A 230686-nucleotide genomic window follows, 5' to 3' on the forward strand; every position below is an offset into this window, starting at 1 on the left:
ATCGTCGCCGGTCTGTCGCTCATGTTCGGTTGGGCGCAGGCGCAACCGGTGTCTTCGCAGGCGCCGGTGAAAGCGCCTGCATCCGCCGTAGCAACACCTGCAACGCCTGCAGCGTCCGTCACCAAGGAAGCCCCCGGCAAGATCGTGCCGCTTTCCAATCTGAGCAGCCGCGTCGGACCGATCCGCCTGACGCGTGTGGAAAGCAGCGCCATGCTGAGCATTCCCGCCTCGCGCCGCGAGACCGTCAAGTCGGCTGTGCTGCATCTGGTGACGACCAATTCGATTTCCATCAACGACCGCTCGCAGCTGGTGGTGCGGGTCAACAACCGCACCGTCGCGCAATTGCAGTTGTCGGCCAGACAGCCGGAAATCACCGCCGACATTCGCCTGCCGGCCGAGCTGCTGCAACCTGGCTACAACCAGATGACTTTCCGCGTGGCGCAGCATAGCCAGGACAGTCAGTGCGAAGATCCGAATGCGCCGGAACTGTGGACCGAAATCGACACCACGGCCTCGGTGCTGAAGCTGCAGACCGAGATGAAGCCGCTGACGCCGCAGACCTTGCAATTGTCCGATCTGAACGACATCTTCGATCCCAAGGTGCAGACGCTGCCAAAGATCAACATCGTCACCGCCGCCCATCCCGGCACCGATGCTGCGCTGAGTGCGGGCGGCATGCTGGCGCAAGGCATCGGCCTGAAGATGCGCTATCTGATGCCGGCCATCCGCCAGCTTGATGCGCAAGCGAGCAGCGGCGGCAACGGCGGTGGCGCCACGCCTGGCCTGGCATTGACCTCGCTGGCGGGCGCCGACAATCTGCTGGTGGGCACGGCGGCATCGCTCAAGCCTTTCCTCGATCCGAAGATCGCTGAACAGATCAAGGGCAGCTTCCTCGCGGTATATCCGATGCCGGACGGGCAGCACGTCATGCTGATCGTCTCCGGCCGCGACGACAAGGAAGTGCAGCGCGCGGCGGAAGTGTTCGCCTGGCAGCGTCTGGAGTTCCCGTCGCAGAGCCAGTGGAACATCGACAGCTTCACGCCGCCCAGGATGCCGGCCTATCTGCCGCAAGCCAACATCGCTGCGCAGGGCACCTACAACTTCAAGCAACTCGGATTCAACACCGGCGCTTTCAGCGGCAATGCGCCGGCCGAAGTCAACGTCAACCTGCCGCCGGACGTCTATGCGCAGGAAGATGCGCAGATGGAGTTCCGTCTGAATTTCTCGCAGGGCGCGAAGATCAATTCGGAGTCGATGGTCAATCTGTATCTGAACGACGTATTCCAGCGTTCGATCACGATCGATGAGCGTCAGGGCGGCTACTACGAAAACTATCGCCTGAGCCTGCCGCTGCGCAATTTCCGTCCGGGCGCCAATGTGCTGTCCTTCCGCCCGGTGGTGTTGCCGGACCGCCTGTGCTCGCAGACCGGTCCCCTGCTGATGACCCTGTTCGACAGTTCGTCGGTGAAGGTTCCCTACATCTATCGCTTCGCCGAATTGCCCGACCTGGCGCGCTTCTCCAGCAACGCCTTTCCGTATGTGACGCAAAGCGACGGCAGTCATCTGAGCCTGCAAGTCGCGGACAAGGACAGCGCCACCATCGGTGCGGCCTGGACCTTGCTCGCCAAGCTGGCGCAGAAACAGACCGTTCCGATGAGCGCCGCCCAAGTGACCTTCGGTGCGCCGGCGGCGGACCGCAGTGTGCTGGTGGTGGGCAATGCCGCTACGCTGCCGCGCGATGTGCTGGCCGATGCGCCGTGGAAGCTGGACGGCAATCTGACGTTCGCCGGCGCCTCGATCCCGATGGCGACGCCGTCGCAGGAGTCGGGCTGGTTCCGCCAGCAGTTCCAGACCCTGGCCGGCACCAATCGCAGCAACACCGACGCCGATTACCTCAACACGGTGGTCAGCGGCGACGCCAGGCTGGCGCATCAGTTGCTGGTGATGCAGTTCCGCTCGCAGAAACTGGGCGGCGCCACGACGACCGTATTCGCCTCGGCCAATCCGGCACAATTGCAAGAGGGCATGAGCCAGCTGGTGGCGTCGAACTACTGGAACAACATGGCCGGCGATGTGACGCTGCTGACGCTGGGCAAGCCGGACGTCGCGACCCAGCGTATCGGTGCGACCTATGAAGAAGGGCATATCGGCAAGGCCGAATATCTCGGCTACATCGGCTCCAAATATCCGTGGACGCTGTACGGCGTGAGCGTGGTTGCCCTGGCGATCCTGGCTTTGCTGTGCTGGCGTTTGCTGCGTGCGCATCTGCGTCGCCGCCGCAATCTCGACGGCGTATAAGGGAAGACGAGCGATGCCGTTGAAGACGACTTCGGGCCGCTCCGCCGCAATCGTGCTGCTTGGCATGGGCGGCCTGATGCTGACGACGCCGGACAGCATGGCGCAGCAGGGCAATGTCGCCGCCGTTCAGCGCGCGCCGCAAAACCTTGTCCAGCAGCGCAGCGGCAGCGATGTCGTGGTCAGTCAGGGCAATGGCGCGCAGGTGCAGCGACGGACGCAACAGCAAGTACGGCAGGATGTGCAGCGACGCGAGCGCGATGCGCGATCGACGGCGCAGACCACGCGCCGGCAGGTGCAGCAAGCCCTGCAACGCGACGCGCAGGAACAGGCCAGGCCCGCCGCCGCGCCGGAAACCGCCAGCGGCGTCGACGACCGGCCCTTGTGGAACCTGTTGCGCGCCCGGCGCCTGATGCAGTTCGATCAGAACCTCGCTGCGCTGCGCAAACAACATCCCGACTGGACGCCGTCCGCTGCCTTGCTGGCGGAACGCGGCCGCCAGCAGCAGGATGCCGATATCGAGTCGGCGTTTTCCCGTGCGGATGCCGACGACATCGGACAGGCGCTGCAAAAATATCCCGAACAATTTTCCTGCGCCCGCATCGATCGCTTGTGGCGCGCAGCGGAAGTACTGGCCCGGGCGGATCGCAAGGAACAGGCGCTGGCGCTGTACCGTTCCGTCTTCCCAGATTGCACGCCGGCCGCAAATCGCATCGTCACCCTGTACATGGCGCAGCAGAACCTGGGCGCGGACAGCGACGGCGTGACGCAATTGATTGCCGTCGAAGCGCAATCCGGCAAGCGGGACCCCGACAGCGACAGCAAATTCACCCGGCTGCAATACGACCGCGACCTGACACGCCTGGCCGCATTGGCGCCGGAGAGCGACGACGGCCTGCAACTGGCGCAACAGATGGCGCCGCAAATCGACGCTTATCGCGACAGTGCAGCGGCCACGCTGAGCGGCTGGATCATGCTGGCGCATCAGCGCAGCGAGGATGCCGAATCCTGGTTCCTGCGCGCACGCGACTGGTCGCCGAACAGCGTCGATGCGCAACTGGGTTTGCTGCAGATCCGTCTTGATAAAAAAGATCTTGCCGCTTCTGAAGCCATCCTGAAGCAAGTGCTGGTCGCCGCCGATCCGCGCGCCAAACCGCAGAGTGCGCGCTTGAGCATGTTGCGTGCCGATGCCCTGAATCAACAGAAGGATTTCGCCGCGAGCCTGCGCGCGCTGGATGATGCCGAACGGCTCGGTGCGAGCGCACAGCAGACTGCACAACTGCGGGGCTGGAATCTCTACGGCCTCGGCAAGTACGAACAATCGTCGGCGCTGTTCGCCGCGCAATACCGCAGCAAGCATGACGCCGCCAGCGCCGAAGGCTGGGCGCTCAGCGAAGGTGCACGCGGCCGCCTGGTGGAATTGAGCAGCGCGCCGGAAGCGCAGGAGTCGCCGTTGCAGGACTACCTCACGGCGCTGCAAAGCCAGCAACTGTATTACCGCAAACAATTTGTCGACGCCTACGTCTTGCAGCGCAAAACTGAACAAAGCGTGCAGCAACTGGAGAGCGGCAATCCCGCCATGGCAATCGATCTGAAGAAGAGTCTGCCGTCTTATCTGCCGCAGAATCTCAAGGGGATTGACGCGGCCTCGGTCACGAGCGGTTTCACTTTCTCGAATCACGCCGGCGCCGACGGTCAGGGACATCTGGAGACTTTCGCGCCATCGATACGCGGCGAGTGGATAGACGGCACGCGTCAATACAATCTGCGCTTCCGCAAGCTGATGCTGGATGCGGGAACGGTCGGCGCGCCACCGGTGGCGCAGGCGATCGGCGTGCCGGCGAACTATCGTGCGTCAGGTAAGGTCAGCGCACAGGATCTGTGGTTCGCTATCGATGACAGCATCTGGCTGACCAGCCTCGGTCGCCTGAGCTGGCAGGCGGCGCTGGGCGCGACGGATGGCGGCGCAGGCGGCACCGATGTGCACGGCCAGTTCAGCATCGCGCAGCAAACCGCATGGGGCAGCTGGTCAACTTACGCCGGCAGCAATCCGGTGCGCGACTCCTTGTTGTCATGGCGCGGCATGCGCTTGCCCGGCAGCGATCAGTGGTGGGGCGACGTGCGTCGCAACGCCATCGGCGCGCGCGCCTTGTGGCAGGCGACGCCGGATTGGAGCATCTCGGCCGGCGCCGAGCTGGCGCAGTTCAACGGCCGCAATGTGCAGAACAACAAGGCGGCGTCGCTCGACCTCGGCGCGGGCTACAACCTCAAGTGGCAAGGCTTCGACTACTTCAATGTCGGCCCGGCGCTGCATTACCTGCACTACGACAATAACCAGAACCACTACGACTGGGGGCTGGGCGGCTACTATAGCCCGCAGCGTTCAGTCAGCGCGGGTATCGCCTCGCAGTTCCTGACGCTGGAAGGACGCGATCGCCAATGGTCGGGCAATCTGGAACTCGGCTGGAACAGTTCGAGCGAATCGGCCTCATCGTGTTTGCCGCTTGCCTTGTCCACACCGTATGCGTCCGTCAACCGCAGCGCCATCAATTGCGGCTACAGCGGCAGCAGCGACAGCGGCATGTACGCACATCTGCAGCTGGCCGTGGTAAAACAGATCGGGACGCGCTGGCAGATCGGCGCACAGGGCGATCTCAACGTGACGCCGGGGCGCGATCGCCAATACGCGGCGATGCTGTTCCTGCGTTATTTCTTCTCGGATCGAGGCGCCGTGTTCAGCCGCGACTTGCCGAAGAACACGCGCGACTTTTACGGGCAACTGGATGACGGACGGTAATGATGTTGCGACGTGATTTTCTGGCGGCATCGGCTGCGCTGGCTTTATCGGCCACAGCCGGTCCGGCAATGGCGCAGAGTTGCAAGGCGTGGCCGCAATGGCAGGCGTTTGTGCAACATCACATCCAGAGCGACGGACGTGTCGTCGACCAGTCGGTAGCGAATCAGCAGAGCACTTCCGAAGGGCAGTCTTACGGCATGTTCTTTGCGCTGGTCGCCAACGACCGCGAGCAGTTCGCCCGGCTGTGGCGCTGGAGCCGCGACAACCTCGGCGCGGGAAGCGACAGGTTGCCGGCCTGGCAATGGGGCAAACGAGACAATGGCAGCTACGGCGTGCTCGATCCGAATTCCGCTTCCGACGCCGATCTGTGGTTCGCCTATGCCTTGCTGGAAGCCGGACGTCTGTGGCGCATGCTCGATTATCAGAAAGCCGGCATGGCCTTGCTGGCGCAAATCAAGGACAAGGAAATCACCGATTTGCCGAAGCTGGGAGCGATGCTGTTGCCGGGGCCGGAAGGCTTCGCCCTTGCCAACGAGACGTGGCGCCTGAATCCGAGTTATCTGCCGTTACCTCTGTTGCGCAAGCTGGCGCGCGTCGATGCGGCGGGGCCGTGGAATGCCTTGATCGGTACGGCGCAGCAATTGATCCGATCATCGTCGCCGCAAGGCTATGTTCCCGACTGGGCTGCCTATCAGGCGGTGCAAGGTTTCATGCCGGATGAGCAGACCAGAGGCATCGGCAGCTACGACGCCATTCGCACTTATCTGTGGGCCGGCATGACGGATGACGGCGATCCGCTGGCGCAGGCATGGCGCAACAGTTTGCAGGGTATGGCGCGTCACGTGGCGGCCAACGGTGCGCCGCCGGAAAAGGTCGACACCGTCAGCGGCGCGGCCGAGGGCAAGGGGCCGGTCGGTTTCTCGGCCGGCCTGCTGCCGTATCTGCGCAGCCTGAAACTGGATGCGGCGCTCAAGGGCCAGCAGCAGCTGGTGCAGGAGCAGTGGAGCAAGAGCAGCGACCAGGGCTATTACAACAGCGTGCTGATGCTGTTCGGCTGGGGCTGGGAGCAAGGACAGTATCGCTTCGCTGCGGATGGTGATCTGCAGCCGTCATGGTTGTCATGCATGAAATAAAACACGTGAAGAGAAAACCAGACAAGCCGGCGGCCCTGCCGGCTTTTTCTTTTCTGCCGCCAATTTCCCTCGTTGATCAAAGGAATGATGCAGTTGCGCCAAAGCTATACTGGCCCGCCATTTGCCGGGTATATCCATCAATCGGCAATCCATGTTGTCAATCTGGCTATCCGCTTTATTGTCAATCCATCATCTTATAAAAATAGAGACGTTCATGAACATCATCGCCAATCTGAAAATCGGCAAACGGCTTGCGCTGGGATTCTCCGTTATTTTGCTGCTGGCCATCACCATCATCTGCATCGGCATCTGGCGCCTGCAAAGCGTGACCGATGCGACCAAGGCCATGATGCAGCGGCCGCTGGAAAAAGAACGCCTGATCAGCGACTGGTTTCCGATCGTGCAAACCTCCATCACGCGCGTGACTGCGATCGCCAAGAGCAGCGACCCGGCGTTGGCGCCGTTCTTCGCCAAGGAAGATGCGGCGTCGTCGAAGATCTCGACCGAGTTGCTCAAGAAGCTGCAACCGATCCTGGAAAGCGAGCAGGAGCTGACGCTGTTCAAGAAGATCGAGACGCAGCGTTCGCTGTACGTCGTGGCGCGCGACCAGATGCGCAAGGCCAAGGCCGCCGGCGATCTGGAAGAAGCGAACCGCCTGCTGGAAAACGCCTTCATGCCGCGCGCCAATGACCTGAAGGATGCCTTGCAAAACCTGCTGACGATGCAGCGCAAGAGCATCGACGACACCGCCGCCGATATCGAACGCATGGCGCAGACCGGCCGCAGCTTGCTGATCGTGCTCGGCGTGCTGATCCTGCTGTTCGGCATCTGTAGCGCCTGGTATCTGACCGTCAACATCACCGGCCCGCTGACGGTGGCGGTGGGTGTGGCGCGCGGGATTGCCGACGGCGATCTGACGGCGCGCATCGTCGTCAGGAGCAAGGATGAAGTCGGCATGCTGCTGAGCGCGCTGAAGGATATGAACGGCAGTCTGCTGCGCATCGTCGGCGACGTGCGCGGAGGCACCGACGCGATTGCCACCGCCTCCGGCGAGATCGCCAGCGGCAACCTGGATTTGTCATCACGCACCGAAGAACAGGCCAGCTCGCTGGAACAGACCGCCGCCGCGATGGAGCAATTGTCGGCGACGGTGAAACAGAATTCCGAGAACGCCGTGCAGGCGAATGCGCTGGCTAGTTCGGCCTCGACCGTGGCGGCAGAAGGCGGCGACGTGGTCGGCGAAGTGATTTCCACCATGCGCTCCATCGACGCGTCGTCGAAGAAGATTGTCGACATCATCAGCGTAATTGACGGCATCGCCTTTCAGACCAATATCCTTGCGCTGAATGCCGCAGTGGAAGCTGCGCGCGCCGGCGAACAAGGCCGCGGTTTTGCAGTGGTGGCATCCGAGGTACGCAGCCTGGCGCAGCGCAGCGCTGCCGCCGCGAAGGAAATCAAGACGCTGATCGGCGACTCGGTAGAGAAAGTCGGCGCCGGCACGCGCCTGGTGGAAAAAGCCGGGGTCACCATGAACGACGTGGTGGCGAGCGTGAAGCGCGTCACGGACGTGGTCAGCGAGATCTCGTCGGCCAGCCGCGAGCAGAGCGAAGGCATCGATCAGGTCAAGCATGCCGTCACGCAAATGGATAGCGTGACGCAGCAAAATGCCGCCCTGGTGGAAGAAGCTGCCGCCGCTGCGCAATCGCTGCAACAGCAGGCCGACAATCTGGCGCGTATCGTCAGCGTGTTCAAGCTCACTCATGACGCCGTGCAGGTGGGGCATGCGCCACGCCGCATGAAAGACATTCCCGCTGATCCGGTGCGACTGACGTAACTGCGCAAACTCAGCAGGCAAAAAAACACCCCTTCTAGAGGGGTGTTTTTTTTCGTCTGTGAAGAACGCTTGCCAGGATGCTTATTTCTCTGCCGGTTCGCGGAAGTAGATGCGCTTCGGCAGCGCCCACAGCAACAGCGCTGCGCCGAGCAGACATTCCAGCGCGACGACGTACAGACCGAGCGATGCGCTGCCGGTCATGTCGCGGATCTTGCCGACCATGTAGGGCGTGATGATGCCGCCCAGCTGGCCGACCGAGTTGATCAGCGCGATACCGCCTGCAGCAGCGGCGCCGGTCAGCACGCGCGGCGGCAGGATCCAGAACAGGCCGATGCCGGCGATGATACCGGTGGCGGCAAACGACAGGCCGACCACCAGCACCAGCGTGTTGTTGCCGAAGTAGGCGCTGACGGCATAGCCCAGCGCGCCGGCCAGTGCGCAGCCGGCCAGATGCCAGCGGCGTTCGCCGGTGCGGTCCGAGCTGCGGCCGATCAGGATCATGCCGATGGCGGCGCACAGGTAAGGGATCACAGTGATCAGGCCGATGATGAAGGTGTCGTCGGTGCCGGCGGTCTTGATCAGTTGCGGCATCCAGAACACCAGGCCGTAGATGCCGGAAGCCAGCACCAGATAGATCAGCGACATGGTGATGGTCGACGGCTGCTTCAGGGCGTCGCGGAAGGAATGCACCGCTTCGCTCTTCGGCTCTGCGGCGAGACGCGCCAGCAGCAGTTTCTTTTCATCGTCCTTCAGCCAGCGTGCATCTTCGATCTTGTTGTCGATGACGATCCAGCAGATCACGCCGAGCACGATCGATGGAATCCCTTCCAGCAGGAACAGCCATTGCCAGCCGTGCAGTGAGCTCACGCCGTGGGTGAACTTCATGATGCCGCCCGAGATCGGGCCGCCGATCATGCCGCACACGGCGATCGCCGCCATGAACAGCGAGTTGATGCGGCCGCGGCGTTGCGACGGGAACCAGTTGGTGAAGAAGTACAGCGCACCGGGAACGAAGCCGGCTTCCAGGCTGCCGATGAGGAAGCGCAGGATGTAGAACCCGGTTTCATTGGTGACGAACATCATCGCCGCCGAGGCGATGCCCCAGGTGACCATGATGCGGGCGATCCAGCGCTTCGGACCGACCTTGTGCAAGATCATGTTGCTCGGAATCTCGAACAGGAAGTAGCCGACGAAAAAAATACTCGCACCAAGGCCGTAGACGGCGTCGGAAAAGCCGAGGTCTTGCTGCATCTGCAGCTTGGCGAAGCTGATGTTGACGCGATCAAGGTAAGCGAACACAAAGCAGATCACCAGCAGCGGCACGAAGCGCAGGGTGATGCGGCGGTAAAGACTGGATTCCTGGATATCCAGCGCGGTGGCCGGATAGGGGACTGCTGCCATTTCTCTCTCCTCTGAAACATTAAAAAAGGCGCAGCATGACCACCGGCGGTGCTTGTGGCGGCGCCGGGAGACAGGCTGGAAATATTGTTATTTTTTTGGGATAGCGCGGCGCATGTTCGATATGGCGATGCACCGCTGGTGCTATCCGTACTGCAGGTGCTACTTTTCGGCAGGATCAGTAAGTCGCGCGGCCGCCCGACAGGTCGAAGACCGAGCCGGTGGTGAACGAGTTTTCTTCCGAGACCAGCCAGGTCACCATCGCCGCGATTTCTTCCACTTTGACGAAGCGTCCGCGCGGGATCTTCGACAGCATGTAGTCGATGTGCGCCTGGGTGCATTGCTCCAGGATGCGGGTTTGTGCAGCCGCAGGCGTGATCGCGTTGACGGAAATGTTCTTGGTCGCGGTTTCTTTGCCGAGGCTCTTGGTCAGGGCGATCAGGCCGGCTTTGGCGGCGCTGTAGGCCGATGCGGTCGGGTTGCCTTCTTTGCCGGCGATCGACGCAACGTTGACGATACGGCCGTAGTTTTGCGCGATCATGCGTTGCACGACCACCTGGTTGACGTAGAACGCGCCGTTCAGATCGATGTCGATGACGCGGCGCCATTCTTCCGGCGAGTACTCCGCAACCAGACCGTTCTGGCCGGCGATGCCGGCGCTGTGCACCAGCACGTCGATCGATTGGGTGACTTTTTCAGTGGCTTCGATGGCGCGTTGTACGGCAGCCTGGTCGCCGATGTTGACGACCACGGTTTCGACGTTGCCCAGCGGTTCCAGCTTGACGCGCGCTTCCTGCAATACCTTCTCGTCCATATCCCACAGGACGACTTTGGCCTTGCCTTGCAGCAGACGTTCAGCGATGGCAAAGCCGATGCCCTGCGCGCCGCCGGTGATGATCGCGCTGCGACCCTGGAAATCGTAGTGATTCATGTTGACTCCGTTCTCTTTACTCTTGAGGAAACCCGTGTATTTTTTCCGCCTTCTGTGGACGGCTAATTAGTGCAAACCTGTTTCTGCGCCGTAGCGAGAGGCCATCAGCCGTTGACGGCCGGAGCGCAAGGACCGGAACGTACTTAAAGTACGTGAGGATCCTGAGCACCGCCCGGCAGCGGATCATGGTCTCGCAGTAGGCGCAGGAACAGGTTTTAGGCGTTGATGGTTTTTTGTTGTTGCTCGCCCAGCCCTTCAATGCTCAGACGCATCGTCTGACCGGCAACCAGATACACCGGATTAGGCTTGACGCCCATGCCGACGCCTGGAGGCGTGCCTGTCGAGATCACGTCGCCAGGCTGCAGGCTCATGAACTTGCTCAGGTAGGAAATGATGAACGGCACATTGAAAATCATCGTGTTGGTGTTGCCGTTCTGGTAGCGCTTGCCGTCGACTTCCAGCCACAGTTGCAGGTTGTTCGGGTTGGCGATTTCATCGCGCGTCACCAGCCATGGACCGATAGGACCGAAGGTGTCGCAACCCTTGCCCTTGTCCCAGGTGCCGCCGCGTTCTGTCTGGAATTCGCGCTCGGACACGTCGTTGACGACGCAATAGCCGGCGATGTGCGACAGTGCATCTTTCTCTTCGATGTAGGCGCCGCCCTTGCCGATGACCACGCCCAGTTCGACTTCCCAGTCGGTCTTCTTGGAGCCGCGTGGAATCTTGACGTCGTCGTTGGGACCGACCACGGCCGAAGTCCACTTGTTGAACACGACCGGCTCAGCAGGGATAGGCAGGTTGGATTCAGCGGCGTGGTCGGCGTAGTTCAGGCCGATGCAGATGAACTTGCCGATGTTGCCGACGCAGGCGCCGATACGCGGATTACCGTCCACCACCGGCAGGGTTTGCAGATCCAGCGCGCGGATCTTGGCGATCGTCGCGTCGTCCAATGCTGCGCCGTTGATGTCCTTGACGTGCGCCGACAGATCGCGAATCTTGCCAGCCTGATCCAGGATGCCTGGCTTTTCTTGGCCGACAGGGCCGTAACGGAGTAATTTCATTGCTCTTCCTTTGGTGGTTGATCTAAAGAATAAAGCGCCATCTTGGCAAATGTGCGGCGCGTAGTCCTGCTTGGGAATCGAGATAGTACCAATTAATTGGTAAGACCATCAAACAACTTTGCCGGAATGTAGATGAAAATATCTAACGTCGGCGATGTGCAATTTAATCGAGTCTGGGGAGTTTTTAGCCGACTTTTTATTTCTGTCCTTATAAATCAAAGGCTTAGAAGAGGGCGCTTGATAAGCCGGGATGTCCGGGGCGCATGTTGAGGCGCGCGTCGGAGTGTTCCTGTCTACATGCTCGTTATCAATCGACGTATTTTTAAAAATAACATTGCGCGCTAATTAATTGTGCGATATATTTCTATCCGTGCTGTCGCCGGACTCCTTTTAAAGGAGTTTTTAAATCTCAATCACTTAGCGTGCTAAGTAATTTATTCCTTGAAAGAATCATCATGAAACTGACCTCCATCGCCAACGCCGTTCTCGTTTCCACCTTGTTGTCTGCCGCTGCAATCAGTGTGCAGGCTGCGCCCGTCGCTTCCGACGCCACCACCGTCGTCCTGGTTCACGGGGCGTTTGCCGACGGATCGAGCTGGGAGAAGGTGATTCCGCTGTTGCAAGCCAAAGGCTTGAAAGTCGTCGCGGTACAGAATCCGCTGACTTCGCTGGCCGACGACGTCGCCGCCACCCAGCGCGTGGTCGATGCGCAGACGGGCAAAGTCGTGCTGGTCGGCCACTCCTGGGGCGGCACGGTAATCACGCAAGCCGGCACCAGCGACAAGATCAAGGCGCTGGTCTATGTCGCAGCATTTGCACCTTCGGAAGGCGAGGCCGCCGGCGCGCTCGGCAAGGAATATGCCGTTCCTCCAGGTATCGCCACACTGCAGATGGATGCCGCGGGTTACCTGTGGTTGCCGGCTGACTCGGTCGCCAAGAATTTCGCACAGGATGTCTCGCCTGCCACGGCTGCGCTGATCGCTGCAACCCAAGGTCCGATCAGCGCCAAGGCGTTCGGCGAACCAACCACCGTCGCTGCCTGGAGAAACAAGCCGAATTACTACATCGTGTCGAAGCAGGACCGCATGATCGCGCCGGAACTGGAGCAGGCATTCGCGAAGAAAATCAACGCCACCACCACGGTCTTGAACACCAGCCACGTGCCGATGGTGTCGCAACCGGAAAAAGTCGCTGAAGTAATCTTTGCGGCTTCACAGCGTTAATCTGCAGCGTTCGCTTATCTTCGGAGTTGATGGGGGCCGGCCTTGCCGGTCGCCCGTCTGTTCCCATTTGTCGCAAGCATTGCAACCCTTGCGACGCGTAACAGCAATCGCAATTTGCTTTGCCGGGGCGGAGCCGTTAGGCTAGGGGATTCCGACTTTCGCAGCATCTTTGTCATGGCCAAATTTGTACCGCCCACACTTGAGCAGCATCTGTGCTTCTCGCTCTACAGCACGTCGCTGAAAATGACCCAGCTCTACAAGTCCTTGCTGGCGCCGCTGAACCTGACGTATCCGCAATACCTGGTGATGGTGGTGCTCTGGCAGCAGCAGGAGCTGGGTGTGAAAGACGTGGCGCAGCGCCTGCAGCAGGATTCGGGATCGGTCACGCCATTGATCAAGCGCCTGGAAGGGGAAGGCCTCATCAGCCGCACGCGCGACCCGCGCGACGAGCGCAACCTGATCCTCAATCTGACGCCTGCAGGCGAAGCCATGCGCGAAGCCGGCGTGCGTGTCAGCGAGGCGATCGCCCACGGATGTTCGGTCAGCAAGCCCGAATATGAGCGCATGATGGCCGATCTGGAAAAGCTTAATAAAACGCTGTCTTAGTTCCGAGTTCCACCTGAAGGATTCTCTCCGGCGTCTTACGGTATCGCCGTCGCTTTCGAGCGGTAGATCACCACCAGTGCGCGCGATTCTCCGCTGAGGCTGCGTCCGCGATGGGGCGTGCGCGAATCAAAATAAACACTGTCGCCCGGGGCCAGAATCCAGGTCTTGTTGCGACCGTCGATGGTGGCTTCGAACTCGACTTCGCCGTCGAGGATGAACATGAATTCTTCGCCCTCGTGTTCGAAGCGGATGTCGCGATCCACCTTCGACGGGAACACCATGATGAAGGGTTCCATCTGCTTGTGATGGCGCTTGTGCGCCAGCGCGGCATAGTCGTAGCCGAACGAGCTGCCGCCCTTGATGACGGCTTCGCGCTGCCATGAACGGACCACGCAGATGGCGTCGTTCTGGTCGGGCGCGTCTTCCGGCTCGAGCAGATCGGCGACGTCGGTATCGAGCACCTGGGCGATCTTGACCAGCGTGCCGATCGGCGGGATCACTTTGGAGTTTTCAATCTTCGACAGATATCCTTTGGTGAAGCCGGTGGCAGCCGCCAGCTGATCCTGCGTGCGGCCGCGCGCTGCGCGCAGTTTGGAGATCCGTTTTCCCAGTTGCAGCTCAATGGCTGTCGGCGCATCTTCTTTGTTTGAATCTATCTCGTCCGTCATTCGCTGAGTCGTTGATGATTGAAGGAAACTGCTCGCTGTTGGCCGTGCGCGCCCGTGAGTATTCCATGATCCGGGCGGTTTCCGCTGCGACTTGCGGCCCCAGGCATGCTTCCAGAATATACAAGGTGGCGTCGATGCACAGCGTCACGCCGCCGCCCGTAATGATACTTCCATTGTCGACCAGCATGGCGTTCTGCACATCGATCGCCGGATAGTCTGCGCGCATTGCCTCGATCGGCGGATGTTCGGGCGGTACGACTTCGCGCTTGGTGGTCGCCGTCTTGCCGTCGAGGACGCCGGCGGCGGCGAGGATCATGCCGCCCGTGCAGACCGACGCCAGCAAGGTATCGGCTGCGCGCCGGCGCAGGAATGCCAGCGTCGCCTCATCCCGAGTCTGCGCCTGCCATCCGGGGCCGCCGGTGACGATCAGCACATCCACCGCCGGCGCATCGGCAATCCCGAAATCGGCCAGCACCGTCAGTCCGTTGGACAGGCGCACCGCGCCGGCCTGCGGAGCGATGGTGCAAAACCGGATCTCCGGGGCGATACGCCGCGCCATGGACAGCACACCCACGGTCGCCAGGTCGATCGGCTCGACGCCTTCATATAAATAGACTCCAAAAAACATTTCCCCTCCGGTAATAAGTTGAATTTGCATGAAACATTTCATATAAATGTTTCATGGCATGAAATATGCTCAATCTGCTGATATCGACCTGAAAGCGCCATAATATAGGAATATTGGCGTGCAATGGTGATGGTGCAAGTTGAATTTATGTGCCAATATTGGGCGGAAGTTTCCTAATATGATCACTTTTGGTGTGTCGGTGCAACCCAAGGAGTTACACGAAAACTGCAGCGAAATCTGCAGCGAAAACTGCTTTCTAAAGGACACCAGCATGACTACCAGTTATGGCGCCCGCACCGTCGGGCAAACGATCGAACAGCCGAAAAGCATCCGATCCGTCGTTTTTGCAAGCTCGATCGGCACCATCATCGAGTGGTATGACTTTTTGATTTACGGCATGGCCGCGGCACTTGTTTTCAACAAACTGTTTTTCCCCAACATCGATCCTTTGCTGGGCACGCTCGCGGCGCTGGGCAGTTACGCCGTCGGTTTTCTGGCGCGGCCGCTGGGCGGCGCCATTTTCGGCCACTACGGCGACCGACTTGGCCGTAAATCCATCCTGATGCTGACGCTGGTGCTGATGGGGCTGGGCACCTTCCTCATCGGCGTGTTGCCGACCTACAGCCAGATCGGCATCTGGGCGCCGGTCATGCTGGTGAGCTTGCGCTTCATCCAGGGCATCGGCCTGGGCGGGGAGTGGGGCGGCGCAGCCGTGATGGTGCTGGAGCATGCGCCCAGGAATCGTCGCGGCTTGTACGGCAGCTTCGTCCAGGTCGGCTTTCCGCTGGGGCTGGTGATCGCCACGCTGGTGTTCGGTGCAGTGTCCAAAATGCCGGAAGCCGACATCCTGAGCTGGGGCTGGCGCGTACCGTTTCTGGTGAGTGCGGTACTGATCGTGTTGGGCATGTTCATTCGCGCCAATGTGACCGAGTCGCCGGTGTTCGAGCGCATGAAAGCGCGCCAGGAGATCGTCAAAAATCCGGTGTGGCAAGCCATCGTGCGTCATCCACGCAGCTTTCTGGTCGCCATCGGCCTGAAGATTTCGGAGGTGTCGTGGGTCTACATGCTGACCGTGTTCATCGTGGTCTACGCCACCGGCACGCTCAAGCTGCCCAAGTCGCTGATCCTCGACGCCATCCTGATTGCCGCGCTGGTCGAGCTGATCACGATTCCGCTGTTCGGCTGGCTGTCGGACGTCGTGGGTCGCCGTCCGCTGTATTTCATCGGCGCGATCTTCACCATTGCCTTCGCCTATCCCTTGTTCTGGCTGCTCGACCTGAAGACGCCTGAAGCGGTGATCCTGACCGTCGTGGTCGCCATGAGCATGGGCCACGGTCTGATGTTCGCGCCGGAAGCGACCTACTTCCCCGAGCTGTTCGGCGCCAACGTGCGCTATAGCGGCGCCTCGTTCGGCTTCCAGGTGGCGGCGGCCATCGGCGGCGGCTTTTCGCCGGTGCTGGCCACTGCGCTGGCGGGCTACATGGGCGGCACGGCGGGCGTCTCGATCATGCTGATCGTGCTGGCGCTGATTACCTTGCTGGCGGCGTTCTTTGCCCGCGAAACCAAAAATGAATCTTTGATTAACTGAAACCCAACCCGACGACAGAGGAGACTTATGTTGGAAAAGAAACTCGCCGAAATGAAACTGGTGCTGCCTGAACTCCCCGTCAGCAGCGCCAGCTTTGTCGGCTACAAACGCAGCGGCAACCTGGTGTATGTCTCCGGGCAATTGCCCTTGAAAGACGGCAAACCGACCTTGATCGGCTGCCTCGGAGACGACGTTTCCATCGACGACGCCTACGTCGCCGCACAGCAGTGCGCGCTCAATGTACTGGCGCAGCTCAAGCTGGCCGTCGACGGCAACTGGGAACGCGTGACGCAGATCGTGCGCGTGGGCGGTTTCGTCCGCTGCACAGGCGATTTTGCCGATGCCGCCAAGGTCGTCAACGGCGCCTCGGATCTGTTCGTGCGCCTGTTCGGCGTGAGCGGCAGCCATGCGCGCGCGGCGATCGGCGTCAGTTCTTTGCCGCTCAACGTCGCGGTGGAAATCGAAGCAATCATTGAAATCAGCTAATACCAGGTAAGGATCATCATGAGCACAATGTCATCAAAACCTTCAATATCTTCTAAATCGGCCAAACTGAAATACTTCGGCTGGTCCAGCATCTCGCTGGAAACCGCCGACGGCGCTTTGTTCTTCGACCCGTTCTATCGCCCGTATTGCGGCGCTGAATGGTTTCATCTGGACGACTTCAAAACGGCGCGCTACATCTGCGTCACGCACGGCCACGAAGAGCACTTCCTCGACGTGCCGGAAGTGGCGAAGAAGACCGGCGCACTGGTCATCGGCGCACCATCGCTGTGCCGCTTCATGCAGCGCCGCCACAAGTTCGGCGTCGACAAACTGCGCCCGATTAATCCCGCCACGTTTGAAAAAACCAGCGTGCCGGGATTCAAGATCACGGCCTTGCCATGGCAGCACCGCGACATCAACCTGTACAAGGCGCTGACCAAGGCGGTATTTCAGGGCAACACCACGCAACTGGCCTGGGCCTGGAGCAGCGCCACCAACGCGCCGTTTTATTCGCCTTACACCGGTTTCCATGTCGAGCTGCCGGACGGCACCACCATCCTCAATTACAACGAGGGATTCAACAGCAAGATGACCGATCAGGAAATCGTTGCGCTGGGCCGCCGCTTCAAGACCGACATCCTGCTGGCCGGCATGCAGCTCAACTTCATCGACGACGTCGTGCGCGGCGTGGCGGCGCTCAATCCCAAGATGGTGGTGCTGTATCCGCCGCACGAAAAATTCCACGAAATGATGGGCGTCACTTCCGAACCGTGGGCGGACTTCGCCAAAGCGGTGCGCGAGCGCTTCCCGCATGTCGTGGTGCATGTTGCCGAGCCGGGCTTCGAACTGGATCTGCAGAGCGGCGTTGCTGCTGCAGACCTGCATCAGGCCGCGTAGTTATTCCTTCATCATTTTTGTCAGGCCGTACCCGGCGCGTGCACCAAGTCAGGCGCGCCGGCTTTTCAAGGAGTCGTCATGAGTGAAGTCATCGATAAAGCTTTCAGCGAAAGACTGAAAGACAATCTGCAACCAACCGAGCAAGGTTCCACCTATCTGAAACCGCAGGACATGGAATGGAAACCGTCCCAATTTGAAGGTATCGAAATCAAGGTCTTGTACGAGAACAAGCAGCTCGGTGAAATGACCTGCCTGCTGCGCTGGCAGCCCGGCACCACGCTGCCGTTTCACAAGCATCCCGAGATCGAGCAGAGCTATGTCATCTCCGGTTCGTTCTCGGACCACGACGGCATCTGCCGCGCCGGCGAATTCGTCTGGAGAAAGCCCGAGTCGCAACACGAAACGCACAGCGCCGAAGGTTGCACCATTCTCGCCATCTATCGCAAGCCGAACATCTTCAAGAACAGCGCCGGATTCGATGCCGAGAACAAAAAACAGATCAAGACAAACCGACCGCCGGCGAGCGCGCAGGGCTATTAGCGGGCCGACGTGCGGCGCACGTTGCGACTTTCGCATCCCGTGATATCGTTTGCCCGATAGACCTCTTCGCCAGCGGATCAGGCGGCCTCCAATGCGATTTCAGCGTGGACGCCTTCGCCGGACTCGCCCGGATGGCATTAAAAATGCTTGCAGGAGGTGAATTCTTGGCGGGAGGAAAGCATGCTGGATAGCGACGTAGTGTTCAATGCGCAAGACAACTATCGCAATGGCGCACATGCCCATCTCGACGATATGTTGTTCATTCCCCTGTCCGGGCAGTATGCAGTCGGAAGCGGCGGCGAAGGCGGAGCCAGGCGTCCGGGCACGCTGAATTTATTTCCAAACGGCATCTATCTGGCGCCGCGAAAGAAAATACACAGCTTTCAGTCGGCCGGGCAGCAGGAGCATCTTTGCTACTATCTGGACGCTTCGAAAATCGGCGGCGGCTTGCCGGATCACAGCCGGATCTGGCAAAAGTCGACCTATCTGTCGGGGCTGGCGCTGGTGCGGCGTCAGCTGTTCATCCGCTCCCGCAACCGCAAGACTTACGAAGCCGCCGCCATTGACGACCTGATCGTGCGCGAGGTGCATCGCATCGTTGCCGACGTCGCGCCCGCCGTCGCGTGGAGCGAAGCGGGGCTGGTCGACGCCGTGTGCGATTTTGTCGAGACCAACTTGGCGGAGGAATTGTCCGCGGCCGCCATCGCCGAGGCGTTCCGGCTGTCCGAGCGCACGCTGGCGCGCTGGTTTCAATTGCATAAAGGGATGCCGCTGGGACGCCATGTCCTGTCGGCCAGGTTGCATCGCGCCCGCGACTTGCTGTGCAGCACCGACCTGAACGTGGGGCAGATTCAGGCCGCGACCGGCTTCGACAGCGCGGCGCATTTTGCCTACGCGTTCAGGCGTCTGTTCGGCGTTTCCCCTTCGGACATGCGCCGCGGCAATGGCATGGCAGAAAATCGATAGTCGCGGCAGGAATTCGCTAGCGGCTGTGCGGAGGCGGCGCTAAGCTTGTTCCTTCTTCAAGGACGCCGATGATCAACCGTTCTCACAAGCTGACAGCCATGTTGCCCGACGTCGTGCATTGCGAGTTGAGCAGTGCGGACGGCTACGCGATGGACTGGCATGCGCATGACTGCCATATGCTGCTGTTGCCGCGTCACGGCAGCTTGTTGCTGTCGACCGAAGACTGCAACAGCCATGCCCGCTTGTCCAGCTTGTCGTTCTCGGTCATTGTTCCCGATTTCGGTCACGCGACTTCCGCCGTGCACGGCAGGGAAAGCCATCTCACGCTGTATGTCGACCCTGATTATCTGCGCCGGTACGGACCTGAACACGCGGGGATGGATCTCGATGCCGAGATCGCAGGCCATGGGCAGTGGCAGCGCAGCGACATCCTTGACAGCATCCTCGCGCTGCACGACAAGGTCGGGCCGGCGGCGCAGAGCAAGAGCGGCAGCGACATGCTCCGCCTGCATCATCTCAATCACCTGCTGTTCGTCGAATGCATGCGTATCGTGGCGGGCACCCGGCGCCTCTGCGCTGCCGGCAAGAACGGCAACAGCATCATGCTGATCCGCCAGGTGCAGGCATTCATCACGGACAATCTGGAAGCGCATCACGGCATCGATACCTTGTGTCATCAGTTCCATCTGTCGCGACGGCATCTGACACGTTTGTTTCGCGACGTGACGCAGGAAACGGTGGTCGATTATGCCAACCGCCAGCGTGTTGACCGCGCGCACCGGCTGATCCGCGAGCACGGGATGTCGGCACTGGACGCCGGACTGGCAGTTGGCATCGATTCGCCGTCCTACCTGGCGCGGCTTTTCCGCAAATACCTGGGCATCTTGCCCAGCGACTGTCGCCGACATCACTAAGGCCTGCGTACAGCGCAAATGGCGCAAATGTCGCTGCACGTGGCCTGATTGTGCGAGAACCGGCGTCGCCTTCGCATCACACTGATTGCAACCCAATCAGCAACGATGCAAGGTCACCATGTCCCACGTAGAAGTAGTCAATGTCTTCACGTCCTCGTCCGGCGGCGGCAACCCGGCGCCTATCGTGATCCATGCCGACGGCCTGGCCGAAGCCGACATGCTGGCGATCGCCAAATCCTACGGCCATGAAAGCGGGTTTGTCTTCGCGCCCGACAATGCCGGCCTGAATGATTTCCGCTTTCGTTTTTTTGTGCCGCGCCATGAGATGAGCATGTGCGGCCATGCCACCATCGGTGCGCTATGGCTGCTGGCCAGACACGGCAGGCTGGCGTCCGGTCGCCTGTCGATCCAGACCTTGAGCGGCACGGTCATGGCTTATCTGGACGACAAGCCCGACGGCGGCAAGTCGATTGAGATCTCGCAACCAAGCGGCACCGTTACCGAGTTGACGCGTCCGGAGTTGCGCGATGACATTTTGCGCTCAATGGGCTTGCAACCTGACGATGCGCTCGACCTGCCTTTTCTGAATGCCTGCACCAGTCGTGTCAAAACCCTGATCCCTCTGAAAAGTCCAGCGGTGCTGGATGCCGCCAGACCCGATTCCGTCGTGATCGAAAAGTTGTGCGAAGAGATCGGTTCGACCGGCTTGTATCCCTTTGCCGTCGACGCCGGGCAGGCGCGCAAGTTCGATGCGCGCCAGTTTCCGAAATCGTCCGGTTATCCGGAAGACGCCGCCACCGGCATCGCTGCAGCAGCGTTGACGTTCGGCCTGCTGCACTATGGCCTGATCGGGCTCGATCCGGCGCCGGTGCTGATTCATCAAGGGCGTGCAATGGGGCAGCCGTCGGATATCTTCGTGCGCTTCGATCTCGCCGCCGCATCGTCTTCCCGGCCGGTCGGCTGCTTCGTCGGCGGCACCGTTGCGCTGGCGGAAAATTTCCAGCCGGGAGGGGCGCATGACTGATGCCATTGCGCAGCGCCAGTGGATGCCGCTGGACGAGGTCGGCGAGCCGTTTCGTACACGGCTGCTGGAAGTTTTTCATGACATGCCGCGCACACACGCGCAACCGGCGCACTTCGATCTCAGCAATAGCAGTGATGCAGGAAATGGACGGCAGCTGTGGATTTCGGGACAGGTGCCACGCTTTGAAAACGTGGTGCGCTATCAGGGCGTGGTCGGGCTTGATGTCTCCATCGATACCGCATGCGACGCTGCACGTCTGTCGCTCATTAACCTGCTGTCGATTCTGGCGGCGGCCTGCGGCGGGGATCTTTCGCGCGTGGACAAATTCATTCGCCTGACCGGCTATGTCCGCAGCACGTCCGATTTCAGCGAACACGCCAAGGTCATCGACGCCGCATCGGAAATCATCAACGCCGTCTTCGGTGAGCGCGGCCGGCATGTGCGTTCGGCCATCGGCGTGGCGTCGCTGCCCGGCAATGCCTCGGTGGAGCTGGAGTGCGTCGTGCAGCTGAAGCCGCCGCAAACCAGCTAGCCAATCACCGCATTACAGAAGCAGGAGCATCGTCCTCGGCAGGACAACACCGCGTGCATCAGCGAGCGGTCACAGCATCGCGACGCACATTTCAACATTTGGCACACTCAGGGAGCATGACCATGTTTTACATCCGACGCTGTTTTTCCTTGTCCTTCGCACTATCGGGGCTGCTTGCCCTGGCCGCGCAATCGTCGTCCGCACAAGATCTGGGACCGACGCTGTCCAAAATCCGCGATGGCGGCGTGATGGTGATCGGCCATCGCGAGGCATCGATTCCGTTTTCTTACTACGACAGCAACCAGAAAGTCATCGGCTTTTCGCAAGACCTGTGCCAGAAGGTGATTGACGCCGTCAAAGTACGCGTGAAAAAGCCGGACCTCGCCGTTCGCCTGGTCCCGGTGACGTCGCAGAATCGCATCACGCTGGTGCAGAACGGCACCATCGATATCGAATGCGGCGCCACCACCAACACCAAAGCGCGTCACGCACAGGTGGCGTTCTCCGACACGATCTTCCTGGCGCTGACCAAGTTGCTGGTGAAATCCGATTCCGGCATCAAGGATTTCGGCGATCTGGCCAACACCACCGTGGTCACCAACGCCGGCACGACGGCAGAAGCGATTCTGCGCCGTCTGAACGTTGAAAAAAATCTCAACATGAACATCATCAGCGCCAAGGACTACGGCGACTCTTTCCTGGCCTTGCAGACCGGCCGCGCCAAGGCTTTCATGCTGGATGACGTGCTGCTGTCGGGCGCACGCACGCTGGCGCGCAACCCGGGCGACTGGATCGTCACCGGGACGCCGCAATCGCTGGAGCCCTACGCCTTCATGATGCGCAAGGACGATCCGCAGTTCAAGAAGCTGGTCGACGAAACCTTGTCGAAGCTGATGACTTCCGGCGAGATCAACGGCATGTACGCCAAGTGGTTCCAGCAACCGGTCCCGCCCAAGAATCTGAACTTCGAATTTGGCATCAGTCCTGAGCTGAAAGCCTTGTACGCCAAACCGAATGACGAAGCGGCGTACTGACCGATATTGATCGCAGTGAAACGGCGGTGTCGCAGGTGGCGACGCCGCCGGGGTTATCGCAAGGAGACAACCACATGGCACACGCTCTGGAAAAAAGCACCGTACCGGCATCGATCGTCATCGCACCGGGCAGTCCCGATGCCGAACGCATCAGGCAGACCCGGATCGATCTGGCCGCCTGTTTCCGCATGGCCGCACGGCTCGGGCTGCAGGAAGGCGTCTGCAATCATTTCTCGGCGATGGTGCCGGGCAGGGATGATTTGTTTATCGTCAACGCCTTCGGTTATGCGTTTGAGGAAATGACGGCGTCCAGCCTGCTGGTCTGCGATTTCCACGGCAATGTGATCGATGGCGAGGGCGTGCCGGAGATCACGGCTTTCTATATCCATGCCCGCGTTCACCTGCATGCCAGGCGCGCCCGGGTAGTGTTTCACACGCACATGCCCAACGCCACGGCGCTGGCGATGGTGCAGGGAGAGCCGCTCAAATGGGCCGGCCAGACGGCATTGAAGTTCTATGGCCGCACCACGATCGATGCGCGCTTCAACGGACTGGCGCTCGATGAGGCGGAAGGCGATCGCATCGCGGCTTCGATTGGCGAGGCGGATATCGTCTTCATGAAAAATCACGGTGTCATGGTCGTCGGCGAAACCGTCGCCGAAGCCTGGGACGATCTCTACTACCTCGAACGCGCCTGCGAAGTGCAGCGGCTGGCGGAGTCGACCGGGCGGCCTTTGCAGATCATCGATCCGGACATGGCGGCGCGCACCTACGCGCAGATGCGCGCCGGCGGCCGTGCCAGCGCGCATGCGCATCTGGCCTGCATCAAGCGCATTCTCGACAAGTCCGAACCGGACTACGCCGCCTGATTCACTCATCGCTACAAGGAAAGATCCATGTCATATCACTGGAACTGGGGCATTTTGCTGGAACCCGTTTCCACCGGCGACCCTCAACTTATCTCGGCTGGCTGCTGTCGGGTTTCGTCAATACGGTTGCGGTGTCGCTGGCGGGGTGGCTGATCGCGCTGGCGGTCGGTGTCGCCATGGGCATCCTGCGGACATTGCCGGACCGCCGGCTGGCCGCCGTCGGTACGCTCTATGTGGTCATCTTCCGCAACATTCCGCTGATCGTGCAGTTCTTCATCTGGTATATCGTCCTGCCCGAACTGTTGCCCAAGGCGGTCGGCGACTGGTTCAAGTCGCTGGCGCCGGTATTGCAGTTTTACACTACGTCGATACTTTGCCTCGGCCTGTTTACTGCGGCGCGCGTCTGTGAGCAAGTGCGTTCAGGCCTGAACGCCTTGCCGCGCGGGCAGAAGGCCGCCGGCCTGGCGATGGGTTTCACGCTGGCGCAGGTGTACCGCTTCATCTTGCTGCCGGTGGGTTTCCGGATCATCGTGCCGCCGATTACGTCGGAGTTTCTCAATATCTTCAAAAATTCCGCCGTCGCGTCGACGATAGGACTGCTGGAACTGTCGGCGCAGGCGCGCCAGCTGGTCGACTTCACGGCGCAGGCTTACGAGTCCTTCATCGCCGTCACCGTCGCCTACGGCCTGATCAATCTGAGCGTGATGTACCTGATGCGCTGGTTGGAAAACAAAACCAGGCTGCCTGGTTACATGGGAGCGAAGTGATGGAACGATTGGATTGGTCTGGTTTGCCGCATGCCTTGCCGACCTTGTGGTCCGGCATGCTGATCACCTTGCAGATCACGGTGCTGGCGATTGCGGTGGGCGTGGTGTTCGGTACGGTGCTGGCGGCGATGCGTTTGTCCGGCGTCAGGACGCTGGAATATTTTGCGCGCCTGTTCGTCACCGTTTTTCGTTCGTTTCCGCTAGTGCTGGTGCTGCTGTGGTTTTTCTTGCTGATTCCGCAGTTGCTGCAGGCGGTGCTGCGGATTCCGCCGACTACCGATATTCGCCTGGTGTCGGCGATGGTGGCGTTTGCGCTGTTCGAGTCGGCGTATTACTCGGAGATCATCCGCGCCGGCATCCAGGCGGTGCCGCGTGCCCAGTTCGGCGCATCGCTGGCCCTGGGGATGACGTATCTGCAAGCGATGCGGCTGGTGATCCTGCCGCAGGCTTTTCGCGCCATGTTGCCGCTATTGCTGACGCAAGCCATCGTGCTGTTTCAGGACACTTCGCTGGTGTATGTCATCGGTCTGGCGGATTTCTTCCGTTCGTCGGCCAACATCGGCGATCGCGACGGTACGGCGGTCGAGATGGTGTTGTTCTCGGGCCTGGTGTATTTCGTGATCTGCGGCGCCACATCGGGCATGGTCAAAATATTGCAAAAAAAGGGAGCGCGATGATTTCGCTGAACAAGGTTTCCAAATGGTACGGACCATTTCAGGTCCTCAAGGATTGCTCGCTGGAAGTCGGCAAAGGCGAAGTCGTGGTGGTCTGCGGACCGTCGGGTTCCGGCAAGTCGACGCTGATCAAGACCGTCAACGGTCTTGAAGCGATCCAGCAAGGGCAGATCTTCATCGGCGACAGCGAGGTCAGCAGTCCGAAGAGCAATCTTCCCGTACTGCGCTCGAAGGTCGGCATGGTGTTCCAGCATTTTGAGCTGTTTCCTCACCTGAGCATCATCGAGAACCTGACGCTGGCGCAGATCCGCGTGCTGGGACGCTCGCAAGAAGAGGCCTGCCACAAGGGCTACCGGCTGCTTGAGCGCGTCGGCCTGCGTGCGCACAGCGAAAAATTTCCGGGCCAGTTGTCCGGCGGCCAGCAGCAGCGCGTGGCCATTGCGCGCGCCTTGTGCATGGATCCGATTGCAATGCTGTTCGACGAACCGACCTCGGCGCTGGATCCGGAGATGATCAACGAGGTGCTCGACGTCATGGTCGAACTGGCGCAGGAGGGAATGACCATGATGTGCGTTACGCACGAGATGGGTTTCGCGCGCAAGGTGGCGCATCGCGTGGTCTTCATGGATCACGGCGTGATCGTCGAAGACCGGCGCAAGGAAGAATTTTTTGCGAACCCGGCATCCGAGCGCGCCCGCGATTTTTTGTCGCGCATCTTGTCTTCACACTAAAAAGTCCGGCAATGGACGCACGGACGTCTGGCGCAATAGTCCGGTCAGAGGGGCTTGTTGCGCGGGTTGTCGATGCGCCAACATCGGTTCCTGCTCATATAAATCCGGGGCAGGTTGATGCCTTGGCAGTTCTTCGGCAAGCGCCGTCATGAGCAAGTAACACTGCAATGTGAAGATTCTCCGTCTTTTTCCTTGGTTTGATCATTCGCATTTCTCCGGGCGCGGCGGACAGCGTTCTCCATACGCCGGAACGAGAAATTGCGGGATCGGACCAGGGTCGATCAATCGTCGCGTCGGAGAAAACGGTGAGCATGGATTCCGAGTTGTTTAGCAAAGTTCTGGTGCTGGATCAGAACCCCGAGTGTTACGGCGTCATCAAGGCTTTCTGCGAGAGCCATAACCTGCTCGGCCTGAAGGTGCAGGAAGAGCGCATGATGTCGGTGTTGCAGTCCTATATCGATCTGGGCGGAATCATGTTGTCGGAAAGCTGTGCCGGCCTGGATGAGCCCGATGGCGGACTGGCGCGCGCGATCCACAAGATGCGTCCGGAGCTGCCGATTTTCCTGCGCCTGAAGCGTGAAGAGTCGGCGCCGCCCATTCCGCCGTCGGATCTCAAGCTGTTCAACGCCACCTATCGCATCGACGATATCAACGTGTTGCATGAGGCAGTCGTGGCCTCCATCTTCAGCCAGGACTATCCGAATGCGCTGGTGCGCGGCATCATTGAACTGAGCCTGCATATCCTGACGAGCCAGTTTCCGTCGATGAATGTCGAGGTGGAAAAACCTTATCTGGTGCGCGACCGCCTGATTTCGGGCGAGGTGACTTCATTGATTCCGCTGGAGAGCAATTGGTGCCGCGGCTACATGATGCTGCAGGCAAAAGAGAGCGCGCTGCGCGAACTGGTGCCGGGGAAATCCGGCGATTTCCGCTTGCTGAACAATATGTTGGGCGAACTCACGAACCTGACGTGGGGCGCCTTCAAGAGCCGCTATATCAATCAGGCGCCGTCGACGCCCTATACCAGCCAGGTGCCGACGATCGTCAATCACGAGCAGCGCTACATCACCTTCGGTTCCGACGATCCTTTGCTGTGCTTTAACTACCTCCTCAGCGCCAAAGATGGCGGACCGCCGGTGACCTTGCAGCAGCGTTTCATCTTCAACCTCAACTGGTCGCCGGAAGATTTCAGGGAGAACGAAACGTCCGTGGATGATTTTTTCAAGTCGGGTGAGCTGGAGCTGTTCTGAACGTTCCGATCCGGTCGGATCGGAACCTGCCCCCGATATTTTCTGACGCCTGATCGGGCGCGATCAGCGCGTTGCGTCCGGCGTTGTTTCGCTGAAAAAACGCATCAGTTCGCCAGCCACTGCGGCGGGGGCTTCTTCCGGCATGTAATGCCCGCAGTTTTCCATGACGCTGCCGCGCACATCGGCGGCAATGCCGCGCACCGTATTGAACAACATGTCCTTGACGCCATGTACGGCACCGCAGGCAAGGATGGGCATGGTCAGCGGCTTTTCGGTCCGGTTGCGGCTTTGCGCCAGACCTTCCGGGCTGAACGCGACGCGATAGTAGGATAGGGCTGCGCGCACGGCGCCGGGTGCGGAGAACACGCGTTCATACTCATCCAGATCGGCTGGTGCAATGGCCCAGCGATTGTCTGCCTTGGTGTGGAACAGATAGCTGAGGAAGGCGCGCTCGTGTCCCTGCAGCAAAATCTCCGGCAGATCGTCGAGGCGGTTGAATGCGAAATGCCACGTTCTGGTATTGGCTTCCGCCGTAGGGATTCCTGCCGGAGGCGGCGGTGTGATGCCGGGGAGGGCGGCATCGAACAGGGCGAGTCTGCGGATGTCGTCGGGCCAGTCTGCCGCATAGGCGTGGGCGATCCAGGTGCCGATGTCGTGGCCGGCAACATCGAGCGCGCCCTTGTCCAGCAGGCCGAGTGCATCGGCAAACGCGTGCAGATCGGCGGCGACCGTTTTCAGGTCGTAACCGCTCGCCGGTTTGTCGGAATCTCCCATGCCGCGCGGATCAATGGCGATGACGCGGCGTCCGCCGGCGGCCAGCAAAGGCATGACCAGACGCCAGGCGTACCAGCTTTGCGGCCAACCGGGAATGAGCAGGATGGGCGCGCCGCTGCCGCCTTCGACGTAATGCAGCCGCACGCCGTTGACATGGATGCTGCCGTGGTGGAAATCGTTCCAGAATGTGGCGGGAGAGAAGGTCTGCATGGCGGGTCCTTTGATTTGAGTCGAGAGGGTGATTTTCATTAAATAGGAAATAAATGTTTCCTAAATTGGTAAAAATTTTTAGCCGAGCAATTTCAGGGCATGGTCGATCAGGCCGTTCATTTCTCTTTTGCTGCGGCCTGTTTTTCCGATGACGCGCATGCCTTGCAATACACAGAGCAGCAAGCGAGCTGTTGCCGGAGCGTCGACGTGTGCGGGAATGCTGCCGTCTTCCTGCCCCTGGCGGATGAAAAGGCTCAGCCGTTTTTCGTGGATGTCCAGCGATTGCGCGACGCGCGTTGCGATGTCAGGATCGGAGAGGGACAGTTCGACGGCGCTGCTGATGATGAGGCAGCCGCGGCGTCCTTCGGCGTCATGGCTGGAGGAAGCATAGAGCGCCAGCAAGGCGCGCACGCGCTCGCGACCGGTCTTCGCAGGTTTCAGCGCTTGTTGCAGGCGCTCGGTGCGCAAGGCGATGTAGCGCTCAAGCGCGGCGATGAAGAGGGATCTTTTATCGTCGAAGGCTTTGTAGATGCTGCCGGCGGTCAGCTCCAGCGCGGCGCCCAGGTCGTTGATGGAGGTGCCGTAGTAACCTTTGTCCGTAAAGACGGCGATGGCCTTGTCCAGCACCGCTTCAATGTCGAACTCGCGTGGGCGGCCGCGGCTGCGCGTCGTGGTTTCAGTAGTCGTAACGGAAGAGGTCATGTCAGTGATTATAGGAAATGATTGTTTCCAAATCAAGGGGAAGGCTGGCAGAGCGTTTAGGCTAAAATGGCAGCGCCCGTTCGGGCTGAGATTCTCTGCTCTCGAAAACATGTCTGTTTTACATCGCGTCGTCGCCGTACTCTCCCTTTCCCTTCTGGCTGCCTGCAACAGCCTCATGCCGTCCAGGTCCGCCGCGCCGGTCGAAACGTCTCCGGTGACGCCGGTTGCGGCGCCGACCAAGCCGCCGCAAAAGCCGCGTATTGCTCTGGCGCTGGGCGGCGGCGCGGCGCGCGGGTTTGCGCACGTGGGCGTGATCAAGGCGCTGGAGTCGCAAGGCATCGTGCCCGACATCGTGGTGGGTACCAGTGCGGGCAGTTTGGTGGGCGCTTTATATGCGGCGGGCAATAACGGTTTTGCTTTGCAAAAGCTGGCGCTGGATATGGACGAGGCGACTATTTCGGACTGGTCGGTACCGTTTTTCTCCAAGGTCAGCGGCGTATTGAAGGGTGAGGGCGTGCAGACGTATGTGAATCGCTCGGTCAATAATCTGCCGATCGAGAAATTCAAGATTCCCTTCGGTGCAGTGGCGACGGATCTGAAGACCGGTCAGCCGATTCTGTTTCGCCGCGGCAATGCCGGCATCGCGGTGCGCGCATCGTCGGCGGTGCCGGGGGTGTTCCAGTCGGTCAAGATCGGCGATCACTATTATGTCGACGGCGGTCTGGTGGCGCCGGTGCCGGTGCATTTTGCGCGCGAAATGGGCGCGGATTTCGTGATTGCGGTGAACATCTCGGCGCAGCCCGAGGCGCAGGCGTCGTCCAGCTCGGTCGACGTGATGCTGCAAACCTTCGCCATCATGGGGCAGAGCATCAATTACTATGAACTGAAGGATGCCGACATCGTGATCCAGCCGGGTCTGGGGGCGATGAAGGGCAGTGACTTTGCGGGACGCAATCTGGCGATCCTGGCCGGCGAGCAGGCGGCGATGAAGATCATGCCGGAGCTGAAGGCGAAGTTGAGGGCCAAAGGGGGGGATTGATTCTGATGTGTATCTGGCAATGCTTGCTGTATTCAGCAGGGCGCCGGATATCACGGATGTATTTTGAATCGGCGTCGGACAGTGCTAATTAGAATAGAAACGACGCCGGTTGAATCGGAGTCGGGACAACAGGAATCGCAATCCTTGACTCCCGCTACTCCCTGAAACGCTTATTGCTGATCTTCGGCAGTTGCGGAGATGCGGCGCGCACCATTAAAGCGCTTTTTCCAGTAGGCGACATCCATGTCTTCGATGCGCACCTGTCCGCCGGCGGAGGGCGAGTGGATGAATTTGCTGTCGCCCAGATAGATGCCGACATGCGAAAAGCCGCGGCGCAGGGTGTTATAGAACACCAGGTCGCCGGGACGCAGGTCGAGCTTGTCGACTTTTTCGCCGACGCGGCTGATTTCTGCCGACGTGCGCGGCAAATCGGTGCCCAGCGCTTCCTTGAACACGTAACGCACCAGACCGCTGCAATCCAGACCGGTTTCCGGCGACGTGCCGCCGTAACGGTAGTTGATGCCGAGCATGCTCAGTGCCTGGACGGCCAGTTCGGAAGCGCGGTTGGTGATGTCTTGCAGTTTGGCGAGAGCGAGGGTCGCTTTGCCGGGAGGAAGAGGGTCTTGCTGAACTTGCTGAATCTGTTGAATTTGCTGGATGGGAAGGTCGATGCTCCAGGCGGTGCTGCAGAACCAGAAACCGGCAGCCAGCACGCATGCTTGTGCGAGGCGAGGTCGGTATCGGCTGGTTTTTGCGGCGCTGCGTGTTGTCATCAGGACATTTCCTTATCGGTATGACTGCTGGAATGTAAACAATTTCATTGGTAATGTCAAAAGGTTATTTCGCGTTATCTTACAAAAATTGTAATGAAGTCAATACCTTACGCGTGTAGGAGGATGCCCTCAGTTAGGGCGCGATCGCCGAGGTTTTGCATATTTTGTGCCAGCGGGCCATTCTCGCCTTACAATCAGCATTCTTTTTTACTTGAGACATGTGAGCGCATCATGCAAACGAAACCGTACCTGACACTCGACGACCTGAAAAAAATCGCTGCCGGCGCCGAAGCCGAAGCCAAGGCCAATAACTGGGCAGTTGTCATCTCTATCGTCGACGATGGCGGCCATTTGCTGTGGTTGCAACGCCTGGACGGCGCAGCGCCTGCTTCCTCGCACATCTCGCCGGCCAAGGCCAAGACAGCCGCGCTGGGCCGCCGCGAAACCAAGATTTACGAAGACATGATCAACAACGGCCGCGTCGCCTTCCTGTGCGCGCCTGAGCTGGACGGCCTGCTGGAAGGCGGCGTGCCTATCGTTGTCGACGGTCAATGCGTCGGCGCGGTCGGCGTGTCGGGCGTGAAGTCGTCGGAAGATGTGCAGATCGCTAAAGCGGGTATCGCTGCGCTGGGTCTGTAAAACCGGCTCGAGATCCCGCGGATCTTGAACAGGTTTGGCGTTTATCTGACGCTAATTAATTGATTTTTAGCCGGTTTTTGCTAGCCGGCAAAGTCTTGGAATGCGCCTTCCGGCAATCTTAGGATTTGCTGGGGGGCGCATTTTGCGCTATAATCGAGCGGTTTAGCTAATTTAAATTCCGCCGTAGCGCATACCGAATCCTTCACCTCGTCCCTGCAGACCAAACAACTACCCCATGTGCATCAAAACGGGGCGTTTGCGCCGGTCGCCTTGGGTACTGAGAATTGAGTGCAGAGTCTCAGCAGCGCGATCTGGTCAGGCCAGCGGCGGTAACAATCTCAGGAGTTACCCTTGCTGCCTCTTCTTTCTGGCCCTACCGTTCCGGCCATCCTCGCGCTAGCAGACGGGTCCGTTTTTCTTGGTGTTTCCATCGGCGCTGCCGGTAACACGACTGGTGAAGTCGTTTTCAACACCGCCATGACCGGCTACCAGGAAATTCTGACCGATCCCAGCTACAGCCGCCAGATCGTCACACTGACTTACCCGCATATCGGCAATACCGGCGTCAATCCCGAAGACATTGAAGCATCGCAGATCCATGCTGCCGGCCTGATCATCAAAGACCTGCCGCGTCTGACCTCCAATTTCCGCACCAAGCAAACACTGGCCGAATACCTGCAAGCCAGCAACATTGTGGCCATTGCCGATATCGACACGCGCAAGCTGACCCGCATCCTGCGTGAAAAGGGCGCGCAAAACGGCGCCATCGTCGCCGGCGAAACAAACATTGAAGCGGCAACCGCCAAGGCGCTGGAACTGGCGCGCGGTTTCCCGGGACTGGCGGGCATGGACCTGGCCAAGGTCGTGTCGACCAAGCAAGCCTACAACTGGACCGAGACCGAGTGGAAACTGGGTCGCGGCTACGGCCAGCAAATTACCCCGAAATTCCACGTGGTCGCGTTCGACTACGGCGTCAAGTACAACATCCTGCGCATGCTGGCCGAGCGCGGCTGTAAAGTCACCGTGCTGCCGGCGCAGGCAACTGCCGCCGAAGCGCTGGCTTTGAATCCGGACGGCATCTTCCTGTCGAATGGTCCCGGCGATCCGGAACCATGCGATTACGCGATCGCTGCCTCCAAAGAATTGATCGAGCGCGGCATTCCGACTTTCGGCATCTGCCTCGGCCATCAGATCATGGCGCTGGCTTCCGGCGCCAAGACGCTGAAGATGAAATTCGGCCACCATGGCGCCAACCATCCGGTGCAGGATCTGGACACCAAGCAAGTGCTGATCACATCGCAAAACCACGGCTTCGCGGTTGACGCCGCCACGTTGCCGGCCAACTGCCGCGTCACGCACGTGTCGCTGTTCGACGGCTCGCTGCAAGGTTTTGCCCGTACCGATAAGCCTGCGTTCTGCTTCCAGGGCCACCCCGAAGCATCGCCCGGGCCGCATGACATCGCCCCCCTGTTCGATAAATTTGTGGCGATGATGGAGAAAAAGAAACATGCCTAAGCGTAACGACATTAAAAGCATCCTGATCATCGGCGCTGGTCCGATCATCATCGGTCAGGCCTGCGAATTCGACTATTCCGGTGCGCAAGCCTGCAAGGCGCTGCGTGAAGAGGGCTACAAAGTCATCCTGGTCAACAGCAATCCGGCGACCATCATGACCGACCCTGAAATGGCCGACGTCACCTACATCGAGCCGATTACCTGGCAAGTGGTGGAACGCATCATCGCCAAGGAAAAGCCGGATGCGATCCTGCCGACCATGGGCGGCCAGACTGCGCTGAACTGCGCGCTGGACCTGCACCGCAACGGCGTGCTCGAAAAATACGGTTGCGAACTGATCGGCGCCTCGCCGGAAGCCATCGACAAGGCCGAAGACCGTTCCAAGTTCAAGGACGCCATGACCAAGATCGGTCTGGGTTCCGCGCGCTCGGGCGTGTCGCACACCCTGGAAGAATCGTGGGCAGTGCAGAAGGAACTGGGCTTCCCGGTCATCATCCGTCCATCGTTCACCATGGGCGGCACCGGCGGTGGCATCGCTTACAACGCCGAAGAATTCGAAACCATCTGCAAGCGCGGCCTGGAAGCCTCGCCGACCACTGAACTGCTGATTGAAGAATCGCTGATCGGCTGGAAAGAGTACGAGATGGAAGTCGTGCGCGACAAGGCCGACAATTGCATCATCGTCTGCTCGATCGAAAACCTGGACCCGATGGGCGTGCATACCGGCGACTCCATCACTGTCGCACCGGCGCAAACGCTGACCGACAAGGAATACCAGATCATGCGTAACGCCTCGCTGGCAGTGCTGCGTGAAATCGGCGTCGACACCGGCGGCTCCAACGTGCAGTTCTCGGTCAATCCGGCCGACGGCCGCATGATCGTCATCGAAATGAATCCGCGCGTTTCGCGTTCGTCGGCCTTGGCCTCGAAGGCCACCGGTTTCCCGATCGCCAAGATCGCCGCCAAGCTGGCGGTCGGCTTTACGCTGGACGAGCTGCGCAACGAAATCACCGGCGGCGCGACCCCGGCATCGTTCGAACCGTCGATCGACTACGTCGTCACCAAGATCCCGCGTTTTGCGTTCGAGAAATTCCCGCAAGCCGACAACCACCTGACCACGCAAATGAAGTCGGTCGGCGAAGTGATGGCAATCGGCCGCACCTTCCAGGAATCGTTCCAGAAAGCCCTGCGCGGCCTGGAAGTCGGCGTCGACGGCATGAACGAAAAGACCACCGACCACGAAACCATCAAGGAAGAACTGGGCGAGCCCGGTCCTGACCGTATCTGGTACGTGGGCGACGCCTTTGCGCAAGGCTTCACGCTGGAAGAAGTGCATGGCCTGACGCACATCGATCCGTGGTTCCTGTCGCAGATCAAGGAAATCGTCGACATCGAACTGTGGCTGGAAAACGGCCAGACGCTGGAAGGCCTGGACAAGGCGACCCTGTACAAGCTCAAGCAAAAGGGCTTCGCCGACCGTCGTCTGGCCAAGCTGCTGAAGGTGACCGACACCGCCGTGCGCGAAAAGCGCCACGCGCTGAACATCCGTCCGGTCTACAAGCGCGTCGATACCTGCGCTGGCGAGTTCTCGACGAACACGGCTTACATGTACTCGACCTATGAAGAAGAGTGCGAGTCCAAACCGACCGACAAGAAGAAGATCATGGTGCTGGGCGGCGGTCCGAACCGTATCGGCCAGGGTATCGAATTCGACTATTGCTGCGTGCACGCTGCGCTGGCAATGCGCGAAGACGGCTACGAAACCATCATGGTCAACTGCAACCCGGAAACCGTGTCGACTGACTACGACACTTCCGACCGTCTGTATTTCGAATCGCTGACGCTGGAAGACGTGCTGGAAATCGTCGCGCTGGAAAAGCCATACGGCGTGATCGTGCAATACGGCGGCCAGACGCCGCTGAAGCTGGCGCTGGATCTGGAAGCCAACGGCGTGCCTATCGTCGGTACTTCGCCGGACATGATCGATGCTGCGGAAGACCGCGAGCGTTTCCAAAAACTGCTGCAAGACCTCGGTCTGCGTCAGCCGCCGAACCGCACTGCACGTACCGAAGCCGACGCATTGCGCCTGGCGCAGGAAATCGGTTATCCGCTGGTGGTGCGTCCTTCCTATGTGCTGGGCGGCCGCGCGATGGAAATCGTCCACGAGCAACGCGACCTCGAGCGCTACATGCGCGAAGCCGTCAAGGTCTCGCATGATTCGCCGGTGCTGCTGGACCGCTTCCTGAACGACGCCATCGAAGTCGACGTCGACTGCCTGTCGGACGGCGAGCGCACCTTCATCGGCGGCGTGATGGAACACATCGAACAAGCCGGCGTGCACTCGGGCGACTCGGCTTGCTCGCTGCCGCCGTACTCGCTGGCGAAAGACACCATCGACGAACTGAAGCGCCAGACGGCGCTGATGGCCAAGGGCCTGAACGTGGTCGGCCTGATGAACGTTCAGTTCGCTATCCAGCAAACCGAAGTCGACGGCAAGCTGCAAGACGTCGTCTTCGTGCTGGAAGTGAACCCGCGCGCCTCGCGTACCGTGCCGTTCGTTTCCAAGGCAACCGGCCTGCAACTGGCGAAGATCGCCGCACGCTGCATGGTCGGCCAGTCGCTGGACAGCCAGGGCATCAAGAACGAAGTGATCCCGCCTTACTTCAGCGTCAAGGAAGCCGTGTTCCCGTTCGTGAAATTCCCGGGCGTCGACACCATTCTCGGACCTGAGATGAAGTCGACCGGTGAAGTCATGGGCGTAGGCAAGACTTTCGGCGAAGCGTTCGTGAAGTCGCAATTGGGCGCAGGCGTCAAGCTGCCGACTTCGGGCAAGGTGTTCCTGAGCGTCAAGGGCAGCGACAAGCCGCGCGCCGTGCAAGTGGCGAAGGATCTGGTCGGTCTCGGCTTCTCCATCGTTGCGACCAAGGGTACGGCTGCCGCCATCAGCGCTGCCGGCATTCCGGTCGCGACCGTGAACAAGGTGGTGGAAGGTCGTCCGCACATCGTCGACATGATCAAGAACAACGAGATCACCCTCGTGGTCAACACGGTCGAAGAGAAGCGCACGGCCATCGCCGACTCAGGCGCCATCCGTACTTCGGCGCTGGCGGCGCGCGTGACGACGTTCACGACCATCGCCGGCGCAGAGGCTGCGGTGGAAGGCATGCGTCACCTGGACGCGCTGGATGTGTATGATTTACAAGGGCTGCATAAAGCTATACACTAAACCCACATACACGTTTTATTGCTAGTCACAGAGGGCATCTGAGTATTCGATGCCCTCTGTGTCTTTTTTAACGGCAAACTCTGTATTTGCCCGTCAGGGCTGTTGCAAAATCGATCTCGTGCCGCGTCGCGTTTTATCTCCGCTCAGTTTGATTTTGCAACAGCCTCCAGGGCAAGTCATACAAAAGTGCCTCATTTTTTTGTTGAGAGTTTTATGAGTACAGTTCCTATCACCAAGTATGGTGCAGAGCTTCTGAAGGAAGAGTTGCAACGCCTGAAGTCCAAAGAGCGTCCCGCGGTCATCAACGCGATTGCCGAAGCGCGTGCGCAGGGCGATCTGTCGGAAAACGCCGAATACGATGCCGCCAAGGAACGCCAGGCCTTCATCGAAGGCCGCATTGCAGATCTGGAAGGCAAGCTGGGTTCGTCGCTGGTCGTCGATCCGGCGACACTGAGCGCAGGCGCGGATGGCCGCGTGGTGTTTGCTGCGACAGTCGATCTGGAAAATCTGGATAGCGGCGAGAAAGTCACCTATCAGATCGTCGGCATCGACGAAGCCGACATCAAGGAAGCCAAGGTTTCCGTGACCTCGCCGATCGCACGTGCGATGATCGGCAAGAGCGCCGGCGATGTGGTTGCCGTTGAGGCGCCGTCCGGTGTGCGCGAGTATGAAATTCTGGAAGTGCGCTACGTTTAAGTGGTAGCGTAAAGGCCGACGCAGGCGCTGTTGATGACAAGCTGCAAATAATTTACAGCACTGCGATGGTGAAAAAAATGCCCGCTTCAGCGGGCATTTTTTCTTGCTTGAATCCGATGGCGATATGGCCGCTTACACGGCTGCCACAGTGATTTAACCCATGGATTTCTTCGCGCTCTTCTGACGCGGCTTGGCGCGCTTGATGGAGCCGCCCGCAGTAACGCGTTCGTTGCCCTTGAGCATGACCTTGGTCACCGATGGGCGCTTGGTGCCGCTGGCGCTGGGCTTGACGATGGTGACTTCGCGCATGCCCTTGCCGCGTGTTTCGCTGCGTTCTTTGACTGCATCCTTCTTGGGGCGGAAGATCACCAGCAGCTTGCCGATATGCTGCACCGGCGCTGCCTTGAGTTGTTCGCAGATGGTGTCGTAGATGGCGACGCGCGCTTCGCGGTCATCGCCGAACACGCGGACCTTGATCAGGCCGTGGGCGTTCAGGCTGGCATCGATCTCTTTGGTGACGCCGGCAGTCAGGCCGCCTTCGCCGATAATCACGACAGGGCTCAGGCCATGCGCTTCGGCGCGCAATTCACTGCGCTCTGCAGGAGTAAGTTTCAACATAGTTTGTTTCCGGTGGGCGAGCGGCTTGGCGCCTGAGGCCGGTTAAACCGGCCCGAACTCTGTCCCTCAATATTTAAAACCAGTATTCTACGCGAATGGCAAAGAACAAATTAAACAAAAACTGGCTGCACGATCACATTAACGACCCGTATGTGAAGCTTGCGCAGAAGGAAGGCTATCGCGCACGCGCGGCCTACAAGCTCAAGGAAATCGACGAAGACGAGAAGCTGATCAAGCCCGGTCAGGTGATCGTCGACCTCGGCTCCACGCCCGGCAGCTGGTCGCAGTACGCACGCAACAAGCTGGCGGGGCTGGAAGGCGGCGGCATTCGCGGCACCATCATCGGGCTGGACATGCTGCCGATGGATCCGATCGCCGACGTGCATTTCATCCAGGGCGACTTCCGGGAAGAGGATTCCCTGCGCCAGCTGGAAGCCATTCTGGACGGTCGCCAGGTCGACCTGGTGCTGTCCGACATGGCGCCGAACCTGTCCGGCGTGGCGATTGCCGACGCCGCCCGGGTCGAGCATCTTATCGATCTGGCAATTGAATTTGCGCAGGCGCACATGAAGCCGACCGGCTCGGTGTTGGTGAAATGCTTCAACGGCACGGGCTACAACGAACTGGTGCACAAATTCCGTGCCGAATTCAAAACCGTCACGTCGAAAAAGCCGAAAGCTAGCCGCGATAAATCGTCAGAAATTTTCCTTTTGGGCAAAGTTTTGAAAAATCCCCAATAAATCCGCCGGTAATCTTGCATTTCGGCCATTTTTCTTCTTGATTTCGTCGATTCCGGCCACACATCCACTGCTGGAAGCTTTCGTTTCCTGTCCCTTGAGGCGGTTTTTGCGGCGATTCGGAGATGTTCCTGCCTTCGCCCGCGATTCAAGTTTGTTCGCCGGTCTGCCGTAGTCAACTTACGTCAGCCAGGGATGGACGGTTTCCTAGTAAGCGCAGATGAATCCGAGTAAAATCGGATATATACAAGGTAATGAGGCGCGCTCGCGTCGGAGGAGTTCTAGTGAACAACATGTTTTCCAAAGCCGCCATCTGGGTGGTGATCGCCCTGGTGCTGTTTATGGTCTTTAAACAGTTCGACAGCCGCAGCCTGGCGTCGGGCGCTACACCGATCGCATACTCCGACTTCATCAGCGAAGTAAAAGCCGGCCACATCAAAGACGCCACCATCGAAGACCGCAGCATCGTCGCGACAACGCAGGACGGCAAGAAGGTCAAGACTGCCGCGACCTATCTGGACCGCGGCCTGGTCGGCGATCTGCTGAACAACGGCGTCAAGTTCGACGTCAAGCAACCTGAAGAACAATCCTTCCTGTCGCAAGTCTTCATCTCCTGGTTCCCGATGCTGTTGCTGATCGGCGTCTGGGTGTTCTTCATGCGCCAGATGCAGGGCGGCGGCAAGGGCGGCGCGTTTTCCTTCGGCAAATCGAAGGCGCGCATGCTCGACGAGAACAGCAATTCCGTCACTTTCGCCGACGTCGCCGGTTGCGATGAAGCGAAGGAAGAAGTGCAGGAGCTGGTCGAGTTCCTGCGCGATCCGACCAAATTCCAGAAACTCGGCGGCCGCATTCCTCACGGCGTGCTGATGGTCGGTCCTCCGGGTACCGGTAAGACATTGCTGGCGCGTGCGATTGCCGGCGAAGCCAAAGTCCCGTTCTTCACGATTTCCGGTTCCGATTTCGTTGAAATGTTCGTCGGCGTAGGCGCATCCCGCGTGCGCGACATGTTCGAAAACGCCAAGAAGCACGCACCGTGCATCATCTTCATCGACGAAATCGACGCCGTCGGTCGCCATCGCGGCGCCGGCATGGGCGGCGGCAACGATGAACGTGAGCAGACGCTGAACCAGATGCTGGTCGAGATGGACGGTTTTGAAGCTAACTCGGGCGTCATCGTGATTGCCGCCACCAACCGCGCCGACGTGCTGGACAAGGCGCTGCTGCGTCCGGGCCGTTTCGACCGTCAGGTGATGGTCGGTCTGCCGGATATCCGCGGCCGCGAACAAATCCTCTATGTCCATATGCGCAAGGTGCCTATCGCTCCTGACGTCAAGGCCGACATCCTGGCGCGCGGCACACCCGGTTTCTCGGGCGCCGATCTGGCCAACCTGGTCAACGAAGCCGCACTGTTCGCCGCACGCCGCAGCAAGCGTCTGGTCGAAATGCAAGACTTCGAAGACGCCAAGGACAAGATCGTCATGGGTCCGGAGCGCAAGTCCGCCGTGATGCGCGAAGAAGAACGCCGCAACACTGCTTACCATGAGTCCGGTCACGCCGTTGTCGCCAAGCTGCTGCCGAAGGCTGACCCTGTTCATAAGGTCACGATCATGCCGCGCGGCTATGCACTGGGCCTGACATGGCAGTTGCCTGAGCATGACCGCGTCAACATGTACAAGGACAAAATGCTGGAAGAGATCGCCATCCTGTTCGGCGGTCGTATCGCAGAAGAAATCTTTATGCATCAAATGTCGACTGGCGCGTCCAACGACTTCGAGCGCGCAACCAAGCTGGCGCGCGCCATGGTGACACGCTACGGCATGTCCGAAGCGCTGGGCACCATGGTCTACGAAGACACCGAGCAAGACGCCTATTTCGGCCGTATGTCGTCGAAGACCGTGTCCGAAGCGACCCAGCAAAAGGTCGATGCTGAAATTCGCAGCATCCTTGACACGCAATACGCGTTGTCGCGCCGTCTGCTGGAAGAGAACCGCGACAAGGTCGAAGTCATGGCGCAGAAGCTGCTCGACTGGGAAACCATCGACGCCGACCAGATCAACGACATCATGGCAGGCAACGAACCGCGTCTGCCGAAGTACGGTGTACCGGTCAAGAAAAATTCCGACAATACGCCAGGTGACATTTCGCCGACCGCGACTGCTCCCGCCTGATTGCGGGACTGGAAGCGCAGCTGGTCTCAGGGTGAGGAGCGATCCTCGCCCTTTTTCTTTGGGTGTGCGGACTCTTGCAAGAGTTTGCGCAGATGTCCGAAAGCCGGAGCGAGTTGAGTAGTGACAGCTTCGCCGGCAGTGCAGAAACACCCGGAGTCTGAATTTCGAAGCAACTGAATGAGCCAACAATATCTACAATGCGGGCGTTATCGCCTTCCTGTCACGCCGGGGCGCAGGCCGCTGGTGATGGGCATCCTCAACGTCACTCCCGACTCCTTTTCCGACGGCGGCAATTACCATGCGCTGGAATTCGCCATCTCGCACGCGGAGCAGATGATCGCCGACGGCGTCGACATCATCGACATCGGCGGCGAATCGACCCGGCCGGGGATTCCGCCGGTTCCGCTGGAGGAAGAACTCAAGCGCGTGATGCCATTGATTTACGCCTTGCGCGATTGCGGCAAGCCTTTGTCGATCGACACTTACAAGCCCGAAGTCATGCGCGAAGCGCTGATTGCCGACGCCGACATGATCAACGACATCAACGGCTTTCGCGCACCGGGCGCCATTGATGCGGTGAAGGACAGTACCGCCGGTCTGTGCATCATGCACATGCAGGGCGAGCCGCAAACCATGCAGCAGAAACCGATATACGACGACGTGGTCGAAGAAGTGGCCGCGTTTCTCCAAGAGCGGGTGGACGCGTTCAAGATTGCCGGCGTTGACCGCGATCGCTTGTGCATCGACCCCGGCTTCGGTTTCGGCAAGAGCGTCGAACACAACTACGCGCTCCTCAGAAACACCCAAAAGCTGATCCAGACCCTGGACCTGCCCTTGCTGGCCGGGATGTCGCGCAAGTCCATGATCGGCGCGATTACCGGCAAACCGCTGGACCGGCGTCTGGCCGGCAGTATCGGTGCGGCCTTGGCAGCAGCGGCGCAAGGTGCGATGATTATCCGCGTGCACGATGTGGCGGAGACGGTCGACGCGCTCAATGTCTGGCATGCAGGCATGGTCGACGCGATCGGTATCTGATAATTATTTATAAAAAAGATTCTTCAAGAGGAAACACAGGAATCATGGCTGGAAAATATTTTGGCACCGATGGTGTGCGTGGACGCGTTGGCGTTGCTCCGATTACCCCTGATTTCGTCATGCGTCTCGGCTACGCTGCCGGTAAGGTATTGACCAAGTCGTGGGCGTCTTCGGCCAAGCCGACGGTATTGATCGGCAAGGACACCCGGATTTCCGGCTACATGCTGGAAGCCGCACTGGAAGCCGGTTTTGCCGCCGCCGGCGTGGATGTCATGCTGGCCGGTCCGATGCCGACTCCCGCGATTGCCTATCTGACGCGCGCGCTGCGCCTGTCGGCCGGCGTGGTGATTTCGGCCTCGCACAATCCCTTCCATGACAACGGCATCAAGTTCTTTTCGGCCTCGGGCAACAAGCTGCCGGATGCCGTCGAGGCGGAAATCGAAGCCGAACTCGATACGCCAATGACTTGCGTATCGTCCGAAAAACTGGGCAAGGCAAAACGCCTGGACGACGCCCAGGGACGCTACATCGAATTTTGCAAGGGCACCTTCCCCAACGACCTCGACCTGCACGGCATGCGCATCGTCGTCGATTGCGCGCACGGCGCCGCCTACAACATTGCGCCGCATGTTTTCCACGAGCTGGGCGCGGAAGTCATCAACATCGGTAACCAGCCCAACGGGCTGAACATCAACGAAGGTTTCGGCGCCACCGCGCCGGAAGCCTTGTCCAAATCTGTGCGCGCCAACCACGCGCACGTCGGCATCGCGCTTGACGGCGACGCCGATCGCCTGGTGATGGTGGATGCCGCCGGCCGCATTTACAACGGCGACGAGCTGCTGTACGTGATGGTCAAGGATCGTCTGGCGGCCGGGCCGGTGCCAGGCGCCGTCGGCACACTGATGACCAATATGGCGCTGGAAGTCGCTTTCAAGAAAATGGGCATCGGTTTTGCGCGCGCCAAGGTCGGCGACCGCTACGTGCTGGAAACCCTGCAGGAGCGCGGCTGGCTGCTCGGCGGCGAAGGCTCGGGTCATTTGCTGTGCCTCGACAAGCACACCACCGGCGACGGCATCGTCTCGGCGCTGCAGGTCATGTCGGCGCTCAAGCGTTCCGGACAAAGCCTGGCCGAGATGACGGCGGATATCCGCATGTATCCGCAGGTGCTGATCAACGTGAAGATTCCGGCCGGTTTCGACTGGAAAACCAATCCCGGCATGCAAGCCGAAAAGGATGCCGTCGAGAAGGCGCTCGGCGACACCGGCCGCGTCCTGATCCGCCCATCCGGCACCGAACCGCTGATCCGCGTCATGGTGGAAGCGCAGCAGGCAGAGACAGCGCAGGCGATGGCCCAGCGGATTGCTGATAAAGTAGCGGCCTGAGAGGAAAGGGCAGGATGGCGGCGAGCCGTTATCCTGAACACATCGCCCATCATTACAAGTCAAAATAGCAGCGCATGTCAAAAGATCAGCCACACATCTTGTTAGTCGAGGACGAGCCGAGCATCGCCGAGTTACTGCGTTTCACGATGCAGGGCGCAGGCTTTGCCACGAGCATCGCCAGCGACGCGACCGAGGCGCGCAAGCTCATCGCCACGGTCTTGCCGCAACTGGTGCTGCTGGACTGGATGCTGCCGGATACCTCCGGGCTGGCGCTGCTGGGCGAGTGGCGCAGGGATGCGCGCACCGCCGCGTTGCCGGTCATCATGCTGACCGCGAAGGGGATGGAAGAAGACAAGGTCAAAGGCCTCAACGAAGGCGCCGACGACTACGTCACCAAACCGTTTTCACCGAAGGAACTGGTGGCGCGCGTACAAGCGCTGTTGCGCCGCAAGGCGCCGGAAGTCGGTCAGCAGAGCTTGTCCTACGGCTTGCTCGGCATCGATACCGAGCGCCATCGCGTCACGGTCGACAAGGACGAGATCGAACTGGATCAGGCGGAATTCAAATTGCTGCGCTATCTGGTGGCGCATCCGGAACGGATTTTTTCACGCGCCCAGTTGCTGGATAAAGTCTGGGGCGATCACACCTTCATCGAAGAGCGTACCGTCGATGTCCACATCATGCGCCTACGCAAATCGCTGGGCGCGGCGGCCGACTATGTGAAAACCGTACGCGGCATGGGCTACAAACTGAGCATGGAAGCCAAGAACGGCTGATTCCCGGATTTAAGGTCTGCTCCGGTCCTTGCATCCGACGAGATTCTGCACTCGACAGAATCTCTTTCCTTATCCGGCTCTCAACAATCAATCCAGCGGAATCGAGCGGTAGCGATTCACCTCTTGCGGCGAGACGAAGCCGGCGCGATTGTCCCAGCTGTTCCTGATGTACGACACCACCGCAGCGACTTCCTGATCGTTCAATGCCTGGCCGAAAGGCGGCATGCCATAGGGCCGCGGATTGCCGTCGGTTGACGGCGGGAAGCCGCCGTTCAGCACCATGCGGATAGGATTGACGGCCGAACCCATCGTCAGCGCGCGATTGCCGCTCATCGGCGGATAAGCCGGCGGCATGCCCTGGCCGTTGGCCTTGTGGCACTCGGCGCATTGCTGCTCATAGATTTTGCTGCCGGTCTGCAGGATACGGTCGGCTGTCGCCTTGTCCGGCTGCGCCGTGTCGAGCGCCGGCGGCGGATCGTTTTGCGGCAAGGCTTTCAGATAGACCGCCATGGACCGGATGTCGGCGTCGTTCAGATGTTGCAGGCTCTGGCTGACGACTTCCGCCATCGGACCGAACACGGTGCTGCGCGGCGACACGCCGGTTTTCAGCAGCGCGGCGATGTGCTCCGTTTCCCATTTTCCCAGCCCGGCTTCGGCATCCGAAGTCAGGGAAGGTGCGTACCAGTTCATGATCGGGATCAGGCCGCCGGCGAGGTCGGATTTGTCCACGGTGGCGCCGAAGGCGTTGCGGGTGGTGTGGCAGGCGCTGCAGTGCCCCAGTCCTTGCACCAGATAGGCGCCGCGATTCCACTCCACCGATTGCTTGTTGTCCGGCGCATACGCGCCCGGCGTGAAGTACAGTGCGCGCCATCCGGCCAGCAGGATGCGGTAGTTGTAGGGGAAGCGCAGCGCATGTTCCTGATTGGCCTGCTGCACCGGCTTGACGGTTTGCAGATAGGCGAACAGGGCGTCGGCGTCTTCGCGCGTGACTTTGGTGTAGTTCGGATAGGGGAAAGCGGGATAGAGGAAACTGCCGTCCTTGGCCTTGCCGTGATGCAGCGCGCGCCAGAAATCTTTCGCGCTCCAGTTGCCGAGGCCGGTTGCCTTATCGGCGGTGATGTTGGGCGCATACAGCGTGCCGAACGGCGTCGGGAGGGCGCGTCCGCCGGCGTAGGGCTGGCCGCCGCGCGCCGTGTGGCAGGCCATGCAGTCGCCGGCGCGGGCCAGGTAGGCGCCGCGGGCGACTTGCTGCCCGGGATTGATCGGTGAGGACGATTGGGCTGGTATATCGTCCTCATGATCGACAAATTGCATGCCGACCATGACGGCAGGGACGGCAATAATCAGCAGGAGCAGCGCCAGCAAGATGCGTTTCATGAGCGGCCCCTTATTCTGCGACGCTGCCGCAAGCCAGCGGCAGCTTGACGGTGGCGGCCGCGGCCGGCACTGCGCCCTCCGGCACGGTTTGGGCGGCGAGCCAGCTGCTGGCGGCGTTGATGTCTTCCAGCGTCAGCTTCTGCGTGATCTGAGCCATGCAGTCGGGGGTTTTTGCTTTGCGCACGCCGTTTCTCCAGGCGCCGAATTGCGAATTGATATAGTCGCGCGGCAAACCGATCAGGCCCGGCACGGCAGGCGCCACGCCGGTCAGCGCATGGCCGTGGCAGGCGATGCAGGCCGGCACCTTTTTGCTGCTGTCGCCGTGCATGACCAGATTGCGGCCGCGCTCCAGCACCGCCGGTGTCGCGTCACCCGGTTGCGGCGCGGGGTAGGGTGGATGCTGTTGGGAGAAGTAGCTGGCGATCTCGTGCAGATAAGCGTCGGACAGATGATCCAGCAAATAAGTCATCAGCGGATATTGCCGGCGACCGTCGCGAAAATTGGTGAGCTGGTTGAACAGATAGCCTTCCGGTTTGCCGGCGATGCGCGGATAGAAACCGTCGCTGGAGGCGCGGCCCTCCTTGCCGTGGCAGGCGGTGCAGGCGACGACGCGCTGGGCAATCGTATCCGGCAATGTCTGTTGCGACTGGGCGTGCACAGTCGGTAACAGGCAGGTCATCAGCGTCGCGCACAATATCAGCACGCAACGACGAGCGGGTATCAGAGAAAACATAAGGCTGGCCATATAAATAGTTGTTGTAAGTTATATGCGGCGAGCTGATCGGATAACCGATCGCATGATTTGCATTGTATAAGAGCGGGCGTTTATCATGCCTGCACACCGGCAGCGCGAAAATCCAAGTACAGTAGCGTTTTTGTCGTAGTTGTTGCCGTACAGATCAATTCCACAAGACAGACGAATCCCCATGACCGACAAGTCGTTTGAACAGTCCGTGATTGCCGAGCGTAGCATGCTGGTCAAGTTCGCGCGTTTGCATGTGCAGGAAGACGCGGCCGAGGACGTGGCGCAGGAAACCTTGCTGGCAGCCTTGCAGAATCCTGCGGGTTTCTCCGGCAAATCGTCGCTGCGCACCTGGCTGGTCGGCATCCTCAAGCACAAGATCGTCGACCTGATCCGCAAGGAAAAGAAATATGTCCAGGTCACGCAGGAAGAAACCGGCGATCCGACCGACTTCGACGTCCTCTTCGACGAAACCGGTCACTGGGCCGAAGCGCCTGCCGATTGGGGCAATCCGGCGGAAACCCTGCAGCAGTCGCAGTTCTTCGACATCATGGATTTTTGTGTCAACAAGCTTACGCCGGTGATGGCGCGGGTATTTTCTATGCGCGAGCTGTTTGAGTTCGAGATCGCCGAGATCTGCAAGGAACTCAAGATCACCACCAGCAATTGCAGCGTGCTGCTGTATCGCGCCCGCATGCAACTGCGTCTGTGCCTCGACCAGAACTGGTTCGACGGCCGCACCAGCCGCGCATGATTCTGCCACGCGCCTTTCCATACCTGCCGACACCCGCTACAATAGCGCCCACGCCCCCGTAGCTCAGTGGATAGAGCGATCCCCTCCTAAATACAATTGGGCACCGGCATCCGAAAGGCGCCGCGTGAATGGAGTCAAATTCGGTGAACCCTGACAGCGCTTGCCATGTTGATGTTGCAAACGGCTGCTGGCGATACCGAGCCAAGCCGCACCGGGTTGTTATCGTGCGGAAGGTGTAGAGACTAGACGGCTCCGGCCTGCGGACTGCAAGTCTATGGCCAAGGTATAGTCCAGACCACAAACAAGTTATTTGGTGGCGAAAGCCATGGTGGTACGAAGGGATAGGTCACACGTTCGATCCGTGTCGGGGGCGCCAGGCACAAAAGTAAAAAAGCGCAGAAGATGTTGTCTTCTGCGCTTTTTCTTTTGGAGAACCGGTTAGCGTGTCAATGACCTTGATAGAGCTTTTCGCGGTCGACCTGTGCAGGCGCCGACGCCGGTGCGCCGGTCGAGCCTGACGGCGCAGGCGTCTCCGAGTTCGGATTCTTCGACCAGCCGAAGAAGTTGGACAAGGCATCCACTACGCCGCCGCCGTCCGTGCCCAGCGAAGCAACGAAGCCGTCGCCCGGCGCGAAGTTGTCGTAGTAGGGCTCGTTGTCGATAAACCTGATGCCGGCCGGCGCAGGCATGTCGAATTGCGGCACGCCCTTGAGCGCCACACCCATGTAATCCACCCAGATCGGCAAGGCCAGTTGTGCGCCGAATTCCTTGCTGCCCAGCGTCTTGGGCTGGTCGTAACCCATCCACACCACCGTCGCCAGCGTGCGCTGATAGCCGGCGAACCAGCCGTCCATTGCATCGTTGGTGGTGCCGGTCTTGCCTGCCAGGTCGGTGCGCTTGAGCGTGTTGCTGCGGGCGCCGGTGCCGCGTTGGGCAACCGATTGCAGCAGGCTGGTCATGACATAGCTGTTGCGCTCGTCAATCGCACGCGGCGCGTTGCTGCCGACGATCAGCGGATCCGCCTTGGACAAGACCTTGCCGCGCGCATCGGCGATTTGCGTGATCAGGTAAGGATTGATCTTGTAGCCGCCGTTGGCGAAGATGGCGTAGGCAGACGCCAGTTGCAGCGGCGTGGTCTGGCCGGCGCCCAGCGCCATCGGCAGGTAAGGCGGCACCTTGTCGACGTCGAAACCGAAATGGCTGGTGATGAAGTCTTGCGCATATTTCACGCCGATGGCGTCGAGCGTGCGGATCGCCACCAGGTTGACCGACTTCTGCAAGGCGGTGCGCATCGACATCGGACCGGCCGGCGGATCGTCATCCTTCGGTTCCCAGTTCGGCTGGCCGTTGCCGGCAGGGTAGGACACCGGCGCATCGTTGATGATACTGGCCGGGCCGAAGCCTTTTTCCAGCGCCGCCGAATAGATGAAGGGCTTGAAGGTCGAGCCCGGCTGGCGCCATGCCTGGGTCACGTGGTTGAAGTTGTTCTGCGTGAAGTCGAAGCCGCCGACCAGTGCGCGGATCGCGCCGTTTTGCGGCGTCACCGACACCAGCGTGGCTTCCACTTCCGGCAATTGCACGATCTGCCAGGTCTTCTTGGTATCCTGCATGACGCGGATCACCGCGCCCGGGGCAATGCGGATTTCCTTCTTGGCCTTTGGGCCCAGCGCTGCGGCAACGAACTTGAGCGTGTCGCCGCTCAGCGTGATCTTGTCGCCGCTGCGGATCACCGCCTGGATTTGCTTGGGATCGGCCGAGACCACGACGGCGGCGAGGATGTCGTCGTTGTCCGGGTGATCGTCCATGGCGTCGTCGATGGCCTGCGAGCGGTCATCGTCGCCGGACGGCAATTCGATGGTTTCTTCCGGGCCGCGATAGCCGTGGCGGCGGTCGTAATCCATCACGCCCTTGCGCACCGCGTCATAGGCGGCCTTTTGATCGGCGGCATTGATGGTGGTGGTGACGGTGATGCCGTGGGTGTAGGTGTCTTCCTTGTATTGCGCATAGACCATCTGGCGCACCATTTCATTCACGTATTCGGCATGAACGTTGTACTGGTTGCCGGGCGCGCGCACCTGGATGTCTTCTTTCACGGCGGCGTCATATTGCGCCTGCGTGATGTATTCCAGATCCAGCATGCGTTGCAGGATGTACTGCTGGCGGATATGGGCGCGCTTGGGGTTGACGATCGGGTTGTAGGCCGACGGCGCCTTGGGCAGGCCGGCCAGCATGGCGGCCTGCGCCAGCGTCACGTCCTTGATGTCCTTGCCGAAATAGGTGCGGGAGGCGGCGGCAAAGCCGAAGGCGCGTTGCCCCAGATAGATCTGGTTCATGTACACCTCAAGGATCTGGTCCTTGCTCAGCGTCGCTTCGATCTTGTTGGCCAGCAGCACTTCATAGAGCTTGCGCGAGAAAGTTTTTTCTTTCGTCAGGAACACATTGCGCGCCACTTGCATGGTGATGGTGCTGGCGCCCTGGCTGGCGTGGCCTTTGATCAGGTCGGTCGCGAGTGCGCGCGCGATGCCGATGTAGTCGATGCCGCCATGTTGGTAGAAACGATAGTCTTCAATCGCCAGCACTGCGTTCTTCACGTTGGCGGGGATGGCCTCGAGTTTCACCAGACTGCGCTTTTCTTCGCCGAATTCACCGAGCAGGACATTGTCGGCGGAGTAGATGCGCAGCGGAATCTTCGGACGGTAGTCGGTGATGACGTCCAGCGACGGCAGGCGCGGGTTGATGAAGATCAGCGCGTAGGCGATGATCAGCGCGCCGATGATCGCCAGCCCGAGGACGGAAAAGGCGAGGAATTTGGCGATGTTGGGATTCAGAAAACCGCGTTGACGGGAAAACTGGGGCAAACGAGAGTTAAAGCGCATGGTCATTGTTAGTGAAGGGCGTGCCGTATCTTACAACATGGGGTGGGCCGGACTGCCGTTCTGAGGCCAAACCGGGCAGGGATTATGTTTCCAATTGTATGCAGCGGATTGTATTGAGCCGATTTCGGTGCGGGAACATGCCAGAAACACATCGTTTGTTGCTATTTGGCAATTGCAATTGTTGCGCTGCGGTGTCACGGCAGGAAGATCGTGCGCAGATCGACGTTAGATTCACCAAGCCCGCGCGCAATCGGTACAATGCGGTCTTTCCTCTTAATTCAGTCGCGGCAAAGCAGTTTCTGCCCGGCCTTCGATTTCACCCCTCGGCATACTTATGGCAGTCATTTCTCTTTCCAATGCGCAGCTGGCATTCGGACACGTTGCGCTTCTCGATCGCGCGGAGTTTTCCCTCGAAACCGGCGAACGCGTCGGTCTGATCGGCCGCAATGGCACCGGCAAGTCGTCCTTGCTGAAAATCATCGCCAGCGTTTCCAGGCTAGATGACGGTCTGCTGGTGATGCAGCAAGGGCTGAAGATTGCCTATGTCGACCAGGAGCCGCATTTCCCCGCAGAGATGTCGATTTTCGACGCGGTCGCTTCCGGCCTCGGCGAGTTGCCGGCGTTGCTGGCCGAATATGAATCGCTGACCGGCCAGTTCGGCGGCGACAACGACGACGCGCTGATGGAGCGCATGCACGACATCCAGGTCAAGCTCGACGCCGCCGATGCCTGGAGCCTGAACCACAAGGTCGAAACCACGCTCGACAAGCTCAACCTGAAAGCTGATTCGCTGATCGGCGAGCTGTCCGGCGGCATGCAAAAGCGCGTGGCGCTGGCATGCGGCCTGGTCGGCGCGCCCGACGTGCTGCTGCTGGACGAGCCGACCAACCATCTGGATTTCGGCTCCATCCTGTGGCTGGAAGCGCTGCTGCGCGACTACAAGGGCAGCGTGCTGTTCATCACCCATGATCGTAGCTTCCTCGACAACGTGGCGACCCGCATCATCGAACTGGACCGCGGCAAGATCTTGTCCTTCCCGGGCAACTTCAGCACCTATCAGGCGCGCAAGGCCGAGCTGCTGGCCAATGAAGAAGTGGAGAACGCCAAGTTCGACAAATTCCTCGCGCAGGAAGAAGTCTGGATCCGCAAGGGCGTGCAGGCGCGCCGCACCCGCGACGAAGGCCGCGTGCGCCGTCTCGAAGCCTTGCGCCAGGAACGCAGCGTGCGCCGCGACCGCCAGGGCCAGGTCAAGCTGGAAGTGTCGTCCGGCGAACGCTCCGGCAAGATCGTGGCGGAACTGGAAAACGTCAGCAAGGCCTATGGCCCGAAGACCATCGTGCGCGATTTCACCGGCACCATCATGCGCGGCGACAAGGTCGGCCTGATAGGCCAGAACGGCGCCGGCAAGACCACTTTGCTCAAGCTGATTCTCGGCGAAGAAACGGCGGACGCCGGTACGGTCCGCCAGGGCACCAAATTGCAGGTTGCGTATTTCGACCAGATGCGCACCCAGCTCAATGAAGAAGCCACCTTGGCCGATACCATCGCGCCGGGCAGCGACTGGGTGGAAGTCAACGGCCAGCGCAGGCACGTGATGACTTACCTTGGCGATTTCCTGTTCGCACCGGAACGCGCGCGTTCGCCGGTACGCACCTTGTCCGGCGGCGAGCGCAACCGTTTGCTGCTGGCGCGTCTGTTCGCCAAACCGGCCAATGTGCTGGTGCTCGATGAACCGACCAACGATCTCGATATCGATACGCTGGAGTTGCTGGAAGAACTGCTGGAAGAATATGCCGGCACCGTGTTCCTGGTCAGCCATGACCGCACCTTCCTCGACAACGTGGTGACGCAGGTGATTGCCTCCGAAGGCGACGGCGTGTGGCGCGAGTATGTCGGCGGCTACAGCGACTGGGAGCGCGTGCGCGCCAACATGCAGGCGACGGCGAAGAAGGCCGACGGCAAGTCGGAAGCCAAGCCGGCGGAAGTGCAGGCAGCGCCTGTTGCCGCTGCAGCCAAACCGAAGAAACTCAGCTACAAGGAACAGCGTGAGCTGGAAGAATTGCCCAAGCTGATCGCGCAACTGGAAGAAGAGCAGGCGGCGATTTCCGCCAAGCTGGCCGATCCGGATCTCTATAAGCAAGGTGCGGATGCCGCGGTGAAGCTGAATGCGCGCTTTGCCGAGATCGACGGCCTGTTATTGGAAAACCTGGAACGCTGGGAAGTGATCGAAGCGCGTTCCAAGGGGTAATCAGTTCTGCAGAGACGGCGCTTCCAATGTCAATTCGGTCTGAGTTGAATCTCAATTGGGGCGCCGGCTGGCATGGCGCAACTCCGGTAGTTTCTCGCGCATGATGTCGGCGTCTTCGGCATCGGGACGCAAGGCCAGATAGGCCTCCAGATCGTCCAGCGCAGCCTGCGGCTCCGCCATGTTTGCATAGGCCAGCCCGCGGTCGCGGCGCTCGGTAATTTCATCCGGCAATAAAATCACCAGGCGTTCCTGCACGTCGAGCACGCGCTGCCAGCGTTGCGCGTCGGTGAAGATCGCTTTCAGATTGCGCAGCATGCGGGTCAGGATTTCGCGTGGATGCGCTGCACGCAGATAAGCGGCCAGCGGCAGCTCGTCGCCGTATTCCTGCTGCTCCAGATAGGGTTCAAGACGTTCTTCCAGTTCTTCGCGCGACAGGCTGGAACCGTTCATCGGATCCAGCACGATGTCGCCGGACTGCACCGACAGCTTCATCAGGAAGTGGCCGGGGAAGGAGATACCCTTCATGTTCAGGCCGATCTGCTGGCCCAATTCCATGTACACCACCGCCAGCGAAATCGGGATGCCGCGGCGCGAGGTGATGACGCGATGGATGTAGCTGTTGTCGGGATCGTAATAATTATTGATGTTGCCGGCGAAGGCCAATTCCTGGAAAAAGAAATGGTTCAGCATGCGCAGTTTCTGAATATGCGATGCATCGGCGGAGAGACGCTGCTTCAGCTTGAGCGCTAAAGTGTCCATCTCGATCTGGCAGGCGGAAAAATCCAGATCGGGATAAGCATCCTGGCCCAACGCCAGAGCCGATTCAAACAGCGGAATCGAGTCGTCTTGACGAACCAGCGAAGAAAAATATTCGAGCGGTGTAAGCGTCATATGTTGGTCATGCTATCAAAATATGCGCGCTTGTGAAATGTTTGTCCGGCAATGGGGCGCTAAAGCAACATTGCCGGAAAATAATTAAGCTGATCAGCGGCCAATGCGCTTGAAGTCGCGGAAACGGAAACCCATCGCCATCAAGGCGCCGAAATAGGCGATGCCGCAGGCGGCAAACACCAGCATCAGCGCGCCGACGCGTTCGGCCGGATGTGCGCGCATGGCGATCCAGTCGAAATGCCGCGCCACCGCCAGCGCGACCCCGGCCAGCAGGAACAGCGCGCCGGTCAGCTTGATCAGGAACATGCGCCAGCCTGGCTGCGGCGTGTAGATGTTGCGGCGGCGCAGTCCCCAGAATAGAAACGCGGCGTTCAGGCAGGCGCCCAGTCCGATGGACAAGGCCAGGCCGGCATGTGCGATCCAGGGCACAAAAATGTAGTTCATCAGCTGTGTGGCGATCAGCACGCCGATGGCGATCTTGACCGGCGTGCGGATGTCTTGTTTCGCATAAAAGCCGGGCGCAAGAATCTTCACCAGAATCAGGCCGATCAGGCCGACGCCGTAGGCGACCAGCGCGTTGCTGGTCATGGCGACCGACAACGTGTCGAATTTGCCGTAATGGAATAGCGTTGCGGTCAGCGGCACCGACAGCGTCGCCAGGCCGACGGCGCAGGGCAGCGCCAGCAAAAAGGTCAGGCGCAGGCCCCAGTCGAGCAGGGAGGAGTATTCCTGCATATCGTTTTCGGCATGCGCGTTGGACAAGCTTGGCAACAGGATCGTGCCGAGCGCCACGCCGAGCAGCGCGGTTGGGAATTCCATCAGGCGGTCGGCGTACGATAGCCACGATACGCTGCCATGCGCCAGGCGCGAAGCGATGTTGGTATTGATCATCAGGCTGATCTGCGCGGCCGAGACGGCGAACACGGCCGGTCCCATCTTCTTGAGCACGCGTTTGACGCCTTCGTCGGACAGGCCGATCATCGGATTGAGATACAGGCGCGGCAACATGCCGATCTTGGTCAGCGCAGGGATCTGCAGCGCGACTTGCAGCACGCCGCCGACGAACACCGCAAACGCCATCGCATAGATAGGCTGGTCCATGTAGGGCGCGACGAACAGCGAGGCGACGATGAAGGACACGTTCAGCAGCACCGACGTAAAAGCCGGGATCTTGAATTCGCGCCAGGTGTTGAGGATGCCGCCGGCCAGTGCCACGAAGGCCATGAAACCGATATACGGAAACATGATCCGCGTCATCATCACGGAAGCGTCGAACGCGCCCTGGTTGTATTTGAGGCCGGTGGCGATGAAGTAGACGATCACCGGCGTGGCGAGGATGCCGACGATGCTGGTGGCCAGCATCACCCAGATCAGCACCGTTGCCACATGATCAACCAGGTTTTTGGTGGCGGCATCGCCTTTCTGGTTCTTGTATTCGGCGAGGATGGGGACGAACGCCTGCGAGAACGCTCCTTCGGCGAACAGGCGGCGCAACAGGTTGGGAATGCGGAACGCCACGTTGAAGGCGTCCGTATAGGCCGAGGCGCCGAATGCGCGTGCGAACAGGATTTCTCTTGCGAGGCCGGTAATGCGGGAGAGCATCGTCATGCCAGAGACGGTGGCAAGCGTTTTATGCAAGTTCATGGGACGGCATTATAGCTTTCGTTTTTGCTGCGGCAGGCGCTTTGATGCCATTGTCAGCCGGGTTGATGGCGTTTGAGGAGGCGAGGGTGCGAAGGTTCGGCAAAGCGGGAAATGTTGGCGGCGGGTTTGTTGATGACGGGCAATCTGACCGGTTTGCAACAGGCTGGAGGCGATAATGAGGCTGTATTTGCCAGTTTGAGGAAAAATGGTTATAATCCGTGGCTTTACAGAATTCCGCCTCGCAAGTTATCAAGATTGCGATGCTCTCGATCTCGATTTAGGATAATTATTCATGGCAAATACCGCACAAGCACGCAAGCGTGCTCGTCAAGCTGTTAAGCAAAACGCGCACAACTCCAGCCAACGTTCGACTCTGCGTACAGCAATCAAGGCTGTTCGTAAGGCAATCGAAGCAGGCGACAAGGCTGCTGCGGCTTCCGTGTTCCAGGCTTCGGTTTCGACCATCGACAGCATCGCTGACAAGAAAATCATTCACAAGAACAAGGCTGCTCGCCACAAGAGCCGTCTGGCTGCTGCCCTGAAGGCACTGGCTGCTTAATTCTTGTTGCTGATCGGATCTTTGCTGCGGCAGAGATCCTCGCAATGCTGAATCGATAGCAATGTCGATTCGAAAACATCAACCCGCCCAAGCGATTTGGCGGGTTTTTGCATTTCCAGGCGTTATTGTGTGCCGGATCGCAGCTTCTGGCGCCAATTGAGGCGCACATTGCCATGAGTCATTCTCAGGGGGATTGCGGCGCCGCGACGTCGCTCCGGGCGTCACGGGCTTGATGTCGGGCGTGTTGTCAGAGGTTTAACGCGGCAAGCCTTCAATCACCGTGCCTGGCTTGATGTTCTTTTGCTTGAACCAGCCCTTGTTCATCTCCAGGGCGTAGGTTGCCGCCTTGGTCGCGCAATGCGAATCCAGGGTTTGTTCCTTCATTTCCTCGATGTTGATGATCTTGCCGGTTTCGTCCATGAAGGCGACCGACAGCGGGATCAGCGTATTTTTCATCCACATGCAGACTCCCGCCGGCTGGCCGAAGACGAACACCATGCCTTCATTGGCGCCCATTTTGTCCCGGAACATCAAGCCTTGCTCGCGCTGCGCTTCGGTCGAGGCGACTTCCGCCTTGATCAGGTACAGGCCGGCGTTGAGCGTGGTGGTGGGGAATTTCTGGAGTTGCTGGGAGTAAGATGGAAGGGCGGTCGCGAAAGCAGCAAGTGCGGTAAGCAGTGCAAGTGAACGGCGCATGATGATTTGAGATGAGGGTGACGGACGATCAGCGGATTATAGCGAGGATAGCGATTGCCGGTGGCACATCGGGCCAGTCGAGGCGAGGGACGTTGGCGGATCCGGCTGAAAACCGGGAGCAGAAATGAAAAAAGGCAGGACGAGCCTGCCTTTTAGTGATGCAAAAGCCAGATTACTTAGCAGCGTCAGCAGCTGGAGCAGCCTTCTTTGCCTTCTTAGCCTTGTGGCTCTTCTTCGCTTTCTTAGCCTTTGGAGCAGGAGCAGCAGCGTCAGCAGCTGGAGCTGCTGGAGCAGCAGGAGCTGCAGCTTGTGCGAACACGGAAGTGGCGAACAGACCAGCGATCAGAGCGGCGATCAATTTTTTCATTTTGCAGTCCTTCAAATTTAACATGTTAAGAAAACGGTGATTCTCGTGAATCATTGCCAATAACGACGTGCAGAAAGCTTGGTTGACAGAAAATTCCAAAAAAGAATATTTCTTTGCATCCCGCGTAGTATGAGGCTTTTCAGTCAGTGGTTTGTCAGGTTTGGCGGCTGAGCTCAGAGGGATCCACCGCCTTCCACTCGCCCGGCATCAGCGGATGCGTGTGCAGGGAAAACGGACCGATGGCGATGCGCACCAGGCGCAAAGTGGGCAGGTCGACTGCTGCCGTCATGCGGCGCACCTGACGATTTTTTCCTTCCGAGATCCTGATGGTCAGCCAACTGGTCGGCTGGCTTTGCCTCACGCGTATCGGCGGGTTGCGCGGCCATAGCCAGGCCGGTTCCTCGACATGTTTCACTTCGCTGCGCTGCGTAACGAAATCGCCCAGATCGAGCGGATTGCGCAGGCGGTCCAGCGCCTCGCGGTCGGGCACGCCGTCTACTTGCACCAGGTAAACTTTCGGCTGCTTGCGCTTGGGGTGGCTGATCTCATGCTGCAATTCGCCGTCGTCGGTCAGCAGCATCAGACCTTCGCTGTCGGCATCCAGGCGACCTGCGGGGTAAATATCGGGAATGTCGAGGTAATTGGCCAGCGTGTCGCGCTCCGGGTGCGCCGAAAATTGGCACAGGACCTGAAACGGTTTGTTGAACAAGATCAGAGGCATGCTTGAGCGGAAGAGGTGTTGAATCGAATAGGCAGCGTCGCTTGCGGCAGTCGGTCTGCGGCAGCGCGTCAGGGGTAAATGTTACAGCCTGGGTATTGCAAAGGCACGACATTCAGTAAAATACTCGTGCATGATAAAAGTGGTATCTTATGTCTTATATAAGACGCCGCTTACTTTTATTTCTTGCAGAAATCTTGTACGGGCCCTTGCGGCAGCACTGCTGCGCCGTCCTGGCCTGGCTGCCCGGATTCGACTCGCCGCTGTTTCCTGATGCCGCGTGCGGGATTCTGGTTCAGAATGGCAGGCCGTGACCATTCGCATTTTTTCGCTTCAATCCGTTTAGTTTAATTGTCGGAGACAACGATGTACCAACATATCAACGTGCCGTCTGAAGGTAAGAAAATTACCGTCAACGCAGACTTTTCCCTCAATGTTCCGGACAATCCGATCATTCCATTCATTGAAGGCGACGGCACCGGCAGTGATGTGACGCCTGTCATGCTCAAGGTCGTCAACGCGGCAGTCGAGAAGGCCTACGGCGACAAGCGCAAGATCAGCTGGATGGAAATCTATGCCGGCGAAAAGTCGACCAGGTTGTACGGCGACGACGTCTGGCTGCCGGAAGAAACCGTTGCGGCCGTCAAGGAATACATCGTTTCGATCAAAGGTCCGCTGACCACCCCGGTCGGCGGCGGCATCCGTTCGCTCAACGTGTCGCTGCGCCAGCAACTGGATCTGTATGTCTGCCTGCGCCCGGTGCGCTACTTCAAGGGCGTGCCGTCGCCGCTGCGTGAGCCTGAGAAGACCAACATGGTCATCTTCCGAGAAAACTCGGAAGACATTTACGCCGGCATCGAATGGCAAGCCGGCTCGGAAGGTGCCAAAAAGCTGATCGACTTCCTGGTCAAGGAAATGGGCGTCAAGAAATTGCGCTTCCCTGAGACCTCCAGCCTCGGCATCAAGCCGGTATCGCAAGAGGGTACCGAGCGTCTGGTGCGCAAGGCGATTCAGTACGCCATCGACCACGACAAGCCATCGGTCACCCTGGTCCACAAGGGCAACATCATGAAATTCACCGAAGGCAGCTTCCGCGACTGGGGCTATGCCCTGGCGCAGAAGGAGTTCGGCGGGGTGATCATCGATGACGGTCCATGGGTGCGGGTGAAAAATCCGAAGACCGGTCGCGACATCATCGTCAAGGATTCGATCACTGACGCCTTCATGCAGCAGATCCTGCTGCGTCCGGCGGAGTACAGCGTCATCGCGACGCTGAACCTGAACGGCGACTACATCTCGGACGCACTGGCGGCGCAGGTCGGCGGCATCGGCATTGCTCCCGGCGCCAACATGTCGGATTCGGTGGCGATGTTCGAGGCCACGCATGGCACTTCGCCGCGCTATGCAGGCAAGGATTACGTCAACCCGGGTTCACTGATCCTGTCGGCCGAAATGATGCTGCGCCACATGGGCTGGACCGAAGCGGCTGCCATCATTGTCGAAGCGATGCAAACGACGATTTCATCGAAGAAGGTGACTTACGACTTTGCGCGCCTGATGGAAGGCGCGACGCAGGTGTCGTGTTCCGGGTTTGGTGATGCCGTGATCGAAAACATGTGATTCGTCGATCGTGCGCAGCCTCAGTGGTGCTGCAAGCGATGAATGATGAAAAGGGCCGGTTATCCGGCCTTTTTTATTGCCGGTGCATTTTCGGCAGGCACAACAGGCATCAAAAAAAACAGGCATAAAAAAAGCTCCTGTCGAAACAGGAGCTTTTTAGAAGCGTCTTAATACGAAATTAAGGAGCCTGGATGTTGGAAGCTTGCTTGCCTTTAGGGCCTTGCGTGACTTCGAACTGAACTTTTTGACCTTCTTTGAGGGTCTTGAAGCCGTTCATCTGAATTGCCGAGAAGTGTGCGAACAAATCTTCACCGCCGTCGTCCGGAGTGATAAAGCCAAAGCCCTTAGAATCGTTGAACCACTTGACTGTACCTGTTGCCATAAAAGCATCTTTCAATTAATAAAAAATCACACGAGCCGTTAAAGCAAGAAGCCTCGCGAGATTAAAACGTCCGCAGCCCCCCTTAAACTTGCCCCCTTCGTATTAACAAGCAGTAACTACTTATCAATGAATTCCATTGTTCTCGTTAAAAATACAAAAGTCAAGCTGTTTTCAGTGGAATTATTAAGCTTTTGTTCACTCGATGGGATGACGTGCTCTTGATTTACGATAAATAAGCGTTATCTGCGGACTATCAGGAAAACGCGTAATATCTAATTTAATTTGGATATTTTCTTCATCGTTGTGCGTTGCACAGTTGATTGATAGTTTTAGAATAGATGCATGGCAACCAAGCACGATAATGATAACGGTACAGTCCTGGCGCGGCAGGAGCAAAAGCTCAAGCCGCCTCCTATGTACCAGGTATTGTTGTTGAACGATGACTATACGCCGATGGAATTCGTCGTCGCAGTCATTCAGGAGTACTTCAACAAAGACCGTGAAACGGCGACGCAGATTATGCTCAAAGTTCACCGCGATGGGAAAGGTATGTGTGGTGTGTATCCGAAAGATATCGCATCCACAAAAGTTGAACTCGTATTAACCCACGCTAGGAAAGCAGGGCACCCCCTGCAGTGCGTGATGGAGGAAGCATGATTGCGCAGGAATTGGAAGTCAGTTTGCACATGGCATTTGTTGAGGCCAGACAATCCCGTCACGAATTTATCACGGTAGAGCATTTGCTCCTCGCCCTGCTCGACAATCCGTCGGCGGCGGAAGTAATGCGCGCGTGCTCGGTCAATATCGACGACCTGCGCAAGACGCTGACGAATTTCATTACCGACAACACGCCGACCGTTCCCGGCACCAATGAAGTCGACACGCAGCCGACGCTGGGTTTCCAGCGCGTGATCCAGCGTGCGATCATGCACGTGCAGTCGGCTTCCAACGGCAAGAAGGAAGTGACCGGCGCCAACGTGCTCGTCGCCATCTTCGGCGAGAAGGACTCGCACGCTGTCTATTATCTGCATCAACAGGGCGTAACCCGCCTGGACGTAGTCAATTTCATTTCTCATGGTGTGCGCAAGGATCAGCAGGTCGATTCGCAAAAAGCGCCTGAAGGAGCGGAAGACGTGCAGACCGAAGGCCAGCAAAAGGAAAGTCCTCTCGATCAGTTCACCCAGAATCTGAACAAGGCTGCCGCAGAAGGCAAGATCGATCCGCTCATCGGCCGCGATGCCGAAGTCGAGCGCGTGATCCAGACGCTCTGCCGCCGCCGCAAGAACAACCCCTTGCTGGTCGGCGAAGCCGGCGTCGGCAAGACTGCCATCGCCGAAGGCCTGGCATGGCGCATCACGCAAAGCGATGTGCCGGAGATCCTCAAGAACGCCGTCGTGTATTCGCTCGACATGGGCGCTCTGCTGGCCGGCACCAAGTATCGCGGTGATTTCGAACAGCGCCTGAAAGCCGTCCTCAAGCAATTGAAGGATAGCCCCAACGGCATTCTCTTCATCGACGAAATCCACACCATCATCGGCGCCGGTTCGGCTTCGGGCGGTACGCTGGATGCATCCAATCTGCTCAAGCCGGCATTGTCCAGCGGTCAGCTCAAGTGCATCGGTGCGACCACTTACACCGAATTCCGCGGCGTCTTCGAAAAAGACCACGCCTTGTCGCGTCGCTTCCAGAAGATCGACGTCAACGAGCCGACCGTCGAGCAGACCATCCAGATCTTGCGTGGTTTGAAGTCCAAGTTCGAAGAGCACCACGGCGTGAAGTATTCCGCTTCGGCGCTGACTTCCGCAGCCGAGCTGGCAGCACGCTTCATCAACGACCGTCACCTGCCTGACAAGGCGATCGACGTCATCGACGAAGCCGGCGCCGCGCAACGCATCCTGCCGAAGTCGAAGCAAAAGAAAACCATCGGCAAGTCCGAGATCGAAGAGATCATCTCCAAGATCGCGCGCATTCCGCCGCAATCCGTCAATCAGGACGACCGCACCAAGCTGCAAACGATCGATCGCGACCTCAAGAATGTCGTGTTCGGCCAGGATCCGGCGATCGAAGCCCTGGCGTCGGCGATCAAGATGGCGCGTGCCGGCCTGGGCAAAACCGACAAGCCGATCGGCTCCTTCCTGTTCTCCGGTCCGACCGGCGTGGGCAAGACCGAAGTGGCGAAGCAACTGGCCTTTATCATGGGCATCGAGCTGATTCGTTTCGACATGTCTGAATACATGGAGCGCCACGCGGTCAGCCGTCTGATCGGCGCGCCTCCGGGCTACGTCGGTTTCGACCAGGGCGGTCTGCTGACCGAAGCGATCACCAAGAAGCCGCATGCCGTGCTGCTGCTCGATGAAATCGAAAAGGCGCATCCGGATATTTTCAATATCCTGTTGCAGGTGATGGATCACGGCACGCTGACCGACAACAACGGCCGCAAGACCGACTTCCGCAATGTCATAATCGTGATGACCACGAATGCCGGCGCAGAAAGCCTGCAAAAGCGTTCGATCGGTTTCACCGACAAGAAGGAAGCCGGCGACGAGATGGCGGACATCAAGCGTATGTTTACGCCGGAATTCCGCAACCGTCTGGATTCGATCATCAGCTTCCGTGCGCTGGACGAAGACATCATCCTGCGCGTGGTCGACAAGTTCCTGATGCAACTGGAAGAGCAGTTGCACGAGAAGAAGGTGGAAGCCGTATTCTCCGACACCTTGCGCAAGTTCCTGAGCAAGAAGGGCTTCGATCCGCTGATGGGCGCGCGTCCGATGTCGCGTCTGATCCAGGACATGATCCGCAAGGCGCTGGCCGACGAACTGCTGTTTGGCCGTCTGGTCAACGGCGGCCGTGTCACCGTCGAGCTGGACGACAAGGATCAGGTCAAGCTGGAATTCCCCGAAGGCGACGATTCGACGCCTCCGCCGGAAGAGCCGCAGGAAAAGCTGGAAGTCGAATAAGCAGTCTCGACCATACCGGCGCATCGCAAGGAGCGCCGACTCAGCAGCAAGCAGTGAAAATAAAAAGGCCGGAACGTTTGATCGTTCCGGCCTTTTTGCTTTGTTGCCTGTCTTGTTGCTTCACTGCTGGTGCGGTGCTTCGTTCGGACGAACCAGAAGCCATCCGGAAGCGCGTGATGGCATCGATGCCTCCGTTGCCATCTCCGCATTCACATCACGGCGTCAGCGGCTTCCCTGCAGCTTGCTTCGCCTTGAGCGTCTGAATCGATTTGTCGATCATGGTCATGCGATAGGCCGTTGCCGGATGCAGCGCCGTATAACCGTTCGGCACGCTGGCGGGATACTGCGACGCCAGGCGCTGCCAGAAGGCCGCATAGCCGTCGATGCTGTAGCCGGCGCGCACCAGCATGTACAGTGCCAGATTGTCGGCTGCAGCGTCCAGATCCTGCGGATATGGACGAATGCCGCCGGTGCCCGCTGCGGCGGTCGGATCCGGTTGTGCGCGCATCAGGTTGTCGATCACGCTGCCCGTGGTCGCCACCATGCGCTGGCGAATGGCGTGGCCCAACGAATTGTGCGCCATGTCCTTGGCGATCAGGTAGGCCAGCTCTTCGTCCGACTTCGCAAAATTCATCATGCCGCGTGTGATCAGCACGCGGCGGCCGTCGGCGTAGGTATTGACGTTGTCGGCGTTGCCCAGCTCGATGCTGAAGGCGCAGGCCAGCGTCAGCGGCACGATGACGTTTTGCTGCGCCTTGTTGCGCATCACGGTCAGCTTGATCGGCGCGCGGCCGTTGGTGACCAGCGGTCCCAGCAGATTGGCCGCCTGGCGCTCGGCGTCGGGGCCTTGCTGCAGCGGTTTGTCGGCAACCGCCAGCAACACGTCGCCGCGTTGGATACCGCTCTTGGCGGCGCCGCTGCCGGGCAACACGCCGGTGACTTGCAGGCGGTCGTCAAAACCCAGCGATTGCGCTGCGTTGACGAACTCCGCCGGATAGGAATACTTGTTCTTGGCGGTGAAGCCAAGCAGGTTGCGCGCATTGCCGCGGCACAGCGGCGCGTTGCTGGTCAGCAGCGGCGCCGCGACGTTGTACAGACGATCCTGCTGCGCCGCCAGCGCGCGCAGGGCGATCTGATCCGGCGTCAGCACCGGCGGCTTCACGGCGACCGGGGCAGTCACGGCTGGCGCAGGTGTGTTGAGGGTAGAGCCATCCTGCGGTGTGACGCATGCTGCGAGTAATGCTGCCGGAACGACGGCCAGCGCTATTTTTATTCTTCCCCAATATTCCTGGTGTCTTGCGCGCATCCAATACTCCTTTGTATTCCTTAGTGTTTGCCGGTGCTGCCGAAGCCGCCCGCGCCGCGCTCGCTGCTGTCGAACTCTTCAACCACGTTGAAGCCGACCTGCAGGACGGGAACGATCACGAGTTGCGCCAGGCGCTCCATGGGGTTTAGGACAAACTCGGTCTGGCCGCGGTTCCATGTGGAGACCATCAACTGACCTTGGTAATCGGAGTCGATCAGACCGACCAGGTTGCCCAGCACGATGCCGTGCTTGTGGCCCAGGCCGCTGCGCGGCAGGATGATCGCTGCATAGCCGGGATCGGCAACGTGGATCGCCAGGCCGGTCGGGATCAGATGCGTGGTTCCCGGTGCGATCGTCAGCGGCGCGTCCAGGCAGGCGCGCAGGTCCAGTCCGGCGCTGCCGGCGGTGGCGTAGGCGGGCAGTTGGTCTTTCATGCGCGGGTCGAGGATTTTGACGTCGATAGTTTTCATGAGAACAAAAGTCGTTAAGTTAAAAGTCAGTACGGAATCAGTGTGTGCCTGATGTCGACAAGCGATGCGCGATCTCGCGCACCAGTTGCCGCGCCAGCGTCTGCTTGTCGGCACGCGGCAGGCTGGTGTGGCCCTTGTCGTCGAACAGCGTCAGCGCGTTTTCATCCTTGCCGAACGTCTGATGGCCGATGTTGCCGACCAGCAGGGGGATATTCTTTTTCACGCGCTTGGCGGCGCCGTATTGTTCGAGGTTTTCGGACTCGGCCGCAAAGCCCACGCAGTACGGACGCTTGGGCAAAGCCGCGACGTTGGCGAGAATGTCGGGATTCTGTTCGAAGGACAATTGCAGGCTGTCGTCGTCCGCGTTCTTCTTGATCTTCTGGTTGCTGACATTGGCGACGCGCCAGTCGGCCACCGCCGCCACCGCGATGAAAACGTCCTGGCCCGTGACATTGGCGAACACCGCGTCATGCATCTGCTGCGCTGTCTGCACATCGATACGACGCACGCCGTAAGGCGCGTCCAACGCCGTCGGGCCGGACACCAGCACGACTTCGGCGCCGGCTTCCCGCGCGGCGCGCGCAAGGGCGTAACCCATCTTGCCGGACGACAGATTGGTGATGCCGCGCACCGGGTCGATCGGCTCGAAAGTCGGTCCGGCAGTCAGCAGCACGCGGCGGCCGGCCAGCAACTTCGGCTGGAACGCTGCGATGATTTCTTCCAGCAGTTGCTCCGGTTCCAGCATGCGGCCGTAGCCGACCTCGCCGCAAGCCTGGTCGCCCGAATCGGGGCCGAGCAGCTTGATGCCGTCCTGCTGTACTTGCGCGATGTTGCGTTGGGTTGCCGGGTTCTGCCACATTTCGACGTTCATCGCCGGGGCAATCATCAGCGGCACGCCATGCGGACGCGCCACGCACAGCGTCGACAGCAGGTCATCGCACGCGCCGTGCGCCAGTTTGAAAATGAAATCGGTGGAGCAGGGCACGATCACGATGGCGTCGATGCCGCGCGTCAGATCGATGTGCGGCATGTTGTTCTCGATGCGCGCATCCCATTGATCGGTGTAGACCGTGTTGCCGGTCAGCGCCTGCATGGTGACGGTCGTGATGAACTGCGTTGCCGCCTGCGTCATGACGACCTGCACCGAAGCGCCGGCCTTGCCCAGGCCGCGCGCGAGCTCGGCGGCCTTGTAGCAGGCCACGCCGCCGGTCAGGCCGAGAAGGATTTTTTTGCCAGCGAGATCCATTGCCTTACTCCTTATAGAACTCATTCACGAGGGCGTCAGTCATCAACGCAGCCTTGCCGACTGTCATCTATTTGCCGACGCGGCGCAATTCATCCAGCACGAACAATACCGCACCTACGCAGATCGCACTATCGGCGATATTGAACGCCGGCCAGTGCCAGCTGCCGACGAAGACGTCGAGGAAGTCGATCACGTGACCGTACACGATGCGATCGATCACATTGCCGATGGCGCCGCCCAGGATCAGCGCCAGCGCCCAGCAGAACATGCGCTGGCCGGCATGCTTGCGCAGCAGGTAGATGATGTAGATCGCCGCGCCGATGCCGATGGCGGTGAACAGATGGCGTTGCCAGCCCGACTCGGCCGCGAGGAAGCTGAACGCCGCCCCTTTGTTATAGACCAGCACCAGGTTGAAGAAGCCGGTGACCGGACGCGATTCGCCGTAGTGGAACAGCTTGAGGATCGTGATCTTGGACAACTGATCCAGCAGCAGCACGATCAGCGAGATACCCAGCCATGGCAGCAGACTGTTGTTATTGCTGGAGCTGGGCATGAGGCGTTTTTTATTGGAAGCCATGGATGATGGATGTCGATGATGTCAGAGAAGGATATTCGGAAACGGATATTCTGCAACAGCGCCGGCACGCGCTATCGGTGAATGCTCGCGTGCCGGTCTGCTTGATACTTGATGATGCTTAAGCGAAGTGGCGGGTTTCGCCGCTGCCGAACAGATTGGCCACGCAACGGCCGCACAGGCCTTCGTGCTCGGCATGCGAGCCGACATCGGCGCGGTAGTGCCAGCAGCGCTCGCACTTCTGGTTGGCCGATGGTGTAACCACGATCGCTTCATCGGCTTCCGCGGCCACCGCAGTAACCTTGGCCGCCGAGGTGATCAGCACGAACTTCAGGTCGTCGCCCAGGCTTTGCAGCAGGGCTACCTTGTCGCCGCTGACCTTGAGTTCGACTTCCGCCTGCAGCGACGAACCGATGTTGCCGGCGATGCGGACTTCTTCCAGTTGCTTGGTCACCGCCGCGCGCACTTCGTGCAGCACGTTGAACTTCGCGACCAGCGCCTCGGCTTGCGCCACTTCCGGCAGCGTGTAATAGGTCTGCGAGAAAATGGTTTCGCTGCTGTCGGCAAACGCTTCCTTGCCGGCGAAGAAGCTCCAGGCTTCTTCCGCCGTGAACGACAGCGTCGGCGCCATCAGGCGCAGCAGCGCCTGGGTGATGTGCCAGATCGCGGTCTGCGCCGAACGGCGCGCGTGCGAATCGACGCCGCTGGTGTACAAGCGATCCTTGAGGATGTCGAGGTAGAAGCCGCCCAGGTCTTCCGAGCAATACATCTGCAGCTTGGAGACCACCGGATGGAACTCGTAAGTCTCGTAATGCGTCAGGATGTCTTTTTGCAGATTCGCCATGTTGGCGATCGCATAGCGGTCGATTTCCAGCATCTCGGCAACCGGCACGGCGTTCTTGGCCATGTCGAAATCGGCAGTGTTGGCCAGCAGGAAGCGCAGCGTGTTGCGGATGCGGCGATAGGCTTCGGTCACGCGCTTCAAGATTTCGTCGGAGATCGAGATCTCGCCGGAGTAATCGCTCGACGCCACCCACAGGCGCAGGATTTCCGCGCCCAGCGAGTCGGCCACCTTTTGTGGTTCGACGCCGTTCTTGAGCGACTTCGACATCTTGCGACCTTCGCCGTCGACCACGAAACCGTGGGTCAGCAGCGCCTTGTAAGGCGCGCGACCGTTCAGCATAGCCGAGGTCAGCAGCGACGAGTGGAACCAGCCGCGATGCTGGTCTGAACCTTCCAGGTACAGGTCGGCCGGGAATTGCAATTCTTGCTTGTGCGAACCGCGCAGCACGGTCTGATGGGTCGAGCCGGAGTCGAACCACACGTCCAGCGTATCCTTGTTCTTCAGGTACTGATCGGCCTCGTCGCCCAGCAATTCCTTGGGATCCAGCGTCTGCCATGCTTCGATGCCGCCTTGCTCGATGCGCTGGGCGATCTGCTCCAGCAGCTCAGGCGTGCGCGGATGCAGCAGGCCGGTTTCCTTGTGCACGAAGAAAGCCATCGGCACGCCCCATTGGCGTTGGCGCGACAGCGTCCAGTCGGGACGATTGGCGATCATGCCGTGCAGGCGCGCCTTGCCCCACGATGGGAAGAAAGCGGTGTCTTCGATGCCTTGCAGCGCGGTTTCGCGCAGGCTCTTGCCGCCGTCCTTCGGCGTGTTGTCCATGCTGGCGAACCATTGCGAAGTGGCGCGATAGATGATCGGCGTCTTGTGGCGCCAGCAGTGCATGTAGCTGTGATCGAACATCACCAGCTTGAACAGCGTACCGACTTCTTCCAGCTTGGCGCAGATCGGCTTGGAGGCCTCCCAGATCGTCAGGCCGGCAAACAGCGGCAACGATGAGGCATAGCGGCCATCGCCCATGACCGGGCTGATGATGTCGTCGTCCTTCATGCCATGCGCCTTGCACGAGATAAAGTCTTCGATGCCGTAGGCAGGCGCCGAGTGGACGATGCCGGTGCCGCTGTCGGCCGTCACATATTCACCGAGATAGATCGGCGACAGGCGGTCATAGCCCTTGTCGGCGGTCGCCAGCGGATGATGGAAGGCGATCAGCGACAGCGCTTCGCCCTTGGCGGTAGCGATGACCTTGCCTTCCAGGCCGAAGCGTTGCAGGCAGGATTCGACCAAGTCGTTGGCCAGGATCAGCAGCGTCGCTTCGCCATTGCGTTCGGTCTGCACCAGCGCGTAATCGAATTCAGGATGCACGTTCAGCGCCTGGTTGGACGGGATGGTCCATGGCGTGGTGGTCCAGATGACGATGTAGCCCTTGTCTGTCGGCAGCTTGGGCAGGCCGAAAGCCTTGGCGATCTTGTCGTGTTCCGCAAACGGGAAGCCGACGTCGATGGCCGGGTCGCGCTTGTCCTGGTATTCCACTTCCGCTTCCGCCAGCGCGGAGCCGCAGTCGAAACACCAGTTGACCGGCTTCAGGCCGCGATAGACGTAACCCTTCTCCAGAATCGTGCCGAGTGCGCGCAGCTCGTCGGCTTCGTTGGAGAAGTTCATGGTCTTGTATGGGTTGTCCCATTCGCCCAGCACGCCCAGGCGGATGAAATCCTTCTTCTGCAGCTCGATCTGTTCGTTGGCGTAAGCGCGCGCCTTGGCTTGCACTTCGGCCACCGGCAGGTTCTTGCCGTATTTCTTTTCGATCTGGATCTCGATCGGCATGCCGTGGCAATCCCAGCCCGGCACATATTGCGCGTCGAAGCCGGCCATGTTGCGGGCCTTGACGATCATGTCCTTCAGGATCTTGTTGACGGCGTGGCCCAGGTGGATCTCGCCGTTGGCATACGGCGGACCGTCATGCAGGATGAATTTCGGGCGGCCGGCCGAGGCCTGGCGGATGCGTTGATACAGTTTCTTGCTCTGCCATTCCTTGACCCATTGCGGTTCGCGCTTGGCGAGGTCGCCGCGCATCGGGAAAGCGGTCTCGGTCATGTTGACCGGATACTTGCTGACCGGCTTGCCTTCAGGTTTGCCCGGCTTGTTTGGCTTGGAGGATTCGTTGTTCGACATAAGTTGTTTTCGGTTAAATTCTGGAAATCGGTGACGGCTGCTGCGCCGGTTGATACGGTAAGAAGCGTCGCCGCAAATCACTGCCGGCGAGCGGGGCGGGCCAGCGTCAAATTCGGTCGGTGGCGGACACGGCGAAACTCGCCTGTTCCTTGAACCAGGCACGCGCCTGTTGCGCATCGCGCTCAATGGCTGCCGTCAATGTCGGCAGGTCGACGTATTTCTCTTCGTCGCGCAATTTCTTCAAGAATTCCACGCGCAGCAGCTTGCCGTAGCAATCGCCGCTGTAATCGAAGATATGCGTTTCCAGCAGCACGCGGCCGCTGTCGTCAACGGTCGGGCGCACGCCCAGGCTGGCCACCGCCGGCAAGGGGCGGTCGCCCAGTCCGTGCACCTGCACGATAAAGATCCCCGACAGCGCCGGACGCTTGTGGCCCACACGCATGTTCAGCGTCGGAAAGCCGATGGTGCGGCCGAGCTTCTTGCCGTGCACCACGTGGCCGGAAATCGCATACGCATGGCCCAGCAACTGGCGCGCATGCGGAAAATCCGCCTTCGCCAGCGCCGCGCGGATGGCCGACGACGAGATGCGCACGCCTTCGTTGTTCACGTTGGGCATGGTGTGCACTTCGAAGCCATACTGCTTGCCGGCGTCGATCAGGGTCTGGATGTTGCCGGCGCGGCGCGAGCCGAAGCAAAAGTCTTCGCCCACCAGCAGCCAGCGCACGTGCAGGCCCTGGATCAGGATCTTTTCGATGAAATCTTGCGGCGACAGGGCGGCGAAGTTGGCGTTGAAGTGTTCGACGATCACGCGGTCGACGCCGGCGTTGGACAGCGATTGCAGCTTGTCGCGCAGGTTGGCGATGCGTTGCGGGGCTTTTTCCGGGGCGCCGGCCAGTTGCGCGAAGAACTCGCGCGGATGCGGTTCGAACGTCATCACGGCGGCATCCAGGTTCAGGCGGGTTGCAGCTTCGCGCACCTGCGCCAGCAGCGCCTGGTGGCCACGGTGCACGCCGTCGAAGTTGCCGATCGTCAGCGCGCAGGGCGCACGCGATTCAGCATTGGGAAGTCCGCGAAATACCTTCATGGAAGAGGTTAAAAGTGATGCCGTTGCAAAAGCCTTCCATTATAAATGTTTTCGGAGGCTTACCCCTGATTTGGCGGCGAAACGGCGGGAAACAAGCGATGGCGATGCCTGTTCCGGGGCTGGACAGCGGCTATCGAGGCCGGTTTTCACCATCGGGTTGTCATATTGAAATTATTTCAATATGGAAATGTTGTCCGGCATTAATGCCGTCTTCCGCATCTCTGGGCATAATGTCGGCATCAGGCAGACGTCTGCCGCCATCCATCACGACACCAGGGAAACAGCCATGCAGATAGAAGTGGACGACCTTTCGCGCCCCGCCATCCACGCCTTGCTCGAAGAACACCTGCGCAACATGCGCGAGATTTCTCCTCCCGAAAGCGTGCACGCGCTCGATCTCGACAAGCTGCGCAGTCCGGACATCACGTTCTGGACGATTTGGGAGGATGCGCAACTGATCGGTTGCGGCGCGCTCAAGGAGCTTGATCGCTTGCACGGCGAAATCAAATCCATGCGCACGCCTGAGGCGCTGCGTCGCAAAGGCGCGGGCCGGGCGATGCTGGCGCATATTCTCGGGCAGGCCAGGGCGCGCGGCTATGAACGTCTCAGCCTGGAGACCGGATCGTTCGATGCCTTCAAACCGGCCCGGCAATTGTATGAGAGTGTGGGCTTCGTCTACTGTGGTCCGTTCGGGACTTACGGTGAAGATCCGAACAGCATGTTCATGACCCTGCGTCTCTGAGCCTCTCGCAGGGGACGCAGTAACTACGTTTGCGTCTGTACTTGCTCCTGGCGCGCTTCGGCCAGCATCCAGATGGTGATCTTGCGCACTTCCAGTTTGCTCTGCGTGATATGGGCGCGCAGCAGGATCTGCGCTTCGGTGGCCTTGCGTTTGGCGATCAGCTTGAGGATCTTGCCGTGTTCTTCGTAAGTCGCCAGCACGCGGTTCTTCTTCAGGAAGTCGAGCCGGCGCACGATGCGGATCTTTTCGGTCACTTCGGTATGGATGCGCGTCATCTCTTCGTTGCCGGCGGCGGCCACCAGGTTGGTGTGAAAGCTCTCGTCCAGTTCCGCCACCTTGACGGCTTCGCTTTCGCGTTCTTCTTCCGGCACCAGCCAGACCGAATTCAACGCCAGCAGACCCGGGGAGGGATCGGGGTTCTGGCAGAGGCGTTCCAGCGCCGCCATTTCCAGCACGATGCGCAGGTCGTAGAGATTGTCTAGACGGTCGAAATCGATCGGCCGCACCTTCCAGCCGCGGCGGAAACCGACATCCAGATAGCCTTCGCGCTGCATCCGGAACAGGGCGTCGCGCAACGGCGTGCGCGAGACGCCGTAGGAAAGCGCCATCTCGGTTTCCGTGAAGTTGTCGCCCGGCAGCAGGCGGAAATTGAAGATGTCTTCCTTGAGCCGGTTGTAAACCTGTTCAGCAAGCGGATTTGCAGCAGTTACGGTCATGGCGGAACGTCATCAATACAAAAGGAAAATCGGATTTATCGGCGTCAGGTCGGTACAGCGTCATTGCATCAGGCTGACATGTGCGGCGACGATACGCCAGCCGGCTTCCATGCGCACCCAGGTTTGCATCTGGCGGCCGATTTTATCCGAGTCGTCGGCAGTAAACTCTGTACTGACAGTAGCATAGTCGCTGCCGAAGGTCGTGACTACCGTGCGATGCAGCGTGCGCGAGGGATGCACCGGCGCGCAGGTCTGGCGGTACTGGCGGATAGCCTCGCCGCCCAGCAGGATCTCGGCCACGCCATAGCGTACCGTCTGCGGGTCGTACCAGAACCAGCGGTCCAGCGCGGGCACGTCGTGGATCAGCAGGGCGTGTTCGTAATCGGCAAAGGCTTGTGCGACTTCTTCTACGATGTGCGGCAGATTGACTTGCGGACTCATGATACGGATTCTCCGGCGGTGACTTTGAATGAAGCTTGCAGCGTGGCCAGGGGCGCTCTCCAGCCGACGATGCCGCCCTGGGCGGTCAGCATGGCCAGCGTGGCCTGATGGAACACGGGAAAGTAGCTGGCGCAGGCGTCTTCCACGATCAGGCATTCGTAGCCGCGGTCGTTGGCTTCGCGCATCGAGGTCTGGACGCAGACTTCGGTCGTGACGCCGGCAAACAGCAGGTGCGTGATGTCGCGCGCCTGCAATTGCGCGTGCAGGTCGGTGGCGTAGAACGCGCCCTTGCCGGGTTTGTCGATGACCAGCTCGCCGTCTTGCGGCGCCAGCAGCGGCAGGATCTGGTTGCCCGGTTCGCCGCGCACCAGGATGCGTCCCATCGGCCCTTCGTCGCCGATGCCCAGCGCGGGATTGCCGCGCTTGCGTTTGGCCGGCGGACAATCCGACAGATCGGGCAGATGCGATTCGCGCGTGTGGACAATGAACATGTTGTGTTGACGCGCCAGCGCCAGCAGTTTCGCCACCGTCGGCACGATGGTCGTCAGCGGCCGCACGTCGTTGCCGAGCACGCTGCCGAAGCCGCCTTCCTCGACGAAATCGCGCTGCATGTCGATCACCACCAGCGCCGTGTGGCGGCGGTCGAATTGATAGGGATAGGGAATGGCGTCGACGGTAATCATGCAGTCTCCGGTTGCGTCTCAGGCGTTATCGATGGATGTTCGTGTTGGCCGTGTCCGGCCATCCAGCGTCCCAGTTCGGCGCGGTCGGCGCCGGCGGCATCGGTCGCGTGCACGATGGCGCCGTCGGTCATCACCAGGATGCGATCCGACAGCTCCAGCAATTCGTCAAGGTCTTCGCTGACCAGCAGGATTGCCGTACCCAAGGCGCGCGCTTGCAACAGGCGCGCATGGATGTCGGCCACCGAAGCGAAGTCCAGGCCGAACACCGGATTGGCGACGATCAGCACGTTCACCGCATCTTCCTGCCGTGTCGAGTCGCCCAGCTCGCGCGCCAGCACGGCGCGTTGCACGTTGCCGCCCGAGAGCGTGCCGATGGCGCGTTCCGGCAGCGGCGGCTTGACGTTGAAGGCGGCGATCAATGCCTGCGCTTGCTTGCGCATGGCGGCGCGATTGACGCTCCAGCGCAGCCAGCCGCTGCGGCGGAATGGCGCCACGTCGAAATTGCGCAATGCCATATTCTCGGCGACGTTCATGCCGGCGATGCAGGCGTTGCGCAGCGGTTCTTCCGGCAGCGCAAAGACTTTGCGTTCGCGCATTTCGGTGCGGCTGGCCTGATAGTCGGCGCCGTTGATCTGCACTTCGCCGGACAGGCGGCGACGCTGGCCGAGCAGAGCTTCCACCAGTTCTTTCTGGCCGTTGCCGGAGATGCCGGCCAGGCCGACTATCTCGCCGCGCTTCACTTGCAGCGACAGCGTATTGACGGCGGTGACGCCGCGATCATTGAGCACCAGCAGGGAATCCACCTTCAGCCCGACCGGCGCGTCTGCCGGAACGGGAGGGCGCGCGACGGTTTCTTTTTCGACCCGCGCCTGTCCCATCATCCAGTGGGCCAGTTCGGCGGGGCTGGTGTCGGCCACTGCCGCGCTGCCGACCAGGCGTCCCTTGCGCAGCACCGTGACGTCGTCGGCGTAGGCGGTGACTTCGTGGAACTTGTGCGTGATCATCAGCACCGTCAGTTCTTCGCGGCGCGTCAGGTCGCGCATCAGGCCGAGCACTTCGTCGGCTTCCTGCGGCGTCAGCACCGAGGTCGGTTCGTCGAGGATCAGCAGGCGGCGGCGCAGGTAGAGTTGCTTGAGAATTTCGAGTTTCTGTTTTTCGCCGGCGGACAGGCTGCTGATGAGACGGTCGAGATCGAGCCGGAACGGCATCGCCGCCATGAATTCTTCCAGCGCCTGGCGTTCCAGATTCCAGTGGATACGCCAGCGCACGAGGCCGCGCGCCAGCAGCAGGTTCTCCGCCACGGAAAGGCTGGGCGCCAGCGTGAAGTGCTGATACACCATGCCGATGCCCAGCGTATTGGGCACGCGCGGGCCGCGGATTTCCACCTCGCGGCGGTCGGCCTGGATGATGCCCTGGTCGAGCGGGCTGTAGCCGACCAAGCCTTTCACCAAAGTACTTTTTCCTGCGCCGTTTTCGCCCAGCAGCGCATGGATGGTACCGGCCTTGATCTTGATCGAGACCTCGTCCAGCGCGCGGAACTCGCCGAAGGATTTGCCGGCGCCGATGACTTCCAGCTCGAGCGCATGCATGCTTATTTTCCTATCGCTTGCAGCAGTGAAGACGAATCCGACACCGCGCCGAACACGCCGCCCTGCATCTTGATCATCGACAGCGCCGCCAAGTGGTTGTTGTGATCGGTGGCGCCGCAGCAGTCGGCCAGCATCACGCATTCGAAACCGCGGTCGTTGGCTTCGCGCATGGTGGTGTGGACGCAGACGTCGGTAGTGATGCCGGTCAGGATCAGGTTGCGGATGCCGCGCGTGTGCAGCACCAGTTCCAGATCGGTGGCGCAGAACGAGCCCTTGCCGGGTTTGTCGATGATGATTTCGCCGGGCAGCGGTGCCAGTTCAGGAATGATTTCCCAGCCAGCTTCGCCGCGCACCAGGATCTTGCCGCACGGACCATCGTCGCCGATGCCGACGCCGTTGGTGCCGATCTGGCGCGAACGCCAGCGCTTGTTGGCGGGCAGATCGGACAAGTCGGGACGATGGCCTTCGCGGGTGTGGATGATGGTGTAGCCGCCGGCGCGCATGGCGCTCAGTACGCTTTTGATCGGCGCGATCGGCGCGCGCGTGAGCGAGAGGTCGTAGCCCATCTTGTCGACGTAGCCGCCGATGCCGCAGAAGTCGGTCTGCATGTCGATGATGACCAGCGCGGTATTGCCCGGCGTCAGCGCGCCGTCGTAGGGCCACATATAGGGTTCGGCCTGGATGAACAATTCGGACATGTCGGTTTCTCCTGATTTATCTGGTAAGACTGAGTTCGCCCGGCGCGCTGGACAGCGTGCGGTCGGGACGGCAGGTAAGGATCATGATCAGCAAGGTCAGCGCATACGGCGCGGCGTTGAACAGGTAGTAGCCGGAAGTCACGCCCACCGCTTGCAAGGCTGGGCCGAGTGCGCCGGCCGCACCGAACAGCAGCGCGGCCAACAGGCAGCGCAGCGGCTGCCAGCGCGCAAAAATCACCAGCGCCACCGCCATCAGGCCTTGTCCGCTGGACAGGCCTTCGTTCCAGCTGCCGGGGTAATACAGCGAAAGATAAGCGCCGCCCACCGCCGCCAGAAAACCGCCGCAGGCTGTTGCGATGATGCGCGTCAGATTGATGCGATAGCCGAGGGCGCGCGCGGTTTCGGCATGGTCGCCGACCAGGCGCAGCGCCAGCCCCCAGCTGGTGCTCGACAGGCCCCATTGCAGCGCCGCCGCCAGCAGCACGCCGATCAGGAACAGCGCATTGATCTCCAGCGCGTGATGCAGATGCGGATTGCTGCTCCAGCTGCCGAGATCGATCGATGGCAGCATCGTCGCCTGCGGCTGGATGAAGGGTTTGCCGAGGAAGAAGGCGAGGCCGGTGCCGAGCAGCATCAGCGCGATGCCGAAGGCGATGTCGTTGACGCGCGGCAGCGAGCACACCAGCCCGTGCAAGGCGCCGAGCAGCATGCCGGACGCGCCCGCTGCCAGCACGCCCAGCCAAGCCGAACCGGTGAAGAACGACACCGCGTAGCCGGTCATCGCGCCGCACACGAGGATGCCTTCCAGGCCGAGATTCACGCGGCCGCCTTTTTCGGTCAGGCATTCGCCCAGACTGACAAAGAGGAAGGGCGTGCCGACCCGGATCGCGCCGGCAAACAGGGCCAGCAGCAGCGTGGTGAAATCGAAATCAGACATGGCTGGTCTCCGCGACGGTGGCCGGCAAGGGTTGTGCCTGTTGCTGCCAGCGCGTCTTCAGTGCGCCGAGACGGCCGGTGATGGCTTCCCACGCCAGCAGGTTGCAGAACAGCAGTCCCTGCAACACCAGCGTGGTGGCGTCAGGCAGGTCGAGCCGGCGTTGCAGCAGGCTGCCGCTGGCTTCGACGCCGCCGATGACGACCGCGCAGACGATGATGGCAAGCGGATTCTGGCGCGCCGCAAAGGCCACCAGAATGCCGCTGAATCCGTAGCCGGCCAGCAGCGCGCTGTTGGCGCTGCCATGCACGGCGGTGACTTCAAACATGCCGGCCAGGCCCGCCGCCGCGCCGCCCATTGCGCAGGCGATGACGACCAGTCGATTGACCGGCAGGCCGACCAGGCGTGCGGTACGGCCGTTGCCGCCGGCAATCGCCATGGCAAAACCGGTCACGCTATGGCGCAGGAATATCCATGCCGTCACACAAGCCAGCGCACCCCACACCAATCCCCAATGTACGTCGAGTCCTGGCAAAGGATTGATCAGATAGGCGTCCGGCAGTGGCACTGTGGAAGGTTTGTTGAGGCTGGCCGGATCGCGCAGCGGACCTTCCACCAGATGTTTGAATAATGCGACTGCAATGTAGGAAAGCAGCAGGCTGGAAATCGTTTCGTTGACGCCGCGCCATTGACGCAAGGCGCCGCACAGCGCGATCCAGAGTCCGCCGGCGATCATCGCGACGACAGCCATGGCCGGCAGCATGATCCACGGCGACAGCGCCGGCAGGAAAGAAGGGAGTATGGCGGCAAATAAACCACCCATGGCCAGCGCGCCTTCGCCGCCGATGACGATCAGGCCGACGCGCGCCGGCAACGCCACGCACAGTGCGGTCAACAGCAAAGGGGCGGCGCGTTGCAGGGTGTTTTGCCAGGCGAACATCGAGCCGAATGCGCCCTGAAAAATCAACTGGCAAGCCTCAAGGGCGGGCTTGCCTTGCACCAGAAGAAACAACACGAACAGCAACAGTGCGCCGGCCAGCGCGCACAGCGTCGGCAAGACCGGCGCCAGCACGACGGCGACACGGGCCTTGAGCCTTAAGAGGGATGCACTGTTTTCCGCGCGGTCGTGTGTGGTCATGATCGATGAACAATGAGTGGCGAGAAAATCGGCGGTGGACAGGGCGCGTGTAGTTTGTGTCTTGCGTACGTTGGAGCGGCGTGTCCCCGTCGCTCCAACCTCCCTGCGCCCCGGCCTTACATAGCACTAAGCAGTTTTCATACCTGGCCGACGACGCCCGCCACCAGATAGTTCATCTTCTCCAGCGCGACATCGGTCTGCACCTGCGTCGTGCCGGCCGGGATCACGACCGCGCCCTTGTTGTCTTTGATCGGACCCTTGAAGATCTGGAACTTACCGGACAGCATTTGCGCCTTCACATCGTCGGCTTTCTTCTTGGCCGCAGCGCTGACGTTGGTTCCGTATGGCGACATCTTGACGAAGTTGTCCTTCAGGCCGCCGCGCAGGAAGTTGACCATCGGCTTGCCTTCGACGGTGGCTTTGACGATTTCGGTGTACGGCGTGGCCCAGTTCCACTCCGCGCCGGTGAGGTAGCCCTTGGGTGCGAGCGCGGCCTGGCTGGCGTGGTAGCCGCAGGTCATGATGCCGCGCTTCTCGGCGGTTTCGACGATGACCTTGGGGCCGTCGACGTGACAGGTGATGACGTCGCAACCCTGGTCGATCAGGCTGTTGGCGGCTTCAGCTTCCTTGACCGGCAGCGACCAGTCGCCGGTGAAGATCACGTGCGTGGTGATGGCCGGATCGACCGATTGCGCGCCCAGTGTAAAGGCGTTGATGTTGCGCAGCACCTGCGGGATCGGCTTGGCGGCGATGAAGGCCAGCTTCTTGGATTTGCTCATGTAGCCGGCGACCACGCCGGACAGGTATTCGCACTCTTCGATGTAGCCGAAGAAGCTGCCGACGTTCAGCGGATGCTTGCCGGCGGTCCACAGGCCGCCGCAGTGGGCGATGCGCACCTTGGGATATTTCTCCGCGACTTTCAGCACATGCGGATCGAAGTAGCCGAACGAAGTCGGGAAGATCAGCGACGCGCCGTCCTGCTGGATCATGGCTTCCATGGTCTTTTGCACGGCCACGGTTTCCGGCACTTTCTCTTCTTCGATGACCTTGATGCCTGGCATTTTCTTGATGATGGCGGCAGCCTGCGCATGCGACTGGTTGTAGCCGAAATCGTCGCGCGCGCCGACGTAGATGAAGCCCACCGTCAACGGTGCGGCAGCCAGCAGGTCCAACGGAAATGCTGCGCCCAGTGCAGCGGCGCCGGTCAGTTTGAGAAAGTCACGACGGTTGTTCATCTTTGGCTCCAGTCAGGGAAACGTTGGTGGTGTTGTTGGCAAAGTAGTGTTCAAAAAATCGTGCTGCAAATCATTTGGGCGGCTGCGCCGTGGCTTCGCGCCGGACTTCGGTCTGGAAAATCTCCAGGCTCATCTTCTTGGCGTCGATGAAGCGCGGCTGCGTCAGCGTCTCCACGGTGCGCGGACGGGCATCGTCGTAATGCAGGATGTGTGCCACCTTGGTCGGGCGCTTGGTCAGCAGCAGGATCTCGTCGGCGAGGTAGACGGCTTCTTCCAGGTCGTGCGACACCAGCATCATGGTGGTGCCGGTCTGCATGAAGACTTCCTGCAGCTTTTCGCGGATGAACAGCGTCATCTCGAAGTCGAGCGCGGAGAACGGTTCGTCCAGGAACAGCACCTCCGGCCCCGGCGCCAGCGCGCGCATGATGGAGGCGGTCTGCTGCTGGCCGCCGGACATTTCGTACGGATAGCGATTGAGGTCGAACTTGACGTCGAAGGAGGCGACCAGTTCTTCCACGCGGCGGTTGATCTCGACCTTGGATTTGCCTTCCAGCTTGAGCGGATAGGCAATGTTGTCGATGGTGCGCAGCCACGGGAACATCGCTTCGCGGTAGTTCTGGAAGACGTAGCCGATCTTGGTGTCGGCCAGCGATTTGCCGTCGAACAGGATCTGGCCCGCGTCGATAGGAATCAGGCCGGCGATCATGTTGATCAGCGTCGACTTGCCGCAGCCGTTGGGGCCGAACACCGAGACGATTTTCCCCTTGGGGATGTCGAGATTGAAATCCTCGTACAGGGGCCAGCCGGCGAAATATTTGGTCAGGCCGCGGATCGTGATGTGCGTGCCCGGCGGGCCGGGAACGAAAGGGACGACCGGCTCTTCGTACTTCAGTTTTGGGGAAATGACGACGCTCATCTTCCGCTCCAGTGGACGATACGTTTTTCGATCACGATGAACACCACGTTCAGGGCATAGCCGAGCGCGCCGGCGGCCAGGATGGCGGCATACATTTCGCGGACATTCAAGACTTGCTGGGCGTCGATGATCTTGTGGCCGAGTCCGTTTTCGGAGCCGATGAACATCTCGGCCACGATCACGATCACCAGCGCCATCGACACCGCGCTGCGCAGGCCGACGAAGGTCGGTTGCAGGCTTTCCCACAGCAGCACGTCCTTGAAGATCTGCCAGCGCGATGCACCCATGACCTTGGCTGCCATGACGCGCTGCTTGCGGGCATTGAGCACGCCGTAAGCGCTGTTGAACAAGACGATCAACAGCGCGCCGAAGGCGGCGATGGCGACCTTGTTGATGTCCGACACGCCGAAGATCAGCAGGAACAACGGGATCAGCGCCGACGACGGTGTCGAGCGGAAAAAGTCGATCAGGAACTCCACACTGCGATAAGCGCGCTCGTTGCTGCCCAGCAGAACGCCGAGCGGCACGCCGACCACTGCGGCGATGAGAAAGGCTTCCAGCGTGCGCATCACCGTCACCAGAAAATCCGTCAGCAGCGGCCCGCCGGCCAGGCCGTTGACCAGCGTGATCAGGGTGGCCCCGGGTGTCGGCAGCAGGATTGCCTTGATCCAGCCGGCGCGCACCACCAGATCCCAGATGATGAACAAGGCGATCGGGCCGACGATGGGCAGCAGCTTGCCGAAGGCTGGCGGCGTGCGGCGTTTCTTGATGACGGGCGCTGTTTTGATTTCAGCAGCAGGAGCGGCTGCGGTGTCCGGCTTAGGGGCACTATTGGCGCCGTCAGCAGCAATGACGGCAGTAGCGGAGTCAGCCATGATCAACCCTTGTAAAGAAGTGAATCCACCATCACGCGCGAGGCGAAGATGCCCTTGTCGACGAACAGGTCGTAGAACTTCTGGAAGTAGGCGACGTCGCTGGCCTTGAACTCGTTGTAGAGCATGTAGGAAGCCAGCGGCACTTCATTGGTGAGCGAGCCTTCGATGGCGGTGTAGCCCTTGAGATAAGGACGCGCCTTTTCCGGCGTCTTGCGGATCAGTTCGATGCCGCGGGTGTAGGCGGCGATGTATTTTTTGGTTTCCGCCGGATGCTTCTTGATGAATTCAGTGGTCAGCGCCGCCGCGCCGCCGTGCCACGGCGCGTTCGGATTGCCGAGGATGTACTTGGCGATGACGCCGGCTTCCAGCACACGGGTGGTGTTGTTCATGCGGCCGACGGTGCCGGTCGGCTCCAGCGTGTAGACGGCATCGACCTGGCCGGCCGCGAGTGCGGCGACGTGCTGGCCGATCGGCAGTTCGGTGACGGTGGCGCCGGTGGCGCCCGCGCGTTCGAGCACGGTCTTGGCCAGCGTGACGTTCTGGATGCCGGGGCCGGAAGCGACTTTCTTGCCTTTGAGTTCGGCGATCGATTTGATGGTGCTGTCTTTCGGCACCAGGAACTCGTCGAGCACGTATTGTGCATTGCTCGGGTTGGTGGCGAAGATCTTGAACAGACCCGGCTGGGCGATTTCGCCGATGGCCAGATTGCCGGCGCCGGTGCCGTTGGCCGAACCGTCGGCACGACCTGACAGCATGGCTTCCATCACTTGCTGCGCGCCGGCGAATTTGATCGGCTGCACGTCGAGACCGGCTTCCTTGAAATAGCCCGCTTCGACTGCCGCATAGAAAGGCAGGCCGGCGGCGACGGGCCAGTAGCCGATGCGGATAGGCACGCTCTGTGCACGCAGGATGGCAGGCGCGCCGCCCAGCGCCAGCGTGGTCGCGACCGTGCCGGCGGCGCCGAGGAAACGGCGGCGCGGTGTAGATTTAACCCCTGATTCAACCTGCGTTGTCTGCATGATGGGAGTGTTCGTCGTGTCCGGGTGTACTGTCTTTTTCATGCTGGCTCCGTAAGGTGGGGGCGGAAATAAATTTGAAAGCTTGATCAGATTTTTGCGGCGAGATAAGCGGTCCAGCCGCCGTAGCCGGTGATGTCGCGTGCATTGTCGAGCGCGGCCGGTTCGCAGATGAAGCCCTTGACGCTGCTTCCGTCTGCCAACTCCATGGTGCCGATGCCGAGCGGCGCCGGAATCGCAGCGACGAAGCTGCCGAAATTGCGCAGCGGCATTTCCCAGACTTCAGTGATGATGGCGGCGCCGTCATCACCATTGCTGCCATTGGTGCGCACCAATCCCGGTTTCGCCGGTGTGGTGTTGGCGAGCGCGTAGAGACGGTAGTGTTTGCTGGTGATGGTGCTGGCATGCAGGCGCGCGCCGGCTTCCAGCAATTGCCAGTTCAGCGGCTGGCCGCTCAGGTGCGCGCCGACCACGCCGACCTTGACGGTCGCTTCGTTGAAGGGCAGTGGCGCGGCGGCGACGGCGTCGGCTTGCGCTGCGCCGCCCAGCAGTTGCTGGAACTGCGCGCCGGCTTCCGCCAGCAAGTGGTCGGAACCGGCCGGGCCGATCAGCGTGATCCCTGCCGGCAGGCCGTCCTTGCGCCACACGGCGGGAATCGCCAGCGCGGCCATGTCCATCAGGTTGACGAAATTGGTGTAGTAGCCGAGCTGGGAATTGCGCACGATGGGATCGGCTTCCACTGCGGCGATGGTCGGCATGGTGGTGGTGGTCGGGACCAGCAGCAGGTCGGTGTGCTGCAGCAGGGTTTCGGCTTCGCGGCGCAGCTCGGCCAGGCGGTATTGGCCGTTGAAGGCGTCGACCGCGTCGAACTTGTCGGACTGCTCGGTGATCTCCCTGACCACCGGATGGATCGCTTCTTTATGAGCGTCGAAGAAGTCGCCCAGCGCGGCGCGGCGTTCCGCCACCCATGGGCCCTGATACAGCAATTGCGCGGCGTCGGTGAAGGCGTCGAAGGGGATGCGCGTGATGCTGACGCCGGGCATGGCGGCGATCTTTTCCAGCGCCTGTTCGTAGGCCAGCCGGGCGTTGTCGTCGCCATAGAATTCCGGCTTTTGCGGCACGGCGATGCGATAGCCGCGGCGCTTCACGCCGAGCATCACCGGGCTGCGCGAATAGGCGTCGCCGGCATCGAATCCGGCCGCGCTTTGCAGCACGCGCCAGGCGTCGGCGACGTCGTGCGCGAAGATGGAGATGCAGTCCAGCGTGCGGCAGGCCGGGAACATGCCGCTGGCGCTGAGCAGGCCGCGCGTCGGTTTCAGGCCGACCAGATTGTTGAAGGCTGCCGGCACGCGGCCGGAGCCCGCGGTGTCGGTGCCGAGCGAGAACAGCACCTGTCCCAGGGCGACCGCCACGGCCGAGCCGGAGCTGGAACCGCCCGAGACATATTCCGGCCGCAGCGAGTTGCGCACGGCGCCATACGGCGAGCGTACGCCGACCAGGCCGGTGGCGAACTGGTCCAGATTGGTCTTGCCGACCAGCAGTGCGCCGGCCTGTTGCAGTCGCGCGACCACGGTGGCGCTGACTTGCGGCACGTGGCTGAATTCCGGGCAGGCGGCGGTGGTCGGCATGTCGGCGACGTCGATGTTGTCTTTCACCGCGAACGGGATGCCGAACAGCGGCAGCGATTCGAACACCGCCTCGCCCTTGATCTGCAACATCAGATCGAGCGCGGCGGCCTGTTGCTTGAGCGTCTTGGCCGGTACGCGGCTGATCCAGACTTCGCCGCGGTCGGCGTGTTCTATTTGCGTGAGCAAGTCGCCAATCAGCTTGCCTGGAGTGAGGCTGCCGGTGCGGTACGAAGCCAGTACGTCGGCGATCGTCCGTTGCGGGGATTGGGCGGAATTTTGGCGGAGAGTATTTGCTGACATGTTTATATTCATTCTTGAATACAAGATGAAAAACATTAAGCAGGTACCGTGCCAGAAGTGTTTTCAGGGTGTTCAAATCGCCTGGAATCGAAACGAGAAATGCCCGGAAAGCAATATGGAGGCTAGTTTGGCGGCGGTGCGCCGATGGTGGAAGAGCGCGGGGCGAACAGCGAGGTTTGGTGAAGAAGGTGAGGGCGGTGATCCGAACTGGCGCAGCTTGTTAGGCCAAACTGGTGCCTGCACCAGATTTCGGTGCAGGCGTTTGTGGGATCACCTCAGATTACTTGTTTATGAGCAAGTAATCGCATGAGGACTCAGGCAGACTTGCCGCCGAGAAAACCGCCCAGCAGATTGCCGATTTCCGAACCGAGGTTGCCGCCGACGGATTCCGGCACCTGTCCGCCAGGCGTCAGGTGATCGACCAGGCCGGGAAGGATTTGCGCCAGATGGCCGGCGATGTCGCCTTGCGGAATCCCGGTGGCCTGCGCCAGGCCGCTTAATTGATCGTCGCCCAGCGCCTGCGACACCTGGTCGCCGGAGACCGGCTGGTTCTGGCCGGTGCCGATCCAGGAGTCGACTATCTGGCCGAGGCCTGCGTTTTGCAGCGTGCCGAGCAAGCCGCCCAGGCCGCCCAGCCCTGCCAGCGCGCCGGAGCCGCCGGACTGATTGTTATTGTTGGCGAGCATGCTCAGCACCGCCTGAATCAATGCTGCCTTGGGATCGGCGGGGGCGCCGGAGGCATTGCCTGCATTGTTGTTGAGTGCGCCAAGTACGCTGTCGAGTAAGCCCATGAAATTCTCCAGAATCAAAGTGATGAGGGATACGTTGCGGCACGCCCGTAGGCGGATGGCCGAAACGACGATGCAACAAGCTGGTACAACGGTCTGCCGCTCTCCGGCGTTGTCGAAGGATGTCGAGATGGCCCGATTTTCGGTCCCTCCGTGTTTCCTTCGTTCCTCTCCCTTTTACCCTTGTTTATCCTTATTTACATTTCGCCCCAGATTGCGTTGATCGCCGCCAGCGCGCCGAGGCCCGCGGTTTCGGTGCGCAGCACGCGCGGCCCCATGGACAGCATCAGCGCGCCGTGGTCGCAGGCCAGGTTTTCTTCGGCGTCGGTAAAGCCGCCTTCCGGGCCGACCATCAGGCTCAGCGCCTGCGCCGGATGGTGGCGCGCCCAGTCCGACAGCGATTGCTCGCCGCGCGGCGACAGCAGGATGCGTTTGTGCAGGTCGCTCTGGGCTATCCAGCTGCTGAAATCGGTCAGCGGCGACAATTGCGCCAGGCGATTGCGGCCGCTTTGCTCGGCGGCGGCGTGGATGATGCCTTGCCAGTGGCTTTGCTTCTTTTCGGCGCGCTCGCTGTTGAGGCGCACCACGCAGCGCTGGGCGGCCAGCGGCTGGATGGCGGTGACGCCGAGTTCGACGGCTTTCTCGATGATCCAGTCCATTTTGGACGCTTCCGGCAGCGCTTGCGCCAGCGTGACGGCGTAGGACAGCTCCGCTTCGCGCGGGGAAAAGGTTTTGACTTCGGCGTAGACGCGCTTTTTCTCCATCTGGGTGACGACGGCGGTGTATTCGCCGCCTTCGCCATTGAAGAGCGTAATGGGATTGCCGACCTGCATCCGGATCACCTGTACATGATGCGCAACCTGGTCGGGCAGGGCGAGCGTCGTGCCGATGGCGAGCGGGTCGGGGCAATAAAAGCGGGGCATGATCAACGGGTCCTGATGAGTGAAAACGGTGAAACGAACAATTCCGGGGCGCCGGGCCGGCAGAGAAAACGCCAGGGAAATTCGCGGAAAATCAGTGAAACTTGCCTGCAGGTGTGCTTTTTCGGCCCCGGCGGCGACGCTTGATTTTAATTCTTCGGGCTACTGTCTGGTAAAATACTTGGCTCAGTCTGGCTTGGTCCGGGAGTTCATCCGGGTCGACCGGCAAGGCATTCGACATGCGCGTGAATGACGGCAAACTGCTTTATCGCGCGCAAACCGCCAGAACGGCAATGATTCGACCGCAATCCGCAACTCTTTGACATCGACATGACTTCCACACTCCCTACCGATAAGATGGCCAACGCGATCCGCGCGCTGGCAATGGACGCAGTACAGAAAGCAAATTCAGGACACCCAGGCGCGCCGATGGGGATGGCGGAAATCGCAGTCGCATTGTGGGCCAAGCACTATCGCCATAACCCGACCAATCCGCAATGGGCCAACCGCGACCGTTTCGTGTTGTCGAACGGACATGGTTCGATGCTGCAATACGCCTTGCTGCACCTGACCGGCTACGACCTGCCGATGGAAGAGATCAAGAACTTCCGCCAACTGCATTCCAAGACTGCCGGCCATCCGGAAGTCCACATCACGCCGGGCGTGGAAACCACCACCGGTCCGCTGGGCCAGGGCGTCACCAACGCCGTCGGCATGGCGCTGGCGGAAAAGCTGCTGGCTGCTGAATTCAACAAGCCCGACCTGGCGGTGGTCGATCACTATACTTACGCGTTCGTCGGCGACGGCTGCCTGATGGAAGGCATCTCGCACGAAGCCTGCTCGCTGGCCGGCACGCTGCGCCTGTCCAAGCTGATCGTGCTGTACGACGACAACGGCATCTCCATCGACGGCCACGTTGAAGGCTGGTTCAAGGACGACACCCCGAAGCGTTTCGAAGCCTACGGCTGGAACGTGATCCCGGCGGTGGACGGCCACAACGTCGAAGCGGTCAACTCCGCCATTCATCAAGCCAAGCTGGCCGACAAGCCGACCCTGATCTGCTGCAAGACCGTGATCGGCAAGGGCTCGCCGAATCTGGCCGGCACCGACAAGGTCCACGGCGCTGCGCTGGGCGACAAGGAAGTTGCGGCCGTGCGCGAAGCGCTGGGCTGGACCTCGGCGCCGTTTGAAATTCCTGCCGACATCTATTCCGCTTGGGACGGCAAGGCGCAAGGCCAACAACTGGAAGCCGAGTGGAACAAGCTGTATCAGGCCTACCAGGCCAAGTATCCGACCGAAGCCGCCGAACTGGTGCGCCGCCTGAAGGGCGAGCTGCCGGCCGGTTTCGACGCGGCGGTGCAGGCTTACATCGCCAGCACCATCGAAAAGAAAGAAACCATCGCCACCCGCAAGGCCAGCCAGAACGCCATCCAGGCTTACGCGCAAGTGCTGCCTGAATTCCTTGGCGGTTCGGCCGACCTGACCGGCTCCAACCTGACCAACTGGAAGGAATCGGTGGCCGTGCGCGCCGACGTCGCCGGCAACCACATTAACTACGGTGTGCGCGAATTCGGCATGAGCGCGATCATGAACGGTATCGCCCTGCATGGCGGCTACATCCCGTTCGGCGCGACTTTCCTGACTTTCTCCGACTACAGCCGCAATGCGCTGCGCATGGCTGCGCTGATGCAGATCCGTTCGCTGTTCGTGTTCACCCACGACTCCATCGGCCTGGGCGAAGACGGCCCGACGCACCAATCGGTCGAACACGTTTCCAGCCTGCGTCTGATCCCGAACCTGGACAACTGGCGTCCATGCGACACGGTCGAATCGGCCGTGGCATGGGAACAGGCAGTCAAGCGCAACGATGGTCCGAGCACGCTGATTTTCTCGCGTCAGAACCTGCCGTTCCAGGAGCGCACAGCGCAACAAGTCGTCGACATCAAGCGCGGCGGCTATATTCTGAAAGAAGCCAAGGACGCCAAGGTGATCCTGATCGCGACCGGTTCGGAAATCGAACTGGCGGTCAAGGCGGCCGACGAACTGGCGGTGCAAGGCATCCCGGCGCGCGTGGTGTCGATGCCATGTACCGACGTGTTCGATCGTCAGGACGCCGCCTACAAGGCAAGCGTCCTGCAGCGCGGCGTGCCGCGCGTGGCGATCGAAGCCGGCGTGACCTCGACCTGGCATAAATATGTCGGCCTGGAAGGCGCTGTGGTCGGTATCGACACCTTCGGCGAATCGGCGCCGGCAGGTGTGCTGTTCAAGCATTTCGGCTTCACCGTCGAAAACGTCGTCGCCAAGGCAAAGTCGATCCTGGCATGAGTGTGAGCGGCAAAGATCGGAGCAAGGATATTACCAACGTCGTCGGCCCGGTAACGGTCCGGCGCGCGACGGTCGACGATGCCGCCCTGATTGCTCAGGTGCGCATCGACAGCTGGCGTGCCGCCTACCGCGGCATGATTCCGGATGCCTATTTGGATAGCATGAAGACGGAAGACAGCACGCGCATGTGGACGCGCGTGCTGAGCGCCGCATCCGATGCGGCCTGCACTTTTGTCGCGGAAATCGGCGAGGGCAACGATCGTGAATTGGTCGGTTTCGCCGCCGGCATCACGCTGGCGGAACGCAAGCTCGATTTCGATGCCGAACTGACGGCCTTATACGTTTTACCCTCGGCTCAGCGCGCCGGCATCGGCCGTCGCCTGCTGACTGACGTGGCTGCAACACTGGGCGCTGCTGGCGCGCCCAACATGCTGGTCTGGGTGCTGGCGCAAAACAAGAAGGCGCGTGATTTCTACGCCCATCTCGATGCGCAGCTGCTGGCTGAACAGACCTTCAAGTGGGACGAACTGGATTTGATCGAAGTCGCCTACGGGTGGCGCGACATCCAATCCATCGGCAAGATTACTACTGTTTCTTAAGGAGAAAACATGACTATCCGCGTTGCAATCAATGGCTACGGCCGTATCGGCCGCAATATCCTCCGCGCTCATTACGAAGGCGGTAAAAAACACGACATCGAGATCGTGGCCATCAACGACCTGGGCGATCCAAAAACCAACGCCCACCTGACCCAATACGACACCACCCACGGCAAGTTCCCGGGCACCGTGACAGTCGACGGCGACTCCATCGTCGTCAACGGCGACCGCATCAAGGTGCTGGCGCAGCGCAACCCGGCAGAACTGCCATGGGGCGAACTGGGCGTTGACGTGGTGCTGGAATGCACCGGCTTCTTCACCACCAAGGAAAAGGCCAGCGCCCACCTGAAGGGCGGCGCCAAGAAAGTCATCATTTCCGCACCAGGAGGCAAGGACGTGGACGCGACGGTCGTGTTCGGCGTCAACAACGGCGTGCTGAAGGCAAGCGACACCGTGATCTCCAACGCATCGTGCACCACCAACTGCCTGGCGCCGCTGGTTCAGCCGCTGCACGAGAAGATCGGCCTGGTCAACGGCCTGATGACAACCGTCCACGCCTACACCAACGACCAGGTGCTGACCGACGTCTACCACGAAGACCTGCGCCGCGCGCGTTCGGCCACGCAATCGATGATCCCGGCCAAGACTGGCGCCGCTTCCGCAGTCGGCCTGGTGCTGCCGGAACTGAACGGCAAGCTGGACGGCTACGCGATCCGCGTGCCGACCATCAACGTCTCGATCGTCGACCTGTCGTTCATCGCTGCACGCGACACGACCGTGGACGAAGTCAACGCCATCATGAAGGCCGCTTCCGAAGCCGGTCCGCTCAAGGGCATCCTGACTTACAACACCGAGCCGCTGGTTTCCGTCGACTTCAACCACAATCCGGCGTCGTCGAACTTCGATTCGACCCTGACCAAGGTCTCCGGCCGTCTGGTCAAGGTCTCGTCGTGGTACGACAACGAGTGGGGCTTCTCGAACCGCATGCTGGACACGACCGTGGCGCTGGTTTCGGCAAAATAAGAAGCGTCCGACCGGGCATTTCTCATTGATCCGGCCTAATTGGGCTTCTTTTCATCGCATGCTTGTCAGGCGTTGTCTAAGAAAATACATTGGGCGGATCAATAGCCGGACTTTGCCAGGGACTTGCCAAGTACCGGAAAGGCTGTTGCAAACACCGTTTTGCGATAGCCTTTTTTATTGACGATTTAATAATAATCACTCGAGGGATGTAATGTCATCGTCACCTTCAACAACTGCTGCACGCGGCCTTAAACTGATCGGCGTCCTGAGTTTGACGCTGGCCTTGGGCGCCTGCGATTACGTCGCCAGCTTTAGCAAACCGAAGCAAACACCGGAAGAAGCCAAGGCCGAAGGCATCGCATTGGGCGCCGGCTGCCGTCAGGCCGGGCAAAGCCTGGAAGACTGCTACCAACGCAATCCGGACAGCCTGAAGGCGGGTATTTTCGCCGGCTGGAAGGACATGCACGAATACATGGCGGCCAAGAACATCCAGACCGTGGCGCCGCCTCCGGCTCCCGTAGCCGACAAGCCCGACGCCGACGCGGATGCCGCCAAGGACGCGCCGAAAGACGACCGCGCCGCGCGCCGTGAGCGCCGCGAACGCGAACGCGCCGAAAAAGACAAGGACGCCTCCAAGAGCAAGGATAGCGATAGCGACTCCAAAAGTAGCAGGAAAAACCGCGACGACGGTTCCTCCAAAAAATAAGCAGGCGATCCTCGGCATCGACAAGATGCGTCTGAACAGAGACTGATTCGCCATGTTTGTCATGACGCCCCGCCAGCCGGGGCGTTTTTCATGGAAAGCGCGGCAGGATCGGTCGCGTGCTGCGGCCGTCATGGTGCGCATGCTGACAAGAATGATGTCGCAGCTTTTGCTTTTCCGGATAAGGCAGTGCATCATGCACGTCTTCACGCACGACAACAACAACATGAACGCACCTCTGATCGTCAAATCGCCCGAGAGTCATCCGCACGTTCCCGAAACGGCCTTCGGTATCTGGTTTCTGCAAACGCATACCTGGACCGTGCATGTGCTGGAGCGGGCGTTCAAGGATCTGGAACCCCTGATTCCGAATCGCCTGCCGTCCTATCCGGTGGTTGCCGACGTCGGTTGCGGCTGGGGGCGCTCGCTGAAGAAGCTGCATGACCGCTTTGCACCGCAGCGCCTGATCGGCATGGATATCGATCCGGCCATGCTGGAAGCGTCCGCGAAGGAAGCCGCGGGGGCGGGCATCAAGGCTGAACTCATTCAATGTTCAAGCTCGCACATGACGCTGGAAGACAATAGCGTCGACCTGCTGTTTTGCCACCAGACCTTCCATCACCTGATCGAGCAGGAAGAAGCGATCCAGGAGTTCTTCCGCGTGTTGAAGCCGGGCGGCATCCTGCTGTTTGCCGAGTCGACCAAACGCTACATCCATTCGTGGATGATCCGCTTGCTGTTTCGCCATCCGATGGAAGTGCAGAAGACCGCGGAAGAATATCTCGCGCTGGTGCGCAGCGCCGGCTTCCAGGTTGCGCCGGAATCTATTTCCTATCCCTACCTGTGGTGGAGCCGCGAAGATCTGGGGCTGATGGAGCGTGCGCTCGGGATCAAGCCCAAAGCGGAGCGTGAAGAAACGCTGATCAATCTGGTGGCGGTCAAACCGATGATCTGAAGCGCCGAACATGTAGCTGCAATGTGTTGCGGCCGGCCTTCTCAGGCCGGCCATTTTCATTTTCTCTGCAGGCTTATCCGCCGAACACTTCCGTCCACAGTTGCTTGACGCTGTCGCTTTCTTTCTGCACGCGTTCAATCGGCGTTCTGGCGCGTTCTTCGCCTTGCAGGCGGATCTGGTGCTGCAGCTTGCGGAACAGGCGATAGGCGTTGGCGACCTCATCCGCCAGCGCGGCGTCGATCAGGCCCAGCGAACCGCAGAGCTTTAGCAAGGCGATGTTGCCGATGTCGTCGGTCAGCGCTTCGTACTGCGCCGCATGGCGCAGCACCAAAAACTGGACGATGAATTCAATATCGATCATGCCGCCGTCGTCGTGCTTCAGATCGAACAACGCGGTGTGGTTGGGATGCGCCTGATGCAGTTTCAAGCGCATGCCGAGCACTTCCTGCGTCAGCTTTTGCGGATCGCGTTCCTGCCGCAGCAGATCTTCGCGCAGCGCTTCGAAACGATTGCCGATGGCGCTGTCGCCGGCGCAATAGCGCGCGCGGGTCAGCGCCTGGTGTTCCCATACCCAGGCCGAGGTGCGCTGGTATTTTTCAAAGGTGGCGAAGGACGACACCAATAAACCGCTGGCGCCGTCCGGACGCAGGGCGATGTCGATGTCGAACAGCGTGCCGGCCGGCGTATGCGAAGTCATCCAGGTGATGAAACGCTGCGCCAGCTTGGCGTACAGGCCGGGCGCTTCCTGGTCGTCGCTATCGTCCTCGTAGAGGAACACCACGTCGAGGTCGGAGACATAGCCGAGTTCCTTGCCGCCCAGCTTGCCGTAGGCGATCACGGTGAATTGCGGCGTTTCGCGGTGGCGGTTGGCGATGGTCTGCCAGACGGCCTGGATGGTGGCGGCGACCAGGATGTCGGCCAGCGCCGACAGGTGGTCGGCCAGGTGCTCGACGCTCAGGTCGCCTTCCAGATCCTGGGCCAGCAGGCGGAACAGCTGGGCGTGATGCACTTCGCGCAGGATGTCCATCTGGCGCTCGGTATCGCCCGGCGCCGTGTCGAGCTGGCGCTGGCAATCCTGGGCGAAGGCGGGCCAGTCGGGCGGCGCCTTCAGGTTGCGGTCGTCGAGCAATTCGTCCAGCAGGATGGGATGCTGGGTCAGGTATTTGGCCGCCCAGTCGCTGGCGGCGATCATGCGGATCAGGCGCGTCAGGGCGTAAGGATATTCCGTCAGCAGCGCCAGATAGGCGGCGCGGCGGGCAACTGCTTCGAAGAAGTCGAGCAGGCGACGCAAGGTCGGCAGGCGCTTGTCCGGCATGGCGCCGATGATCGGCAGGGCAGCGTTGATCAGCGCGATCAGGCGCGCCCGGCTGGCTTCCGGCAGCGATTGCAGGCGCGGCGATTGCAGTGTCGCCAGCACGCGCTGCGTGGCGGTGTCGACGTCGTCGAAACCAAGCGAGGTCAGCGTGGCGGCAATCGATTCGGCGCTTTCGCCGTCGCCCAGATCGCAGGTGTTGTCGCCGCCGTTGCCGCCATCGCCGCCGTCGGTGTTGCCGTTGCTCTGCTTGTCGTTGAAGATGGTGTCGAACTGCAGGGCGACGATGCGGCGGTGTACCTCCAGTGCGGCGAGCAGGCTTGCGACGTCGTCAAAACCCATCATTTTTGCGATGATCAACTGGTCGTTTTCGTTGGGCGGCAGCGTGTGGGTCTGGGCGTCGTCGAGGTATTGCAGACGATGCTCCAGATTGCGCAGGAAGGTATAGGCCTCCAGCAGTTGCGTGACGACTTCCGGCTCCAGCAGGCCCTTGTCGGCCAGCGTGCGCAAGGTGGTGCGGGTGGAGCGGTCGCGCAGCTCGGGATCGCGGCCGCCGCGGATCAGCTGGAATACCTGGCTGACGAACTCCACTTCACGGATGCCGCCGCGGCCCAGCTTGACGTTGTTGCTGCGTTCCGGATGCAGGGATTCCTGGCGCGTGACTTCGGCGCGGATTTGCGCATGCATGGAGCGCAGCGCGTCGATCGAGCCGAAATCCAGGTAGCGGCGATAGATGAAAGGGCGGCTGATGCTTTCCAGCGCGGCAATGTCGACCGGCGTGCCGGTCAGCGCGCGCGCCTTGGTCCAGGCATAGCGCTCCCATTCGCGGCCCTGGCGGATCAGGTATTCCTCGACCATGTTGTGGCTGGCCACCAGCGGGCCGGAGCCGCCGTTGGGACGCAGCGCCATGTCGACGCGGAAGGTGAAACCGTCTTCCGTGATTTCGGACAGGGCGGCGATCAGTTTCTTGCCGAGCCGGACGAAGAATTCGTGATTCGACAGCGAGCGTTGCTCAGGCGCATCGGTGCGGGTGTCGCCATCTTCCGGATAGACGAAGATGAGGTCGATGTCAGACGAGACGTTCAGTTCTCCCCCGCCGAGCTTGCCCATGCCGAGCACGATCATCTCTTGCTCGCTGCCGGTTTCTTCGCCGATGGGCATGCCGTAGAGCGCGACCATTTCCTGCATCAGGGCGCTCAGGTGGGTTTGCACCGCAAAATCGGCGAACTCGCTCATGGTGCGCACCACTTCGGCCAGATCGGCCTGGCCGCTCAGGTCGCGCTCGATCAGGGTGCACACCACCAGATTGCGCAGGCGGCGCATGGGGCCGTTGAGCGCGGCGGCTCCCGTTGCGCCCGTGGCGGCGAGGTCATTTTGCAAAACGCGTTCGAAAACCGCGCGGTTCAAGGATAATCGGGAAAATTCCGCCAGTTGGCCGGGCCGGGCCGGATTGGCATTGGCCCAGCGGGTCAGGAACCGGGAGGCTGCGGTGCTGTCGAGGAGGGAAGTAGTCACAAATTGTCGGCGTGATGAATTGAGTACAAAGTTAAAGATGGTAAAACCGTGCTTTTTCCCTATGAGAGTGCTGTTGCCGGCTCTAGGTCAAAATCCGCTTCCATGCGATCATGCTAATCGTTTTATTCTACATTTACTCTGACCCTTGATGTCCGAAGACCAAAAAGATGCTCCTGTGACCACTGACCGCTCGGCTAGCGCCTGGCGTGCGGCATGGAAGCGGACATGGAGCACGGCGCGAGGGACCTACTGCCATCTCAGCACGGCTACCCGTTGTGTGATCGGCATCGCTTTCAAACTGCTGGTGCTGGCCTACTTCATTTTTTGCGCACTGTTCCTGACGCTGCGCTACGGCATCCTGCCGGAGATCGACCGCTACAAAGGCAATATCGAAAAGATCGCTTCCAGCGCCGTCGGCCGGCCGGTCACGATTGCCGATATCGACGCCTCCTGGAACGGTCTGCGGCCGCAGCTGGAGCTGACGCAGGTGGTGATCCACGACCAGGCCGGACAGCCGGCGCTGGCCTTGCCGAAAGTATCGGCGACGTTTTCCTGGACCACCGTGCTGGTGGGCGAACTGCGCTTTGAGAACCTGACCATCACCAGGCCCGATCTGTCGATTTTGCGCGATGCGGACGGCAAACTGTTTATCGCTGGCCTGCCGGCGGGCGGCGATAAGGACAAAAGCGGCGGCGCCGACTGGGTGCTGTCGCAACGCGAAATCGTCATCCGCGACGGCAAGATCCGCTGGCGCGACGACAAACGCGGCGCGCCCGAACTGGCGCTGACCGACGTCAATCTGGTGCTGCACAACCAATGGCGCCTGCATCAACTGGCGCTGAAGGCGACCCCGCCCGCAGACTATGCCGCGCCGCTCGACGTGCGCGCCAATTTTTACCACCCCAGCTTTGCCCGCAAGATTTCCGACGTGACGCGCTGGAAAGGGACCTTGTACGCCGACTTGCGCAACACCGATCTGGCGGTCTGGAAGGCTTATGTCGACTATCCGCTGGAGTTGACGCAAGGCACAGGTTCGGTGCGCGCCTGGCTCGACCTGGACCACACCAAGGTCGCCAACTTTACTGCGGATGTGAGCCTGTCGAATCTGTCGGCGCGGCTGGACAAGAAGCTGGAACCCTTGCAGCTGGCGCGGGTCAACGGCCGTATTTCGGGCAGTGAAATCTATGCGCCCGACCTGCAAGACGGCATCCCGACCTTCGGCGCCAACGGCCACAAGCTGACGCTGACCAATTTCTCGCTGCAGACGGTGGACGGCTTCGCGTTGCCGCCGACCACGATTTCCGAAGTGTTTGAACCGGCGACGCGTTTCCGTCCCGAAAAGATGCAAGTCGAAGCGAAGCTGCTGGATCTTGAAATGCTGTCGAACCTGGGCGCGCGTCTGCCGCTGACGCCGTCGCAGCAAAAGCTGCTCGGCGACTTGTCGCCACGCGGCCAGCTCAAGGATTTTCTGGTGCAGTGGGAGGGCAGCTATCCGGACGTGCAGGCCTATCGGTTGCGCGGGGATTTTTCCGGGCTCGGCATGTTGCCGCAAGCCGCGCGTCCTGCGATGGCCAAGACCGCGACCCAGTCCGGTCGCACCGGTGCGCCGGCCATCCCCGGATTTTCCAACCTGAGCGGACGCATCGACGCGACGGAAAAAGGCGGCACGCTGAACCTGGCGTCGCAGAATCTGGTGTTGCAGTTCCCGACCGTGTTTGCCGACCCTGACCTGCCGTTTGCTTCGCTGAACCTCAGCAGCCACTGGGAGATGCAAAAGACCGATGCCGTGATGTTTCATCTCGACAGCATGGACTTCGTGCAAGACGACATGGCGGGCACGGCGAGCGGTACGCACCTGATCCCGCTGCGGGGCAAGTCGTCGGGCGTCATCGACATGAAGGCAAAGTTGTCGACCTTCAATCTGCAAAAACTTGGCCGCTTCTTGCCCTTGCATACCGCCAAGCCGGCCTCCGACTGGATTTCAGGCGCATTGATGGATGGCCGCGCCAGCGATGTCGACATCGTCGCCAAGGGCGACCTGGCCGATTTCCCTTTTCACAATGCCAAGCCGGGCAGCAAGGTCAAGGGCGAGTTCACGGTGTCCGGCAAGTTCGATAAGCTGAAGGTCAACTATGCGCCCACACGTTTCGGCAAGGACGGCAAGTCGCCGGAATGGCCGCTGCTGGAGGACGTGAAGGGGACTGTTTCCATCGACCGCACACGGCTGGAGATCCTGGCCGTCTCCGGCAAGACGCACGGCGTAGCGGTCTCGGACGTGAAAGCGGTCATTCCCGATTTGCTGAATGCAGAGTCGTCGCTGGAGATCGACGGCAACGCCGCCGGTGCGATGCAGGACTTTTTGCACTATGTCAAAGACAGTCCGGTGGCGCACTGGATCGGCAATTTTACCGAAGACAGCAAGTCGACCGGCAACGGCAAGCTGCAGTTGAAGTTCCAATTGCCTTTGCATCATATGGTCGACGCCAAGGTCGATGGGGGTCTGCAGTTCCTCAACAACGACGTTGCCTTGCTGGCGAATTTGCCGACGGTCTATCGTGCAAACGGCAAGCTGGAATTCAACGAAAAAGGTTTCAATATCCCCGGCATCAAGGGCGTCTTCCTGAACGAACCCGTATCCGTCGCCGGCGGGACGCAGCGCGACGGCAACACGCTGGTCAAGGTCGACGGCTCGGTGACCGCCGACGGCTTGCGCAAGGCCTATACGCAACCTGTTTTGCAGCGTTTGCTGGAACGTCTGAACGGCGCCTCGCGGTATAGCGCAACGATCGCAATACGCCAGCATCAGCCGGAAATTACGATTGAATCCAACCTGCAGGGACTGGCGCTGAATCTGCCGATGCCCTTGCAAAAAAGCGCCAACGAAAGCTGGCCGCTGAAATTTGAAGTCATCGGCATGAACTCCGCCGACCCGTTGATTCAGCGAGACGAAATCCGGCTGTCGCTGGGCTCCGTCATGTCGGCGCGCTATCGCCGCCAAAAGGTGCTGGGCAACCAGGCCGAATGGCAAGTGCTGAGCGGCGGTATCGGTATCGGCCAGCCGGCGCCGCAGCCGGACAGCGGCCTGGCGTTGTACGCCAATGCCCGGACGATGAACATCGACGACTGGACCGCGTTCCGCACCGCCATGACCAAGGACGCCGACGGCAACGCGAGCGGCGCGCAGGCAGCATCCGACACCGGCATGAACGCCTATCTGGAGCCGGACGTCGTGGCCTTGCGCGCGACCGAGCTGATGGCCATGGGCAAGAAGCTCGACAATGTCGTGATCGGAGCATCGCATCAGAACAAGAGCTGGCAGGTTAACATCGCCTCGGACCAGGCCAGCGGCTACGCCACCTGGAACGAATCCAACAGCGGTCGCGGTATGGGGCGCGTGACGGCGCGCCTGGCCACGCTGAATATCCAGAAGGGCGCCGGCAGCGACGCCAATGAAGCCTTGGAAGCCAACAATGACGCCGTCAGCCGGATTCCTGCGCTGGATATCATCGCCGAGGATTTTCAGTTGTTCGGCAAAAAGCTGGGGCGGCTTGAACTCAATGCCAACAACGTGCGCGTGAGCGTGGGCAGCGAATGGCGTATCAACAAGCTGGCGCTGATCAATGCCGATGCCGAGCTGCGAGCCGCCGGCAACTGGATGTCGTTCGGCAAGAACAATACCTCCAACCTGACCTATGCGCTGGACATCAGTGACGCCGGCAAGCTGCTGGAGCGCTTCGGTTTCCTGGGCGTGGTGCGCGGCGGCAAAGGCAAGCTGGACGGGGACGTCAGCTGGAAGGGCTTGCCGTTCTCGCTGGATATCCCGACCCTGAGCGGACAGGTGCACATGGATGTGCATACCGGCCAGTTCCTCAAGGTCGATCCGGGCGCGGCCAAGCTGCTGGGCGTGCTCAACCTGCAAGCCTTGCCGCGCCGTCTGGCGCTGGACTTTCGCGACGTGTTTTCGGAAGGTTTTGCCTTCGACAACATCGTCGGCACGGCGGCCATTGCACAAGGCATCGCCACGACAGATAACCTGAAGATGACTGGCGTTGCCGCTTCGGTGCTGATGAACGGCTCGGCCGACATCGCCAAGGAAACGCAGAACCTGCATCTGGTGGTGATCCCGGAAGTCAATCTCGGCACCGCTTCGCTGGTGGCGCTGGCGATCAATCCGGTGGTCGGCGTCGGCACTTTCCTGGCGCAGCTGTTCCTGCGCAACCCGCTGATGAAGACGCTGACCTTTGAATATAATGTCACCGGGCCCTGGAGCGATCCGCTGGTGGTCAAGCAGGAGCGGACTGCCGACGCCGGCGCAAATTCGGGCGCCAAGCCTGCCGCCAAATGATCGCGTCCTGCCGTTCCGCAGCCTGACGCGCTTCTGCTTCCCAGGCTCTGCAGCGAGCTCCAACAACGATTTCCAGCGGAGGCTGACATGAACGAATCCTACAAAGTCGCGGCGATACAGATGGTGTCGACGCCCGAGGTCGAGCAGAATTTCGCCGCCGCAAGCAAGCTGGTTGCACAGGCTGCGCAGCAGGGCGCGCAACTGGTTCTGTTGCCGGAATACTGGCCCATCATGGGCATGCACGAGAAAGCCAAGCTGGAACATGCCGAGCAAGACAGCGCCGGCAAGATCCAGGACTTCATGGCGACGCTGGCGCGCGAACACAAGATCTGGCTGATCGGCGGCACGCTGCCGCTGGCGTCCGGTGAAGAGGGCAAGGTGCTCAACACTTCGCTGGTCTACGATCCCTCCGGCAAGCGCGTTGCGCGTTACGACAAGATTCACCTGTTCAGCTTCGTGCGCGGCGAAGAGGCCTATGACGAAGCGCGCACCATCGTCTACGGCAATGAGGTGGGAGGTTTCGATGCGCCGTTCGGCAAGGTCGGCTTGTCGGTGTGCTACGACCTGCGTTTTCCCGAGCTCTATCGCGCCATGGGCGATTGCGCGCTGATCGTGGTGCCGGCGGCATTCACCTATACGACTGGGCAGGCGCACTGGGAGCTGTTGCTGCGTGCCCGTGCTATCGAAAACCAGTGTTACGTGCTGGCGTCGGCGCAAGGCGGCAAGCATGTCAACGGGCGCCGCACCTGGGGCCACAGCATGCTGATCGACCCCTGGGGCGAGATAATCAGCGTCCTGCCGGAGGGCGAAGGCCTTGTTATCGGCGACATCGACCCCCATCGTCTACAATACGTACGTGAAAGCCTGCCTGCGCTCAAGCACCGCAAGCTCTGAATGCCCAATAAGTTGCTGTAAATTAAATAAATTATTCATGAAAACATTCGAACCCAATCTCAGCGCGCTCGGTATTGCACGCGATGTCCTGCTCACGCCGTTCGGCCTGGACGAAGCCAAGTTGCTGAAAACACTGGGCACCATGTTTACGCACAAGGTCGATTACGCCGACCTGTATTTCCAGTTCACCAAGAGCGAGGGCTGGAGCCTGGAAGAGGGCATCGTCAAGACCGGCAGCTTCTCCATCGACCAGGGTGTCGGCGTGCGCGCGGTGTCGGGCGACAAGACGGCGTTTTCGTATTCGGATGAAATTTCGGAAGCGATCCTGCTGGACGCTGCCGCCGCAACCCGCACCATCGGCCGCCAGGGTGCAGGCCGCGTCAAGATCGCCGGCAGCATGCAGCCCAACGGCGGCCGCTCGCTGTACCTGCCGCACGACCCGCTGACCTCGCTGGACGCGACCGCCAAGGTCAACTTGCTGGAACGCATCGAACGCATCGCCCGCGCCAAGGATCCGCGCGTCGTGCAAGTCATGGCCAGCCTGGCCGGCGAATACGACGTGGTGCTGGTGGCGCGCAGCGACGGCATCATCGCCGCCGACATCCGCCCGCTGGTGCGCGTGTCGATCACCGTCATCGCCGAACAGAACGGCCGCCGCGAAATGGGCAGCAGCGGTGGTGGCGGTCGCTACAGCTATGCTTACTTCAGCGACGAGTTGCTGGAAAAATACGCCTCCGAAGCGGTCTCTACCGCCTTGGTTAACCTGGAAGCGCGTCCGGCGCCGGCCGGTCCGATGACCGTCGTGCTCGGACCCGGCTGGCCCGGCATCCTGTTGCATGAAGCGATCGGCCACGGTTTGGAGGGCGACTTCAACCGCAAGGGATCGAGCACCTTCTCCGGCCGCATCGGCGAACGCGTGGCCGCCAAGGGCGTGACCGTGGTCGATGACGGCACCATCGCCGACCGCCGCGGTTCGCTCAACATCGACGACGAAGGCAATCCGACCCAGTGCACCACGCTGATCGAAGACGGCATCCTGAAGGGTTACATCCAGGACACCATGAATGCGCGCCTGATGAAGATGCCGGTCACCGGCAATGCTCGCCGCGAATCGTTTGCGCATCTGCCGATGCCGCGCATGACCAACACCTACATGCTGGCCGGCGACAAGGATCCTGCCGAGATTCTGGCATCCGTGAAGAACGGTTTGTACGCCGTCAACTTCGGTGGCGGCCAGGTCGACATCACCAACGGCAAGTTCGTCTTCTCGGCGAGCGAAGCCTACATGATCGAAAACGGCAAGATTTCTTACCCGGTCAAGGGCGCGACATTGATCGGCAACGGTCCTGACGTGTTGAACCGCGTTTCGCTGATCGGCAATGACATGAAACTCGATTCCGGCGTCGGCGTTTGCGGCAAGGAAGGTCAAAGCGTGCCGGTCGGCGTCGGTCAGCCGACCCTGCGCCTGGATGGCGTGACGGTGGGTGGTACGGCATAAATTGTGCGTTCAAGGCATTGGACGACGGTTTGAATGCAAAAAAACGTCATTCAATGCGGTTTTTGTGAGAAATTAATGAACGGTGTTGCCAAGGCTGGGAATTTGTTGCATCATCGCTTTTCGTTGTAATTAACCTTAGATCGAACAATGTCTTTCGCCCGCGCTTACTTTTTTTACTTTTACTTTAGCTATTCCAGCCCCACGGCGGTGAAAAGCGGTAAGCGTTCGTAAGTAGAGACCAAACCGAATTTCTAAAAAACCGCCAGTGATGGCGGTTTTTTTTTACCCATTCGAATTTTCCAAATTCAGATTGCAATCAGGAGAAAAAATGCCGCGCACCGACGATCTACGCATCAGAGAAATGAAAGAACTGACACCCCCATCGCACCTGATCCGCGAATTCGGCGGCAGCGAAAAAGTCGAGAGCACGACGGCAGAGTGCCGTACCGCATTGCATCGCATCCTGCACGGCCAGGACGACCGCGTCATGGTCGTGATCGGCCCCTGCTCGATCCACGACACCAAAGCCGCGATGGAATACGCACGCCGCCTGGTGGTCGAGCGCGAACGCTTCAAGGGCGAGCTGGAAATCGTCATGCGCGTCTATTTCGAAAAGCCGCGCACCACGGTCGGCTGGAAGGGCCTGATCAACGATCCGTACATGGACAACAGCTTCCGCATCAACGACGGCCTGCGCATCGCGCGCGAGCTGCTGCTGAACATCAACGAGCTGGGGCTGCCGGCCGGCACCGAGTTCCTCGACGTGATCAGCCCGCAATACATCGCCGACCTGATCAGCTGGGGCGCCATCGGCGCCCGCACCACCGAATCGCAAGTGCACCGCGAACTGGCTTCCGGCCTGTCGTGCCCGGTCGGGTTCAAGAACGGCACCGACGGCAACGTCAAGATCGCCGTCGATGCGATCAAGGCGGCGTCGCAGCCTCACCATTTCCTGTCGGTCACCAAGGGCGGCCACTCGGCCATCGTCTCGACCGCCGGCAATGAGGATTGCCACATCATCCTGCGCGGCGGCAAGACGCCTAACTATGACGCGGCCAGCGTGGAAGCGGCTTGCCAGGACATCGCCAAGAGCGGTCTGGCGGCGCGCCTGATGATCGACGCCTCGCACGCCAACAGCTCGAAGAAGCCGGAGAATCAAATCCCGGTCTGTGCCGATATCGCCGGCCAGATCGCAGGCGGCGACACCCGCATCGTCGGCGTGATGGTCGAATCCCATCTGGTCGCAGGTCGCCAGGATCTGGTGCCGGGCAAGGAACTGACCTACGGCCAGTCGATCACCGACGGCTGCATCAACTGGGAAGAAAGCCTGGGCGTATTGCAAGGTCTGGCGGAGGCGGTCAAGCAGCGCCGTCTGATCGGCGACAAAGAATAAGAGCAGAGTAGGGAACGAGGCGAGGGCGGTGATTATTCATCGCTCCAGCCAATAAAAAACGCCGACATCAAGTCGGCGTTTTTTATTGAAGATCAGGAAAGATCAGTCGCGGAAATTATTGAATTCCAGCGGCAGATCCTTGATCTCCTTGCGCAGCATCGCCATGGCCGCTTGCAGGTCGTCGCGCTTGGCGCCGGTCACGCGCACGGCGTCGCCCTGGATGCTGGCCTGCACCTTCATCTTGCTGTCCTTGATGACGCGCACGATCTTTTTCGCGTCTTCGGTCTCGATGCCGTTCTTGACCTTGATCACTTGCTTGACCTTGTCGCCGCCGATTTTTTCGATCTTGCCGTGGTCGAGGAAACGCACGTCGACATTGCGCTTGGTCATCTTGTTGGTCAGCACGTCGCAGACCTGGCCCAACTGGAATTCGGAATCGGCGTAAGCGGTCAGATCGCGTTCCTTTTGTTCGACGCGGGCGTCGCTGCCCTTGAAGTCGAAGCGGGTGGTGATTTCCTTGTTGGCCTGGTCGACGGCATTCTTGACTTCAACCAGATTGGCTTCGGAGACGGTATCAAACGATGGCATGGCGATTTCCTTTATGTTCTGCGGTGTCTTACTGGCGCGCACTCTGGACAATGCTGCAAGGCGCCGGCACCTGAAAGACGTGATTTTAACGGACAACCGCGATTGCGGCTATGTTTGCGCGCCGTTGCGGAACTGGTAGCACCAGTCCGGCAGAGGCGCTGCGCTATAATCCTGCGCTTATGTTTCCGATTCCAGTCCAGCGGGATTTTTCCCTGCGCCATCTCAATACCTTCGGCATCGACGCCAGGGCCGCCGCTTACCTGCCGGTCGACAGCGTCGATACGCTGCTCGCCGTCAACAACGACAAGGAACTGTCGGTCCTGCCGCGCCTGATTCTCGGCGGCGGCAGCAACCTGCTGCTGACGCAGGATTTCCCCGGTCTGGTGCTGCACATGCGCGGCGCCGGCATGCATATCGTTGACGAAGATGAAACCTGCGTCTACGTCAAGGCTTCAGCCGGCGAGAATTGGCATCGCTTTGTGCAATGGTCGCTCGACCTGGGCCTGGGCGGGCTGGAGAATCTGTCGCTGATTCCCGGCAGCGTCGGCGCGGCGCCCATTCAGAATATCGGCGCTTACGGCGTCGAAGTCAAAGATCGTTTCCACTGCCTGACTGCCTTCGACTTTGTCGACGGCAAGACGCTCACGCTGGACAACGCCGCTTGCCGTTTCGGTTACCGCGACAGCGTGTTCAAGCAGGCGCTGCGCGATCGCGCCGTGGTGCTCGATGTGACGTTTGCCTTGCCCAAGCAATGGCAGGCCAACATGAATTACGCCGACGTCATGCAGGAATTGTCGCTGCGGCAAATCACCGCGCCATCGCCGCGCGACATCGCCGATGCGGTGATCGCGATCCGCACACGCAAGCTGCCCGATCCCGCGCTGATCGGCAACGCCGGCAGCTTCTTCAAGAACCCCATCGTGCCGGCGCAACAGCGCGCATCCTTGCTGGCGCAATATCCGCAACTGGTGAGCTACGCGCAAGCCGACGGCAGCTACAAGCTGGCGGCAGGCTGGCTGATCGATCAATGCGGCTGGAAGGGCAGGTCGCTGGGCGCAGCGGGCGTGTATGAAAAGCAGGCGCTGGTGCTGGTCAATCGCGGCGGCGCCAGCGGCAAGGAAATCGCCGCGTTGGCGCAGGCGATCCAGAGCGATGTGCAAGCCAGATTCGGCGTGATGCTGGAACCGGAGCCGGTGTTCATCTGATCTGTCCGGCGTTTGCACAATCGACACACAATAAAAAACGCGGCCAGGTTTCCCCGGCCGCGTTTTTTGTTTACTGCGCGCTTTATCGACTAGCTTCGATCAGCCGAAATGGCAGACGTAATCGACAGTCTCGGTCACTTCGATCTCGAAGCTGGAGTTGCCCGGGACGTCGAAGCTGGTGCCGGCGGCGTAGGTCTTCCAGGCTTCTTCGCCCTTCAGACGGACGTTGCAGCTGCCGCCGTTGATTTCCATGATTTCCGGCGCGCCGGTGTTGAAGGTCAGCGAGGACGGCAGGATCACGCCCAGCGTCTTCTTGGTGCCGTCGGCGAAGATCACGGTGTGCGAAACGCACTTGCCGTCGAAGTAAACATTGCCCTTTTTAAGGACGGTAACGTTGTCGAATTGAGTCGTCATGTTGTCTTGTTTTGGTTGAAGGTTGCGTGATTACTTCGCGTTCTTGTCTTTTTCCAGCAGCGGCAGCGACACCGCGTTGCTGGTCGCCAGCAGGCCGGTGCTTTGGTAAATCGCCAGCTTCTGACGGGTGTCGGTGATGTCCAGGTTGCGCATGGTCAGCTGGCCGATACGGTCTTGCGGCGAGAACGCGCCTTCGCCCTTTTCCATGGTCAGGCGTTCAGGCTGATAGGTCAGGTTGGCCGACTCGGTGTTCAGGATCGAGTAGTCGTTGCCGCGACGCAGCTCGATCGTGACTTCGCCGGTGATGGCGCGCGCCACCCAGCGTTGCGCCGATTCGCGCAGCATGATGGCTTGCGAATCGAACCAGCGGCCCTGGTACAGCAGGCGGCCCAGCTTGCGGCCGTTGTCGCGGTATTGCTCGATGGTGTCTTCGTTGTGGATGCCGGTGATCAGGCGCTCGTAAGCGATGAACAGCAGCGCCAGGCCCGGGGCTTCGTAGATGCCGCGGCTCTTGGCTTCGATGATGCGGTTTTCGATCTGGTCGCTCATGCCGAGGCCGTGACGGCCGCCGATGCGGTTGGCTTCCATGATCAGGTCGGTCATGTTGTCGAAGGTCTTGCCGTTCAAGGCGACCGGACGGCCTTCTTCAAAGCGTACCGTGACTTCTTCGCGTTTGACTTCGACCTCGTCGCGCCAGAACGCCACACCCATGATCGGTTGCACGATCTTGATGCCGCTGTTGAGGAATTCCAGGTCCTTCGCTTCGTGCGTCGCGCCGAGCATGTTGGAATCGGTCGAGTAGGCTTTTTCCACCGACATCTTGTAGTCGAAGCCGGACTTGATCATGAACTCGGACATTTCCTTGCGGCCGCCCAGTTCGTCGATGAAGGTGTTGTCCAGCCAGGGTTTGTAGATGCGCAGGTTGGGGTTGACCAGCAGGCCGTAGCGGTAGAAACGCTCGATGTCGTTGCCCTTGAAGGTGCTGCCGTCGCCCCAGATGTCGACATTGTCTTCGCGCATGGCGGCCACCAGCATGGTGCCGGTCACGGCGCGGCCCAGCGGCGTGGTGTTGAAGTAAGTGACGCCGGCGGTCGAGATGTGGAAAGCGCCGCTTTGCAGCGCGGCGATGCCTTCGTTGGCCAGTTGTTCGCGGCAGTCGATCAGGCGCGCCAGTTCCGCGCCGTATTGCATGGCCTTCTTCGGAATGGCGTCGTAATCCGGCTCGTCCGGTTGGCCCAGATTGGCGGTGTAGGCGTAAGGAATGGCGCCTTTCTGGCGCATCCAGGTCAGCGCAGCGCTGGTATCGAGGCCGCCGGAGAAGGCGATGCCGACTTTTTCGTTGACCGGAACGGATTGCAGGATGTTGGACATGATAGTTCTGACTAGGTTGTTGTAACTGAAGGAGGTAAGGTGGGCACTCAGACTTTGCCGAGGACCAGATATTCGAGCAAGGCTTTTTGCACATGCAGGCGGTTTTCCGCTTCTTCCCAGACGACCGATTGCGGACCGTCGATGACTTCCGCAGAAACTTCCTCGCCGCGGTGCGCCGGCAGGCAGTGCATGAACAGTGCATCTTTGCGTGCACGCGACATCTTGGCCTGATCGACGATCCAGCCGTCGAAGGCTTTCAGGCGCGCAGCGTTTTCGTCTTCGTAGCCCATGCTGGTCCAGACGTCGGTCGTGACCAGATCGGCATCCTGGCAGGCATCTGCCGGATTGGCGAAGAAGGTGTAGCGCTGATTGCCGGGGCTGACCTGTTTCATGTCGATGTCGTAGCCCTTGGGCGTCGAGACATTGACGTGGAAACCGAATACTTCAGCCGCCTGCAGCCACGAATACAGCATGTTGTTGGCGTCGCCTATCCATGCCACGACCTTGTCTTTGATCGAACCGCGATGCTCGATGTAAGTGAACACATCGGCCAGGACCTGGCAGGGATGCTGTTCGTTGGTCAGGCCGTTGATGACCGGCACGCGCGAGTAGGCGGCGAAACGGTCGATGATTTCCTGGCCGAAAGTACGGATCATGATGACGTCGCACATGCGCGACATCACTTGCGCCGCGTCTTCGATCGGCTCGCCGCGGCCGAGCTGGCTGTCGCGGGTGTTGAGATAGATCGCCGCGCCGCCGAGCTGGTGCATGCCGGCCTCGAAGGACAAGCGGGTGCGGGTCGAATTTTTCTCGAAAACCATGACCAGTGTGCGGTCGGCCAGCGAGTGATGCGGCTCGTAATTCTTGAATTTGCGTTTAATCACACGCGACCGTTCGATCACGTACTCATACTCATCAAGCGTAAAGTCGGAAAACTGCAGGTAGTGTTTGATTGCCATAAATAAAAACGGCGGCCAGTGGCGCCTGCCGCCGATTGTTGTAACTGCTTCAATTATAAGGGATTTGGGCTAAAAAGATACCCAAAAGCAGGTATAAGCCGGTACGCGAGGCAGGCCATGTCGGGCGTGGCGGCCGGGGCGCGCTCAGGGGCTTGCGTTGCGGGCAAGGGAGAGGTGCAGGGCTTCAGAACGCCGGGCATCGGCGTGCTCGGATCGCGGTTTCGTCGCATAAAGGTAAAAATTGTCATTTTGGCATGTTTGAAATCAATTTCAGTCAACACTTTCACCTTCTCGACAGGATGATAGGCATTCGACGATTTTTGTGAGGTTTGCAACGAATTGAGAATTATTCTCATTGCAAATCGTTAGACTGCGCTTCTTTCCAAGATCAGTCGAGTGATTTACATGCCATTCTTTTCTTCCCGCCGTCGCACCTGTGCCGTCGCCTCACGCGGTGTGCGTCTGCGCCCACTGGCTGTCGCCATCTGTTCCATCGCATCCTCGCTTGATTATGCCTGTGCCGCCGAGACATCCGAGAGCGAAGCCGCCAGCCTGCCCGCCGTTGAAATTCGCAGCAAGCGCAGCTATTACGATCCGCGTCCGGCATCGGTGAGCACGGCGACCAGGACCGACAGCGATCCGCGCGACGTGCCGCAGACCGTCAATAGCATCGCCGTCGAAGAGGTCGCGTCTTACGGCGGGCGCACGCTGGCCGATGCCTTGAGCGGCGTTCCCGGGATTTCAAATACCTCGGACACGCGTTTCGATTCGTTTCGCATCCGCGGCTTTTCCAGTGCTGGAGACTTGTTCCTCGATGGCGTGCGCGACGATGCGCAATATGTGCGCAGCCTCGGCAATATCGAGCGAGTGGAAGTGCTGAAGGGGCCGGCCGCCGTGCTATATGGCCGGGGCAGCGGCGGCGGCGTCATCAATCGCATCAGCAAGCAGCCGGGACACGATGTGCAAAACAGCGTGCAGGTCACGGCCGGCAGCTACGGCCGCCTCGGCGCATCCGCCGACCTCAATCAGGTGTTGTCCGACGAATGGGCGATGCGCGTCAATGCCGGCCGTGAACGTGCCGACAGTTTCCGCAACGGCGTCAACAGCACGCGGCAATACATCGCGCCGGCGATCAAATGGGATAACCATCGCACCAGCTGGCTGCTGCAGACGGAGTACAACGAGTTCGAACGCGTTCCCGATCGCGGCATGCCGGCAGGGCGTCGCGTCAACGGCAGCTACACTCTGCCGCCGGCCGCGTCGTCCACGACTTACGGCGCGTTGGGGCGCGACTACCTCAAGGACAGCAGCACCAATTTCCGCTCGACGCTGGAGCACAAGTTCGATAATCAGTGGAAGATTCGCAATGTGCTCAGCCTGCTGGAACTGGACAGCCGTTTCGACAATACCTTCGCCGGCGGCCTGACCGGACCCGGCAACAGCCGGGTCACGCGCAGCCGCTTCGTGCAGGATCTGAAGCAGCGTAATCTGCAGGCCAATCTGGAACTGGACGGCAAGCTCATGACGGGCGCGCTGGAACATCAGCTCCTGTTCGGTGCCGATTACACGAACGAAAATCGTCATCCGCGGCTGTGGCGTGCCAACGCCAGTACGGTATCGCTGCTGGCGCCGGACACCACACCGGATCGTGGTCCGGCACCGACCGTGTTCTCGAACAGCGTACACAAAGCCAGCGGCTACGCGCTGTATGCGCAAGACCAGATGCGTCTGTCGCCGCAGTGGCAAGTGCTGGCAGGTGTGCGCTGGGACAGGTTCGCCGCCGATTCGCTCAGCCAGGTCAACAACAGCCGCGCCCAACGCACCACGTCGGCAGTGAGCCCGCGGCTGGGCGTGGTGTGGTCGCCGCTGAAGGACCACAGCTTCTACGCTTCCTACAGCAAGAACTTCATTCCGTCAGGCGGCGTCGACACCGTCGGCCTCGATCCGGGAAGCACCAGCAACGTCAATGCGCTGGATCCGCAGTTCAGCAGGCAGCTTGAAGCCGGCGTCAAGAGCGACTGGTTCGACAAAAGAATCAGTTCCACGCTGGCGGTATTCCAGCTCGATCTGTACAACCGCCGCACCCAGGTGGCGTCCAGTCCCGATCTGTTTGTGCTGACCGGCCTGGAGCGCAATCGCGGCATCGAGCTGAGCGTCAACGGTCAACTGGCGACCGACTGGTTCATCCGCAGCGGTTTCAGCGTGCAGAACGCGCGCATCCTGGAGTCGAAGTCGTGCCGCATGTGCGGCGCCAACGTCCAGGGCAAACGCTCGGCGGGCGTATCGAGCGCCAACGGCAGCCTCTTCATCAGCTACGCGCCGGCGCAGGGCTTCTTTGCGGAGTCCGGGCTGGTGTACGAAGGGGCGCGCTATGTCGACGTCAACAATCTGCTGGATCTGCCGGCCTACACGCGCTGGGATGCCAGGCTCGGCTATCGTTTCCGCAAAGCGGAGGTAACTTTTGCCGTGACCAATCTGACGGGAAAAAATTATTACGTCACCTCGACAGGTCTGGCCCAGATCATGCCCGGTTCGCCGCGTAGCGCCTTGCTCAGTGCGGCGTACAAGTTCTGATTGGTCAGTGCGCCAACGTAAAAAAGCCGCTCTTGCAGAGCGGCTTTTTCATGGCGAACGTGGACGCATCAATATAGTTTTTGCGACGACTCATGCAGCAACTGCACATACAGCTGATGCCGCATCGTCGCTATCTCGCCGGTCTCGACAGCCGCCAGCACAGCGCAGCCGGGCTCGGTCAGGTGGTGGCAATTGTAGAACCTGCATTTGCCGAGATGCGGCGCGAATTCGCGGAAGGCGCGTTCCAGCATGCCCTCGCTCAACTGATACAGGCCGAATTCCTGAAAGCCCGGCGAGTCGATGATCGCCGTGTCGTCCGCCATGACATACAGGCGCGTGAACGTGGTGGTGTGCTTGCCGGTGTCGAGCGCGGCCGAGATTTCGCGCACGGCGATGTCGGCGTCCGGCACGATCAGGTTGATGATGGATGACTTGCCCATGCCGGACTGGCCGATCAGAATCGTGGTCTGGCCTTGCAACAAGGGCATGAAGGTGGCGCACGTCGCGTCGGGTTGCGCCTGGGCGGAGACTTCATGCACCGGATAGCCGAGCTTGCGGTACACCTCGAGGCGCTGGCGCGTGCGCGGCAAGGCGGCTTCGATGTCGGTTTTGTTGAGAATGATGTGGGCGTCGACGCCGGCCGATTCCGCCGCCACCAGCGCGCGCGAAATCAGGTCGTCGGTGAAGCCGGGTTCCGTCGCCACCACGATGAACAGTTGCGTGACGTTGGCGGCCAGCAGTTTGGATTTGTATTGGTCCGAGCGATACAGCAAGGTCTTGCGCTCGGCGATGGATTCGATGACGGCCTGGTTGAGCGAAGTGCGTTTGAGGTTGACCTTGTCGCCGACCGCGACGTCGCTCTTCTTGCCGCGGGTGACGCATTGCAGTTTCTCTTCGCCGACTTGCGCCAGATAGTGGCGGCCGTGCGCGGCGATGACGGTTCCGATTTCCGTAGCGTTCTTTTGTGCAGTCACGGTCATGCTTAGGAAAACGTCTGGTGGAACACGGCATCCACCTTGGCGGCGCAGATGAAATCATTGATCGACAGACCGCCGCGTCCTTCATTGACGCTGTGCGTATCGAACTTCACCACGCAGCGGTTGTAGGTCACAACCAGTTCAGGATGATGGTCTTCGGCGTGGATCACATAGGCGATGGCGTTCACGAACGCCAGGGTCTCGTGGTAATCCTCGAAGGCAAACGTCTTGCCCAGCTTGCCTTGTTCCAGCGCCCAGCCCGGCACCAGCGGCAGCGCTTGCTGCACGTCGGCATCGCTCAGCGCGGCGACCTGATGTTGGCTCTTTTGCGTGAGCAGCGATTGTGTGGTCAGTGTCATGATGGTTTCCTTTGTGCCTTAGTGCGCCGGGCTCAGCCTGGCGTGCAGTTTGCCGATGCGCAGCGACGCCGGCGGGTGCGAATCGTAGAACGCTGAATGCAGTGGATCCGGCGTCAGCGTCGAGGCATTGTCTTCATACAGCTTGACCAGCGCCGACACGAGATCTTGCGCATTGGTGTGCTGAGCGGCGAAAGCGTCGGCCTCGAATTCATGCTTGCGCGACGACAGCGACGACAGCGGCGACAGCAGGAAGGTGAAAATCGGCAAGGCCAGCATGAACAGAATCAGCGCCATCGCATCGTTGCTGCCGAACAGCATGGGATCGACGCCGAGGCCGGTATAGAACCACGCCTGTTGCTTGAGGTAACCCAGCAAGGCGAGGAACACCAGCGAGATGGCAAACATGACGGTAATGCGCTTGACGATGTGCTTGAGCTTGAAATGGCCCAGCTCGTGCGCCAGCACGGCTTCGATTTCATGCGGCGCCAGGCGCGCCAGCAGGGTGTCGAAGAAGACGATGCGCTTGCCCGCGCCGAAGCCGGAAAAATAGGCGTTGCCGTGTGCGCTGCGTTTGGAGCCGTCCATCACGAACAAGCCCTTGGACGCAAAGCCGACGCGCTGCATCAGCCCCTCGATGCGCGCGCGCAGGCTGTCGTCGTCGAGCGGCGTGAACTTGTTGAACAGCGGCGCGATGACGGTCGGGTAGAGCACCAGCATCAGCAGCTGGAAACCGCTCCACACCAGCCATGCATAGAACCACCATAGCGAGCCGGACTTGTCCATCAGCGTCAGGATCACCCACAGCAGCGGCAGGCCGATGACCGCGCCGATCAGCGAGTTCTTGACGGTGTCGGCGAAGAACAGGCCGCGCGTCATCTTGTTGAAACCGAAGCGCGCTTCCAGCACGAACTGGCGGTAGTAATCGAAAGGCAGATCGATCAGGCCGGAAATCAGCGCAAACGCCACGATCAGTCCCAATTGATACAGCATGTCAGGACCGCCGAACCATCCCAGCAGCAGGCTAGACAGCAATTGCAGGCCGCCCAGCAGGGTAAAGCCGACCAGCACGGCCGAGTTGACGACCAGCGTCAGCAGGCCGAATTTGGTGCGGGCGACGGTATAGTCGGCTGCTTTCTGATGCGCCGCCAGCGGGATTTTTTCGGCGAACTCGGCCGGCACCGCGCTGCGGTGAGCCAGTACGTGGCGGATATGGCGCGAGCTGAGCCAGAACCGGACGAGCAGGGTCAACAGCAGAAAACCAACAAACAAAACCGAAAACGTGAGTGAATACATTCTTTCCCTGTGCGAAAATGACGGTCAGCAAAAACCGCTCAAAAAATTCGATGAAAATGGCTGACCGGCCAGAACGAGCGGCCGACTCAAGCAGCAATACAGAAGCAATCAGGCAGCAAATCAAGCGCCGAATCAAGCAGAACCTGCAGAAAGAACAATTATGTCACAAGCCACCGATGCCAACGTTGCCAACGCAGGCGCACCCAGCGATACGATCCCGGCCCGGCCGAACGAGTTCAACCTGATCTGGGTGGACATGGAAATGACCGGCCTCGATCCGGACAACGATCGCATCATCGAAGTTGCCGTGGTGGTAACAGATGCCCAGCTCAACGTGATTGGCGAAGGCCCGGTGTTCGCGATCCATCAGCCCGACGAAATCCTCGACGGCATGGATGCCTGGAACAAGGGCACCCACGGCCGCTCCGGCCTGATCGAGCGCGTCAAGGCCTCGACCGTCACCGAAGAAGAAGCCTCGGCGGCGCTGATCGCCTTCCTCAAGCCCTTCGTGCCGGCCGGCAAGTCGCCGATGTGCGGCAACTCGATTTGCCAGGACCGTCGCTTCATGGCGCGCGGCATGCCGAAGCTGGAAGCTTTCTTCCACTACCGCAACCTCGACGTTTCCACGCTCAAGGAGCTGTGCCGCCGCTGGAAGCCGGAACTGGCAAGCGGCTTCAAGAAACATCAGAAGCACACCGCGCTGGCCGACATCATCGAGTCCATCGAAGAACTGAAGTACTACCGCGAGCATTTCATCAAGGAATAATCCCCCGATGAGCATGCCGACGACGGGGTTGCGGTCGAGGGTCTTGCCTTGATCCAGGATCCGCTGTTCTATGCAGCGGCGATCCCTGCAGTGCTGATCGTCGGCATTTCCAAGTCCGGCATGGGCGGCGGCTCGCTCGGCATTCTTTCCATTCCCATCCTGTCGCTGGTGACTTCGCCTGCAGTCGGCGCGGCCATCATGCTGCCCTTGCTGATCGCCATGGACATCATGGGATTGATCACTTTTCGCGGCAAGGGAGATCTGCGCAATCTGCGCATCCTGATCCCGGCGGCCCTGGCCGGCATCACGGTCGGCGCGTTGACCTTCCGCTTTACTTCCGACGCCATGCTGCGCGGCCTGATCGGCGTCTTGTCCATCAGCTTCGTCGTGCAGCGCGTCATGGGGTTGGGCAGCGCCGCTGTCCCGACGCAGCCCAGCATTGCCAAAGGCTCGCTGTGGGGCGCCATGTCCGGCTTCACCAGTTTCATCGCCAACGCCGGCGGACCGCCGTTCGTGATCTATCTTGCGCCTCAGCAACTCGACAAGTTGATGTTCGTCGGCACCTCGGTGATTTTCTTTTCGGTGATCAATGCGGTAAAGGTCGTGCCCTTCATCGCGCTCGGCCTGTTCGACGCGCGCAACCTGAGCACCTCGCTGGCCTTGCTGCCGCTGGCGCCGGTCGGTTACTGGCTGGGGTTGAAGATGCTGATGAAGGTGAACCAGGCGCTGTTCTATCAGATTACGGTCGCCGCACTGTTTGTCGCGGGCTGCAAATTGCTGTGGGATGCAGCCGGGACTTATCTGTTCTAAGCCCGGCCGGATGTGCGCTTACGCCTTGTCGGCGCCGCAGCACTTCTTGTACTTCTTGCCGCTGCCGCATGGGCAGTCGTCATTGCGGCCGGCCTTGGGGCCGTCGCGGCGCACGGTTTCCACTGCGGACTTGCGATGCGGCAGCCAGTATTTATAGATGTGCGGAATCGCCGATTCCACTTCCACCGCCAGCTTGTGCGTCTTGACCGGATCTTCGATCAGCGGGATTTCTTCTTCTTCCAGTTCGTCTGAACCCAGCAGGTAAATCGGGCGCATCAGCTCGGCCAGGTTGGAGTGGAAAATCGGATCCCATTCCTTGGCGCGCAGCTGGATGCCTTCCCAGAAGCCGCCGGCCCAGGCTTCGCCGTCGAGCAGGCTCTTGCCTTCATGCTCGCGCTCGCAGAACAGCGGTTCGTATTCCTTGGGCGCCACTTCCAGCGTGATGGCGATCTCGTTCATCGAACGCGCGATCAGGCCGGTGATGCGTTCGGCTTCCTTGGGATTCTTGAACTTGGGCGTGTCTTCCGGCTGGCTGCCCCAGACGCGCGGCAGCCATTCAGCCATGAGGACTTCCTGCGGCCCGATCACCAGCGCGGTGAGGAAGCCGTGCAGCGTGTCCATGGTCATGGCGTCGTCGGCGCAACGGTCGGATAACAGGAAATCGTCGAGTTCGTCGAACTCTTCGTCGGAGAGGGGCTGGTCAAGTTGCATGGTGTGCGTCCGTGTTGCGAATAAAACCGCAGTTTAATTGCAATCGGCGGCGGAGGCGAGGATTACCGCAGCCAGCGCCGGGCACGTACAATACGGCCATGACCGATTCCACCACCGTATTCAACTTCGCCGGGCTGTCGCCGGACACCGTGCTCGATGCACTCGACAGCGTCGGCCTGTATGGCGACGGTCGCCTGCTGGCGCTCAACAGTTACGAAAATCGCGTCTACCAGGTCGGCATGGAAGAGGGGCCGCCGCTGGTGGCGAAGTTCTATCGCCCGCAACGCTGGAGCGATGCAGCGATTCTCGAAGAACATGCCTTCGTCAATGAACTGGTCGAGCAGGAAATCCCGGTCGTTCCCGCCATGCAACTGGCCAACGGCCGCAGCCTGCAGGAATTCCAGGGCTTTCGTTTCGCCGCCTTTACCCGTCACGGCGGCCGCGCACCCGAACTCGACAACCCCGACACGCTGGAATGGCTGGGCCGCTTCATCGGCCGCATCCATGCGGTCGGCATGCAACGTCCCTTCGAACATCGTCCGGCGCTGAACATCGCCACCTTTGGCGAAGAGCCGCGCGACTATCTGCTGGCCAACGATTTCATTCCGATGGATGTGCTGACGTCCTACAAGACCACGGTCGATCATGCGCTGGACGGCGTGCGCCGCTGCTTCGACCGCGCCGGCGACATCAGGCAGTTGCGCCTGCATGGCGACTGCCATGTCGGCAATGTGTTGTGGACCGACGCCGGACCGCATTTCGTCGACTTCGACGACAGCCGCAGCGGGCCGGCGATCCAGGATCTGTGGATGCTGCTGTCGGGCGAGCGCGGCGAGATGGTGCGCCAGCTGTCCGATCTGCTGGCCGGTTATGAAAGCTTCTGCGAATTTGATCAACGCGAGTTGTACCTGATCGAAGCCTTGCGCACCTTGCGCCTGATTCACTATTCCGCATGGCTGGCGCGGCGCTGGGAAGACCCGGCGTTTCCGCAGGCTTTCCCGTGGTTCAATACGCAACGCTACTGGCAGGACAGGATTCTGGAATTGCGCGAGCAGATCGCGCTGATGGATGAACCGCCTTTATGGCCTTTATAATTTTTGACGAATGAGCAAGTGAGGAAGCAATGAGCGTACAACGCTGCGCCTGGGTCAATCTCGACAATCCGCGCTACGTGACTTACCACGATGAAGAATGGGGTGTGCCTTGCCACGACGAGACGCGCCTGTTTGAAATGCTCAACCTGGAAGGCGCACAAGCCGGCCTGAGCTGGGAGACCGTGCTCAACAAGCGCGAAACCTATCGCGCCGCCTTCGATCAGTGGAATCCGGAAAAAATCGCGCGCTACACCGACGCCAAGGTCGCCAAGCTGCTGGCCGATCCGGGCATCGTCCGCAATCGCCTGAAGGTAGCGGCGACCATCACCAATGCGCAAAGCTATCTGCGCCTGCGCGATGAAGTCGGCGGCCTGGATCCCTTCCTGTGGGCGTATGTCGACGGCAAACCGATCCGCAACAAGTGGAAGAATCTGAGCGACGCGCCGGCCAAGACGGCGCTGTCGGACCAGGTGTCGAAAGACCTCCTCAAGCGCGGCTTCAAGTTCGTCGGCTCGACCATTGTTTACGCCTACCTGCAAGGCATCGGCGTCATTGATGACCACGTCGTCGGTTGCCATTGCCACGGCCGCAAACACAAGCTGCCCAAGTAACACTGCTAATACCGCCGTATCGGCACGCAATGAAAAAAGCCCGCGCTCAATGCAGAGCGCGGGCTTTTTTGTCGCCGTGCTAAGTGCTTACACGTCCAGCTGCGAAACGAACTTGGTGTTGACGTAAGCTTCGATCGCCTCGGTGCCGCCCTCGGAACCGTAGCCGCTGTCCTTGATGCCGCCGAACGGGACTTCCGGCAAGGCCAGGCCCAGGTGGTTGATGGTGATCATGCCGCTTTCGACGCGGCTCGACAGGGCGTGCTTGGTCTGCGCCGACTTGGCGTAAGCATAGGCAGCCAGGCCGAACGGCAGGCGGTTGGCTTCGGCGATCACTTCATCCAGGGTCTCAAAGGAATTGATCAATGCCAGCGGGCCGAACGGTTCTTCGTTCATGGCGCGCGCCGACAACGGCACGTTGGTCAGCACGGTCGGCTCGAAGAAGTAACCCTTGTCGCCCACGCGCTTGCCGCCGAAACGCAGTTGCGCGCCTTGTTCCACCGCGTCGCTGATCAGTGCCTCCAGCGCCGGGATGCGGCGCTTGTTGGCGACCGGGCCCATGGTGGTGCCGGCAGCCATGCCGTCGCCGACCTTGAGCTGGCTGGCCGCGGTGATGAACTTGTCGACGAAGGCGTCGAACACTTTCTTTTGCACCAGGAAGCGTGTCGGCGAGACGCAGACCTGGCCGGCGTTGCGGAACTTGGCCATCGCCAGTTGCTTGGCGGCGGCATCGATATCGGCGTCGTCGAACACGATGGCCGGTGCGTGACCGCCCAGTTCCATCGTGGCGCGTTTCATGTGGGTGCCGGCCAGTGCGGCCAGTTGCTTGCCGACCGGGGTCGAGCCGGTGAAGGAGATCTTCTTGATGATCGGATGCGGGATCAGGTATTCGGAGATTTCCGACGGCACGCCGTAGACCAGGTTGACCACGCCTTCAGGAATGCCGGCATCGGCAAACGCACGGATCAGTTCGGCAGGCGAGGCCGGTGTTTCTTCCGGCGCCTTGACGATGATGGAGCAGCCGGCAGCCAGCGCCGCGGACAGCTTGCGCACGACCTGGTTGAGCGGGAAATTCCATGGCGTGAATGCGGCGACGGGGCCGACCGGTTCCTTGATCACCATCTGATACGCATTCGGCACGCGGGCCGGCACCAGACGGCCGTAGGTGCGGCGCGCTTCCTCGGCGAACCAGTCGATGGTGTCGGCGGCGCCCAGGGTTTCGGCCTTGGCTTCTGCCAGCGGTTTGCCTTGTTCCAGCGTCATCAGTTGCGCCACTTCATCGGCGCGTTCGCGCAGGATGTTGGCGGCCTTGCGCATGATCTTGGAGCGCTCGAACGCGGAAATATTGCGCCAGGTGTCGAAACCCTTTTGCGCGGACGCCAGCGCGGCGTCGAGGTCTTGCTTGTTGGCGTGGGCGATGTGGCCGATGACTTCTTCGGTGGCAGGATTGACGACCGGAATGGTGCGGTCGGAGACACTGGCAGTCCAGCGACCGTTGATGAAGAGTTGAACGTCTTTGTACATGATGAGTATCTCTTTGCGAATCAGATGGATGAAAGGATGCGAAGCAGAATTTTTGAAATCACATCCGGCGGAAGGGCTTGCGGAAGCGACTGGCGTATGCCGTGAGCTAGTTATACCACGGCTGGCAATTTGCGTCATGGCCCCGGAAAAAATCCCGGTGCCATCGGCGCGATTCAAGGCAATCCGGGACGACATGGCTTCGCCATGTCGTCCTGAGCAATCGCAGACGCCGGATCAGTCGAGGTCGCTGTAGTCGACGCTGTCGCGCAATGGCGTCTTGCTCGACGCGGCGCGCACGTATTGCGGCGGCCATGCGACATTTTCCTTGAGCGCATCGGCGGCGCGCAGCGGCCAGTAAGGATCGCGCAGCAGTTCGCGCGCCAGCAGCACGAGGTCGGCTTGCCCGGTGCGCAACACGTGCTCGGCCTGGATCGCGTCGGTGATCATGCCGACCGTGCCGGTGGCGATCCCGGCTTCGCTCTTTACCCGTGCGGCAAAGGCGGTCTGATAGCCGGGGCCGGTCGGGATTGTCGCCGTGGCAATGTTGCCGCCGCTGGAGACATCCACCAGATCGACGCCGAGATCGCGCAGCATGCGCGAGACGGCAACCGTCTCGTCGGCATCCCAGCCGCCCTCGGTCCAGTCGGTCGCCGACAGGCGCACGAACAGCGGCAGTTCCGCCGGCCAGACCTTGCGTACGGCGGTGACGGCTTCCAGCAGGAAGCGCGCGCGGTTTTCCAGCGAGCCGCCGTATTGGTCGGTGCGCTGATTGCTTAGCGGCGAGAGGAATTCATGCAGCAGGTAGCCGTGTGCGGCGTGCACCTCGACGACCTTGAAGCCGGCCTTGAAGGCGCGTTGCGCCGCGTCGGCAAAGGCTTGCACGCGTTGTGCGATGGCTTCCACGCTCAATTCCACCGGCGCCTTGAAGGTGGCGTCGAAAGGAATGGCCGACGGGCCGACGGTGTCCCAGCCGCCTTCTGCGGCAGGCACGGTGCCGGCCTTGCCGGCCCAGGGACGCCAGGCGCTGGCTTTGCGGCCGGCGTGCGCCAGCTGGATGCCGGCGAAGGAGCCTTGCGCTTCCACGAAGCGGGTAATGCGGCGCAGCGGCTCGATGTGCTCGTCTTTCCAGATGCCGACGTCTTCCGGCGTGATGCGGCCTTCGGCCAGAATGCCGGCAGCTTCCACGATCACCAGACCGGCGCCGCCGACGGCGCGGCTGCCCAGATGCACCAGATGCCAGTCGTTGACGAAACCGTCCTGCGCCGAGTACTGGCACATAGGCGAAACGGCAATGCGGTTCGGCAGGGTCAGTTCGCGCAACTTCAGCGGGGAGAATAATTTGCTGCTCATCGGAAGCTCCTGTTTGTCTGCGGCGCGCATGAGACAAGGCGCGCTTGCACGTGGGAAAGCGGTTGTTCGGTGAAACCGGAAGTCTATTTTATTTTCTGGAATCGCGTTTGAGACCGCCGGATTCCTGATCCGGCTTCACTCAATCGGTGTTGAACTGCAGCGCAGCCAGGCTGGCATACAGACCGTTTTGCGCAATCAGCGAAGCATGCGTTCCGGTCTCGACGATGCGGCCATGCTCCAGCACGATGATACGGTCGGCGCGCTGGACGGTCGCCAGGCGGTGCGCAATGACCAGCGTGGTGCGGCCGATCATGGCGGCTTCCAGTGCGGACTGCACCAGGCGTTCGGATTCGGCGTCGAGGGCGCTGGTGGCTTCGTCGAGCAACAGCAGCGGCGGATTCTTCAACAGCGCGCGCGCAATCGCGATGCGCTGGCGTTGGCCGCCGGACAGACGTACGCCGCGTTCGCCGAGGAAGGATTGATAGCCTTGCGGCAGGCGCTCGATGAACTCGTGCGCTGCCGCCATCTTCGCCGCGGCAATCACTTCCTCATCGCTGGCGTCGGCGCGGCCGAAGCGGATGTTCTCCAATGCATTCTCGGAAAAGATGATGGTGTCCTGCGGCACGATGCCGATGGCGCCGCGCAGGGTTTGCAGGGACAGGAATTTGATGTCGACGCCATCCAGTTTGATCGCGCCTTGCTGCGGGTCGTAGAAACGCAGCAGCAACTGGAACAGCGTGGTCTTGCCGGCTCCGGACGGACCGACAATGGCGATGGTCTCACCCGGTTTGATGTCTACCGACAGATGCATCAGCGCGCTGCTGTCTGGCCGCGACGGATAGTGGAACAGCACATCTTCCAGTTGCAGCGCGGCGCCGTTGGCGGTGCGCGGCGGCAAGGTTTCGGGCAGCAACACCGATTGCACCGGCGACTTGGCCGTCAGCAGATCGAGCAGGCGTTCGGTGGCGCCGGCGGCGCGTTGCGTGTCGCCCAGCACTTCCGACAAGGCGCCGATGGAACCGGCCACCAGCGAGGCATAAAGAATGAACTGGCCGAGCTGGCCGCCGCTCATACTGCCCTGGACCACGGCATGCGCGCCCAGCCACAGCACGAAGACGATCGCGCCGAACACCAGCAGGATCGCCATCATCGTCAGCACCGAGCGCGCACGGATACGCTGCATGGCGGTGTGAAAAGCGCGCTCTACCGAGGTGCCGAAACGTTTGGCTTCGATCTCTTCATGCGTGAACGCCTGCACCGTCGGCATGGCGTTGAGAATCTCGCCGGCCAGCGCAGAGGCATCGGCGACGCGGTCCTGCGATTCGCGCGAGAGCTTGCGCACGCGGCGGCCGTAAAACACGATAGGCAGCACCACGGCCGCCAGCATCACGATGATGATGGACGACAGCTTGACGCTGGTGATGAACAGCATGACCATGCCGCCCGCGAACAGCAATCCATTGCGCAGCGCCATCGAGATGCTGGTGCCGACCAAGGTCTGGATCAGCGTGGTGTCGGTGGTCAGGCGCGACAGCACTTCACCGGTCTTGGTGGTTTCAAAAAATTGCGGGCTTTGCGTGACCACGTGGGCATAGACGGCGCTGCGCAGATCCGCCGTCACGCGTTCGCCCAGCCACGACACCATGTAGAACCGGGCTGCCGTCGCCACGCCGAGGATGCAGGCCACACCGAACAGGGCAAGGAAATACAGATCGATATGCAGCGTGCTTGCAGCGGCGTCGGCGCCACCGATGCCGCTCTTGCCGAAGCCGAGGTCGATCATTTGCCGGAACGCATACGGAATCGCCAGCGTGGCCGCCGCAGCGACGATCAGCGCCAGACCGGCCAGCAGGAATTGACGCTTGTAAGGTTGCAGGAAGGGGAGCAGGCCGATCAGGGTTTTGATGCTGCCTTTGGCTGGTTCAGGTTTGATGCTAGATGACATGTTGGCAAGATTTGTGATGTTGGTAAGGCAACTTATAGGCTGAATGTCAGAATTTTTATGGTGCTGTGAACCACATTGGCGATTGCAAGTCGATAGAATGTATAAGTATATGCATTCATCATCTATTCAATCTGATAACAGATTGACCTCTTGAAATGCGCCAAGTGCGCTCAATATTCGGTTGCTAGTACTTTCTAAACGCGGTCTAGTGTATTGCATGCCCGGATACCGTGCCGATCACGTTCATGCAGTTGTTACATTGCGCGGTTACATTGTGCCGTTACATCATGCGGTTACAACAAGGAGAGCAAATTGGCTCAACGAATGTTGCAGGACATGCAGGACGATTGGGCGGAGAACTGCCCGATACGTAGTGAATTGCACGACGGACTGACAGCGGAAGCCGCCAGCATTTCTCCCAAATATTTTTACGACGCGCTCGGTTCGACCTTGTTCGAAGCGATTTGCGCGCTGCCGGAATACTACCCGACCCGCACCGAAGCGCAGATCTTCGAGCAGCACGCCGAAGACATCGCCGCCACTGTCGGCAAAGGCGTGACCATGATCGATCTGGGCGCCGGCAATTGCGCCAAGGCGGCGCGTCTGTTTCCCTCGCTGCAACCGCGTCAGTACGTGCCCATCGATATCTCCACGGAATTTCTGCGCGAGGCGGTGAACGGCTTGCGGCAGAAATTTCCGGCGATTCCGATGCAGGAAATCGCGATGGACTTTTCTGCCTCGCTGCAATTGCCGTCGACGGTCGGACGCGAAAACCGTCTCTTCTTTTATCCCGGATCATCGCTCGGCAACTTCGCGCCGGAAGAGGCGCTGCAGTTCCTGCGCCGCATGCGCCACGGCCTGCAACTGGGTGAAGCCGGCGGCGTGTTGCTCGGCATCGATCTGGTCAAGGAAAAGGCGGTTCTTGATGCCGCCTACGACGATGCACTGGGCGTGACGGCTGCATTCAACCGCAATGCGCTGCTGCACGTCAATCGTCTGCTGGGCAGCGATTTCGCGGTCGACGACTGGCAGCATCGCGGCTTCTTCAATCCGGAATTGTCGCGCATCGAAATGCATCTGGAAGCGCGCCGCGACGTCACCGTCACATGGTGCGGCGGCGAGCGGAGTTTCCGCCAGGGCGAACGCATCCATACCGAGAACAGCTACAAATTCACGCCGGACGGCTTCAGCGATTTGCTGCGGCAAGCCGGTTTTGGCCAGGCCAAGATGTGGTTCGATCCGCAGAAGTGGTTCATGTTGTGTTACGCGCGGCCGGTGTAAGCGCCCGGTAGGTCACATGTGCAAAGGGAGATAAGCAGCATGCATAAGGAAACGGCCATCCTGGCTGCAACGAACGCCGCCATCGTCGACGACTTCTTGCGTACGCGCGAATACTCGATGATCCTCGCGACGCCCTTGTCCGACGAAGATTGCGGCGCGCAGTCGATGCCCGACGCCAGTCCCGTCAAATGGCATCTGGCGCACACCAGCTGGTTCTTCGAAACCTTCATTCTCGAAACGTACGAGCCTGACTTTGCGCCGTTTCATCCGGCCTTCAGGGTGCTGTTCAATTCGTATTACGAAGGCGTCGGCGACAAGCATCCGCGTCCGCAGCGCGGCCTGCTCACGCGCCCGTCGCTGGCAGAGATCCGCGCCTATCGTTCCAACATCGACTTGCGCATGCAGGCGCTGCTGCTGTCGGATGTCTGCGATGCCGATTGCCTGCGCCTGCTGGAGCTGGGCATGCAGCATGAGCAGCAGCATCAGGAGCTGATGCTGACCGATGTCAAACATCTGTTGTCGCTCAACCCGCTCAAGCCGGCGTACCTGCCGCGCGCCTTGCAGGCCATGCCGGTGCAGACCGAGCTGGAGTGGAATGCCTTCGATGCCGGCGTGGTGGAAATCGGTTATGGCAGCGGCGGATTTTGTTTCGACAACGAGCTGCCGTCGCATCGCCAGTTCGTCGAAGCATTCGCGATCGGTTCGCGCCTGATCAGCAATATCGAATACCTGATGTTCGTCGAGCAGGGCGGTTACGACGATCCTGCCTATTGGCTGTCGGCTGGCTGGGATTGGCGCAGCAGTAATGGCATCCGGCATCCGCTCTACTGGCATCGTCAGGAAGACGGCGCATGGCAGGAGTTCACCTTGCACGGCATGCTGCCGCTGGATCCGCATGCAGCGGTGCTGCACTTGTCCTACTACGAGGCTGACGCCTATGCGCGCTGGGCCGGCGCGCGTCTGCCGACCGAAGCGGAGTGGGAATATGCAGCCGGCGCGCTGGGCAACGAAGGGCGCCAATTTTTCGGCACGGCGTGGCAATGGACCTCGAGCAGCTATGCGCCGTATCCGGGCTATGCGATTCCCGACGGCGCCGTGGGCGAGTACAACGGCAAGTTCATGGTCAATCAATATGTCTTGCGCGGCTCATCCGGTGCAACGCCGCTCGGGCATTCGCGTACGAGCTACCGCAATTTCTTCCCGGCCACCGCGTGCTGGCAATACAGCGGGATACGTTTGGCGCGATCGCTGTAAAAACTATCTGCAGCACAAAATAAAAAAGCCGCCGGTTGGATAAACCGGCGGCTTTTTTCATTGTGCTTGACCTGGATTCGTCAAGCTACCGAAGGTGCTCAGGCTGCTTTCGCTTTTGGCGAGGAAGGCTGATTGGCGCTCTGGTCGATCGCGATCTGGCGATTGATGGCGCTGAGGACGGCTTTGAAGGATGCGGTGACGATGTTGGCGTCGATACCCACGCCGAAACCGGTCGGCGCTTCGTTCAGGCGCAGCTCGATGTAGCTGGCGGCTTGCGCGTTGGCGCCGGCGCCGATGGCGTGCTCGTGGAAGTCCATCAGCTTGATGTCCAGGCCCAGTGCATTGACGAAGGCGTCGATCGGGCCGTTGCCGGTGCCGCGCAGCGTGGCTTTTTCACCGTTGCGTTCGATGTCGATTTCAATCTTGATCGATTCCTGGTGCGAGGAGTCTTCCGACATGCGATGCGCGCGATAGACGTAGGGTGTGGTGCGGTCCAGGTATTCGTTCTTGAAGATGGTGTAGATGTCGCCGGCGACGATTTCCTTGCCGGTGGCATCGGCTTCGCGTTGGATGGCGCGGCTGAATTCGATCTGCAGGCGGCGCGGCATCGACAGGCCGTATTCCTGTTCCAGCAGGTAAGCCATGCCGCCCTTGCCGGACTGGCTGTTGACGCGGATCACGGCGTCGTAGCTGCGGCCCAGGTCGGCCGGGTCGATCGGCAGGTAAGGCACTTCCCAGATGGCGTCGGCTTGCTGCTTGGCGAAACCCTTCTTGATGGCATCCTGGTGCGAGCCGGAGAAGGCGGTGAAGACCAGGTCGCCGACGTAAGGATGACGCGGGTGGACCGGGATCTGGTTGCACTCTTCGACGCATTGACGCACGGTGTCGATGTCGGAGAAATCCAGTCCCGGGTTCACGCCTTGTGTGTACAGGTTCAGCGCGAGCGTGACCAGGTCGACGTTGCCGGTGCGTTCGCCGTTGCCGAACAGGCAGCCTTCGACGCGGTCGGCGCCGGCCATGACCGCCAGTTCGGCGGAAGCGACGGCGGTGCCGCGATCGTTATGCGGGTGCACCGAGATGATGGCGGAAGCGCGGTGCTTGAGGTTGCGGCACATCCATTCGATCTGGTCGGCGTAGACGTTCGGCGTGCTGCATTCGACGGTCGACGGCAGATTCAGGATGACCTTGCGTTCCGGTGTCGCGCCCCAGGTTTCGCAGACGGCGTCGCAGATTTCCTTGGAGAAGTCGAGTTCGGTGGTGCTGAAGGATTCCGGCGAATATTCATAGCGCCATTGGGTTTCCGGACGGGCGTCGGTCAGTTCCTTGACGAGCTGGGTGCCGGTGACGGCGATGTTCTTGATTTCATCGCGCGACATGTTGAAGACGATCTTGCGGAAAGCCGGCGCGACTGAGTTGTACAAGTGCACGATGGCTTGCTTGGCGCCTGCCAGCGAGTCGATGGTGCGGCGGATCAGCTCTTCGCGCGACTGGGTCAGCACGATGATGGTGACGTCGTCGGGGATGCGGTTCTCTTCGATCAGCTTGCGCACGAAGTCGAAGTCGGTTTGCGATGCGGAGGGGAAGCCGACTTCGATTTCCTTCAGGCCGATTTGCAGCAGCATTTCAAAGAAGCGCAGCTTGCGTTCCGGGCTCATCGGTTCGATCAGCGCCTGGTTGCCGTCGCGCAGGTCGGTGCTCATCCAGATCGGGGGCTTGGAAATGAACTGATTGGGCCAGGTGCGATCAGACAAGGCGATCGTCGGGAATGCGCGGTATTTTGCTGCCGGGTTGCTTAACATCATGGTAAAACCTCTTTAATTTGTCACTGCAGTGAAACTGGGAAATTATCCGATGTGGCTGAAGGGCCGCCTGACTGCCACTAACGCGAGGCCAGGCAACCGATCGGTAGCAATAGCAGTAGCGGCGCCGATGCACGTGCAGCGATCTTCGCGGCGAATTCGCCGAAAGTCGGAGTTGCAGCAATGGACTTGGTATGCAAGAGCGGCATAACTGGCTTTTCAGTAAAAATTTACAACTTTTTAATTGTGCCGCGATGTGATTCTGATGATCCGTCTAGGATGCTTTCAGACCAATACGCCAGCGAGGAAACTGCAACAACTAGGGGGAAACCTGGATCAGCGCGAAGCTGGTAGTAGCGTCACTGGTAGCAACGCTAGCAGGGCGCCAGCGAAGTGCGATAGTGATAGGGAGAATTGTGTTGCGGAGTTCATCTGTTCACTTTAGAAGATTGCCGTTTGGCTTGTCAAGCATTATCTGCCCGATTCGGCAGAAAGCGAGCCCAAACAGGGGCAAAAACGCGGCCTTTTGTTGTTAGAATCCAAGTTCCTGTCGTCGTAGTTTGGCGACATCTGTTCTTTATTCGGTTTATTTCCACTATTTATTCAATTCATGCATAGACGTCCGGACCTGATCGTTTGCGAAGAGTGTGATGCAGTGCATCACAGGCCGGTACTCAGGCGCGCTGAAGTCGCACACTGCCAGCGTTGCGGCGCCGAGATGGAGCGCGACACCGGCAGCCGGCAGCAGCGCCTGCTGCCGCTGACGGTTGCCAGTCTGATCATGTTCGTGATCGCCAACAGCTTTCCCATCGTGCAGATCGAGTTGCAGGGCCTGACCAGCCAGACCACGCTGATCGGCGCCGTCAAGGTGCTCGGGATGGAAGGCATGTCGCTGGTGGCCATGCTGGTGCTGGCGACGACGATATTGTTCCCGCTGCTGCAGTTGCTGGTGCTGTTCTATCTGTTGTTGCCGACGGCGCATGGCGTGCATCGGCCCGGCGTCAAGACCTTGCTGCGGCTGATGCAGATGGTCCGGCCCTGGGGCATGGTGGAGGTTTTCCTGCTGGGCGTGCTGGTGGCGGTGGTGAAGTTGTCGAATATGGCGACGGTGATCCCCGGCGTGGCCTTGTGGGCATTCGGCGCCCTGACGATTGTGTTGACGGCGGTGGTGTCGTTCAATCCGCGCTATCTGTGGCGCTCGCTGGTGATCGCGCATCTCGACGACGCTGCGCCGGTCAATGAGGGGGAACCGGCACGATGAGCGCCGATACGCATTCTGCCCCGCACTCCGCACCTGACGCGTCGTTCGCAGGCGAACCCGCCGCACATGCCGCCCCTGCCGCCCCTGCCGCCGATCCCGTGATGAGCAGCGCCATTTCCTCCGGCCTTCGCCCCTGCCATCATTGCGGCACCGTCTGGGAAGATGCCCGCGATGACGCCCGTTGCGAGGTCTGCAACAGCCCGCTGCATGTGCGCAAGATCGACAGCCTGAATCGCACCTGGGCCTTTCTGATCGCGGCCTGCATCATGTACATTCCGGCCAACCTGATGCCGGTGATGACCACCACGACCCTGCTGGACGAGCAGCAGGATACGATCATGAGCGGCATCATCTACTTCTGGGTCGACGGATCCTGGGAGCTGGCGATTGTGGTCTTTATCGCCAGCTTCCTGGTGCCGCTGTTCAAACTGGTGTCGCTGATCATCCTGACGGTCAGTGCGCGCCGGCGCAGCAGCTGGCAGCGCCTGCAGCGCGCCAAGCTGTATCGCGTCGTCGAGTCGATCGGACGGTGGTCGATGCTGGATGTCTTTGTCGTATCGCTGCTGACCGGACTGGTGCAGATCGAAGGCTTCGCCAAGATCACGGCGGGCGTCGGTGTGGCGGCGTTCGGCTCGGTGGTGGTGCTGACCATGCTGGCGTCCCTGAGCTTCGATCCGCGCCTGATCTGGGATCGGGACGAACCGGATTCCGATGAGAACATACCGTCGTCGCACCATGCCGACCCGCAAGAGCAACAAAAAAAGGATAGTGAATGACTGAACAAACGACGCCCTCGCATCATTTGCCGGAGCCCAAGCGCACCCGGCAGCGCAACTGGCTGCCGTCGCTGGTGTGGCTGATTCCCATCGTCGCCGCCATCGTCGGCCTGACGCTGGTCACCAAGATACTGATTGAACGCGGACCGGTCATCACCATCAGCTTCGCATCTGCCGAAGGCCTGGAAGCCGGCAAGACCAAGGTCAAATACAAGGATGTCGATATCGGCCAGGTGCAATCGATCACCCTGAGCAAGGACCGTTCGCACGTGGTGACCACGGTGCAATTGACGAAGGAAGCGGAAAGCTTCACTGCCGACGACACGCGTTTCTGGGTGGTGCGTCCGCGCGTGGCGGCATCCGGCATCTCCGGCCTGAACACGCTGCTGTCCGGTGCGTATATCGGCGCCGATGCAGGCAAGTCGGAAGAGACCAAGAAAGAATTCGCCGGCCTGGAGCAGCCACCCATCATTACCCGCGACACCTCCGGCAAACAATTCGTGCTGCATGCCGCCGATCTCGGTTCAGTGGACATCGGCTCGCCCGTGTTTTATCGCCGCATCAAGGTCGGCCAGGTTGCTGCCTACGATCTCGATCAGGACGGCAAGGGCGTGACGCTGCGCATTTTCGTGAATGCGCCTTACGACAAATTCGTCGGCATCAACTCGCGCTTCTGGCACGCCAGCGGCTTCGACATGCAGATCAATGCCAGCGGTTTCAAGCTGCACACGCAATCGCTGGCGACGGTCGTGCTGGGCGGCATCGCCTTCAAGTCGATGGATGACTTCGATACCAACGCCGCCGCCAAGGAAAACACCAGTTTCCGTCTCGCCGAGGACGAAGCCGCCGCCATCAAGGAGCCGGACGGCCGCTCGCAAACCGTGCTGATGTATTTCAACCAGTCGCTGCGCGGTCTGGAACCGGGGGCTGCCGTGGACTTCCGCGGCGTGGTGCTGGGCGAAGTCAAGTCGATCGGCATCGAATACGACGACAAGACGCGCCAGTTCCTGATGCCGGTGGTGGTGACCCTGTATCCGGATCGCCTCGGCCGCAAGTTCAATGAACAGCAGGAATCGCGCTATACGCCGCGTCAGCGTCTGCGCTATCTGGTTTCGCGCGGCCTGCGCGCACAACTGCGCAGCGGCAGCTTGCTCACCGGCCAGGTTTATGTGGCGCTGGACTTGTTCCCGAATGCGGAACCGGCGCAGATCGATATCGAGAAAACGCCGCTGGTCTTCCCGACGATTCCGAACAGCCTCGACGAGATCCAGAACCAGATCGGCGACATTACGCGCAAGCTGAGCAAGGTGCCGTTCGACAAGATCGGCGACGATCTGCGCAAGACACTGGCCACGCTCAATCGCACGCTGACCGGCGCCGAGCAGACCATGAACAAGATCAACAACGACGTAGCGCCGGAAATCACCGCCGCCATGCGCGATGCGCGCAAGACGCTCAGTGCCGCCGAACGGACCTTGTCCGAAGATGCGCCGCTGCAGCAGGACGTGCGCCAAACCATGCAGGAACTGTCGCGCGCGGCGGCGTCCATCAGGGTCTTGACCGATTATTTGCAGCAACATCCGGAATCGCTGATTCGCGGCAAGCAGGAGGATAAATAATGCAGCGCAGATTGACATTGGTTTCGGCGGCGATGCTGGCGGCGGCGTCGGTATTCACGTTGGCGGCATGCTCGACGACACCGACGCGTTTCTACACCCTGGCTGCCGCCGGTGCATCAGGCACTTCGGCGGCGACGACCAAGGCATCCGCCGCTGCGCCGGCAACCGGCCAGACCTTCATCGAAGTCTTGCCCGTGAGTGTGCCCGAGCGTCTGGCGCGGCCGCAGATCGTGGTGCGCACGGACGATACGCGGGTCGACATCCTGGAACAGGATCGCTGGTCGGCACCGTTCAACAATGAATTGCGCGATGCACTGGCCAGCGGCGTCGCCAATCGTCTCGGCGCCGTCGACGTGACGCGCGGCGGACGTCCGGCGAATCAGCTGGTCTATCGCATCGTGGTCGAATTGCGTCAGCTCGATGCCGTCAAGGGCGGCAAGGTGGATGCTTCCTTCGGCTGGACCGTCACGCGCAGCGACAACAACACCAGCACGGTGTGTCGTCTGGCAGTCGTGGAGCCGGTCGGCGGCATCGGTATCGATGGCGTGGTGCAAGGCATGCAGCGCGCGGTCGCCAACGCGGCGGATGCCATCTCCGCCGACGTGACGGCTTTGCGGGCAGGGAAGGGCGGCGCCTGCAGCAGTTGAGTAACGCGCACAAAACCGCCACGCCAATGACAAAGGCCGCTTCAATGAAGCGGCCTTTTGTTTTGTGGCTTGTCTGCTTGCTGCAGCGATCACCGTTGGACGGTGATCGCCGGTACAGCATGCAGTGTCAATGCAGATTAACGATCGCCGTAAGAGCGACGTGCGCCGCCGTCGGCACGGGCGCCACCGCCCTTGTAACCGCCGCCGCCTTCTTTGCGCGGACCGCCGGCGCCTGCCGGTTTGCCGCCGAAGCTGCGACCGCCGCCGTTGCCGTTACCATTGCCGCTGCCCGAACGTGGTGGGCCGCTGCGGTTGTCGCCTGGACGCCAGCCGCCTGGTTTGCGCGCGCTGCGTGCAGGCGCGGCTGTCTTCTTCGGCTCGTAGCCTTCGACGACATCAACCGGAATCGGTTGCTTGGTGAAGCGTTCGATACGTTTGACGTGCATACCTTCTGCGTGATTGACCAGCGAGACGGCAACGCCGTTACGGCCGGCGCGACCGGTACGGCCGATGCGGTGAACGTAGTCTTCCGGGAATTTCGGCAGATCGTAGTTGAACACGTGGGTGATGCCCGGCACGTCGATACCGCGGGCGGCGACGTCGGTAGCCACCAGCACGCGGACCTGGCCGCGGCGCATGCCGTCCAGAGTGCGGTTGCGCGCGCCCTGATGCATGTCGCCATGCAAAGCAGCGGCAGCGAAGCCGGCGATGTTCAGACGGTCGGCGATGGTGTCGGCGTCACGCTTGGTGGCGGTGAACACAACAGCCTGATCCATGGTCACGTCGCGCAGCAGGAAGTCCAGCAGGCGATTCTTGTGCGACAGATCGTCGACGAAGTGCACGCGCTGAGCGATGTTTTCATGCTTGGTGGCGGAACCGGCGATCTGGATGATCTGCGGTGCATTGGTGATGCGCTTGGCCATGTTGCCGACGACGCCATCCAGCGTTGCCGAGAACAGCATGGTCTGGCGGGTTGCCGGCGTTGCCGCAACGATCTTTTCGATGTCTTCGATGAAGCCCATGTCCAGCATGCGGTCGGCTTCGTCCAGCACCAGGATTTCCAGTTCGGAGAAATCGATCTTGCCCGAATCCATATGGTCGATCAGACGGCCAGGTGTCGCCACCAGGATTTCAGGATTGCGCGACAGCAATTGCATCTGCTTCGGATAAGGCATGCCGCCCAGGATGGACACGGCCTTCAGGCGACGCATGTGAGCGCAGTACTTGTCGGTTGCGGTAGTCACTTGCAGGGCCAGTTCGCGTGTCGGCGTCAGCACCAGCATCTTTGGCTGTGCAGGACGGAAACGTGGACGGTCGCCGCGCGCCTTGGCGGCTTGCGCTTCCTGGTTTGGCGTCTTCGCGCCGGGAGCGGCAGGCGGCATGGAGGCGAATTTGTGCAGCGACGGCAGCATGAATGCTGCAGTCTTGCCGGAGCCTGTCTGCGACGATACCAGCAGATCCTTGCCGGCGATGGCGGCAGGGATAGCTTGTTCCTGGACCGGAGTCGGCGCGGTGTAGCCGGAGTCGGTCAAGGCTTTGATAATCGATGGGTGCAGGCCTAGTGTTTCAAAAGTCATGTTTTCTTTCGTTTTATGTATGAGCGCCAGACAAATGCAATGCAGCGCAAGCTTACGGCCGACGAATCGGACGCAACGAGCGCACAACAAATGCGGTGAACGCAAAAAAGCAACGCCAACCAACGAAATGACTATGAAAAACAAAGAAATTTCGGCACAAAAGCTTTGCGCCGGGACGGTGTCGCTTAAAAACTAAGGACACTCAAGGCGGGAGGGCTTTTACTACGTACTGTCGACTGTCTAGCGCGACAGTTAGGGCTTGCGAAGCTGCTAAGCGACCTGATTGCCATGGTGGCGGCAGCCGGATCACGTTTTGTACATTGTATTGCAATGCACAAAGCGAATCATACAGGAAAATGTCGAAGTTAGCACTAGGGCTTATTCGGAGATTTACTTCGAACAGGCCCTAGTCTTCGTTCGTCTTACTCAGAAATCCCGCCGACAACACGCGAGAAGCCGCCATCCACATAGGTGATCTCACCGGTGATGCCGCCGGCCAGGTCCGACAGCAGGAAGGCCGACGCATTGCCCACGTCTTCAATCGTTACGTTGCGGCGCAGCGGGGCGTGGTCGGAGACAAAACCGAGGATCTTGCCGAAGCCCTTGATGCCGCTGGCAGCCAGCGTCTTGATCGGACCTGCCGACACGCCGTTGACGCGTACGCCCTTGGGACCCAGGGATTCCGCCAGGTAACGTACGCTGGCTTCCAGCGACGCCTTGGCCAGGCCCATGGTGTTGTAGTTCGGCACCACGCGCTCGGAGCCGAGGTAGGTCAGGGTCAGCAGCGCCGAGTTCGGACGCAGCATCGGCAGCGCCGCCTTGGCCATTGCCGGGAAGCTATAGGCCGAGATGTCGTGCGCGATCTTGAAGCCTTCGCGCGAGAAGCCTTCCAGGAAGTCGCCGGCAATCGCTTCGTTCGGCGCAAAGCCGATGGCGTGCACCAGGCCGTCCAACTGATCCCAGGATTTGCCCAGATCTGCAAACAAGGCATTGATCTGCTCGTCGCTGCCGACGTCGCAATCGAAAATCAGCTTGCTGTCGAATTCTTCGGCGAACTTGGTGATACGGTCCTTGAAACGCTCGCCGACATAGGTGAACGCCAGTTCCGCGCCTTCGCGCTTGCACGCCGTGGCGATGCCGTAAGCGATGGAACGATTGGATAACAGACCTGTGATCAGGATTTTCTTGCCTTGCAAAAATGCCATGTTGACTCCGAGTGATCGCCGCGACGACGCCAAAAACGGTATCGGCCGGGACGAAATAAGGGGATTTCTATTCGATGCAGTATATTTGCGTCTGAACTGGGCAAGATTGTAGGGGCTTGCAGCGATGGGGGCAACCGATGGGGCGATTTTTCGCGGTCTGAAGACGAGGCCGGGACTTCTTGCCGGCTTGTCATGCAGTCATCGCCGGCAATGCCGCCAAGCGCCATTGGGTAGAATAGGCATCAATTTTGCATCTCAACAACTTTGCAGGAATTTCACGGGAATCCGACTTCGACAGGACGCATGCGCAAATTCATTCTTACTTCCTTGCTGCTGGGCATGCTCAGTCATCTCAGCCCCGCCAATGCGGAACACGCCTTCTCGCTGTACGACACGCCCAAATATCCCGCCGGTTTCACCCATTTCGACTACGTCAATCCCGACGCGCCCAAGCGCGGCACCTTGTATCTGGCCAATCCGGACCGGCGCACGAGTTTTGACAAATTCAATCCGTTTTCTCTGAAAGGCGTTTCTGCTGCCGGGGTCGACAGCTTGATGTTCGAAACGCTGGCGATCAGTTCGCAGGATGAAATCACCACCATCTACGGCCTGCTCGCTGACGACATGCAACTGTCGTCCGACAGAATGTCCATGACATTTCATCTCAATCCCAAGGCGCGCTTCAACAACGGCGATCCGGTTACCGCGGCAGACGTAAAGTATTCTTTCGATACACTCGTCAGCAAAGGCGCGCCGCAATACAAATCCTACTTCGCCGATATCAAGCAGTGCGTCGTCCTCGATGTGCAAACAGTGCGTTTCGATTTCAAGACCAACAATCATGAGCTGCCTTTGATCGTTGGCAGCGTTCCGATTTTCTCCAGGAAATGGGCTGCGGGAACATCGTTCGACAACATTCAACTGACGCCTCCGATTGCCAGCGGACCCTATGCCATCGACAGCTACGACGTCGGCCGCAATATTACCTACAAACGTCGCAGCGATTATTGGGGTACGGATGTGCCGGTGCGCAAAGGCACGTTCAATTTCGAGAACATCGTCTATCGGTTTTACAAGGACGATGTGGCCCGACTGGAAGCGTTCAAAGCGGGTGAGTTTGACGTCGTCGTCGAGTACAGCGCAAAAAATTGGGTGCGTGCATACAACGGTCCCAAATTCACCAGCGGCGAGATTATCAAGCGCAATCTGAAACATCAGAATGGCGCCAACATGCAAGGCTTTGTCATCAATCTGCGGCGTCCGCAATTCCAGGACGTGCGCGTCAGGCAGGCCTTGGGATTGGCGCTCGACTATGAATGGCTGAACCGGCAGTTGTTTTACAACCAGTACACGCGTATCGATTCGTTCTTCGCCAACAGTGAACTGGCAGCACGGGGCACACCGTCCGAAGACGAGCTGAAGCTGCTCAGTCCCCTGCGGGACAAGCTCAATCCGGCCGTGTTCGGACCGGCTCCGCTACCTCCGGATACCAATCCCCCGCATTCCTTGCGTGAGAATTTGCTCAAGGCGCGCGAGTTATTGCGGCAGGCTGGTTGGGAATATCGCGACGGCGCTTTGCGCAATGCCAAAGGAGAGATTTTTTCGTTCGAAATTCTGGATGATCAATCCTCCATGTCGCGTGTTATCAATGTCTATGTACGTAACCTCGACAAACTGGGCATTCAAGTGCATCAGCGCGTGGCGGACTATGCGCTGGTGCAGAAACGCATGGAAAACTTTGACTTCGACATGACCAGCCAGGCCTTTCCTGCGACTAGTAGCCCCGGTAACGAAATGTTCGATTTGTTCGGCTCGAAAGCTGCAGGTGAAAAAGGCTCCAATAACGTTTGGGGACTGCGCAGTCAGGCCATCGATCAGTTGATTCAGAATCTCGTTGCGGCCACGACACGCAAGGACCTGGTAACAGCGACAAGAGCCATTGATCGCGTCCTGTTGCATGACTACATCACCATTCCGCACTGGTATTCGGCATCTCATCGCGTCGCCTATCGCAATCGTTTTGGCATACCGGACAAGCTGCCGTTGTATTACGAAGCCAACCCCTATGTCGTATCGACCTGGTGGGAGCAAAAGCCGCGATGAAACCGACCATGACCAATGAATTGATTTTTGCGAGGCTCGGACAGCCATGAATATTTGGAGCTACATCCTCAAGCGCGTGCTGTTAATGTTGCCGACGCTAATCGGCGTTATCGCCATTACTTTCGCCGTCATTCAATTCGTACCCGGCGGGCCGGTTGAGCAGGCGCTGGAAGAACTGAAAGGGCGCGCCGGCGTGCATGAATCCGCCGGCGGTGGTTCCGCCTATCGCGGCCGCCAGGGCGTCGACATCGACCGCGTCAACGAGATCAAGGCGCTCTACGGTTTCGACAAGCCGCCGGCAGAACGATTCTGGCAAATGCTCAAAGGCTTCCTCACCTTCGATCTGGGCAAGAGTTTTTACCACCACGGCGATGTCTGGCAACTGGTCAAATCCAAGATGCCGGTATCGATCACCATCGGCTTGTGGACTTTCTTCCTGACCTATCTCATTTCGGTGCCGCTGGGTATCGCCAAGGCGGTGCGCGAGGGCAGCCGTTTCGATTCGCTGTCGAGCGCGGTGGTGCTGGTCGGTTATTCGATTCCGGGCTTTGTGCTGGGCGTATTCCTGCTGGTCGTATTCGGCGGCGGCAGCTTCCTGCAATGGTTCCCGCTGCGCGGGCTGACCTCGGACGACTGGGCCACGTTGTCGCTGCTGGGCAAGATCAAGGATTACCTGTGGCACATCACCTTGCCGGTGCTGGCGTCGGTGGCCGGATCGTTTGCCGTCATGACCATGCTGACCAAGAACACCTTTCTCGACGAGATCCGCAAGCAGTATGTGCTAACCGCGCGGGCCAAGGGCCTCTCCGAAAACAAGGTGCTCTACAAGCACGTGTTCCGCAATGCGTTGATTCCTCTGGTGACGGGATTTCCGGCGGCCTTCATCGGCGCCTTCTTTGCCGGCAGCCTGCTGATCGAGACCCTGTTTTCGCTCGACGGCCTCGGCTTACTGTCGTATGAGTCGGTGATCCGCCGCGATTATCCGGTCGTCATGGGCACTCTGTATCTGTTCACGCTGATCGGCCTCGTGGTGAAACTGCTGGGCGATCTCTGCTACGTCTGGGCCGATCCGCGCGTCCAGTTTGAAAGCCTGGCCAAATGAGCGCGACCTTGACGACTTCTCCTTCGCCTTCGATTTCTCCGGGCCGCCGCATCTGGCTGCGCTTCCGCCAGAACCGCAACGGTTACTGGAGCCTGATTATTTTTCTGGTGCTGTTCATCATCAGCCTTGGCTCCGAACTGGTTTCCAACGACAAGCCGCTGGTAGCCAGCTATCACGGCAAGATCCTGTTCCCGATTGCGTACGACTACTCGGAGAAAGAATTCGGCGGCGACTTTGCCTCGCCGGCCGACTACCTCGATCCCTTCATCCAGGACCAATTCAAAAAGGACGGCAACTGGGCCGTCTATCCGCTCAATCGCTACCGCTTCGACACGCTTAACTACTTCGCCACGCAACCCAATCCTGCGCCGCCATCTTCCGAGAACTGGCTGGGCACGGACGACCGCGGGCGCGATGTGTTTGCGCGTTTGCTGTACGGCTTCCGGATTTCCATCCTGTTCGGTCTGGCGTTGACGGCGACCGGCGTGGTGCTGGGTTTGCTGGCCGGCGCCGTGCAGGGCTACTTCGCCGGGCGTACCGATTTGTTCATGCAACGCATCCTGGAAATCTGGGGATCGATGCCGGAGTTGTATCTGCTGATCATCTTTTCCTCGATCTTCGAACCGAGCATCGGCTTGCTGCTGGTGCTGCTGTCGCTGTTCGGCTGGATGAGTCTGTCGGATTACGTGCGCGCCGACTTCCTGCGCAACCGCAATCTGGAATACGTACAGGCCGCGCGCGCGCTGGGCCTGTCGAACCTGCAGATCATCTGGCGCCACGTGTTGCCCAACAGTCTGACGCCGGTGGTGACCTTCTTGCCGTTCCGCATGAGCGCATCGATTCTCGCACTCACCAGCCTCGACTTCCTCGGCCTCGGTGTGCCGCCTTCGACACCGAGCCTCGGTGAACTGCTGGCGCAGGGCAAGAACAATCTCGACGCCTGGTGGATCGCCTTGTCGACCTTCATCGTGCTGACCGTGACCCTGCTGCTGCTGACCAATATCGGCGACGCCTTGCGCAATGCCCTCGATGTGCGGAGGAAAGCATGAGCCTGCTTGAACTCCGCAATCTGTCGGTGCGTTTCGGCAATGCGACCGTGGTCGACGACGTCAGTTTCAAGGTCGAACCGGGCGAGAAATTCGCCCTGGTCGGCGAGTCCGGATCCGGCAAGACGGTCAGCGCCTTGTCGGTGCTGCGCCTGAATCAGGATGCAAACTACGACGGCCAGATCCTGTTCAACGGCGACGACATCCTGCAAAAGAGCGAAGCCGCCATGCGCGGCGTGCGCGGCATGGACGCGGCGATGATCTTCCAGGAACCGATGACGGCCTTGAATCCGCTGTTCACCATCGGCAACCAGATCGCCGAAGTGCTGATGCTGCACGAAGGCCTGAGCGCCAGGGCAGCGGCGCAACGCACCGTCGCCTTGCTGGAGAAAACCGGCATTCCCGAACCTGCGCGGCGCGCACTGGCTTATCCGCATCAGTTGTCCGGCGGCCAGCGCCAGCGCGCCATGATTGCGATGGCTCTGGCCTGCCGTCCGAAACTGCTGATCGCGGATGAACCGACCACGGCGCTGGACGTCACGATACAGGTGCAGATTCTGGAATTGCTCAACCAGTTGCAGCGCGAGGAAAACATGGCGGTGCTGCTGATCTCGCATGACCTCAACCTGGTTCGCCATTTCGCCGATCGCGTCGGCGTGATGGAAAAAGGCAAGCTGGTCGAAACCGGCAATACCGCTGCCTTGTTTGCAGCGCCGCAGCAAGCCTATACGCGCAAGCTGCTCGCCAGCCAGCCTAAACGCAATGTCGACGAGATCGCCTCTGATGCACCGGTGCTGCTGACTGCGGAACGTCTGCGCTGCAGTTTTTCGATCAGGCAGGGCTGGCTGCGCCGCAAGCAGTTCGTCGCGGTCGATGACGTTGATCTGAGCCTGCGCAAAGGCGAGACGCTGGGCATCGTGGGCGAGTCCGGCTCGGGCAAGTCGACGCTGGGCATGGCCTTGCTGCGCTTGTCGTCGGCCCGGGTGGAGGGAAAGATTCGTTTCGACGGTCAGCAACTCAGCGCCATGTCGTCGGCCGCCGTGCGGCCCTTGCGTGCGCGCATGCAGGTGGTGTTCCAGGATCCGTTTGCCTCGCTGTCGCCGCGCCGGACAGTTGAACAAATCGTCGGCGAAGGACTGGCGCTGCATCAACCGCACCTGAGCGCTGTACAGCAACGCGCTGAAGTGGTCGCTGCGTTGTACGAAGTCGGATTGTCCGAAGACATGCTGCAACGCTATCCGCATGAGTTCTCCGGCGGCCAGCGCCAGCGCATTGCGATTGCGCGCGCCGTGGTGCTCAAGCCTGAGCTGTTGCTGCTGGATGAGCCGACCTCGGCGCTCGACGTGACGGTGCAGCAGCAGGTATTGCAGTTGCTGGCGCAGCTGCAACGCAAGCATGGCCTGACCTATCTCTTCATCAGCCACGACCTGGCCGTGATCCGCGCCATGGCGCATCAGGTGCTGGTCATGAAAGACGGCAAAGTGGTGGAAGGCGGCGCGGTTGCCGATGTGTTGCAGCAGCCGTCGCACGCCTATACCCAGCGCTTGCTGGCGGCGGCGACTTATGCGGCCGACAATATCAGGGATGATATTGGCGACGATCCCGACCTTGCCGGCGGTTGAGGCGATCGGTCGTAGTCATTTCATCCATTTCTGCAGCCCTGCATCAAATCTTCTTCCCCGTACATGCTTAGCAGCATGTACGGCGGCGATTCAACTATTCTCTTGCTGCCATCGTTGTTGAATTAATTTCCCTCGATTTATTTTCGCAATACGGGAATAAAAAACTGGTAGCCCCTGTTTACTTATGGTCGGAACAGCGCTGCGCCCATGCAGGCGCGCTGGCCGGCGAACGCATTGCCCATGCCATTGCACGCGCCAACAGGGAGGAAACAAGATGACATTCAGGAAACTTCGTATCGGACACCAACTGGCGCTCAGTTTCGGCGTCATCGCCATACTGCTGCTGGCGATCGTATTTTTCACCTACGGCCGCATCGCCTCGCTGAACGCCAATATCGGCCAGACCAATACCGATCTCTATCCCAAGACCATCCTGGCGCATCGCATCAAGGACAAGGTCAACGACGTCGTCATCGGCATGCGCAACGCCTTGCTGACCACCGATGCCGACAAGATCCGATCCGAGTTCGACAAGATCGAGATCAACGCGCGCATCGTCGGCGCGACGGTCAATGAGATCGACAAGGCGAGCGCGGCGGAGCAGGGACGGGAATATGTCGCCGCGCTCATTGCGGGACGCCAGAAGTTCGTTGCCGCACGCGCGCACTTTACCGATGCCTTGCTGCAAGGCCGGAGGGACGACGCGATGCGTTTGCTGTACAGCGAGGTCTTGCCGGTGCAGCAAGCCTACTTCACGACGCTGGACGGCACGATCGCCTTCCAGGAGCAACGCATGGCGGACAATGTGCGCCGCTCGGCTGAAGACGCGCGCCAGACTGAATACCTGCTGCTCGGCATTTCGCTGATCGCCTTGTTGTCGGGCGCGGCGATCGCCTGGTACACCTCGGTCTCCATCACTGCGCCGCTGGCGCGGGCGGTGGCGATTGCACGCACCGTGGCCGATGGAGATCTGAGCAGCGCCATCGAAGTCGATGCGAGCAACGAAACCGGCCAGTTGCTGGCGGCGTTGCGCGACATGAACGCAGGCCTGCTGAAGATTGTGTCGCAGGTGCGCTCCGGCACCGGCGCCATCGCCAGCGCCTCGGCCCAGATCGCCGCCGGCAACGCCGACCTGTCGTCGCGCACCGAGCAGCAGGCCGGTTCGCTGGAAGAAACCGTGTCGGCGATGGATGCGCTGACTTCCACCGTCAGGCAAAACGCTGACAATGCGAAACAGGCCAGTCAACTGGCGACCTCGGCCTCCGACATCGCGGTCGCCGGCGGCAATGTGGTGCGCGACGTCGTGCTGACCATGAACTCCATCAATGAATCCTCGAAGAAGATCGTCGACATCATCAGCGTGATCGACGGGATTGCCTTCCAGACCAACATCCTCGCCTTGAACGCGGCAGTGGAAGCCGCGCGCGCCGGCGAGCAGGGGCGCGGCTTCGCCGTGGTGGCGCAAGAGGTGCGCACGCTGGCGCAACGTTCGGCGTCCGCCGCCAAGGAGATCAAGACGCTGATCGGCGATTCGGTCGACAAAGTCGGTTCAGGCACCGCGCTGGTCGAACAGGCGGGAGCCACCATGACCGACATGGTCGCCAGCGTGAAGCGCGTAACCGACATCGTCGGCGAGATATCGGCCGCCAGCCGTGAGCAAAGCAACGGCTTGGAAGAGGTCAACCAGGCCATCGGCCAGATGGACCAGACCACCCAGCAAAACGCCGCCCTGGTGGAGCAGGCCGCCGGCGCTGCATTGTCGATGCAGCAACAGACCGCGGCGTTGGCGCAACTGGTCAGCGTGTTCCGGCTTGGCGATCGATATGAGGGCAGTAACGTTGTCTCGCTGAAAAAGCCCGGCGGCGCGCGTGCGTCGAAGGCTGCGCGGTTGCCGGCGGTGCTGGCGATAGCCAAAGCCTGATCTGTTTTGCTGTCTTTTTGTTAATATTTTTCAAGCTGATCCTTTCTTCTTTCTAACGCCGGATACGCGCCAGTGCCGGTCCGGCGTCTTCTTCCTTGCCGTTTCCGGACGTTCTCCAAATTTATTTTCACGACGATGGAATAAAGCCGTCGCGCCGTTCGTCTACCTGAGACCGGAGCGGCGCTTTGCCGCGGATATTTTCAGAATTCGGGGACATTCGACCGGGATCGCGCGCCATCATTGAAGGGACGTCATGACATTCAGGAAACTCCGTATCGGGCATCAGCTCGCCATCAGCTTCGGCTTCATCGCCGTGCTGCTGCTGGCGGTGATTTTTCTCACCTATGGCCGCATCGCTTCGCTCAACGCGAACATCGGCATGACCAACAGCGATCTGTATCCCAAGACCATCCTGGCGCATCGGATCAAGGACAAGGTCAACGAAGCCGTCATCAGCATGCGCAACGCCTTGCTGATCAGCGATCCGGTCAAGATCAAGGCCGAGCTGGACAGCATCGAGACCGGCGCGCGCGTGATCGTGGCGTCCATCAACGAGATCGACAAGACCACCGCCGGCGAGCAAGGCCGCCAATACGTCGCCGGACTGGTCGCGGCGCGGCAGAAGTTCGTCGCCGCGCGCACGCATTTTGCCCAGACGCTGTTGCAAGACAAGAAGAGCGAAGCCGCCGAGTTGCTGTTCAGCGAAGTGCTGCCGGCGCAGCAAGGCTACTTCGAACAGATCGACGGCATGATTGCGCTGCAGCAGCAACGCATGACGGACAACGTGCAGTCGTCCGGCGCCGACGCCCAGCAGACGCAATACCTGCTGCTCGGCATCTCGCTGCTGGCTTTGTTGCTGGGCGCGCTGATCGCCTGGTACACCACCGTGTCGATCACCACACCGCTGGCGCGGGCGGTGGCGATTGCACGCACGGTTGCCGACGGCGATCTCAGCAGCACGATCGAAGTCGATGCCCGTAACGAAACCGGCCAGTTGCTGGCTGCCTTGCACGACATGAACGAAGGCCTGCTGAAGATTGTTTCCCAGGTGCGTTCCGGCACCGCCGCGATCGCCAGCGCTTCATCGCAGATCGCTGCCGGCAACGCCGACCTGTCGTCGCGCACCGAGCAGCAGGCCGGTTCGCTGGAAGAGACGGTCTCGGCGATGGATGCGCTGACCTCGACCGTGCGCCAGAACGCCGATAACGCGACGCAGGCCAATCAGCTGGCGACCTCGGCATCCGACATCGCGGTCGCCGGCGGCAACGTGGTGCGCGAAGTCGTGGCGACCATGAATTCCATCAGCGAATCGTCGAAGAAGATCGTCGACATTATCAGCGTCATTGACGGCATCGCTTTCCAGACCAACATCCTCGCCTTGAATGCGGCCGTGGAAGCGGCGCGCGCCGGCGAGCAGGGGCGCGGCTTCGCGGTGGTGGCGCAAGAGGTGCGCACACTGGCGCAGCGCTCGGCCTCGGCGGCGAAGGAAATCAAGACGCTGATCGGCGACTCGGTGGAAAAGGTCGGCTCCGGCACCGTGCTGGTCGAGCAGGCCGGCGTGACCATGACGGACATGGTCGCCAGCGTCAAGCGCGTGACCGACATCGTCGGCGAGATATCGGCCGCCAGCCGCGAGCAAAGCAACGGCCTGGAAGAGGTCAACCAGGCCATCGGCCAGATGGACAAGGCGACGCAGCAAAATGCCGCGTTGGTGGAAGAGGCCGCCGGCGCCTCGTCGTCCATGCAGCAACAGACCGCGTTGCTGGCGCAACTGGTCAGCGTGTTCCGGCTTGGAGATCGCTACGAGATTGCCGAGTCTGCGCCGCTGAAAACCGTTCACGGTGCGCGTCAGGCGGTGCAGGTGCGTTCGTCGGCGGTGCTGGCGATCGGGAAAAGTTAAATCAAAGCGTAAATCAGAACGCCACGCCCGAGACCAGAATGATATTGGCGTAAGGCGTGAATTCGCCGGTGCGGATCACGGCGCGCGCTTGCCGGGTGCGGTGTTTGAAGTCTTCGTGCGACAGGGTTTGCTTGCCCGCCAGACCCAGCGAGCTGATCTGCTGCGCGAGCTGGGGACTGCGCTCGGCCAGTTCGTCTGCCAATACGTGATGTTCCACCTGCATTTCGGCGAGGATAGTTTGCAGGGTATCCATGAAGCCGGGTATGCCGCGTGTGAGCGCGAGGTCGATCAGCGGCACGCCGGGCGGCACCGGCAGGCCGGCGTCGCCGATGACGATGCTGTCGCCGTGGCCGAGCGAGGCGATCAGTTGCGACAGGGCGATGTTGAGCAAAGGTGTTTTCTTCATGTCAGTCTCCCACTTCAATGATTCAGCCGGCAACTTCCTGACGCGTCGGAATGGAAGTTTGCGCGCCCACGCGTGCGACGCTGATGGCTGCGGCGCGCTGGCCGAGCGCGATGGCGTCGGCTTCGCTGCGGCCTTCCGCCAGTGCAGCGACGAAGCCGCCGATGAAGGTGTCGCCTGCCGCGGTGGTGTCGACTGCCTTGACGGCTTGCGCGTCGAAATGGCTTGAGCCTGCGGCCAGCGCGGCGTAGACGCCTTTTTCGCCGAGCGTCACCAGGACGTTGCTGGAACCGTTGGCGCGCAGTTTCGCGATGATGTCGGCGATCTGTTCATCGCTGTCGTTGTCGATATTGATGCCGGTAGTGGGCACGCCGGCCAGCATGGCCGCCTCGATTTCATTGGGCACCAGATAGTCGATTTGTCCCAGCAATTCTGTCGGCAAGGCCTGCGCCGGCGCAGGATTAAGCACCACGGTCTTGCCCAGCGCATGCGCCAGCCTGATGGCGTGGATCACGGTCGGCAGCGGCGACTCCAGTTGCAACACCACGATGCGGGCTTGCTCGATCAGGCCGCGCGCCGCGTCGATATGCGCCGGGCTGAGTTCGGCGTTGGCGCCGGAGGCCAGCACGATGCTGTTCTGGCCGTTGTCGTCCACCAGAATCGAGGCGATGCCGGAGGCGGTGTCCGGAATGGTTGCGACATGGCTGTCGTCGATGCCGTCGCGGCGCAAGGCGGCGCGTAGTTCCGTGCCGAAGGCGTCGTCGCCCAGGCAGGCCACCATGGCGACCTTGATGCCGTCGCCGCTCAGGCGCGCGCAGGCCACGGCCTGGTTGGCGCCCTTGCCGCCGGGAATGGTGCGGAACTGGCCGCCGGTGATGGTTTCGCCGGGAAGCGGCATGCGCGGCACGCGCAAGACCAGGTCCATGTTGATGCTGCCGATGATGACTATCATGTGCGTCTGACTAAGTAGGTAGATCAATAAAAATCAAAAACTGTTACGTTTGCGTGCGCACTGTCGAGCCGCGCACGTGCAACTGCGGCGTAATGGTTTGCCGCTGCACCGGACGGCCCGGATCGGCGATGCGCTCAAGCAGGCATTGCGCGGTCAGCTGACCCAGTGTGCGCGTGTTTTGCGAAACGCTGGTCAAGGGCGGATGCACGAACTGCGCCAGATCGATATCGTCGAAGCCGATGATAGACAGCGCATCCGGCACCTCGATGCCGCGCTCGGCCGCCGCGCGCAATGCGCCGATGGCCATCAGGTCGTTGCAGCAGAAAATGGCGTCGGGAGCTTCACCGGAAGCCAGCAACTCGCGTGCAGCCGTGTAGCCACCGGCGCTGGTGAAGTCGGCGTATTTCAGCAGATGGTCTTGTACGGCGACGCCGGCGTCTTGCAGCGTCCGGCGCAGTCCGGCGATACGTTCATACGAAATGTCCAGGCACTCCGGACCGCCGATACAGGCGATGCGGCGGCGTCCCAGCGACAACAGATGTTCTGCCGCCAGTGCACCGCCGGCGGCGTTGTCGACCGCTACCAGATCGATTGCCATGTCTTTCGGCGCGCGGTCCAGCAGCACGGTCGGCACCTTCATCTTGCGCAGCAGCTCGCCGTCGGTCTGCGCCAGCGTGGCGACGATCAGGCCGTCGCAGCGTTTGGTCAGCAGCACGTTGAGATAGTCGCGCTGCTTGGCCGGGTCGTCGTCGGAGTTGCACAGGATGACGCTGTAGCCGGCGGCGTAGCAGCTGTCTTCGATGCCGCGCGCGACTTCCGAGAAGTAGGGATTGGTGTTGTTGGGAATGATCAGGCCGATACTGCCGGTGGCGTTGCTCTTGAGCGAACGCGCCAGGGCGCTGGGCACGTAGGCCAGCGCTTCGACCGCAGCCAGCACGCGGTCGCGGGCGTCGATGCTGACCGGTCGGGTCTTGTTCAGCACGTGCGACACCGTGGTGTAAGACACTCCGGCGTGGCGCGCTACGTCTTTGATGGTTGCCATATGTTCTTATTGAGGTGTGGGTCGCGTTGATATCTTAGTGGGTTGAACGCTCGCCGCGGCGACGGTAGGTGTCCAGTACCACCGCAGCAACGATCACCAGACCGGTGATGATGCGCTTCATCGGTTCGGAGACGCCGATCTGCGCCAGGCCGGCTTCCAGCACCGAGATGATCAGCACGCCGATGAAGGTGCTGATGACCGAGCCACGGCCGCCCATCAGGCTGGTGCCGCCGATGACCACCGCTGCGATGACTTGCAGTTCCATGCCGACGCCGCCATTCGGGTCGGCCGCTTCCAGGCGCGACACCTGAAACAGCGCGCCGACGCCCGCCAGCAAGCCCATCAGTGCAAATACCAAAATCTTGCTCGGACGCGGGTTGATGCCCGCCAGGCGCACCGCTTCTTCATTGGTGCCGATACCGATCCAGTGGCGGCCCAGCACAGTGCGTGTCAGCACCAGATGGCCGACGACCACGACAACGATGGAGGCGATGAAGGCCGGCGACAAGCCGAGAATGATCGGCGAGCTGATGCCATCGACCGCGCTGCCGATGTATTCGGTGCGCGAATTGGTGACCTGGTACGCCATGCCGCGCGCCATTTCCAGCACGCCTAGCGAGACGATGAAGGAGGGGATGCGCCAGCCCACCGAGATCAGGCCGGTCAGCATGCCGCACAGGCTTGCCACCAGGATCCCGAGCAGGCCGGCGGCAAACAGCGGCCAGCCCCAGCGCACCATCGCCATCGACAGGATCGAGGCCGCCAGCGCCATCACCGAACCGACCGACAGATCGATGCCGCCGACGATCAGCACGAAGGTCATGCCGACCGCCATCACCACCAGCGTCGGAATGTCGTTGGACAGCGTGCTGAAGGTCGCCAGCGTGAGAAAGTTTTCGCTGAGGAAAGCGAACAGCACGCACATCGCGAGCAGGGCGCCGATCAGGCCGAGATAGTTCTTGACGGCGGACAGGCCATAGACGGAGAAGGTGCGGTTGGGATGGGTCATGATCTTTGTCGATTTTGCTGAGTTTGCATGTATGGGTGTCGTCACGGTCAGGCCGCCAGCGTAACGGTGGCGGTAGCGCTAGCAGCGGAGGGCGAGTTCATGTAGCCGCTGAACGCCGATGCCAGGATCGCTTCCTGGCTCCATTGGCCGCGCTCGAAGGTGTCGACCAGCTTGCCCGCGCTCATCACGGCGATGCGGTCGCAGATCAGCATCAGTTCGCGCAGGTCGCTGGAAACGATCAGCAAGCCTTTGCCCTGGCGCGACAAGTCGGCCAGCAATTTATAGATGTCGAACTTGGCGCCGATGTCGATGCCGCGCGTCGGTTCATCGAACAGCATGATCGGGCAGTCGCGGTAGAGCCAGCGCGCGATGACGACTTTTTGCTGGTTGCCGCCGGAGAGTTCTCCCGCTGCCTGAGCGCCGTCGCGCGAGCGGATGCGCAGACGCTTGATGTAATCCTCGGCAACCGCGCTTTCCGCATCGCCGTCGAGCAGCCCCATCTTGCTGACCTCGCCGAGTTTGGCCAGGGTGGCATTGACGGCGATCGATTGCGGCAGCAGCAGGCCCTGGCTCTTGCGATCTTCGGTGATCATGGCGATGCCGGCGGCGATCGCGTGTTTCGGCGAGCGGATGTCGGCGGCCTGCGTCTGGTCGCCGATGAAGACCTCGCCCTGGTCGGCGCGGTCGGCGCCGAAAATCAGGCGCAGCAGTTCAGTACGGCCGGAGCCGATCAAACCGGCGATGCCGAGGATTTCGCCGGCGCGCAAATCGAAGGAAGCCGGCGCAACCACGCTGCCGCGACCCAGATTGCGCACGCGCAGCAGCGGCGCGCCGATGTCGCGGTGGCCGAGATCGAGTTCCGCTTCCGCTGCGCGGCCGACCATCAACTGCACCAGCGCATCGCTGCTGTAGCCGCCGATGGCGTCGTCGCACACCAGCTTGCCGTCGCGCAGCACGGCGATGCGGTCGGCGACCTGTTTCAATTCTTCGAGACGATGCGAGATATAGATGATCGCTACGCCTTCGGCTTGCAGGCGCGCGATCTGTTTGAACAGCAATTCGACTTCACGGCTGGTCAGCATCGCGGTCGGCTCATCCAGCACCAGCAGGCGGCAACTGCCGATCAGGTTGCGCGCGATTTCCACCATCTGCTGATGGCCCACGCCGAGCTCGCCGACCGGCGTCCAGGGATCGATGTCGGTCAGGCCGACGGCGGCCATCTGCGCTTGCGCCAGCGCCGCCAGTTTTGGTCGGGCTATCCAGCCGAAGCGTTGCGGCAATTGATTCAGGAACAGGTTTTCGGCGATGCTCAGCGTCGGGATCAGGTTCAGTTCCTGCATCACCATGCGGATGCCGAGCTGTTCGGCTTCGGTGCGCGAACGCGGTTGGTAGGGCTGGCCGTCGAGCAGCATGGCGCCCGTGGTCGATTGCACCAGGCCGCAAACTATCTTGGAAAGCGTGCTCTTGCCGGCGCCGTTCTCGCCGGTCAGCGCCAGGATCTGGCCGGGCCGGATTTCCAGCGAGACCTCGCTGAGGACTGGTTCGACATAGGTCTTGCCGATGCCGGCGAGCGACAACAATGCCGGTACAGATGCGGATGCAGGAGCAGGGGATGGGTTGGACATTCAGCCTCCACCGTGAAGGTGTGGTAATTCGTGCGGTTCGGTGATGCGGGCTTGCGGCCAGGGCGAGATGCATAGTCATCCCGCCCTGTACTTCAGGTGCTTCCGTTGAGGCTTACTTGCTGTCCTTGGTCACCAGTTGGACCTTGGTTTCCACCGTGCCGCTGAGGCTGCTTTGCGGTTTCTTGTCGGCCAGCGCCTTCAGGACGGTTTCGATGCCGAACACCGCTTGCTGCGAAGCAAACTGGTCGGCGGTCGCCAGCACGCGTCCGTCCTTGAGCATCGGCTTGATGGCGTTGATGTTGTCGTAACCGACCACCAGCACCTTGCCGGCCTTGCCCGCAGCCTTGACGGCGGCAACCGCGCCCAGCGCCATGTTGTCGTTGCCGGCCAGGATCGCCTTGATGTCAGGATGCGCGTTCAGCATGGCGGCGGCAACCTTGTTGCCCGGATCGATTTCCCATTGGCCGGACTGTACCGACACGACCTTGGCGCCGGCTGCTCCCATCGCATCCTGGAAGCCCAGTGTGCGCTGCTGTGCATTGAAGGTGGTGGATACGCCTTCGATGATGGCGACCTTGTCGCCGCTCTTGATCTGCTTGGCCAGGAAGTCGCCGACCAGCTTGGCGCCCTTGCGGTTGTCCGGACCGACGAACGGCACGGTGATGCCTTTTTCTTTCAGGGCGGCGTCGTCGAACTTGTTGTCGATGTTGACCACGATGATGCCGGCGTCGATCGCCTTCTTGATCACCGGCACCAGCGCCTTGGAGTCAGCCGGTGCGATCACCAGGCCGCTGACCTTGGAGACGATCATCTGTTCGACGATCTTGATCTGGTTGGCGGTGTCCTGCTCATCCTTGATGCCGTTGGCGATCAGGTCGTATTGCGCTGCGTGCGCCTTCTGGTGTTCCTTGGCGCCGTTTTCCATGGTCAGGAAGAATTCGTTGGCCAGCGACTTCATCACCAGCGCAACCTTCGGTTTGGCCGCGGTCTGGGCCATGGCCGGCAAGGCCGGCAGCGCGCAGGCGAGGACGGTGGCGGCAATCAGCTTGAGGCGGATACGTGTATTCATCAAAGTCTCCAGATGGTGTTGTAAGCGGCGGGTTTCGTATGGGTCGAATGCCGGTATGAGCAGTAACAAGCAATGCGCAAACGTTTGCGCGACTGAATCATAGCACCGGAATTCGCAGAAATGAAGGTCGTCGGCGAAACGATTTATGCGGCGGCGCGGCAGTTTCTGGTCGTGTTGACAAGAATTTTCATCGGAAAAAATTTCGACTTGGTACGACTATATCAATGACGATATGCGAGAGGAATTTGATTTTGCGCTGCGGCAAAAAGGAGCAGGAAGGAGTCCGCGACGCGGTGCGAGGAAATTGCCGGGGAGGGCGATGCGGGGAGAAAAGCGGCAGGCCGGAACGCATCCGGCCTGCGCAGGAGAGCGATTAACGGCGGCGAGTGCCGTTTTCGGAAGCCAGGGTGATCGGCGCGTTGGAGGCGGTCTTGCGCACCGGCGCTGCACGGACGTTGTTCTTGGCGACCACAGGCGCCTTGCGGATCGGTTTAGCCGGCGCATGGATAACCTGGCGCACGCGGATCGGGCCGGCGGCAGGCGCTTGCTGGTAAGGTACTTGCAATTGCAGGCTTTGGCCGTTGGCCAGCACATCGCGGTGCAAGCCGTTCCATTGCTTGATCTGGACCACGCTGACGCGGTAGCGGCTGGCGATGGAGGCCAGCGTGTCGCGCTTGCCGGCTTTCACGTAGATGCGCTTGAAGTCGGGCACGTCAGGCGCCACGGCGAGGCGGGCGTTGTCGGCAATTTCAGGCGTGATCTCGGTCTCGATCGAAGTCTCGGTCTTCGGCACCAGAATCGTCGAGCCGGCTTTCAGGACCATCTTCGGCGGGATCTGATTCACGCTGCGGATGATGTCCGGCGTAGTGCCGAACTTGCTGGCGATGGTTTCGATGCGTTCACGCGCGCTGGAGACGGTATGCGCGGTCCACGAAGACAGCGCCTGCGTGAACTTGGACATGTTGGTCTTGAACTTCTCGGCATTGCTTTCCGGCAGAAGGATCTTGGTGTCGTCGCCGCCGATGATGACCGGACGGTTGAATTGCGGGTTCAGCGCCTTGAATTCGTCGAGCGACAATTCGGCCAGCTGGGCCGCGACTTTGACGTCGATGTTGCGGGTCTTGCCGATGGTGACGAAGTAAGGCTGGTTGTCGACCTTGGGCAGATCGATGTTGTAGTCGCCCGGCATGGCGATGATGTTCTTGACGGCTTGCAGCTTCGGCACGTAGTTGCGGGTTTCATTCGGCATCTGGGCCGACAGCGTGTTGAAGTCGATCGGCAGGCCGGCTGCCAGGTTGCGGTTCACGGCGCGCTGCACCGAGCCTTCGCCCCAGTTATAGGCCGCCAGCGCCAGTTGCCAGTCGCCGAACATGCCGTACAGCTTTTGCAGGTAGGTCAGCGCCGCATCGGTCGAGGCCAGCACGTCGCGGCGCTCGTCGGTGAACATGTTTTGCTTCAGGTTGTAGTCGCGGCCGGTCGATGGAATGAACTGCCACATGCCGGCTGCCTTGGCGGTCGACAGCGCCTGCGGATTGAAGGCGGACTCGATGAACGGCAGCAGCGCCAGTTCGGTCGGCATGCCGCGCTTTTCAAGTTCCTGCACGACGTGGAACAGGTAGCGCGAGGCGCGCACGGTGGTGCGCTGGATATAGTCGGGGCGCGAGCTGTACCACTGGGTCTGATTGTCGACCAGCGGGTTTTCCAGATTCGGAATGCCGAAGCCCTTGCGGATGCGCGCCCAGATGTCGATGTCTTCCATGCCCGGCAGTGCGGACGAAGGATCGTTGGGATTGATGGCGTTGAAGGGAGCGGGGTAGATCGAGATGTCGTTGGCGTGGACGAGGAGTGGAGTACCTAGAGAGAAAAGCGCGGCTATCGCTAATTTCTTGAATGTTCGCTGCATGGGTACAAGATCCTGTGCCTGAGGCTGAAGAAAGCGTTGTCTGTTCATCGGTCGTTTTAGATTCACTGCACCTCCTGCTAAGAAGTATGTGTGGGATGCCGCAAAAGAGCGCAGCGGTAAAGTAAATGCGGAGCAGCTGCGCTCTGTCCGGTTTTGTTATTAAAAAACGACAAAACCGTGTGTTTATCTAAAAACGGCTTGCAAGCCGATGGATTTGGAGATTAACGGAGTGTACGTAAGCCCCTTTTCACTCGTCAAGTAAAAATTGACGAATGTTACAAAGCTTAAGCCTTTGATTCCCTTGGGATTTGTACCGAAAAACCGGGATTTGGCCCTATTTGTAGCTATTCTTCCATTCGCGCAGGGCGGCGAATGTTTCCACCGGGTCAATTTGTGACGCCGCAGCGGGCAGGCGGCCGGCTTCCTGCAGGCGCGCGACCACCGCTTTTTCCTTGTAGCGGAGAAAAGGGTTGGTCTGTATCTCCAGGGCAATGGTCGACGGTACGGTGGGTTCGTGGCGGCTGCGTTTGGCCTGCTCGTTTTCGATGCGTGCGGTCAATACTTCGTTGCCCGGCTCAATTTCGCGGGCGAAGCGCAGGTTGGACAGGGTATATTCGTGGGCGCAGTAGACTTTGGTGGCGCCTGGCAGTGCAGCCAGTTTGGACAGCGACGCCACCATCTGCGCCGCTGTGCCTTCAAACAGCCGTCCGCAGCCGCCGGCAAACAGGGTGTCGCCGCAGAACAGCCAGCCCTGGCGCGCGGCGTAGTAGGCGATGTGGCCCTTGGTATGGCCGGGCACGTCGATCACTTTCAGGTCCAGCGACAAGTCGGCCAGATGCACCAGATCGTCTTCCCACAAAGGCTGGGTAATCGTCGGAATCGCCTCGCCGGCGGGGCCGTAGACCGGAACTTGTGTATGCTGCAACAGCGCCGGCACGCCGCCGACATGGTCAGCATGATGATGAGTCAGTAGAATAGCGGCCAGCGTCAGACCATGCGCATCGAGCGCGGCAATGATCGGCGCTGCATCGCCGGGGTCGACCACCGCAGCATGGACTCCGTCATGAATCAACCAGAGGTAATTATCGTCAAATGCGGGAACAGTTAAAACATTCAATGATGCGTTCGGGACGGCTGGCTCAATGATGGAGCTAGTGGCTGGCTGGACTGGCATGGTCGGAAGAGGGCTCGCGTAATGGCTGGGATCGATACGGATCTGGACAAGTCGATTATAGCCCTCGACGCCTGGCTGCATACGCCGATGGGCAATTACGTCCGCGCCTGGGAGCAGAAGCACCTCGACGCGCTGACGGCGGACATCTTCGGCTTCAACGCCGTGCAGATCGGCATGCCGCAGATCAGCGCGCTGCAAGCCAACCGCATGCCGTATCGCTGGCTTACCGACAACTGCCTGCCGACCGAAGCCTCAGCCGGATTGCAGGAAGGGCGCGAAATTCCCCTGGTGGTGGCGCATGATTTTTCCGAGTTGCCGTTCGCCACGCAAAGCCTCGACCTGGTGGTCTTGCCGCACGTGCTGGAATTCAGCGTCGAGCCGCATCAGGTGCTGCGCGAAGTCGAGCGCGTGCTGATTCCCGAAGGCCAGGTCATCATTTGCGGTTTCAATCCCACCAGCCTGTGGGGCATGCGGCAGGCGGCAGGCCGCCTGACCGGTGCGCACTTCCTGCCGCAGGACGGCGAATTCATCCGCCTGCCGCGCCTGAAGGACTGGCTCAAACTGCTCAACATGGAAGTCAATCGCGGCCACTTCGGCTGTTATGCGCCGCCCTGCGCCACGCAACAATGGCTGGACCGGTTCAGTTTCATGGAAAAAGCCGGCGACCGCTGGTGGCCGTATTTCGGCGCGGTCTACATCGTGCAGGCGATCAAGCGCGTCAAGGGCATGCGCCTGATCGGCCCGGCCTGGAGCAAGCAAAAAGTGAAAGTGCCGAAAGGCGTGCCGGCCACCAATCGCATCCATCGCATCCATAAAGAATAGAATGCCGCCTTCGCGGACCGTCGATGACGTCCGCGTAGCGAACCAGGATCAAGCAACAACCAGGCAACAACCAAGCAACTGAAGAAATGAATATGAGCAAAGAACAGATGGACAACGTCGAGATGGACAAAGTGGAGATCTATGCCGACGGCGCCTGCAAGGGCAATCCCGGCAAAGGCGGCTGGGGCGCCTTGCTGATCGCCGGCGGCCGCGAGAAGGAATTGTGCGGCGGCGAAAACAACACCACCAACAACCGCATGGAGCTCAAAGCCGTCATCGAAGCGCTGGGCGCCTTGAACCGTCGCTGCGACGTGACCGTCTACACCGACAGCCAGTACGTGCAAAAAGGCATCAGCGAATGGATTCACGGCTGGAAAGCGCGCGGCTGGAAAACCGCCTCGCGCGAGCCGGTCAAGAACGTCGACCTGTGGCAGGCGCTCGACGCCGCCCAGGCCCAGCACAAGATCGAATGGCGCTGGGTCAAGGGGCACGCCGGCCATCCCGGCAACGAGCGCGCCGACCAGCTCGCCAATCGCGGCGTAGACACGATCCGCTGAAGAACGCCAGGAGCACACCATGCGACAAATTATTCTCGATACCGAAACTACCGGCCTGAACCCGCGCACCGGCGACCGCGTGATTGAAATCGGCTGTGTCGAAATGCTGAACCGCCAGCTCACCGGCAACAACCTGCATTTCTACATCAACCCCGAGCGCGATTCGGACGAAGGTGCGCTGGCGGTGCACGGACTGACCACCGAGTTCCTCAGCGACAAACCGAAGTTCGCCGCCATCGCCGACGAGTTCCGCGACTACGTGCGCGGCGCCGAGATCATCATCCACAACGCCCCGTTCGACGTCGGCTTCCTCGACGCCGAATTCAAGCTGCTGGGCCTGGCGCCGTTCAAGGAACACGTCGACAACATCGTCGATTCGCTGCAGATGGCCAAGGAACAGCACCCGGGCCGCCGCAACTCGCTGGACGCCCTGTGCGACCGCTACGGCATCTCCAACGCCCACCGCACGCTGCACGGCGGCTTGCTCGATGCGGCCCTGCTGGCCGAAGTCTATCTGGCCATGACACGCGGCCAGAACAGCCTGACCATGGATCTGGCCGACGGCGACAACAATGAAGACGGTTCGCCCATGCTGGAACTGGCGCCGCTGGCAGACGTCATCGTGGTGGCCGCCAGCGACGACGAGCTGGACCTGCACGAAACCGTGCTGAACACGTTGGACAAGGAAGTCAAAGGCACTTGCGTCTGGCGCAAAGTCCCGGAAGAAGCGCCGCCGGCGTAAATTGTTTGAGAATAATTGCATAAAATGACAAGCGGCTTGCCCGGTTCGTCAATTCTGTGTCATAATTCGGGCCGCTTCACACCAAGCCTGTTCGGCAGGTGGCGACAGCAAAATGGAAGGTTAGCTCAGGGGTAGAGCACTGCATTCACACTGCAGGGGTCGCAAGTTCGAAACTTGCACTTTCCACCAGAATTCAAAAAAGCCAGCGTTCGCGCTGGCTTTTTTCGTTTGTGCTTGTCCTTGTTCATCTCGGCGATGGCGTATCGCACAGCGGCAGCCTGACCGTCACGGTCAATCCCTTTCCATCCTGATCCGTTCCCAGCGTAATCGTCCCCTGGGACGCCTGTACAATCTCCTTCACGATCGCCATGCCGAGCCCCGCGCCGTGCTGGTCCGGCGCGGCGTTGCGGTAGAAGCGTTCGAACACGCGCTCGCGCGCTTCGGCGGGGATGCCGGGGCCGTTGTCGGCGACGGTGATCACGACTTCCCTGCTATCGTTCAGCGCCACGCCGACGGTCACCTTGCCGTGTTCCGGCGTATAGCGCAGCGCATTGTCGATCAGGTTCATCAGCATGCCGGAAAACAGAGCCTGGCTGCCCATGGCCCAGGCTTCATCGACGCCGGCTTCCATGCCGAGGTCGATGTGCTTGCGTTGCGCCAGGCTGACCACTTCCTCCAGTATCGTCGCCGTCAGCGCCACCAGTTCGACCGGATGGCGTGGGAAGGCGGTGCTGTTGGAGGCTTCCGCCTGCGACAGTTGCAGCAGCTTGTTGGTCAGGTCGGTCATGCTGCGGCTGCTGTCCTGCAAGGCTTGCAGTACTTGCGCCAGGCGTTGCGGATCTTCCAGCTGGCGCGCGAACTGGATCTGGGAATCGATGAGCGTCAGCGGCGTGCGCAGCTGATGTGCGGCGTCGGCGATGAAGCGTTTCTGCACCGCGACCTGCGTGTTGAGGCGCTGGATGTATTGGTTGATGGCTTCGACGATGGGGCGCAGCTCCATCTGCAATTCACCGGCGCGCAACGGCGTGAGCGAGTTCGGTTCGCGCGTGGCGAGTTCGTCCTTGACGCGCAGGATGGGGCGCAATTCCATCGTCAGGCCCACCACCACCAGCGCAATCGCCAGCAGCAGCATGATGACTTGCCGGTGCAGGGCGGGGCGCCACAGTTCGTCCAGCAATTGCTGGTGACCGCGCATGGTCTGCCCGACGGATACCGCGACCATGCGCAGCGTACCGTTGTCGTACAGCGCGCGCACATAGCTGACCACGCGCAATGGCTGGTTGTTGAAGTAGGTCGTGGCGTACGCCGGCGCAACCAACGAAAAATCGACATCGACCGGAAAATCGGGACGGCCGGCCAGCAAGGTCTCGTCGTCCATCAGTACTTGATAGTAGACCTCGTCGTGACTCGGTGAAGCGAACATTTCCAATGCGGCAGGCGGGATGTTGACGACCGGTGCGCCGTCTTCCCAGGTGACCTGTCCGGCCATCATGCGGGCAGAGGCGACCAGTGCGCGGTCCTGGATCAGATCGGCGCTGGTGACCGCGCTGTCATAGGTGTAGCTGGTGCTGATGCCGACGTAGACGGTGAGGGGAATCAGCAGCCACAGCAACAGCCGCAGGCGCAGACTAACGATCATCTTTTTGTTTCAGCAGGTAACCGAGACCGCGCAAGGTCATGATCGCCGCCTGCGAAGGTTCCAGCTTTTTGCGCAGGCGCGAGATGTAGATTTCGATGGCGTCGGCGCTGGGCTCTTCCGAGAGATTGAAGATGCCGCTGACCAGCGCATTCTTGGAGACGGTTTTGCCTTGCTTGAGCATGAGGATTTCGAGCACGTCATGTTCGCGCGCAGGCAGCGCCAGGGTCTTGCCGGCGATGGCGAACTGGCGCGTATTGCTGTCGTAGCTGAGGTCGCCGCAATGGATCTCGGCCGCCTTGTCGGGCGTCTGGCGGCGGATCAGCACCTTGATGCGCGCGACCAGTTCGCGCACTTCGAAGGGTTTGACCAGATAGTCGTCGGCGCCGGCGCCCAGGCATTCGACCTTTTCGTCGATGGAGCCGCTGGCGGTGAGGATCATCACCGGCACCGAGTTGTGCCGCTCGCGCAGGCGGCGCAGGACGTTCTTGCCGCTCATCTTGGGCAGCATCAGGTCGAGCAGCACGACGTCGTAGTTCTCGGTGTGCAGGACGTGGTCAGCCATTTCGCCGTCGGTCGCGACGTCGACGCTGAATTTGTTCTCTTTGAGGATCTGCGTGAGCCAATGCGCCAGGGGCGGGTTGTCTTCAATCAGCAGCAATTTCATGCAAAAGACCTATATTTTTGTTGCACTGCAAGGGAAAAACAGCAAATTTGGAAAGCTGGATGAAGGTTTGCGGTTCTTAGAATGGCGACCAGTATATTAATAATAAGCAGACTTGGCTGAGCGGATACGAATCCGCCGTCCGGGTCTTCACCAGGAGACATCATAATGCGTCAACGCTTCAATGTGTTTGCCAACGTCTTTACCCGCGCCGCCGGCGCATCCGCAGCCGCAGCGGCTGTACTGATGGTCAGCGTGGCCGCAGTGCCGGCAGCGCAGGCGGCCGACAAAATCACCATCATGGTCGGCGGCATCAACAAGCTGATCTACCTCCCACCCAAGCTGGCGGAAAACCTCGGTTACTTCAAGGCCGAAGGCCTGGACGTCGAACTGCAGTCGCAGCAGGCCGGCGTCGATGCCGAGAATGAATTGCTGGCTGGCGCGGTGCAGGCGGTGGTCGGCTATTACGATCACTCCATCGATCTGCAGAGCAAGGGCAAGGAAGTGCAATCCATTACCCAGCTGCTGGTGGTCCCGGGCGGCATGGAGATGGTGCGCAGCGACCTGGCGACGCAGGTGCGCAGCATGGCCGATCTCAAGGGCCGCACCCTCGGCGTGACCGGGCTGGGTTCTTCTTCCAGCTTCCTGGCGCAATACCTGGCCAGCCGCAACGGTCTCAAGACCAGCGACTATTCGATGTTGCCGGTCGGCGCAGGCAATACCCTGATCGCCGCGCTCAAGCAGAAACGCGTTGATGTCGTCTGGACCACCGAGCCGACCACTTCCATGCTGCTGGCCAGCGGCGAAGCCAAGGTGCTGGTCGACATGAACAGCGCCGCCGGCACGCGCGCCGCGCTGGGCGGCCTGTATCCGGCGTCGGCCGTCTACGTGCAGCGCGCCTGGCTGCAGAGTCACAAGGCTGAAGCGGCCAAGCTGGCGCGCGCCTTCGTGAATACCCTCAAATACATCCAGACCCACAGCGCCGAAGAGATTGCCGACAAGATGCCGGCCGACTACTACGGCGGCAACAAGAAACTGTACGTGCAGGCGCTGAAGGCTTCGCTGCCGATGTATTCGCCTGATGGCAAAATGCCGCCGGAGGGCGCCGAAGTGGTGCTCAAGGTGATGGCCGCATTCAATCCGAACATCAAGGGCAAGAAAATCGATTTGTCGAAGACCTACACCAACGAATTCGTCGATCAGGTGAAGTAGGGTTTCGGACCGGATCCTGTATTTCGCGTACCTTATTACGCATACCAATACCAAACTGGGAGACTTCATGAACAAAAACATTCGTCGCACACTGATTTCGCTGGCCGTGGCCGGCGCCACCATGATGGCCTTGCCGGGCACGGCGTCCGCCGCAGGCAAGATCACCATCATGGTCGGCGGCATCACCAAGATGGTTTACCTGCCGGCCAAACTGGCCGAGCAACTGGGCTACTTCAAGGAAGAAGGCCTGGACGTCGAGCTGCAATCGCAGCCGGCCGGCGTGGATGCCGAGAATGAATTGCTAGCGGGCGCCGTGCAGGCCGTGGTCGGTTTCTACGATCACTCCATCGACCTGCAAAGCAAGGGCAAGGAAATCACTGCGATCGTGATCTTCGGCCAGGTGCCGGGCGAAGTGGAACTGGTCTCGACCAAGGCTTCCGCCTCGATCAAGAGCATGGCGGACGTCAAGGGCAAGACCCTGGGCGTGACTGGCCTGGGTTCGTCGACCAACTTCCTGACGCAATACCTGGCATCGCGCCATGGCATCACGTCGAAAGAATATTCCGTGCTGCCGGTCGGTGCCGACAACACCTTCATCGCTGCCATGAAGCAAGGCCGCATCGACGCCGGCATGACAACCGAGCCGACCGTGTCGCAAATGCTCAAGACCGGCGAAGCCAAGGTGCTGGTCGACATGCGTTCGGTGGACGGCACCGTCAAGGCGCTGGGCGGTTTGTATCCGGCCTCCAGCCTGTACGTGCAACGCAACTGGCTGAACGGCCACAAGGATGAGGCCGCCAAGCTGGCGCGCGCTTTCGTCAAGACGCTGAAGTTCATCAAGACCCACAGCGCCGCAGAGATCGCCGACAAGATGCCGAAGGATTACTACGGCAACAACAAGGCGCTGTATGTGCAGGCGCTGGAAAACTCGCTGCCGATGTATTCGGCCGACGGCAAGATGCCGGTGGGAGGTCCTGAAACAGTGCTGTCGGTGCTGTCCGGTTTCAATCCTAACGTCAAGGGCAAGCACATCGATTTGTCCAAGACCTATACCAACGAGTTTGTGAACCTGGTCAAGTAATCAGTTTGAACAAGACTTAAGAAAACCGTTTCCACCATGATGCGAACCGACGTATCCGTTCAGCCGGACGGATACGCGGGTATCGCTCGTACGCAGCAATTCTGCAGCAATTGACGTCATTACGATGAAAGAGCCCTCCATGAACCAAACTGCCACCGCCAAGCCAGCTGCAGCAGCGAAACTCGACACGCCGGCCATCGAGCTGGACAACGTGTCGTGCCGCTTCATCACCGCCGACGGCAATGTCACCGTCGCCTTGCGCGACTTTTCCATGAGCGTCGCCCGCGGAGAATTCGTCGCCGTGGTGGGCCCGACCGGTTGCGGCAAGTCCACCACGTTGAGCCTGATCACCGGCCTGCTGAAGCCGACCATCGGTGAAGTGCGCGTGATGGGCGAGCCGGTCAACGGCATCGACCCACGCATCGGTTTCGTGTTCCAGAACGACGCCGTGTTCCCATGGCGCAGCGTGCGCGACAACGTCGCCGCCGGTCCGCTGTTCCGCGGCAAACCGAAGGACCAGGCCTATGAACTGGCCAACGAATGGATCCGCCGCGTCGGCCTCGACAAGTTCGGCGACCACTATCCGCACCAATTGTCGGGCGGCATGCGCAAGCGCGTGGCGCTGGCCCAGACCTTCATCAACAGCCCTGAAATCCTGCTGATGGACGAGCCGTTCAGCGCGCTCGACATGCAGACCCGCACGCTGATGCAAGACGAGTTGCTGCAACTGTGGTCGGCGCATTCCGGCTCGGTGGTGTTCGTCACCCACGATCTGGAAGAAGCGATTGCCCTGGCCGACAAGGTGTATGTGCTGACTGCGCGTCCGGCGACGCTGAAGAGCACTTACCAGATCGATCTGCCGCGTCCGCGCGTGATGGAAGAAGTGCGCTACGAGCAGCGCTTCATCGATATCTCCAGAAAAATCTGGTCCGATCTGCGCGAAGAAGTCCAGATCAAATAATCACTCTCAACAGAAATATCTTCTGCTCCTTACACCACATCAACGACAAAACAGGTGAGCAACATGACACAAGTAAATACAAGCCGGGCCATGAGCCCGGAAGCGATCGCGGAAGTCGAGCGCGAAGCGCAACGCAAGATCAAACAACGCTACTGGCTGGTGATTTCGCTGCGCCTGGCGATTCTCGTGATCATCCTCGGCGGCTGGGAACTGTCCGCCACCATGCAATGGATCGATCCGTTCTTCTTCTCGCAGCCGTCGCTGATCGTGATCCAGATTTATGACTGGATCATGGAAGGCACCTCGCAAGGCCCGCTGTGGGTGCAGGTCATGGTGACGCTGGAAGAAACCGTGCTGGGCTTCCTCATCGGTTCGGTGGCAGGCATCATCGCCGGCATCGCGCTGGGCCGCAACAAGCTGATGTCGGACGTGTTCAGCCTGTACATCCAGATCGCCAACTCGATTCCGCGCGTGGTGCTGGGCTCGATCTTCGTGATCGCGCTGGGCCTGGGCATGGCGTCCAAGGTGGCGCTGGCGGTGGTGATGGTGTTCTTCGTGGTGTTCGGCAATGCCTTCCAGGGCGTGCGTGAAGCCGACCGCTACATGATCGCCAATGCACAGATCCTCGGCGCGTCGCGTCGCCAGGTGACGACGGCGGTGGTGATTCCGTCGGCGCTGAGCTGGATCCTCGCGAGCCTGCACGTGAGCTTCGGCTTCGCGCTGGTCGGCGCCGTGGTGGGCGAGTTCCTCGGTTCCAAGCAAGGCATCGGCCTGCTGATCTCGACAGCACAAGGCGCGTTCAACGCCAGCGGCGTGTTTGCGGCGATGATCGTGCTGGCGGTGGTGGCGCTGGGCGCCGACTATCTGCTGACTTCGCTGGAAAAACGCCTGCTGAAATGGCGTCCTGCAGCATTCTGATGATGTCTTTCCGGGCCTGCCGACGGTAAATCTCCGGATTGTCTTCGGATAGTTGTGCAGGCCCCGGGCAGGGACGATAAAATTCTCTTCCATGCCGCTTACTTCTTCCCGTTCTCAAAAAGCCCTGTTGTGGATCGTCGCATCGGGCTTTTTCATGCAGACGCTGGACACCACCATCGTCAACACCGCATTGCCGTCCATGGCCGCCAGTCTCGGCGAGCCGGTGCTGGCGATGCATCCTGTGGTGGTTTCTTACACGCTGACGATGGCGTCGCTGACCCCGGCTTCCGGTTGGCTGGCGGACCGCTTCGGCACACGCCGCGTCTATTTCCTCGCGATTCTGATTTTTGTGCTCGGCTCGCTGCTGTGCGCCAACGCCCACTCCTTGTCGCAGTTGCTGCTGGCGCGCGTGGTGCAGGGCGTCGGCGGCTCCATGCTGCTGCCGATCGGCCGTCTGGCGGTGCTGCGCAGCGTGCCGGGAGCGCAATACATTTCAGCGCTGGCGTTCATCTCGATTGCGGGGCAGCTTGGTCCGGTGGTGGGGCCGGTGACGGGGGGATGGCTGTCGCAGACCATCGGCTGGCACTGGATTTTTCTGATCAATGTACCGGTCGGCGTAGTCGGCATGTTTGCCGTGCATTACTTCCTGCCTGCTGAAAAAATCACGTCGCCGCCGCGTTTCGACATGCTCGGCTGCGCGCTGCTGTCGACCTGCATGGTGACCTTCTCGCTGGCGCTGGACGTGCCGATGGACGAGCATCGCGCATGGTGGAGCGCCGGGCTGTTCGGGGTGTCGGTGCTGACGGTGTGGCTGTATGTGGCGCATGCGCGCCGCGATGAGCAGCCGCTGTTCCGGCTGGGTTTGTTCCGGGAGCCCAATTTCAGCGTCGGCCTGATCGGCAACCTGGTGTGCCGCATCGGTTCATCGGCAGTGCCTTTTTTGCTGCCCTTGCTGCTCCAGGTGAAGCTCGGTTTTTCGCCTCTGCATGCCGGCCTGGTGCTGCTGCCGGCGGCGATTGCCGGCACCATCGCCAAGCCCTGGATCGCACCGCTGGTGCGCCGCTTCGGCTATGAAAATTTCCTGCTGATCAATACCGTGCTGGTCGGCGCCGCCATTGTTTCGTTTGCGCTGATCACGCCGACATGGCCGATCTGGGTCGGCATCGTGCAACTGGCGATTTTCGGCGTGTGCAACTCGATGCAATTCGCCGCGATGAACAGCGTGACGCTCAAGGGACTCGGCAGCAAGGATACCGGCAGCGGCAACAGCCTGTTCTCGATGGTGCAGATGCTGGCGCTGGGCCTGGGCGTGACCATTGCCGGCTCCATGCTGAGCGGGCTCGACGGCGTGGCGTGGGCGAGGGAGTGGAGCTTTACGCTGACCTTCGTCTGCGTCGGCGTGGTGACCTTGCTGTCGGCGTGGGTGTTTCGCCGGATGGATCCGCGTTACTTCAACTGACGAGCGATTAGGTATCGCCCCATTGGCGCAACAGATTGTGATAGCAGCCGACCAGCGTGCGCCGCGCCACTTCATCGGCATTGGTCTGGTTGAGCGTCTGGATGGCATTGTCCATGTCGAACAGCATGCTGCGCTGGCCGTCGTCGCGCACCAGGCTTTGCACCCAGAAGAAACAGGCGGTACGCACCCCGCGCGTGACCGGTGTCACCTGATGCAGGCTGGTGGCCGGGTAGACCAGCACGTCGCCGGCTTCCAGCTTGGCGGTATGCAGGCCGTAGGTATCGTGGATCTGCAGCTCGCCGCCGTCGTAGCTGGCCGGATCGGACAGGAACAGCGTGGCGGAGATGTCGGTGCGCAGTTTGCGTCCGCTATGCGGGTCGATGCGGACACTGCCGTCGACATGCGCGCCGAAGGTCATGCCTTCGCTGTAGCGGTTGAACATCGGCGGATACACCATGTTCGGCAGGGCGGCGCTGATGAAGCGGGGATTGCGTTCGAGCGCCGAGAGGATGATGCGCTGGCATTGCAGGGCAACGTCCGAACGCTCGTCGATTTGCTGGTTGTACTTGACGGCGGCGCCTTGATAGCCCGCCGTGACGCGTCCATCCACCCATGCCGGTCCCGCCTGATCCAATAGCTGACGTACAGCGTTGAGTTGTTGCGCGTCGAGCAGCTTGGGGATGGCGATCAGCATGGATGGATTTCTTCCTCTTGCTTCAGATTACATACGATAGTTGACCGAGATCATGCCGGTACGGCCGGTGCCCGGCACCGAACGTCCGCCGTCGGACTGGATCAGCGCATCGTAATACATTTTGTTGGTCAGGTTAAACAGATTGAAACGAATGTCGTAGTCTTTTTGGGTGTAAGCCAGCGTCGCATCCCAGCGTACATAGCCCCCGACTTGTACCGTATCGGCCGCGGTGGCATAGCGTTGCGACATATAAGTCGCACCGCCGCCGACTTGCCAGTGCGGCACGACGTCGTAGGTAGTCCAGGTGGTCAGCGTATGCTTCGGCGTGTTGACGGGAATCTTGCCCAGCGTGTTGTCCAGTGTTGAGGCGCTGATCACCTGCGCATCCAGATAGGTGTAGCCGGCGGCGACCTGCCATTGCTTGTTGATGCGGCCGGTAGCGCCCAAACGCGCACCCTTGACGCGGACGGTGCCTTGCAATTCGTACACGCCGGTGCTGACCTGGCTGCGCGCGTTTTCCTTCTTGATCTGGAAGATCGCGGCATTGGTCGACAGGTTTTCAGCCAGATCCCACTTGCCGCCCAGTTCGTAGGATTTGTTCTTTTCCGGATCCAGATTGGTTTGACCCGCAGTGCCGGTCAGTTGCTCCAGCGACGGATTGAACGAGGTGCCGTACGACAGGTAGTAAGACTGGGCCGCACTCGGCTGCCAGATACCGCCGGCGCGCACGCTGAGGAAGTTGACGGTCTGATTGGCGCTGGCCAGCGCGGTATTTTTTGCAGCGGCCGGCGTGTTGCTGGAATTAAGCGAGTTGGTGATGCTGGCGACGTAGCGGTCAAAACGCAGACCACCGACCAGCTTGAACTGTTTGCTCAGCTCCATCGTGTCGTTGAAATAGGTGGCGATGGTGTTGGCGCTGCCGCCCTGGCGATTGCCCGCCTGGCTGACGACGTTGGCGCCGGCGGCACTGTAGGTCGGGCTGACGACGGAAATACAGTCGGCATAACCCGACGTCGGTGTGGTCGCGTCAGTCAGCGCGACGCCGTTGCAGGAACCGTTGCGGTAATAAGCCTGGTTGTCGTAACCGTCATGGCCGACTTCCAGGCCGACCAGCAATTCGTGCTTGAAGCCCAGCGCATTGATCTTGGCCGACAGTTCGGTCTGGTTGTAGATCGAGTAATCCTGGATGTTGCGGTCATGGCTTTGCGCGCGCACATACAGGCTCGACAGCGGCAGGCTGCTGGCGGCGCCGGTCAGTGCAGTAAAGCCGGTGCCGGAGACGGTGCCGATGGTATTCGGCGCCGTCTCTACGGCATTGGTGTGCACCCAGTTGAATTGGGTCTGGTTGCGGATGGTCACATCGGGCGTAATCTTGTGCTTGATGCCGGCATTGAGCGACACCACGTCCTGGTCGGTGCGGTCGCTGTTGAGGCCGTAGGAGGTGTTGCGGTCGACATTGACCGGATGACCGTTCAGCGGCGGCAGGCCGTAGTCGGGTTGGTCGTGGTTATGCTGGATCAGCGCCGACAAGGTGACTTCGGTAGAGGTGCCGATGCCGTTGACGTACGATGCCGCCACGCCGAAATCCTGCACATTGGTCTGGTTGCGCGTCGATGCTGCGCCGTCTTGCAGCATGGCCGAGATGCGGAAGGCTGAAGTATCAGTCAGCGGCTGATTGTGGTCGACCGTGGTGCGCACCAGGCCGTTGCTGGTGACCGAGGCGGAGACTTCGGTCGATTCTTTGAGGTTGGCCTTCTTGGTGACCTGGTTGATCACGCCGCCGGTTGAACCGCGGCCGAACAGCATGGAGGATGGTCCCATCAGGACTTCGATTTCATCCATGGCAAAGGTATCGCGGTAATACTGGCCGCGATCGCGGAAACCGTCCAGATAGATATCGGTACGCGCCGAGAAGCCGTTCAGGTTGATGTTGTTGCCGATCTGGCCGCCTTCGGCACCGCCCAAGGTGATGCCGGCGACGTTGCGCAGGGCGTCGGACAGGGAAGTCGCGCCTTGCGATTGCATCAGCGCCTTGTTCACGACCACCACCGATTGCGGCACGTCGTGCAGGTCGGCAGGCAGTTTGGTGATGGCCGTGGTGCCGGTGTTGAAGTCGTCGCGCTGGCCTTCGACCACGACTTCCTTCAGGGAAGACGAGGGAGCAGTCGGCGAAGTCGTTTGGGCGTGGACGGAAACAGGTGCTGCAAACAGCGCGACAAGCGCGGCAGCGATCGGCGTGAGACGGTTCATGTGGTCGTTATCGTTAGGTTAGTCACAGATTGGAGTGGCTGGCTACGACGGACGAAGTCCCGTTTGGCTGGCTAAAATAGGTGCGGAAGCGACGTATTCATCTTTTTGTAGATGATTTCGATTCTCATTCCTGCTGGTTGAGCGCTAGACTAAAGTGCTGGCCTGTCGACGGGCTGACGTAAAGCTGACTATTTGCTGACTGTAGTCAAAATGGCACAAATAAAGCGGGGTCTATCCGATAGAGTGGCAATTTAGTGGTGCGGGGGAGCGCTACAATACCAACCCCTGCTGCTCGCCGGCAGGCAATGATTTCCTGCTGCACATTGCAGTTTTACCTTCAATCTGGTCCTGATATATGAATGTTCTGCTGGTGGAAGATGACCTGGTCTTGGCGGATGGTCTGTCGCGCATGCTCAAATCGCATGGCCTGAGCGTCAATACGGTCAATAACGGCACCGATGCCGATGCCTTGTTGCAACGCTATACGGCCACGGTGCTGGTGCTCGATATCGGCTTGCCGGGGCTGGACGGCTTTGAAGTCGTGCGACGCCTGCGCGCCCGCGGCAGCAACATGCCGGTGTTGCTGCTGACCGCGCGCGATACGATCCCTGACCGCGTGCACGGCCTGGAACTGGGCGCCGACGATTATCTGGTCAAGCCTTTCGCCACGCCGGAACTGGTTGCACGTATCAAGGCCCTGATCCGCCGCAGCAGCCCGCAGCCGACGCAACTCACCATCGGCGGCCTGTCGCTCGACACCTCCTCCAAGCGCGCCACCATCGACGGCAAGAAGGTCGACTTCTCGGTGCGTGAATGGACGGTGCTGGAATACCTCATGCAGCAAGCCTCGCGCGTGGTGTCCAAGCAGCAGATCATCGACGCCGTGCTGCCCTGGGGCGAAGATGTGACGCTCAATGCGGTGGAAGTCTATGTCTCGCGTATCCGCACCAAGACGGCAGGCTCCGGCGTGGCGATTCGCACCATCCGCGGCTTCGGCTACATGCTGGAAAAAAGCGACGCCTGATTTCGATGCGCCGGTCGTCTGCCTCCAATCCGACCCACAAGGTCACGCGTCACAGCATCAAATTCAACCTGCTGAAATGGCTGATTGCGCCGCTACTCGCGGTCAATCTGATCGGCGCCGGCCTGACTTACTGGCTGGCGTGGCTGCCGGCGCAAGACGCATTCGACCAAAGCATCACCGACGCTGCCTGGGCGCTGACTTCGCAGATCAAGCGCGTGCGCGGCAAGACCTCGCTGGAACTGACCAAGCAAGCCGAACAGATGCTGCGCTCGGACCATTTCGACACCATGTATTTCGTGGTGCGCGACGCCAGCGGCGACACGCTGGCCGGCGATCACAATTTCCCGCCGGTCAATCAGATCGCCGAACCCAACGAGCCGGTCACCTACGACGGCGTCATGAACGGCGAGCAGGTCCGGATTGCCGCCCTGTACGTGAGCATCGAGCGCACCCCCATCTACATCGGCATCGCCGAGACCTTCCGCAAGCGCAACCAGACGCACTACGTCATCCTGATTTCGCTGTTGCTGCTCGACGGCGTGCTGACCGCTTTCTCCATCGTCATCGTGTTGGTGGCGGTCAACAAGGGGCTGCATCCGCTGCGCGAATTGCAGCAGAATCTCGACCAGCGCAATCGCGAGAACCTGACGCCGATCGACGTCGAGCAAACCACGGAAGAACTGACGCCGGTGGTCAAGGCGATCAACAGCCTGCTCGACAATATCCGCAAGGGCGCCACGGCGCAGCAGAATTTCCTGGCGAATGTGGCGCATCAGATCCGCACGCCGCTGACCGGTTTGCGCCTGCAACTGGAGTGGTTGCAGCAGCGTCACGCCAATGAGCCGGAAACGGCGCATTCGACTGAGCTGATGACTTCGTCGGTGGAGCGCATGGTGCGCCAGAGTAACCAGTTGCTGGCGCTGGCGCGCGCCGAACCGAGCCGCTTCAAGCCGACTCATCTGGAAGAACTCTCGCTCGACAAACTGGTGGAAGAATCGGTGCAGCACTTCATCGAACAGGCCGACAAGAAGCAGATCGACCTCGGCTTCGACCTGCAGCCGGCGCGCGTGAAGGGCGACCGTTTCATGTTGCGCGATCTGATCGACAACCTGGTCGATAACGCCGTGCGTTATTCGCCGCCGCAGAGCACGGTGACCGTCAGTTGCCGCGAGCACGACGATGCGACGCTGCTGACTGTCGAAGACTCCGGTCCCGGCATCGCGCCGGAACATCGCGAGCTGATCTTCGATCGTTTTTATCGCGTCAACGACAAGATCTCCGGCAGCGGCCTCGGCCTGGCCATCGTGCGCGATATCGCCAAGGATCACGGCGGCGAAATCACGCTGACGTCGGGCGATGAAGACTGCGGCACGGTCTTTACGGTGCGCTTTCCACACGGCTTCCAAGCCGACGCATAGAGGCTTTTCACCGGCAGTTTTTTTCTTCCATCTTGTTTTGCGGAATTGTCTCGAACCAGTTCGGGATGCCTCTGTCCAATCCCTGTATCGACATCGATGGAGGTTTTATGACGGAGCAAGTCCTACAAAGCGGCACCCATATTGCACGTTTCGACGCCGTGAAAAAAGAAGAAGATGTGTTTGAAGCACAAGTTTTCGTACGCCTGACGCGCGAGCCGGAAATCGCCGAAACCTATATCCCTGCCGGCTTGTTCGGCTCCTTGCAGGAAGCGCTGGACAATGCCAGACAACGCGCCGAGCGCGCCTTGAAGGAGCATGAGTTCTGATGGCGTTTGTTTCTCATGTGAAAAAGATCGCTGCCGCCTCCATCCTGTGCACCGGCCTTGCGGCCTGCGCCACAGGCTATTCGCAATCGACCCGGTTTGAAATCCACGCCGCCAGTCTGGCGGAAAGTCCGGATTGGCAAAAAGCCAACTTGCTCGACGATCCCGGCACCACGGTCTATGTCGCGCCGGAAGTGCTGCTGGACAATTCCGACGTGGCGCTGGCCAATGCCAGGAAAGATCTCGGCGGCCAGGTGCTGATCATCATCCAGATGACGCCGGCCGGCACCATCCGCATGGGCGCGGCATCGCGCGTTTTGCTGCGGCAGCGCATGGCGGTGATGATCAACGGCGAGGTGCTGACGGCGCCGGTGGTATCGGCGCCGCTCAGCGGCAATCGTTTCGCCATCACCGGCTTCAAGTCGTTTGAAGAAGCGCAGCAGGTGGCCGAAGGTATCGCGCCGAAAAGATAAGATAGCAACCTCTTGATTCGTCCTCTCTGTCGTCCTGACGCAAGTCAGGACCCAGCGTCGTGTCGACCGTAGCCACGACGCTGGATCCCAGCGTTCGCCGGGACGACGGCAATTGATGCGAAGGGTTTTGAATTGAGCGGCATTTGAGGGTAAGGCGCTGTGTTCGTAAGAAGTACACCTCGCAGTCATGATAAGGTGAGGCCAACTCAACTACGCCTTCCCGCCATGTCCGTTGCCCGTCATATCGTCCAGGTTCATCCCCGTTTGCTGGTCGCCGTCGTCATCGGCGTACTGGGTTTCCTGTTGTGGCCTGCGGGCGAGACCACCACGCGCCTGCTGTTCGGCTGGAACGCCGGCGTCCTGTGTTATCTGCTGTCGATCTGGTTCATGATGCTCGGCGCCAAAGCCGCGGACGTCAAACGTCTGGCGGAGACGGAAGATGAAAGCGCGCAGCTGGTGCTGGTCATGGTGTGCGTGGCGGCCATTGCCAGCCTCGCCGCCATCATCGTCGAGCTGGCCGGCGCATCGCATCTGGGCGAGCACAAGCTGCTGCGCTACGCCTTTACCGGCGGCACCGTGCTCGGATCCTGGTTTCTGATCGGCACCATCTTCACCTTGCACTACGCGCGTTTGTTCTATGGGGAAGACGACGATGCCGAACCGCCGTTGCGCTTTGCCGACGGCGAAAAAAATCCAGACTACTGGGACTTTCTCTACTTCTCGTTCACCATCAGCGTCGCGGTGCAGACCTCGGACGTTTGCGTGGGCACGCGCGCCTTGCGCAAGACCGTGCTGGCGCATTCGGTGATCGGCTTTCTCTTCAATGCGGCGATTCTGGGGCTGTCCATCAATATCGCGGCCAGTCTGACCGGTTGACGGAACGCGTTGCCGCTGGCTGGCGCGAGCAAAGCAACGCGGACAAAATAAAAAGGGATGTGTTTGCACACATCCCTTTTTTACGTACTCAGCTTCTCAGCTGTTTATTGCCAGCCGTAGCGGTTGGTGTACCACTTCTTCATCAGCTGGATCAGCGCACCGTAAGCGATCAGGATCGCCAGCAGCCACGGGAAGTAGCTCAGCGGCAGGGCCTGCAGCTTGAAGTAGCTGGCCAGCGGCGACATCGGCAGGATGATGCCGATACACATGATGATCAGCGTCATGCCCATCAGCGGCCACGAGGCGCGGCTCTGGATGAACGGGATGCGCTTGGTGCGGATCATGTGCACGATCAGCGTTTGCGACAGCAGGCCTTCGATGAACCAGCCCGATTGGAACAGGGTTTGATGATCCGGCGAATTGGCGCCGAACACGTACCACATCAGGGCAAAGGTGCTGATGTCGAAGATCGAGCTGATCGGACCGAAGAACACCATGAAGCGGCCGATTTCGCCCGGGTTCCAGCGTTGCGGCTTCTCGAGGAATTCCTTGTCGACGTTGTCGAACGGGATCGAGATCTGCGACACGTCGTACAGCAGGTTTTGCACCAGCAGATGCAAAGGCAGCATCGGCAGGAAGGGCAGGAAGGCGCTCGCCACCAGCACCGAGAAGACGTTGCCGAAGTTGGAGCTGGCCGTCATCTTGATGTACTTGAGCATGTTGGCGAAGGTTTTGCGGCCTTCCAGCACGCCTTCTTCCAGCACCATCAGGCTCTTTTCCAGCAGGATCAGATCGGCGGCTTCCTTGGCGATGTCGACTGCGGTATCGACCGAGATGCCGATGTCGGCCGCGCGCAATGCCGGCGCATCGTTGATGCCGTCGCCCATGAAACCGACCACGTGGCCCTTGTCGTGCAGCACGCGCACGATGCGTTCCTTGTGAGTCGGGCTGAGCTTGGCGAAGACGGTGGTCTTCTCGACGGCGACGGACAACTCTTCGTCGCTCATCTTTTCCACGTGCGAACCGAGCAGCATGCCTTCGACCTCGAGGCCGACTTCGCGGCAGATCTTGGCGGTGACGAGTTCATTGTCGCCGGTCAGGATCTTGACGGTGACGCCGTGCGCGCGCAGTGCGGCCAGCGCAGGCTCGGTCGATTCCTTCGGCGGATCGAGGAAAGCGATATAACCGATCAGCACCAGATCCGATTCATCGGCGACGCTGTAGGTTTCCTTGGTCGGCGGCAGGTCCTTGGCGGCCACGGCCACTACGCGCAGGCCTTCGGAATTCAGGCTGGCGGTGGTTTCCTTGATCTCCGCCAGCAGTTCCGGCGTGAACGGCACGATCTCGCCGTTGTTGCGTGCATGGGTACAGATCGAGACGATCTCTTCTACCGCGCCTTTGCAGATCAGTTCATGGTGATCTTCGCGTTCGCTGACCACCACCGACATGCGGCGGCGCTGGAAGTCGAACGGGATTTCATCGACCTTGCGGTAAGCCGAGGCGATCGCCATTTCGCGTTGCAGTTCGGCGTGTTCCAGCACGGCGACGTCGAGCAGGTTCTTCAGGCCGGTCTGGTAGAAGCTGTTCAGGTAGGCGTATTGCAGCACTTCGTCGTTGGGCTCGCCGAGGATGCCGGTGTGGCGTTCCAGGAAAATCTTGTCCTGCGTCAGCGTGCCGGTCTTGTCGGTGCACAGCACGTCCATCGCGCCGAAGTTCTGGATCGCGTCCAGACGCTTGACGATGACCTTCTTGCGCGACAAGGCGACCGCGCCCTTGGCCAGCGTCGAGGTGACGATCATCGGCAGCATTTCCGGCGTCAGGCCGACCGCGATCGACAGGCCGAACAGGAAGGCTTCGACCCAGTCGCCCTTGGTGAAACCGTTGATGAAGAACACGATCGGCGTCATCACCAGCATGAAGCGGATCAGCAGCCAGCTGACCTTGTTCACGCCGGACTGGAATGCCGTCGGTGTACGGTCGGTGGCGGTGACGCGCTCAGCCAGCGCGCCGAAGTAGGTGCGCTTGCCGGTGGTCAGGACCACGGCAGTGGCCGAGCCGCTGACCACGTTGGTGCCCATGAAGCAGAGGTTGTCGAGTTCCAGCGGGTTGCTGGCGTCGACGCCGCGATGCTCGGCGAACTTTTCCACCGGTAGCGATTCGCCGGTCATGGCGGCCTGGCTGATGAACAAGTCCTTGGCCGACAGCAGGCGCAGGTCGGCCGGAATCATGTCGCCGGCGGACAGTTGCACGATGTCGCCCGGGACCAGTTTCTTGATCGGCAGCTCAATGCGCTTGGCGCCCTTGGGATGCAGCGTGACGTCGAAGTAGCGCTGCGCTTCTTCGGCGATGTCGGCGACGATGTCGTGGCGGATCACGGTCGCGGTGTTGCTGACCATTTCCTTGAGCTTGTCGGCGGCCGTGTTGGAACGCGACTCCTGCACGAAGCGCATCAGCGTCGACACGACGACCATGGTGCCGATCACGATGGCGGCCTTCATGTCTTCGGTGTAGTACGACACGGCGGCGAGCACGGTCAGCAGCAGGTTGAACGGGTTCTTGTAGCAGTGCCACAGATGGACCCACCAGGTCAGCGGTTTTTCGTGTTCGACTTCATTCGGGCCGACTTCGGCGCGGATGGCGTCGGCTTCCTGCTCGGTCAGGCCGTCGGTGCGGGAGCCCAGGCTTTTCAGCAGTTCGGACAGCTCGGTTTGGGAGGCGCTCACCAGGCTTTGCGCCACGGTTTGGGGGACTTCCTTGGTGGTCGGCGAGCTGCGGAACATGTCCACGCCGAGACGGCGGAAATGGCGATCCATGCCGCGTGCACGGATGAAGCTAGCGAAGGTTTCTTTCAACAGATCCAGATTCATGATGAAGCTCTTTTTCTTTGCAACAGTTTGCAGTACTGGGCCGGACAGCGCGCGGCAGTCCGGTTCGTGCAGTCATCGAAGGGGAAAAATGAGAAAGCGTCAAACTGTAACGAATCCTCCTGACATATCGATGACAGCGATGGCAGAGACGCCATTAATTCGGAAGTAGAGGGGGCATAAGGACTCCGCAGGTTAAGGTTGCGAAGCCGCTTTCGTCGACATCTGTTCTGCTGACGGCATGGACCGTCCACACCATACCAGTGACGGTCGGCCATGAACGGATTCTTCCCGGTAGGTGTGGTGTTGAAAAAACACGCACTGCCGGAAAAGCGCTGCGCCACGGGATCGGCAACGGCGCAAACGCCAATTGCCGCGCCCGCAAGGAGGCGCGTCAGTCTGTGTTGTCTGGTGGTAAGGACATGCGCCTGAAGCGGCGGATGCCGAATGCCATCATCTGCTCATGCAAGATGACGGCAGGGAGAAGTCCTGCGTTATCTTGCCGAGGCGAGCCGGGACATTTCCCGGCAACAACTATCACTCGAACAAGTGCCCATGAAAGGGACTCCATAAAATAAGAACGGGCGGATTCTAACCCCGGGCTTTCGGCATGGTCAAGGCCATTTAACAACAATTACATATGGCGAATCGATTCAGGAACCGGTTCAGATGGCGCGCCGGTTGTGCACTGCGGCACATGCCGCCTCGAAACTGTCCTTGTTTTATGTAGTTGGCGGCCTATACTCAAATCATAAAGAAAACATGTAGGAGACAAAAATCATGCCGAATATCGTCACGAATAATCTCATGTTCTTTTTGCCGATGGCGTTTGCCGGGTTGGTGTTGTTTGGCGAAGTGCCGGTAGCGTCGAAATTTGTGAGGACGGTATTGCGTGGAATCGGTGCCCTGGGTGGGGCACTGATTGCGCTTTTAGTGCTGGAGGTACTGCCAGTGCTAATTTAACGAGCTTTCTTGCTCGTTCGCTGCGGATCAAACTCCGATCTGCGGCGGTGGCTGGAACGCCGGAGGGAGTGCGCATTTGCATAAATCGACTCCATTGACTCGTCGGGCGTTCCACCTTTGATTGCCGAGGCCGTTGCGTCTTCCCTAAGATGACGCGGCGGCCTTTTTATTTGGGTAAAGCTTCCCTGTGTCTGGGACGGGCGCACGGATCAATGTCCTTCCACCACCAGGCAATCGCGTCCGCGATCCTTGGCCTGATACATCGCATGGTCGGCGCGTTGCAGCCACGAATAATGGGCTTCCATATCGCTGTGAAAACTCACCAGTCCGGCGCTGATGGTGCAACCCCACAACATGTTTTCCGCGCTGCGATGCCGGCGCACCTGCTCGATCAGGCGGGCCGCGAGCACTTCCGCTTCGCGCAAGCTGATGTCCTGCAGGATGACCACGAATTCTTCGCCGCCGTAGCGGCCGATGAGATCATCTGCGCGCAGGTTTTCTTTCAGCAGCTGCGCAAAATTCTTCAGTACTTCATCGCCGACCAGATGGCCGTGGGTATCGTTGATGTTCTTGAAGTGATCGATATCGAGCAGCAGCAGGCATGAGCTGCGCTTCTTCCCGTGGCAGGCCTCGAATTCTTCCATCAGCAAGGATTCCCAGTAGCGCCGGTTGAGCAGGCCGGTGAGACCGTCTTGCTGGCTGACGGTTTCAAACTCGCGCGAACGCTCCGCCAGTTTTTTCGACATGTCGTAGGTCGATTTTCCCAATGCCAGCGGATAGAGCGCCAGCATCGGCAGGCAGGCCACAACGGTGTAGAGGTCGGACTCCGGCGCAAACCGGAACTCGAGCAGCAGCAGGCCAATCAACGCGCCGAACACGCTGCCGAGCAAGCCGCGCAGAAACAGCTTGGTGCCGCCTGCGGCGATATTGTCCATCGACAGCATGGCGAGGATGACCGCGCTCGGCACCAGATTACCCTGCATGGCGATGATCCAGAAGCCGCCGAATCCGGTATCGGCGACCAGGTTCATGCGTTCTGTGCGATAAGGGATCTTGCTGTTGAGCGCCACGCGATAAGCCACGTGCGGCCAGATATAGCCGTGAAAAATCAGCAGCGCCCACAGCGGCCATCCGACCGGATTTTGCAGGAAGCCTGCGGCAACGCAGAAGAAGCCTATCGACAAGCCGATGACGCGCAGAATGTAGATGCGTTTGACGAAGCGCACGCCTTTGCCGATCAGTTCTTCCGGCGAAGGCGAATCGCCGAAAGCGCGTTGCGCCCGCTTGAACGAAAAGAACGATGCCGTTCGCGCACGCGATCTGCCGCTTCGGGAACGGGGTTTGGGTGAGGGCATGGTAAGCAAGGATGTTCGGCGGCAATAAAGGAATCAAAGGACAAACTGCGGCAGTGCCACGGCGTAACAAATAATGAAGCTGTCACGTAACTTGCGTTGAACCAATATAGCTAGGTTACAACATAAGTCGGCGATTCACCAGAATGGGGCGGCAGAATGTAGCCATCAATACCCGCATGGACAGACTTATAATGCCGATTCCTCTCTGATTGGCGCGTTATGCAGATTTTTAAAGAATTCCGGTCTTTCGCATTCCTCATCACTGCTTCTCTTTCCGCTGTTTGCAGCGTGGCAACGATCTCTGCGGCGACCGCCCAGGAACTGCCGCCGGTCATGAACGCGGCGCTCAGGCAGGCCAAAATCCCCGCAAAAAATGTCGGCGTCTTCGTGCAGGAAGTCGATGCTGCACGTCCGATGCTGGCCTACAACGCAGCGGCGCCGTTCAATCCGGCCTCGGTAATGAAGCTGATCACGACCGACGCTGCGCTGGAGCTGCTGGGGCCGACCTTCAACTGGAAGACGCAAGCCTATGTCGAGGGCGTGCTCAACGGCGGCGTGCTGAACGGCGACCTCAGCATCAAAGGCAGCGGTGACCCCAAGCTGGTGATGGAAAACTTCTGGATGTTCCTGCGCCAGATCCGCGCCAAGGGCGTGCGCGATATCCGCGGCAACGTGGTGCTGGATCGCAGCGTGTTTGAAGACAACGTCTACGACCCCGCGCAGTTCGACGGCGATCCGCAAAAGCCGTACAACGTCGGCCCCGACGCCTTGCTGCTGAATTACAAAACCATCGCCTTGCGCTTTCTGCCGGATGAAGTCACGGGGCAAGTCAGCGTGACCATGGAGCCGCCGCTGGCCGGCTATACCCTGGCGGCGCCGCGGCTGTCGAAGGAAGCAATCTGCGGCGACTGGCAAGGCAAGCTGCAAGCCGACGTCGGCGTCAGTGCGGCGGGGTTCAATGGCAGCTATCCTGCAGCTTGCGGAGAAAAGGTCTGGTACATCCATCCTTACCGGATGAATTCGACCCAGTATTTCGGCGGCGTGCTGCGCCAGATGTGGAGCGAACTGGGCGGCACCATTTCCGGCAGGGTGGTGCCGGGCAACGTGGCGCCGGTTGCGCGTCTGTTCGCGGAATGGCAATCGCCGGCGGTGCCGGAAGTCATTCGCGATATCAACAAATACAGCAACAACGTGATGGCGCGCCAGCTCTTGCTGACCATCGGTGCACAGGCGTCGCAAGCGCCCGGCAGCACCGAGCGTGGCGCGCGCGCGATCCGCAGCTGGCTGTCCGGCAAAGGCATCGGCGCCGATGAACTGGTGATCGAAAACGGCGCCGGCTTGTCGCGCAATGAGCGGGTCGCGCCGAACACGCTGGGGCAGGTGCTGGTGGCGGCGTATCACTCGCCGGTGATGCCGGAATACATCGCGTCCATGCCGCTGGTCGGCTATGACGGCACCATGCGCAAGCGCCTGCGCAGTGAAGGCGTGGCGGGGCAGGCGCATATCAAGACCGGTTCGCTCAACGATGTGCGTTCGGTCGCCGGTTTCGTGCAGGCCGAGTCGGGAAAGATGTATGTCGTGGTATGCCTGATCAATCATCCCAATGCACCGTTCGGCCAGGCCGCACAGGATGCGCTGTTGCAGTGGGTGTTTGAGAAAGGCTAGCGCGGTGCTTAGTGCTTGATGCACCTTGATATGACCGCCCTCATTCGCGATGGAAGAGGGCGGTTTTTTTCGGTCAGAGCATCAGCGGGCGGTCGGACAGCTGGTTCCTGTGCTTGTCCTGATCGGGGAAATGCTCGGCAAGCAAGGCGTTGAGCTGCGTCAATGCCTGCAGCAGGCTGTCGTGATATTTCTTCCCCGCAAAGCCGCGCGTCATGGTCTGGCACACGGCGTGCCAGTCGTCGCGTTTGAGCACTTTGTCGACGGTCCGGTCAGGCAGGATCTCGACCTTGTGATCGGCGACATTGATGTAGATCAGGATGCCGCAGTTCTCTTCCGTATCCCATATCCGATAGTGTGAAAACAGTTCGTGCGCACGGGCGCGCGACGATTCGCCGCGCAACACGGCGCTCAGCGGCAGGGCGGCCTCGACGATGCAGCGGATTTCTGCGCGGTGCTGTTTTTCGCCGGCGGCGATGCCCGCTTGCACGGCCTGCAGGGTGGCGCGGGGAAACAGCTTGCGCGCCTGGCTGCGTGTGCCGAAGAGATGCCTGAGCAGGCGATTGAATTGAGCCATTACCAGTCTCCCGAGGCGCCGCCGCCGTCAAAGCTGCCACCGCCGCCCGAAAATCCACCGCCCGAGCCTGATCCGCCGCCAAAACCGCCGCCGCTGCTGAAACCGCCGCTGCGGCCGCCACGGCTCTGAACGGCATCGCTCAGGATGCTGCCGATGATGACGCCTGCGGTGTGGCCCCAGTCGTTGCTGTTGAGGTTGTTGCGGGGACGGCGGCGTGCAAACATGATGACGCCGAAAAAGATCGCCAGGAATACGACTACGGCAATCAGCTCAATCCAGCCGTCATCCTCTTGCGCGGCAGCCTGCCTGGCTTTTTCTGCCGCCGGCAGATGTTCTTCGTCCAGCAGGCTGGTCAGCGCAGAAACGCCCGCGGCGAGGCCGCCGTAGTAGTCGTTCTGGCGGAAGTGCGGGGCGATGACGTCTTCCAGTATGCGTTTCGATTTTGCATCCGTCAGGCTGCCCTGCACGCCGCGTCCGGCTTCGATGCGCAGGCGGCGCAGCGCCTTGCTGTTGTCTTTGGCAACGATCAGGATGACGCCGTCGTCGATGCCTTTGCGGCCGAGCTTCCAGGCATCGGCGACGCGGATGCCGTATTGCTCAATGGCTTCCGGCGCGGTGCTGGAAATCAGCAGGACGGCGATCTGGCTGCCGGTGCGTGTTTCATATTCGGCGAGCACCTGATCCAGAGCGCTGCGTTGCTGCTCCTGCAGCATGTGCGCCTGATCGATCACGTGCGAGCTCAGCGCCGGGACGGCGACGAAATCCTGCGCGCCGGCCGGTTGCAGGAAGCTGGCGAGCAGGATGCTCAGGAAGAACGCGGGAAGGGCGCGAAAAAACGGCATAGGGAAACTTACCGGCTTACTTGCCGAAGTTGACGGCAGGCGCGGTGGAGATCGCCTTTTCGTTCTCAACCGTGAAGGACGGCTTGACCGCATAGCTGAAAAGCTTGGCGGTGATGTTGGTCGGGAAGCTGCGCGCCAGCACGTTGTACTCCTGCACCGAAGCGATGTAGCGCTGACGGGCTACGGTGATGCGGTTTTCGGTGCCTTCCAGTTGCGATTGCAGATCGCGGAAGCTGGTGTCGGCCTTGAGTTGCGGATAGTTTTCCGACACCGCCATCAGGCGCGACAAGGCGGACGACAACTGGCCCTGCACCTGCTGGAATTTGTTGAAGGCTTCAGGATTGTTCAGCACTTCCGGCGTGATCTGGAAGCTGGTGGCGGCGGCGCGCGCCTGGGTCACGGCTTCCAGCGTGTCTTTCTCGTGCGCGGCATAACCCTTGACGGTATTGACGAGATTGGGAATCAGGTCGGCGCGGCGCTGGTATTGGTTGACGACTTCACCCCAGGCGGCCTTGGTGGCTTCATCCTTGGCCTGGAAGTCGTTGTAGCCGCAGCTGCTCAGGGTCAAGACGGAAGCGGCGATTGCCAGCCATGCGAACCATTTTTTCATTGTATTTCTCTCGAAAATTAACACATTCGCTACTGTGATCAGTCCTTGGATGGGCGTCAAGCATTGCGGTGAAATCGCGGCGAAATTGCACCCAGCGACGCCCCGAATACCGGGTTTCCGGTGCGGCCGCGTTACAATGTCGCATCTTTGCCTATTCAAGCTCTAAGGTTTACCGTGACATTTATCGACAAATTATCCGCTGCGTGGAAGGCCAACAATTCTCTGCTGTGCGTCGGCCTGGACCCGGATATCGCCAAATTCCCGGCGCAATGGAAGAACCAGCCGGATGCGATTCTGGCGTTCTGCAAGGGCATCATCGACGCCACCGCCGACGCGGCGTGCTCGTTCAAGCCGCAGATCGCCTACTTCGCGGCCTTGCGCGCCGAAGACCAATTGGAAGAAATCTGCAGCTACATCCGCAGCCGTTATCCGCATATTCCCATCGTGCTGGACGCCAAGCGCGGCGACATCGGGGCTACCGCCGAGCAATATGCGCGCGAAGCCTTCGAGCGCTATGGCGCCCATGCAGTGACGGTGAGCCCGTACATGGGGTTCGATTCGGTCGCGCCGTATCTGGAATGGAAGGACCGCGGCGCCATCGTGTTGTGCCGCACCTCCAACGCCGGCGGTTCCGATCTGCAATTCCTGAATGTCGACGGCGTGCCGCTGTATCAGCACGTGGCGCGTCTGGTGGCGGACAAGTGGAACACCAACGGCCAGTGCGGCCTGGTGGTCGGCGCCACTTTCCCGGAAGAACTGGCGCAGGTGCGCAGCATCATCGGCGACATGCCTTTGCTGGTGCCGGGTGTCGGCGCGCAGGGCGGCGACGTGGCGGCGACCGTCAAGTCCGGCAAGACCGCGGGCGGTGCGGGAATGATGATCAATTCGTCGCGCGCGATCCTGTACGCCAAGCCGGAAGGCGACGAAGACTACGCCGCAGCGGCACGCCGGGTGGCGCTGGAAACGCGTGATGCGATCAATCAATATCGTTGAGTTCTAGTAAACCGGTAAGCGTATCAAGACGTAAAAAGAGCCGCTGCGATCCGATCGCTGCGGCTCTTTTTGTATCCGGCTTCTGTGTCGGTGTCGCGACTCAGGTCAGCATGCGCAGCAAGCCTTGCAGCGAGTGCACAACCGCCTGTTCGCGCACGGCCTGGCGGTCGCCGGCGAACACCAGGCGCTCGGTGAAAGTCTGGTCGCCGACTTTCCAGCCGAAGCAGACCGTGCCCACGGGCTTGCCGGGCACCGCGCCGCCGGGGCCGGCGATGCCGGTGGTGGAGACGGCGACATCGGAGCTGCTGTTGGCGATGGCGCCTTCGGCCATGGCGGCGGCGATTTCTTCGCTGACGGCGCCGTGCTGCGCGATCAAGGCTTCCGAAATATCCAGCAATTCGTTTTTCGATACGTTGGAATAGGTCACGAAACCGCAGTCGAACCATTCCGACGATCCGGCGATTTCCGTAATGGCTTGCGCTACGCCGCCGCCGGTGCAGGACTCGGCGGTCGAGAGCAACAACTTCCTGGCTTTGAGCGCTTGGCCGACGCGTGCGGCGAGGTCTGTCGAGGTGTCCATGTTGATGTCATCCTTCGTTGTTGGCGGGTGGTGGTCAACGTGTGATGAGAGGCGGCTCTCATGTGGCAAGCATACTCTTGTTGCGGGCGATTTACATAGAGCGCCAGAAGGCGAATACCAACAAAGTGTAAAAGGCTGCGACGATATCGTCCCACATCACGCCGAAGCCGCCCTTGAAGCGGCGATCGAAATAAGCAATCGGCGGCGGCTTGACCATGTCGAAAAAACGGAACCAGACAAACGCCCAGCATTGCGTCGCCAGATCGGCCGGCGTCAGCAGCACCAGGACCAGCCAGAACGCGATGATTTCATCCCACACCATGCTGCCGTGATCCGGTGCACCCAGATCGCGGCCGGTGCGATGACAAGCCCAGACGCCGACGAAAAATCCCGCGCCGATGATGATCAGCCAGGCCAGCGGCGTAAAGACGGCCGGCCAGCGCACGGTCAGCACGGCATAAGCCAGCCACGCGAACAAGGTGCCGGAGGTGCCGGGCATGATCGGCGACAGGCCGCTGCCGAAACCTTGCGCGAGCAAGTGGGTCGGATGCGCGAGCATGAAGCGCGCAGTCGGCCGCACCGATTTGTTAAGTTGCGCCTTGCGGCCCGGTTCTATTGTTGTTGTCATGAGGTGAAATGGTCGAAAGAGGTCAAGGCGAGATCCAGCGGCTCGCCGCCGCCATCCACCAGGCGTAGGCCCGGCATGGATTCGATGACGCCGACGCGGGTGACTTCGGTGCCGGTTTGCTCGGCAGCGGCGAGGACTTGTTCGCGGCGGCTTTGCGGTGCGGTAAAGCAGAGTTCGTAGTCGTCGCCGCCGGATAGCGTGAAACGGCGGCGCAGGTCTTGCGCTTGCTGCTTCAGGATCGCGCCGGGCGGCAAGGCGTCTGCGTCGAGGCGTGCGCCGACGCGGGAGCGCTCCAGGATATGGCCGAGGTCGCCGGCAAGGCCATCCGAAATATCGATGGCGGCATGGGCAATGCTGCGCAGCGCCATGCCGAGCACCACGCGCGGCGTCGGTTGGTGCATGCGTTGTGCTGCAATGTGGTGCGCTTGCGTGTCCAGGGAGAGTTCACGGCGATAGGCGGCCAGCGCCAGTCGTGCATCGCCCAGCGTGCCGGAGATCCAGATGTCGTCGCCGTCTTTTGCCGCATCACGGCGCAAGGCTTGCGTGAAGGGGATTTCTCCGAACACGGTGATGCTGATGTTGAGCGGTCCCTTGGTGGTATCGCCGCCGATGAGCTCGCAAGCGTGCTCATCGGCGAGTTTCAGCAGACCGCGCGAGAACGGCTCAAGCCAGTCTTCGCGCGCTTCCGGCAGCGCGAACGCCAGCGTGAACGCGATCGGCTGTGCGCCCATGGCTGCCAAGTCCGACAGGTTGACGGCCAGGCATTTATGTCCGAGCGCATAAGGATCGGCATGCGGAAAGAAGTGGCGGCCCTCGACCAGCATGTCGGTCGATATCGCCAGTTGCATGCCCGGCGCAGGCGTGAGCAAGGCGCAGTCGTCGCCGACGCCGAGCGCAGCGCGGCTGCCGGGTGCAGACGGGCGCGTGAAATAACGGGAGATGAGTTCAAATTCGGAGAGCATGGGCGTGATTGTAACGAATACGTCATCAACTCCCGGTAATTTATGCGGGTAATTCTTCGAAGTATTGATTGGTATGACCTTTGGCGGCTCCGTTTTGCCGATGAAACCGGGCGCACCAACTTGCGCCCGAAGCCGCACCAGTATTGGGTCTCGGAATGCTGCGCTGCGCCATAGATCAGTAGTATCCACCCTATGAGAGCGGGCCGACCTCTGCTAAAATCGCAGGTCTTCGACAAGTCTAGAAAAGAGAACGCAGAGTATGGATTCGATGATCAGTAAAAAAGAAGAATTGCGTCAGCAACTTCGCCAGGCAGCGCTGGAGTACCATGAATTTCCAACGCCGGGCAAGATCAGCGTCACGCCCACCAAGCTATTAACCAATCAACGAGACCTGTCTCTGGCGTACTCTCCGGGCGTCGCTGCAGCCTGCGAAGAAATCGTTGCAGATCCCGCCAACGCATTCAAGTACACCGCGCGCGGCAACCTGGTCGCCGTCATCAGTAACGGCACCGCCGTGCTCGGCCTGGGCAACATCGGCCCGCTGGCTTCCAAGCCGGTGATGGAAGGCAAGGGCGTGCTGTTCAAGAAGTTCGCCGGCATCGACGTCTTCGACATCGAAATCAACGAAACCGACCCGGACAAGCTGTGCGACATCATCGCCTCGCTGGAACCGACTTTCGGCGGCATCAACCTGGAAGACATCAAGGCGCCGGAGTGTTTCTACATCGAACGCAAACTGCGCGACCGCATGAAGATCCCGGTCTTCCATGACGATCAGCACGGCACCGCGATCATCGTCGGCGCAGCGATCCTGAACGGCCTGAAGGTCGTCGGCAAGAGCCTCAAGGAAGTGAAGCTGGTGGTTTCCGGCGCAGGCGCTGCAGCGCTGGCTTGCCTGGACCTGATCGTCGATCTCGGCTTCCCGATCGAAAACATTTACGTCACCGACCTGGCCGGCGTGGTCTACAAGGGCCGCACCGAACTGATGGATCCGGACAAGGAACGCTTCGCTCGCGAAACCGACGCGCGCACCCTGGCCGACGTCATCCCTGACGCCGACATTTTCCTGGGCGTGTCGGCCGGCGGCGTGTTGAAGCAAGACATGGTCAAGAAGATGGCGCCGCGTCCGCTGGTGCTGGCGCTGGCCAACCCGACACCGGAAATCCTGCCGGAAGACGTCATGGCAGTGCGCGACGACGCCATCATCGCCACCGGCCGTTCCGACTACCCGAACCAGGTCAACAATGTCCTGTGCTTCCCGTACATCTTCCGCGGCGCGCTGGATTCCGGCGCGACCACCATCACGCGCGAAATGGAAATCGCCGCCGTGCACGCGATTGCTGAACTGGCGCAAGCCGAGCAATCCGACATCGTGGCGGCGACCTACGGCGTGACCAATCTGTCGTTCGGTCCTGAATACATCATTCCGAAGCCGTTCGATCCGCGCCTGATGATCAAGATCGCGACGGCGGTGGCGCGTGCGGCCGAGACTTCCGGCGTGGCGGCGCGTCCGATTCAGGACATGAACGCCTACGCGGAAAAGCTGGAGCAGTTCGTCTACCACAGCGGCACTTTCATGCGTCCTATCTTCCAGGCCGCCAAGAAGGCGCCGGAAGCCAAGAAGCGCATCGTCTTTGCCGAAGGCGAAGAAGAGCGCATCCTGCGCGCGGTGCAAGTCATCGTCGACGAATGCCTGGCCAAGCCGATCCTGGTCGGCCGTCCGGAAGTGCTGGAACAGCGCATCAAGAAATTCGGCCTGCGCCTGCGTCCGAACGTCGACTTCGAAGTCATCAACCCGAACTTCGACGAGCGCTATCGCGACTACTGGCAGACTTTCTTGGAAATGACCAAGCGCCGTGGCGTCACCGAGCAATACGCGAAGCTGGAAATGCGCCGCCGCCACACGCTGATCGGTTCGATGGCGATCCACAAGGGTCATGCCGACGGCATGATCTGCGGCACCTACGGCACCACCCAGCTGCACTTGCACTACATCGATCAGGTGCTGGGCAAGCGCGAAGGCGTCAACGTCTATGCCGCCATGAACGGCGTCATCCTGCCGAGCCGCCAGCTGGTGCTGGTCGACACGCACGTCAATGAAAACCCGACAGCAGAACAGCTGGCGGAAATCACCATCATGGCGGCGGAAGAAATGCGCCGTTTCGGCCTGCATCCACGTGCTGCGCTGCTGTCGCATTCGAACTTCGGTTCCAGCAACAGCGAATCGGCCATCAAGATGCGTACGGCCCTGAAGCTGATCCAGGAGCAGGCTCCGGAACTGGAAGCCGACGGCGAAATGCACGGTGACACCGCGCTCGACCAGAAGCTGCTGGCGCAAGTCATGCCGGATTCGCCGCTGAAGGGCGACGCCAACCTGCTGGTGATGCCGAATATCGACGCCGCCAACATCGCCTACAACCTGTTGAAGACAGCGTCCGGCAACGGCGTGGCAATCGGTCCTATCCTGCTGGGTTGCGCTAAGCCGGTGCACATCCTGACCGCATCGGCAACGGTGCGCCGTATCGTCAACATGACCGCTCTGTGCGTCATGGATGCGATGTCGGAGCGTTGATCTGAACTGATCGGCAGGGCAATTCAGTAATTAGTAAAGTCGGTAACCAAGGCGGCGCATTTCGAAAGGAATGCGCCGCTTTTGTTTTGCCGGTCACTTGCTTTCGTCGATCCCGGTTTTTGCTGCATAAGTACAACATACCGGTTCCAATTTCATAAAAATCAGCATTTTGTAAGAAATTCTTTACAAGCTGTTACATTTAAAAGTTAATATAAATAGGAACTATTACTATTAACATTTAAATTGGGTGTCTACATGCAGTTCCGCATCAAGCCGGGTTACCTGGCTGTCCTGACCACATTGTCGCTTACCTCCATTGCAACAAATCACGCCTTTGCCCAGACCGCCGGCAGCCTGCCGGAAGTCCAGGTCAGCGGCGCCCGCGACGGCTACGTTGCGCCAACCTCCGTCAGCGCCACGAAAAGCGAAGCGCCGCTGCGTGATATTCCGCAAACGATCAATGTCATCTCCGCTGAAGTCATCCGCGACCAGCATGCGACTTCCTTGCAGGACATCCTGAAGAACGTGCCGGGCGTCGGATTGTCCACCGGCGACGGCCAGCGCGACCAGGTCTTCATCCGCGGCTTTACGGCGATCGGCGACCAGTTCGTCGACGGCTTCCGCGACGATGCGCTGTACTTCCGCGATCTGTCCAACGTCGAGCGTCTTGAAGTCATCAAAGGTCCGGCGGCGGTTCTGTACGGACGCGGTTCCTCGGGCGGCCTGATCAATCGCGTCACGAAGAAGCCGGGCGTCGACGTGACTGACGTCAGCCTCAGCCTGACCAGCACGGCAGGTCGCCGCGGCGAGATCGATGTCGGCCGCAGCGGAGAGGTGGTGTCCTGGCGTCTGACCGGCGCACGCGAGCAATCGGATAGCTACCGTGCGCAACAATTCCTGGACCGCACCGCGATCGCACCATCGGTGGAATTCAAGATTTCTTCCGACACCAAGCTGCTGTTGCAAGCTGACTATCTGGAAGATCGCCGCCTGACCGATTTTGGCATTCCTTCGTATCAGGGCCGTCCGGTCAATGTCGACCCGGGCACCTATTACGGCGCTGCCAATGCGCGCGATGCGGACTTCAGCCAGTCGCGCGTGGCGTCGACTTCGGCCACGCTGACGCATCGTTTCAATGAGAGTTTGTCGTTGCGTAATGCCTTCCGCTATTACGACTATCACCTGAACCGCAACAACACCAATATCAGCGGCAACGTCAATGAAGTTGCACGCACGATGTCATTGGGACACGCGACGCTGATCCGTGATGAAAACGGCTGGTTCAATCAGACCGAGCTGACGCAAAAACTCAAGCTGGGCTCGACCAGACATGAGATCTTGTACGGCGTCGAATTCGGACAGCAAAGCAAAGACTCCGCCAGCTATGCAAGCACCACGGTAGCGACCGGCGTGTCGATTTTCAATCCTGTGCTGCCGACCGTGAATCCGGCCGCGCGCGGCGCCGGCACCTTCACCTATGGCACCTACACGACGCTGGCCGGCTATGTGCAGGACACGATCGCCTTCAGCGATCAATGGAAGGCACTGCTCGGCGTACGCTATGACAGCTTCGAGCAAAAGTCGCGCATCGTGGGCGGATCGGCGCCGGGCAATCTTGCCCGCACCGACAATGCTTACAGCCCGCGCGCCGGCCTGGTCTGGCAGCCGAGCGAAACGCAATCGTATTACCTCTCGTGGAGCCGTTCGTTCCAGCCGTCGGGTGAGACCTTGCCGCTGGCGACCAACAACGCCGACCTCGCGCCGGAAAACACCCGCAATACGGAAGTCGGCGCCAAGTACGATTTCCTGGACGGCCGCGCCAACGCCACGGTGTCGCTCTTCCGTCTGGAGCGCGACAACATGAAGGCGACGATTCCCGGCACGACAACCATCATCCCCGTCGGCAAGCAACGCACCGACGGCGCTGAACTGACGCTGACGGCTGATCTGAAGCAAGGCTGGAAGGTGCTTGCAGGTTACGCTTACCTGGACGCCAAGGTGATCGATTCGGTGGCGGTGGATGCCAGCGTGAACAATCCGGGCACGACGACGGCAGGCAGCGTTCCATTCAAGGGGAAAGCGGCGACGCTGACGCCGAAGCACAGCGCCAACCTGTGGCTGACCAAGGATATCGGTTACGGCTTCACAGTCGGCGGCGGCGCCAATGCGGTCGGCAGCCGTTTCGCCAACCCGGGCAACACCGTCTCCCTGCCCGGCTACGTGACGGCAGATGCAATGGCCGTCTACAAGGCGGAAAAATACTCGGTGCAGCTGAACGTCAACAACATCTTCAACACCGGCTATATCGTTTCCGGCCACGGCACCAGCCCGAACCTGAGCTTGCCGGGCGCACCGCGCAACGTTGCACTGACTTTGCGCTACTCGATGTAAGCAGCAATTGCCGTCCCAGTAAAAAAGCCGCCGGTGCAATATGCATCGGCGGCTTTTTTCATCGTCCTGACGGATCAACCGTCGCGCACTTACTTCGGCAGCACCTGCGCCAGCCACCGGCCGATATCTTCAATCTCTTCCAGGCAGACGGAATGCTGCATCGGGTATTCGTGCCATTCAATCTGGTAGCCCAGCGTGTTGAGCAAGTTGCGCGACTGCTCGGCGCGTTGCATTACGACCACCGGATCCTGGCGGCCATGGGCCATGAAGATCGGTGTCGCCTGATTGGCGGCGTTGGACTCCGCCGCGATGGTCCCGGCCAGCGGCAGGTAGCCGGACAGGCACATCAAGCCGGCCAGTTTCTCAGGATGGCGCAGGCCGGTTTGCAAGGTCATCGCACAGCCTTGCGAGAAGCCGGCAAGCACGATGCGTTCAGCCGGAATGCCGCGGGCTTTTTCCTTGGCGATCAGCGCTTCCACCATCGCCTGCGAGGCGCGCAGGCCGGGTTCGTCTTCGCGACGCACCAGGTCCGGGCCGAAGATGTCGTACCAGGCGCGCATCACATAGCCGCCGTTGACCGTCACCGGCATGGTCGGCGCCGTCGGGAAGATGAAGCGGATCGGTTGGGATCCCGACAGATCGAGTTCGCGCACAATCGGCACGAAGTCGTTGCCGTCGGCGCCGAGGCCGTGCAGCCAGATGACGGCGGCGGCAGGGTTGGGCGCGGTTTCGATTTCTATGGTCTGGAGCAGGGGGGCTTGTGAGGACATGGACGTTTTCTTCGGTTCAGGATTGTGCGGCTTTGGTGCACAATACAGGTTTGCTGTGGAGAGCGTTCTGGGGTTTTGAAAGCGCCATGATACGACGATATCGCCGGAAAATCTCTGCACCGTTTCAATGGAGAACCGTGATGAAAAAAATGCTGGCCTTGTTGCTGCTTCAGGCAAGTCTGATGGTATCCATGTCGTCGAACGCGGCGCTGCTGGAGGGCAATGTGTTTCAGCCCATCGGCGAAAACCTGGTGGTGCAACCGCCGTCGGGCTGGCGTCTGGCGTATATGAACGGCAGTCCGACCGGCGACTACGTGGTCGAATTCATGCCGCAGAACGAGACCCATGAAAACTGGCGCGAAGGCTATATGTCGGTGCAGCGCGGCGCTGCGGATGTCGGTGCCGGCACGCATCTTTCAACGCAGATCGTCCAGCGCGTGCTGCAAGGCGCACAGCGCAATTGCTCCGGCCACTTCACGGCGATGAAGCAAAAAGACAGCATGACCAACGGCGCCTATACCTCCATCAGCGGCGGCTTCTGCGACCGCCTGGGAAGCGCCGCGCCGTTTGGCGAAGGCAGCCTGATCGGGGTCTTTGAAGGTACGAAGAATCTGTTCCTGGTGCAGTTCGGCTGGCGGCCGGCAACCGAGAACGAGCTCAAGGGAAATCCTTTACGCATTACGCCGCAGCGGTTGCAGCAATTTCTTGACGTGATGAACCGTGCGACCCTGTGCGGCGGCGGTCAGGATCAGTTGACCTGCCCGCACTAGGCGGCGTAACGCACGTCGAGGCTTGGCCGCCGGCTCGCCTCGATGCATTGACATTGCAATAACGCGGAAAAGCGTAAATTATTTCGCCGGGCGAATCGCCGATTTGGGACGGAAGGCCTTGCACACCGCCTCGTTGGTTTCGACGTAGGGGCCGCCGATGAGGTCGATACAGTAAGGCACGGCGGCGAAGATGCCGGACACGACTTGCTTGCCTTCGGCGTCCTTGACGCCTTCCAGCGTCTCCTTGATGGATTTGGGCTGGCCTGGCAAATTCATGATCAGGGCGGCGTGATCGGCAGTTTCCCGGATCACGGCAACCTGGCGCGACAAAATGGCGGTGGGAACGAATTGCAGGCTGATCTGGCGCATCTGCTCGCCGAAGCCGGGCATTTCCTTGGTGGCGACTGCCAACGTGGCTTCCGGCGTGACGTCGCGGCGCGAAGGGCCGGTGCCGCCGGTGGTCAGCACCAGATCGCAACCGATGTCGTCCACCAGCTCGATCAGGGTCTTCTCGATTTGTGCGCGGTCGTCGGGGATCAGGCGGGTTTCCATGCGCCACGGGCTGCTCAGCGCAGCGCCGAACCAGTCTTGCAAGGCCGGAATGCCTTTGTCTTCATACACGCCGCCGGAAGCACGATCGGAGATCGACACCAGGCCGATCAGCAGTTCGTCCGGATCAGTCTTCTTGCTCATCTTCCAACTCGTCCGCGTCATCACCTTCTGTCGCATTGGCGCCACGCGAAGCGGCTTGCAATTGCTTGAGGATCTGGAAAATTTCGCGATACGCCTTGGGCGGCTTGTTTTCAGCCTGTTCCTTGCGGGCATTGCGAATCAGCGTGCGCAGCTGCTGCACGTCGAGATCGGGATGCTGGGCAAGCAACTCGGTGAGGGCATTGTCGTCTTTCAACAACTTTTCACGGCGGCGCTCGAGCGCGTGCATGGCGGCGGTGTCCGCTTTGGACAGGCCGCGCCAGCTGTCGAGCGTACGCTGGATGGCGGCGATTTCGTCTTCATCCAGGGTGCGCATCTTCTTGCCGACGTACTGCATCTGGCGGCGACGGCCTTCGTGGTCCTTGATTTGCTGGCATTCGAGAATGGCGTCGCGCACGTCTTCCGGCATGGGCACGCGCTTGACGCGGTCGCGTGGCTCGGCAACCAGTTCTTCGCCCAGTTTCTGCAACGCAGTCATTTCGCGTTTCAGTTGGGATTTGGAGGGACGGTCGTATTCCTGCTCGAATTCGTTGGATTGGAAGCCGCAGGACCCGCGATTGGGATTTGGCATGATTCAGATAAATAAGCTAAACGACTGCTATGATACCCGTTTTATCCGCATTTCGAAGAAAACAGGCCAATGAGCGATACCGTATTTACCCACAGTCAAGACCAATTGAAGCAGCTTGCACAGGATGTGTTGCGTTACGCCAAGGAAAAGGGCGCGTCGGATGCGGCGGTCGACATCAGCGAGGGTAGCGGGCTGTCGGTAGCGGTGCGCAAGGGCAAAGTCGAAACCATTGAACAGAACAAGGACAAGGGCATCGGCGTTACCGTCTATATGGGCGAAGGCCGCAATGTACGCCGCGGCAACGCCAGCACCTCTGATTTCTCGCAACAGGCGCTGAAGGAAACGGTGGAAGCGGCCTACAACATCGCCCGCTTCACCGCCATCGACGACTGCGCCGGATTGCCGGACCAGGAAAATCTCGAAATGCATCCGCGCGACCTCAAGCTGTGCACGCCATGGCTGATCACCGCGGAAGAAGCCGTCGAACTGGCGCAACGCTGCGAAGCGGCGGCGCTGTCGGTCGACAAGCGCATCACCAACAGCGAAGGCGCCAGCGTCTACGCCCAGCAATCGCATTTCGTCGCGGCCAATTCGCGCGGCTTCATCGGCGGCTATCCGTTCTCGCGCCACACCATTTCGGTGGCTCCGATCGCCGGCAAGGGCGGCAACATGCAGCGCGACGACTGGTATTCGTCCATGCGCGATCCTAAAAAACTGGCCAAGCCGGAAGCCATCGGCCGCTATGCTTCCGAACGCGCACTGGCGCGCCTGAACGCGTGCAAGCTGTCGACCCGCAAGTGCCCGGTGCTGTTCGAAGCGCCGCTGGCCGCAGGCCTGCTCGGCGCCTTCGTACAAGCCGTCTCGGGCGGCGCGCTGTATCGCAAATCATCGTTCCTGCTCGACTCGCTGGGCAAGCAGGTTTTCCCCGACCACATCCAGATCCTGGAAGATCCGCACGTGGTCGGCGGCGTCGGTTCCGCGCCGTTCGATGAAGAAGGCGTCAAGACGCATCGCCGCGAAGTCGTCAAGGACGGCGTCGTGCAAGGCTATTTCCTGTCCACGTATTCGGCGCGCAAGCTGGGCATGCAAACCACCGGTAATTCAGGCGGTTCACACAACCTGTCGCTGACCTCGTCGCTGACGACAGCCGCCGACACCTTCAAGGGCATGTTGAAGAAACTCGATACCGGCTTGCTGGTGACCGAGCTGATGGGCCAGGGCGTGAACTACGTGACCGGCGATTATTCGCGCGGCGCGTCGGGTTACTGGGTCGAGAAGGGCGTGATCCAGTATCCGGTGGAAGAGATCACCATCGCCGGCAACATGAAAGACATGCTGCGCCAGATCGTCGCCATCGGCAACGACACGCTGATCCGCGGCACCAAGGAAACCGGCTCCATCCTGCTGGAAAACATGACGATTGCCGGCGACTGAGTCCAGTCGTTCATGTGCCGCAATCGCAGCTGCGCTATTGCACTGCCCGATCACAGATGATGTGCTTATGCTGATCGGGCAGTCGTAGTACCTTTCTTCCTCCCTCTCTCGTTTTTTGCCTTCAACCGTCCTCATTCGAGCGCGGATACACGATGGATTTTCGCCCTCGCGTATCGTCGTTTTCATCTTCGATTTTGTTGCGGATTTGTTGCCGTATTGCAGTGCGCCCGGCAAACTATCGCCGCTGTTGATAAAATGGACGACTCAGTCACTTCAGGCTGGCGCCTGTGATGAATGTGGTCGTGCACGACAAGCGGTCATCTGCAAGTGCTTGTCGTTTCGCCAATACATGCGTCTGCAAGCCCCGGCCAAACGATTTTCCCAACATGTCTCCACATAAAGAAGCCGCGCACTCGAGCGGTCAAGTCCTGCCTTTCCGCGAATCCCTGATGGCCACCCTCGGCATCTGCTTCGTCATCATGCTGGTGGCGCTGGATCAGACCATCGTCGGGACCGCCTTGCCGACCATCGTCGCCGAGCTCAAGGGCTTCGATCTCTATGCCTGGGTGGCGACCTCGTATCTGCTGACTTCGGTGATCACGGTGCCGATTTTCGGACGGCTGGGCGACTACTTCGGGCGCAAGCCTTTCCTGATCGCCTCGATCATCATTTTCGTCGTGGCCTCGATGCTGTGCGGGATGGCCAACAGCATGCTGTTCCTGGTGCTGGCGCGCGGCCTGCAAGGCATCGGCGGCGGCATGCTGGTCGGCACCGCATTTGCATCGGCGGCGGACCTGTTCCCCGATCCGCATATTCGCCTGCGCTGGCAGATCATCCTGAGCGCAGCCTACGGCATCGCGACCTCGATCGGCCCGTCGCTGGGCGGCTTTCTGACGCAGTCGCTGGGCTGGCGCTGGACCTTCTACGTCAACCTGCCGGTCGGTTTGATCTCGCTGTTCTTCGCGATGCGCTACATCCCGCATATCCGCCACATCAAGCACGAGGGCAAGATTCGCCTCGACTGGTTCGGCGCGGTGCTGATCACGATTGCGCTGGGCAGCCTGCAGTTGCTGGTGGAGATGCTGCCCAAGCGCGGCCTGACGATCGGCATGGCGGTTCTGTTGGTCGCCAGCATTGCCGCTTTCTACGCCTTGTGGAAATGGGAGCGCCACGTCGAGCAACCCATCCTGCCGTTCGAGATGGTGAAGGATCCTGCGTTGTCGAGCCTGTTCCTGCTGTCGATCCTGGCCGGCTTCTCGATGTTTTCGATGCTGATGTATTCGCCGTTGCTGTTCCAGGGCGGTTTCGGCATGTCGCCGCGCGAAGCGGGTCTGCTGATCACGCCGCTGGTGGCCTGTATCACCGTGGCGAGCATCGTCAACGGTCGTGTCGTCACGCGCATCCCCAATCCCAACATGATGATGTATGTCGGCTTTGCGCTGATTGCGATCTCCTGTCTGGGCATCGTGCTATCGCAACGCGGCACGTCGACGGCCTTCATGCTGACAGCCATGCTGGCGGGCGGTTTCGGTCTCGGGCTGGTGCTGCCGAACCTGACGGTGTTTGCGCAGCAGGCCGCCAGCCGCGAACATCTCGGCATCGCCACGGCCTTGTTGCAATCCCTGCGCATGATCGGCGGCATGCTCGGTACGGCGGTTACCGGCACGCTGGTGACGCAGATGTACGGCAGCGGCGTCCAGCGCGCGCTGGAAAGCGATCACGCCGCACAATGGATGGCCGAATTCAAGGACCCGGAAATCCTCGTCAACCACGACATCCAGTCGACCCTGCTGGCGCAGATGCTGCAAGCCGGGCATAACGGTTCGGCCTTGCTCGACGCGGCGCGCGATGCGCTGGTCGGTGCGATTCACATGGGCATCGCGCTGGCGATCGTATCGGCGCTGATCGGCTTGTGGATGGTGCGCCGGGTGCCCTTGATCCGTTTTTCCAACAAGGCGAAAGTGGAACCGGTGATGTCCGAATAGGGACCCGCTAACGATAGAAAATGGCGCGCCGACTGTTATCAGTGGCGCGCCATTTTTTTGAGCCTCAGTGTTTGGTTCAGACCATCAATCCGACCACAGTTTTCCCGCCGTCGCCCAGTTCTCTTTCTTGACGTCCTGGATGATGATGTCGACCGACTCCGGGCTGCATTGCAGGGTCTTGCAGGTCGCTTCGGTAATCGCTTTCACGAGTTCGCGTTTTTGTTCGACGCTGCGGCCTTCAAACAGCTGGATGTTGAATGTGGGCATATTCTCTCCTTGGTAAAAATCAATTCTTGTAGGACGCATCGAGCGCATCCAGTTTGCGTAGCAGCGCCGGCCATTCGAGCAAACCTTCCGGGCTGCCGTCGCCGAGCAATTGCTGGTGCGTCTTGCGGCAGATATCGGCAGCGGGCGTCTTTAACGATTGTCCGCCGGCCTGCGCCAGCAGCTGGATGCGGCAAGCCTTGTCGAGCGTGTCCATCAGTACGTAGGCCTCGGCGACGGTGCGGCCGCAGATCAGGCTGCCGTGGTTGCGCAGCAGCAGCGCGGGGTAATCGCCCAGAGCTTCGATCAGCCGCGTCTGCTCGCCCGGCGTGAGCGCCAATCCTTCGTAATCGTGACACGCAATCTGTTCGTAGAAGCGCAGCGCATGCTGCGACAACGGCAGCAAGCCTGATGCCAGAGCGCTGACCGCAACTGCATGATCGTTATGCAGATGCATGACGCAATGCGCATCGGCGCGCGCAGCATGCACCGCGCCGTGGATGGCGAAACCGCTGACGTTGATACGGTAAGGACTGTCGCCGACGATCTGGCCGTGCTGGTCGATCTTGACCAGGTTCGATGCGCAGATCTCGTCGAAGCGATAGCCGAACGGGTTCAGCAAGAAATGCCCGGGTTCGTCCGGCACGGTGGCCGAGATATGCGTGTAGATGACGTCGTCCCAGCCTTGTAGTGCGCACAGCCGGTAGCAGGCGGCGAGATCGATACGGGTTTGCCATTCGGCGTGGCTGATATGGGCTGGCTTGGCAGGAGCGGTCATGGCAGTCGTGGCGGCATGGGGAGCATGAATGAAAAAGGGGACGCAACAGCGTCCCCCCGGCATGTTACACCCGGACTTTAAACTCTGACTCAGAAGTGGTATTCGGCGCGGATCATCGGCGTCTTGGCGAAGGAGCCCGGCACCTTGGATTGATTGCCGAACTTGTTGCGCCAGTATTGATATTCCAGGCCGACGCGGAAGGTGTTCTTGCCCAGTCCCAGCGGCGTGCCGACGTCGTACATGACCTGGCCGTCGAAGTTCAGTTCCGGGCTGGTCGGGCTGCCGAATTCGTCCTTGCCCTTGGCGGCGATGTAGTTCACATAGCCTTCAAACGCAAAGCCGCTGGCGCCGAAAGGAATGCCCCAGGAGGCAGTCAGCATCGGGTGCACATCATACGAATAGCGGCTCGAAATACCGACCGGCTGATTGCTTTCCCACAGCGCCAGCAGGCTGACGTTGAGGAAGCCGGGCACGTCCATCATCAGCGTCGGGCCGGCGACGATCATGCGCTTCTTGGAGCCGTAGCCCGGATCGTTCTTGGTGTTCCAGTCGAAGCCGGCGGTAAAGCCGACGCCGCGCGCCGGGCCGAAGGACAAGTCCTTGCCGCTGATCTTGCCGATGTCGAGCGTGTGGCGATAGGTGATGTAGGCTTCCTGCGCATTGTTGTCCTTCTTGTCGGACATCAGCAGATCGACGTTCAGGAAGTTGGTGCCGTACTTGTAGCCGCTGGCATGCGTGAAGTTGATGATGTTCTTACTGATGTCCTGCGTGTTGTACGGCTCGGCGAACTTGGTGCCGTAGCGGTAGCCGATGGAGTTGTCGCTCCAGTCGGCGGCGTGCGCCTGCTGTATTGCCGCCATTGCGGACAGCCCGATCAGGCCGGCCGCTGCGAGATGTGTGCTGACTGGCTTGCGCAGGATTGCGTTTGCTTGTTGCATGGTGTCTCCTCCATTAAATGGTATGTCGAACTGCTTTTTTATAGTGTTCCGTGGATCCGCCACGGCGGTAGATCAAACCTTGCTGAACGGCTGAGGATGCGTCTTGCGCCAGTGATCGGCGATATCGATGCGGCGCGTGATCCAGACCTTGTCGTGTTGTTGTACGTAGTCGAGGAAACGCGCCAGCGCCGCTGCGCGCGCCGGGCGGCCGACGATGCGGCAATGCAGGCCGACCGACAGCATCTTGGGGCGGTCCAGTGCGGCCGGGTCGCCCTCGGCGTAGAGCACGTCGAAAGCGTCTTTCAGATAATCGAAGAACTGCGTGCCTGAGTTGAAACCCTGAGGCGCGGCGAAGCGCATGTCGTTGCTGTCGAGCGTGTAGGGGACGATCAGTTGCGGCGTCGTGCTTTGCACACCGTCGGCATTGCGCACGCTGACGTTCTCCCAGTAGGGCAAGTCGTCGGCGTAGCTGTCGGCGTCGTAGGCGATGCCGCCGTGCTCGGCGACCAGGCGGCGCGTGTTGGGCGAGTCGCGGCCGGTGTACCAGCCCAGCGGCGCATTTCTTGTGATGTCTTTGATGATGGCGACGGCTTCGGCGATGTGCTTGCGCTCGGTCGCTTCATCGATGTTCTGATAGCTGATCCAGCGCAGGCCGTGGCAGGCGATTTCATGGCCCAGTTCTAGGAAGGCGGCGGTCGCTTCCGGATTGCGCTGCAACGCGCGCGCCACGCCGAACACGGTCAGCGGCAGCTTGCGCTCTTCAAACATGCGCAGCAGGCGCCACAAGCCGGCGCGCGAGCCGTACTCGTAGATCGATTCCATGCTCATGTGACGCGCAGGGAAACTCTGTGCACCGATGATTTCGGACAGGAAAACTTCCGAGCCGGCATCGCCGTCGAGCACGCAATTCTCTGCGCCTTCTTCGTAATTCAGTACGAACTGCAAGGCGATGCGCGCGCCGCCCGGCCATTGCGCGTGCGGCGGCGTGCGGCCGTAACCGGCCAGGTCGCGTGGGTAGTTGGAATCTTTCATGTCTCCTGCCTTCTGCTCGTTCTTTTGATTTGTTTCATGTGTTCGCCGAATTATGTCTTTAGAATTGATTGTGGATATAAGCCTGAACGTATATGGACCTCAATATCGCGGTATATCATTTGCCGGTCAAAGAATGGTCAAAATCTGCCAAAGAGAGGAAACACAATGGGAAAACTGAGCACCCACGTCCTGGACGTGACCCAGGGCAAGCCGGGCGCCGGCGTCAAACTGGCGCTGTACGTCATCAAGGGAAATGAAAAAGTGTTGTTGAAAAACGCCATCACCAACAGCGACGGCCGTTGCGATGCGCCGCTGCTGCAAGGCGACGAATTGCTGGCGGGGCGTTATGAGCTGGTGTTCGGCGCGGGCGATTATTTCGCCGGGCAGGGCGTGCAGTTGCCGGCGCCGCGCTTTGTCGACGAAGTTGTCATCGCGTTCGGCATTGCCGACCCATCGCAGAATTACCACGTGCCGCTGGTGGTGTCGCCGTGGTCGTATTCGACGTATCGCGGAAGTTGAATCTATGCCGGCGACGGCTGATTACCGCCGCCGGAATTGCATGCGCTACGGGGCAGGAAGCGACGCCAATCCTTTGATCAGCGCGCGATGGAAGACCGCCGGATCCTGGATCTGCGGCGCATGCCCCAGATCGGCAAACTCGACCAGTGTAGAACGGGGGATGCTGCGGGCAGCCTGCTTGCCCAGGGTCTCATAATGGCCGATGCGCGCTTTCACCTCCGGCGACGCAGCATCCGCACCAATGGCCGTGGTGTCGCGGTCGCCGATCAGCAGTAGCGTCGGCATCGTCAATTGTCCAAATTCGTAGATGACCGGTTGCGTATAGATCATGTCGTAGATCAGCGCGGAGTTCCATGCAACCAGGCGATGGCCGGGACCGCTGTTGAGTCCGGCCAGCATGTCGACCCATTTGTCGTATTGCGGTTTCCAGTTCCCGGCATAGTAGGTCGATTGCTCATAGGCCTTGATGCCTGACGCGTTCACTTTCAATTCCCTTTCAAACCACTGGTCAACGGTCCTGTAAGGCACGCCAAGAGCCTTCCAGTCTTCCAGGCCGATCGGATTGACCAGCGCCAGCTGCTCCACCTGCTGCGGGTACAGCAGGGCGTACCTGATTCCCAGCATGCCGCCGGTGGAATGTCCCAGCACGGTGACGCGGCCGATGTTCAGGCTGGCAAGAAGGGCGTGCGTGTTGTACGCAAGCTGCTGGAAGGTGTATTGGTAAGCATCCGGTTTGGTGGATTTGCAAAAACCGATCTGGTCAGGTGCAACAACCCGATAACCGGCATCATTGAGCGCCGCGATCGTGCTCTCCCAGGTGCCTGCGCAGAAATTCTTTCCATGTAACAGAACCACGGTGCGACCATTGGGTTTGGCCGGCGCACTGTCGATGTACGCCATTTCCAGCTGCTTGCCCTGTGAGTCGAAAGAGAAACGCTTGACTGCATAAGCGTAATCAAATCCTTCCAATTGCTGGCCGTATGCGGCACCCGGCATGGCGGCCGGCGGCAGTTGGGCATGGGCGATCGAGGCAAATCCGCAGGCGGCGAGCAATAGTCGTTTGATCATGGTTTTTCCTTGGCGTCAAAATTCGTTTTGCAGCTTCTTGTAACCTTGCACCAACTCGTTGTTGGTGCGGGCCACATCCGGCAGGGCGTCCAGATCGGTCTGCGGGCCGATGCGCAAGGTCGACGGCACATAGAAGCCCGGCGGCAGATGGCAGCCGTCCACCACGGCGTTATAGCGCACCACGCAGCCGTCGCCGATCCGAGGTGCGATCTCCTTGATCCGGACTGAGCTGAGATTGAAGAAGCGCATGAGGATGCGGCCTGCATGTCGCCGGGGCGGACAAACAGTTGAAGCGGGCATCGCAGGGCGCGCCCATTGTATGACTTTTTCCGGTTCAGGGTTTTGTCAGGAAGTTGTTGTCGCGCAGCCTCTTGCTGACTATAATGATAATCATTCTCGATAATTAAAACAACCAGGCTTTACCCCGCCAAGCCTTCAAGCCAGGCCCGGAGCGCGCCGCAACGATTCTTCCTGTCGGCCGCACCAGATAGCAACTCCCGGATATGGTCCATTCTTCGATGCGCTCCTGTTTGCACGGGTGGTGTCGCGGAAGGGAAATTTTTGTCGTCAGTCTCCGTTTTTGAAGACCTAGCCCCTGAAAGGAAGCACTACATGAAACGTCTTGTCATTCCCGCCTTGCTGTCCACCATGCTGTTCGCCGCATCGGCGCAAGCCCACCACGTCTGGCTGCAACAGGACGCCAGGTCCGCCAATTTCTACTTCGGCGAATTTGCTGAAAACCTGCGCGAAGTGTCGCCGGGCCGGCTCGACAAGTTCGAGCAGCCGACCGCCGTCCTGCTGGGCAGCAACGGCGACAAGACGCTGGATCTGAAGAAGGGCAAGAACGGTTTCGCGCTGTCGGCGCGCGCCGGCAAGAACGAATCCATCATCGCCGAAGAAGCGCATTACCCGGTGCTGGAACGCAAGACCGGCGACACCGTCGTGCGCACCGCATGGACGCCGGCTGCACGGCTGGTGACCTCCGATGCAGAGCAGGCGCCGCGCCTGACGCTGGATGTTGTGCCGACCGGCAAGCGCGGCGAGTTCAAGCTGTTCTACAAGGGCCAGCCGCTGCCGAAAACCAAGATCAACATCCAGGTGCCGGCCGGCTGGACCAAGGAAAGCCACACCGATGAACAAGGCGTCGTGAAGTTCGATCTGCCATGGCAAGGCACCTATGTCGTCGAAGCGCATCACACCGACAAGACCGCCGGCGAGCGCGACGGCAAGCCTTACGACATCGCCAGCTTCGTCACCAGCCTGACGCTGACGCAAACCAAGGGCATCAAGGCCGTGCCGGCAGCACCTGTGACTGAGCCAAGCCCGGTCAAGTAAGCGACGCAAACCTCGCCTGCGAGCCATGGATCGCTGGCTTGCAGGCGTCGCTTCCGACGGGTGCGGCAATTTGTCGCACCCCGTTGTTTCTTCTTCCAGCGATCTGTTTTTGCGTGTGGCGTTTCCTCGCCATGCCTTGTCCGTAAAGACTTTCCGTCCTATCCCTGCTACTTTTTAACAGCTCCTGCCACGGTCCGGTCGTCATCCGCAGCAGTACGTCGCGATGGTCTTGCGTGCTACAGTCGCCGGATGGGGACGAGATCGACAATCAAACAAAAAATCACCGCCTGGACCGCCATTTTTGCGGTGCTGCTGATGGTGCTCGCCCCGACCTTGTCGCGCGCCTTTTCGCAGGAACCGTCTGCCTCGACGTTCTGGATGGAAATCTGCAGCGCCTTCGGCGACAAGAAGGCGGACGCGCCGATGCCCGGCAATAAGCAAGTTGCCGCTGCCGCGTATTGCCCTTATTGCCTCATGCATGCCCACGCGCTGACGCCATCGCCTGCGGTTGCCGCCACGGAAACCGTGTTCACCGTTTCCCATCTGTTGCCGCGCCTGTTCTATCGCGCGCCGCAGCCCCTGTTCGCATGGACGGTTGCCGCTTCACGCGGGCCGCCCGCAAGCGCCTGAATCTTGTCTGCCGGATCGTCGCTCGCTGCATGCTGCATGCTTTGCGTGCAACCGGATTAAACCTGCCTTATTCACACGCACCTGCATGGAGCCGTCTTGTCGCGCACCGTGCAGGAGCCGCTGCTCACTCTCGTTACGATTACATGAAAACATCAACACCATTCCCAGGAAGCTTGCGTCCTCAGTTGCGTCCTCAGTTAAGTCCATTATTGCTGGCGCTGATCGCCGCCTGGAGCCCGCTGAGCCAGGCTGAAGACGGCGCCGCCTTGCCTGAAGTCGTCGTCAAGGAATCGCAGTCCATCAGCGAAAAGAACAAGCTGCCAACCACCACCGAAAGCGTCACTGCCGCCAAAGTCGCCGACACCATCAATGCCATGAACGTCGAAGACACGCTGAAATACATGCCCAGCGTGCTGGTGCGCAAGCGTTTCATCGGCGACACGCAAGCGCCGATGTCGACGCGCACCACCGGTATCAACGCCAGCGCGCGCAGTCTGATTTATGCCGACGGCATGCTGCTGTCGGCGCTGATCAACAACAACAACGGCAACGGTTCGCCGCGCTGGTTCATGGTGGCGCCGGAAGAGATCGAACGCATCGACGTGCTGTACGGTCCTTTCGCGGCCGAGTATCCCGGCAATTCCTACGGCGCCGTCACCGCGATCACCACGCGCATGCCGGAGCATTTCGAAGCCAGCGTCAAGGCCAACACCGCCTTCCAGGACTTCAGCCAATACGGCACCAACAACACCTATCGCTCGCAGGAATTCGCCGCCACGCTCGGCAACCGCAGCGGCGACTGGTCGTGGTGGTTCAGCGCTAATCATCTGGACAGCTACAGCCAGCCGGTGACCTACATCACGGCAGCCACGGCGCCGGCGGGCAGCAGCGGCGCCTATCTCACGCAGGACCGCACCGGCAAGAACATCTACGTGCTCGGCGCGGGCAACCTGACGCACACGGTCCAGGACAACGCCAAGATCAAGCTGGCCTACGATTTCTCGCCGACGCTGACGGCGACCTACACGCTGGGCTACTGGCAGAACAGGGCCGATGCGCATGCGCAGTCCTACCTGAGCAATGCCGCCGGCGCGCCGGTCTACACCAGCGCCTTCTCCAGCAACGACACCGAGCAGGAGCAATGGATGCAGAGTCTGGCGCTGCGCAGCAAGACGCAAGGAGTCTGGGATTGGGAAGCCATCGCCAGCAGCTTCTATGTCGCCAAGGATCAGACGCGCACTTCGACCGGCGCCTATCCTGCCGCGCAATACGGCGGCGCAGGCACCATCGCCGACGCCAGCGGCACCGGCTGGAACACGGTCGACCTCAAAGGCATCTGGCGGCCGCAAGGCGCTAACGGCGCGCACATCGTCAGCTTCGGCGGCCACTACGATCAATACAAGCTGGTCAGCCCGACCTACCTGACCAGCAACTGGATTTCTGGCGGCAACGGCGCCGTATCGACCGACTCGCGCGGCAAGACCGAGACCAGCGCCTTGTGGGCGCAGGATGTCTGGCGTCTGTCGCAAAACTGGAAGGCGACGCTGGGCGGACGCTACGAATGGTGGCGCGCTTTCGGCGGCTACAACTATGCCGTGGCCAGCGGCGGCATCAATCAGCCGGAAGTGCGCAATTCCGGATTCTCACCCAAGCTGTCGGTGGCCTGGGCGCCTGACGATCAGTGGCAGGTGACCGGCTCGTTCGGCAAGGCCTTGCGCTTTCCGACCGTCGGCGAGCTGTATCAGAACATCCTGGGCAGCGACGGCATCTACCGCCAGCCGAATCCCAACCTGAAGCCGGAACGCGTGCTGTCGAGCGAGCTGGCGATCGAACGCGCCCTCGACAAAGGCAAGCTGCGCCTGTCGCTGTTCCAGGAAGAAGTCTCCGATGCGCTGATCTCGCAGACCGCCACGCTGGGCTCGGTGGTGTCGTCCTTCACGCAAAATGTCGACAAGACGCGCCAGCGCGGCGTCGAATTTGTCGTGCAAAAAGACGATGTGCTGATCCGTGGGCTGGAGATCAACGGCAGCGTCACCTATGTCGACGCGCGCATCCTCGCCAACAGCAGCTTTGTCTCCGGCACCACCACCTCGGTCGGCAAGCGCACGCCCTATGTGCCGGAATGGCGCGCCACGCTGGTGGGCACCTATCGTCCCGACGACCATTGGGCTTACACGCTGGCGGGGCGTTACAGCGGCCGTCTCTATGCGACGGTCGACAACAGCGACGTCAACACGCACACCTATCAGGGCTTCGACGGCTTCATGGTGTTCGATGCGCGGGTACGCTACAAGATCGACAAGCACTGGAGCACGGCGGTCGGCATCGACAATCTCACCAACAAGAACTACTTCCTGTTCCATCCTTTCCCGGAGCGGACCTTGTTTGCGGAGTTGAAATACGACTTCTGATTTTTCTGTTTTGGAAAGATGAAAGCCGCCGCGCAATGTAGAGCGCGGCGGCTTTTTTCATGGCGCGGAGACTCAGGCGGCGATGCCGGTGCGCGGCGCCGCCAGCCCCATCTCCTTGCGGAACAGTTGTTCCATCTCGCGGCGGATGCGGATAGCTTCCAGGCTGCTGTCGACGGCGACGTCGCTCCAGCGTACCGTCTGGCCGGCAGCGACCGGACGTTGCAGCACGATGTGATGCGCCAGCCCGATCGGCAAGGCTTCCGCATTGAGCGAATCCGCCGCCGGCATCAGCTTGCCGTAGACCATGTGGCCGCCTTCGCCGTCGAGCTTTTCTCCCGGCTTGAGGTCGCGCTTGGCGGTGGCGACGGTGTCGCCGCTGAAGGCCAGCGTGTTGCCGGTCGGCTGGCCGCGCACGGCGATGTTGGCGACCGAGATGCCCAGCTCCAGGCCGATCAGATGGTAGGGTTTGTACATGGTGGCGTAGCGGCCGCTGGCGTCGGTCTTGAGGCCGTATTGCGCGAAGCAGTCGCGCACATAGTCGCTCGGCGCTTCGAAGGTGACGTACACGCCCCAGCGCAGATCGCGGAACACCGGACGGCCGTCGCGTTCCAGCGATGACACCACTTCCACCGTACCCGAATGTGGCAGGATGCCGCCCGCCGATGCCGGCTTGAGAAGGTTCGGCAGATCATCCACGCCGCACGGAGGGAAGGCCAGCCCGCTCGCGCCCGGCGTCAGGCCGCAGGCATTGGCGACGGCGCCCATTTCCAGCGCCGACTTGGTGCCGTCGAGGAAGGAGTTGAACATCTGCGCATTGAAGTCGCCCGAGGCCACCTGCGCTTCGCTGAAGCCGTAATGTCCCCACACGGTATCCGGCGTCGACTGATGATAGACCGGCAGATACTTGGTGCCCTTGCCGGCGCAGACGACCTCGAAGCCGGAGGTACGCGCCCAGTCGACCATCTCGGCAATCAGCGCCGGCTGGTCGCCGTAGGCCATCGAATAGATGATCCCGGCTTCGGCGGCGCGGCGCGCCAGCAAAGGGCCGGCGAGGGCGTCGGCTTCGACGTTGACCATGATGATGTGCTTGCGATGCCTGCAGCACAGCAGCGCATGACGGATGCCGGCGGCAGGGCTGCCGGTGGCGTCGATGACGATGTCCAGCTGCGGATGTGAAATCATCGCTTCGGCGTCGTCCTGTACGAAGGTGCTGCCGTCGCGCAGCGCCTCGTCCCAGGAGCGTGCGGCATGCATGTCGTCTTTCCAGCCGACGCGCGCCAGTGCCTGTTTTGCGCGCGCGGGCGACAGGTCGGCAATGCCCAGCAGATGCACGCCGGGCGTACGCGGCACCTGCGACAGGAACATCGAGCCGAACTTGCCCGCGCCGATCAGGCCGACACGCACCGGTTTGCCGGCTTCGGCCAGCGCCTTCAATTGTTGGAACATGCTTGCCATGCTGTCTCCTGATGTTGTCGTTATGGTGTCTGCGATATGTCTGCACGACCGCAGCCCGGAAAAGAGTAGCATTGGGATTTTTCGCGGTAAATGCCGAATATCACACACTTGGTGTGTAAAGAATCACATACGAAAACCATGCGCAAATTCGATTGGAACGACCTGCAAGCCTTTCTCGCCGTAGTGCGCGCCGGCCGTCTGACGGTGGCGGCGCGCCAGCTCGGCATCGATCATTCGACCCTGAGCCGGCGAATCGCCGGGCTGGAAGCATCGCTAGGCGCGCTATTGTTCGACCGGCGCTCGGCCGGGTATGCCTTGACGAGCGAGGGCGAACGGCTGGTGGCCGATGCCGAAGCCATGGAAAGCCTGGCCGTGCGCATCCGCGCACGTCAGGACGATCCGGCGCAAGGCCTGACCGGATCGATCCGCATCGGCACGCCGGAAGCCTGGGGCACTTACTTCCTGGCACCGCAGCTGCACTTGCTGGCGCAGCAACATCCCGAACTGGAAGTGGAGCTGATCGCCAATCCGCGCATGTTCAGCCTGTCCAAGCGCGAAGCCGACATCGCCGTCAGCATGACGCGTCCGGAGCAGGGGCGACTTTATGCGCGCCGCCTGAACGACTACGAACTGGGGATTTACGCCGCGAAGGATTATCTGCAGCAGCATGGCCATATCGACAACAAGGCGCAATTGGAAGAGCACGCCTGGGTCGGCTATGTGGAAGACCTGATGTGGTCGCGCGAGCTGGACTATCTCTCTGACATATCGGCCTCGCTGCGGCCGCGCATCCGGATCTCCAACATCATCAGCCAGATGGCGGCGGTGGTTGGCGGAGCCGGGCTGGGCGTGTTGCCGTGCTTCATGGCGCGCGGCGAGGAGCGGCTGGCGCGCCTGCTGCCGGAGATCCGGCTATACCGCTCCTACTGGCTGATCACCCATGCCGACGCGCGCGACATCTTGCGGGTTAATGTGGTGGCGGATTTTATTGTGGAGCGCGTGCGGGTGGAGGGGGAGAAATTCTGGATCGATCATCCGGTCGCAGCATGACGGTTTGACATGCCGGACATCGGAGCCATGCAGAACAGGATGCGGTGCGAGATTCAGCGAGGCTCAACTGCTCCTGGCTTTTTCTATGGTCGATCGCGCCGCTTCCATCAACGCGGCCGGTTCTTCGGCGTCGGAATCGAGATACTGGTTCTCAAGATTAATTGCCAGATTGCTCATCTTTTCAGCAAGGTCGGCAAGTGCGACGCTGAGTTCGCACATCAGGCTGGAGATGTTTTTAGGTGAGTTCGCCATGTCTCTTTTCCTTAAACGGACTCGACAGGCGGACCTGTCAAACACACTTCTGGACTACACAGACGGCCGGGCAAGATGCCTGACCAGAGGCTTACGAAAACTTATTTTAAGCCTATTCTCGATTTGACTGTGGCTTGCGTAAAAAGTGCGAGCAAGAAATGTGCTTGCTCCTGTGTCGCTGCAGAAAGAGTGCGACAAAAAAAGGCCCGCATGTGCGGGCCCTTTTTGTCGCCCGGCAAACTACCGGTTGATTGCTGTCAGAAGGTCTCCCAATCCGAATCCGAGTCAGGCGTTGCCGCTTTGGAGGCGCTGGCCGGTTTGGCGCCGGCGCTGCCGAGACGCGGTGCTGCTGCAGCCGCCGGTTTTGCTTTCGGCACGGCGGCAGCGGGTCTGGCGCTGAGCGGTTTCGGTGCGGCGGCGCTGCGAGCCTGCACCGGGGCAGCTTTCGCGACGGCTTTCGGGACTGCGGCCGTCATCTGATGCGCCTGTGTCGCGTCCAGCTTGAAGCGACCGACCAGATTGGCCAGCGTCGCCGCCTGATCCTGCAGCGACTGCGCTGCCGCTGCAGCTTGCTCCACCAGCGCGGCATTCTGCTGCGTGCCTTCATCCATCTGCGTGATCGCCTGACCGACTTCGCTGATGCCGGCGCTTTGTTCCTGGCTGGCCGAGCTGATCTCGCCGACGATGTCGGTCACGCGCTTGACGCTGGCGACCACCTCGTTCATGGTTTCACCCGCTTGCTGCACCAGCTTGCTGCCGACGTCGACCTTGGCGACGGAGTCGTCGATCAGGGTCTTGATTTCCTTGGCAGCGGCGGAAGAACGTTGCGCCAGGCTGCGCACTTCCGAAGCGACCACCGCAAAACCGCGGCCCTGCTCGCCGGCGCGCGCTGCTTCGACCGCTGCATTCAGCGCCAGGATGTTGGTCTGGAACGCAATACCGTCGATGACGCTGATGATGTCGACAATCTTGCGCGACGAGTCGTTGATCGAACCCATGGTGTCGACCACCTGGCCGACCACGGCGCCGCCTTGCACCGCGACTTCGGATGCCGATACCGCGAGTTGATTTGCCTGACGCGCGTTGTCGGCATTTTGCTTGACGGTGGAAGTCAGTTCTTCCATGGCCGATGCAGTTTCTTCGATCGAGCCGGCCTGTTGTTCGGTGCGGCTGGACAGATCGAGGTTGCCGCTGGCGATTTCACTCGATGCCGTGGCAATCGTGTCGGCAGAAGACTTGATGTTGGCGATGGTGTGCGTCAGGGAATCGCGCATGCGTTTGAAGGCATAGACCAGGCTGGAGCTGTCACCTGGTTCAGTGTGGATGTGCAGCGTCAGATCGCCGTCGGAGATCTTGTTCGCGATTTCCGCTGCATCGCCCGGATCGCCGCCGATGGTGCGCAGGATGCTGCGGTTGTTCACGACAACCAGGCCGATCAGGATGATGGCGAAGCCGAAGAAAATCGCGCCGGCCTGATAGATCGAGCGCATGAAGGAGGCATTGATGTCATCGACATACACGCCGGTGGTGATGATCCAGTCCCATGGTTCGTAGCGGAATGCATAGGAAGTCTTCGGCACCGGGTCAGGCGAACCGACCTTGGGCCAGACGTAGTTGACGAAGTCGCCGGCAGGATTGGCGCCTGCTTTGGCGATGTTCACGAACACCAGGTTGCCGAGCGGATCCTTGAAGGCCGACAAGTCTTTGCCATTGAGCTCCGGCTTGATCGGATGCATCAGCGTGACCGACGACGAATTGGAGATGGAGAAATAGCCGTCGGTGCCGTAGCGCATGTTTTTTACACGCAGTAATGCAGCCTTTTGGGCGTCGTCCTTGTTCATCGCGCCGCTTTTTGCCAGTTCGCCGTATTCCTTGATGGTGCTCATGGCGACTTGCGCGACGTTGATCAGGTCTTTCTTGCGTTCTTCCACACGGATGTCGCGTGCCTGATACGCATTGAAAATAGAAAGGGCCAGCAACGCGACCAGACTGATGACGAGCGGTGTCCACAGCCGTTGTTTGAATGACAGTTTCATTCGATGATCTCCAAAGTTTTCCTTGATTAGCAATTGTGGTGTCCGGCATGTCTGCGCATGCCTTGGAAACTTGGATAGCGATACCCGAGTTGTTGTCGTTTTTTAATTGTTAACGGCTCGGCAACAGACTAACTTTAAACGTGCTAGAAAAAAAGAAAGCCGCGATTAGTGCGGCTTTCATGGGCCTTATCTGGCCTTGTCGCTGAGTTTGTACCAGAGCAATCCTATCCACTCGTGCAGGGCATAGTTGCTGCGCCGCAAGCCCTCTCCGCTGGGGACGTAGTCATACAGGCTGAGGCGCTCGCGGCTGAAGAAAACCGTCGGCGCCGGCGTTATCTCAAGGCCGGTCTTGCGGAAACTCGCCAAGGCCCTCGGCATATGGATCGCATCGGTGACCAGCACAATCCGTTGCACCCCGGCCTGACGCAGCATGGTTGCCGACAGGGATGCATTTTGTGCGGTGTCGTTGGCGTCGTTTTCCCGCCAGCGTACCGTTACTCCGAAATCGTCCTGCAGGCTGCGCGCCATGACGTCGGCCTCGCTTTCGGCAGCATCGTCGGTCTTGCCGCCGGTCACCAGCAAAGGCAGGCGGCTGGCGCGCTGGAGTCTTGCCGCGTATTGCAAGCGGGCCAGCGCGAGGTAGCCGGGGGCGTCCCGGTTGCCGTATTCCGGCGCATTGGACTGGCGGCGCGCACCAAGCACCACGATGGCCTGGGCCGTCCGGGGGACGCCGGCCAGCGCTGCAGCCTGCGCTTCCAGCGGCGCCACCAGCAGCAAGGCGCCGGCGCGGGTGCTGAACAGCCACAGCAATGCCAGTGCCGCCCAGCTCAGCCAGATTGCACGACGGCAGCGATGGCGCAGCAGCAATCCGAGCGCGGCCAGCAGCAACAGGTTGGCGGGAAACAGCAGAAGGGCGGAGGCGATCTTGATGAGCAGGGACATGTCGGAAACGAGGATGGCGACCGGCCATTATCGCTGCGCGGGCTCGCGCTTGTCACGATTCTTGCGAGTGCGGGAATCGATATCCGGAGGAGTGCAAGCGCCCGCGACGTTAAAATGAACAGGAAAGCGCCCGGGGCAATCAGCGAGCGGCGCGTGATTCCGAACATGGAGAGGGATAGTGATACGTCTGGTTTTGCTGCTGCTGGGTGCAGATTTCATTCGCCGCTACTGGCCTGTGCTGGCGCTGATCGGGCTGGCATGGGGCGTGATCGGCGTCAGTTTGTGCATTGATGCGCTCGACGGCGTGCTGGTGTTTCCGTTGACGCTGTTCGGCTATCTGCTGTTGCTGGAAAGCCTGGCGACGCTGTTCCTTGCGTCCAGCGGCATCGGCGCGCAAAAGTCGCTGCGTTATCTGAAGGGCGGCTTGTTCCTGCTGATCTCGCTGCTGGTGATTTCACTGCATCCGACCGGCGACATGGTGCTGGCGATGCTGTTCGGGGCGGCCTTCACGATCGGCGGCGGTTTGCAGATTGCTTCGGCGCTGGTGGTGCGTTTTCCGAGCTGGCGCATGGCCCTGGCCGGCGGCGTCGGGCAGATCCTGATCGCGATCTTTTTCTTCCAGCCGTATCCCACGCATTACAAGGGGACGCTGCCGTACTGCATCGGCATGGGGCTGATCTTCAGCGGCTGGAACCTCATCTGGCTGGCCAGCCGTACGCGTCGTCTGCCGCGCACGGCGTCGATTTCGCAGTTGTCTTTGCGCAATGCCGATTCCGATCGTCCGCTCGATGCCGGCAGCCACGATGGGCAGGCGCCTGCTGCCGGCGGCGTAGCGGATGTCGCCGGCGCGGTGCCCATGACGGTGCACGTGTGGACGCCGGTCGGCTCCGCCAAAGAGCAGACCCTGAACCGTCCCATCGTCAATCGCTACATCGCGGCAGTCGACGCCAGCGGCACCGTTTCGACCGGGCACGCAGCGCTGGAAATCGCGCCGAGCCTGTACATCAGCCTGTATCCTGCCGAAGAAATCGATCGCTCGCCGGATCAGTTTGCGCGCTTGCTGCGCGCCACGCCGGACAACAATGTGCGCGGCCGCTATCTCTCCGATTACCCTTCCGAAGCAGCGTCGTGGTGTCCATCGACGGAGAGGATTTCATTCCGCGATTACGACCTGCAGCGTCTGCAACAGTTCTGGCTGCAATACCGCCAGGAAGAAATCTATAACCTGACCCATCGCAATTGTTCCAGCACCGTTGCGCATGCGTTGGAAGCCGCTTTGGAAGGCGTGATCGGGCGCCGCGCCGGCCACTGGCTGGCCTTCGTCAAGATTCTTTTCACGCCGGAGGTCTGGGTCGCCAGTCAGATTCACAAGCGCGCTGCGACCATGGCATGGACGCCGGGACTGACGCTCGACTACGCACGCGCCTTGCGCGCCGTGGTGCATCCGCGGCCGCTGTCCTGGGTGGGCAGCCTGCAGCTGGCGATACGCCGCAGCAGGCGCTTGCGTCGCGACGATGCCGTACGGCGCATGGCAGGCGGTGAGGCAGGCCGGAATGCAGCGCAGGAAAAAGGCGATCGGCGCTAGCGGCAGTTTGTCCTACATGCCAATCCGGCATAGTCCGATTGGTGGCGATGCGGCGACGACCGTACTATCTGGTCTCCACACCGGAGTTGGCGGTTAAAAAATATACCAACACCAATTCAGGGGGATGCGCGTTCTGCGCATCCCTTGTTTCTCCCCCTTTGATCCGGCTGATGTTGCAGCGCGGCCTCGCCGCATTGTCGCTACATGCTCTTATTCTTGTTCAGCAGCATCCCGGTGTATTTTTCCAGGATCGCTTTGGTCGCGCCGTTGTTCTGCATGCTTTCCAATTGCTGATTGATACTTTTCAGATACTTGATGCATGGGCTGTTCCTGGACAGCGCAATGTAATTCTTCGCGTCGGTGACATAAGGCGTATGCACGGTGAAGTGATCCGTCTGTTTGTTTTCCGCCAGATAGGCCAGGCCGTTGTAGTAGCCGGTAATCAGGTAGTCGATCGTGCCGCGCTCCAGCTTGAGAAAATTCACCGAGGTCTTTTTTTCGGTCTCGACCTTCAACTGTTTTTTGAGGAAATCGTCAAAGCCTTCTCCGAACTGATAGCCGAGCGTGATGCCGCCTTTTTTGCCGATCAGGTCGTTCCATTCCCGATAGGTGAACGGTCTGCTGCGCAAGGTGAACACGGCAATCGGACTGGTGAACGGCGAGGGCGTTGCGAAGCTCAGGAATTCGCGCCGTTCCGGCGAGTCCTTGAGCGTGGCGATCATGTCGACTTCACCGTTCTTGGCGCCTTCCAGCACGCGATAGAACGGCCCCATGTAGCGCAACTCGTAGGGAATCTTCAGTGCTTTCAGCGCAGTGGTTGCCACTTCGATGCTGGCGCCGGTCAATTGCGAGCCGTCGTACCAGTGCAGCGGCGGATAATCCGAACCTCCCGATATAATGAGCTTGCTGCATTCTGCAGCATGTACAAGAGAACACGATGCTGCTCCGAACCAAAGCAGCAGATGCCTGCCGAGCTTTGCGATGTTGTGCACGTCGTTCATGTTTCCTACCCCCGTGTAGCCTGTTGGCTGTATGAGCATGCCAGGTCGTTTGATGTCAACAATGCATGTTCTTTGCCGGGTTGTCCATGGGTGTCGGCATGTACGACACTGTGTTTGCATACACGTCGCCGGGTCGGGCCCACCCTCAACCTTGCTTCCTCATGCCTCTCGACAACGAAACTACCGGATTCCTCCAGGCCAGCGACGGTACCGCCTTGTTCTACCGCGAGTGGCGCCACCATCAGCCGGGCGGCGCCATTGTCCTCGTGCATGGACTGGGCGAACATGGCGGGCGCTATGCCGAGCTGGCAGGGTTGTTCCATGATGCCGGCCTGTCTGTGCGCATCCACGATCATCGCGGTCACGGACAATCGGGCGGGGTGCGCGGCAGCTTGCGCAGCGATGCCGACTTCCTGACCGATCTGAAGCTGGTCTTCGACGACTTTGCGCAGCAATGCGACGCCACGCCGTTTCTGTTCGGTCATAGCCTCGGCGGACTGGTGGCGGCGCGCTTTGCCACCGGCGGATTGTCGAAAGTGCGCGGTTTGCTGTTGTCGTCGCCGGCGCTGGCGATCCGCATGACCGGTTTCCAGAAGGTCTTGCTGGCCCTGACCACGCGCATTGCGCCGGGCCTGGCGGTGCCGACCAGCTTGCCGGCGCAACTGGTGTCGCACGATGTCGAGGTGGTGCAGGCATATCGCCGCGACGCGCTCAACCACGGCAAGGTCGCTGCGCGCGTGGTCAATTTCATGCTGGCGGCGCAGGTGCAGGTCCAGCGCGACGCTGCGACGTTCACGTTGCCGCTGTTATTGCAGATCGCCGGCGACGACGCTTTCGTTGATCCGCAAGGAAGCCGCTCTTTCTTTGCCGCCGTGCCGCAGGTCGACAAAAAACTGTATTGCTATGACGACGCCTACCACGAAATCTTCAATGAATCGAAAGAGCGCCGCTTGCGCGCGCAGGGCGATTTACGATCCTGGCTGGCGTCGCATCTGACGTGAGGGAAGCAGGGGGAAGCAGGCCAGGAAGCGGTGTTTTTGTTGCGATGCACATCGCATCGTCCGGCGGATGGCAGAGCGGGATGGGAAGCGTCGGTGCAGCTTGGAAATTAACTTGTATTTACAAGTGAAAAGACGCCTCAAGGCTGCCCGCTGGGAAAATTCAGAAAGCCGCAGCGGCTGTCAAAACCCACGAATCCAGGTGCGCAGGCACAGCCGTTAAGCGCCAGCGCCAGTGCCGTAGCGAGGATGATGGTCATGATGCGCCGCATGAGCAGTCTTTCAAAATAAATGAAGAGCAGGGAGAGTAACAGCAAGAGGCGACAAGGCCCCAGCAGCATATCGACGGCGCGGGGTTTTTCTTGAACCGGGGGAAAAGATTGTAAAGATCGGTTGGCTTCAGATTGAAGCCGGGAAAACAGGAAAACGGGCCGCAAAAAGCAAAAGGGCAGAAGAACTCTGCCCTTTGATGCCTGTTCGGCAACTGCTCCCCGCTTTGATCAAGCGGGAGCAGCCGACGCTGACGGCTGGATTAGCGTGTCGATGCGAAGTAGCGTGCAACCATTGCAGCGATCAGCAGGGTGTAAGGCAGGACGTCGATCAGAATACGCATGGCAGGCTCCGCAAGAAAGTGATTTATGTTGCGTTGCAGTATGCGTGTTTCAGCCCCTTTTTTCCAATTTTGATTCCCAATATCAGTTATCGGCTTGTTGAATATCAGGGACTTGCGCGGCTCAGCCCACGAGGTAAGCAGGCGAGATGGGCGGCGCGATGCTCTCCAGCACGCCGGTACGGATCTGGTTGCGGCCGTGATCCTTGGCTTCATAGAGCGCTTTGTCGGCGGCCAGCGCCAGCATGGTGGTGGTGCTGCCGGCCCCGGGAACCATGGCCGATACGCCGATGCTGAGCGTGACGTAGCCGGACGGGAGATTCTGCGCATGCGGGATCGCCGCCTGCGACAGGTTGTACAGCAGGCGTTCCGCGACCAGCCGCGCGCCGCCGGCATCGGTATTGGGCAGCATCACGACGAACTCTTCACCGCCGTAGCGTGCGGCGACGTCGCCGGGACGATTGATCACAGCCAGCAGATGGTTGGCGATCTGGCGCAGGCAATCGTCGCCGGCCAGATGGCCGTAGCAGTCGTTGTACTTCTTGAAGAAATCGACATCGATCATCAGCAGCGCCAGCGAGCGCTTGTCACGGCGGGCGCGATTCCATTCAATCTCCAGCACCTGGTCGAAGCAGCGACGGTTGGACAGCGCCGTCAGGCCGTCCTGATTGGCTTGCGTCATGAGGATCTTGTTGGCGCCGGCAATGCTGTTGTAGAGCCGCGTAATGCCGTACAACTGCGAGATCAGCACGACCAGCGAGGTGAACAGGCTGGTCATCTTGGCAAAATACCAGCCCAGCGAAAAGCGCGAACCGCCGTACAGCGTCAGCCACACGTCGATGCAGGCGGCGAACATGCCGACCATCACCCACAGCTGCTCGGGACGGCTGTCGCGCATGCGCATGACGCAGAGCAAACCGATCAGATTGATGCCGAACACCAGCGCCGGGATGATGAAGGTCGAATCGTCGAAGAAGTTCTTGCCGTTGCGAAATACCGCCGGCATATAAGGTAAACCGACTGTGGCGCTCAGCGTCAGCAGGGCGACCACGGCGACCACGGCAATGATGGAGTTGCGCACGCTGGCTGCCGTGCCGGCAACGTCGTCCGCGCTGAGCGCGTAGCGGATGATCAGCAGGCCGAAGCCGATATGCCAGTAACACCACAGCCAGACCGCGCTGCTCGAGGTGCCGAGGATGGGTTCGGCCATCAGGCCGCCGGGAAACGCCGCAATCAGCGGAATGAAAACGATGGTGACGAAAAAGTACGCGGTGCCGAGCCGGATCGTGCGCTCCTTGCTTTCGATCAGGCCCTTGGCGAACAGCAGCGCGCCGAGAATGATGTTGATGATGATCATCGCAATACCGAAGGCGCTCATATAGCCCGGTATCGGCAACAGCGGCACCATGGCCAGCGGAGTGGCGATGGCGGCGGACAGCAATAGCAGGGTGACGACGACTTTGGCCAGGCCGATCTGGCGACTGCCCACTTCTGCTTCTTTGATCAGATAAAGTTCGTCTTGCATGTCACTCTTCTTGTCGTTCATTTTTCCCTCATCTTAGTGCGGAAGAAGACCTCCGACTGAGAAGAATCATGTCCGCTTGCTAATTTTTTTTCGAGTGTTGTAATTTGGACTAGATAGTTTTTTTGCGGCAATAAGAAGATGCAAAAAATGCCGGAAACCCGCTTCGGATGGGTGTTTTTCGTGTTGTGAACCGGCATTGATTTCCGTCTGGTAATGGTGCATCGTCTGTGTCGACGGCTTGGCGGACGGTGTGCCGGCGACAAAAGCTGCAGACGTAAAAAAGCGCGGGCCGGCCGCGCTTTTTTTTGCCTCATCGAGGTTCGGGAATTTAATTTTCCGCCTGCATCGTGATTCCCTTCATGTCGGACGCGATGCGCACCTTGGAGACGCCTTGCGCCTTGAGGTCGAGCGTCAATACCGCCGGCGGCGTCGTGTAGTTGCTGTTGAGCGAATGCATCGGTTTGACGCTGAAGGTGTAGCTGGCGCCGGGTTTGAGCCAGATGCTCAGGCGTTCGCCCTGCCATATCTCCGCCAGCACCACATCATTGATGGCCAGCACTTCGGGACTGTTGCCGACGAAAAATCCGGACTGGCGCGAAAACTGCACTTCAGCCAGGTCCGGCATCTGCGTCGTCATGCTCTTGATGTAGATGCGTGCCAGCGGGACTTGTCCGGTCGGCGTCGTCTGTTGGTTGGGCGGCGTGGTGCTGCATGCCGCCAGCGTCAATGCCAGCAGGCAGGCGGTGATCGGTGTCTTCATTGCTGCTTCCTTATGGGATGAAAGGGTGGTTCTCAGTTGTCTGTCTCTGGATTCGCGACGGTGATTTTGACACGAAGCGGGCATGATGTGCAGCAATACCGGAATGCAGGCCCTAGTCCAGGCTGTGAATGCGATAGACGCAGCGCCGCGCGCCGGCCAGCAGATGTTCTTCACGCGTCACCGACGCCTGGTCGCCGATCACTTCCTGGAACAACTGCAATTCGGAGCGGCAGAATCCCTGGCAGCTTTGCGCCGCGGCGCAGATCGGGCAATGGTCTTCGATCAGCAGCCAGTCCTTGCCTTGTTTTTCGACGCGCGCCATATAGCCTTCCGCCGCACGCAGGCCGGCCAGCTTTTCCAGTTTCTTCGGGATGCTGCTTTGCCCCTGGCAGGCGCGCAGGTAGTCGCTGCGCATGTCGCCTTCACGCTGCGCAATCAGGCGATCGAGTCCTTCTTCTCCGAACAATTGCCTGATTGATCCGATCAGTTGCACCGTCAGGTAGGCGTGCGAGTCGGGGAAGCGGGCGTGGCCTGCCGCACTCAGTTGCCAGTTCTGCTTCGGCCTGCCGGCGCCTGTTGAGGCTTCCTGCGCGCCCATGATCAGCTCTTCCGCCAGCAGCTTCTGCACCTGCAGCCGCGCCGCCTCCGCCGTCATCGCCAGTTCCTGCGCCAGCTGGGCGGTGGAGGCCGGTCCCTTGGTCTTGAGGCGGAACAGGATGCGCTCGGCCGTCGGCATGGCGTCGATATTTTCCAAGTGTTTGCTTGTGTATTTCATGGGGCGGGTTTAGTATGCGTTTGAATAAATATCCAATTAAAAACTTGCATATTATGCTTTCTCCATCCGAATGTCGAGGTGCGCCATGAGTGACACGAGCAATACCAGCAATGCCGGCAACCCCGGCAACATCGCAAACACAAACCGCGTCGGCAGCGAATCCGCCGGCTGGGGCGAACTGCTTTCCGGCGGCAACGCCCTGCGCGCCGTCGCACTGACCGGCGGCGTTGCGCTGCATGCCATCAATGTCCATATCGTCACCACCATCCTGCCGTCCGTGGTGCGCGACATCGGCGGCCTGGCTTACTACGCCTGGAACATCACGCTGTTCGTCGCCGCCTCGATCTTCGGCTCGACGCTGACCAGCAAGCTGCTGGACGTGCTCGGTCCGCGCCGCAGCTATCTGCTTGCGCTGGCGGTGTTTTCGGCCGGTTCCATCCTGTGCGCCACGGCGCAGGACATGTTCTGGATGCTGGGCGGGCGCAGCGTGCAAGGCATCGGGGGCGGCCTGCTGGCGGCGCTGAGCTATGCCTTGATCCGCATCGTGTTCGAGCAGCGCCTGTGGTCGCGCGCCGTGTCGCTGGTGTCGGGCATGTGGGGCATCGCTACGCTGCTGGGGCCGGCGGTGGGCGGCGTGTTTGCCGAAAGCGGCGCATGGCGTCTGGCGTTCTGGTGCCTGCTGCCGGTATCGCTGGCGCAAGCGCTGATCGTGATCACGCAGTTGCGCGGCAAGCCGGATAGCGGCGCACCGGCGGTGCGCATGCCCTTGCTGAAGATCGCCTTGCTCACCGTTTCGGTCTTGCTGGTGGCGCTGGCCGGACAGGCACAGGATAACGGCAGCAAGCTGCTCGGCGTGGCGGCCGGCCTGGCACTGGGCGTGCTGGTGGCCCGGCTCGATCTGCGTCCGGGCGTGGCCTTGTTGCCGACCGGCGCTTATACGCTCAACAGCGCCATGGGCAAAGTCTTCGCCAGCTTGTCCCTGCTGATGATCGCCGGCATGACGGAAATCTTCGTGCCGTACTTCCTGCAAACGCTGCATGCCTATTCGCCGTTGCAGGCCGGTTACATGACGGCCGCCATGGCCGGCGGCTGGAGCCTGGCGTCCTTGTTCAGTTCATCCAGCAGCGAGACGGGCGCCGATCGCATGGTGCGCGCCGGGCCGGTCATCATGGCGTTGTCCCTGGCGGCGCTGGCTTTGCTGTTGCCGGGCGAGCTGCTCGACGGCATCGCGCCGACGGCGGCGGGCGTTTGTTTTGCGATAGCGCTGGCCGGCGTCGGATTGGGCATCGGCATGGGTTGGCCGCATCTGGTGACGCGCGTGATGACATCGGCGAAAGCCGGTGAAGAAAACCTGGCTTCGGCCGGCGTCAGCACCGTGCAGTTGTACGCGATGGCAATCGGCGCCGCATTGGCCGGACTGACGGCCAATGCCGCCGGCCTGAGCGACCCCGGCGGCGCTGACGGCGCGCGCATGGCGGCGTACTGTCTGTTCGGATTGTTTGCGCTGGCGCCGCTGGCGGCGATTGTGCTGGTGCGCCGTTTGACGGTGCAGTAGCGCGTTCACGGAAACAGGAGGCGTTCCATGTCCGCAAGCTTGCAGCAAGAGGATCAGCCGGCGATGATCAGCGAGATCGAGTATCACCTGATCATCGCGGAATTCGATTTGTTATGGGGCCGCTCGCGTTGGTCGGGGGCGGCTGAGCGCGCCAGGATGGATCACATGATCTGTCTGATCGAGGCGTTCAAAGCGAGTCGCGGCAAGGCGTCTTTGAGTTGATCGAGATCGGCGGCGGGCAGCCGCACGTGCAAGCGCGCCAGCGTGTCGTGGCTGCTGCCGACCAGCGTGTAGTGTTTTTGTTGCAGCCAGTAGCGCAGATGCGATTCGTCGGCATAGGCAATGGCGATTTCTACTTCGGCCCAGGCGATGCGCTCTATGCGTTGCGCCTGCTTCAGGGCCGACGCCACGGCGTCGGTGTAGGCGCGCACCAGGCCGCCCGATCCCAGCTTGATGCCGCCGTAATAGCGCACCACGGCGGCGAGTACGCCATCAAGTTCATGGTGGCGCAATACTTCCAGCATGGGACGACCGGCCGTGCCGGAGGGTTCGCCGTCGTCCGACATGCCGGACTGGCCGCCGGCCATCAGGGCCCAGCATACGTGCGTTGCGGCGCGGTGCTGCGCGCGCAGGCGTTCCAGTTCGGCTTGTGCCGCGTCGCGGCTGTCGACCGGCATGACGATGCCGATGAAGCGGCTCTTGCGGATTTCCGCTTCGACTTCGACGGCGGCGGCGAGCGTATAAGTCGGCAAAATGCGTTGCGTGTTGCCGGATCAGGCCGCGACGCCGCGCAGTGCGTCGACTTCGGCTTGCAAGGCCTGGTTCTCCGCCGTCAGCGCGGCAATGCGTGCGTTCAAGGCGGCGATTTCGGCACGCAGGGCGACCGGGTCGTTGCTGCCGACAGGTGTCGAATCGGAGAAAGGCGCACCGTCGTCAGCCTCGCCATCGTCCACGCGCGGACGCGGTATGCGCGGCGTCCGGTTGGCGGCCTGCTGTTCGCGCACCAGCTTGGCGGCCTGGCGCAATTCCTTCTTGCCGCCGGCCACCGCGTTGACCTGTTCGTCGTTCGGCAGCGAAGCCACTGCCGCCGCCGCATTGATGGAAATGGTGCCGGCGCGCACCGCTTCGACCAGTTCCGGCGCTGCCGTCTTGCGGATCTTTTCGATCTGGCCGACGGTGTTGCTGCTGATGCCGGCGACGCGGGCGATGTCTTCGCGGGTTTTGATGGACGCGCTCGGAATGGCGGGAGTCGCGGCATCCTCGGCCGGTTTGGCGGCGCCGTCGCCCACCGGTTCATAAGCGGAAGCGTCCTTCGATTCGATGGAGGCGTCCATTTCCGACTTGACGCGGGCGGCGATGATGTCGCGCTTGCGCAGCGCCAGCACGCCGCGCTGGAAATCGGTGACGCTGCGGCGGCCGAGCTGGTTGTCGATCATCCACAGCATGACGTCGTCGATCGACGCAAAGCTGGCGTTTTGCACGGTCTTGAATTCGATGCCGTGCTTGCGGCAGATTTCGTAGCGGTTATGGCCGTCGACCAGCACCTCGCCCCACAGCACCAGCGCGTCGCGGCAACCTTCTGCCAGCAGACTGCGTTCGAGAGCAGCGTATTCGTTGGCGGTGAGCGGATCGATGTATTGGAGGAGTTCGTTATTGATGGTGATATTCATGGCTTTCCTGGTCCGCCCCGGCGAGTCGGTGGCGGACCGGAATTTTACACTACCGGGCGCTGGCCTAAGCGCTGCGTCCGTCGTAATGGATGTGCTTGAGCGTGCTCAGGTCTACTCCCTCGACGCAACGCACATTGACCGCTGCCATTTTATTGCCCTGCGGATCGACGCCGAAACCGAAAGCCTGGCAGCCGCAGCGCTTGCAGAACTGATGGTCGATCACATGCTTGTTGAAACGATAGGTGGCGATGGCGCTTTCCGGCGTCTTCAGCGTCAGTTTGTCGCGTGCGATGAACCACAGCAGCGTCCCTTTGCGGCTGCAGTAGGAACAGTTGCAATCGACCACCGGGCCGATGTCGCCCTCGGCCTCGAAGGCAATGTCGCCGCAATGGCAGCTTCCCTGATAGATCATGTCGTCTCCTTTGGCTTGTTTAATTCAATCGGCTTGCAATGTCGCCATCAGTGCATCCAGGCGATCGAGGCTGCCCGACCATCCTTCGTTGATGCCCATCTTCTTCATGGCGTCGAGGATGGCAGGCGTTGCCGCGCGGGTGCGGATGCTCACGCGCGTCTTGCCGTCGAGGTCTTCGAAGCTCACCGTCTGCAGCATGATGCCGGCCGGATTGGCGGTGGTGCGCTGCGGATCGATCATGTCGTGCCAGGCGGCTGGATGTCCGCTGCAGTCCATGGTCATCACCAGCAGCGAGGGCGGCGTCACTTCCATGAATTCGCCCGTGATCGGATACTCGGTGCCGTCAGGACCGCGCATGGTGATGCGATGCCGGCCGCCGGGGCGCAGGTCCAGCTCGCAGACGGGATTGTCGAAGCCTTTGGGACCCCACCATTGGGTCAGGTGGCGCGGATCGGTCCAGGCCTGGAACACCAGCTCGCGCGGTGCGTTGATGACGCGGCTGATGAAGAATTCGTCGTTGCCGACGGAATTGGAGAAGTTGGGGGCAATGGTCATGATGTCGTGTCGCTGAATAGATAGATGGGTCAATGAGCGGCCTGGGCAAGATAATCGACGAAGCGGTCGAAGCTGCCGTTCCATCCACCACGATGTCCGTCGCGTTCGGCGATCGACTGGAATGGCGTCTGGCGAAAGCGCATGTGCGTCTTGCCGTCCTGTTCGGTGAAATCGATGGTGACCAGGGTTTCCAGGCCACGTTCGCCTTCCTCATCCCATGTAAAGGTAAACGCCAGCCGCTCCGGTGCTCTTACTTCCTGAAAGATGCCGCCTTGCCACAGCTTGCGGCCGTCCTCTACACCGTGAAGACAGCCGCGCCAGACGCCGCCGGGACGGACATCCATCTCCAGTACAGCCGCCGGATGCGCCGGTGGGCCCCACCAGCGCCGGACGTGTTCGGCGTCGGTCCAGAGCTTGAAGACCAGCTCGCGCGGCGCATCGAAGGTGCGGGTAATGTTGAGTTCGCCCGCTGCGCCTGCAGGTGACGAGAATGCGGATGGCATGTTCATGGCGTATCTCCTTGCAAGGCAAGCGTTGCTGCCGTCATGGTGTTCTCCCTGATTGCCTCCCCGGTCTGTGCGCGGAGGCGTCGCCGTCTTTTTATTGTTTTTCGGCGAGATCCTTGAGCTTGTTGAGTCCGTCTTCAAAATCCTTGCCGACCATGCTGTCCATGTCGAAGAACACATGGATGATTCTCACGAGGAAAGGAGCCGCCCCCGACATCGCCCACGTGACTTCCGTGGCGTCGCCTTTGGCGGTCAGCGTGTACTCGACCATGTTGCTGGCCTTGAAGGGTTTGGTGAAGTCGAGCTTGATGACCACTTTGGAAGGCATGGTTTCATCCACGATCTCCATGCGTCCCTGGCCGGCCTTGCCTGAACCTTCCCATTCATAGGTCGCGCCTTTGCCGCTGGCGACGCCGTTGTAGCTGCGCTTCATGTCCGGATCGAGTTTCTCGAACGGCGACCAGGCGGTGAAGTTGTGCAGGTTGTTCAGGTAGGGAAAGATCTTTTCCGGCGCAGCCTTGATGCTGACGCTGCGCTGCACGGTGAAGTGATCTGGCTTGCGCGCGGCCAGGATCAGGATGGCGATAATGACGACGGCAAGGATGATTGTTATGGTTTTGAACATCGTGTCTCCAAAGACGGGCTATTGAAAATGCATTGTTGAGTGCGGCGATCAGGCCGGCATCGGGCGTTCGCAGTTGACCATCCACGGGATGCCGAAGCGGTCGGTCAGCATGCCGAAACGCACCGCCCAGAAGGTTTCCTCCAAGGGCATGCGCACTTCCGCGCCGACGTTCAGGGCGTTGAAGACGCGCTCGGCTTCGGCCGGATCCGGCGTGTTGATCGTGACGCTGAAACCTTGCGGTTTTTCCGCACAGTCTTCCGGCACGTCCGAACCCATGACGATCTGGCCGGCAATCATGATGCGCGCGTGCATGACGCGGTTGAGTTTGTCGGCGGGCATGTCCTTGGCCATGGGCGCGTCGCTGTTGCGCATCATGAACAGGATGTCGCCGCCGAAGATGCTCTTGTAAAACTCGAAGGCTTCTTCGCACTGGCCGTTGAAATTGAGATAGGTATGCAATTGCATGGTCTGCTCCTCGTTCAAAAGTAGTCGTTGGTAAATCAGGGAAAAGAAGGGCGCTGCTGTTGCTTCTGCAACTTGTTATTTTTTGACTGCGGGTTTTGCTGTACGTTTTTTGCCGGATGGCGTTTTCTGCGGCGTTGTCTGTGTTTTTACGGTTGTCAGATCGGTTTCAAGCGGATTCTCGGTTTTTGCCTGCAAGTCGCGCAAATAGTCTTCGAGACGGTCCAGGCTGGCTTCCCAGAACTGGCGGTACTGGTCGATCCAGGCATGTACTTCGTGCAAGGGCCTGGCTTCCAGCTTGCACGGCCGCCATTGCGCCGCACGTCCGCGCGTGATCAGGCCGGCGCGCTCCAATACCTTCAGATGCTTGGTGATTGCCGGGGGAGTCATCTCGAACGGCTCCATCAACTCTTTTACCGATGCCTCTCCGGAAGCCAGCCGCGCGAGGATGGCGCGCCGGGTCGGGTCGGCAAGGGCGGAAAAGGTCGCGCTGAGGTGGTCGGGAGGCATGGGTTTCGCAATTCATTAATTAACTGATCGGTAAAGTAAGGCCTCTGTACTGGCCTTGTCAAGTATTTTGTGGGCCGGGGTACGGATGCGCATCAGGTCGCGGGCGGCGCAAGACGGGCAGCGAAAAACCGGTGCGGCTGTTAGAATCAGCGATCTCTCCACGCTTCAGACGGAATCGCAATGGACGCCTTTTTCTTCATCCCTGTCGCCATCATGCTGGCGCTGGTGCCCGGTCCGAACAATTTTTGCGCGCTCAATAACGGTATTCGCCGCGGTGTCGGCGTGGCCTTGCTGGCGACCTTCGGACGCGTGACGGCGTTTGCGATTTTCCTGACGATTTCAGCGGTGGGGCTCGGCGCCATGCTGCTTGCTTCCGAAACGGCATTCACGGCGGTGAAGTGGGTGGGGGCGGTGTATCTGTTTTATCTCGGTTACCGCGCCTGGCGCAGCCGCGAGTTCCATGGACTGGAACTGGCCGACGGTGTGGAAAAAGCCGGTGTCGTTGCGCCTGCGCAGAAGACCGTGCGCGCGCTGGTGATGCAGGAATTCTTGCTCGGCATCACGAATCCGAAAGCGATCATGCTGTTCGCGGCGATCTTCCCGCAGTTCATCGACGCCGCACGTCCGGCGCCGCATCAGTTCCTGGTGCTGGGATCGATTTACCTGTGCGCGGAATTCGTGTCCAGTGCTGTCTATTCCCTGTGCGGAAAGCAGATCCGCCGCTTCATCCGTACCTCGCGCGGCGTTGCGCGCCTGAACAAGGCGACCGGCGGTTTCTTCATCGGCGCAGGTGCGCTGCTGCTGGCGGCGCGTCAGTAGTCATCGTCGCCGGCTGGCGGCGAGTTGCTCAGGAATCCTGATTGATGGCGTTGAGCAGTTGCAGATGCCGTTCGATTTCAAACACGTGGGCGTCTTCTTTCCCCAGTTCGCGCAAGGCGACGGCAAGGCCGAGCAGGTAGTCGGCATTGCGTCCGCTGGGGCCTTCCGCGCTCGCAATCTGGCGTGCAATGTCACGTTCCGGCGCCGGGCCGAGAAAGGCCGCGTTCTCTTCGGTCGCAATATAGATCAATCCTTCCGCGCTGCTGTGATCCTCAAAAATGATGTCGGTCGACAGGCGCAGGTAGCCGTTCTTTTCGCGGTAGTCGAGGTGGTCGAATACTTCCGGCGTAATCAGATAGGCCATGCCGGCGCAGGTCGCGCCCTCATCCTGGATCAGCGTCACCACGCGTCCGGGTGCGTGCACCGTGCCGCGATGATCGTGCGAGCCCTGCCAGAAGCGCCGGCTCCAGCCGACGATGTGCGCCGGACGGCGTTCGATGAAGGGAAAGTCGGCCTTGAAGATCAGCGAGCCGTAACCGAACAGCCAGACGCTGTCGTGCCCGTCGAACTTGGTCATGGCTTTGTTGCGGGAGATGGTGTTGTCGGACATGAGCTGGTTGCGTGACCTGGTACGTCGTAGATAGGCAAATTATAAAGGCAAGGCGATCCGGCTTCTGTCGGCGGCGATGGTTGGCGCAGGGATCAGCGATCTTCAGGCATTCAGGCGGGGTGTTCGGCGTCGCCAGGATGTGCGCGGCTGTTGCCGTGCGTCATCTTGAAACATGCAGACAGGAGATCGGGAAGCGGTTGTTGCAGAGCAGCGAGGAGTGTATTGAGAAGAGCAGGGGCTTGCGGCCGGAGGACGCGGAGATGGATATTGTCGATGCAGATGGGCTGTGCAGATGAGCGGCCCGGCGGGCGCGGAAGCGATGCAACACCGCTCCGTGCGCCGATGGCGCGCGGAGCGGCAAAAGAGGTTCATTCCTTGTCGTGGCTCTGGCTCTGGTAGGTATTGGACAGGCCCGAATACATGCCGCAGCAATGCGGTTCGCCCCGATGGGAGCCGGTCGTCAGGGCACTGGAGTCGTTCAGATAGTCGACCAGTTTTCTGTAGAGCGTTGCGAAGTACCTTTTCATGATGTCCCCCTTTTCCTTGTTGAGACATTGTTGCCAACCGCATGCAATTACGTAACCATCGATGTAATCGTTTGCATTTTTACCGCAAACCGTAAAAGCATGCGACCTGTAAATAGTTTATATCATTTATTCTACGAGGGGCGGGCTTTTGCGTCTATCAGGCTTTTCCTGAGGGGTTTGTGGCTTTTTTGCCTGGTTTTTCGGCATTTTTTCGGTAGCCGCCTCGTGTTTACCCTGAGTTTGCTTCGACTTCGGCCGCGTGGGCCACAAGCCAGTTGCGGAAAGCCAGCATCGCCGGTGTCGGCTGTTTCGACTTCAGGCGCGTGAGCCAGTAGGCGCCGTGGCTGATGGAAATATCGAACGGGCACGCCAGGCGTCCTTCGCGCAATTCACGTTCGAACATGTTGACCGGCAGCAAGGCGACGCCGGCCTGCTGCGCCACCGCTTCCGCCATCGTCAGCGAAGAATCGAACACGAAGCCGCGTATCGGCGGGCAGGGCGTCTCGGCGGCGGCAAACCAGTTGTTCCATTCATCGGTGCGGTAAGAGCGCAGCAGCGCTTCGCCGGCCAGGTCCTGCGGGCGGCGCAGGCGCGACGCAACCGCCGGTGCGCACATGGGCGACAGCGGCGCGGCAAACAGGCGCTCGGCGTCGGTGCCGTGCCAGGCGCCGTCGCCGAAGCGAATTGCGTAATCGAGTCCCTCGCCGGCGAGGTCGACGCGGTTGTTGTTGGTCAGCAGGCGCAGATCGACGAAGGGATAGGTCTTTTGAAACTCGCGCAGCCGCGGCATCAGCCAGCCGACGGCGAAGGTGCCGACCACGCCCAGCGTCAGCACTTCGCGCATCCGGCCGTTTTCGAACTGGCCCAGCACGGTGCCGATGCGTTCGAAGGATTCCGCCAGCACCGGCAGCAGCGCCAGGCCTTCGTCGGTGAGCGCCAGGCCGCGCGGCAGGCGGCGAAACAGTGTCACGCCCATGCGCTCTTCCAGGTTCTTGACCTGCATGCTGACGGCCGTCTGGGTGACGTTGAGTTCATCCGCCGCGTGGGTGAAGCTCAGATGGCGCGCCGCCACTTCGAAGGCGCGCAGGGCATTGAGAGGGAGGTGCATGGGATTCGGCTGATATCAGTTTTTCTATGGTCTGATGCCAATTATCATGAATTGCGAGGGCATCCGTTGCTGCCTATCATTTCGCTTCACACCCATTTTTGCAAGGAAAAAATCATGATTGCGAGACGACAATTTCTCACGCTGACCGGTCTGGCGTTGAGCGGCGCGGCGACGGGCGTGCTGGCGGCCGGAAGCAAAGAGGCAACAAAATCTATGGGCTCTTCCTCGGTCGTTTCCCGCCTGGCGAAGCTGGAAGCAAGCGTCGGCGGCCGTCTCGGCGTGGACATCATCGACAGCGCCACGCAGCGGCGCTGGGGCTATCGCGCCGGGGAGCGTTTCCCGATGTGCAGCACCTTCAAGTTCCTGGCGTCGGCCGCCGTTCTCAAGCGCGTCGATGCCGGGCAAGAGCAGCTCGAGCGCCGCATCATTTACGGCAACGACGTACTGGTGTCGTATTCGCCCACGACCAGCAAGCATGTCGGCGGCAACGGCCTGACGCTGGGGCAATTGTGCGAAGCGGCGCTGACCCTGAGCGACAACACCGCCGCCAACCTGATCCTGAAAAGCCTGGGCGGCCTGGAGCCTTTTAACAAATTCATCAAGTCGCTGGGCGACCGGCAGACCCGGCTGGATCGTTTCGAGACCGAGCTCAACACCGCCATCCCGGGGGATTTGCGCGACACCACCACGCCGGCGGCCATGAGCGACAACCTGCAGCGGATCCTGCTGGGCGATGTGCTGTCGCCGTCTTCGCGCGAGCAGCTGATCGCCTGGATGCGCAGCAACAAGACCGGCGACCGCCGTGTGCGCGCCGGCATGCAGCCCGGCTGGAGCGTGGGCGACAAGACCGGTTCCGGCGACTACGGCACCACCAACACCATCGCCATCATCTGGCCGCCGCAAGGCAAGCCTTTGCTGGCGTCGGTTTATCTCACCAGGACCAAGGCGCCGGAGGAACAGCGCAATTCGGTGCTGGCGGAAGTGGGCAAGCTCATCGTCGGACTGGATCGCTGAGATCTTGCACAGGAGATAACGGCGGCAATGCCGCGTGTTGTCCAAAGATAAATTATTTCGCCGTTTTTCCGCCCCAGTTGTCCGTTATGAACGCCAAAGCCCCGATTTACGGGGCTTTTCGGCTGATGTTGCCGCAAATTAAATCGCTGGTTCTGATGTGTAATAGCGCTCCCTGCCAATGGATAGGCAGGGCAGGTGCGCAGCACAGCAACATCGAAAACAAGCCGCAGCAGCGGCGGAAACCAGGGATGAAAAACAAGCAATGAACATTATCGGAAACATGAAGATCGGCAAACGCCTCACCTTGGGCTTTGCCATCATTCTGGCATTTTCTATCGTGATTACCGGCATCGGCATCTGGCGCTTGCAGGCGGTATCGAGCGCCACGCGCGACATGATGAGCCAGCCGCTGCTCAAGGAACGCCTGATCGGCGACTGGTACGCCAACCTCGCCAGCGGCATCCGCCGTACCATCGCCATCGCCAAGAGCAGCGACCCGTCGCTCGGCCCTTATTTTGCGGAAGAAGCTGCCGCTTCCTCCAAGAGCTCCGGCGAATACCAGAAAAAGGTGGAAGCCCTGCTGGAGACCGATGAGGAAAAGAAGCTGTTCCAAAAGATCGGCGAACAACGCAAGCTCTACCTGAGCTCGCGCGATGAAATCAACAAGGCCAAAGCCGCCGGCAACGTCGAAGAGGCCGCGCGCGTCCTGGACAAGTTGTTCGTGCCGGCCTCCATCGCGTATCAGGACACCATGCGCCAGCTGGTCGAACTGCAACGCAAGGACATCGATGAAACCGCCCAGCATATCGATGTCATCGCCGATGAAAGCCGCGTCCTGCTGCTGGCGCTGGAAGGCCTGATCCTGGCGCTGGGCGTGCTGTGCGCCTGGTACCTGACGGTCGGCATCACGCGGCCGATCAACACTGCCGTGGTGCTCTCGCGCCGCGTCGCCGAAGGCGACCTGACGGCCGACGTCACCGTCAACCGCAAGGACGAAACCGGCCAGTTGCTGCAAGCCTTGCAAGATATGAGCAACAGCCTGCGCGGCATCGTCACCAATGTGCGCAGCGGCACCGACACTATCGCCACCGCATCGAGCGAAATCGCCGCCGGCAATCTGGACTTGTCGTCGCGCACGGAACAGCAAGCCAGCGCGCTGGAAGAAACCGCCTCGTCGATGGAAGAACTGATTTCCACCGTCAAGCAAAATGCCGACAACGCCCGCCAGGCCAACCAGCTGGCGGTGTCCGCTTCCGAGATCGCGACCCAGGGCGGTGGCGTGGTGGGGCAGGTGGTCGACACCATGGGCTCGATCAATGAATCGTCGCGCAAGATCGTCGACATCATCAGCGTGATCGACGGCATCGCTTTCCAGACCAACATTCTGGCGCTCAACGCCGCAGTCGAAGCCGCGCGCGCCGGCGAACAGGGTCGCGGGTTTGCCGTGGTGGCGTCCGAAGTGCGCAGCCTGGCGCAGCGTTCGGCCGCCGCCGCCAAGGAAATCAAGGTCCTGATCAACGACTCGGTGGAAAAAGTCGGCAACGGCAGCAAGCTGGTCGAACAGGCCGGCGCCACCATGCAAGAAGTCGTCAACAGCGTCAAGCGCGTGACCGACATCGTCGGCGAGATCAGCTCCGCCAGCCAGGAGCAGACCACGGGCATCGAACAGATCAACCACGCGATCACACAGATGGATCAGGTCACCCAGCAAAATGCCGCGCTGGTGGAAGAGGCCGCCGCTGCAGCGGCATCGATGCAGACCCAGGCCGACAGCCTGACGCAACTGGTCAGCGTCTTCACCATCAGCGGCGCACCGGCGCTGCCGCAGGCGCGCCGCACCATCGACATCACGCCGAGGGAGCCGCGCTTGCCGTAATTCGGCCGTCACGCTGTTGCCCGGCATGCCAAGCCCGGTCCTGAAAGGGGCCGGGTTTTTTTATCGGCTTTTGCCGATGCCAGGCTGGATGTCCGGAATGTTGGCCTGCCGGATTCCGGCTTTCCGCACATCCGAAGCCGGGGATGCATTCCGGCGGTTTTGAAAGTTCTTTTCTAATCAACAGCTTGGCGTTTTCTTGCGCGTCCTCTTCCGATTGGCACGAAGCCTGCATTAAGGATTCCAAAAAATAATAATCAGGAGACAGATGTGACGCCAGCTTCCTCGTACTGAATCACCGTCCGAATCAACGTACTTTTGTCGCTCCTGTCGCGCTGCCGTTTGACCGGCACGGCGCGATTACCGGCGCATTCGCCCTATTCCGGCTGCACGCAAACGCACTGAACCTGTTCGGTGCGCGATCGTGTCGCCGATCGATACATGATATGGATACATCCGGAGACAACGATGATCAAACAAGAAATTTCCAGGGCCGCAGATACGCGGAAACGCATTTGGGCCATTGTCGGCGCCTCGTCCGGCAACCTGGTGGAGTGGTTCGACTTTTACGTCTACTCCTTTTGCGCGATTTATTTCGCCCCTGCCTTTTTCCCAAAGGGCGACAGCACTACTCAGCTGTGGAATACCGCCGGCGTGTTTGCCGCAGGTTTTCTGATGCGACCCATCGGCGGCTGGCTGTTCGGTCGCATCGCCGATAAACATGGCCGTCGCACGTCCATGATGATTTCGGTGCTGATGATGTGCGGCGGCTCGCTGATGATCGCTTTCCTGCCGACCTACGCCGCCATCGGCGCGGCGGCGCCCTTGCTGCTGTTGCTGGCGCGCATGGTGCAAGGCTTGTCGGTCGGCGGCGAATACGGCACCAGCGCGACCTATATGAGTGAGGTCGCACCGCAAGGCCGTCGTGGATTTTTCGCCTCGTTCCAGTACGTGACGCTCATCGGTGGGCAGTTGCTGGCGGTGCTGGTGCTGGTGATCATGCAGCAGTTCCTGAGCACGGAAGAGTTGCGGGCCTGGGGCTGGCGCGTGCCGTTTGTGCTGGGCGCGATCGGTGCGGTCGTGGCGCTGTACCTGCGCAAATCGCTGACGGAAACCGCCAGCGCAGAATCGCGCAACAGCAAGGACGCCGGCAGCTTCTCCGGTTTGTGGAAGCATAAGCGCGCCTTTCTGACGGTGGTCGGCTTCACCGCCGGCGGCTCGCTGATGTTTTACACGTTCACCACCTACATGCAGAAATACCTGGTCAATACCGCCGGCATGGACGCCAAGCTGGCCAGCGGGATCATGACCTTCGTACTGCTGGTCTACATGCTGATGCAGCCCTTGTTCGGCGCCTTGTCCGACCGCATCGGCCGGCGCAACATGATGCTCTGCTTCGGTGTGCTGGGCACCTTGTTCACGCTGCCGATTCTGCATCTGCTGAAAGACGTGAGCGATCCCTATAGCGCGTTTGCACTGGCCACCCTGGCGCTGGTGATTGTCAGCTTCTATACCTCGATCAGCGGCCTGATCAAGGCGGAGATGTTCCCGCCCGAAGTGCGCGCACTGTGCGTCGGCCTGTCGTATGCGGTCGGCAATGCGCTGTTCGGCGGTTCGGCTGAATTTGTCGCCTTCACCTTCAAGGGCTGGGGCGTCGAGTCCTACTTCTATTGGTACGTGACGGTGATGTGCGCGATCGCCTTGCTGATCTCGATCCGCATGCCCGATCCAAGCAAAGTCGGCTATCTGAAGGACGAGGCCTGATGCGGCTGCGGGAAGGCACGGTCAGGTGCGCAGGAGCAAGTAAGGCCGGACATGACGAAAAAGCAAGCCGGGCGAGTATCATAGCGCTCACCGCATTTCGGCCAATCAGCCCTGGATCGCTTCGCCTGACATGACTTTCCGCAAACCACCCTTATTGATGACCGTCGTCGCGCTGTGTGCGATGGCGGTTTTTTTTACGACCTACTATATTGCCGCCGACAAGGCGCGCAACGACTTGCGCGCTGCCGGCCAGCGCCAGTTGCAGATCGTCGCGCTGGACTTGCAGTCGATACTCGACAAGTTCGAGACCATGCCGTTTGCGCTGGGCGCCCTGGCGGACGTCGATCAGGTGCTGCATCGTCCTGACGATGCCCAGGCGATTGCGCGCCTGAACCAGACGCTGCAGTCGATTCAGCGCCAGTCGCGTGTGCTGGCGATCTACATGATGGACAGCAAGGGCAAGACCCTGGCCGCCAGCAACTGGAATGAAGACACCAGTTTCATCGGCCGCGATTTCGGCTTTCGTCCTTACTTCATCGAAGCACTGGCCGGGCGCGCCGGGCGTTTCTACGGCATCGGCAATGTCTCCAGCGAGCCGGGCTATTTCATGGCGCAGCCGATTTATCCGGCGGGTGCGCCGCGCGGGCAGGGCGCGCCGATCGGCGTCATGGCCGTCAAAGTGGATCTGTCCGAATTCGAACACACCTGGCGCAGCAGCGACGATCCGATCACGCTGGTCGACAGCAGCGGCGTGGTGTTCCTGAGCAATCGCCCGCAGTGGAAATACCATAGCCTGCGCCCGCTCGACAGCCGCAGGCAGCAGGAGCTGGCCGGCACGCATCAGTACGCCGACCAGCCGATCACTTCCGTCGCTTCCCTGCGCAAGGACTGGCGTCGCGGTTTCGGCGAGCACATCATGCAGCCGATCGCCAGGCAGGGATGGCAGTTGATGCTGTTTCCCTCGCAGGCGCGCATCGCCCGCACCGCGCTGTTGTGGGCGACCTGGGTGGCGCTGGTGATGGCGATTGCGGCCATTTCGCTGTGGGCGCTGTATCAGCGCAGACGGCGTCTGCAAGAACGCCTGGAGTCGCGCGACGCCCTGCGCCGTGCGGCGCAGGAACTGGACGCCACCATTGCGCTTCGCACGCAGGAGCTGCGCGTCGCCAATCAGGCGCTGGAAGGCCGCTATGCGACCCTGAAGCATACCGAGAGCATGTTGCGCTCCACGCAGGGCGAACTGGTGCAGGCCGGCAAGCTGGCCATGCTGGGGCAGATGGCTGCCGGCATGACGCATGAGCTGAACCAGCCGCTGGCCGCCATTCGCGCCTTTGCCGACAACGCCGTGCAATTCATCCGGCGCAACCAGTTGCCGCAGGTTGCGGAAAACCTCGAACACATCAGCAGCGCCAGCGCCCACATGGGCAAGATCATCGCCCAGCTCAAGGGCTTCGCGCGCAAGAGCAGCGACGCCATCGCCATCGTCGACCTGCCGCAAACCGTGGAGGCCGCCGTGCTCTTGCTGCGCAATGAATTCCAGCAGCAGGCGGTCGCCATCGAGATCGACGTGCGCCATCCGGTGCAAGTCATGGGCGACGCCGTGCGCACCGAGCAGGTGCTGATCAATCTGCTGCGCAACGCCATCGATGCGGTCGACGGCGTCGAGCTGGTGGCCGACAAGCGCGTGACGGTGATTCTCGATCGTGAAGGCAAGGAGGTCGTGATTCGCATCCGCGACACCGGGCCGGGCATTCCCGACGACGTGGCGCCGCATCTGTTCGAACCTTTCTTCACCACCAAATCCACCGGCAAAGGGCTGGGACTCGGCCTGGCGATTTCATCGTCGATCGTGCAGGCGATGAACGGCCAGCTGTCGGCGCATAATCTGCCCGAAGGCGGCGCGGAATTCATCGTGCGGCTGCCGGAGATCCCGGAAACGAGCGAGAACACATGATGGACAAGCAAGCACCGTCGCTGGCCGCACTGGCCATCCTGATCGAAGACGAGCAAAGCGTGCGCAAGGCCACCGCGCAGACGCTGGAGTTGGGCGGCTTTACCGTGCAGGCCTGCGCCGACGCCGAGCAGGCCTTGCCGCTGTTGCATGCCGGCTTTGCCGGTATCGTCGTCACCGATGTCCGGCTGCCGGGGCGTTCCGGGCTGGAGGTGCTGGCCCACGTAGTCGCTGCCGATGCGGATTTGCCGGTCATTGTGGTGACCGGCCACGGCGATGTCGGCATGGCGGTGGAAGCCATGCGCGCGGGCGCCTACGACTTCATCGAAAAACCATTCGCCGCCGAGCGCCTGGTGGAAACGGCAAGGCGCGCCCAGGAAAAACGCAAGCTGATCCTCGAAAACCGCCGTCTCAAAGAAGCCTGGCAAGCCGATCCCGACACGCCGCCGCTGGTCGGGCAGTCGGCTGCGATCGAGCGCGTGCGCACGCTGATCCGCAGCGTGGGACCGACCGCCGTGGATATCCTCATCAACGGCCAGACCGGCACCGGCAAGGAAGTCGTGGCGCGGCAGCTGCATGCGGCCAGCGAGCGCAAGGGACCGTTCGTGGCGATCAATTGCGGCGCATTGCCGGAGAGCGTGTTCGAGAGCGAAATCTTCGGGCATGAAGCCGGCGCCTTCACCGGCGCGCAAAAGCGCCGCATCGGCAAACTCGAATACGCCAACGGCGGCACGCTGTTTCTCGATGAAATCGAAAGTATGCCCATGGCCTTGCAGGTCAAGCTGCTGCGCGTGCTGCAGGAGCGCCGGCTGGAGCGTCTCGGCGGCAATGAATCGATCGCCATCGATTGCCGCGTGATCGCCGCCAGCAAGGCCGACTTGCTGCAATTGAGCGGACAGGGCGCGTTTCGCGAAGATCTGTATTACCGCATCGGCGTGGTCAGTATCGACTTGCCGCGTTTGCGCGAGCGGCGTGAAGACATCCCGCTGCTGCTGGCGCATTTCATCCATGCGGCGGCGATCCGCTACGGCCGCGAGGCGCCGGCATGGACTGCTGCGCAGATGGGGCAATGGCAGCAGCGCGACTGGCCGGGCAATGTGCGCGAATTGCGCAATTTCGCCGACCGCTGGGTGTTGGGCGTGGCCGATGCTGTTGTGCTTGACGATGCCGCGGGTGGTTTGGCGTTGCCGCAGCAAATCGATGTGTATGAGCGCAGCCTGATCGAGGCGGCATTGGCGGGCGCCGACGGCAATGTCGCGCTTGCTGCAGAACAACTGGGGATTCCCAGGAAGACGCTGTATGACAAGATCAAGAAATACGATCTGACCGTCACGCGCGGAGCAGGGCAATAGGGGAAGCAGGCAGCAAAGTTAAAATGCGCAGCTCTCGTGCACTGGCTGCCGATCGCGCTATATTTAACGTATGTCCTTTGTTTTTGACAGGGGCTGGGTTAGACTTTTGGCCTAGGGAAATATTGGGTGCGATTTCAAGCTGTGCAGTTCATCATCAAACAGCATCGGACCCGTCAATATGGGGAATGTCATGAAGCGCTTTATCGCCTTGTCGCTGGCCGCCTGCATCGCTCTTGTCCTGTGCGCCTGCGAACGTACCGAATTCGAAAAAAAATCCGAGCGTGACGCCGATGCGCGCCGCGCCATCAATACCAAGCCAAAGCCACAGTACTGATTTGCGCTGATGGCGTGTTGACGTTGCGTTGGACTGCGTTGAATTCCGGCTCTGAAACGGCTCAGTAACGCTGCGGCCAGGATTTCGGTGTCTTGTACGCGTGGCTGACTACGATGCGCGTGGCCGCAATCAGGCCGCTCAGTCCCAGCACCAGTTGCGTCAGCGTATCGCCGGGCAGCGCCCACACCGATGACGTGGGCGTCGCGACGCCGGTTGCCGCGGTGATCACCGGCGCCGCCCATTGCGCTTCTTCGGTGACATCGAGCAGGATGTCGCCTTCCGAGGTCGTATGCATATAGACTTCGCCGCCCAGCTCCAGGCAAAAACAGATGCCGTAGCCCCTGGTGTTGTCCTTCTTGACCGCCTGCTGCAAATCCCGGTTGTAGTTATCTATCCACGCTTCCACGTCATAGGTGGTCGTGAGGACGATCCACGGGCGGGCAGGGTGGATATCGCTGGGATCCGGGTTCTGGTCTTGCATAGGGCGTGCTGCAAATAGGCTGTCGTATGGAGAGATGCATTATCGCCTTATTTCGAAATTGAATCGAAATTCATTCGGCTGGCAAGAATCGATTACCTTTATGGTCGCAGGGGGTGAAGTCTGGCGGGCTTCCCGCAAGCCCGGCCAAGATCTGCTCCATTTTTACTTGATGTTTTCCATGCGCGAAAATCAAATCATTCAGAAAGAAGAAAGCATGCTCTCCCATTTCACTGTGCATCTGCCTGCATCACTGCGTAAAGTCGCAACGGTTCTCGCTCTGCTGGCCGGCGTTATTTATAGCCATCATGCCTGCGCTCAGCAAAAAATCGCTTTCCCCTCGATGGAATATGCCAACAAGTTCGAGATGGCCAAAAAGCCGGGCAAGCCTGTCGAGATCTTCGGTTATCTCTCGATGCCGACCATTCCTGTCAGCGGCAAGATTCCGGTAGTGATCATTGCCCACGGCAGCGCCGGGATAGAAGCCAAAGACACCGGATTCTGGGCGCCGTATTTCAACAAGCTGGGTTTTGCCAGCTTCGTCGTCGACTCGTTCACGCCGCGCGGTGTGACCAGCACGGTCGATGATCAGGGTATGGTCAGCAACGCAGCTGACACCGCCGATGCGTTTTTCGCGTTGAAACTCATCGCTGCCGACCCACGTTTCGACGCCGGTAAAGTCGGCATCATCGGCTTCAGCCGCGGTAGCCTTGCCGCCAATGAAACCTCGATCAAGACCTTCCGCGACAATGTTTTGCGTGCGGACAAGAACCTGCAGTTTGCTTTCCATATCCCCGTCTATGCGGGCTGCCAGAACTCGCGCTACCGCAAGAACGGCAGCTTTGACCGCACCGGCGCGCCGATGCTGTTTTTGATGGGCAGCAAGGATGACTACACGCCTGCCAAATTTTGTCTCGACCAGATCAAAGGTTTGCAGGAAGAATATCCGGGCGTCATCGACTATCGCGTCTATGAGGGCGCCAACCACAGTTTCGACAACAACCAGGGGGCGCATTATCTCCAGATGGGCACTTCGACCCGCGATTGTCCGATGGTGGAAACCGACGTCCCATCCTGGTCCAGGTCAGTCGTCCCCACCGGTCAGCGCCTGTTGCCGGCAGAAGAAAACCGGATGTATAAAGACTGCGTGAAGCGAGGCGTGACGGTCGGTTCCTACGACAGCAAATATCGCAACCTGGCAGCCAAGGACATCGAAGACTTCCTGCGCCAGATCAAGATGATCGACTGATCATCAATGGAACATCGCTTCACGCGCTAGCGCCGCCTGCACGGAAGAGCGTGCGCGAATGCGTTCCAGATAGGCGGCAATGGCCGGCCAGCCGTTGAGATCGATGGCGAAGTAGCGGGTCCATTGCAGCACGGTGAAGAGGTAGGCATCCGCCACGGTGAAGTTTTCGCCGAGCAGATAATCACGTTGCTGCAAGTCGTGTTCGATCTGCTTGAGGCGTTTGTTCAGCTTGTCTTTGAATATCCGTTTCACCTCTTCCGGAATCGCCCCATTGAACAGCGGGCTGAGGCCGGCGTGGATTTCACTGGTGATGAAG

203 protein-coding genes, 1 tRNA gene and 2 pseudogenes (2 of these 206 only partly in view) are annotated in these 230686 nt (G+C 60.5%); 102 read left to right on the plus strand and 104 right to left on the minus strand.

The genetic code is table 11. The features are described from left to right. The 4 genes from AKL25_RS00250 to AKL25_RS00265 form a co-directional block, all read left to right on the plus strand. A protein-coding gene (locus tag AKL25_RS00250; protein WP_083444517.1) for a cellulose biosynthesis cyclic di-GMP-binding regulatory protein BcsB crosses the window boundary here: on the plus strand, positions 1–2298 show its 3' portion. It extends 57 nt beyond the left edge of the window; only the last 2298 of its 2355 coding nucleotides appear in the window; its start codon lies beyond the left edge, outside the window; it ends in the stop codon at positions 2296–2298. Positions 2299–2311: 13 nt separating this feature from the next. Beyond that, positions 2312–5092, plus strand: coding sequence for a cellulose synthase subunit BcsC-related outer membrane protein (locus AKL25_RS00255; protein ID WP_050475658.1), 2781 nt, complete (start codon positions 2312–2314; stop codon positions 5090–5092). After that, positions 5092–6225 (plus strand): cellulose synthase complex periplasmic endoglucanase BcsZ, encoded by a 1134-nt coding sequence (bcsZ, locus tag AKL25_RS00260; protein ID WP_050475659.1) that lies wholly within the window; start codon positions 5092–5094, stop codon positions 6223–6225. Before AKL25_RS00255 ends, bcsZ begins: the two co-directional genes overlap by 1 nt. A 214-nt stretch (positions 6226–6439) precedes the next feature. After that, positions 6440–8059 carry a methyl-accepting chemotaxis protein gene (locus tag AKL25_RS00265; protein WP_050475660.1) on the plus strand — a complete coding sequence of 540 codons (1620 nt, stop codon included), beginning with the start codon at positions 6440–6442 and terminating at the stop codon, positions 8057–8059. 81 nt (positions 8060–8140) lie between these two features. Here AKL25_RS00265 and AKL25_RS00270 read toward each other — a convergent pair whose 3' ends face one another. From AKL25_RS00270 to AKL25_RS00280, 3 genes are all read right to left on the minus strand, one after another. Further along, the gene (locus AKL25_RS00270; protein WP_050475661.1) at positions 8141–9460 is read right to left on the minus strand and encodes an MFS transporter; all 1320 of its coding nucleotides are present in this window, start codon (positions 9458–9460) and stop codon (positions 8141–8143) included. A gap of 175 nt (positions 9461–9635) precedes the next feature. Continuing rightward, a complete protein-coding gene (locus AKL25_RS00275; protein WP_050475662.1) occupies positions 9636–10388 on the minus strand; it encodes an SDR family oxidoreductase in 753 nt (250 codons plus the stop codon). Between the two features lie 215 nt (positions 10389–10603). Further along, positions 10604–11449 (minus strand): ureidoglycolate lyase, encoded by an 846-nt coding sequence (locus tag AKL25_RS00280; protein ID WP_050475663.1) that lies wholly within the window; start codon positions 11447–11449, stop codon positions 10604–10606. A gap of 455 nt (positions 11450–11904) precedes the next feature. On the opposite strand from AKL25_RS00280, the gene AKL25_RS00285 reads away from it, so the two are divergent. Beyond that, a complete protein-coding gene (locus AKL25_RS00285) occupies positions 11905–12672 on the plus strand; it encodes an alpha/beta fold hydrolase (protein WP_050475664.1) in 768 nt (255 codons plus the stop codon). A 174-nt stretch (positions 12673–12846) separates the two neighbouring features. After that, positions 12847–13278 (plus strand): MarR family winged helix-turn-helix transcriptional regulator, encoded by a 432-nt coding sequence (locus AKL25_RS00290; protein ID WP_050475665.1) that lies wholly within the window; start codon positions 12847–12849, stop codon positions 13276–13278. 35 nt (positions 13279–13313) lie between these two features. Here the strand turns inward: AKL25_RS00290 and AKL25_RS00295 are convergent, their stop codons facing one another. Next, positions 13314–13946, minus strand: a complete 633-nt coding sequence (locus AKL25_RS00295; protein ID WP_050475666.1) for a helix-turn-helix domain-containing protein — start codon at positions 13944–13946, stop codon at positions 13314–13316. Continuing rightward, positions 13897–14574: a DJ-1/PfpI family protein gene (locus tag AKL25_RS00300; RefSeq protein WP_050475667.1), complete on the minus strand. Its 678-nt coding sequence runs from the start codon at positions 14572–14574 to the stop codon at positions 13897–13899. The genes AKL25_RS00295 and AKL25_RS00300 overlap by 50 nt, the downstream gene beginning before the upstream one ends. A 271-nt stretch (positions 14575–14845) precedes the next feature. Here AKL25_RS00300 and AKL25_RS00305 point away from each other — a divergent pair, with 271 nt between their 5' ends. From AKL25_RS00305 to AKL25_RS00370, 14 genes and pseudogenes are all read left to right on the plus strand, one after another. Then, a complete protein-coding gene (locus AKL25_RS00305) occupies positions 14846–16162 on the plus strand; it encodes an MFS transporter (RefSeq protein ID WP_050476078.1) in 1317 nt (438 codons plus the stop codon). Positions 16163–16189: 27 nt separating this feature from the next. Then, a complete protein-coding gene (locus AKL25_RS00310; protein ID WP_050475668.1) occupies positions 16190–16648 on the plus strand; it encodes a RidA family protein in 459 nt (152 codons plus the stop codon). A gap of 18 nt (positions 16649–16666) precedes the next feature. Beyond that, positions 16667–17545, plus strand: a complete 879-nt coding sequence (locus tag AKL25_RS00315; RefSeq protein WP_157050399.1) for an MBL fold metallo-hydrolase — start codon at positions 16667–16669, stop codon at positions 17543–17545. Positions 17546–17623: 78 nt separating this feature from the next. After that, complete coding sequence (locus tag AKL25_RS00320) at positions 17624–18085, plus strand: cupin domain-containing protein (protein ID WP_050475670.1); 462 nt, start codon at positions 17624–17626, stop codon at positions 18083–18085. 180 nt (positions 18086–18265) lie between these two features. Beyond that, a complete protein-coding gene (locus tag AKL25_RS00325; protein ID WP_050475671.1) occupies positions 18266–19051 on the plus strand; it encodes an AraC family transcriptional regulator in 786 nt (261 codons plus the stop codon). 68 nt (positions 19052–19119) lie between these two features. Further along, positions 19120–19965, plus strand: a complete 846-nt coding sequence (locus AKL25_RS00330) for an AraC family transcriptional regulator (RefSeq protein ID WP_050475672.1) — start codon at positions 19120–19122, stop codon at positions 19963–19965. A 118-nt stretch (positions 19966–20083) separates the two neighbouring features. Beyond that, positions 20084–20989: a PhzF family phenazine biosynthesis protein gene (locus tag AKL25_RS00335; RefSeq protein ID WP_050475673.1), complete on the plus strand. Its 906-nt coding sequence runs from the start codon at positions 20084–20086 to the stop codon at positions 20987–20989. Then, positions 20982–21521 (plus strand): RidA family protein, encoded by a 540-nt coding sequence (locus AKL25_RS00340; RefSeq protein ID WP_050475674.1) that lies wholly within the window; start codon positions 20982–20984, stop codon positions 21519–21521. The genes AKL25_RS00335 and AKL25_RS00340 overlap by 8 nt, the downstream gene beginning before the upstream one ends. 122 nt (positions 21522–21643) lie before the next feature. Then, a complete protein-coding gene (locus AKL25_RS00345; protein ID WP_050476079.1) occupies positions 21644–22555 on the plus strand; it encodes a glutamate/aspartate ABC transporter substrate-binding protein in 912 nt (303 codons plus the stop codon). Between the two features lie 74 nt (positions 22556–22629). Further along, positions 22630–23424, plus strand: a complete 795-nt coding sequence (locus AKL25_RS00350; RefSeq protein WP_050475675.1) for an aldolase — start codon at positions 22630–22632, stop codon at positions 23422–23424. 27 nt (positions 23425–23451) lie between these two features. Further along, positions 23452–24191: pseudogene (locus AKL25_RS00355) on the plus strand (amino acid ABC transporter permease). Next, the gene (gltK, locus tag AKL25_RS00360) at positions 24191–24868 is read left to right on the plus strand and encodes a glutamate/aspartate ABC transporter permease GltK (protein WP_050475676.1); all 678 of its coding nucleotides are present in this window, start codon (positions 24191–24193) and stop codon (positions 24866–24868) included. Before AKL25_RS00355 ends, gltK begins: the two are co-directional and overlap by 1 nt. Further along, positions 24865–25596: an amino acid ABC transporter ATP-binding protein gene (locus tag AKL25_RS00365; RefSeq protein ID WP_050475677.1), complete on the plus strand. Its 732-nt coding sequence runs from the start codon at positions 24865–24867 to the stop codon at positions 25594–25596. Before gltK ends, AKL25_RS00365 begins: the two co-directional genes overlap by 4 nt. 323 nt (positions 25597–25919) lie before the next feature. After that, complete coding sequence (locus AKL25_RS00370) at positions 25920–26846, plus strand: chemotaxis protein CheX (protein ID WP_240475615.1); 927 nt, start codon at positions 25920–25922, stop codon at positions 26844–26846. Between the two features lie 63 nt (positions 26847–26909). On the opposite strand, the gene AKL25_RS00375 is transcribed toward AKL25_RS00370, so the two are convergent. Both AKL25_RS00375 and AKL25_RS00380 read right to left on the minus strand, forming a co-directional pair. Next, positions 26910–27830, minus strand: coding sequence for an alpha/beta fold hydrolase (locus AKL25_RS00375; RefSeq protein WP_083444543.1), 921 nt, complete (start codon positions 27828–27830; stop codon positions 26910–26912). Between the two features lie 78 nt (positions 27831–27908). Beyond that, the gene (locus AKL25_RS00380) at positions 27909–28532 is read right to left on the minus strand and encodes a TetR/AcrR family transcriptional regulator (protein WP_050475680.1); all 624 of its coding nucleotides are present in this window, start codon (positions 28530–28532) and stop codon (positions 27909–27911) included. Positions 28533–28707: 175 nt separating this feature from the next. Between AKL25_RS00380 and AKL25_RS00385 the strand changes: the two genes are divergently transcribed. Next, the gene (locus AKL25_RS00385; protein WP_205627189.1) at positions 28708–29571 is read left to right on the plus strand and encodes a patatin-like phospholipase family protein; all 864 of its coding nucleotides are present in this window, start codon (positions 28708–28710) and stop codon (positions 29569–29571) included. A 170-nt stretch (positions 29572–29741) separates the two neighbouring features. On the opposite strand, the gene AKL25_RS00390 is transcribed toward AKL25_RS00385, so the two are convergent. After that, entirely contained in the window at positions 29742–30344 is a 603-nt protein-coding gene (locus AKL25_RS00390; RefSeq protein WP_050475681.1) for a C40 family peptidase, read from the minus strand. A 231-nt stretch (positions 30345–30575) separates the two neighbouring features. On the opposite strand from AKL25_RS00390, the gene AKL25_RS00395 reads away from it, so the two are divergent. From AKL25_RS00395 to greA, 4 genes are all read left to right on the plus strand, one after another. After that, complete coding sequence (locus AKL25_RS00395; RefSeq protein WP_050475682.1) at positions 30576–30983, plus strand: GlcG/HbpS family heme-binding protein; 408 nt, start codon at positions 30576–30578, stop codon at positions 30981–30983. A 351-nt stretch (positions 30984–31334) separates the two neighbouring features. Further along, complete coding sequence (carA, locus tag AKL25_RS00400) at positions 31335–32498, plus strand: glutamine-hydrolyzing carbamoyl-phosphate synthase small subunit (protein WP_050475683.1); 1164 nt, start codon at positions 31335–31337, stop codon at positions 32496–32498. After that, positions 32491–35724, plus strand: coding sequence for a carbamoyl-phosphate synthase large subunit (gene carB / locus AKL25_RS00405; RefSeq protein ID WP_050475684.1), 3234 nt, complete (start codon positions 32491–32493; stop codon positions 35722–35724). The genes carA and carB overlap by 8 nt, the downstream gene beginning before the upstream one ends. A 213-nt stretch (positions 35725–35937) precedes the next feature. Continuing rightward, on the plus strand, positions 35938–36420 hold the full coding sequence (gene greA / locus AKL25_RS00410) for a transcription elongation factor GreA (RefSeq protein ID WP_050475685.1): 483 nt from the start codon (positions 35938–35940) through the stop codon (positions 36418–36420). Positions 36421–36573: 153 nt separating this feature from the next. Here greA and AKL25_RS00415 read toward each other — a convergent pair whose 3' ends face one another. After that, positions 36574–37038: a YhbY family RNA-binding protein gene (locus AKL25_RS00415; protein ID WP_050475686.1), complete on the minus strand. Its 465-nt coding sequence runs from the start codon at positions 37036–37038 to the stop codon at positions 36574–36576. A 95-nt stretch (positions 37039–37133) separates the two neighbouring features. Here AKL25_RS00415 and AKL25_RS00420 point away from each other — a divergent pair, with 95 nt between their 5' ends. The 5 genes from AKL25_RS00420 (at position 37134) to phoB (ending at position 43136) form a co-directional block, all read left to right on the plus strand. After that, complete coding sequence (locus AKL25_RS00420) at positions 37134–37778, plus strand: RlmE family RNA methyltransferase (protein ID WP_050475687.1); 645 nt, start codon at positions 37134–37136, stop codon at positions 37776–37778. A 281-nt stretch (positions 37779–38059) separates the two neighbouring features. Next, positions 38060–39943: an ATP-dependent zinc metalloprotease FtsH gene (ftsH, locus tag AKL25_RS00425; protein ID WP_050475688.1), complete on the plus strand. Its 1884-nt coding sequence runs from the start codon at positions 38060–38062 to the stop codon at positions 39941–39943. Between the two features lie 177 nt (positions 39944–40120). Further along, on the plus strand, positions 40121–40978 hold the full coding sequence (folP, locus tag AKL25_RS00430; protein ID WP_050475689.1) for a dihydropteroate synthase: 858 nt from the start codon (positions 40121–40123) through the stop codon (positions 40976–40978). A 44-nt stretch (positions 40979–41022) separates the two neighbouring features. Beyond that, entirely contained in the window at positions 41023–42360 is a 1338-nt protein-coding gene (gene glmM / locus AKL25_RS00435; RefSeq protein ID WP_050475690.1) for a phosphoglucosamine mutase, read from the plus strand. A 74-nt stretch (positions 42361–42434) separates the two neighbouring features. Then, positions 42435–43136, plus strand: a complete 702-nt coding sequence (gene phoB / locus AKL25_RS00440; RefSeq protein ID WP_050475691.1) for a phosphate regulon transcriptional regulator PhoB — start codon at positions 42435–42437, stop codon at positions 43134–43136. Positions 43137–43223: 87 nt separating this feature from the next. Here the strand turns inward: phoB and AKL25_RS00445 are convergent, their stop codons facing one another. Both AKL25_RS00445 and AKL25_RS00450 read right to left on the minus strand, forming a co-directional pair. Further along, positions 43224–44513 (minus strand): cytochrome c, encoded by a 1290-nt coding sequence (locus AKL25_RS00445; protein ID WP_050475692.1) that lies wholly within the window; start codon positions 44511–44513, stop codon positions 43224–43226. Between the two features lie 10 nt (positions 44514–44523). Beyond that, positions 44524–45246, minus strand: a complete 723-nt coding sequence (locus AKL25_RS00450; RefSeq protein WP_083444544.1) for a c-type cytochrome — start codon at positions 45244–45246, stop codon at positions 44524–44526. 193 nt (positions 45247–45439) lie between these two features. On the opposite strand from AKL25_RS00450, the gene AKL25_RS00455 reads away from it, so the two are divergent. Further along, the gene (locus tag AKL25_RS00455) at positions 45440–46009 is read left to right on the plus strand and encodes a sigma-70 family RNA polymerase sigma factor (RefSeq protein ID WP_050475693.1); all 570 of its coding nucleotides are present in this window, start codon (positions 45440–45442) and stop codon (positions 46007–46009) included. A 446-nt stretch (positions 46010–46455) separates the two neighbouring features. Here the strand turns inward: AKL25_RS00455 and AKL25_RS00460 are convergent, their stop codons facing one another. Beyond that, positions 46456–48891, minus strand: coding sequence for a penicillin-binding protein 1A (locus AKL25_RS00460; protein WP_420840691.1), 2436 nt, complete (start codon positions 48889–48891; stop codon positions 46456–46458). 328 nt (positions 48892–49219) lie between these two features. Between AKL25_RS00460 and AKL25_RS00465 the strand changes: the two genes are divergently transcribed. Further along, positions 49220–51133 carry an ATP-binding cassette domain-containing protein gene (locus tag AKL25_RS00465; RefSeq protein WP_050475694.1) on the plus strand — a complete coding sequence of 638 codons (1914 nt, stop codon included), beginning with the start codon at positions 49220–49222 and terminating at the stop codon, positions 51131–51133. A gap of 51 nt (positions 51134–51184) precedes the next feature. On the opposite strand, the gene AKL25_RS00470 is transcribed toward AKL25_RS00465, so the two are convergent. Together AKL25_RS00470 and murJ are read right to left on the minus strand one after the other, a co-directional pair. Next, a complete protein-coding gene (locus AKL25_RS00470; protein ID WP_050475695.1) occupies positions 51185–52024 on the minus strand; it encodes a SirB1 family protein in 840 nt (279 codons plus the stop codon). A gap of 93 nt (positions 52025–52117) precedes the next feature. Next, the gene (murJ, locus tag AKL25_RS00475; RefSeq protein ID WP_050475696.1) at positions 52118–53668 is read right to left on the minus strand and encodes a murein biosynthesis integral membrane protein MurJ; all 1551 of its coding nucleotides are present in this window, start codon (positions 53666–53668) and stop codon (positions 52118–52120) included. A 292-nt stretch (positions 53669–53960) separates the two neighbouring features. Between murJ and rpsT the strand changes: the two genes are divergently transcribed. Further along, positions 53961–54227, plus strand: a complete 267-nt coding sequence (gene rpsT, locus AKL25_RS00480) for a 30S ribosomal protein S20 (protein ID WP_050475697.1) — start codon at positions 53961–53963, stop codon at positions 54225–54227. Positions 54228–54482: 255 nt separating this feature from the next. On the opposite strand, the gene AKL25_RS00485 is transcribed toward rpsT, so the two are convergent. From AKL25_RS00485 to AKL25_RS00495, 3 genes are all read right to left on the minus strand, one after another. Then, the gene (locus AKL25_RS00485; protein WP_050475698.1) at positions 54483–54923 is read right to left on the minus strand and encodes a DUF192 domain-containing protein; all 441 of its coding nucleotides are present in this window, start codon (positions 54921–54923) and stop codon (positions 54483–54485) included. Positions 54924–55095: 172 nt separating this feature from the next. Further along, positions 55096–55290, minus strand: a complete 195-nt coding sequence (locus AKL25_RS00490) for a hypothetical protein (RefSeq protein WP_050476083.1) — start codon at positions 55288–55290, stop codon at positions 55096–55098. A 154-nt stretch (positions 55291–55444) separates the two neighbouring features. Further along, positions 55445–56011 (minus strand): pseudouridine synthase, encoded by a 567-nt coding sequence (locus AKL25_RS00495; protein ID WP_050475699.1) that lies wholly within the window; start codon positions 56009–56011, stop codon positions 55445–55447. A 363-nt stretch (positions 56012–56374) separates the two neighbouring features. Here AKL25_RS00495 and icd point away from each other — a divergent pair, with 363 nt between their 5' ends. Continuing rightward, positions 56375–57628, plus strand: a complete 1254-nt coding sequence (icd, locus tag AKL25_RS00500) for an NADP-dependent isocitrate dehydrogenase (protein WP_050475700.1) — start codon at positions 56375–56377, stop codon at positions 57626–57628. A gap of 178 nt (positions 57629–57806) precedes the next feature. On the opposite strand, the gene cspE is transcribed toward icd, so the two are convergent. Then, a complete protein-coding gene (cspE, locus tag AKL25_RS00505) occupies positions 57807–58010 on the minus strand; it encodes a transcription antiterminator/RNA stability regulator CspE (protein ID WP_009665919.1) in 204 nt (67 codons plus the stop codon). Between the two features lie 342 nt (positions 58011–58352). Between cspE and clpS the strand changes: the two genes are divergently transcribed. Beyond that, positions 58353–58667, plus strand: a complete 315-nt coding sequence (gene clpS, locus AKL25_RS00510) for an ATP-dependent Clp protease adapter ClpS (protein ID WP_007880228.1) — start codon at positions 58353–58355, stop codon at positions 58665–58667. Continuing rightward, complete coding sequence (gene clpA, locus AKL25_RS00515) at positions 58664–60970, plus strand: ATP-dependent Clp protease ATP-binding subunit ClpA (protein ID WP_050475701.1); 2307 nt, start codon at positions 58664–58666, stop codon at positions 60968–60970. Before clpS ends, clpA begins: the two co-directional genes overlap by 4 nt. Positions 60971–61184: 214 nt before the next feature. Here clpA and AKL25_RS00520 read toward each other — a convergent pair whose 3' ends face one another. The 6 genes from AKL25_RS00520 to AKL25_RS00545 all read right to left on the minus strand — a co-directional run bounded on the left by AKL25_RS00520 (position 61185) and on the right by AKL25_RS00545 (position 68666). After that, positions 61185–62276: a M48 family metallopeptidase gene (locus AKL25_RS00520; protein WP_050475702.1), complete on the minus strand. Its 1092-nt coding sequence runs from the start codon at positions 62274–62276 to the stop codon at positions 61185–61187. A gap of 20 nt (positions 62277–62296) precedes the next feature. Beyond that, positions 62297–62746, minus strand: coding sequence for a dUTP diphosphatase (gene dut / locus AKL25_RS00525; RefSeq protein WP_050475703.1), 450 nt, complete (start codon positions 62744–62746; stop codon positions 62297–62299). Positions 62747–62783: 37 nt separating this feature from the next. Then, complete coding sequence (gene coaBC, locus AKL25_RS00530; RefSeq protein WP_050475704.1) at positions 62784–63992, minus strand: bifunctional phosphopantothenoylcysteine decarboxylase/phosphopantothenate--cysteine ligase CoaBC; 1209 nt, start codon at positions 63990–63992, stop codon at positions 62784–62786. A 67-nt stretch (positions 63993–64059) separates the two neighbouring features. Then, entirely contained in the window at positions 64060–64569 is a 510-nt protein-coding gene (gene lspA / locus AKL25_RS00535; RefSeq protein WP_050475705.1) for a signal peptidase II, read from the minus strand. Between the two features lie 118 nt (positions 64570–64687). Next, positions 64688–67582, minus strand: coding sequence for an isoleucine--tRNA ligase (gene ileS / locus AKL25_RS00540; RefSeq protein ID WP_050475706.1), 2895 nt, complete (start codon positions 67580–67582; stop codon positions 64688–64690). A 106-nt stretch (positions 67583–67688) separates the two neighbouring features. Next, entirely contained in the window at positions 67689–68666 is a 978-nt protein-coding gene (locus tag AKL25_RS00545) for a bifunctional riboflavin kinase/FAD synthetase (protein ID WP_050475707.1), read from the minus strand. Positions 68667–68952: 286 nt separating this feature from the next. Here AKL25_RS00545 and AKL25_RS00550 point away from each other — a divergent pair, with 286 nt between their 5' ends. Next, entirely contained in the window at positions 68953–69408 is a 456-nt protein-coding gene (locus tag AKL25_RS00550) for a GNAT family N-acetyltransferase (RefSeq protein WP_050476084.1), read from the plus strand. A gap of 23 nt (positions 69409–69431) precedes the next feature. Here AKL25_RS00550 and AKL25_RS00555 read toward each other — a convergent pair whose 3' ends face one another. The 14 genes from AKL25_RS00555 to AKL25_RS00625 form a co-directional block, all read right to left on the minus strand. Then, entirely contained in the window at positions 69432–70124 is a 693-nt protein-coding gene (locus AKL25_RS00555; protein WP_050475708.1) for a GntR family transcriptional regulator, read from the minus strand. A 60-nt stretch (positions 70125–70184) separates the two neighbouring features. Next, the gene (hpxZ, locus tag AKL25_RS00560; protein WP_050475709.1) at positions 70185–70565 is read right to left on the minus strand and encodes an oxalurate catabolism protein HpxZ; all 381 of its coding nucleotides are present in this window, start codon (positions 70563–70565) and stop codon (positions 70185–70187) included. Further along, positions 70562–71248, minus strand: coding sequence for a cysteine hydrolase family protein (locus AKL25_RS00565; RefSeq protein ID WP_050475710.1), 687 nt, complete (start codon positions 71246–71248; stop codon positions 70562–70564). The genes hpxZ and AKL25_RS00565 overlap by 4 nt, the downstream gene beginning before the upstream one ends. Then, positions 71245–72837 carry an ABC transporter ATP-binding protein gene (locus AKL25_RS00570; RefSeq protein ID WP_050475711.1) on the minus strand — a complete coding sequence of 531 codons (1593 nt, stop codon included), beginning with the start codon at positions 72835–72837 and terminating at the stop codon, positions 71245–71247. The genes AKL25_RS00565 and AKL25_RS00570 overlap by 4 nt, the downstream gene beginning before the upstream one ends. Before the next feature lie 2 nt (positions 72838–72839). Further along, positions 72840–73535, minus strand: coding sequence for a biuret amidohydrolase (gene biuH / locus AKL25_RS00575; protein ID WP_050475712.1), 696 nt, complete (start codon positions 73533–73535; stop codon positions 72840–72842). A gap of 16 nt (positions 73536–73551) precedes the next feature. Then, positions 73552–74472, minus strand: a complete 921-nt coding sequence (locus AKL25_RS00580) for an ABC transporter permease (RefSeq protein WP_050475713.1) — start codon at positions 74470–74472, stop codon at positions 73552–73554. Then, positions 74465–75607 carry an ABC transporter permease gene (locus tag AKL25_RS00585; protein ID WP_050475714.1) on the minus strand — a complete coding sequence of 381 codons (1143 nt, stop codon included), beginning with the start codon at positions 75605–75607 and terminating at the stop codon, positions 74465–74467. Before AKL25_RS00585 ends, AKL25_RS00580 begins: the two co-directional genes overlap by 8 nt. 137 nt (positions 75608–75744) lie before the next feature. Beyond that, positions 75745–76842, minus strand: coding sequence for a BMP family ABC transporter substrate-binding protein (locus tag AKL25_RS00590; RefSeq protein ID WP_050475715.1), 1098 nt, complete (start codon positions 76840–76842; stop codon positions 75745–75747). A gap of 70 nt (positions 76843–76912) precedes the next feature. Continuing rightward, positions 76913–77758, minus strand: coding sequence for an ABC transporter ATP-binding protein (locus AKL25_RS00595; protein ID WP_050475716.1), 846 nt, complete (start codon positions 77756–77758; stop codon positions 76913–76915). Continuing rightward, a complete protein-coding gene (locus AKL25_RS00600; protein ID WP_157050403.1) occupies positions 77755–78633 on the minus strand; it encodes an ABC transporter permease in 879 nt (292 codons plus the stop codon). Before AKL25_RS00600 ends, AKL25_RS00595 begins: the two co-directional genes overlap by 4 nt. 2 nt (positions 78634–78635) lie before the next feature. Next, a complete protein-coding gene (locus AKL25_RS00605; protein ID WP_050476086.1) occupies positions 78636–79652 on the minus strand; it encodes an ABC transporter substrate-binding protein in 1017 nt (338 codons plus the stop codon). A gap of 86 nt (positions 79653–79738) precedes the next feature. Next, complete coding sequence (gene atzF, locus AKL25_RS00610) at positions 79739–81577, minus strand: allophanate hydrolase (protein WP_050475717.1); 1839 nt, start codon at positions 81575–81577, stop codon at positions 79739–79741. Positions 81578–81891: 314 nt separating this feature from the next. After that, the gene (locus AKL25_RS00620; RefSeq protein ID WP_050475719.1) at positions 81892–82368 is read right to left on the minus strand and encodes a YidB family protein; all 477 of its coding nucleotides are present in this window, start codon (positions 82366–82368) and stop codon (positions 81892–81894) included. A gap of 194 nt (positions 82369–82562) precedes the next feature. Then, positions 82563–83288 carry a 16S rRNA (uracil(1498)-N(3))-methyltransferase gene (locus AKL25_RS00625; protein ID WP_050476087.1) on the minus strand — a complete coding sequence of 242 codons (726 nt, stop codon included), beginning with the start codon at positions 83286–83288 and terminating at the stop codon, positions 82563–82565. Between the two features lie 327 nt (positions 83289–83615). Between AKL25_RS00625 and tkt the strand changes: the two genes are divergently transcribed. The 5 genes from tkt to AKL25_RS00650 all read left to right on the plus strand — a co-directional run bounded on the left by tkt (position 83616) and on the right by AKL25_RS00650 (position 88890). Beyond that, positions 83616–85610: a transketolase gene (gene tkt, locus AKL25_RS00630; protein ID WP_050475720.1), complete on the plus strand. Its 1995-nt coding sequence runs from the start codon at positions 83616–83618 to the stop codon at positions 85608–85610. Next, positions 85607–86209 (plus strand): GNAT family N-acetyltransferase, encoded by a 603-nt coding sequence (locus tag AKL25_RS00635; RefSeq protein ID WP_050475721.1) that lies wholly within the window; start codon positions 85607–85609, stop codon positions 86207–86209. Before tkt ends, AKL25_RS00635 begins: the two co-directional genes overlap by 4 nt. 9 nt (positions 86210–86218) lie before the next feature. After that, the gene (gap, locus tag AKL25_RS00640; RefSeq protein ID WP_050475722.1) at positions 86219–87232 is read left to right on the plus strand and encodes a type I glyceraldehyde-3-phosphate dehydrogenase; all 1014 of its coding nucleotides are present in this window, start codon (positions 86219–86221) and stop codon (positions 87230–87232) included. A 211-nt stretch (positions 87233–87443) separates the two neighbouring features. Further along, a complete protein-coding gene (locus AKL25_RS00645; RefSeq protein ID WP_050475723.1) occupies positions 87444–87938 on the plus strand; it encodes a hypothetical protein in 495 nt (164 codons plus the stop codon). A gap of 223 nt (positions 87939–88161) precedes the next feature. Next, the gene (locus AKL25_RS00650) at positions 88162–88890 is read left to right on the plus strand and encodes a class I SAM-dependent methyltransferase (RefSeq protein WP_050476088.1); all 729 of its coding nucleotides are present in this window, start codon (positions 88162–88164) and stop codon (positions 88888–88890) included. 73 nt (positions 88891–88963) lie between these two features. On the opposite strand, the gene glnE is transcribed toward AKL25_RS00650, so the two are convergent. Beyond that, positions 88964–91717, minus strand: coding sequence for a bifunctional [glutamate--ammonia ligase]-adenylyl-L-tyrosine phosphorylase/[glutamate--ammonia-ligase] adenylyltransferase (gene glnE, locus AKL25_RS00655; RefSeq protein ID WP_157050405.1), 2754 nt, complete (start codon positions 91715–91717; stop codon positions 88964–88966). A gap of 175 nt (positions 91718–91892) precedes the next feature. Between glnE and AKL25_RS00660 the strand changes: the two genes are divergently transcribed. The 4 genes from AKL25_RS00660 to aroG all read left to right on the plus strand — a co-directional run bounded on the left by AKL25_RS00660 (position 91893) and on the right by aroG (position 99847). Further along, positions 91893–96062, plus strand: a complete 4170-nt coding sequence (locus tag AKL25_RS00660; RefSeq protein WP_240475616.1) for a YhdP family protein — start codon at positions 91893–91895, stop codon at positions 96060–96062. An 87-nt stretch (positions 96063–96149) separates the two neighbouring features. After that, positions 96150–96956 carry a carbon-nitrogen hydrolase family protein gene (locus tag AKL25_RS00665; protein WP_050475726.1) on the plus strand — a complete coding sequence of 269 codons (807 nt, stop codon included), beginning with the start codon at positions 96150–96152 and terminating at the stop codon, positions 96954–96956. Positions 96957–96993: 37 nt separating this feature from the next. Further along, a complete protein-coding gene (gene tldD / locus AKL25_RS00670; RefSeq protein WP_050475727.1) occupies positions 96994–98454 on the plus strand; it encodes a metalloprotease TldD in 1461 nt (486 codons plus the stop codon). Positions 98455–98782: 328 nt separating this feature from the next. Then, positions 98783–99847: a 3-deoxy-7-phosphoheptulonate synthase AroG gene (aroG, locus tag AKL25_RS00675; RefSeq protein ID WP_050475728.1), complete on the plus strand. Its 1065-nt coding sequence runs from the start codon at positions 98783–98785 to the stop codon at positions 99845–99847. Positions 99848–99949: 102 nt separating this feature from the next. Here the strand turns inward: aroG and AKL25_RS00680 are convergent, their stop codons facing one another. Beyond that, entirely contained in the window at positions 99950–100435 is a 486-nt protein-coding gene (locus AKL25_RS00680) for a YajQ family cyclic di-GMP-binding protein (protein ID WP_050475729.1), read from the minus strand. Between the two features lie 179 nt (positions 100436–100614). Between AKL25_RS00680 and murB the strand changes: the two genes are divergently transcribed. Beyond that, entirely contained in the window at positions 100615–101640 is a 1026-nt protein-coding gene (gene murB, locus AKL25_RS00685) for a UDP-N-acetylmuramate dehydrogenase (RefSeq protein WP_050475730.1), read from the plus strand. Between the two features lie 99 nt (positions 101641–101739). On the opposite strand, the gene ppnP is transcribed toward murB, so the two are convergent. From ppnP to AKL25_RS24030, 4 genes are read right to left on the minus strand one after another with little or no spacing between them, the layout of a single operon-like run. After that, on the minus strand, positions 101740–102054 hold the full coding sequence (gene ppnP, locus AKL25_RS00690) for a pyrimidine/purine nucleoside phosphorylase (protein ID WP_050475731.1): 315 nt from the start codon (positions 102052–102054) through the stop codon (positions 101740–101742). 30 nt (positions 102055–102084) lie between these two features. Continuing rightward, complete coding sequence (gene argG, locus AKL25_RS00695) at positions 102085–103425, minus strand: argininosuccinate synthase (protein WP_050475732.1); 1341 nt, start codon at positions 103423–103425, stop codon at positions 102085–102087. Positions 103426–103472: 47 nt separating this feature from the next. Next, positions 103473–104384, minus strand: coding sequence for an ornithine carbamoyltransferase (gene argF / locus AKL25_RS00700; RefSeq protein ID WP_050475733.1), 912 nt, complete (start codon positions 104382–104384; stop codon positions 103473–103475). A 53-nt stretch (positions 104385–104437) separates the two neighbouring features. Continuing rightward, entirely contained in the window at positions 104438–104740 is a 303-nt protein-coding gene (locus tag AKL25_RS24030; RefSeq protein ID WP_157050407.1) for a hypothetical protein, read from the minus strand. 49 nt (positions 104741–104789) lie between these two features. On the opposite strand from AKL25_RS24030, the gene AKL25_RS00705 reads away from it, so the two are divergent. After that, a complete protein-coding gene (locus AKL25_RS00705; RefSeq protein WP_050476089.1) occupies positions 104790–106958 on the plus strand; it encodes a TonB-dependent receptor in 2169 nt (722 codons plus the stop codon). Positions 106959–107026: 68 nt separating this feature from the next. Here the strand turns inward: AKL25_RS00705 and rsgA are convergent, their stop codons facing one another. Genes rsgA through AKL25_RS00720 form a run of 3 tightly spaced genes read right to left on the minus strand, consistent with a single transcriptional unit; the run spans position 107027 to position 109587 of the window. Then, positions 107027–107938, minus strand: coding sequence for a ribosome small subunit-dependent GTPase A (rsgA, locus tag AKL25_RS00710; protein WP_050475734.1), 912 nt, complete (start codon positions 107936–107938; stop codon positions 107027–107029). A 2-nt stretch (positions 107939–107940) separates the two neighbouring features. Then, positions 107941–108294, minus strand: a complete 354-nt coding sequence (locus tag AKL25_RS00715; protein WP_050475735.1) for a 4a-hydroxytetrahydrobiopterin dehydratase — start codon at positions 108292–108294, stop codon at positions 107941–107943. Positions 108295–108312: 18 nt separating this feature from the next. Further along, a complete protein-coding gene (locus AKL25_RS00720; RefSeq protein ID WP_050475736.1) occupies positions 108313–109587 on the minus strand; it encodes a M48 family metallopeptidase in 1275 nt (424 codons plus the stop codon). 160 nt (positions 109588–109747) lie between these two features. Between AKL25_RS00720 and orn the strand changes: the two genes are divergently transcribed. Together orn and AKL25_RS00730 are read left to right on the plus strand one after the other, a co-directional pair. After that, on the plus strand, positions 109748–110353 hold the full coding sequence (gene orn, locus AKL25_RS00725; protein WP_050475737.1) for an oligoribonuclease: 606 nt from the start codon (positions 109748–109750) through the stop codon (positions 110351–110353). A 48-nt stretch (positions 110354–110401) separates the two neighbouring features. Then, the gene (locus AKL25_RS00730) at positions 110402–111163 is read left to right on the plus strand and encodes a sulfite exporter TauE/SafE family protein (protein WP_050475738.1); all 762 of its coding nucleotides are present in this window, start codon (positions 110402–110404) and stop codon (positions 111161–111163) included. An 18-nt stretch (positions 111164–111181) separates the two neighbouring features. On the opposite strand, the gene AKL25_RS00735 is transcribed toward AKL25_RS00730, so the two are convergent. Further along, positions 111182–111874 carry a UPF0149 family protein gene (locus AKL25_RS00735; RefSeq protein ID WP_050475739.1) on the minus strand — a complete coding sequence of 231 codons (693 nt, stop codon included), beginning with the start codon at positions 111872–111874 and terminating at the stop codon, positions 111182–111184. A 98-nt stretch (positions 111875–111972) separates the two neighbouring features. Between AKL25_RS00735 and AKL25_RS00740 the strand changes: the two genes are divergently transcribed. Next, positions 111973–112968, plus strand: a complete 996-nt coding sequence (locus tag AKL25_RS00740) for a serine/threonine protein kinase (protein WP_050475740.1) — start codon at positions 111973–111975, stop codon at positions 112966–112968. Positions 112969–112997: 29 nt separating this feature from the next. Beyond that, positions 112998–113579, plus strand: a complete 582-nt coding sequence (locus tag AKL25_RS00745; RefSeq protein WP_050475741.1) for a DNA-3-methyladenine glycosylase I — start codon at positions 112998–113000, stop codon at positions 113577–113579. 87 nt (positions 113580–113666) lie between these two features. Here AKL25_RS00745 and AKL25_RS00750 read toward each other — a convergent pair whose 3' ends face one another. From AKL25_RS00750 to AKL25_RS00760, 3 genes are all read right to left on the minus strand, one after another. Continuing rightward, the gene (locus AKL25_RS00750; RefSeq protein ID WP_050475742.1) at positions 113667–115100 is read right to left on the minus strand and encodes an NAD-dependent succinate-semialdehyde dehydrogenase; all 1434 of its coding nucleotides are present in this window, start codon (positions 115098–115100) and stop codon (positions 113667–113669) included. A 234-nt stretch (positions 115101–115334) separates the two neighbouring features. Next, positions 115335–116450: an NADH:flavin oxidoreductase/NADH oxidase gene (locus AKL25_RS00755; protein WP_050475743.1), complete on the minus strand. Its 1116-nt coding sequence runs from the start codon at positions 116448–116450 to the stop codon at positions 115335–115337. A gap of 139 nt (positions 116451–116589) precedes the next feature. Beyond that, positions 116590–118395 carry an ABC transporter transmembrane domain-containing protein gene (locus AKL25_RS00760; RefSeq protein ID WP_157050409.1) on the minus strand — a complete coding sequence of 602 codons (1806 nt, stop codon included), beginning with the start codon at positions 118393–118395 and terminating at the stop codon, positions 116590–116592. Between the two features lie 324 nt (positions 118396–118719). Here AKL25_RS00760 and egtD point away from each other — a divergent pair, with 324 nt between their 5' ends. Further along, positions 118720–119676, plus strand: coding sequence for an L-histidine N(alpha)-methyltransferase (egtD, locus tag AKL25_RS00765; RefSeq protein ID WP_050475745.1), 957 nt, complete (start codon positions 118720–118722; stop codon positions 119674–119676). A gap of 39 nt (positions 119677–119715) precedes the next feature. After that, positions 119716–120930: an ergothioneine biosynthesis protein EgtB gene (gene egtB, locus AKL25_RS00770; protein WP_083444519.1), complete on the plus strand. Its 1215-nt coding sequence runs from the start codon at positions 119716–119718 to the stop codon at positions 120928–120930. Positions 120931–121028: 98 nt separating this feature from the next. Here egtB and leuA read toward each other — a convergent pair whose 3' ends face one another. Beyond that, entirely contained in the window at positions 121029–122732 is a 1704-nt protein-coding gene (gene leuA / locus AKL25_RS00775) for a 2-isopropylmalate synthase (protein WP_050475746.1), read from the minus strand. Positions 122733–123339: 607 nt separating this feature from the next. On the opposite strand from leuA, the gene AKL25_RS00780 reads away from it, so the two are divergent. The 4 genes from AKL25_RS00780 to AKL25_RS00795 are packed head-to-tail and all read left to right on the plus strand — an operon-like array spanning position 123340 to position 127032. Next, positions 123340–123990, plus strand: a complete 651-nt coding sequence (locus tag AKL25_RS00780; RefSeq protein WP_050475747.1) for a paraquat-inducible protein A — start codon at positions 123340–123342, stop codon at positions 123988–123990. Further along, positions 123987–124766, plus strand: a complete 780-nt coding sequence (locus tag AKL25_RS00785; RefSeq protein ID WP_205627190.1) for a paraquat-inducible protein A — start codon at positions 123987–123989, stop codon at positions 124764–124766. Before AKL25_RS00780 ends, AKL25_RS00785 begins: the two co-directional genes overlap by 4 nt. Continuing rightward, positions 124763–126385 carry a PqiB family protein gene (locus AKL25_RS00790; RefSeq protein ID WP_050475748.1) on the plus strand — a complete coding sequence of 541 codons (1623 nt, stop codon included), beginning with the start codon at positions 124763–124765 and terminating at the stop codon, positions 126383–126385. The genes AKL25_RS00785 and AKL25_RS00790 overlap by 4 nt, the downstream gene beginning before the upstream one ends. Next, positions 126385–127032 carry a PqiC family protein gene (locus AKL25_RS00795; protein ID WP_083444520.1) on the plus strand — a complete coding sequence of 216 codons (648 nt, stop codon included), beginning with the start codon at positions 126385–126387 and terminating at the stop codon, positions 127030–127032. The genes AKL25_RS00790 and AKL25_RS00795 overlap by 1 nt, the downstream gene beginning before the upstream one ends. A 137-nt stretch (positions 127033–127169) precedes the next feature. Here the strand turns inward: AKL25_RS00795 and AKL25_RS00800 are convergent, their stop codons facing one another. Both AKL25_RS00800 and fabI read right to left on the minus strand, forming a co-directional pair. Beyond that, a complete protein-coding gene (locus AKL25_RS00800; protein WP_050475750.1) occupies positions 127170–128609 on the minus strand; it encodes a DEAD/DEAH box helicase in 1440 nt (479 codons plus the stop codon). A gap of 422 nt (positions 128610–129031) precedes the next feature. Beyond that, complete coding sequence (fabI, locus tag AKL25_RS00805; RefSeq protein ID WP_050475751.1) at positions 129032–129814, minus strand: enoyl-ACP reductase FabI; 783 nt, start codon at positions 129812–129814, stop codon at positions 129032–129034. 303 nt (positions 129815–130117) lie between these two features. Here fabI and AKL25_RS00810 point away from each other — a divergent pair, with 303 nt between their 5' ends. The 6 genes from AKL25_RS00810 to AKL25_RS00835 all read left to right on the plus strand — a co-directional run bounded on the left by AKL25_RS00810 (position 130118) and on the right by AKL25_RS00835 (position 139508). Continuing rightward, positions 130118–131917, plus strand: a complete 1800-nt coding sequence (locus AKL25_RS00810; RefSeq protein WP_050475752.1) for an extracellular solute-binding protein — start codon at positions 130118–130120, stop codon at positions 131915–131917. Between the two features lie 46 nt (positions 131918–131963). Further along, positions 131964–133019 carry a microcin C ABC transporter permease YejB gene (locus tag AKL25_RS00815; RefSeq protein ID WP_050475753.1) on the plus strand — a complete coding sequence of 352 codons (1056 nt, stop codon included), beginning with the start codon at positions 131964–131966 and terminating at the stop codon, positions 133017–133019. Beyond that, positions 133016–134068: an ABC transporter permease gene (locus AKL25_RS00820; RefSeq protein WP_050475754.1), complete on the plus strand. Its 1053-nt coding sequence runs from the start codon at positions 133016–133018 to the stop codon at positions 134066–134068. The genes AKL25_RS00815 and AKL25_RS00820 overlap by 4 nt, the downstream gene beginning before the upstream one ends. Further along, entirely contained in the window at positions 134065–135687 is a 1623-nt protein-coding gene (locus tag AKL25_RS00825) for an ABC transporter ATP-binding protein (protein WP_050475755.1), read from the plus strand. Before AKL25_RS00820 ends, AKL25_RS00825 begins: the two co-directional genes overlap by 4 nt. Before the next feature lie 274 nt (positions 135688–135961). Beyond that, positions 135962–137608: a methyl-accepting chemotaxis protein gene (locus AKL25_RS00830; RefSeq protein WP_050475756.1), complete on the plus strand. Its 1647-nt coding sequence runs from the start codon at positions 135962–135964 to the stop codon at positions 137606–137608. Between the two features lie 253 nt (positions 137609–137861). Further along, complete coding sequence (locus tag AKL25_RS00835; RefSeq protein ID WP_050475757.1) at positions 137862–139508, plus strand: methyl-accepting chemotaxis protein; 1647 nt, start codon at positions 137862–137864, stop codon at positions 139506–139508. Positions 139509–139521: 13 nt separating this feature from the next. Here the strand turns inward: AKL25_RS00835 and rbsD are convergent, their stop codons facing one another. The 8 genes from rbsD to gloB all read right to left on the minus strand — a co-directional run bounded on the left by rbsD (position 139522) and on the right by gloB (position 148685). Beyond that, on the minus strand, positions 139522–139914 hold the full coding sequence (gene rbsD, locus AKL25_RS00840; RefSeq protein WP_050475758.1) for a D-ribose pyranase: 393 nt from the start codon (positions 139912–139914) through the stop codon (positions 139522–139524). 22 nt (positions 139915–139936) lie between these two features. After that, entirely contained in the window at positions 139937–140863 is a 927-nt protein-coding gene (rbsK, locus tag AKL25_RS00845; protein WP_050475759.1) for a ribokinase, read from the minus strand. A 43-nt stretch (positions 140864–140906) separates the two neighbouring features. Then, on the minus strand, positions 140907–141905 hold the full coding sequence (locus tag AKL25_RS00850) for a LacI family DNA-binding transcriptional regulator (protein ID WP_050475760.1): 999 nt from the start codon (positions 141903–141905) through the stop codon (positions 140907–140909). Positions 141906–141939: 34 nt separating this feature from the next. Beyond that, a complete protein-coding gene (locus AKL25_RS00855; protein WP_050475761.1) occupies positions 141940–142914 on the minus strand; it encodes an ABC transporter permease in 975 nt (324 codons plus the stop codon). A gap of 47 nt (positions 142915–142961) precedes the next feature. Continuing rightward, a complete protein-coding gene (locus AKL25_RS00860; protein ID WP_050475762.1) occupies positions 142962–144539 on the minus strand; it encodes a sugar ABC transporter ATP-binding protein in 1578 nt (525 codons plus the stop codon). A gap of 112 nt (positions 144540–144651) precedes the next feature. Beyond that, positions 144652–145608 carry a sugar ABC transporter substrate-binding protein gene (locus AKL25_RS00865; protein ID WP_050475763.1) on the minus strand — a complete coding sequence of 319 codons (957 nt, stop codon included), beginning with the start codon at positions 145606–145608 and terminating at the stop codon, positions 144652–144654. A gap of 373 nt (positions 145609–145981) precedes the next feature. Next, a complete protein-coding gene (locus AKL25_RS00870) occupies positions 145982–147511 on the minus strand; it encodes a transglycosylase SLT domain-containing protein (protein WP_050475764.1) in 1530 nt (509 codons plus the stop codon). 334 nt (positions 147512–147845) lie between these two features. Next, a complete protein-coding gene (gene gloB / locus AKL25_RS00875) occupies positions 147846–148685 on the minus strand; it encodes a hydroxyacylglutathione hydrolase (RefSeq protein WP_205627191.1) in 840 nt (279 codons plus the stop codon). A 21-nt stretch (positions 148686–148706) separates the two neighbouring features. Here gloB and AKL25_RS00880 point away from each other — a divergent pair, with 21 nt between their 5' ends. From AKL25_RS00880 to AKL25_RS00895, 4 genes are all read left to right on the plus strand, one after another. After that, positions 148707–149507 carry a class I SAM-dependent methyltransferase gene (locus AKL25_RS00880; protein WP_050475766.1) on the plus strand — a complete coding sequence of 267 codons (801 nt, stop codon included), beginning with the start codon at positions 148707–148709 and terminating at the stop codon, positions 149505–149507. 122 nt (positions 149508–149629) lie between these two features. Beyond that, a complete protein-coding gene (gene rnhA / locus AKL25_RS00885; protein WP_050476092.1) occupies positions 149630–150064 on the plus strand; it encodes a ribonuclease HI in 435 nt (144 codons plus the stop codon). Between the two features lie 19 nt (positions 150065–150083). Next, entirely contained in the window at positions 150084–150806 is a 723-nt protein-coding gene (gene dnaQ / locus AKL25_RS00890) for a DNA polymerase III subunit epsilon (RefSeq protein WP_050475767.1), read from the plus strand. A gap of 114 nt (positions 150807–150920) precedes the next feature. Beyond that, positions 150921–150995: transfer RNA gene (locus AKL25_RS00895), tRNA-Val, on the plus strand. A 55-nt stretch (positions 150996–151050) separates the two neighbouring features. On the opposite strand, the gene AKL25_RS00900 is transcribed toward AKL25_RS00895, so the two are convergent. Then, positions 151051–152445, minus strand: coding sequence for a sensor histidine kinase (locus AKL25_RS00900; protein ID WP_050475768.1), 1395 nt, complete (start codon positions 152443–152445; stop codon positions 151051–151053). Beyond that, positions 152435–153109, minus strand: coding sequence for a response regulator (locus AKL25_RS00905; RefSeq protein WP_050475769.1), 675 nt, complete (start codon positions 153107–153109; stop codon positions 152435–152437). Before AKL25_RS00905 ends, AKL25_RS00900 begins: the two co-directional genes overlap by 11 nt. Before the next feature lie 165 nt (positions 153110–153274). Between AKL25_RS00905 and AKL25_RS00910 the strand changes: the two genes are divergently transcribed. The 5 genes from AKL25_RS00910 to mdtD all read left to right on the plus strand — a co-directional run bounded on the left by AKL25_RS00910 (position 153275) and on the right by mdtD (position 158737). After that, the gene (locus tag AKL25_RS00910) at positions 153275–154318 is read left to right on the plus strand and encodes an ABC transporter substrate-binding protein (RefSeq protein ID WP_050475770.1); all 1044 of its coding nucleotides are present in this window, start codon (positions 153275–153277) and stop codon (positions 154316–154318) included. A 67-nt stretch (positions 154319–154385) separates the two neighbouring features. After that, positions 154386–155399 (plus strand): ABC transporter substrate-binding protein, encoded by a 1014-nt coding sequence (locus tag AKL25_RS00915; protein WP_050475771.1) that lies wholly within the window; start codon positions 154386–154388, stop codon positions 155397–155399. Between the two features lie 139 nt (positions 155400–155538). Beyond that, the gene (locus AKL25_RS00920) at positions 155539–156360 is read left to right on the plus strand and encodes an ABC transporter ATP-binding protein (protein ID WP_050475772.1); all 822 of its coding nucleotides are present in this window, start codon (positions 155539–155541) and stop codon (positions 156358–156360) included. Between the two features lie 63 nt (positions 156361–156423). Further along, positions 156424–157278 (plus strand): ABC transporter permease, encoded by an 855-nt coding sequence (locus tag AKL25_RS00925; protein ID WP_050475773.1) that lies wholly within the window; start codon positions 156424–156426, stop codon positions 157276–157278. 91 nt (positions 157279–157369) lie between these two features. After that, positions 157370–158737, plus strand: a complete 1368-nt coding sequence (gene mdtD, locus AKL25_RS00930) for a multidrug transporter subunit MdtD (protein WP_050475774.1) — start codon at positions 157370–157372, stop codon at positions 158735–158737. 7 nt (positions 158738–158744) lie between these two features. Here mdtD and AKL25_RS00935 read toward each other — a convergent pair whose 3' ends face one another. Further along, entirely contained in the window at positions 158745–159431 is a 687-nt protein-coding gene (locus AKL25_RS00935; RefSeq protein WP_050475775.1) for a Fe2+-dependent dioxygenase, read from the minus strand. 27 nt (positions 159432–159458) lie between these two features. Then, a complete protein-coding gene (locus tag AKL25_RS00940) occupies positions 159459–161681 on the minus strand; it encodes a TonB-dependent receptor (protein ID WP_050475776.1) in 2223 nt (740 codons plus the stop codon). A gap of 355 nt (positions 161682–162036) precedes the next feature. Between AKL25_RS00940 and AKL25_RS00945 the strand changes: the two genes are divergently transcribed. The 5 genes from AKL25_RS00945 to AKL25_RS00965 all read left to right on the plus strand — a co-directional run bounded on the left by AKL25_RS00945 (position 162037) and on the right by AKL25_RS00965 (position 165795). Further along, the gene (locus AKL25_RS00945; RefSeq protein WP_007880395.1) at positions 162037–162705 is read left to right on the plus strand and encodes a response regulator transcription factor; all 669 of its coding nucleotides are present in this window, start codon (positions 162037–162039) and stop codon (positions 162703–162705) included. Positions 162706–162710: 5 nt separating this feature from the next. Further along, on the plus strand, positions 162711–164123 hold the full coding sequence (locus tag AKL25_RS00950) for a sensor histidine kinase (protein WP_050475777.1): 1413 nt from the start codon (positions 162711–162713) through the stop codon (positions 164121–164123). Positions 164124–164230: 107 nt separating this feature from the next. Then, entirely contained in the window at positions 164231–164449 is a 219-nt protein-coding gene (locus AKL25_RS00955; RefSeq protein ID WP_050475778.1) for a hypothetical protein, read from the plus strand. After that, entirely contained in the window at positions 164449–164919 is a 471-nt protein-coding gene (locus tag AKL25_RS00960; RefSeq protein ID WP_050475779.1) for a SecDF P1 head subdomain-containing protein, read from the plus strand. The genes AKL25_RS00955 and AKL25_RS00960 overlap by 1 nt, the downstream gene beginning before the upstream one ends. A gap of 225 nt (positions 164920–165144) precedes the next feature. Then, positions 165145–165795 carry a DUF1345 domain-containing protein gene (locus AKL25_RS00965; protein WP_050475780.1) on the plus strand — a complete coding sequence of 217 codons (651 nt, stop codon included), beginning with the start codon at positions 165145–165147 and terminating at the stop codon, positions 165793–165795. A gap of 104 nt (positions 165796–165899) precedes the next feature. Here AKL25_RS00965 and mgtA read toward each other — a convergent pair whose 3' ends face one another. Further along, the gene (gene mgtA / locus AKL25_RS00970) at positions 165900–168662 is read right to left on the minus strand and encodes a magnesium-translocating P-type ATPase (RefSeq protein WP_050475781.1); all 2763 of its coding nucleotides are present in this window, start codon (positions 168660–168662) and stop codon (positions 165900–165902) included. 777 nt (positions 168663–169439) lie between these two features. Here mgtA and AKL25_RS00975 point away from each other — a divergent pair. After that, positions 169440–169622 carry a hypothetical protein gene (locus AKL25_RS00975; RefSeq protein WP_007880411.1) on the plus strand — a complete coding sequence of 61 codons (183 nt, stop codon included), beginning with the start codon at positions 169440–169442 and terminating at the stop codon, positions 169620–169622. A 209-nt stretch (positions 169623–169831) separates the two neighbouring features. Here AKL25_RS00975 and AKL25_RS00980 read toward each other — a convergent pair whose 3' ends face one another. After that, positions 169832–170977 carry a diguanylate cyclase gene (locus tag AKL25_RS00980; RefSeq protein ID WP_083444521.1) on the minus strand — a complete coding sequence of 382 codons (1146 nt, stop codon included), beginning with the start codon at positions 170975–170977 and terminating at the stop codon, positions 169832–169834. A 219-nt stretch (positions 170978–171196) separates the two neighbouring features. Here AKL25_RS00980 and dacB point away from each other — a divergent pair, with 219 nt between their 5' ends. Beyond that, positions 171197–172642: a D-alanyl-D-alanine carboxypeptidase/D-alanyl-D-alanine endopeptidase gene (dacB, locus tag AKL25_RS00985; RefSeq protein ID WP_050475782.1), complete on the plus strand. Its 1446-nt coding sequence runs from the start codon at positions 171197–171199 to the stop codon at positions 172640–172642. A gap of 73 nt (positions 172643–172715) precedes the next feature. Here the strand turns inward: dacB and AKL25_RS00990 are convergent, their stop codons facing one another. Genes AKL25_RS00990 through AKL25_RS01000 form a run of 3 tightly spaced genes read right to left on the minus strand, consistent with a single transcriptional unit; the run spans position 172716 to position 174668 of the window. After that, the gene (locus AKL25_RS00990) at positions 172716–173216 is read right to left on the minus strand and encodes a TPM domain-containing protein (RefSeq protein ID WP_050475783.1); all 501 of its coding nucleotides are present in this window, start codon (positions 173214–173216) and stop codon (positions 172716–172718) included. Next, positions 173216–174058 (minus strand): TPM domain-containing protein, encoded by an 843-nt coding sequence (locus AKL25_RS00995; protein WP_050475784.1) that lies wholly within the window; start codon positions 174056–174058, stop codon positions 173216–173218. Before AKL25_RS00995 ends, AKL25_RS00990 begins: the two co-directional genes overlap by 1 nt. A gap of 16 nt (positions 174059–174074) precedes the next feature. Then, the gene (locus AKL25_RS01000; RefSeq protein WP_050475785.1) at positions 174075–174668 is read right to left on the minus strand and encodes a LemA family protein; all 594 of its coding nucleotides are present in this window, start codon (positions 174666–174668) and stop codon (positions 174075–174077) included. A 174-nt stretch (positions 174669–174842) separates the two neighbouring features. Between AKL25_RS01000 and pyrF the strand changes: the two genes are divergently transcribed. Further along, a complete protein-coding gene (pyrF, locus tag AKL25_RS01005) occupies positions 174843–175661 on the plus strand; it encodes an orotidine-5'-phosphate decarboxylase (protein WP_050475786.1) in 819 nt (272 codons plus the stop codon). 100 nt (positions 175662–175761) lie between these two features. Here the strand turns inward: pyrF and AKL25_RS01010 are convergent, their stop codons facing one another. From AKL25_RS01010 to thiL, 3 genes are all read right to left on the minus strand, one after another. Beyond that, a complete protein-coding gene (locus AKL25_RS01010) occupies positions 175762–176241 on the minus strand; it encodes a CinA family protein (protein WP_050475787.1) in 480 nt (159 codons plus the stop codon). A gap of 91 nt (positions 176242–176332) precedes the next feature. After that, entirely contained in the window at positions 176333–176869 is a 537-nt protein-coding gene (locus tag AKL25_RS01015) for a phosphatidylglycerophosphatase A family protein (RefSeq protein WP_050475788.1), read from the minus strand. After that, positions 176866–177831, minus strand: coding sequence for a thiamine-phosphate kinase (gene thiL, locus AKL25_RS01020; protein ID WP_050475789.1), 966 nt, complete (start codon positions 177829–177831; stop codon positions 176866–176868). Before thiL ends, AKL25_RS01015 begins: the two co-directional genes overlap by 4 nt. A gap of 259 nt (positions 177832–178090) precedes the next feature. On the opposite strand from thiL, the gene AKL25_RS01025 reads away from it, so the two are divergent. Continuing rightward, a complete protein-coding gene (locus AKL25_RS01025) occupies positions 178091–180403 on the plus strand; it encodes an NADP-dependent malic enzyme (protein WP_050475790.1) in 2313 nt (770 codons plus the stop codon). Positions 180404–180658: 255 nt separating this feature from the next. Further along, positions 180659–182794 carry a TonB-dependent receptor gene (locus AKL25_RS01030; protein ID WP_050475791.1) on the plus strand — a complete coding sequence of 712 codons (2136 nt, stop codon included), beginning with the start codon at positions 180659–180661 and terminating at the stop codon, positions 182792–182794. A gap of 89 nt (positions 182795–182883) precedes the next feature. Here AKL25_RS01030 and AKL25_RS01035 read toward each other — a convergent pair whose 3' ends face one another. Further along, positions 182884–183564, minus strand: coding sequence for an alpha/beta hydrolase (locus AKL25_RS01035; RefSeq protein ID WP_050475792.1), 681 nt, complete (start codon positions 183562–183564; stop codon positions 182884–182886). Positions 183565–183704: 140 nt separating this feature from the next. Here AKL25_RS01035 and AKL25_RS01040 point away from each other — a divergent pair, with 140 nt between their 5' ends. Then, positions 183705–184334 carry a hypothetical protein gene (locus AKL25_RS01040; protein WP_050475793.1) on the plus strand — a complete coding sequence of 210 codons (630 nt, stop codon included), beginning with the start codon at positions 183705–183707 and terminating at the stop codon, positions 184332–184334. A gap of 78 nt (positions 184335–184412) precedes the next feature. Here AKL25_RS01040 and mog read toward each other — a convergent pair whose 3' ends face one another. Beyond that, entirely contained in the window at positions 184413–185027 is a 615-nt protein-coding gene (gene mog, locus AKL25_RS01045; RefSeq protein ID WP_083444522.1) for a molybdopterin adenylyltransferase, read from the minus strand. Beyond that, positions 185011–185616 (minus strand): ribosome biogenesis factor YjgA, encoded by a 606-nt coding sequence (gene yjgA / locus AKL25_RS01050; protein WP_050475794.1) that lies wholly within the window; start codon positions 185614–185616, stop codon positions 185011–185013. Before yjgA ends, mog begins: the two co-directional genes overlap by 17 nt. 69 nt (positions 185617–185685) lie before the next feature. On the opposite strand from yjgA, the gene pmbA reads away from it, so the two are divergent. Together pmbA and AKL25_RS01060 are read left to right on the plus strand one after the other, a co-directional pair. Further along, the gene (pmbA, locus tag AKL25_RS01055) at positions 185686–187050 is read left to right on the plus strand and encodes a metalloprotease PmbA (protein ID WP_050475795.1); all 1365 of its coding nucleotides are present in this window, start codon (positions 185686–185688) and stop codon (positions 187048–187050) included. Positions 187051–187436: 386 nt separating this feature from the next. Next, complete coding sequence (locus tag AKL25_RS01060) at positions 187437–189035, plus strand: MDR family MFS transporter (RefSeq protein ID WP_050475796.1); 1599 nt, start codon at positions 187437–187439, stop codon at positions 189033–189035. Positions 189036–189119: 84 nt separating this feature from the next. On the opposite strand, the gene AKL25_RS01065 is transcribed toward AKL25_RS01060, so the two are convergent. From AKL25_RS01065 to puuE, 4 genes are all read right to left on the minus strand, one after another. After that, positions 189120–189341: a 4-oxalocrotonate tautomerase gene (locus AKL25_RS01065; protein ID WP_083444545.1), complete on the minus strand. Its 222-nt coding sequence runs from the start codon at positions 189339–189341 to the stop codon at positions 189120–189122. Further along, a complete protein-coding gene (locus AKL25_RS01070; RefSeq protein WP_050475798.1) occupies positions 189322–190077 on the minus strand; it encodes a class II aldolase/adducin family protein in 756 nt (251 codons plus the stop codon). Before AKL25_RS01070 ends, AKL25_RS01065 begins: the two co-directional genes overlap by 20 nt. An 89-nt stretch (positions 190078–190166) precedes the next feature. Continuing rightward, positions 190167–191015: an outer envelope protein gene (locus AKL25_RS01075; RefSeq protein WP_157050411.1), complete on the minus strand. Its 849-nt coding sequence runs from the start codon at positions 191013–191015 to the stop codon at positions 190167–190169. A gap of 72 nt (positions 191016–191087) precedes the next feature. Further along, on the minus strand, positions 191088–192047 hold the full coding sequence (puuE, locus tag AKL25_RS01080; protein ID WP_050475799.1) for an allantoinase PuuE: 960 nt from the start codon (positions 192045–192047) through the stop codon (positions 191088–191090). A 165-nt stretch (positions 192048–192212) separates the two neighbouring features. Between puuE and uraH the strand changes: the two genes are divergently transcribed. Further along, on the plus strand, positions 192213–192566 hold the full coding sequence (gene uraH / locus AKL25_RS01085) for a hydroxyisourate hydrolase (RefSeq protein WP_050475800.1): 354 nt from the start codon (positions 192213–192215) through the stop codon (positions 192564–192566). Positions 192567–192611: 45 nt separating this feature from the next. On the opposite strand, the gene AKL25_RS01090 is transcribed toward uraH, so the two are convergent. Then, complete coding sequence (locus AKL25_RS01090) at positions 192612–193634, minus strand: alpha/beta fold hydrolase (protein ID WP_083444523.1); 1023 nt, start codon at positions 193632–193634, stop codon at positions 192612–192614. 15 nt (positions 193635–193649) lie between these two features. Further along, a pseudogene (locus tag AKL25_RS01095) lies at positions 193650–193832 on the minus strand (carbonate dehydratase); the annotation flags it as partial. Between the two features lie 414 nt (positions 193833–194246). Between AKL25_RS01095 and AKL25_RS01100 the strand changes: the two are divergent. The 3 genes from AKL25_RS01100 to AKL25_RS01110 all read left to right on the plus strand — a co-directional run bounded on the left by AKL25_RS01100 (position 194247) and on the right by AKL25_RS01110 (position 198010). Continuing rightward, positions 194247–194969 carry a DUF4198 domain-containing protein gene (locus AKL25_RS01100; RefSeq protein WP_050475801.1) on the plus strand — a complete coding sequence of 241 codons (723 nt, stop codon included), beginning with the start codon at positions 194247–194249 and terminating at the stop codon, positions 194967–194969. 249 nt (positions 194970–195218) lie between these two features. Further along, on the plus strand, positions 195219–195599 hold the full coding sequence (locus AKL25_RS01105) for a DUF2946 domain-containing protein (protein ID WP_205627192.1): 381 nt from the start codon (positions 195219–195221) through the stop codon (positions 195597–195599). A gap of 143 nt (positions 195600–195742) precedes the next feature. Further along, the gene (locus tag AKL25_RS01110) at positions 195743–198010 is read left to right on the plus strand and encodes a TonB-dependent receptor (RefSeq protein ID WP_050475802.1); all 2268 of its coding nucleotides are present in this window, start codon (positions 195743–195745) and stop codon (positions 198008–198010) included. Between the two features lie 72 nt (positions 198011–198082). On the opposite strand, the gene AKL25_RS01115 is transcribed toward AKL25_RS01110, so the two are convergent. Next, on the minus strand, positions 198083–199465 hold the full coding sequence (locus AKL25_RS01115; protein WP_050475803.1) for an NAD(P)H-dependent oxidoreductase: 1383 nt from the start codon (positions 199463–199465) through the stop codon (positions 198083–198085). Between the two features lie 138 nt (positions 199466–199603). On the opposite strand from AKL25_RS01115, the gene AKL25_RS01120 reads away from it, so the two are divergent. Further along, positions 199604–200515, plus strand: coding sequence for a LysR family transcriptional regulator (locus tag AKL25_RS01120; protein WP_050475804.1), 912 nt, complete (start codon positions 199604–199606; stop codon positions 200513–200515). Positions 200516–200578: 63 nt separating this feature from the next. Here the strand turns inward: AKL25_RS01120 and AKL25_RS01125 are convergent, their stop codons facing one another. The 3 genes from AKL25_RS01125 to AKL25_RS01135 form a co-directional block, all read right to left on the minus strand. Further along, the gene (locus AKL25_RS01125; RefSeq protein ID WP_050475805.1) at positions 200579–200767 is read right to left on the minus strand and encodes a hypothetical protein; all 189 of its coding nucleotides are present in this window, start codon (positions 200765–200767) and stop codon (positions 200579–200581) included. Between the two features lie 257 nt (positions 200768–201024). After that, a complete protein-coding gene (locus AKL25_RS01130) occupies positions 201025–202803 on the minus strand; it encodes a methyl-accepting chemotaxis protein (RefSeq protein WP_050475806.1) in 1779 nt (592 codons plus the stop codon). Between the two features lie 186 nt (positions 202804–202989). Next, positions 202990–203745 carry a YdcF family protein gene (locus tag AKL25_RS01135; RefSeq protein ID WP_050475807.1) on the minus strand — a complete coding sequence of 252 codons (756 nt, stop codon included), beginning with the start codon at positions 203743–203745 and terminating at the stop codon, positions 202990–202992. Positions 203746–203923: 178 nt separating this feature from the next. Between AKL25_RS01135 and AKL25_RS01140 the strand changes: the two genes are divergently transcribed. Then, the gene (locus AKL25_RS01140; RefSeq protein ID WP_083444524.1) at positions 203924–205330 is read left to right on the plus strand and encodes an HdeD family acid-resistance protein; all 1407 of its coding nucleotides are present in this window, start codon (positions 203924–203926) and stop codon (positions 205328–205330) included. A gap of 200 nt (positions 205331–205530) precedes the next feature. On the opposite strand, the gene AKL25_RS01145 is transcribed toward AKL25_RS01140, so the two are convergent. Beyond that, entirely contained in the window at positions 205531–206331 is an 801-nt protein-coding gene (locus tag AKL25_RS01145) for a substrate-binding periplasmic protein (RefSeq protein ID WP_083444525.1), read from the minus strand. A gap of 161 nt (positions 206332–206492) precedes the next feature. Here AKL25_RS01145 and AKL25_RS01150 point away from each other — a divergent pair, with 161 nt between their 5' ends. Continuing rightward, entirely contained in the window at positions 206493–207332 is an 840-nt protein-coding gene (locus AKL25_RS01150; protein WP_050475808.1) for an alpha/beta hydrolase, read from the plus strand. A gap of 731 nt (positions 207333–208063) precedes the next feature. Here AKL25_RS01150 and AKL25_RS01160 read toward each other — a convergent pair. From AKL25_RS01160 to AKL25_RS01170, 3 genes are all read right to left on the minus strand, one after another. Further along, a complete protein-coding gene (locus AKL25_RS01160) occupies positions 208064–209464 on the minus strand; it encodes a GGDEF domain-containing protein (RefSeq protein WP_167541838.1) in 1401 nt (466 codons plus the stop codon). Positions 209465–209792: 328 nt separating this feature from the next. Continuing rightward, complete coding sequence (locus AKL25_RS01165; protein WP_050475811.1) at positions 209793–210224, minus strand: hypothetical protein; 432 nt, start codon at positions 210222–210224, stop codon at positions 209793–209795. Positions 210225–210336: 112 nt separating this feature from the next. Then, positions 210337–210999 (minus strand): helix-turn-helix transcriptional regulator, encoded by a 663-nt coding sequence (locus AKL25_RS01170; RefSeq protein WP_050475812.1) that lies wholly within the window; start codon positions 210997–210999, stop codon positions 210337–210339. 85 nt (positions 211000–211084) lie between these two features. On the opposite strand from AKL25_RS01170, the gene AKL25_RS01175 reads away from it, so the two are divergent. Beyond that, complete coding sequence (locus AKL25_RS01175; RefSeq protein WP_083444526.1) at positions 211085–212554, plus strand: MFS transporter; 1470 nt, start codon at positions 211085–211087, stop codon at positions 212552–212554. Positions 212555–212715: 161 nt separating this feature from the next. On the opposite strand, the gene AKL25_RS01180 is transcribed toward AKL25_RS01175, so the two are convergent. The 8 genes from AKL25_RS01180 to AKL25_RS01215 form a co-directional block, all read right to left on the minus strand. Then, positions 212716–213306, minus strand: a complete 591-nt coding sequence (locus tag AKL25_RS01180) for an IMPACT family protein (RefSeq protein WP_050475813.1) — start codon at positions 213304–213306, stop codon at positions 212716–212718. 21 nt (positions 213307–213327) lie between these two features. Next, on the minus strand, positions 213328–214224 hold the full coding sequence (locus AKL25_RS01185) for a hypothetical protein (protein WP_050475814.1): 897 nt from the start codon (positions 214222–214224) through the stop codon (positions 213328–213330). A gap of 64 nt (positions 214225–214288) precedes the next feature. After that, positions 214289–214636: a GFA family protein gene (locus tag AKL25_RS01190; protein ID WP_050475815.1), complete on the minus strand. Its 348-nt coding sequence runs from the start codon at positions 214634–214636 to the stop codon at positions 214289–214291. Positions 214637–214660: 24 nt separating this feature from the next. Next, positions 214661–215191 carry an SRPBCC family protein gene (locus tag AKL25_RS01195; RefSeq protein ID WP_050475816.1) on the minus strand — a complete coding sequence of 177 codons (531 nt, stop codon included), beginning with the start codon at positions 215189–215191 and terminating at the stop codon, positions 214661–214663. A 29-nt stretch (positions 215192–215220) separates the two neighbouring features. Then, positions 215221–215700, minus strand: coding sequence for an SRPBCC domain-containing protein (locus tag AKL25_RS01200; protein ID WP_157050415.1), 480 nt, complete (start codon positions 215698–215700; stop codon positions 215221–215223). Between the two features lie 91 nt (positions 215701–215791). After that, positions 215792–216322, minus strand: coding sequence for an SRPBCC family protein (locus AKL25_RS01205; RefSeq protein WP_050475817.1), 531 nt, complete (start codon positions 216320–216322; stop codon positions 215792–215794). A 48-nt stretch (positions 216323–216370) separates the two neighbouring features. Next, positions 216371–216787: a VOC family protein gene (locus AKL25_RS01210; RefSeq protein ID WP_050475818.1), complete on the minus strand. Its 417-nt coding sequence runs from the start codon at positions 216785–216787 to the stop codon at positions 216371–216373. 75 nt (positions 216788–216862) lie between these two features. Beyond that, positions 216863–217294, minus strand: a complete 432-nt coding sequence (locus AKL25_RS01215; RefSeq protein ID WP_050475819.1) for an ArsR/SmtB family transcription factor — start codon at positions 217292–217294, stop codon at positions 216863–216865. Positions 217295–217474: 180 nt separating this feature from the next. Here AKL25_RS01215 and AKL25_RS01220 point away from each other — a divergent pair, with 180 nt between their 5' ends. After that, the gene (locus AKL25_RS01220; protein ID WP_050475820.1) at positions 217475–218113 is read left to right on the plus strand and encodes a LysE family translocator; all 639 of its coding nucleotides are present in this window, start codon (positions 217475–217477) and stop codon (positions 218111–218113) included. 28 nt (positions 218114–218141) lie between these two features. Here the strand turns inward: AKL25_RS01220 and AKL25_RS01225 are convergent, their stop codons facing one another. The 3 genes from AKL25_RS01225 to AKL25_RS01235 all read right to left on the minus strand — a co-directional run bounded on the left by AKL25_RS01225 (position 218142) and on the right by AKL25_RS01235 (position 220358). After that, on the minus strand, positions 218142–218723 hold the full coding sequence (locus AKL25_RS01225; RefSeq protein ID WP_050475821.1) for a gamma-glutamylcyclotransferase: 582 nt from the start codon (positions 218721–218723) through the stop codon (positions 218142–218144). 368 nt (positions 218724–219091) lie between these two features. Beyond that, entirely contained in the window at positions 219092–219250 is a 159-nt protein-coding gene (locus tag AKL25_RS24385; protein WP_167541839.1) for a hypothetical protein, read from the minus strand. Positions 219251–219479: 229 nt separating this feature from the next. Further along, positions 219480–220358, minus strand: coding sequence for a LysR family transcriptional regulator (locus AKL25_RS01235; protein WP_050475823.1), 879 nt, complete (start codon positions 220356–220358; stop codon positions 219480–219482). A 114-nt stretch (positions 220359–220472) separates the two neighbouring features. On the opposite strand from AKL25_RS01235, the gene bla reads away from it, so the two are divergent. The 6 genes from bla (at position 220473) to AKL25_RS24390 (ending at position 228643) form a co-directional block, all read left to right on the plus strand. After that, a complete protein-coding gene (gene bla / locus AKL25_RS01240; protein WP_050475824.1) occupies positions 220473–221372 on the plus strand; it encodes a class A beta-lactamase in 900 nt (299 codons plus the stop codon). A 262-nt stretch (positions 221373–221634) separates the two neighbouring features. Next, positions 221635–223248 (plus strand): methyl-accepting chemotaxis protein, encoded by a 1614-nt coding sequence (locus tag AKL25_RS01245; RefSeq protein ID WP_050475825.1) that lies wholly within the window; start codon positions 221635–221637, stop codon positions 223246–223248. Positions 223249–223713: 465 nt separating this feature from the next. After that, positions 223714–225009, plus strand: a complete 1296-nt coding sequence (locus AKL25_RS01250) for an MFS family transporter (RefSeq protein WP_050475826.1) — start codon at positions 223714–223716, stop codon at positions 225007–225009. A 130-nt stretch (positions 225010–225139) separates the two neighbouring features. Continuing rightward, entirely contained in the window at positions 225140–226960 is a 1821-nt protein-coding gene (locus AKL25_RS01255) for a sensor histidine kinase (RefSeq protein ID WP_050475827.1), read from the plus strand. Continuing rightward, positions 226960–228309: a sigma-54-dependent transcriptional regulator gene (locus AKL25_RS01260; protein WP_050475828.1), complete on the plus strand. Its 1350-nt coding sequence runs from the start codon at positions 226960–226962 to the stop codon at positions 228307–228309. Before AKL25_RS01255 ends, AKL25_RS01260 begins: the two co-directional genes overlap by 1 nt. 190 nt (positions 228310–228499) lie before the next feature. After that, positions 228500–228643, plus strand: coding sequence for a hypothetical protein (locus AKL25_RS24390; RefSeq protein WP_167541840.1), 144 nt, complete (start codon positions 228500–228502; stop codon positions 228641–228643). A gap of 61 nt (positions 228644–228704) precedes the next feature. Here the strand turns inward: AKL25_RS24390 and AKL25_RS01265 are convergent, their stop codons facing one another. After that, complete coding sequence (locus AKL25_RS01265) at positions 228705–229124, minus strand: hypothetical protein (protein ID WP_050475829.1); 420 nt, start codon at positions 229122–229124, stop codon at positions 228705–228707. A gap of 214 nt (positions 229125–229338) precedes the next feature. On the opposite strand from AKL25_RS01265, the gene AKL25_RS01270 reads away from it, so the two are divergent. Beyond that, positions 229339–230370 (plus strand): dienelactone hydrolase family protein, encoded by a 1032-nt coding sequence (locus tag AKL25_RS01270; protein ID WP_083444546.1) that lies wholly within the window; start codon positions 229339–229341, stop codon positions 230368–230370. A gap of 3 nt (positions 230371–230373) precedes the next feature. On the opposite strand, the gene gstA is transcribed toward AKL25_RS01270, so the two are convergent. After that, on the minus strand, positions 230374–230686 hold the 3' portion of the coding sequence (gstA, locus tag AKL25_RS01275) for a glutathione transferase GstA (RefSeq protein WP_050476102.1). Its footprint extends 296 nt past the window's final position; 313 of the gene's 609 nt are visible here — the last part of the coding sequence; its start codon lies off the right edge, out of view; its stop codon occupies positions 230374–230376.

The organism is Herbaspirillum rhizosphaerae (assembly GCF_001189965.1).
In the GTDB taxonomy this organism is placed as follows: Bacteria; Pseudomonadota; Gammaproteobacteria; order Burkholderiales; family Burkholderiaceae_D; genus Herbaspirillum; species Herbaspirillum rhizosphaerae.

Coding starts and splice junctions, on each gene's coding strand:
- AKL25_RS00620 (WP_050475719.1), bottom strand. CDS start 82,368: ATGGGCTTACTCGACAGCGTACTTGGCGCACTCAACAACAATGCAGGC.
- murB (WP_050475730.1), top strand. CDS start 100,615: ATGTTTCCGATTCCAGTCCAGCGGGATTTTTCCCTGCGCCATCTCAAT.
- AKL25_RS00385 (WP_205627189.1), top strand. CDS start 28,708: ATGCCGTCCAGGTCCGCCGCGCCGGTCGAAACGTCTCCGGTGACGCCG.
- AKL25_RS00645 (WP_050475723.1), top strand. CDS start 87,444: ATGTCATCGTCACCTTCAACAACTGCTGCACGCGGCCTTAAACTGATC.
- AKL25_RS01120 (WP_050475804.1), top strand. CDS start 199,604: ATGCGCAAATTCGATTGGAACGACCTGCAAGCCTTTCTCGCCGTAGTG.
- thiL (WP_050475789.1), bottom strand. CDS start 177,831: ATGCTCTCCGAATTTGAACTCATCTCCCGTTATTTCACGCGCCCGTCT.
- AKL25_RS00555 (WP_050475708.1), bottom strand. CDS start 70,124: ATGACCGTAACTGCTGCAAATCCGCTTGCTGAACAGGTTTACAACCGG.
- AKL25_RS01200 (WP_157050415.1), bottom strand. CDS start 215,700: ATGAACATGCCATCCGCATTCTCGTCACCTGCAGGCGCAGCGGGCGAA.
- AKL25_RS00915 (WP_050475771.1), top strand. CDS start 154,386: ATGAACAAAAACATTCGTCGCACACTGATTTCGCTGGCCGTGGCCGGC.
- AKL25_RS00395 (WP_050475682.1), top strand. CDS start 30,576: ATGCAAACGAAACCGTACCTGACACTCGACGACCTGAAAAAAATCGCT.
- AKL25_RS01090 (WP_083444523.1), bottom strand. CDS start 193,634: ATGATCAAACGACTATTGCTCGCCGCCTGCGGATTTGCCTCGATCGCC.
- AKL25_RS00850 (WP_050475760.1), bottom strand. CDS start 141,905: ATGGCAACCATCAAAGACGTAGCGCGCCACGCCGGAGTGTCTTACACC.
- AKL25_RS01170 (WP_050475812.1), bottom strand. CDS start 210,999: ATGAAATACACAAGCAAACACTTGGAAAATATCGACGCCATGCCGACG.
- AKL25_RS00830 (WP_050475756.1), top strand. CDS start 135,962: ATGACATTCAGGAAACTTCGTATCGGACACCAACTGGCGCTCAGTTTC.
- AKL25_RS00580 (WP_050475713.1), bottom strand. CDS start 74,472: ATGTCTGATTTCGATTTCACCACGCTGCTGCTGGCCCTGTTTGCCGGC.
- AKL25_RS01065 (WP_083444545.1), bottom strand. CDS start 189,341: ATGCGTCCTACAAGAATTGATTTTTACCAAGGAGAGAATATGCCCACA.
- AKL25_RS01015 (WP_050475788.1), bottom strand. CDS start 176,869: ATGACAACAACAATAGAACCGGGCCGCAAGGCGCAACTTAACAAATCG.
- AKL25_RS00265 (WP_050475660.1), top strand. CDS start 6,440: ATGAACATCATCGCCAATCTGAAAATCGGCAAACGGCTTGCGCTGGGA.
- AKL25_RS01270 (WP_083444546.1), top strand. CDS start 229,339: ATGCTCTCCCATTTCACTGTGCATCTGCCTGCATCACTGCGTAAAGTC.
- AKL25_RS00365 (WP_050475677.1), top strand. CDS start 24,865: ATGATTTCGCTGAACAAGGTTTCCAAATGGTACGGACCATTTCAGGTC.
- AKL25_RS24390 (WP_167541840.1), top strand. CDS start 228,500: ATGAAGCGCTTTATCGCCTTGTCGCTGGCCGCCTGCATCGCTCTTGTC.
- AKL25_RS00665 (WP_050475726.1), top strand. CDS start 96,150: ATGAACGAATCCTACAAAGTCGCGGCGATACAGATGGTGTCGACGCCC.
- AKL25_RS00275 (WP_050475662.1), bottom strand. CDS start 10,388: ATGAATCACTACGATTTCCAGGGTCGCAGCGCGATCATCACCGGCGGC.
- AKL25_RS00705 (WP_050476089.1), top strand. CDS start 104,790: ATGCCATTCTTTTCTTCCCGCCGTCGCACCTGTGCCGTCGCCTCACGC.
- AKL25_RS00650 (WP_050476088.1), top strand. CDS start 88,162: ATGAACGCACCTCTGATCGTCAAATCGCCCGAGAGTCATCCGCACGTT.
- egtB (WP_083444519.1), top strand. CDS start 119,716: ATGCATAAGGAAACGGCCATCCTGGCTGCAACGAACGCCGCCATCGTC.
- AKL25_RS00920 (WP_050475772.1), top strand. CDS start 155,539: ATGAACCAAACTGCCACCGCCAAGCCAGCTGCAGCAGCGAAACTCGAC.
- AKL25_RS01185 (WP_050475814.1), bottom strand. CDS start 214,224: ATGAATATCACCATCAATAACGAACTCCTCCAATACATCGATCCGCTC.
- AKL25_RS00490 (WP_050476083.1), bottom strand. CDS start 55,290: ATGAAAAAATTGATCGCCGCTCTGATCGCTGGTCTGTTCGCCACTTCC.
- AKL25_RS01040 (WP_050475793.1), top strand. CDS start 183,705: ATGAAAAAAATGCTGGCCTTGTTGCTGCTTCAGGCAAGTCTGATGGTA.
- mgtA (WP_050475781.1), bottom strand. CDS start 168,662: ATGAATCTGGATCTGTTGAAAGAAACCTTCGCTAGCTTCATCCGTGCA.
- murJ (WP_050475696.1), bottom strand. CDS start 53,668: ATGAACTTGCATAAAACGCTTGCCACCGTCTCTGGCATGACGATGCTC.
- AKL25_RS00335 (WP_050475673.1), top strand. CDS start 20,084: ATGTCCCACGTAGAAGTAGTCAATGTCTTCACGTCCTCGTCCGGCGGC.
- AKL25_RS24030 (WP_157050407.1), bottom strand. CDS start 104,740: ATGAGAATAATTCTCAATTCGTTGCAAACCTCACAAAAATCGTCGAAT.
- uraH (WP_050475800.1), top strand. CDS start 192,213: ATGGGAAAACTGAGCACCCACGTCCTGGACGTGACCCAGGGCAAGCCG.
- AKL25_RS00715 (WP_050475735.1), bottom strand. CDS start 108,294: ATGACACTGACCACACAATCGCTGCTCACGCAAAAGAGCCAACATCAG.
- AKL25_RS00760 (WP_157050409.1), bottom strand. CDS start 118,395: ATGTCATCTAGCATCAAACCTGAACCAGCCAAAGGCAGCATCAAAACC.
- AKL25_RS00305 (WP_050476078.1), top strand. CDS start 14,846: ATGACTACCAGTTATGGCGCCCGCACCGTCGGGCAAACGATCGAACAG.
- AKL25_RS01265 (WP_050475829.1), bottom strand. CDS start 229,124: ATGCAAGACCAGAACCCGGATCCCAGCGATATCCACCCTGCCCGCCCG.
- AKL25_RS00455 (WP_050475693.1), top strand. CDS start 45,440: ATGACCGACAAGTCGTTTGAACAGTCCGTGATTGCCGAGCGTAGCATG.
- AKL25_RS01130 (WP_050475806.1), bottom strand. CDS start 202,803: ATGAAACTGTCATTCAAACAACGGCTGTGGACACCGCTCGTCATCAGT.
- AKL25_RS01125 (WP_050475805.1), bottom strand. CDS start 200,767: ATGGCGAACTCACCTAAAAACATCTCCAGCCTGATGTGCGAACTCAGC.
- AKL25_RS00600 (WP_157050403.1), bottom strand. CDS start 78,633: ATGGCTGACTCCGCTACTGCCGTCATTGCTGCTGACGGCGCCAATAGT.
- AKL25_RS00835 (WP_050475757.1), top strand. CDS start 137,862: ATGACATTCAGGAAACTCCGTATCGGGCATCAGCTCGCCATCAGCTTC.
- AKL25_RS01030 (WP_050475791.1), top strand. CDS start 180,659: ATGCAGTTCCGCATCAAGCCGGGTTACCTGGCTGTCCTGACCACATTG.
- AKL25_RS00720 (WP_050475736.1), bottom strand. CDS start 109,587: ATGTATTCACTCACGTTTTCGGTTTTGTTTGTTGGTTTTCTGCTGTTG.
- AKL25_RS00255 (WP_050475658.1), top strand. CDS start 2,312: ATGCCGTTGAAGACGACTTCGGGCCGCTCCGCCGCAATCGTGCTGCTT.
- AKL25_RS00995 (WP_050475784.1), bottom strand. CDS start 174,058: ATGCCGTTTTTTCGCGCCCTTCCCGCGTTCTTCCTGAGCATCCTGCTC.
- AKL25_RS00415 (WP_050475686.1), bottom strand. CDS start 37,038: ATGTTGAAACTTACTCCTGCAGAGCGCAGTGAATTGCGCGCCGAAGCG.
- AKL25_RS00380 (WP_050475680.1), bottom strand. CDS start 28,532: ATGACCTCTTCCGTTACGACTACTGAAACCACGACGCGCAGCCGCGGC.
- AKL25_RS00855 (WP_050475761.1), bottom strand. CDS start 142,914: ATGACCCATCCCAACCGCACCTTCTCCGTCTATGGCCTGTCCGCCGTC.
- AKL25_RS00565 (WP_050475710.1), bottom strand. CDS start 71,248: ATGATTACCGTCGACGCCATTCCCTATCCCTATCAATTCGACCGCCGC.
- AKL25_RS01105 (WP_205627192.1), top strand. CDS start 195,219: ATGGGGACGAGATCGACAATCAAACAAAAAATCACCGCCTGGACCGCC.
- AKL25_RS00860 (WP_050475762.1), bottom strand. CDS start 144,539: ATGTCCAACCCATCCCCTGCTCCTGCATCCGCATCTGTACCGGCATTG.
- fabI (WP_050475751.1), bottom strand. CDS start 129,814: ATGGCATTTTTGCAAGGCAAGAAAATCCTGATCACAGGTCTGTTATCC.
- argG (WP_050475732.1), bottom strand. CDS start 103,425: ATGTCCAACATCCTGCAATCCGTTCCGGTCAACGAAAAAGTCGGCATC.
- AKL25_RS00280 (WP_050475663.1), bottom strand. CDS start 11,449: ATGAAATTACTCCGTTACGGCCCTGTCGGCCAAGAAAAGCCAGGCATC.
- AKL25_RS00980 (WP_083444521.1), bottom strand. CDS start 170,977: ATGCCCTCACCCAAACCCCGTTCCCGAAGCGGCAGATCGCGTGCGCGA.
- ppnP (WP_050475731.1), bottom strand. CDS start 102,054: ATGACGACTCAATTCGACAACGTTACCGTCCTTAAAAAGGGCAATGTT.
- AKL25_RS01210 (WP_050475818.1), bottom strand. CDS start 216,787: ATGCAATTGCATACCTATCTCAATTTCAACGGCCAGTGCGAAGAAGCC.
- bcsZ (WP_050475659.1), top strand. CDS start 5,092: ATGATGTTGCGACGTGATTTTCTGGCGGCATCGGCTGCGCTGGCTTTA.
- AKL25_RS00550 (WP_050476084.1), top strand. CDS start 68,953: ATGCAGATAGAAGTGGACGACCTTTCGCGCCCCGCCATCCACGCCTTG.
- AKL25_RS01145 (WP_083444525.1), bottom strand. CDS start 206,331: ATGAACGACGTGCACAACATCGCAAAGCTCGGCAGGCATCTGCTGCTT.
- atzF (WP_050475717.1), bottom strand. CDS start 81,577: ATGTCAGCAAATACTCTCCGCCAAAATTCCGCCCAATCCCCGCAACGG.
- leuA (WP_050475746.1), bottom strand. CDS start 122,732: ATGATGTTAAGCAACCCGGCAGCAAAATACCGCGCATTCCCGACGATC.
- AKL25_RS00740 (WP_050475740.1), top strand. CDS start 111,973: ATGACCGATTCCACCACCGTATTCAACTTCGCCGGGCTGTCGCCGGAC.
- AKL25_RS00905 (WP_050475769.1), bottom strand. CDS start 153,109: ATGAAATTGCTGCTGATTGAAGACAACCCGCCCCTGGCGCATTGGCTC.
- AKL25_RS01160 (WP_167541838.1), bottom strand. CDS start 209,464: ATGCAAGACGAACTTTATCTGATCAAAGAAGCAGAAGTGGGCAGTCGC.
- AKL25_RS00965 (WP_050475780.1), top strand. CDS start 165,145: ATGTCCGTTGCCCGTCATATCGTCCAGGTTCATCCCCGTTTGCTGGTC.
- icd (WP_050475700.1), top strand. CDS start 56,375: ATGTACCAACATATCAACGTGCCGTCTGAAGGTAAGAAAATTACCGTC.
- AKL25_RS00460 (WP_420840691.1), bottom strand. CDS start 48,891: ATGACCATGCGCTTTAACTCTCGTTTGCCCCAGTTTTCCCGTCAACGC.
- AKL25_RS00465 (WP_050475694.1), top strand. CDS start 49,220: ATGGCAGTCATTTCTCTTTCCAATGCGCAGCTGGCATTCGGACACGTT.
- AKL25_RS00495 (WP_050475699.1), bottom strand. CDS start 56,011: ATGCCTCTGATCTTGTTCAACAAACCGTTTCAGGTCCTGTGCCAATTT.
- AKL25_RS01175 (WP_083444526.1), top strand. CDS start 211,085: ATGAGTGACACGAGCAATACCAGCAATGCCGGCAACCCCGGCAACATC.
- AKL25_RS00755 (WP_050475743.1), bottom strand. CDS start 116,450: ATGAGCAGCAAATTATTCTCCCCGCTGAAGTTGCGCGAACTGACCCTG.
- ileS (WP_050475706.1), bottom strand. CDS start 67,582: ATGTCGAACAACGAATCCTCCAAGCCAAACAAGCCGGGCAAACCTGAA.
- AKL25_RS00295 (WP_050475666.1), bottom strand. CDS start 13,946: ATGACGGACGAGATAGATTCAAACAAAGAAGATGCGCCGACAGCCATT.
- AKL25_RS01205 (WP_050475817.1), bottom strand. CDS start 216,322: ATGTTCAAAACCATAACAATCATCCTTGCCGTCGTCATTATCGCCATC.
- AKL25_RS00350 (WP_050475675.1), top strand. CDS start 22,630: ATGGCACACGCTCTGGAAAAAAGCACCGTACCGGCATCGATCGTCATC.
- AKL25_RS00290 (WP_050475665.1), top strand. CDS start 12,847: ATGGCCAAATTTGTACCGCCCACACTTGAGCAGCATCTGTGCTTCTCG.
- AKL25_RS01195 (WP_050475816.1), bottom strand. CDS start 215,191: ATGACCATTGCCCCCAACTTCTCCAATTCCGTCGGCAACGACGAATTC.
- AKL25_RS00270 (WP_050475661.1), bottom strand. CDS start 9,460: ATGGCAGCAGTCCCCTATCCGGCCACCGCGCTGGATATCCAGGAATCC.
- AKL25_RS00810 (WP_050475752.1), top strand. CDS start 130,118: ATGCGCAAATTCATTCTTACTTCCTTGCTGCTGGGCATGCTCAGTCAT.
- AKL25_RS00625 (WP_050476087.1), bottom strand. CDS start 83,288: ATGCCCCGCTTTTATTGCCCCGACCCGCTCGCCATCGGCACGACGCTC.
- AKL25_RS01000 (WP_050475785.1), bottom strand. CDS start 174,668: ATGAAAAAATGGTTCGCATGGCTGGCAATCGCCGCTTCCGTCTTGACC.
- AKL25_RS00935 (WP_050475775.1), bottom strand. CDS start 159,431: ATGCTGATCGCCATCCCCAAGCTGCTCGACGCGCAACAACTCAACGCT.
- bla (WP_050475824.1), top strand. CDS start 220,473: ATGATTGCGAGACGACAATTTCTCACGCTGACCGGTCTGGCGTTGAGC.
- rpsT (WP_050475697.1), top strand. CDS start 53,961: ATGGCAAATACCGCACAAGCACGCAAGCGTGCTCGTCAAGCTGTTAAG.
- AKL25_RS00950 (WP_050475777.1), top strand. CDS start 162,711: ATGCGCCGGTCGTCTGCCTCCAATCCGACCCACAAGGTCACGCGTCAC.
- AKL25_RS01100 (WP_050475801.1), top strand. CDS start 194,247: ATGAAACGTCTTGTCATTCCCGCCTTGCTGTCCACCATGCTGTTCGCC.
- AKL25_RS00390 (WP_050475681.1), bottom strand. CDS start 30,344: ATGACAACACGCAGCGCCGCAAAAACCAGCCGATACCGACCTCGCCTC.
- AKL25_RS00485 (WP_050475698.1), bottom strand. CDS start 54,923: ATGCGCCGTTCACTTGCACTGCTTACCGCACTTGCTGCTTTCGCGACC.
- AKL25_RS01215 (WP_050475819.1), bottom strand. CDS start 217,294: ATGCCTCCCGACCACCTCAGCGCGACCTTTTCCGCCCTTGCCGACCCG.
- AKL25_RS01165 (WP_050475811.1), bottom strand. CDS start 210,224: ATGAAGACACCGATCACCGCCTGCCTGCTGGCATTGACGCTGGCGGCA.
- AKL25_RS00825 (WP_050475755.1), top strand. CDS start 134,065: ATGAGCCTGCTTGAACTCCGCAATCTGTCGGTGCGTTTCGGCAATGCG.
- AKL25_RS00595 (WP_050475716.1), bottom strand. CDS start 77,758: ATGAGCGTCGTCATTTCCCCAAAACTGAAGTACGAAGAGCCGGTCGTC.
- AKL25_RS00325 (WP_050475671.1), top strand. CDS start 18,266: ATGCTGGATAGCGACGTAGTGTTCAATGCGCAAGACAACTATCGCAAT.
- yjgA (WP_050475794.1), bottom strand. CDS start 185,616: ATGCCAAATCCCAATCGCGGGTCCTGCGGCTTCCAATCCAACGAATTC.
- aroG (WP_050475728.1), top strand. CDS start 98,783: ATGCCGCGCACCGACGATCTACGCATCAGAGAAATGAAAGAACTGACA.
- AKL25_RS00520 (WP_050475702.1), bottom strand. CDS start 62,276: ATGCGCGCAAGACACCAGGAATATTGGGGAAGAATAAAAATAGCGCTG.
- AKL25_RS01025 (WP_050475790.1), top strand. CDS start 178,091: ATGGATTCGATGATCAGTAAAAAAGAAGAATTGCGTCAGCAACTTCGC.
- AKL25_RS01260 (WP_050475828.1), top strand. CDS start 226,960: ATGGACAAGCAAGCACCGTCGCTGGCCGCACTGGCCATCCTGATCGAA.
- AKL25_RS01075 (WP_157050411.1), bottom strand. CDS start 191,015: ATGCAACAAGCAAACGCAATCCTGCGCAAGCCAGTCAGCACACATCTC.
- gap (WP_050475722.1), top strand. CDS start 86,219: ATGACTATCCGCGTTGCAATCAATGGCTACGGCCGTATCGGCCGCAAT.
- AKL25_RS00750 (WP_050475742.1), bottom strand. CDS start 115,100: ATGTACAAAGACGTTCAACTCTTCATCAACGGTCGCTGGACTGCCAGT.
- rbsD (WP_050475758.1), bottom strand. CDS start 139,914: ATGAAGAAAACACCTTTGCTCAACATCGCCCTGTCGCAACTGATCGCC.
- AKL25_RS01190 (WP_050475815.1), bottom strand. CDS start 214,636: ATGATCTATCAGGGAAGCTGCCATTGCGGCGACATTGCCTTCGAGGCC.
- cspE (WP_009665919.1), bottom strand. CDS start 58,010: ATGGCAACAGGTACAGTCAAGTGGTTCAACGATTCTAAGGGCTTTGGC.
- rsgA (WP_050475734.1), bottom strand. CDS start 107,938: ATGACCGTGACTGCACAAAAGAACGCTACGGAAATCGGAACCGTCATC.
- AKL25_RS01110 (WP_050475802.1), top strand. CDS start 195,743: ATGAAAACATCAACACCATTCCCAGGAAGCTTGCGTCCTCAGTTGCGT.
- AKL25_RS00960 (WP_050475779.1), top strand. CDS start 164,449: ATGGCGTTTGTTTCTCATGTGAAAAAGATCGCTGCCGCCTCCATCCTG.
- glmM (WP_050475690.1), top strand. CDS start 41,023: ATGGCTGGAAAATATTTTGGCACCGATGGTGTGCGTGGACGCGTTGGC.
- AKL25_RS01235 (WP_050475823.1), bottom strand. CDS start 220,358: ATGCACCTCCCTCTCAATGCCCTGCGCGCCTTCGAAGTGGCGGCGCGC.
- AKL25_RS00945 (WP_007880395.1), top strand. CDS start 162,037: ATGAATGTTCTGCTGGTGGAAGATGACCTGGTCTTGGCGGATGGTCTG.
- mog (WP_083444522.1), bottom strand. CDS start 185,027: ATGAGCAAGAAGACTGATCCGGACGAACTGCTGATCGGCCTGGTGTCG.
- AKL25_RS00955 (WP_050475778.1), top strand. CDS start 164,231: ATGACGGAGCAAGTCCTACAAAGCGGCACCCATATTGCACGTTTCGAC.
- dut (WP_050475703.1), bottom strand. CDS start 62,746: ATGAAAACTATCGACGTCAAAATCCTCGACCCGCGCATGAAAGACCAA.
- rnhA (WP_050476092.1), top strand. CDS start 149,630: ATGGACAAAGTGGAGATCTATGCCGACGGCGCCTGCAAGGGCAATCCC.
- dnaQ (WP_050475767.1), top strand. CDS start 150,084: ATGCGACAAATTATTCTCGATACCGAAACTACCGGCCTGAACCCGCGC.
- coaBC (WP_050475704.1), bottom strand. CDS start 63,992: ATGGATCTCGCTGGCAAAAAAATCCTTCTCGGCCTGACCGGCGGCGTG.
- clpA (WP_050475701.1), top strand. CDS start 58,664: ATGATTGCGCAGGAATTGGAAGTCAGTTTGCACATGGCATTTGTTGAG.
- AKL25_RS00975 (WP_007880411.1), top strand. CDS start 169,440: ATGCCGAATATCGTCACGAATAATCTCATGTTCTTTTTGCCGATGGCG.
- pmbA (WP_050475795.1), top strand. CDS start 185,686: ATGAGCGATACCGTATTTACCCACAGTCAAGACCAATTGAAGCAGCTT.
- AKL25_RS00865 (WP_050475763.1), bottom strand. CDS start 145,608: ATGAATACACGTATCCGCCTCAAGCTGATTGCCGCCACCGTCCTCGCC.
- AKL25_RS01010 (WP_050475787.1), bottom strand. CDS start 176,241: ATGGACACCTCGACAGACCTCGCCGCACGCGTCGGCCAAGCGCTCAAA.
- AKL25_RS00310 (WP_050475668.1), top strand. CDS start 16,190: ATGTTGGAAAAGAAACTCGCCGAAATGAAACTGGTGCTGCCTGAACTC.
- AKL25_RS01225 (WP_050475821.1), bottom strand. CDS start 218,723: ATGTCCGACAACACCATCTCCCGCAACAAAGCCATGACCAAGTTCGAC.
- AKL25_RS00285 (WP_050475664.1), top strand. CDS start 11,905: ATGAAACTGACCTCCATCGCCAACGCCGTTCTCGTTTCCACCTTGTTG.
- AKL25_RS00910 (WP_050475770.1), top strand. CDS start 153,275: ATGCGTCAACGCTTCAATGTGTTTGCCAACGTCTTTACCCGCGCCGCC.
- AKL25_RS00925 (WP_050475773.1), top strand. CDS start 156,424: ATGACACAAGTAAATACAAGCCGGGCCATGAGCCCGGAAGCGATCGCG.
- AKL25_RS00820 (WP_050475754.1), top strand. CDS start 133,016: ATGAGCGCGACCTTGACGACTTCTCCTTCGCCTTCGATTTCTCCGGGC.
- AKL25_RS01035 (WP_050475792.1), bottom strand. CDS start 183,564: ATGTCCTCACAAGCCCCCCTGCTCCAGACCATAGAAATCGAAACCGCG.
- tldD (WP_050475727.1), top strand. CDS start 96,994: ATGAAAACATTCGAACCCAATCTCAGCGCGCTCGGTATTGCACGCGAT.
- AKL25_RS00585 (WP_050475714.1), bottom strand. CDS start 75,607: ATGACCACACACGACCGCGCGGAAAACAGTGCATCCCTCTTAAGGCTC.
- mdtD (WP_050475774.1), top strand. CDS start 157,370: ATGCCGCTTACTTCTTCCCGTTCTCAAAAAGCCCTGTTGTGGATCGTC.
- AKL25_RS00780 (WP_050475747.1), top strand. CDS start 123,340: ATGCATAGACGTCCGGACCTGATCGTTTGCGAAGAGTGTGATGCAGTG.
- AKL25_RS00735 (WP_050475739.1), bottom strand. CDS start 111,874: ATGCAACTTGACCAGCCCCTCTCCGACGAAGAGTTCGACGAACTCGAC.
- carB (WP_050475684.1), top strand. CDS start 32,491: ATGCCTAAGCGTAACGACATTAAAAGCATCCTGATCATCGGCGCTGGT.
- AKL25_RS00330 (WP_050475672.1), top strand. CDS start 19,120: ATGATCAACCGTTCTCACAAGCTGACAGCCATGTTGCCCGACGTCGTG.
- AKL25_RS00680 (WP_050475729.1), bottom strand. CDS start 100,435: ATGCCATCGTTTGATACCGTCTCCGAAGCCAATCTGGTTGAAGTCAAG.
- AKL25_RS00745 (WP_050475741.1), top strand. CDS start 112,998: ATGAGCGTACAACGCTGCGCCTGGGTCAATCTCGACAATCCGCGCTAC.
- AKL25_RS01150 (WP_050475808.1), top strand. CDS start 206,493: ATGCCTCTCGACAACGAAACTACCGGATTCCTCCAGGCCAGCGACGGT.
- AKL25_RS00340 (WP_050475674.1), top strand. CDS start 20,982: ATGACTGATGCCATTGCGCAGCGCCAGTGGATGCCGCTGGACGAGGTC.
- AKL25_RS01135 (WP_050475807.1), bottom strand. CDS start 203,745: ATGTCCCTGCTCATCAAGATCGCCTCCGCCCTTCTGCTGTTTCCCGCC.
- AKL25_RS01255 (WP_050475827.1), top strand. CDS start 225,140: ATGACTTTCCGCAAACCACCCTTATTGATGACCGTCGTCGCGCTGTGT.
- AKL25_RS00590 (WP_050475715.1), bottom strand. CDS start 76,842: ATGAACAACCGTCGTGACTTTCTCAAACTGACCGGCGCCGCTGCACTG.
- gltK (WP_050475676.1), top strand. CDS start 24,191: ATGGAACGATTGGATTGGTCTGGTTTGCCGCATGCCTTGCCGACCTTG.
- AKL25_RS00880 (WP_050475766.1), top strand. CDS start 148,707: ATGGCTGGGATCGATACGGATCTGGACAAGTCGATTATAGCCCTCGAC.
- AKL25_RS00990 (WP_050475783.1), bottom strand. CDS start 173,216: ATGGCTCAATTCAATCGCCTGCTCAGGCATCTCTTCGGCACACGCAGC.
- AKL25_RS00795 (WP_083444520.1), top strand. CDS start 126,385: ATGCAGCGCAGATTGACATTGGTTTCGGCGGCGATGCTGGCGGCGGCG.
- AKL25_RS00545 (WP_050475707.1), bottom strand. CDS start 68,666: ATGAAGGTATTTCGCGGACTTCCCAATGCTGAATCGCGTGCGCCCTGC.
- AKL25_RS00345 (WP_050476079.1), top strand. CDS start 21,644: ATGTTTTACATCCGACGCTGTTTTTCCTTGTCCTTCGCACTATCGGGG.
- AKL25_RS01115 (WP_050475803.1), bottom strand. CDS start 199,465: ATGGCAAGCATGTTCCAACAATTGAAGGCGCTGGCCGAAGCCGGCAAA.
- AKL25_RS01220 (WP_050475820.1), top strand. CDS start 217,475: ATGGACGCCTTTTTCTTCATCCCTGTCGCCATCATGCTGGCGCTGGTG.
- AKL25_RS00450 (WP_083444544.1), bottom strand. CDS start 45,246: ATGTTTTCTCTGATACCCGCTCGTCGTTGCGTGCTGATATTGTGCGCG.
- AKL25_RS00300 (WP_050475667.1), bottom strand. CDS start 14,574: ATGTTTTTTGGAGTCTATTTATATGAAGGCGTCGAGCCGATCGACCTG.
- AKL25_RS00375 (WP_083444543.1), bottom strand. CDS start 27,830: ATGCAGACCTTCTCTCCCGCCACATTCTGGAACGATTTCCACCACGGC.
- AKL25_RS01245 (WP_050475825.1), top strand. CDS start 221,635: ATGAACATTATCGGAAACATGAAGATCGGCAAACGCCTCACCTTGGGC.
- AKL25_RS00800 (WP_050475750.1), bottom strand. CDS start 128,609: ATGACTTTTGAAACACTAGGCCTGCACCCATCGATTATCAAAGCCTTG.
- AKL25_RS00785 (WP_205627190.1), top strand. CDS start 123,987: ATGAGCGCCGATACGCATTCTGCCCCGCACTCCGCACCTGACGCGTCG.
- AKL25_RS00445 (WP_050475692.1), bottom strand. CDS start 44,513: ATGAAACGCATCTTGCTGGCGCTGCTCCTGCTGATTATTGCCGTCCCT.
- AKL25_RS00940 (WP_050475776.1), bottom strand. CDS start 161,681: ATGAACCGTCTCACGCCGATCGCTGCCGCGCTTGTCGCGCTGTTTGCA.
- AKL25_RS01060 (WP_050475796.1), top strand. CDS start 187,437: ATGTCTCCACATAAAGAAGCCGCGCACTCGAGCGGTCAAGTCCTGCCT.
- egtD (WP_050475745.1), top strand. CDS start 118,720: ATGTTGCAGGACATGCAGGACGATTGGGCGGAGAACTGCCCGATACGT.
- clpS (WP_007880228.1), top strand. CDS start 58,353: ATGGCAACCAAGCACGATAATGATAACGGTACAGTCCTGGCGCGGCAG.
- AKL25_RS00570 (WP_050475711.1), bottom strand. CDS start 72,837: ATGCATGCGCTCGAGCTGGAAGTCATCGGCGCCGGCAAATCCTTCGGC.
- AKL25_RS00790 (WP_050475748.1), top strand. CDS start 124,763: ATGACTGAACAAACGACGCCCTCGCATCATTTGCCGGAGCCCAAGCGC.
- tkt (WP_050475720.1), top strand. CDS start 83,616: ATGACTTCCACACTCCCTACCGATAAGATGGCCAACGCGATCCGCGCG.
- gloB (WP_205627191.1), bottom strand. CDS start 148,685: ATGCCAGTCCAGCCAGCCACTAGCTCCATCATTGAGCCAGCCGTCCCG.
- AKL25_RS00320 (WP_050475670.1), top strand. CDS start 17,624: ATGAGTGAAGTCATCGATAAAGCTTTCAGCGAAAGACTGAAAGACAAT.
- folP (WP_050475689.1), top strand. CDS start 40,121: ATGAGCCAACAATATCTACAATGCGGGCGTTATCGCCTTCCTGTCACG.
- AKL25_RS00605 (WP_050476086.1), bottom strand. CDS start 79,652: ATGCAGACAACGCAGGTTGAATCAGGGGTTAAATCTACACCGCGCCGC.
- AKL25_RS00635 (WP_050475721.1), top strand. CDS start 85,607: ATGAGTGTGAGCGGCAAAGATCGGAGCAAGGATATTACCAACGTCGTC.
- AKL25_RS00315 (WP_157050399.1), top strand. CDS start 16,667: ATGAGCACAATGTCATCAAAACCTTCAATATCTTCTAAATCGGCCAAA.
- biuH (WP_050475712.1), bottom strand. CDS start 73,535: ATGTCCGAATTGTTCATCCAGGCCGAACCCTATATGTGGCCCTACGAC.
- AKL25_RS00900 (WP_050475768.1), bottom strand. CDS start 152,445: ATGATCGTTAGTCTGCGCCTGCGGCTGTTGCTGTGGCTGCTGATTCCC.
- AKL25_RS01070 (WP_050475798.1), bottom strand. CDS start 190,077: ATGACCGCTCCTGCCAAGCCAGCCCATATCAGCCACGCCGAATGGCAA.
- phoB (WP_050475691.1), top strand. CDS start 42,435: ATGTCAAAAGATCAGCCACACATCTTGTTAGTCGAGGACGAGCCGAGC.
- AKL25_RS00870 (WP_050475764.1), bottom strand. CDS start 147,511: ATGCAGCGAACATTCAAGAAATTAGCGATAGCCGCGCTTTTCTCTCTA.
- lspA (WP_050475705.1), bottom strand. CDS start 64,569: ATGGCTTCCAATAAAAAACGCCTCATGCCCAGCTCCAGCAATAACAAC.
- AKL25_RS01250 (WP_050475826.1), top strand. CDS start 223,714: ATGATCAAACAAGAAATTTCCAGGGCCGCAGATACGCGGAAACGCATT.
- AKL25_RS00470 (WP_050475695.1), bottom strand. CDS start 52,024: ATGACGCTTACACCGCTCGAATATTTTTCTTCGCTGGTTCGTCAAGAC.
- greA (WP_050475685.1), top strand. CDS start 35,938: ATGAGTACAGTTCCTATCACCAAGTATGGTGCAGAGCTTCTGAAGGAA.
- rbsK (WP_050475759.1), bottom strand. CDS start 140,863: ATGATAGTCATCATCGGCAGCATCAACATGGACCTGGTCTTGCGCGTG.
- dacB (WP_050475782.1), top strand. CDS start 171,197: ATGCAGATTTTTAAAGAATTCCGGTCTTTCGCATTCCTCATCACTGCT.
- orn (WP_050475737.1), top strand. CDS start 109,748: ATGTCACAAGCCACCGATGCCAACGTTGCCAACGCAGGCGCACCCAGC.
- hpxZ (WP_050475709.1), bottom strand. CDS start 70,565: ATGAGTCCGCAAGTCAATCTGCCGCACATCGTAGAAGAAGTCGCACAA.
- AKL25_RS00420 (WP_050475687.1), top strand. CDS start 37,134: ATGGCAAAGAACAAATTAAACAAAAACTGGCTGCACGATCACATTAAC.
- puuE (WP_050475799.1), bottom strand. CDS start 192,047: ATGAAAGATTCCAACTACCCACGCGACCTGGCCGGTTACGGCCGCACG.
- AKL25_RS00815 (WP_050475753.1), top strand. CDS start 131,964: ATGAATATTTGGAGCTACATCCTCAAGCGCGTGCTGTTAATGTTGCCG.
- AKL25_RS24385 (WP_167541839.1), bottom strand. CDS start 219,250: ATGAAAAGGTACTTCGCAACGCTCTACAGAAAACTGGTCGACTATCTG.
- argF (WP_050475733.1), bottom strand. CDS start 104,384: ATGGCAATCAAACACTACCTGCAGTTTTCCGACTTTACGCTTGATGAG.